Annotated in this window: 228 protein-coding genes, 2 tRNA genes and 2 pseudogenes (2 of these 232 only partly in view); 105 read left to right on the top strand and 127 right to left on the bottom strand. The window is 63.3% G+C overall.

All coding sequences use genetic code 11. The annotated features are described in order from the left end of the window. Positions 1–265: the start of an alkaline phosphatase family protein gene (locus E2L06_RS09875; RefSeq protein ID WP_138780988.1), read on the bottom strand. 1,328 nt of this gene lie to the left of the window's left edge; only the first 265 of its 1,593 coding nucleotides appear in the window; its start codon is at positions 263–265; its stop codon lies beyond the left edge, outside the window. 268 nt (positions 266–533) lie between these two features. On the opposite strand from E2L06_RS09875, the gene E2L06_RS09870 reads away from it, so the two are divergent. The 4 genes from E2L06_RS09870 (at position 534) to E2L06_RS09855 (ending at position 4,714) form a co-directional block, all read left to right on the top strand. Next, positions 534–1,469: a polysaccharide deacetylase family protein gene (locus E2L06_RS09870; RefSeq protein ID WP_138780986.1), complete on the top strand. Its 936-nt coding sequence runs from the start codon at positions 534–536 to the stop codon at positions 1,467–1,469. 202 nt (positions 1,470–1,671) lie between these two features. Further along, positions 1,672–2,787 carry a Gfo/Idh/MocA family protein gene (locus E2L06_RS09865; protein ID WP_138780983.1) on the top strand — a complete coding sequence of 372 codons (1,116 nt, stop codon included), beginning with the start codon at positions 1,672–1,674 and terminating at the stop codon, positions 2,785–2,787. Continuing rightward, complete coding sequence (locus E2L06_RS09860; protein ID WP_138780981.1) at positions 2,784–3,722, top strand: DUF362 domain-containing protein; 939 nt, start codon at positions 2,784–2,786, stop codon at positions 3,720–3,722. The genes E2L06_RS09865 and E2L06_RS09860 overlap by 4 nt, the downstream gene beginning before the upstream one ends. Continuing rightward, positions 3,719–4,714 (top strand): NAD-dependent epimerase/dehydratase family protein, encoded by a 996-nt coding sequence (locus E2L06_RS09855; RefSeq protein WP_138780979.1) that lies wholly within the window; start codon positions 3,719–3,721, stop codon positions 4,712–4,714. Before E2L06_RS09860 ends, E2L06_RS09855 begins: the two co-directional genes overlap by 4 nt. A gap of 33 nt (positions 4,715–4,747) precedes the next feature. On the opposite strand, the gene E2L06_RS09850 is transcribed toward E2L06_RS09855, so the two are convergent. After that, a complete protein-coding gene (locus E2L06_RS09850) occupies positions 4,748–5,746 on the bottom strand; it encodes a glycosyltransferase (protein WP_138780977.1) in 999 nt (332 codons plus the stop codon). A gap of 227 nt (positions 5,747–5,973) precedes the next feature. On the opposite strand from E2L06_RS09850, the gene E2L06_RS09845 reads away from it, so the two are divergent. Continuing rightward, positions 5,974–7,074 carry a DUF354 domain-containing protein gene (locus E2L06_RS09845; RefSeq protein WP_138780975.1) on the top strand — a complete coding sequence of 367 codons (1,101 nt, stop codon included), beginning with the start codon at positions 5,974–5,976 and terminating at the stop codon, positions 7,072–7,074. A 119-nt stretch (positions 7,075–7,193) separates the two neighbouring features. Beyond that, complete coding sequence (locus E2L06_RS09840; RefSeq protein WP_138780973.1) at positions 7,194–7,418, top strand: hypothetical protein; 225 nt, start codon at positions 7,194–7,196, stop codon at positions 7,416–7,418. On the opposite strand, the gene E2L06_RS09835 is transcribed toward E2L06_RS09840, so the two are convergent. Genes E2L06_RS09835 through E2L06_RS09815 form a run of 5 tightly spaced genes read right to left on the bottom strand, consistent with a single transcriptional unit; the run spans position 7,403 to position 12,770 of the window. Further along, entirely contained in the window at positions 7,403–8,482 is a 1,080-nt protein-coding gene (locus E2L06_RS09835; protein ID WP_138780971.1) for a glycosyltransferase family 2 protein, read from the bottom strand. The genes E2L06_RS09840 and E2L06_RS09835 overlap by 16 nt on opposite strands. Then, a complete protein-coding gene (locus E2L06_RS09830) occupies positions 8,475–9,959 on the bottom strand; it encodes a nucleotide sugar dehydrogenase (protein ID WP_138780969.1) in 1,485 nt (494 codons plus the stop codon). Before E2L06_RS09830 ends, E2L06_RS09835 begins: the two co-directional genes overlap by 8 nt. Further along, positions 9,959–10,984, bottom strand: a complete 1,026-nt coding sequence (locus E2L06_RS09825) for a Gfo/Idh/MocA family protein (RefSeq protein WP_138780967.1) — start codon at positions 10,982–10,984, stop codon at positions 9,959–9,961. The genes E2L06_RS09830 and E2L06_RS09825 overlap by 1 nt, the downstream gene beginning before the upstream one ends. Continuing rightward, the gene (locus E2L06_RS09820) at positions 10,981–12,183 is read right to left on the bottom strand and encodes a DegT/DnrJ/EryC1/StrS aminotransferase family protein (RefSeq protein WP_138780965.1); all 1,203 of its coding nucleotides are present in this window, start codon (positions 12,181–12,183) and stop codon (positions 10,981–10,983) included. The genes E2L06_RS09825 and E2L06_RS09820 overlap by 4 nt, the downstream gene beginning before the upstream one ends. Continuing rightward, positions 12,180–12,770 (bottom strand): acyltransferase, encoded by a 591-nt coding sequence (locus E2L06_RS09815; protein ID WP_138780963.1) that lies wholly within the window; start codon positions 12,768–12,770, stop codon positions 12,180–12,182. The genes E2L06_RS09820 and E2L06_RS09815 overlap by 4 nt, the downstream gene beginning before the upstream one ends. Before the next feature lie 468 nt (positions 12,771–13,238). Here E2L06_RS09815 and E2L06_RS09810 point away from each other — a divergent pair, with 468 nt between their 5' ends. Next, the gene (locus E2L06_RS09810) at positions 13,239–13,775 is read left to right on the top strand and encodes a hypothetical protein (protein WP_138780961.1); all 537 of its coding nucleotides are present in this window, start codon (positions 13,239–13,241) and stop codon (positions 13,773–13,775) included. A 301-nt stretch (positions 13,776–14,076) separates the two neighbouring features. On the opposite strand, the gene E2L06_RS09805 is transcribed toward E2L06_RS09810, so the two are convergent. The 3 genes from E2L06_RS09805 to E2L06_RS09795 all read right to left on the bottom strand — a co-directional run bounded on the left by E2L06_RS09805 (position 14,077) and on the right by E2L06_RS09795 (position 16,129). Further along, entirely contained in the window at positions 14,077–15,057 is a 981-nt protein-coding gene (locus E2L06_RS09805; RefSeq protein WP_138780959.1) for a DUF1616 domain-containing protein, read from the bottom strand. Between the two features lie 230 nt (positions 15,058–15,287). Then, on the bottom strand, positions 15,288–15,563 hold the full coding sequence (locus tag E2L06_RS09800; RefSeq protein ID WP_138780957.1) for a PadR family transcriptional regulator: 276 nt from the start codon (positions 15,561–15,563) through the stop codon (positions 15,288–15,290). Positions 15,564–15,796: 233 nt separating this feature from the next. Further along, positions 15,797–16,129 carry a helix-turn-helix domain-containing protein gene (locus tag E2L06_RS09795; RefSeq protein WP_138780955.1) on the bottom strand — a complete coding sequence of 111 codons (333 nt, stop codon included), beginning with the start codon at positions 16,127–16,129 and terminating at the stop codon, positions 15,797–15,799. A 1,117-nt stretch (positions 16,130–17,246) separates the two neighbouring features. On the opposite strand from E2L06_RS09795, the gene E2L06_RS09790 reads away from it, so the two are divergent. After that, the gene (locus tag E2L06_RS09790; RefSeq protein ID WP_138780953.1) at positions 17,247–17,750 is read left to right on the top strand and encodes an ArsR family transcriptional regulator; all 504 of its coding nucleotides are present in this window, start codon (positions 17,247–17,249) and stop codon (positions 17,748–17,750) included. A 162-nt stretch (positions 17,751–17,912) separates the two neighbouring features. Here E2L06_RS09790 and E2L06_RS09785 read toward each other — a convergent pair whose 3' ends face one another. The 3 genes from E2L06_RS09785 to E2L06_RS09775 form a co-directional block, all read right to left on the bottom strand. Further along, a complete protein-coding gene (locus E2L06_RS09785; RefSeq protein WP_138780951.1) occupies positions 17,913–19,622 on the bottom strand; it encodes a hypothetical protein in 1,710 nt (569 codons plus the stop codon). A gap of 153 nt (positions 19,623–19,775) precedes the next feature. Further along, the gene (locus tag E2L06_RS09780; RefSeq protein ID WP_138780949.1) at positions 19,776–20,276 is read right to left on the bottom strand and encodes a hypothetical protein; all 501 of its coding nucleotides are present in this window, start codon (positions 20,274–20,276) and stop codon (positions 19,776–19,778) included. 733 nt (positions 20,277–21,009) lie between these two features. Further along, complete coding sequence (locus tag E2L06_RS09775; protein WP_138780947.1) at positions 21,010–21,999, bottom strand: NAD-dependent epimerase/dehydratase family protein; 990 nt, start codon at positions 21,997–21,999, stop codon at positions 21,010–21,012. A gap of 271 nt (positions 22,000–22,270) precedes the next feature. Here E2L06_RS09775 and allB point away from each other — a divergent pair, with 271 nt between their 5' ends. Together allB and E2L06_RS22200 are read left to right on the top strand one after the other, a co-directional pair. After that, entirely contained in the window at positions 22,271–23,641 is a 1,371-nt protein-coding gene (gene allB / locus E2L06_RS09770) for an allantoinase AllB (RefSeq protein ID WP_138780945.1), read from the top strand. Positions 23,642–24,123: 482 nt separating this feature from the next. After that, positions 24,124–25,485 (top strand): hypothetical protein, encoded by a 1,362-nt coding sequence (locus tag E2L06_RS22200; RefSeq protein ID WP_212750768.1) that lies wholly within the window; start codon positions 24,124–24,126, stop codon positions 25,483–25,485. 66 nt (positions 25,486–25,551) lie between these two features. Here the strand turns inward: E2L06_RS22200 and E2L06_RS09755 are convergent, their stop codons facing one another. Beyond that, the gene (locus tag E2L06_RS09755) at positions 25,552–26,622 is read right to left on the bottom strand and encodes a quinone-dependent dihydroorotate dehydrogenase (RefSeq protein ID WP_138780939.1); all 1,071 of its coding nucleotides are present in this window, start codon (positions 26,620–26,622) and stop codon (positions 25,552–25,554) included. Between the two features lie 213 nt (positions 26,623–26,835). Between E2L06_RS09755 and E2L06_RS21845 the strand changes: the two genes are divergently transcribed. Further along, complete coding sequence (locus E2L06_RS21845; protein ID WP_171052337.1) at positions 26,836–27,000, top strand: hypothetical protein; 165 nt, start codon at positions 26,836–26,838, stop codon at positions 26,998–27,000. Between the two features lie 89 nt (positions 27,001–27,089). On the opposite strand, the gene E2L06_RS09750 is transcribed toward E2L06_RS21845, so the two are convergent. The 3 genes from E2L06_RS09750 to E2L06_RS09740 are packed head-to-tail and all read right to left on the bottom strand — an operon-like array spanning position 27,090 to position 28,389. Continuing rightward, positions 27,090–27,446 carry a ferredoxin gene (locus tag E2L06_RS09750; protein WP_138780937.1) on the bottom strand — a complete coding sequence of 119 codons (357 nt, stop codon included), beginning with the start codon at positions 27,444–27,446 and terminating at the stop codon, positions 27,090–27,092. Beyond that, positions 27,443–28,207 (bottom strand): CbtA family protein, encoded by a 765-nt coding sequence (locus tag E2L06_RS09745; protein WP_138780935.1) that lies wholly within the window; start codon positions 28,205–28,207, stop codon positions 27,443–27,445. The genes E2L06_RS09750 and E2L06_RS09745 overlap by 4 nt, the downstream gene beginning before the upstream one ends. Beyond that, positions 28,207–28,389, bottom strand: coding sequence for a CbtB domain-containing protein (locus E2L06_RS09740; protein WP_138780933.1), 183 nt, complete (start codon positions 28,387–28,389; stop codon positions 28,207–28,209). Before E2L06_RS09740 ends, E2L06_RS09745 begins: the two co-directional genes overlap by 1 nt. Before the next feature lie 212 nt (positions 28,390–28,601). Here E2L06_RS09740 and E2L06_RS09735 point away from each other — a divergent pair, with 212 nt between their 5' ends. The 9 genes from E2L06_RS09735 to E2L06_RS09695 are packed head-to-tail and all read left to right on the top strand — an operon-like array spanning position 28,602 to position 37,044. Then, positions 28,602–29,669, top strand: coding sequence for a monovalent cation/H+ antiporter subunit E (locus E2L06_RS09735; RefSeq protein ID WP_138780931.1), 1,068 nt, complete (start codon positions 28,602–28,604; stop codon positions 29,667–29,669). Continuing rightward, entirely contained in the window at positions 29,666–29,947 is a 282-nt protein-coding gene (locus E2L06_RS09730; RefSeq protein WP_092935230.1) for a cation:proton antiporter, read from the top strand. The genes E2L06_RS09735 and E2L06_RS09730 overlap by 4 nt, the downstream gene beginning before the upstream one ends. After that, the gene (gene mnhG, locus E2L06_RS09725; protein WP_138780929.1) at positions 29,944–30,300 is read left to right on the top strand and encodes a monovalent cation/H(+) antiporter subunit G; all 357 of its coding nucleotides are present in this window, start codon (positions 29,944–29,946) and stop codon (positions 30,298–30,300) included. Before E2L06_RS09730 ends, mnhG (E2L06_RS09725) begins: the two co-directional genes overlap by 4 nt. Beyond that, entirely contained in the window at positions 30,297–30,836 is a 540-nt protein-coding gene (locus tag E2L06_RS09720) for a DUF4040 domain-containing protein (RefSeq protein ID WP_138780927.1), read from the top strand. The genes mnhG (E2L06_RS09725) and E2L06_RS09720 overlap by 4 nt, the downstream gene beginning before the upstream one ends. After that, the gene (locus tag E2L06_RS09715; protein ID WP_138780925.1) at positions 30,837–31,346 is read left to right on the top strand and encodes an MnhB domain-containing protein; all 510 of its coding nucleotides are present in this window, start codon (positions 30,837–30,839) and stop codon (positions 31,344–31,346) included. Continuing rightward, a complete protein-coding gene (locus E2L06_RS09710) occupies positions 31,339–31,710 on the top strand; it encodes a cation:proton antiporter subunit C (protein WP_138780923.1) in 372 nt (123 codons plus the stop codon). Before E2L06_RS09715 ends, E2L06_RS09710 begins: the two co-directional genes overlap by 8 nt. After that, positions 31,703–33,217: a proton-conducting transporter membrane subunit gene (locus E2L06_RS09705; RefSeq protein ID WP_138780921.1), complete on the top strand. Its 1,515-nt coding sequence runs from the start codon at positions 31,703–31,705 to the stop codon at positions 33,215–33,217. The genes E2L06_RS09710 and E2L06_RS09705 overlap by 8 nt, the downstream gene beginning before the upstream one ends. After that, the gene (locus E2L06_RS09700; RefSeq protein WP_138780919.1) at positions 33,218–35,191 is read left to right on the top strand and encodes a proton-conducting transporter membrane subunit; all 1,974 of its coding nucleotides are present in this window, start codon (positions 33,218–33,220) and stop codon (positions 35,189–35,191) included. Continuing rightward, positions 35,191–37,044 (top strand): Na(+)/H(+) antiporter subunit D, encoded by a 1,854-nt coding sequence (locus E2L06_RS09695; RefSeq protein ID WP_138780917.1) that lies wholly within the window; start codon positions 35,191–35,193, stop codon positions 37,042–37,044. The genes E2L06_RS09700 and E2L06_RS09695 overlap by 1 nt, the downstream gene beginning before the upstream one ends. Positions 37,045–37,064: 20 nt before the next feature. On the opposite strand, the gene E2L06_RS09690 is transcribed toward E2L06_RS09695, so the two are convergent. Both E2L06_RS09690 and E2L06_RS21840 read right to left on the bottom strand, forming a co-directional pair. Next, positions 37,065–38,177, bottom strand: a complete 1,113-nt coding sequence (locus tag E2L06_RS09690) for a site-specific integrase (RefSeq protein ID WP_138780915.1) — start codon at positions 38,175–38,177, stop codon at positions 37,065–37,067. Positions 38,178–38,477: 300 nt separating this feature from the next. Further along, positions 38,478–38,642 (bottom strand): hypothetical protein, encoded by a 165-nt coding sequence (locus tag E2L06_RS21840; protein WP_171052336.1) that lies wholly within the window; start codon positions 38,640–38,642, stop codon positions 38,478–38,480. Between the two features lie 114 nt (positions 38,643–38,756). Here E2L06_RS21840 and E2L06_RS09685 point away from each other — a divergent pair, with 114 nt between their 5' ends. Then, positions 38,757–39,494, top strand: coding sequence for a S9 family peptidase (locus E2L06_RS09685; protein WP_138780913.1), 738 nt, complete (start codon positions 38,757–38,759; stop codon positions 39,492–39,494). 50 nt (positions 39,495–39,544) lie between these two features. Here the strand turns inward: E2L06_RS09685 and E2L06_RS09680 are convergent, their stop codons facing one another. The 5 genes from E2L06_RS09680 to E2L06_RS09660 all read right to left on the bottom strand — a co-directional run bounded on the left by E2L06_RS09680 (position 39,545) and on the right by E2L06_RS09660 (position 42,777). Beyond that, complete coding sequence (locus E2L06_RS09680) at positions 39,545–39,748, bottom strand: cytochrome-ba3 oxidase subunit (protein WP_138780911.1); 204 nt, start codon at positions 39,746–39,748, stop codon at positions 39,545–39,547. Positions 39,749–39,849: 101 nt separating this feature from the next. After that, positions 39,850–40,047 (bottom strand): CbaC protein, encoded by a 198-nt coding sequence (locus tag E2L06_RS09675; RefSeq protein ID WP_138780909.1) that lies wholly within the window; start codon positions 40,045–40,047, stop codon positions 39,850–39,852. After that, positions 40,047–41,804: a b(o/a)3-type cytochrome-c oxidase subunit 1 gene (locus E2L06_RS09670; protein ID WP_138780907.1), complete on the bottom strand. Its 1,758-nt coding sequence runs from the start codon at positions 41,802–41,804 to the stop codon at positions 40,047–40,049. Before E2L06_RS09670 ends, E2L06_RS09675 begins: the two co-directional genes overlap by 1 nt. After that, positions 41,801–42,601, bottom strand: coding sequence for a cytochrome c oxidase subunit II (locus tag E2L06_RS09665; protein WP_138780905.1), 801 nt, complete (start codon positions 42,599–42,601; stop codon positions 41,801–41,803). The genes E2L06_RS09670 and E2L06_RS09665 overlap by 4 nt, the downstream gene beginning before the upstream one ends. Next, entirely contained in the window at positions 42,598–42,777 is a 180-nt protein-coding gene (locus E2L06_RS09660) for a cytochrome oxidase (protein ID WP_138780903.1), read from the bottom strand. The genes E2L06_RS09665 and E2L06_RS09660 overlap by 4 nt, the downstream gene beginning before the upstream one ends. Before the next feature lie 231 nt (positions 42,778–43,008). On the opposite strand from E2L06_RS09660, the gene E2L06_RS09655 reads away from it, so the two are divergent. From E2L06_RS09655 to E2L06_RS09645, 3 genes are all read left to right on the top strand, one after another. Next, positions 43,009–43,356 (top strand): winged helix-turn-helix domain-containing protein, encoded by a 348-nt coding sequence (locus tag E2L06_RS09655; protein ID WP_138780901.1) that lies wholly within the window; start codon positions 43,009–43,011, stop codon positions 43,354–43,356. Then, positions 43,353–43,664, top strand: coding sequence for a hypothetical protein (locus tag E2L06_RS09650; protein ID WP_138780899.1), 312 nt, complete (start codon positions 43,353–43,355; stop codon positions 43,662–43,664). Before E2L06_RS09655 ends, E2L06_RS09650 begins: the two co-directional genes overlap by 4 nt. Positions 43,665–44,101: 437 nt before the next feature. Further along, positions 44,102–44,482 (top strand): universal stress protein, encoded by a 381-nt coding sequence (locus E2L06_RS09645; RefSeq protein ID WP_138780897.1) that lies wholly within the window; start codon positions 44,102–44,104, stop codon positions 44,480–44,482. A gap of 104 nt (positions 44,483–44,586) precedes the next feature. Here E2L06_RS09645 and E2L06_RS09640 read toward each other — a convergent pair whose 3' ends face one another. From E2L06_RS09640 to E2L06_RS09630, 3 genes are all read right to left on the bottom strand, one after another. Next, positions 44,587–45,381: a VOC family protein gene (locus tag E2L06_RS09640; protein ID WP_138780895.1), complete on the bottom strand. Its 795-nt coding sequence runs from the start codon at positions 45,379–45,381 to the stop codon at positions 44,587–44,589. A gap of 47 nt (positions 45,382–45,428) precedes the next feature. After that, complete coding sequence (locus E2L06_RS09635; protein ID WP_138780893.1) at positions 45,429–47,147, bottom strand: Na+/H+ antiporter NhaC family protein; 1,719 nt, start codon at positions 47,145–47,147, stop codon at positions 45,429–45,431. A gap of 224 nt (positions 47,148–47,371) precedes the next feature. Further along, positions 47,372–48,484, bottom strand: coding sequence for a GTP-binding protein (locus E2L06_RS09630; RefSeq protein WP_138780892.1), 1,113 nt, complete (start codon positions 48,482–48,484; stop codon positions 47,372–47,374). Positions 48,485–48,668: 184 nt separating this feature from the next. Here E2L06_RS09630 and E2L06_RS09625 point away from each other — a divergent pair, with 184 nt between their 5' ends. The 4 genes from E2L06_RS09625 to E2L06_RS09610 all read left to right on the top strand — a co-directional run bounded on the left by E2L06_RS09625 (position 48,669) and on the right by E2L06_RS09610 (position 52,057). Continuing rightward, positions 48,669–50,303: a hypothetical protein gene (locus E2L06_RS09625; protein ID WP_138780890.1), complete on the top strand. Its 1,635-nt coding sequence runs from the start codon at positions 48,669–48,671 to the stop codon at positions 50,301–50,303. 84 nt (positions 50,304–50,387) lie between these two features. Continuing rightward, a complete protein-coding gene (locus E2L06_RS09620; protein WP_138780888.1) occupies positions 50,388–50,591 on the top strand; it encodes a hypothetical protein in 204 nt (67 codons plus the stop codon). A gap of 285 nt (positions 50,592–50,876) precedes the next feature. Beyond that, on the top strand, positions 50,877–51,380 hold the full coding sequence (locus E2L06_RS09615) for a hypothetical protein (protein ID WP_138780886.1): 504 nt from the start codon (positions 50,877–50,879) through the stop codon (positions 51,378–51,380). Positions 51,381–51,652: 272 nt separating this feature from the next. Then, positions 51,653–52,057, top strand: a complete 405-nt coding sequence (locus tag E2L06_RS09610; RefSeq protein ID WP_138780884.1) for a universal stress protein — start codon at positions 51,653–51,655, stop codon at positions 52,055–52,057. Between the two features lie 158 nt (positions 52,058–52,215). Here E2L06_RS09610 and E2L06_RS09605 read toward each other — a convergent pair whose 3' ends face one another. Continuing rightward, a complete protein-coding gene (locus E2L06_RS09605) occupies positions 52,216–53,523 on the bottom strand; it encodes a tRNA(Ile)(2)-agmatinylcytidine synthase (RefSeq protein WP_138780882.1) in 1,308 nt (435 codons plus the stop codon). Positions 53,524–53,691: 168 nt separating this feature from the next. On the opposite strand from E2L06_RS09605, the gene E2L06_RS09600 reads away from it, so the two are divergent. Then, complete coding sequence (locus E2L06_RS09600; RefSeq protein ID WP_138780880.1) at positions 53,692–54,657, top strand: transcriptional regulator; 966 nt, start codon at positions 53,692–53,694, stop codon at positions 54,655–54,657. A 119-nt stretch (positions 54,658–54,776) separates the two neighbouring features. Here E2L06_RS09600 and E2L06_RS09595 read toward each other — a convergent pair whose 3' ends face one another. Further along, positions 54,777–55,034, bottom strand: a complete 258-nt coding sequence (locus E2L06_RS09595) for a glutathione S-transferase N-terminal domain-containing protein (RefSeq protein WP_138780878.1) — start codon at positions 55,032–55,034, stop codon at positions 54,777–54,779. 218 nt (positions 55,035–55,252) lie between these two features. Beyond that, on the bottom strand, positions 55,253–56,716 hold the full coding sequence (locus E2L06_RS09590; protein WP_138780876.1) for an NCS2 family permease: 1,464 nt from the start codon (positions 56,714–56,716) through the stop codon (positions 55,253–55,255). A gap of 187 nt (positions 56,717–56,903) precedes the next feature. Between E2L06_RS09590 and E2L06_RS09585 the strand changes: the two genes are divergently transcribed. Further along, positions 56,904–57,566 (top strand): TrkA family potassium uptake protein, encoded by a 663-nt coding sequence (locus E2L06_RS09585; protein WP_138780874.1) that lies wholly within the window; start codon positions 56,904–56,906, stop codon positions 57,564–57,566. Positions 57,567–57,840: 274 nt separating this feature from the next. Here the strand turns inward: E2L06_RS09585 and E2L06_RS09580 are convergent, their stop codons facing one another. Next, positions 57,841–58,902, bottom strand: coding sequence for a DNA methyltransferase (locus E2L06_RS09580; protein ID WP_138780872.1), 1,062 nt, complete (start codon positions 58,900–58,902; stop codon positions 57,841–57,843). Between the two features lie 103 nt (positions 58,903–59,005). On the opposite strand from E2L06_RS09580, the gene E2L06_RS09575 reads away from it, so the two are divergent. Both E2L06_RS09575 and E2L06_RS09570 read left to right on the top strand, forming a co-directional pair. Continuing rightward, a complete protein-coding gene (locus E2L06_RS09575; RefSeq protein WP_138780870.1) occupies positions 59,006–59,995 on the top strand; it encodes a sodium:calcium antiporter in 990 nt (329 codons plus the stop codon). A 91-nt stretch (positions 59,996–60,086) separates the two neighbouring features. Next, positions 60,087–61,097, top strand: a complete 1,011-nt coding sequence (locus E2L06_RS09570; RefSeq protein WP_138780868.1) for a glutathione S-transferase family protein — start codon at positions 60,087–60,089, stop codon at positions 61,095–61,097. A gap of 63 nt (positions 61,098–61,160) precedes the next feature. Here E2L06_RS09570 and E2L06_RS09565 read toward each other — a convergent pair whose 3' ends face one another. Both E2L06_RS09565 and E2L06_RS09560 read right to left on the bottom strand, forming a co-directional pair. Next, complete coding sequence (locus E2L06_RS09565; RefSeq protein ID WP_138780866.1) at positions 61,161–61,436, bottom strand: hypothetical protein; 276 nt, start codon at positions 61,434–61,436, stop codon at positions 61,161–61,163. An 88-nt stretch (positions 61,437–61,524) separates the two neighbouring features. Beyond that, positions 61,525–62,331: an NAD(P)-dependent oxidoreductase gene (locus E2L06_RS09560; RefSeq protein WP_138780864.1), complete on the bottom strand. Its 807-nt coding sequence runs from the start codon at positions 62,329–62,331 to the stop codon at positions 61,525–61,527. A 169-nt stretch (positions 62,332–62,500) separates the two neighbouring features. Between E2L06_RS09560 and E2L06_RS09555 the strand changes: the two genes are divergently transcribed. Beyond that, positions 62,501–62,875: a 2Fe-2S iron-sulfur cluster-binding protein gene (locus tag E2L06_RS09555; protein ID WP_138780862.1), complete on the top strand. Its 375-nt coding sequence runs from the start codon at positions 62,501–62,503 to the stop codon at positions 62,873–62,875. A gap of 70 nt (positions 62,876–62,945) precedes the next feature. Further along, positions 62,946–63,383 carry a DCC1-like thiol-disulfide oxidoreductase family protein gene (locus E2L06_RS09550; protein WP_138780861.1) on the top strand — a complete coding sequence of 146 codons (438 nt, stop codon included), beginning with the start codon at positions 62,946–62,948 and terminating at the stop codon, positions 63,381–63,383. A gap of 96 nt (positions 63,384–63,479) precedes the next feature. Here the strand turns inward: E2L06_RS09550 and E2L06_RS09545 are convergent, their stop codons facing one another. Then, on the bottom strand, positions 63,480–63,701 hold the full coding sequence (locus E2L06_RS09545) for a hypothetical protein (RefSeq protein WP_138780859.1): 222 nt from the start codon (positions 63,699–63,701) through the stop codon (positions 63,480–63,482). Between the two features lie 82 nt (positions 63,702–63,783). Continuing rightward, positions 63,784–65,061: a Tat pathway signal protein gene (locus E2L06_RS09540; RefSeq protein WP_138780857.1), complete on the bottom strand. Its 1,278-nt coding sequence runs from the start codon at positions 65,059–65,061 to the stop codon at positions 63,784–63,786. Between the two features lie 274 nt (positions 65,062–65,335). On the opposite strand from E2L06_RS09540, the gene dps reads away from it, so the two are divergent. The 3 genes from dps to E2L06_RS09525 all read left to right on the top strand — a co-directional run bounded on the left by dps (position 65,336) and on the right by E2L06_RS09525 (position 67,308). After that, entirely contained in the window at positions 65,336–65,995 is a 660-nt protein-coding gene (gene dps, locus E2L06_RS09535; RefSeq protein ID WP_138780855.1) for a DNA protection during starvation protein, read from the top strand. Positions 65,996–66,106: 111 nt separating this feature from the next. Next, positions 66,107–66,553: an SRPBCC domain-containing protein gene (locus tag E2L06_RS09530; RefSeq protein ID WP_138780853.1), complete on the top strand. Its 447-nt coding sequence runs from the start codon at positions 66,107–66,109 to the stop codon at positions 66,551–66,553. A 131-nt stretch (positions 66,554–66,684) separates the two neighbouring features. Then, positions 66,685–67,308, top strand: a complete 624-nt coding sequence (locus tag E2L06_RS09525) for a DUF6735 family protein (RefSeq protein WP_138780851.1) — start codon at positions 66,685–66,687, stop codon at positions 67,306–67,308. Between the two features lie 42 nt (positions 67,309–67,350). Here E2L06_RS09525 and E2L06_RS09520 read toward each other — a convergent pair whose 3' ends face one another. Next, a complete protein-coding gene (locus tag E2L06_RS09520; RefSeq protein ID WP_138780849.1) occupies positions 67,351–69,126 on the bottom strand; it encodes a DNA mismatch repair protein in 1,776 nt (591 codons plus the stop codon). 268 nt (positions 69,127–69,394) lie between these two features. Here E2L06_RS09520 and purF point away from each other — a divergent pair, with 268 nt between their 5' ends. Then, the gene (purF, locus tag E2L06_RS09515; RefSeq protein ID WP_138782530.1) at positions 69,395–70,867 is read left to right on the top strand and encodes an amidophosphoribosyltransferase; all 1,473 of its coding nucleotides are present in this window, start codon (positions 69,395–69,397) and stop codon (positions 70,865–70,867) included. Between the two features lie 133 nt (positions 70,868–71,000). After that, complete coding sequence (locus E2L06_RS09510; protein WP_138780847.1) at positions 71,001–71,390, top strand: tautomerase; 390 nt, start codon at positions 71,001–71,003, stop codon at positions 71,388–71,390. 23 nt (positions 71,391–71,413) lie between these two features. On the opposite strand, the gene E2L06_RS09505 is transcribed toward E2L06_RS09510, so the two are convergent. Next, on the bottom strand, positions 71,414–72,649 hold the full coding sequence (locus E2L06_RS09505; protein ID WP_138780845.1) for an ArsA family ATPase: 1,236 nt from the start codon (positions 72,647–72,649) through the stop codon (positions 71,414–71,416). Positions 72,650–72,708: 59 nt separating this feature from the next. Further along, positions 72,709–73,809, bottom strand: coding sequence for a pyridoxal phosphate-dependent aminotransferase (locus E2L06_RS09500; RefSeq protein ID WP_138780843.1), 1,101 nt, complete (start codon positions 73,807–73,809; stop codon positions 72,709–72,711). Between the two features lie 131 nt (positions 73,810–73,940). Between E2L06_RS09500 and E2L06_RS09495 the strand changes: the two genes are divergently transcribed. Continuing rightward, positions 73,941–74,453: a CinA family protein gene (locus tag E2L06_RS09495; RefSeq protein ID WP_138780841.1), complete on the top strand. Its 513-nt coding sequence runs from the start codon at positions 73,941–73,943 to the stop codon at positions 74,451–74,453. A gap of 78 nt (positions 74,454–74,531) precedes the next feature. Further along, on the top strand, positions 74,532–75,017 hold the full coding sequence (locus E2L06_RS09490) for a metal-dependent hydrolase (RefSeq protein ID WP_138780839.1): 486 nt from the start codon (positions 74,532–74,534) through the stop codon (positions 75,015–75,017). A gap of 51 nt (positions 75,018–75,068) precedes the next feature. Here E2L06_RS09490 and E2L06_RS09485 read toward each other — a convergent pair whose 3' ends face one another. Further along, on the bottom strand, positions 75,069–76,037 hold the full coding sequence (locus E2L06_RS09485; RefSeq protein ID WP_138780837.1) for a hypothetical protein: 969 nt from the start codon (positions 76,035–76,037) through the stop codon (positions 75,069–75,071). A 138-nt stretch (positions 76,038–76,175) separates the two neighbouring features. Between E2L06_RS09485 and E2L06_RS09480 the strand changes: the two genes are divergently transcribed. The 3 genes from E2L06_RS09480 to E2L06_RS09470 all read left to right on the top strand — a co-directional run bounded on the left by E2L06_RS09480 (position 76,176) and on the right by E2L06_RS09470 (position 78,340). Continuing rightward, positions 76,176–76,463 (top strand): DUF5789 family protein, encoded by a 288-nt coding sequence (locus tag E2L06_RS09480; protein WP_138780835.1) that lies wholly within the window; start codon positions 76,176–76,178, stop codon positions 76,461–76,463. 3 nt (positions 76,464–76,466) lie between these two features. Continuing rightward, complete coding sequence (locus tag E2L06_RS09475) at positions 76,467–77,162, top strand: type II CAAX prenyl endopeptidase Rce1 family protein (RefSeq protein ID WP_138780833.1); 696 nt, start codon at positions 76,467–76,469, stop codon at positions 77,160–77,162. Between the two features lie 89 nt (positions 77,163–77,251). Then, positions 77,252–78,340, top strand: a complete 1,089-nt coding sequence (locus E2L06_RS09470; protein WP_138780831.1) for an AI-2E family transporter — start codon at positions 77,252–77,254, stop codon at positions 78,338–78,340. A gap of 31 nt (positions 78,341–78,371) precedes the next feature. Here E2L06_RS09470 and nreA read toward each other — a convergent pair whose 3' ends face one another. Next, positions 78,372–79,727: a DNA repair protein NreA gene (nreA, locus tag E2L06_RS09465; RefSeq protein WP_138780829.1), complete on the bottom strand. Its 1,356-nt coding sequence runs from the start codon at positions 79,725–79,727 to the stop codon at positions 78,372–78,374. 328 nt (positions 79,728–80,055) lie between these two features. Here nreA and E2L06_RS09460 point away from each other — a divergent pair, with 328 nt between their 5' ends. Next, positions 80,056–80,235, top strand: a complete 180-nt coding sequence (locus E2L06_RS09460) for an HVO_2753 family zinc finger protein (RefSeq protein WP_092931369.1) — start codon at positions 80,056–80,058, stop codon at positions 80,233–80,235. Positions 80,236–80,240: 5 nt separating this feature from the next. Continuing rightward, positions 80,241–80,507: an elongation factor 1-beta gene (locus E2L06_RS09455; protein ID WP_092931371.1), complete on the top strand. Its 267-nt coding sequence runs from the start codon at positions 80,241–80,243 to the stop codon at positions 80,505–80,507. A gap of 148 nt (positions 80,508–80,655) precedes the next feature. Here E2L06_RS09455 and E2L06_RS09450 read toward each other — a convergent pair whose 3' ends face one another. From E2L06_RS09450 to E2L06_RS22765, 6 genes are all read right to left on the bottom strand, one after another. Continuing rightward, on the bottom strand, positions 80,656–81,099 hold the full coding sequence (locus tag E2L06_RS09450) for a hypothetical protein (protein WP_138780827.1): 444 nt from the start codon (positions 81,097–81,099) through the stop codon (positions 80,656–80,658). 110 nt (positions 81,100–81,209) lie between these two features. Then, positions 81,210–81,893, bottom strand: coding sequence for an MBL fold metallo-hydrolase (locus E2L06_RS09445; protein WP_138780825.1), 684 nt, complete (start codon positions 81,891–81,893; stop codon positions 81,210–81,212). A gap of 261 nt (positions 81,894–82,154) precedes the next feature. Continuing rightward, a complete protein-coding gene (locus E2L06_RS09440) occupies positions 82,155–83,435 on the bottom strand; it encodes an RNA-guided endonuclease TnpB family protein (protein ID WP_138780823.1) in 1,281 nt (426 codons plus the stop codon). A 7-nt stretch (positions 83,436–83,442) separates the two neighbouring features. Further along, positions 83,443–83,742, bottom strand: coding sequence for a hypothetical protein (locus tag E2L06_RS21835; protein ID WP_171052335.1), 300 nt, complete (start codon positions 83,740–83,742; stop codon positions 83,443–83,445). Between the two features lie 10 nt (positions 83,743–83,752). Then, entirely contained in the window at positions 83,753–84,022 is a 270-nt protein-coding gene (locus E2L06_RS09430; RefSeq protein WP_138780821.1) for a bacteriophage holin, read from the bottom strand. A 25-nt stretch (positions 84,023–84,047) separates the two neighbouring features. Continuing rightward, complete coding sequence (locus tag E2L06_RS22765) at positions 84,048–84,176, bottom strand: hypothetical protein (protein WP_283241355.1); 129 nt, start codon at positions 84,174–84,176, stop codon at positions 84,048–84,050. 59 nt (positions 84,177–84,235) lie between these two features. Between E2L06_RS22765 and E2L06_RS09425 the strand changes: the two genes are divergently transcribed. From E2L06_RS09425 to E2L06_RS09375, 11 genes are all read left to right on the top strand, one after another. After that, a complete protein-coding gene (locus E2L06_RS09425) occupies positions 84,236–84,544 on the top strand; it encodes a 50S ribosomal protein L21e (protein ID WP_138780819.1) in 309 nt (102 codons plus the stop codon). A 6-nt stretch (positions 84,545–84,550) separates the two neighbouring features. Then, entirely contained in the window at positions 84,551–84,907 is a 357-nt protein-coding gene (locus E2L06_RS09420; protein ID WP_138780817.1) for an RNA polymerase Rpb4 family protein, read from the top strand. A 167-nt stretch (positions 84,908–85,074) separates the two neighbouring features. Further along, positions 85,075–85,671 carry a DUF655 domain-containing protein gene (locus E2L06_RS09415; protein WP_138780815.1) on the top strand — a complete coding sequence of 199 codons (597 nt, stop codon included), beginning with the start codon at positions 85,075–85,077 and terminating at the stop codon, positions 85,669–85,671. A gap of 329 nt (positions 85,672–86,000) precedes the next feature. After that, positions 86,001–86,840 (top strand): 16S ribosomal RNA methyltransferase A, encoded by an 840-nt coding sequence (locus E2L06_RS09410; protein ID WP_138780813.1) that lies wholly within the window; start codon positions 86,001–86,003, stop codon positions 86,838–86,840. Positions 86,841–87,064: 224 nt separating this feature from the next. Then, entirely contained in the window at positions 87,065–88,216 is a 1,152-nt protein-coding gene (locus tag E2L06_RS09405; RefSeq protein ID WP_138780811.1) for a mechanosensitive ion channel family protein, read from the top strand. Then, positions 88,217–88,789 (top strand): HemK2/MTQ2 family protein methyltransferase, encoded by a 573-nt coding sequence (locus tag E2L06_RS09400; RefSeq protein WP_138780808.1) that lies wholly within the window; start codon positions 88,217–88,219, stop codon positions 88,787–88,789. A 438-nt stretch (positions 88,790–89,227) separates the two neighbouring features. Next, positions 89,228–89,422, top strand: coding sequence for a cold-shock protein (locus E2L06_RS09395; RefSeq protein WP_008012129.1), 195 nt, complete (start codon positions 89,228–89,230; stop codon positions 89,420–89,422). A gap of 325 nt (positions 89,423–89,747) precedes the next feature. Next, positions 89,748–90,752: a 5-methyltetrahydropteroyltriglutamate--homocysteine methyltransferase gene (locus E2L06_RS09390; RefSeq protein WP_138780806.1), complete on the top strand. Its 1,005-nt coding sequence runs from the start codon at positions 89,748–89,750 to the stop codon at positions 90,750–90,752. Further along, the gene (locus E2L06_RS09385) at positions 90,749–91,819 is read left to right on the top strand and encodes a methionine synthase (RefSeq protein WP_138780804.1); all 1,071 of its coding nucleotides are present in this window, start codon (positions 90,749–90,751) and stop codon (positions 91,817–91,819) included. Before E2L06_RS09390 ends, E2L06_RS09385 begins: the two co-directional genes overlap by 4 nt. A gap of 227 nt (positions 91,820–92,046) precedes the next feature. After that, complete coding sequence (locus tag E2L06_RS09380; RefSeq protein ID WP_138780802.1) at positions 92,047–92,676, top strand: nitroreductase family protein; 630 nt, start codon at positions 92,047–92,049, stop codon at positions 92,674–92,676. 57 nt (positions 92,677–92,733) lie between these two features. Then, positions 92,734–93,876: a Gfo/Idh/MocA family protein gene (locus E2L06_RS09375; RefSeq protein ID WP_138780800.1), complete on the top strand. Its 1,143-nt coding sequence runs from the start codon at positions 92,734–92,736 to the stop codon at positions 93,874–93,876. A 13-nt stretch (positions 93,877–93,889) separates the two neighbouring features. On the opposite strand, the gene E2L06_RS09370 is transcribed toward E2L06_RS09375, so the two are convergent. Together E2L06_RS09370 and E2L06_RS09365 are read right to left on the bottom strand one after the other, a co-directional pair. Beyond that, a complete protein-coding gene (locus tag E2L06_RS09370; RefSeq protein ID WP_171052334.1) occupies positions 93,890–94,348 on the bottom strand; it encodes a DUF2202 domain-containing protein in 459 nt (152 codons plus the stop codon). 324 nt (positions 94,349–94,672) lie between these two features. Further along, on the bottom strand, positions 94,673–95,611 hold the full coding sequence (locus tag E2L06_RS09365; RefSeq protein ID WP_249361404.1) for a lysyl oxidase family protein: 939 nt from the start codon (positions 95,609–95,611) through the stop codon (positions 94,673–94,675). A gap of 409 nt (positions 95,612–96,020) precedes the next feature. On the opposite strand from E2L06_RS09365, the gene E2L06_RS09360 reads away from it, so the two are divergent. After that, positions 96,021–96,863, top strand: coding sequence for a COX15/CtaA family protein (locus E2L06_RS09360; protein WP_138780796.1), 843 nt, complete (start codon positions 96,021–96,023; stop codon positions 96,861–96,863). On the opposite strand, the gene E2L06_RS09355 is transcribed toward E2L06_RS09360, so the two are convergent. Beyond that, the gene (locus tag E2L06_RS09355) at positions 96,847–97,338 is read right to left on the bottom strand and encodes a metal-dependent hydrolase (RefSeq protein WP_138780794.1); all 492 of its coding nucleotides are present in this window, start codon (positions 97,336–97,338) and stop codon (positions 96,847–96,849) included. The genes E2L06_RS09360 and E2L06_RS09355 overlap by 17 nt on opposite strands. 102 nt (positions 97,339–97,440) lie before the next feature. Here E2L06_RS09355 and E2L06_RS09350 point away from each other — a divergent pair, with 102 nt between their 5' ends. Beyond that, positions 97,441–98,073, top strand: coding sequence for a uracil-DNA glycosylase family protein (locus tag E2L06_RS09350; protein ID WP_138780792.1), 633 nt, complete (start codon positions 97,441–97,443; stop codon positions 98,071–98,073). Here the strand turns inward: E2L06_RS09350 and E2L06_RS09345 are convergent. Beyond that, positions 98,070–98,375, bottom strand: a complete 306-nt coding sequence (locus E2L06_RS09345; protein WP_138780790.1) for a cupin domain-containing protein — start codon at positions 98,373–98,375, stop codon at positions 98,070–98,072. The genes E2L06_RS09350 and E2L06_RS09345 overlap by 4 nt on opposite strands. 138 nt (positions 98,376–98,513) lie before the next feature. Here E2L06_RS09345 and E2L06_RS09340 point away from each other — a divergent pair, with 138 nt between their 5' ends. Continuing rightward, entirely contained in the window at positions 98,514–99,875 is a 1,362-nt protein-coding gene (locus E2L06_RS09340; protein WP_138780788.1) for an NAD-dependent succinate-semialdehyde dehydrogenase, read from the top strand. Between the two features lie 43 nt (positions 99,876–99,918). On the opposite strand, the gene E2L06_RS09335 is transcribed toward E2L06_RS09340, so the two are convergent. After that, on the bottom strand, positions 99,919–100,182 hold the full coding sequence (locus E2L06_RS09335; RefSeq protein ID WP_138780786.1) for a MarR family transcriptional regulator: 264 nt from the start codon (positions 100,180–100,182) through the stop codon (positions 99,919–99,921). 343 nt (positions 100,183–100,525) lie between these two features. Here E2L06_RS09335 and E2L06_RS09330 point away from each other — a divergent pair, with 343 nt between their 5' ends. Next, positions 100,526–100,939 carry a DUF5830 family protein gene (locus tag E2L06_RS09330; RefSeq protein WP_138780784.1) on the top strand — a complete coding sequence of 138 codons (414 nt, stop codon included), beginning with the start codon at positions 100,526–100,528 and terminating at the stop codon, positions 100,937–100,939. Between the two features lie 33 nt (positions 100,940–100,972). On the opposite strand, the gene E2L06_RS09325 is transcribed toward E2L06_RS09330, so the two are convergent. Continuing rightward, positions 100,973–102,100 (bottom strand): hypothetical protein, encoded by a 1,128-nt coding sequence (locus E2L06_RS09325; protein ID WP_138780782.1) that lies wholly within the window; start codon positions 102,098–102,100, stop codon positions 100,973–100,975. Positions 102,101–102,202: 102 nt separating this feature from the next. Here E2L06_RS09325 and E2L06_RS21830 point away from each other — a divergent pair. After that, a tRNA-Met gene (locus E2L06_RS21830) sits at positions 102,203–102,353 on the top strand. 1,005 nt (positions 102,354–103,358) lie between these two features. Here the strand turns inward: E2L06_RS21830 and E2L06_RS09320 are convergent. Continuing rightward, a complete protein-coding gene (locus E2L06_RS09320; RefSeq protein ID WP_138780781.1) occupies positions 103,359–104,504 on the bottom strand; it encodes an ISH3 family transposase in 1,146 nt (381 codons plus the stop codon). A gap of 234 nt (positions 104,505–104,738) precedes the next feature. Here E2L06_RS09320 and E2L06_RS09315 point away from each other — a divergent pair, with 234 nt between their 5' ends. Next, positions 104,739–105,212 (top strand): hypothetical protein, encoded by a 474-nt coding sequence (locus E2L06_RS09315; protein ID WP_138780779.1) that lies wholly within the window; start codon positions 104,739–104,741, stop codon positions 105,210–105,212. Between the two features lie 248 nt (positions 105,213–105,460). On the opposite strand, the gene E2L06_RS09310 is transcribed toward E2L06_RS09315, so the two are convergent. From E2L06_RS09310 to E2L06_RS09290, 5 genes are all read right to left on the bottom strand, one after another. Continuing rightward, positions 105,461–105,994: a hypothetical protein gene (locus tag E2L06_RS09310; RefSeq protein WP_138780777.1), complete on the bottom strand. Its 534-nt coding sequence runs from the start codon at positions 105,992–105,994 to the stop codon at positions 105,461–105,463. 499 nt (positions 105,995–106,493) lie between these two features. Then, a complete protein-coding gene (locus tag E2L06_RS09305) occupies positions 106,494–107,591 on the bottom strand; it encodes a glycosyltransferase (protein WP_138780775.1) in 1,098 nt (365 codons plus the stop codon). Further along, positions 107,592–108,575: a glycosyltransferase family 4 protein gene (locus tag E2L06_RS09300; protein ID WP_138780773.1), complete on the bottom strand. Its 984-nt coding sequence runs from the start codon at positions 108,573–108,575 to the stop codon at positions 107,592–107,594. 102 nt (positions 108,576–108,677) lie between these two features. Beyond that, on the bottom strand, positions 108,678–109,538 hold the full coding sequence (locus tag E2L06_RS09295; protein WP_138780771.1) for a hypothetical protein: 861 nt from the start codon (positions 109,536–109,538) through the stop codon (positions 108,678–108,680). 142 nt (positions 109,539–109,680) lie between these two features. Next, a complete protein-coding gene (locus tag E2L06_RS09290) occupies positions 109,681–111,258 on the bottom strand; it encodes a sulfatase (RefSeq protein ID WP_138780769.1) in 1,578 nt (525 codons plus the stop codon). Between the two features lie 114 nt (positions 111,259–111,372). Between E2L06_RS09290 and E2L06_RS09285 the strand changes: the two genes are divergently transcribed. Together E2L06_RS09285 and E2L06_RS09280 are read left to right on the top strand one after the other, a co-directional pair. Next, a complete protein-coding gene (locus tag E2L06_RS09285) occupies positions 111,373–112,392 on the top strand; it encodes a lysylphosphatidylglycerol synthase transmembrane domain-containing protein (protein ID WP_138780767.1) in 1,020 nt (339 codons plus the stop codon). A gap of 57 nt (positions 112,393–112,449) precedes the next feature. Continuing rightward, positions 112,450–112,944, top strand: coding sequence for a metal-dependent hydrolase (locus tag E2L06_RS09280; RefSeq protein ID WP_138780765.1), 495 nt, complete (start codon positions 112,450–112,452; stop codon positions 112,942–112,944). A 47-nt stretch (positions 112,945–112,991) separates the two neighbouring features. Here E2L06_RS09280 and E2L06_RS09275 read toward each other — a convergent pair whose 3' ends face one another. Then, positions 112,992–113,459, bottom strand: a complete 468-nt coding sequence (locus tag E2L06_RS09275) for a metal-dependent hydrolase (protein ID WP_138780763.1) — start codon at positions 113,457–113,459, stop codon at positions 112,992–112,994. 151 nt (positions 113,460–113,610) lie between these two features. On the opposite strand from E2L06_RS09275, the gene E2L06_RS09270 reads away from it, so the two are divergent. Then, a complete protein-coding gene (locus tag E2L06_RS09270; RefSeq protein WP_138780761.1) occupies positions 113,611–114,132 on the top strand; it encodes a DedA family protein in 522 nt (173 codons plus the stop codon). Between the two features lie 36 nt (positions 114,133–114,168). Here E2L06_RS09270 and E2L06_RS09265 read toward each other — a convergent pair whose 3' ends face one another. From E2L06_RS09265 to E2L06_RS09255, 3 genes are all read right to left on the bottom strand, one after another. Further along, on the bottom strand, positions 114,169–115,584 hold the full coding sequence (locus E2L06_RS09265; RefSeq protein ID WP_171052333.1) for an aryl-sulfate sulfotransferase: 1,416 nt from the start codon (positions 115,582–115,584) through the stop codon (positions 114,169–114,171). Positions 115,585–115,772: 188 nt separating this feature from the next. After that, positions 115,773–116,648, bottom strand: coding sequence for a universal stress protein (locus E2L06_RS09260; RefSeq protein WP_138780757.1), 876 nt, complete (start codon positions 116,646–116,648; stop codon positions 115,773–115,775). A gap of 136 nt (positions 116,649–116,784) precedes the next feature. Then, the gene (locus E2L06_RS09255; RefSeq protein WP_138780755.1) at positions 116,785–117,075 is read right to left on the bottom strand and encodes a HalOD1 output domain-containing protein; all 291 of its coding nucleotides are present in this window, start codon (positions 117,073–117,075) and stop codon (positions 116,785–116,787) included. A 141-nt stretch (positions 117,076–117,216) separates the two neighbouring features. Here E2L06_RS09255 and E2L06_RS09250 point away from each other — a divergent pair, with 141 nt between their 5' ends. Continuing rightward, entirely contained in the window at positions 117,217–118,047 is an 831-nt protein-coding gene (locus tag E2L06_RS09250) for an IS5 family transposase (protein ID WP_138780753.1), read from the top strand. Positions 118,048–118,137: 90 nt separating this feature from the next. Here E2L06_RS09250 and E2L06_RS09245 read toward each other — a convergent pair. After that, positions 118,138–118,587: pseudogene (locus tag E2L06_RS09245) on the bottom strand (helix-turn-helix domain-containing protein); the annotation flags it as partial. Between the two features lie 120 nt (positions 118,588–118,707). Between E2L06_RS09245 and tnpA the strand changes: the two are divergent. Both tnpA and E2L06_RS09235 read left to right on the top strand, forming a co-directional pair. After that, entirely contained in the window at positions 118,708–119,139 is a 432-nt protein-coding gene (gene tnpA, locus E2L06_RS09240) for an IS200/IS605 family transposase (protein WP_138780749.1), read from the top strand. Then, complete coding sequence (locus E2L06_RS09235) at positions 119,136–120,410, top strand: RNA-guided endonuclease TnpB family protein (protein ID WP_138780747.1); 1,275 nt, start codon at positions 119,136–119,138, stop codon at positions 120,408–120,410. The genes tnpA and E2L06_RS09235 overlap by 4 nt, the downstream gene beginning before the upstream one ends. 47 nt (positions 120,411–120,457) lie before the next feature. Here the strand turns inward: E2L06_RS09235 and E2L06_RS09230 are convergent, their stop codons facing one another. Together E2L06_RS09230 and E2L06_RS09225 are read right to left on the bottom strand one after the other, a co-directional pair. After that, positions 120,458–121,510, bottom strand: coding sequence for a site-specific DNA-methyltransferase (locus tag E2L06_RS09230; protein WP_138780745.1), 1,053 nt, complete (start codon positions 121,508–121,510; stop codon positions 120,458–120,460). 100 nt (positions 121,511–121,610) lie between these two features. Continuing rightward, complete coding sequence (locus tag E2L06_RS09225) at positions 121,611–122,147, bottom strand: hypothetical protein (RefSeq protein ID WP_138780743.1); 537 nt, start codon at positions 122,145–122,147, stop codon at positions 121,611–121,613. Positions 122,148–122,600: 453 nt separating this feature from the next. Between E2L06_RS09225 and E2L06_RS09220 the strand changes: the two genes are divergently transcribed. Then, positions 122,601–123,245, top strand: coding sequence for a hypothetical protein (locus E2L06_RS09220; protein ID WP_138780741.1), 645 nt, complete (start codon positions 122,601–122,603; stop codon positions 123,243–123,245). Between the two features lie 30 nt (positions 123,246–123,275). Here E2L06_RS09220 and E2L06_RS09215 read toward each other — a convergent pair whose 3' ends face one another. Continuing rightward, entirely contained in the window at positions 123,276–123,869 is a 594-nt protein-coding gene (locus E2L06_RS09215) for an NADPH-dependent FMN reductase (protein ID WP_138780738.1), read from the bottom strand. A gap of 91 nt (positions 123,870–123,960) precedes the next feature. Between E2L06_RS09215 and E2L06_RS09210 the strand changes: the two genes are divergently transcribed. Further along, positions 123,961–124,977: a nucleoside recognition protein gene (locus E2L06_RS09210; RefSeq protein ID WP_138782528.1), complete on the top strand. Its 1,017-nt coding sequence runs from the start codon at positions 123,961–123,963 to the stop codon at positions 124,975–124,977. 146 nt (positions 124,978–125,123) lie between these two features. Here E2L06_RS09210 and E2L06_RS09205 read toward each other — a convergent pair whose 3' ends face one another. From E2L06_RS09205 to E2L06_RS09200, 3 genes are all read right to left on the bottom strand, one after another. Next, positions 125,124–125,519 (bottom strand): hypothetical protein, encoded by a 396-nt coding sequence (locus E2L06_RS09205; protein ID WP_138780736.1) that lies wholly within the window; start codon positions 125,517–125,519, stop codon positions 125,124–125,126. Between the two features lie 1,158 nt (positions 125,520–126,677). Beyond that, positions 126,678–126,852: transfer RNA gene (locus E2L06_RS21825), tRNA-Trp, on the bottom strand. 57 nt (positions 126,853–126,909) lie between these two features. After that, the gene (locus E2L06_RS09200) at positions 126,910–127,806 is read right to left on the bottom strand and encodes a DUF5794 domain-containing protein (RefSeq protein WP_138780734.1); all 897 of its coding nucleotides are present in this window, start codon (positions 127,804–127,806) and stop codon (positions 126,910–126,912) included. A gap of 515 nt (positions 127,807–128,321) precedes the next feature. Between E2L06_RS09200 and guaB the strand changes: the two genes are divergently transcribed. Beyond that, on the top strand, positions 128,322–129,824 hold the full coding sequence (guaB, locus tag E2L06_RS09195; RefSeq protein WP_138780732.1) for an IMP dehydrogenase: 1,503 nt from the start codon (positions 128,322–128,324) through the stop codon (positions 129,822–129,824). A gap of 26 nt (positions 129,825–129,850) precedes the next feature. Here guaB and E2L06_RS09190 read toward each other — a convergent pair whose 3' ends face one another. The 5 genes from E2L06_RS09190 to cmk form a co-directional block, all read right to left on the bottom strand. Beyond that, complete coding sequence (locus E2L06_RS09190) at positions 129,851–131,494, bottom strand: acyl-CoA synthetase (protein ID WP_138780730.1); 1,644 nt, start codon at positions 131,492–131,494, stop codon at positions 129,851–129,853. A gap of 66 nt (positions 131,495–131,560) precedes the next feature. Beyond that, on the bottom strand, positions 131,561–132,073 hold the full coding sequence (locus E2L06_RS09185) for a hypothetical protein (RefSeq protein WP_249361402.1): 513 nt from the start codon (positions 132,071–132,073) through the stop codon (positions 131,561–131,563). Between the two features lie 6 nt (positions 132,074–132,079). Next, positions 132,080–133,666 carry a sodium/proline symporter gene (locus E2L06_RS09180; protein ID WP_138780728.1) on the bottom strand — a complete coding sequence of 529 codons (1,587 nt, stop codon included), beginning with the start codon at positions 133,664–133,666 and terminating at the stop codon, positions 132,080–132,082. Beyond that, the gene (locus tag E2L06_RS09175) at positions 133,659–134,171 is read right to left on the bottom strand and encodes a hypothetical protein (protein WP_138780726.1); all 513 of its coding nucleotides are present in this window, start codon (positions 134,169–134,171) and stop codon (positions 133,659–133,661) included. Before E2L06_RS09175 ends, E2L06_RS09180 begins: the two co-directional genes overlap by 8 nt. 506 nt (positions 134,172–134,677) lie before the next feature. After that, complete coding sequence (cmk, locus tag E2L06_RS09170) at positions 134,678–135,289, bottom strand: (d)CMP kinase (protein WP_138780724.1); 612 nt, start codon at positions 135,287–135,289, stop codon at positions 134,678–134,680. A 116-nt stretch (positions 135,290–135,405) separates the two neighbouring features. Here cmk and E2L06_RS09165 point away from each other — a divergent pair, with 116 nt between their 5' ends. Next, a complete protein-coding gene (locus E2L06_RS09165; protein ID WP_249361399.1) occupies positions 135,406–135,897 on the top strand; it encodes a hypothetical protein in 492 nt (163 codons plus the stop codon). A 67-nt stretch (positions 135,898–135,964) separates the two neighbouring features. Here E2L06_RS09165 and E2L06_RS09160 read toward each other — a convergent pair whose 3' ends face one another. The 7 genes from E2L06_RS09160 to E2L06_RS09130 form a co-directional block, all read right to left on the bottom strand. Continuing rightward, a complete protein-coding gene (locus E2L06_RS09160) occupies positions 135,965–137,728 on the bottom strand; it encodes a YcaO-like family protein (protein ID WP_138780722.1) in 1,764 nt (587 codons plus the stop codon). A 66-nt stretch (positions 137,729–137,794) separates the two neighbouring features. Further along, the gene (locus E2L06_RS09155; protein ID WP_138780720.1) at positions 137,795–139,033 is read right to left on the bottom strand and encodes a cation:proton antiporter; all 1,239 of its coding nucleotides are present in this window, start codon (positions 139,031–139,033) and stop codon (positions 137,795–137,797) included. 213 nt (positions 139,034–139,246) lie between these two features. Continuing rightward, entirely contained in the window at positions 139,247–140,701 is a 1,455-nt protein-coding gene (locus tag E2L06_RS09150) for an MATE family efflux transporter (protein WP_138780718.1), read from the bottom strand. After that, positions 140,698–141,336, bottom strand: coding sequence for a TetR/AcrR family transcriptional regulator (locus E2L06_RS09145; RefSeq protein ID WP_138780716.1), 639 nt, complete (start codon positions 141,334–141,336; stop codon positions 140,698–140,700). Before E2L06_RS09145 ends, E2L06_RS09150 begins: the two co-directional genes overlap by 4 nt. A gap of 282 nt (positions 141,337–141,618) precedes the next feature. Next, positions 141,619–142,068, bottom strand: coding sequence for an RNA-binding protein (locus tag E2L06_RS09140; RefSeq protein WP_138780714.1), 450 nt, complete (start codon positions 142,066–142,068; stop codon positions 141,619–141,621). A gap of 67 nt (positions 142,069–142,135) precedes the next feature. Continuing rightward, the gene (locus E2L06_RS09135; protein WP_138780712.1) at positions 142,136–142,336 is read right to left on the bottom strand and encodes a DUF1918 domain-containing protein; all 201 of its coding nucleotides are present in this window, start codon (positions 142,334–142,336) and stop codon (positions 142,136–142,138) included. Between the two features lie 84 nt (positions 142,337–142,420). After that, positions 142,421–143,110, bottom strand: coding sequence for a type 1 glutamine amidotransferase domain-containing protein (locus E2L06_RS09130; RefSeq protein ID WP_138780710.1), 690 nt, complete (start codon positions 143,108–143,110; stop codon positions 142,421–142,423). Positions 143,111–143,261: 151 nt separating this feature from the next. Here E2L06_RS09130 and E2L06_RS09125 point away from each other — a divergent pair, with 151 nt between their 5' ends. Next, on the top strand, positions 143,262–143,726 hold the full coding sequence (locus tag E2L06_RS09125; protein ID WP_138780707.1) for an Hsp20/alpha crystallin family protein: 465 nt from the start codon (positions 143,262–143,264) through the stop codon (positions 143,724–143,726). A gap of 45 nt (positions 143,727–143,771) precedes the next feature. Here E2L06_RS09125 and E2L06_RS09120 read toward each other — a convergent pair whose 3' ends face one another. The 4 genes from E2L06_RS09120 to E2L06_RS09105 form a co-directional block, all read right to left on the bottom strand. Next, entirely contained in the window at positions 143,772–144,770 is a 999-nt protein-coding gene (locus tag E2L06_RS09120; protein WP_138780705.1) for a bifunctional oligoribonuclease/PAP phosphatase NrnA, read from the bottom strand. 65 nt (positions 144,771–144,835) lie between these two features. Next, positions 144,836–145,834: an ornithine cyclodeaminase family protein gene (locus E2L06_RS09115; protein WP_138780703.1), complete on the bottom strand. Its 999-nt coding sequence runs from the start codon at positions 145,832–145,834 to the stop codon at positions 144,836–144,838. A gap of 71 nt (positions 145,835–145,905) precedes the next feature. Then, positions 145,906–146,121, bottom strand: coding sequence for a hypothetical protein (locus E2L06_RS09110; protein ID WP_138780701.1), 216 nt, complete (start codon positions 146,119–146,121; stop codon positions 145,906–145,908). A gap of 297 nt (positions 146,122–146,418) precedes the next feature. Continuing rightward, entirely contained in the window at positions 146,419–146,838 is a 420-nt protein-coding gene (locus E2L06_RS09105; protein WP_138780699.1) for a DUF3054 domain-containing protein, read from the bottom strand. A gap of 337 nt (positions 146,839–147,175) precedes the next feature. Here E2L06_RS09105 and E2L06_RS09100 point away from each other — a divergent pair, with 337 nt between their 5' ends. Further along, positions 147,176–147,865: a J domain-containing protein gene (locus E2L06_RS09100; protein ID WP_138782525.1), complete on the top strand. Its 690-nt coding sequence runs from the start codon at positions 147,176–147,178 to the stop codon at positions 147,863–147,865. On the opposite strand, the pseudogene E2L06_RS09095 reads toward E2L06_RS09100, so the two are convergent. The 12 genes and pseudogenes from E2L06_RS09095 to E2L06_RS09040 all read right to left on the bottom strand — a co-directional run bounded on the left by E2L06_RS09095 (position 147,866) and on the right by E2L06_RS09040 (position 157,009). After that, a pseudogene (locus E2L06_RS09095) lies at positions 147,866–148,467 on the bottom strand (toll/interleukin-1 receptor domain-containing protein). A gap of 58 nt (positions 148,468–148,525) precedes the next feature. Next, complete coding sequence (locus E2L06_RS09090) at positions 148,526–148,960, bottom strand: hypothetical protein (RefSeq protein WP_138780697.1); 435 nt, start codon at positions 148,958–148,960, stop codon at positions 148,526–148,528. A gap of 73 nt (positions 148,961–149,033) precedes the next feature. Beyond that, positions 149,034–149,678 carry a triose-phosphate isomerase gene (tpiA, locus tag E2L06_RS09085; protein WP_138780695.1) on the bottom strand — a complete coding sequence of 215 codons (645 nt, stop codon included), beginning with the start codon at positions 149,676–149,678 and terminating at the stop codon, positions 149,034–149,036. A 79-nt stretch (positions 149,679–149,757) separates the two neighbouring features. After that, on the bottom strand, positions 149,758–150,300 hold the full coding sequence (locus E2L06_RS09080) for a multiprotein bridging factor aMBF1 (RefSeq protein ID WP_138780692.1): 543 nt from the start codon (positions 150,298–150,300) through the stop codon (positions 149,758–149,760). Positions 150,301–150,386: 86 nt separating this feature from the next. Then, positions 150,387–151,001 (bottom strand): CDP-alcohol phosphatidyltransferase family protein, encoded by a 615-nt coding sequence (locus tag E2L06_RS09075; protein ID WP_138780690.1) that lies wholly within the window; start codon positions 150,999–151,001, stop codon positions 150,387–150,389. Next, positions 150,998–151,552, bottom strand: a complete 555-nt coding sequence (locus tag E2L06_RS09070; RefSeq protein WP_138780688.1) for an adenylate kinase family protein — start codon at positions 151,550–151,552, stop codon at positions 150,998–151,000. The genes E2L06_RS09075 and E2L06_RS09070 overlap by 4 nt, the downstream gene beginning before the upstream one ends. Continuing rightward, a complete protein-coding gene (hisC, locus tag E2L06_RS09065) occupies positions 151,549–152,682 on the bottom strand; it encodes a histidinol-phosphate transaminase (RefSeq protein ID WP_138780686.1) in 1,134 nt (377 codons plus the stop codon). The genes E2L06_RS09070 and hisC overlap by 4 nt, the downstream gene beginning before the upstream one ends. 145 nt (positions 152,683–152,827) lie before the next feature. Then, complete coding sequence (locus E2L06_RS09060) at positions 152,828–153,196, bottom strand: rhodanese-like domain-containing protein (RefSeq protein ID WP_138780684.1); 369 nt, start codon at positions 153,194–153,196, stop codon at positions 152,828–152,830. Between the two features lie 47 nt (positions 153,197–153,243). After that, positions 153,244–155,004: an ATP-dependent DNA ligase LigA gene (ligA, locus tag E2L06_RS09055; protein WP_138780682.1), complete on the bottom strand. Its 1,761-nt coding sequence runs from the start codon at positions 155,002–155,004 to the stop codon at positions 153,244–153,246. 153 nt (positions 155,005–155,157) lie between these two features. After that, positions 155,158–155,469: a HalOD1 output domain-containing protein gene (locus tag E2L06_RS09050; RefSeq protein ID WP_249361397.1), complete on the bottom strand. Its 312-nt coding sequence runs from the start codon at positions 155,467–155,469 to the stop codon at positions 155,158–155,160. An 82-nt stretch (positions 155,470–155,551) separates the two neighbouring features. Beyond that, a complete protein-coding gene (locus E2L06_RS09045) occupies positions 155,552–156,211 on the bottom strand; it encodes a helix-turn-helix domain-containing protein (RefSeq protein WP_138780678.1) in 660 nt (219 codons plus the stop codon). A 168-nt stretch (positions 156,212–156,379) separates the two neighbouring features. Beyond that, positions 156,380–157,009 (bottom strand): class I SAM-dependent methyltransferase, encoded by a 630-nt coding sequence (locus E2L06_RS09040; protein ID WP_138780676.1) that lies wholly within the window; start codon positions 157,007–157,009, stop codon positions 156,380–156,382. A 270-nt stretch (positions 157,010–157,279) separates the two neighbouring features. Between E2L06_RS09040 and E2L06_RS09035 the strand changes: the two genes are divergently transcribed. Together E2L06_RS09035 and E2L06_RS09030 are read left to right on the top strand one after the other, a co-directional pair. Further along, the gene (locus tag E2L06_RS09035) at positions 157,280–158,440 is read left to right on the top strand and encodes a methionine adenosyltransferase (protein WP_138780674.1); all 1,161 of its coding nucleotides are present in this window, start codon (positions 157,280–157,282) and stop codon (positions 158,438–158,440) included. A 33-nt stretch (positions 158,441–158,473) separates the two neighbouring features. Then, positions 158,474–159,130 carry a proteasome subunit beta gene (locus E2L06_RS09030; RefSeq protein ID WP_138780673.1) on the top strand — a complete coding sequence of 219 codons (657 nt, stop codon included), beginning with the start codon at positions 158,474–158,476 and terminating at the stop codon, positions 159,128–159,130. A gap of 5 nt (positions 159,131–159,135) precedes the next feature. Here the strand turns inward: E2L06_RS09030 and E2L06_RS09025 are convergent, their stop codons facing one another. After that, a complete protein-coding gene (locus tag E2L06_RS09025) occupies positions 159,136–159,447 on the bottom strand; it encodes an MTH1187 family thiamine-binding protein (protein WP_138780671.1) in 312 nt (103 codons plus the stop codon). A gap of 153 nt (positions 159,448–159,600) precedes the next feature. Here E2L06_RS09025 and E2L06_RS09020 point away from each other — a divergent pair, with 153 nt between their 5' ends. Both E2L06_RS09020 and E2L06_RS09015 read left to right on the top strand, forming a co-directional pair. Then, positions 159,601–160,332 (top strand): ZIP family metal transporter, encoded by a 732-nt coding sequence (locus E2L06_RS09020; RefSeq protein ID WP_138780668.1) that lies wholly within the window; start codon positions 159,601–159,603, stop codon positions 160,330–160,332. Positions 160,333–160,416: 84 nt separating this feature from the next. Next, on the top strand, positions 160,417–161,970 hold the full coding sequence (locus E2L06_RS09015; protein ID WP_138780666.1) for a hypothetical protein: 1,554 nt from the start codon (positions 160,417–160,419) through the stop codon (positions 161,968–161,970). Between the two features lie 32 nt (positions 161,971–162,002). On the opposite strand, the gene E2L06_RS09010 is transcribed toward E2L06_RS09015, so the two are convergent. Then, entirely contained in the window at positions 162,003–163,400 is a 1,398-nt protein-coding gene (locus tag E2L06_RS09010) for an FAD-binding oxidoreductase (protein ID WP_138780665.1), read from the bottom strand. 262 nt (positions 163,401–163,662) lie between these two features. Between E2L06_RS09010 and E2L06_RS09005 the strand changes: the two genes are divergently transcribed. The 5 genes from E2L06_RS09005 to E2L06_RS08985 all read left to right on the top strand — a co-directional run bounded on the left by E2L06_RS09005 (position 163,663) and on the right by E2L06_RS08985 (position 168,995). Then, a complete protein-coding gene (locus tag E2L06_RS09005; protein ID WP_138780663.1) occupies positions 163,663–165,096 on the top strand; it encodes an FAD-binding oxidoreductase in 1,434 nt (477 codons plus the stop codon). Further along, positions 165,096–165,569 carry an ester cyclase gene (locus E2L06_RS09000; protein WP_138780661.1) on the top strand — a complete coding sequence of 158 codons (474 nt, stop codon included), beginning with the start codon at positions 165,096–165,098 and terminating at the stop codon, positions 165,567–165,569. Before E2L06_RS09005 ends, E2L06_RS09000 begins: the two co-directional genes overlap by 1 nt. A 68-nt stretch (positions 165,570–165,637) precedes the next feature. Further along, entirely contained in the window at positions 165,638–166,630 is a 993-nt protein-coding gene (gene cofD, locus E2L06_RS08995) for a 2-phospho-L-lactate transferase (RefSeq protein ID WP_138780658.1), read from the top strand. Then, a complete protein-coding gene (locus E2L06_RS08990) occupies positions 166,627–167,388 on the top strand; it encodes a dihydropyrimidine dehydrogenase (protein WP_138780656.1) in 762 nt (253 codons plus the stop codon). The genes cofD and E2L06_RS08990 overlap by 4 nt, the downstream gene beginning before the upstream one ends. Positions 167,389–167,822: 434 nt before the next feature. Next, a complete protein-coding gene (locus E2L06_RS08985; protein WP_138780654.1) occupies positions 167,823–168,995 on the top strand; it encodes an ISH3 family transposase in 1,173 nt (390 codons plus the stop codon). Positions 168,996–169,558: 563 nt separating this feature from the next. On the opposite strand, the gene E2L06_RS08980 is transcribed toward E2L06_RS08985, so the two are convergent. Beyond that, positions 169,559–169,819, bottom strand: coding sequence for a hypothetical protein (locus tag E2L06_RS08980; protein WP_138780652.1), 261 nt, complete (start codon positions 169,817–169,819; stop codon positions 169,559–169,561). A 108-nt stretch (positions 169,820–169,927) separates the two neighbouring features. Here E2L06_RS08980 and E2L06_RS08975 point away from each other — a divergent pair, with 108 nt between their 5' ends. Continuing rightward, the gene (locus E2L06_RS08975; protein ID WP_138780650.1) at positions 169,928–171,160 is read left to right on the top strand and encodes an HD domain-containing protein; all 1,233 of its coding nucleotides are present in this window, start codon (positions 169,928–169,930) and stop codon (positions 171,158–171,160) included. Between the two features lie 66 nt (positions 171,161–171,226). Then, on the top strand, positions 171,227–172,243 hold the full coding sequence (locus tag E2L06_RS08970) for an amidohydrolase family protein (protein WP_138780648.1): 1,017 nt from the start codon (positions 171,227–171,229) through the stop codon (positions 172,241–172,243). A gap of 5 nt (positions 172,244–172,248) precedes the next feature. Here E2L06_RS08970 and E2L06_RS08965 read toward each other — a convergent pair whose 3' ends face one another. Together E2L06_RS08965 and E2L06_RS08960 are read right to left on the bottom strand one after the other, a co-directional pair. Then, complete coding sequence (locus E2L06_RS08965; RefSeq protein ID WP_171052332.1) at positions 172,249–172,788, bottom strand: gamma carbonic anhydrase family protein; 540 nt, start codon at positions 172,786–172,788, stop codon at positions 172,249–172,251. 428 nt (positions 172,789–173,216) lie between these two features. After that, positions 173,217–174,497, bottom strand: coding sequence for an RNA-guided endonuclease TnpB family protein (locus E2L06_RS08960; protein ID WP_138780644.1), 1,281 nt, complete (start codon positions 174,495–174,497; stop codon positions 173,217–173,219). A 56-nt stretch (positions 174,498–174,553) separates the two neighbouring features. On the opposite strand from E2L06_RS08960, the gene E2L06_RS21820 reads away from it, so the two are divergent. Beyond that, positions 174,554–174,694: a hypothetical protein gene (locus tag E2L06_RS21820; protein ID WP_171052331.1), complete on the top strand. Its 141-nt coding sequence runs from the start codon at positions 174,554–174,556 to the stop codon at positions 174,692–174,694. On the opposite strand, the gene E2L06_RS08955 is transcribed toward E2L06_RS21820, so the two are convergent. The 3 genes from E2L06_RS08955 to E2L06_RS08945 form a co-directional block, all read right to left on the bottom strand. Further along, the gene (locus tag E2L06_RS08955) at positions 174,655–175,860 is read right to left on the bottom strand and encodes a ComEC/Rec2 family competence protein (protein WP_138780642.1); all 1,206 of its coding nucleotides are present in this window, start codon (positions 175,858–175,860) and stop codon (positions 174,655–174,657) included. The genes E2L06_RS21820 and E2L06_RS08955 overlap by 40 nt on opposite strands. A 218-nt stretch (positions 175,861–176,078) precedes the next feature. Further along, the gene (locus tag E2L06_RS08950) at positions 176,079–176,474 is read right to left on the bottom strand and encodes an OsmC family protein (protein WP_138780640.1); all 396 of its coding nucleotides are present in this window, start codon (positions 176,472–176,474) and stop codon (positions 176,079–176,081) included. A gap of 138 nt (positions 176,475–176,612) precedes the next feature. After that, a complete protein-coding gene (locus E2L06_RS08945) occupies positions 176,613–177,341 on the bottom strand; it encodes a metal-dependent hydrolase (protein WP_138780637.1) in 729 nt (242 codons plus the stop codon). 112 nt (positions 177,342–177,453) lie between these two features. On the opposite strand from E2L06_RS08945, the gene E2L06_RS08940 reads away from it, so the two are divergent. The 4 genes from E2L06_RS08940 (at position 177,454) to E2L06_RS08925 (ending at position 182,173) form a co-directional block, all read left to right on the top strand. Continuing rightward, positions 177,454–177,717 (top strand): hypothetical protein, encoded by a 264-nt coding sequence (locus E2L06_RS08940; RefSeq protein WP_138780636.1) that lies wholly within the window; start codon positions 177,454–177,456, stop codon positions 177,715–177,717. A gap of 91 nt (positions 177,718–177,808) precedes the next feature. Then, entirely contained in the window at positions 177,809–179,947 is a 2,139-nt protein-coding gene (locus E2L06_RS08935; RefSeq protein WP_138780634.1) for a DHH family phosphoesterase, read from the top strand. Positions 179,948–180,223: 276 nt separating this feature from the next. Continuing rightward, on the top strand, positions 180,224–181,426 hold the full coding sequence (locus E2L06_RS08930; protein ID WP_138780632.1) for a GAF domain-containing sensor histidine kinase: 1,203 nt from the start codon (positions 180,224–180,226) through the stop codon (positions 181,424–181,426). Between the two features lie 279 nt (positions 181,427–181,705). Beyond that, positions 181,706–182,173 (top strand): SHOCT domain-containing protein, encoded by a 468-nt coding sequence (locus E2L06_RS08925; protein ID WP_138780630.1) that lies wholly within the window; start codon positions 181,706–181,708, stop codon positions 182,171–182,173. 6 nt (positions 182,174–182,179) lie between these two features. On the opposite strand, the gene mnhG (E2L06_RS08920) is transcribed toward E2L06_RS08925, so the two are convergent. From mnhG (E2L06_RS08920) to mbhE, 7 genes are read right to left on the bottom strand one after another with little or no spacing between them, the layout of a single operon-like run. Then, positions 182,180–182,554, bottom strand: a complete 375-nt coding sequence (gene mnhG, locus E2L06_RS08920; RefSeq protein WP_138780627.1) for a monovalent cation/H(+) antiporter subunit G — start codon at positions 182,552–182,554, stop codon at positions 182,180–182,182. Continuing rightward, complete coding sequence (locus E2L06_RS08915; RefSeq protein ID WP_138780625.1) at positions 182,551–182,841, bottom strand: monovalent cation/H+ antiporter complex subunit F; 291 nt, start codon at positions 182,839–182,841, stop codon at positions 182,551–182,553. The genes mnhG (E2L06_RS08920) and E2L06_RS08915 overlap by 4 nt, the downstream gene beginning before the upstream one ends. Next, entirely contained in the window at positions 182,834–183,439 is a 606-nt protein-coding gene (locus E2L06_RS08910; protein ID WP_138780623.1) for a Na+/H+ antiporter subunit E, read from the bottom strand. Before E2L06_RS08910 ends, E2L06_RS08915 begins: the two co-directional genes overlap by 8 nt. Next, complete coding sequence (locus tag E2L06_RS08905; protein WP_138780621.1) at positions 183,439–185,088, bottom strand: complex I subunit 5 family protein; 1,650 nt, start codon at positions 185,086–185,088, stop codon at positions 183,439–183,441. The genes E2L06_RS08910 and E2L06_RS08905 overlap by 1 nt, the downstream gene beginning before the upstream one ends. Further along, the gene (locus E2L06_RS08900; protein ID WP_138780619.1) at positions 185,085–185,438 is read right to left on the bottom strand and encodes a sodium:proton antiporter; all 354 of its coding nucleotides are present in this window, start codon (positions 185,436–185,438) and stop codon (positions 185,085–185,087) included. Before E2L06_RS08900 ends, E2L06_RS08905 begins: the two co-directional genes overlap by 4 nt. After that, on the bottom strand, positions 185,435–185,899 hold the full coding sequence (locus E2L06_RS08895; protein WP_138780617.1) for an MnhB domain-containing protein: 465 nt from the start codon (positions 185,897–185,899) through the stop codon (positions 185,435–185,437). Before E2L06_RS08895 ends, E2L06_RS08900 begins: the two co-directional genes overlap by 4 nt. Then, positions 185,896–188,325 (bottom strand): hydrogen gas-evolving membrane-bound hydrogenase subunit E, encoded by a 2,430-nt coding sequence (gene mbhE / locus E2L06_RS08890; RefSeq protein WP_138780615.1) that lies wholly within the window; start codon positions 188,323–188,325, stop codon positions 185,896–185,898. Before mbhE ends, E2L06_RS08895 begins: the two co-directional genes overlap by 4 nt. Positions 188,326–188,494: 169 nt before the next feature. On the opposite strand from mbhE, the gene E2L06_RS08885 reads away from it, so the two are divergent. After that, on the top strand, positions 188,495–190,156 hold the full coding sequence (locus E2L06_RS08885) for a tRNA uridine(34) 5-carboxymethylaminomethyl modification radical SAM/GNAT enzyme Elp3 (protein WP_138780612.1): 1,662 nt from the start codon (positions 188,495–188,497) through the stop codon (positions 190,154–190,156). Between the two features lie 15 nt (positions 190,157–190,171). On the opposite strand, the gene E2L06_RS08880 is transcribed toward E2L06_RS08885, so the two are convergent. Then, positions 190,172–190,717: a hypothetical protein gene (locus E2L06_RS08880; RefSeq protein WP_138780610.1), complete on the bottom strand. Its 546-nt coding sequence runs from the start codon at positions 190,715–190,717 to the stop codon at positions 190,172–190,174. Positions 190,718–190,854: 137 nt separating this feature from the next. Between E2L06_RS08880 and E2L06_RS08875 the strand changes: the two genes are divergently transcribed. Then, positions 190,855–192,402, top strand: a complete 1,548-nt coding sequence (locus E2L06_RS08875; RefSeq protein ID WP_138780608.1) for a molybdopterin-dependent oxidoreductase — start codon at positions 190,855–190,857, stop codon at positions 192,400–192,402. A gap of 42 nt (positions 192,403–192,444) precedes the next feature. Here E2L06_RS08875 and E2L06_RS08870 read toward each other — a convergent pair whose 3' ends face one another. Next, positions 192,445–193,089, bottom strand: coding sequence for a hypothetical protein (locus E2L06_RS08870; RefSeq protein WP_138780606.1), 645 nt, complete (start codon positions 193,087–193,089; stop codon positions 192,445–192,447). 198 nt (positions 193,090–193,287) lie between these two features. On the opposite strand from E2L06_RS08870, the gene rqcH reads away from it, so the two are divergent. Beyond that, positions 193,288–195,438: a ribosome rescue protein RqcH gene (gene rqcH / locus E2L06_RS08865; RefSeq protein WP_138780604.1), complete on the top strand. Its 2,151-nt coding sequence runs from the start codon at positions 193,288–193,290 to the stop codon at positions 195,436–195,438. A 107-nt stretch (positions 195,439–195,545) separates the two neighbouring features. Then, complete coding sequence (locus E2L06_RS08860; RefSeq protein WP_138780602.1) at positions 195,546–195,788, top strand: hypothetical protein; 243 nt, start codon at positions 195,546–195,548, stop codon at positions 195,786–195,788. A gap of 29 nt (positions 195,789–195,817) precedes the next feature. Here E2L06_RS08860 and E2L06_RS08855 read toward each other — a convergent pair whose 3' ends face one another. The 3 genes from E2L06_RS08855 to E2L06_RS08845 form a co-directional block, all read right to left on the bottom strand. Beyond that, a complete protein-coding gene (locus E2L06_RS08855; RefSeq protein ID WP_138780600.1) occupies positions 195,818–196,390 on the bottom strand; it encodes an HTH domain-containing protein in 573 nt (190 codons plus the stop codon). A gap of 267 nt (positions 196,391–196,657) precedes the next feature. Next, complete coding sequence (locus tag E2L06_RS08850; RefSeq protein WP_138780598.1) at positions 196,658–197,284, bottom strand: hypothetical protein; 627 nt, start codon at positions 197,282–197,284, stop codon at positions 196,658–196,660. A 125-nt stretch (positions 197,285–197,409) separates the two neighbouring features. After that, positions 197,410–198,651, bottom strand: coding sequence for an MFS transporter (locus tag E2L06_RS08845; RefSeq protein WP_138780596.1), 1,242 nt, complete (start codon positions 198,649–198,651; stop codon positions 197,410–197,412). 203 nt (positions 198,652–198,854) lie between these two features. Between E2L06_RS08845 and E2L06_RS08840 the strand changes: the two genes are divergently transcribed. Then, positions 198,855–199,922 (top strand): mRNA surveillance protein pelota, encoded by a 1,068-nt coding sequence (locus E2L06_RS08840; RefSeq protein WP_138780594.1) that lies wholly within the window; start codon positions 198,855–198,857, stop codon positions 199,920–199,922. Positions 199,923–199,948: 26 nt separating this feature from the next. On the opposite strand, the gene E2L06_RS08835 is transcribed toward E2L06_RS08840, so the two are convergent. From E2L06_RS08835 to E2L06_RS08825, 3 genes are all read right to left on the bottom strand, one after another. Continuing rightward, entirely contained in the window at positions 199,949–200,722 is a 774-nt protein-coding gene (locus E2L06_RS08835) for a TrmB family transcriptional regulator (protein ID WP_138780592.1), read from the bottom strand. Continuing rightward, a complete protein-coding gene (locus E2L06_RS08830) occupies positions 200,719–203,982 on the bottom strand; it encodes an MMPL family transporter (protein ID WP_249361450.1) in 3,264 nt (1,087 codons plus the stop codon). The genes E2L06_RS08835 and E2L06_RS08830 overlap by 4 nt, the downstream gene beginning before the upstream one ends. Before the next feature lie 297 nt (positions 203,983–204,279). Next, the gene (locus E2L06_RS08825) at positions 204,280–205,014 is read right to left on the bottom strand and encodes an MBL fold metallo-hydrolase (RefSeq protein ID WP_138780588.1); all 735 of its coding nucleotides are present in this window, start codon (positions 205,012–205,014) and stop codon (positions 204,280–204,282) included. Positions 205,015–205,248: 234 nt separating this feature from the next. Here E2L06_RS08825 and E2L06_RS08820 point away from each other — a divergent pair, with 234 nt between their 5' ends. Further along, entirely contained in the window at positions 205,249–205,509 is a 261-nt protein-coding gene (locus E2L06_RS08820; protein WP_138780586.1) for a hypothetical protein, read from the top strand. Positions 205,510–205,592: 83 nt separating this feature from the next. After that, the gene (locus E2L06_RS08815; protein WP_138780584.1) at positions 205,593–206,387 is read left to right on the top strand and encodes a hypothetical protein; all 795 of its coding nucleotides are present in this window, start codon (positions 205,593–205,595) and stop codon (positions 206,385–206,387) included. A 7-nt stretch (positions 206,388–206,394) separates the two neighbouring features. On the opposite strand, the gene E2L06_RS08810 is transcribed toward E2L06_RS08815, so the two are convergent. Further along, positions 206,395–206,733: a hypothetical protein gene (locus E2L06_RS08810; protein WP_138780582.1), complete on the bottom strand. Its 339-nt coding sequence runs from the start codon at positions 206,731–206,733 to the stop codon at positions 206,395–206,397. A gap of 131 nt (positions 206,734–206,864) precedes the next feature. On the opposite strand from E2L06_RS08810, the gene E2L06_RS08805 reads away from it, so the two are divergent. Continuing rightward, positions 206,865–207,398 (top strand): DapH/DapD/GlmU-related protein, encoded by a 534-nt coding sequence (locus E2L06_RS08805; RefSeq protein WP_138780580.1) that lies wholly within the window; start codon positions 206,865–206,867, stop codon positions 207,396–207,398. Positions 207,399–207,421: 23 nt separating this feature from the next. Here the strand turns inward: E2L06_RS08805 and E2L06_RS08800 are convergent, their stop codons facing one another. Both E2L06_RS08800 and rocF read right to left on the bottom strand, forming a co-directional pair. Beyond that, positions 207,422–208,591, bottom strand: a complete 1,170-nt coding sequence (locus tag E2L06_RS08800; RefSeq protein WP_138780578.1) for an NAD(P)/FAD-dependent oxidoreductase — start codon at positions 208,589–208,591, stop codon at positions 207,422–207,424. A gap of 133 nt (positions 208,592–208,724) precedes the next feature. Then, positions 208,725–209,645, bottom strand: a complete 921-nt coding sequence (rocF, locus tag E2L06_RS08795; RefSeq protein WP_138780576.1) for an arginase — start codon at positions 209,643–209,645, stop codon at positions 208,725–208,727. Between the two features lie 141 nt (positions 209,646–209,786). Here rocF and E2L06_RS08790 point away from each other — a divergent pair, with 141 nt between their 5' ends. Both E2L06_RS08790 and E2L06_RS08785 read left to right on the top strand, forming a co-directional pair. Continuing rightward, positions 209,787–210,473, top strand: coding sequence for a metal-dependent transcriptional regulator (locus E2L06_RS08790; RefSeq protein WP_138780574.1), 687 nt, complete (start codon positions 209,787–209,789; stop codon positions 210,471–210,473). 169 nt (positions 210,474–210,642) lie between these two features. Further along, the gene (locus E2L06_RS08785; protein WP_138780573.1) at positions 210,643–211,176 is read left to right on the top strand and encodes an Rrf2 family transcriptional regulator; all 534 of its coding nucleotides are present in this window, start codon (positions 210,643–210,645) and stop codon (positions 211,174–211,176) included. Between the two features lie 113 nt (positions 211,177–211,289). Here E2L06_RS08785 and gyrA read toward each other — a convergent pair whose 3' ends face one another. From gyrA to psmA, 4 genes are all read right to left on the bottom strand, one after another. Further along, a complete protein-coding gene (gyrA, locus tag E2L06_RS08780) occupies positions 211,290–213,776 on the bottom strand; it encodes a DNA gyrase subunit A (RefSeq protein WP_138780572.1) in 2,487 nt (828 codons plus the stop codon). A gap of 7 nt (positions 213,777–213,783) precedes the next feature. Next, the gene (gyrB, locus tag E2L06_RS08775; protein ID WP_138780570.1) at positions 213,784–215,715 is read right to left on the bottom strand and encodes a DNA topoisomerase (ATP-hydrolyzing) subunit B; all 1,932 of its coding nucleotides are present in this window, start codon (positions 215,713–215,715) and stop codon (positions 213,784–213,786) included. 109 nt (positions 215,716–215,824) lie between these two features. Beyond that, positions 215,825–216,523: an archaeal proteasome endopeptidase complex subunit beta gene (gene psmB / locus E2L06_RS08770; protein WP_138780568.1), complete on the bottom strand. Its 699-nt coding sequence runs from the start codon at positions 216,521–216,523 to the stop codon at positions 215,825–215,827. Then, positions 216,516–217,256 carry an archaeal proteasome endopeptidase complex subunit alpha gene (gene psmA, locus E2L06_RS08765; RefSeq protein WP_138780566.1) on the bottom strand — a complete coding sequence of 247 codons (741 nt, stop codon included), beginning with the start codon at positions 217,254–217,256 and terminating at the stop codon, positions 216,516–216,518. The genes psmB and psmA overlap by 8 nt, the downstream gene beginning before the upstream one ends. A 626-nt stretch (positions 217,257–217,882) precedes the next feature. On the opposite strand from psmA, the gene E2L06_RS08760 reads away from it, so the two are divergent. The 4 genes from E2L06_RS08760 to E2L06_RS08745 form a co-directional block, all read left to right on the top strand. Beyond that, a complete protein-coding gene (locus tag E2L06_RS08760) occupies positions 217,883–219,151 on the top strand; it encodes an NRAMP family divalent metal transporter (protein WP_138780564.1) in 1,269 nt (422 codons plus the stop codon). 106 nt (positions 219,152–219,257) lie between these two features. Then, entirely contained in the window at positions 219,258–220,061 is an 804-nt protein-coding gene (locus E2L06_RS08755) for a sulfite exporter TauE/SafE family protein (RefSeq protein ID WP_394348737.1), read from the top strand. A gap of 64 nt (positions 220,062–220,125) precedes the next feature. Then, on the top strand, positions 220,126–220,554 hold the full coding sequence (locus E2L06_RS08750) for a universal stress protein (protein WP_138780562.1): 429 nt from the start codon (positions 220,126–220,128) through the stop codon (positions 220,552–220,554). Positions 220,555–220,691: 137 nt separating this feature from the next. After that, positions 220,692–221,188, top strand: partial view of a hypothetical protein gene (locus E2L06_RS08745; protein WP_138780560.1) — the 5' portion only. Its footprint extends 763 nt past the window's final position; only the first 497 of its 1,260 coding nucleotides appear in the window; the start codon lies at positions 220,692–220,694; its stop codon lies off the right edge, out of view.

Here is a 221,188-nt window from a genome sequence, read left to right as displayed (position 1 = left end):
ACATCTCGTGGCTGTATTCCGACGAGAGGTTTTGAAAGCCGTAGATCCCGTGTTTGTCCGGCCAGACCCCCGTTGCGATCGACGGCCACGCCAAGGGGGTTGTCGGCGGACGGGTGCTCTCGAGCGTGCCGGATGCGCCCTCCTCGCGCATCCGGGCGACGTTGGGGAGTTCGCCCTCGTCGCTCCATTGCTCGATGAGTCTCCACGGCACGCCGTCGAGTCCGAGCACGAACGCTCGCTCGGAGGGGGCTGTAGATCCGCTCATGATTGCATTATGAGACGTCGAAGACGCCTGCTGTCCCCCACGTTGACCGAGGTCCGCTTTGTTATAGAGATGATTCACCACCCAGGGCAACTGACGTGTCCCTGTTCGATGGAATTAATACACGTCTCAGGCGCTGTTCTGCCTCGTTCTACGTATGTTATCACCACACACATTGATGGGCGTCGCCGGCTGTGAAAAGACGGACATAACAAAGCCTCCTACTGGAGACGAACCCGGATATGGCACCGGTTCAAATCAGGTGGTTGCTGTGGGAAGCGTAGTACTCTCTCTCGATGCAGAACTCGGGTGGGGCTTTCACGATCTTCGGAACCCGCCAACGAGGCGGGTCGAGGCCGGTCGTCGTGGGTGGTCGACCATGCTCGAGTTGCTCGAGGAGTATCGAATTCCGGCGACCTGGGCGGTCGTCGGCCATCTCATGCTCGAGTCCTGTGATGGACGACACGCCGACCATCCAGCCCCGGACGGCTGGTTCGAGCGTGAACGAACCGACTGGCAGGACCGCGAAGACGTCCGCTTTGGCCCCGATCTCGTCAGGGATCTCCTCGGGTCGGACGTCGACCACGAGTTCGCCAGCCACTCCTTTTCGCACGTGCTGTTCGGCCGTCCCGAGACGGATCGCGAGCTCGCGGCGGCCGAACTCGAGCGCAGCCTCGAGATTGCCGCCGACTGGAACCAGTGTGTCGAATCGTTCATCTATCCCCGCAATTCGGTCGGCCACCGCGACGTGCTGGCCGAGCAGGGACTGCGCGCGTATCGAAGCAAGTCGCCGACCGGCCACGGTATCCGGTGTATCTTCGACCTGACGGTGCGTAACAAGTCGTTGCTCGTGACGCCGACGATCGACGAACACGGACTCGTTGACATTCCAGCCTCCCTGTTTCTCTTCGGCTTCGAGGGGTCTGCACGGACGGTCGCCGAGTCGGTCTGGGACGATCCGATGGTCGCGCTCGCCCGCCACGGCATCGACCAGGCCACCGAACGCGACGGGATCTTCCACATGTGGCTCCATCCGAACAACCTGACACACGAACGTGACGACCGGCGCATGCGCGCGATCCTGTCGTACCTCGCACAGCGTCGTGCCGAGACCGACCTCACCGTCGAGACGATGGCCGATGTCGTTCATCGAGTGACCGGGACCACAGCCGAGGCCGGCGTCAAACCGACAGTGAGCCGGCGCTGACGCGTTCCCGTCGAGGTCTGTCGCGTTTTCGTCTTTCTCATACGGACTCCTGTCAGTGGGTGCTGGCGCACCCGCGATTGTCCTGCGGGTACCCCGGTCACTCGTGACAGCAGACCGTATCAGTGAATGAACGATCTACACGAGTGCCTCGAATAGATACGACGACGATAACAAAGCCCGCAGCGACCCCGTTTGCGAGCAGATGGCACCAGCATTTCTGAATCGATTGACGGACTCGAGCGCACTGTCGCTCGGGGTACTCGGCGTCGGGAACATCGGTCTGGTACACCTGAAGTCAGCAGCCGCGATGCCCGATGTCGAGGTCGTCGCGGCCGCCGACGCCGTTCCCGAGAACCGTGATCGCGCCGAGCGCGCCGGCGCTTTGCGTACGTACGATGATTACACGACGCTGTTGGACGCCGAGGACATCGACGCGGCAGTCGTCGCGCTCCCGCCGTTTCTCCACGCCGACGCCGTCGAGCAGGCCGCAGCGGCCGGCGTCGACGTCTTCGTCGAGAAGCCGCTAGCGCGCTCGACCGAGGAGGCCGACGAGATGCTCGCGACCGCCCGCGAGGCTAACATCGCCGTCGGCGTCGACCACACGCTGCGCTACCAGCCGGATATGGCCGGTGTCAAAACCGCCTACGATGAGGGCCGCGTCGGCCACGTTCCCTACGCCTCGATCACCCGGCTCAACGACGGCCCGCTCGGTCGGCCCCCAGCCGAGGGCGCACCGCCGTCGTGGCCGCTCGACCGGGAGGCGGCCGGCGGCGGTTCCTTACTCGAGCTTGGCGTCCACTGTTTCGACGTCTTGGAGTGGCTGTTCGGCGACCTCGAAGTGCGTGATGCGTCAATGGGGCGGACGCTCGAGGTCGACGTTGAAGACGCAGCGACCGTGCTCATGGACGCGCCGGAGACGGGAACGACGGTCACGCTCCACTGTGGCTCCTACCAGTGGGAACAGCTGCCGGAGGTCAACACTCGGCTGCGTCTCGAGGGCGTGACTGGCACGATCAGCAACCGGGACCACCTCCCCGAGAACTTCTATGCCGGCGCGGCCAAATCCGCTCTCTCGAACGTCGCCAGCCGGTTCACCCGCGACGAGCCGGACGTCTTCGGGCCGACGTTCTATCTGCAGGCCCACTACGACGCGCTTGCGGACTTCTGTGATGCGATCCGCAATGACGAGGAGCCCCCCGTCGACGGGGCCGACGGCCGGCGGACACTCGCACTCGCCGAACAGGCCTACGAACTGGCCGCACGGAAGGCCGACGACACCGACGGAGACGGGCTCGAGACGCCGGAGGTGACCCTATGAGCCCGGCGTCGGTCCGCGCGGCCGCCGTCGAGGCCGCCGACCGCCGCGGCGGCTGGGTGCCCGACATCGACGCCCGCCTGGCCTCCCTCGAGTCGCCCGTGCGAGACGTCCTCGGCCCCTCGCTCGGGACGCTCGCCGACGCCGACCGGATCACGCTCGTCCCCGACGCCCACTACCCGTTTCATCCTTCCACGGGGATGGTCACCGATCCGGCCGTGATCGGCGCGATGGTCGGTCTCCTCGAAGCCGAGACGGACGCCGAGATCGCCGTCGCCGGCGCGAGCGACGACACGATTGCCTTCGACCGGACCGCCGAGTATCTCGGCTATACGAGTCTGCTCGAGCGATTCGACGCCACGCTCGTCGATCTAGCCGCCGAATCCCGGATCGACGAGGGCTATACGGTCGACGGAACGCCCGTCATGCTCTCGCTTCCCGAGCGGCTCGTCGAGAGCGCCGTCGTCGTCGTGCCATCGCTGCGCCCGACCGCGGATGGACCGGTTGCCGGGGCGATGCGAACGCTCGCCGCCCTCGTCGACTCGGGCGTGGCTCCTGATCACGACCAGATCCCCGTCGCGGCGACGCGCCTCCTCGAGCCTGCGGTCGCCGTCGTCGATGGGACGACCGCCTACGGCGGCGAGCCGGTGGCGGCAGACGTCCTGTTTTCGGGTGCGCCATCGGCTGTCGACGCCGTCGCGAGTTCCCTGCTCGGCCGTTCGCTCGAGACCGACGATGCGCTGAAGACGATCCGCGAGGACGAGGGGCCAGTGTCCGTCGACGGCGGTGACATCGACTTCGATCGGCTTCGGGCCCGGCTACCGGACGGCGAACTCCCGCCGCCGGACGATCCACATCCGGCCGTCTCGACTGCCTACCGCGTCTACGCGGCGGTCGCCGGCGACGCCGTCCCGCCACAGCTCGAGGGTGGTCGATGACCGCGATAACTGACTCCCGGACTACGGCCGACACCCGGACTGCAGCAGTTACCGGCGCGACCGGCTTTCTCGGCTCGCGGCTCTGTGAGCGCCTGCTCGCCGAGGGCTGGGCGGTCCACGGACTCAGCCGGCCGACCTCGGAACGGGGTGGGCTCGAGGGAGTCGAGTGGCACGTCGGCGATCTTGCCGACGAGGAGACGCTGCGCTCGCTCGTCGACGGCACCGATGTCGTCTTTCATCTCGCGGGGATCGGCCTCTGGAGTGCCGGCCCCGAGACCGTCTGGGAAGTCAACCGCGATGGCACTGAACGGGTGCTCGCGGCCTGTCGCGACGGCGACGTTGAGCGGGTCGTCTTTACTAGCACCGCGGGGACGCGCCGGCCACAGGGAGGTGACGACTTTGCCGACGAGACGGACGTTGCCGAGCCGATCGGAGCCTATCAGGCCTCGAAGGCTGCAGCCGAGGAACTGGTCGACCGCCACGCACAGGAAGACGGCGATGCAGTCACCGTCCATCCGACGTCGATTTTCGGCCCAGGTGACGAAGAGTTCACCGCGCAGCTACTCGCGATGGGCGTCGAACCGACGATGCCGGCCCACCTCCCCGGCGGCCTGAGCATCGTCGGCGTCGCGGACATCGTCGACGGACTCCTGGCGGCCGCCGAACACGGTACCAGCGGCGAACACTACATCCTCGGCGGCGAGAACCTCACGTTCGAGCAGGCGGTCTCCCGGATCGCCGACGCGGCCGATGGCTCACCGGCGCGGATTCGCGTGCCCGCGACGGCCATCCGCGCTGCCGGCCCCGTCGCCGAACTCGTCGACGTCGTCGCCGATCGGCGCGTGTTCCCCTTCGACCGACAGATGGCCGACCTCGCGACCCAGCGGTTGTTCTATACCTCGAGAAAAGCACATGACGAGTTAGGATACGAGTATCAGCCACTCGAGGCCCATGTGCCCGATGCGATGGAGTGGTATCGAGCCGAACAGTAGCTGCCCGACGGCAGCCACTGGCGCTCGAGTGGCTTACTCGAATCGGAGGGCACGCTGTGCGTGCTGTCGCTGGTTCGCATCTCTGACCTTGGAGTCACTCGTCTGGGCAGTTACTTGCTCGTAGACCGCGAGCATCCGATCTGCCGTCTGGTCGATGCTTACCTCGCGGGCAGCCTCACGACCGTTCGAGCGCTCGTCGCGCTCTATGACGTCGATGAGCCCCCGAACTAACTCCTCGTCGCTCGAGGCCACGTGGGAGGGTTCGACGCCAGCGAGTCGTTCCTGGACGTCGCCGACGTCCGTGGCGACGACGGGGCAGTTGCAGGCCAGCGCTTCTTTCACTGAGTTGGGCGACCCTTCGCTGTGGGAAGTCAACAACAGCGCGTCGGCAGCGTTCATGTAGTCCGCAACGGCGTCGTGGGCGACGCCGTGGACGGTTCGGAGTCGGACGGGGCGCTCGAGGAGGTTGTCGACGACTGTCACGATACGCTCGGCTCGCGGGTGGTTTTTCACCTCGCGTGCCGGTGGGTACGGAAAGAGAACGTTGGCAGCGTCGGTGTCGTCGTCCCAGCCGACCCGTCGTTTGGCCTGTGCCTGTGGCTCTGGCGTGAATCGCTCGAGGTTGACGCCGTCGGGGATCACCCGACAGTCGACGCCGAGTGCCCCAGCCATCTCCTCGGACATGACGACGACCGCGTCGCAAAACTGCGCAGACGCCCGACTGACAGGGGCGACAGGACCGTGGACGTCCGAGCCCCACAATGAAAGGACCACGGGGAGCCGTCGCTGTGCAAGTGCCATCGGCCCCGTCAGCCCGTAGTGGGCGTGAATCAGATCGTAGTTGCCGGTTCTCGCCTCTCGGACCACCCGCGGGACGGTCCGGAGGTAATCTGTCGGGTTGCGGTCGACGTCGGCAGCGACCTCGCCGGCCACTGGAAGCGTCGAAAACGAGACGCCTCGCTCCTCGAGTGCGGCCTGCTGCTGGGTCATAAACGGCGCGTCCGCGTACGTGGTGAGGGTGAGGACGTCCATATCGATTGTCGGGCGAAACGGCCCGACTGCGTTTTGTTATCTAGGGTACAGCGACTCTGACGCGCCGGTCAATCCGCGAATACGCGCGGGTTCCGATCGGCGGCACAATCGGCGTCGACGGTTTTTCTCACTTACACCGATCCGTTGGATTCGCGGACGAGCGCGCTCGACCGGCCTCGCCTGTAGCGATCCGATTACAAAGAGCCGAGAACGGGTACTCGAGCGCAATGCGGATCCTCGTCTTGGCGAATACGCCAGCACATGTCCATCTGTATCGACACGCCGTCGACCGCCTCGAGCAAGCGGGTCACGACGTGCTCGTGCTCACCAGGGAGTACGCCTGTACGACCGACCTACTCGACTACTTCGACCTGCCCTACCGGGTGTACGGCGACCACCGGACGGAGGGGTACTCGACGCTCGGATTCGCCAGCGAGGTGGGCGGGCAGTTCCTGACGATCGGAGTCGAAGCGCTCCGGTTCGATCCTGACGTCGTCTTCGGGCGGGGCCCCTACGCGGCCTACGCCGGGACGCTTTCGCGGACACCAGTCGTGCTCGTCCTCGACGACGAGCCCGGTGACTTCAACCACACCGTCTCGCGGCCGTTCGCCGACTGTATCCTCTCGCCGGCCGTGACACGTCGCGATCTCGGCGACGCCCACTACACCTTCGACGGCTTCAAGGAGTGTGCCTATCTCCACCCCGATGTCTTCGAGCCGACGGCCGACGTCCGAACCTACCTCGATGTCGATCCGGACGAGCCCTACGTGCTCGTCCGGTTCAACGCCCTCGATGCGTTACACGACGCCGATCTCGAGGGGTTCCGTCCCGACCAGCGACGCGACCTGATCGAGCGGTTGAGCGATGCCGCGACGGTGTTCGTCTCCGACGAGGGCGACGATCTCGATCTCCGGGACCTGCCGGCACGGCCCTACGACCTCCACCCGGCGCTGATCCACGATGCGATGGCCGAAGCCGAGTTGTTGGTTGCGGATACCGGCACGATGGCCACCGAGGCCGCACTGCTTGGCACTCCGGCGTTTCGCTATCGCGGCACCGACGACCACGAGTACGGCGAATTTCAGGAACTCGAGCGGGCCGGCCTCGCCGAGCAGTTCGACAGCTACGAGGCGATTCGAGACCGCTCGCTCGAGGTGCTCGCCGATGACGACGTCGCCATTCGATGGGAGCGCCGCCGACAGGAGTACGTCGGCGACCTCGTGAACCTAACCGGCCTGCTTGTCGACGTGGCGGAATCCCGCGGAGCCGTTACGCGCCTCGACCGGTCGACGAAGCAAGCGCTCCGGCCTCGATCGCGGACGACGTGATACCGTTTCCGGACAGCGCTGCTGTCTCTCAGCTGAATATGTACTCGAATGGGACAGTGACGGATCTGTCACGAAAAGCTTATACCTATCTCCCGAAAACGGCCGATTAGTTCCGTTTTATGAGTCTCTCTGCACTGCTCAGTGACCTGTTTTCCGGCGATGAGACCGGGGCCGAGATGCCGACGGCCAACGCACGTGATGGTAACAGCGATGGCGACGGCGACGGTATCAGTTCGGTCACGGTCATCCGCGAGTGTCGCCACTGTGGGACGAACGTCTCGGCCGGCACCGCCCAGTGTCCGACCTGCGAGGGCGACGAGATCGTCACTTACTCCATCGAGTAAGTCGGCGCTCGAGCATCGTCGTCGCTCGTCTCCGCTGGCTCGTCACGGTCGTCATACGGGACCTCGAGGTCCTCGTTTGCCTCTGCGTCGAGCCGGATGGCGCTGCCAAGCGAGATGAGCCCGAGCAGGGTCGCGACGAACGAGGAGAGGCCACCCGTGAAGGCGTCGTCGCCGCGTATCGCCCGGACGGCCGACCCGGCCAGGCCGGCCAGCCCGCCGGCCAGCCCCAGGGACCCGACGGCGTAGTAGACGACGGCCGGGTTGAACGAGCGGACCACGTACTGGGTTTTGAGCCGCCAGTAGAAGCTCCGCAGCAACAGCAGGGAGACGAACCGGATGAACGACCCGTACGTGATGCTGCTGTCCTCGTCGCCGTAGATCGCCGACATGGGGACGTCCGTAACCTGACACCCCGCGACGTTTAAATGTGTCAGCAGATGATTGAGGAAGCCATATCGGTCGGTGATCTCCTTGAGGTCAAGCCGTTCGATCGCTTCGCTCGAGATAGCGGTGTAGCCGTTCTGTGGGTCGCCAAGCGACCAGTAGCCCGTAGCGAACTTCGAGAGGCCGGTGAGCATGGCGTTCCCGACGAATCGGAACGTCGACATTCCGTCGCGGTCGTCGGCGTGCAGGAGCCGATTCCCCTTCGCGTAGTCGGCTTCGCCGGTGACGACCGGATCGATGATCCGGTCGAGGATGGCTGGGTCCATCTGTCCGTCGCCGTTCATGACTGCGACGACGTCGATGTCGTCCGCGACCGCACGGCGATAGCCGGTTTTGACTGCCCCGCCGTAGCCGCGGTTTTCCGCATGGCGGATCGGCACCACGCGCCGGTCGTCGCCGCCATCGGCTGCCGTGAGCGCGCGGTCGGTTGTCTCGCCATCCGCGTTTTCGTTGACCCGCGTTGCGACCCGTTGGATCACCCGCCAGCTATCGTCAGGGGATGCGTCGTCGACGGCGTAGATCCGATCGACGAAGTCGGGGATCGTCTCGATGACCCGGCCGACGAACGCCGCCTCGTCGTACGCTGTGACCACGACCGCGATCCGTTTTCCCTTATACATCGTTCCCTCCGTCAGTTGTCGCGCTCCTCGGCCCGGACCCGTCTCGGTTAGTGCTGTCGCGGTCACGCGAGCCACGCGGCGGCCGGCCGTCGCTCGAGCCGGCGAGGTCGTACTCTCGGTGTGGCGTCCCCGAGAGGTCGACCGCGTCCCGGCCGTCGACGACGACCATCGGCTCGAGGGCGGCCCAGTCGATCCGCTCGAACGCCGCGTGGGGTGTGACGAGGACGGCAGCGTCGAACGCCTCTTCGGGCAGCTCGTCGATCGCCACCGATCGCGCGCCGTAGTCGGCCGGATCGACGAGCGGGTCGACGCCGGCGACCTCGGCCCCGCGCTCGGACAGCGCGTTGATGACGCCAAGCGCCGGGGAAGCGCGCGTTTCCTCGACGCCCGGGCGGTACGTAACGCCGAGGACGACGACCGACGCGTCCGCCAGGTCGGTGCCGGTTTCTGCGAGCTCTCGCTCGAGCCGATCGACGACGACTGCGGGCATCTCGTCGTTGACCCGACGAGCCGTCTCGGTGACGGTCATCGGCTCGCCGGTCCGGCCGAGCAGGAAGTGTGGATAGTACGGAATGCAGTGGCCGCCGACGCCGGGGCCGGGATCGTGGAGCTGGCACATCGGCAGGTCGTTGGCCGTGTCGATCGCCTCGCGGACCGATATCTCGAGTTCGTCTGCGAGCCGACCCAGTTCGTTGGCCAGCCCGATATTCACGTCTCGATAGACTCCTTCGAACACCTTGACGGCCTCCGCTGTCGTCGCGTCCGAGACCGGATGCACCTCGTTGTCCGAGAGTTCGTCGTAGACGACCGTAGCCGCCCGCGTACTCTCCGGATCGATACCACCGACGACCTTGGGGTACTGGCCGCGGATGTCACGCAAGGCGGTGCCCGAGGACGTTCGCTCGGGGCAAAAGGCGAGCCCGAACTCATCGGGTGCAAGACCGCTCTCGCTTGCGAGATGGGGTTGTAGCACGTCACAGCAGGTTCCCGGCGGCAGGGTCGACTCGGCGATCACCAGATCACCGGGTGCGAGCCCGGCTGCGATGTCGTCGACGACCGACTCGACCGTCGTGAGATCTGGCTCGTTCTCCTCGTCCAACAGCGTCGGGACGATGATGACGTGAATCCGGGCCGCCGCGGCTGCCGCCGGTCCGTCGGTCGTGGCCGCGAGCCGCCCCGAACCGACCTGCTCGGCGACGAGTTCCGCGAGCCCGGGCTCGCCGACGACGTGACTCTCCCCGTCGGTGATCGTCTCGACGACGGCGGGGTCGACGTCGACGCCGGTCACGTTTCCCGTCGTCTCGGCGTAGACCGCCGCCAGCGGCAGCCCCATCTTGCCGAGTCCGTAGACGGCGACCGGAACCTCGCCACTGGTCAGGCGCTCGCGCTGTCGGTCGGTCGACAGCCTCGAGCCGTAGAGCCCGCCAGTCGTCTGGGAGCCAGCGCCAGCGCTCGTATCGGCTGAACGCTCTGCCATCAGATTTCCACCCCCTGTTCCCGTGCCTGCTCGCCGTCCGCACCGTCGCTCGGCCCCGTCGCGAGCCGATCGATCAGCTGGACGGTTTTGAGCGCCTCGATACCGTCCTCTGCCGTCACCTCGGGGTCGGAGCTGGTTCTGACGGCCTCGACGAACGACTCGAGTTCGTTTCGGAGCGGCTCACCGGTGTCGACGCGGGGTCGTTCGACGACGCTTTCGTGGCGGTATCGGGACTGGCCGTCGTCCGCGAGGTATTCGGGATAGGAATCCCGGTGGATCAACACCGACTGCTCGAGGTAGTCGACCTCGACGAGACACTCGCGGGCGGTCACGGTGAGCCGGCGCACTTTCTTCTGGGTGACGCGACTCGCCGTCACGGTCGCGACGACGTCGTCGTACTCGATCGTCGCGGTGGCGTACTGGCCGTCGTCGGTGCCCATCGCGGCGACTGAGTGAGGTCGCTCGTCGAGGATCGCGCCGACGACGTCGACGTCGTGGACCATCAGGTCGTAGATGACGTTGCCCGGTGCCACACGATCGATCGGTGGCCCGAGCCGCTCGGCCGCGACGCTGATCACGTCGAGGTCGTCGATCAACTCCGCGACCGTCTGTACGGCCGGGTTGAATCGCTCGATATGGCCGACCTGCAAGACGAGGCCGGCGTCGTGTGCCTGTTCGGCCAGCTTTCGACCCTGTTGGACGGTTTCGGCGATCGGTTTTTCCACGAGGACGTGGACGCCGGCCTCGAGACAGGTCGAGACCGTCTCGTAGTGGGCGTGGGTCGGGACGGCCACCGTCACGACGTCACAGCGTTCGCACAGCGTTTCGAGCGAGATCGCCTCGGTGTCGTACTCGGCGGCGACGCGGTCGGCGACCTCGTCGTCGTGGTCGGTGACGCCGGCGAGATCGACGCGGGGCAGTTCGCCGTAGACCCGCGCGTGGTTTTCGCCCATCGAGCCGACGCCGACGACGCCGGCTCGGAGCTGTTCGTCGGTCGTCGCGTCGGCTGCTCGCTCCGTGTTCATTGGGTAGTGAAGTGATCGCGCACTGCTTCGACGACGGTTCGTCTGTCAGCGGCCGAGAGCTCCTGGTGGACGGGCAGCGACAGTACCTCGTCAGCTGCCTGTTCCGCCGCCACGAGCCGTGCTGCAGCTGTGCTGACCGTCTCGTAGGCCGCCTGGCGGTGGATCGGCGTCTCGTAGTAGATTCCGGTGCCGACGTCTCGTTCCTCGAGCGTCGCCGCGAGCGCGTCCCGGTCGTCCGTCCGCACCGTATACTGGTGATAGACGTGTCGCCGATCGGTCGGCACCGTCGGCGTCTCCAGTGGCAGGTCGGCGAGTTGCTCGTCGTAGAACGCGGCGTTCTCGCGGCGTGCGCGGTTGAATCTGGGCAGTCGCTCGAGTTGGACGCGGCCGATCGCCGCAGCCATGCTGGTCATCCGGAAGTTGTGCCCGAGGGCAACGTGATCGTAGCTTCCGGTGCCGCTGACGTCCCGGCCGTGATTGACGAAACTCGCGGCGCGATCGGCGACATCGTCCCGGTCGGTGACGACCATCCCGCCCTCGCCGGTGGTCATGTTCTTGGTCGGGTAAAACGAGAAACAGGCCGCGTCGCCGCAGGTCCCGACGCGGTCGCCGTCGACTTTCGCCCCGTGGGCCTGACAGGCGTCCTCGACGACGAACAGGTCGTGCTCGTCGGCGATCGCACACAGGGCGGGCATGTCGGCGGGCAACCCGTAGAGATGGACAGGTAAGAGCCCGACGACGTCGTCTCGGTTCTCGAGTATCCGTCGGACGTCGGCTGGATCGAGCGTGTACGTCTCGGGATCGATGTCTGCGAAGACGGGCGTGCCGCCGGCCAGCCGAATCGCGTTCGCGCTCGCGACGAACGAAAACGGTGACGTGATCACTGCGTCGCCATCGTCGAGCCCGACCGCCTCGAGTGCGGCATGTAACGCGGTCGTTCCGTTTGACGTCGCGACACCCTCGTTGGCTCCGCAGTAGGCCGCGAATTCCTCCTCGAAGGCCCTGACTTCCGGCCCGTCGGCGAGTCGACCGTCTTCGAGGATGGCCGCGACGCGCTCGCGGGCGTCGGCGCTGAGTTCGGGGTCGGCGATCGGGACTGGCGTCGCGTTGCCGCCGGGATCGCCGTCGGAACCCGATTCAGCACTCGTGCCGGCGTCGATACCACCGTCGGTCTCGGGGGCCGTATCGGGGTCCGTCATGCGAGCTGGTTTGCCCCATCGAGGGGGTCTGGAAGTGGTTGAACCGTCGCCGGTGTGCCGACGGCTAACGTGTCAGGCGGGACATCGTCGGTGACGACTGCACCGGCCGCGATGAACGCGTTCTCGCCGATCGTCACGCCCGGGAGCAGCGTCGCGTTTGCGCCGATCGACGCGCCGTCCTCGATCGTCGGCCCCTCGAGGCCGTTATCGGTCCGGATGGGATACTCATCGTTCGTTAACACCGCCCCTGGGCCGACGAAGACGTTGTTTCCGATCGTCGTCTGGGTCGGGACGTAGACGTTCGTCTGGAGGCTGACGTGCGAGCCGATCTCGGTCTGGCCGTCGATGACCGTCTTGGTTCCGACGAGCACGTCGTCGCCGATCGTCGTCCCTTCACGAACCAGCACGTCGTGTCCGGTCGCGAAGCCGTCGCCAATCGTCACGTCGCCGTAGACGATCGAGCCGGCTCTGATCGTCGCACCGTCACCGATTCGAGCCGGCTCGTCGAACTCGCCGTAGCCGACCGTCGCATCGTCGTCGATCGTACAGCCGTCACCGTAGCTCGCCTCTCGTACCGTCTCGCTCATGGGTGGCCACCTCTATCGCCGTCGCGGCTCCCCCAGCGGTCGCCCGAGCGCCCGTGACGGATAGTCGAGGGGGGCGTTTGAGCCGCTCCGTGGCGTCGTGAGTGATCGTGTATTCGTTGCATAGTCAATCGACACCCGCGTGGGTGATCGTGCTGAAACAGCCGGTAACGAGGCTTTGTTATCCCCGGCTTGCAGGGCGTGTAGTCACGAACTACAGCGTCATCGAGTCGTATCCCCGTACAAACGGCGTGCACCGGCCGTTCGCGGCTCCGAACGAACAGATGGGATCAGTTCCCATCCAGAAACATCGGATTGAGCGTCTGTCACGGCCGCTAACTGGTATAAAACCCTTTCGCGCGGGTAGTCGAGTGATAGTAAAGTGTCACAGACTGGCACTCAGTGACGTGAGGTATCCGAGCACATCCGTCCACCGGAATCGCCACCGGAGACGACGTGACGAGGGAAGCTATGTCTGAAACCGAACTCACTCAGGCCAAGTTGTTCGACGTCTTTAGCAACGCGCGACGACGACGAACGGTCCAGTTCCTCAACCAACAGGGCGGGTCCTGCGATCTCGCGCCGCTCGTCGAGCACGTCGCCGCCTGGGAGAACGACACCGATCCAGACGACGTGACCCGAACCCAGCGTCGACGGGTCTACATCTCGCTGTACCAGACCCACCTGCCGATGCTCGAGGACCACGGCATCGTCGACTGGGACCCGGAGGGTCACGAGATCGAGTTGCTCCCGAACGCAGAACGGTTCGAACCCTACCTCGGCCGAGCCCTCGAGAGCCAGCACGCGTGGCACCGCTTCTACGCAACCGCCATCGCTCTCGGCGTCGTTGCGTTTGGCCTCTCGTGGCTTTCGGTCGGGCCGTTGACGAGTGGACTCGCACCCATCGTCGCGCTGGCACTCTGTGTCGTGGTCTTCAGCCTCTCGGTGGCACAGCACGTTTCACGTCGCCCCGACGTGGACCTTCTACGTGGCTTCGCGAGCCGGTAGCCCGTGGCCCGTGTTCGGGACAGTGCCGTCGGGTACCCTTAGATAACCACCCTCCTTCTCGTTACGTAGCACCTGCTCATACGGTCTGCTGTAAGCCATTTCCGGTGGGACCGCAGTGCGGGTCGCGGTTGCACCAGTACGTTGTTACAGCAGCCCCTCTCAGAGACTGCTAGTTGCCTCATCGTCAGCAGAAGCCACGGCTCGAGAAGACGCCATCCCGGTCACGGACCACTGCGGCGAGCCGACCACAGAACGCGGTCACTGCCGCGTTCCGCGCTCGTCTGCGAGCAGCGGACGGTCGTCACCCGTCAGTTACAGTCACCCAGAAGTGGGTTTCCGCTGCTGCGTTTTCGTTCGTCGGGGTGGCCGGCGGCTCGTCGTGATAGAGCAAGACGCTGATTCGCACCGTTTCGTCTGCTCCCGCCGTCGGTGTCACCGACCGCTCACCGCGTGCGGTCGCACCGTCCGCGACGGTCGTGTTGAACCGCTGTAGCTCGGTTCGCTCGACGACGTCGCCGTCCTCGAGGGTCTGTTGCTGAACGACGACCGTGTAGGCCTGCTCGTGTCGTTCGTGATTTTCGATCTCGATGGTCACGGGAATCGATGTCCCTGGAGAGACCTCGTTCGGGAGGTCGCCCGTGACCAGCTCGCCGTCTTCGTCTTCGCTGTACAGTGCGAGTTCCGAGTAGCCACCCGCCGCGACGGGGAACAACGCCCCGACGAGCAACGCGCCGACTGCCGCGCCGATCGCGAGCACGAGCACCACTGAGGATGTCGTGATACCCGTCCTGCGGAGCCGCCCGAGACGCGTGATCGGAGCGACGGTAAAGCGCTCTGCATCCGGAGTTCGAACGCGCCGGATAACTGCCAACTGTGCGAACACGACAGTCACGAGTGCAAGCGCTGCGGCGATCGGCTGTACGGCCAACCCCCAGTCGGTGACCGGCAACACGAGCACGATTACTGGGATGATCGCAAGCGACATGACGAACGCGAGCCCCATGCGTTCGATGGTGTCGATGCCGCGGGGACGGGCCTCCGCCGTCGTCGCTGCAGCGCTGTTCGCGCTCCGCTTGTCGGCCGGAAACAGGACCGACACGAGCGCATACCCCGGGAAAAATAGGACGAGCGGTACCGTCGCGAACAGGCGCAGCTCGTTTCCGGCACCCAATCGCGTCACCAGCAGATACCCCGCGGCAGCAGCGACTGAGGCGGCTGCGAGATCGAACGGGTAGCTGCGAACGAACCTGACCGGGAGCCAGGTACTCGCTCGGTGACTCATCGACGATCCACCGGCCGTCGTCGGTTGGCAGTCGAATGCGGTCTCTGCACGGAGAAGACGGGTGGCATGCTCGTTGGACGGTGCAGCCGTCCGTGCTTTGTTATGGCTGTGTTACTGATACGGACCGTGTGATCAGTGTCGCCAGCACCGTGCTGGTGTCCTGTCCGTTGCTGTTGCTGCGTTACTCACGCGCCCGTGGCCGTCACAACCCAACGAGCGTCGAGGACGGTCTAGAAGTCGACGTACTGTTTTTCCCACTCTCGACGGGCCTCGATCTGCTCTCGACCGGCATCGGTGATCGCGTAGTAGTTCGTTCGTCTGTCGAGCTGTCCTTTCTCGACCAGCTCTTTGTTGACGAGCGTGTCGAGATTGGGATACAACCGCCCGTGGTTGATCTCCGAGCTATAGTATTTCTCGACCTCGTCCTTGACGGTCTGCCCTGACGGACGGTCAGCACCTGCGATCACGTACAGCAGGTCGCGCTGGAAGCCGGTCAGATCGTGCATTGTTCAATCACACTGACCGTTCCACTAAGTGGATATTTGTTATCCGTATCATACAGTGACCCTTCCGTCCGTTTACACTGTGTTACTCGAGCGAAACTACAAGTTCTCGTGACAGTCACTCGATCGTCAGCGGGGCCGTTGTAACGGCGCTCGAAGGGGGCATCGTCCGGGCACCGCTGCTGGTGGAGGCAGCGAACGAATAGCCATCACGTCTCTGATACGCTCGTCGGCTGTCACCCCTCACTCTCTGCGACCGCGACGTTGATGCCGTCCGCGTCGATCCGGATGTGGAGAACGTCGACGGTCGACTCGTAGGCGGTCGTATGCGAGCCGTCGTCTTCGAATCGCACGCATTCTTCGATGAGATTACTCTCGAGGAGGTTGTTGATTCGTCGGTACACCGTTGCCGACGAGCTATCCGTTCGGTCGGTCAGTTCCTTTGCCGTCTTTGGCCCCTCGCTCGTCGCGATGAGGATCGTCCGGGCACAGTCGTCCCCGAGGACGTCGAGTTGGGCCGCTGGATCGGCGGTCGATTCCGATCGAGTGTTACTCGCTTGTGTTGACATAGTTGTGATCACCCGTCTACGACGGGGTGTGTCTGTTCGCTCTGTTCGCTCCGTGAGAGGTGTCGATTCGAGAGGGCCGAGATACTGCCGGCCGTCACCGGCCGTGAGCGCCGTCGAGACCATCTGGCGAACCCACCGTACGGACAGCCCACAGTATCACTGGACCACCACTGCCGGGGATACCACGATTACATTCCGACACGAGGATCGGTAAGCGATAGTGGTATTTTATAACGATGTACCTTACAAACTGCCGCCACGTCGTTACATGACGTAAGATCGTATTTCGATCCGGAAACATCATCTTTCGACACGGTTTCGGTGTCGTCAACGAGCGGTTTGATCGCCGAATGCACACCAACACGGCTGAATCCGGCTTGAGGTCGGACGATGTGGACACGCTGATGATCGGATTACAACGCTGCTTCGAGCCGATATCGGCCAGCAAGCGGTTGTTTCCCGGTTCTCACACCCACATCCGGAGTGAACAGTCAACGTCCTTTATTCGCATTTGCTCCTCTCGGTACGATGATGCCCGGACGGGTATCGCGCTGGTTCGGCGGTCTCGTCGCCGGATTGAAATCGAACACAACCGATTCCGCCGGCGGCGAGACCATCGATACGCGTCCGAGTACACCCCCAGACCCATGACCCCCAAACAACACGACTGGAAGCCCATGGAATCGTCGACAGCCGGCGCTCGATGCCGAAACTGTGGGACACATGTCACACAGCAGTTCGCTCGCGTCTTCGGTGATAACGGTGACATCGTCCATGGCTGCCCGTCATGTACGACGTATCGGGAGATGCAATCCGGCGGTCATCTGCCCGGCGAATAAGTGCGAGACCGTCCGCCTGTTTTCCAGCGGCTTCGCTCCCCAAGAGCACCACCGCTCCGTCTCTCGAGTCCGCATCCTCGATCAGTGGCGGGCGTGGCGGACTGACTGCCCGTCTGTACTGTTCTTCTACCACTGCTCCCGTGTGCCTTGGTCACGTGGGAACTGTCGGCACCCACCGTAACCTGCAAAAGTTAAAGTTAGTGGTCAGTGAAGTGGGGGATACATGGTCATTGGTGGTGGACGGCCCCTCGAGAACCCGCGCGTCTTCTCTCTCATCGATGTCAGTTCAAACGAACAGAACTGAGCCACTCGAGGAGAGTGAGGTCTTTCACATCCTCGGCAACGATAGACGGCGAGCTATCGTCCAGCTCCTCGCAGCGGCGGACGGGCAGATCGATGTCTCCGACGTCGCGACCGAGATCGCTGCGACCGAGTCGGATACGACGCCCGTTCCGAACAACCTCTACAAGAGCGTCTACGTCTCCCTCCAGCAGACACATCTCCCACAGCTCGAGGAAGACGCCGTGATCGAGTACGACTCCGACGCGAAGACGATCCGCCCCGGCAGCCACTTCGACGACGTCCTCCAGTACGTCGATGGACACGCGGACGACTACTCCCGCGTCTTGCAACTCCATCTCGGGCTCTGTACTCTCGGGCTCACGATCATCGCACTGGCTGGCCTCGAACTCCCGCTGTTCTCGAGCATCGATCCGGTGCTCTCGAGCGTCATGATGTTCCTCGCCGTCGCCGCGAGCAGCCTGTATCAGGTACTCGGCTGAGACGGCCACAGCAAGTCACTGGCGTCTCGTTTACGCGTCGATCGAATCAAACCGTCCAGTCAGCCGCTTACGTCGCCAAGAGAAAAGACGCGCGTCCGGTAGCGCGGCGGCAGTTACGTGACGAACCGGTCCAGGAACCTGGATCGGTCACACGTCACGTGGCTATTCATCGAAACCGTCGTCGGTTTCGTTGATGCCAGTGTCGGTCTCGTTGGTCTCGTCGATCTCGTCGTCGTCACCAACGTCTTCAGCTTCGGTCAGCTCGATCATCGCGACTTCGCCGGCTTCGTCACCCAGCACCATGTGGATGTACTCACCGGGTTCGAGATCAGTGGTGTCGACCTCGAACTCGACGGTTTCGCTTTCGTCACTCTCGAGAGTTACGTTCTGCTCGGCGACGAGGTCGCCCTCGAGACGGAACTGGATCGCCTCGGTCCGTTCCTCATCGGTGGGGTTCGAGACGTTCGCCGTCACGGTGATGTTCTCACCGATCGTGGCGCTGTCCGGTGCCTCGAGGTCGCTGATGTTGAACGCAGTCGCGCCGAGGTCTTCCTCTTCCTCGGAGACATTATCCTCTTCGTCATCGAGGACTGGTTCTTCGTCGGTGACGTTATCCTCTTCGTCATCGAGGACTGGCTCTTCGTCGGTGACGTTATCCTCTTCATCATCGAGGATCGGCTCTTCGTCGGTGACGTTATCCTCTTCATCATCGAGGACCGGCTCTTCGTCGGTGACGTTATCTTCTTCATCATCGAGGACTGGCTCTTCGTCAGTGACGTTATCCTCTTCATCATCGAGGATCGGCTCTTCGTCGGTGACGTTATCCTCTTCATCATCGAGGACCGGCTCTTCGTCGGTGACGTTATCTTCTTCATCATCGAGGACCGGCTCTTCGTCGGTGACGTTGTCGAGTTGGTCCGCGATCTGATCGGCGTCGACGTCCTCACCGACGACGAGGACGTACACCGTGACGTTCTCGACGTTCAGGTTCTCGATCGTCGGGTTTTCAACTGCGATGATGACCGGCTGTCCGTCACCAGCAGCCGGCAGTTCATCAATCGGCATCTCGTCAACGACCGGCTCTTCTTCGGTGACGTTGTCTTCTTCCTCGTCGTCAACGACCGGCTCTTCTTCGGTGACGTTGTCTTCTTCCTCGTCGTCAACGACCGGCTCTTCTTCGGTGACGTTGTCTTCTTCCTCGTCGTCAACGACCGGCTCTTCTTCGGTGACGTTGTCGTCAACCGGTTCCTCCTCGACGGATTGTTCCACATCGGCGGCCCCATCTTCCACGGTGACCACCGCATCGTCGGTCACCGGTTCGTCGGTAGCCGTAAGGAACGGTCCGTCTTCTTGACCGTCAGTCTCGACGAAGTCATACGTCTGGTTGTCGTTCGTGTCGCGATGTGGCATCGCGATCAGCGTCTCGTCTTCCTCGAGGGGCTCGTCGAGTGTCACCGTGACGTTCTCATGCGTGCCCGCCTCGAGGTACTCGGAGGTACCGATGACGCTGTCGACGACGTTGCCAACGAGGAGGCTACTGTCGTGGATCGTCACGAAGCCGGGACTCGCCAGCGAGACGTTCTCGACGACGACCGTTTCTCCGTCGGTCGTCTGATCGTTGAACGTCACGTACGCTGGCTGCTGGGCGGACTCGTTGTCCGCAGCATCGGTTTCGTTGTCGACCTGTTCAGTAGCGACTGTCTCGTTTGCTGTTTCGTTTGCCGTTTCGTTTGCCGAGTCGTACTCGTCGGCACTGACCTCGCTGCCCTGATCGATGGCGTCGCCGGATGTCGCGGCTGTGACCATCGCCCCGCTCGAGCAGACAAGCATCAGTGCCGTCAGTACGACGAGCAACTGATTGCGTGCGTTCATGGTTGCCGTAAAGGCGTCTTCCCCGTCGTTCGTACAGCGGATAAACCGGCAGAACCATTACGCTGAGAAATCGGATACTACGGCTCAGCGGGCGTGTCCGCAGTGGCAGCTTCGCCCACGGAAACCAACGATTGTTGATAGGAACGGTCGCTGCTAGTCTTTGTGGGTTTGTTCGGACGATTTCGACGCCGTCGGCTCGTGACCCGGCAGACAAACCAGATTTTCCCGTCCGAGTCGCAGTTTCGTGACCTGCTCATCCTCCTCGAGATCGGCGAGCAATCGGCTGACCTTCGCTTTCGACCAGTCGACGGAGTCGACGATGTTCGACTGTTTCATCCGGCCGCCGTTTTCCTCCAAGAGTCGACAAACGCGCTCTCGATCGGTCAGAAACTCCTCATGGTCTGTCTCAGAATCGGGTGTGAGCGCGGCTGCAGTCCCGTACCGGTTTCGAGCGACGAGTCCGCCTCCGAGAAGGGCAAGCGCAAATATGCCGATGAGCGCGGCGAGGTGGGCACCGCCATCCAACTGGAGCGGTCGGGCTGACCACGACGCGAACCCGACTCGAGAGCCGGTGCCTGCCACAGCAACGACCGCTCCGCTGGTCGATGGCACGAACACTGCGATGGACGTGGAAAGCCGTTGATAGATGCTCATGGCTGTGGCAAGTCCGTATTCACCTCGTTCATGCCCTGTATCGTTGTGACCACTCTACAAACGCTTTTTTATAGCACATATGCTGTTAGTATTCTAGCTGTATTTCTTCCCGAACGTGAATTCTGCTCGGCCAACTGATACCGAGGTGTCATTGCTGACCAGTCACTTCTATCGGGACGGGCATCGACTCGACCCACGATCGGCTTGGCGAGACAGTCACCAGTCATGGAGTGGACCGCCTTTGTTCAACGAACCGAATAAACTCGACTGGACGTTTGAGACGGTTAGCGCGGATTTGGTCCGGGTTGCCGGAGTAAAAAAAACGTTGGTGAGACTCTCTCTGAATCGAACACGACGTGACGACTCGCGTGGCTCGGCAACTACCGTGTCGAAAGCAGATCGGGTTGACACCGCATAGATGACTCGGCTGATTAGTCGGAGTGCTTATCATATCGGAGTTCTGTCATATTGATTCCCGTCAGTCAGTGCCGGCGCATCCACGACTCGCGATGTCGTTCACCGAGACTCGTCCTACTGAACAGCAGTCATACGGTCTGCTGTCACTGTGTACCGGCGCACCCGCATGACGGGTCGCGGGTGCGCCGGAACTGACTTGGAGGAGCCCGATCACGACTTCGCGGCCGTCTCCACAGGTGATACTCGGAGGTCGGCCGCACGTATGCGGCCGGCTTCGCGTCGTTCCGTCCGGCAGTATCAGTGACAGCAGACCGTCTCAACTATACGAACCGCTTTCCCAGTGGTGGTTCTGTGCGGGTCCGTCCTCCTCATCGGCCACTGCTGGCTGCCCCTCGCCAACTAGCGATCGAATCCCCGACTCGAGGCCGACTCGCGCCTCGAATCCGAGTTCGCGGGTCGCCTTGGACGTGTCCGCGCCGCTGTGTCTGATGTCGCCGGGTCGGGGCTCGCAGTGGACGATCGGTGATGACGAGCCGGTTGCGTCGCGGATCGTCTCGGCGAGTTCCTCGATCGTCGTTTGCTGCCCCGTTCCGATGTTGTACGCTTCGCCGACCGCGTCGGTCGTCGCCGCTCGCAGGTTCGCTCGGACGACATCACTGATGTGGACGAAATCCCGGCTCTGCTTTCCGTCTCCCTCGATCGTGATCGGCTCGTCCGCCCGCGCCTGCTCGAGGAACGTCGAGATGACGCCGCTGTAGGGCCCCTGCTGGCGTGGCCCGTAGACGTTGAAATAGCGCAGCGCGACGGTCTCGACGTCATACAGGTCCTCGTAGAGGCGAGTGTACTGATCGAGTGCGAGTTTCTGGACGCCGTACGGCGACGACGGCTTCGTCGGCGTCGTTTCGGACACCGGCAGGTCTTCGGGATGGCCGTAGACCGCCGCGCTCGAGGCGACGACGACCCGGGCGTCCTCCTGGCGGGCCTGCTCTAAAAGCAGCAGGCTCGCCTCGAGGTTGGTTTCGTTGCTCTGTCGGGGTGCCTCGACGCTTTGGGAAACGCTGACGAGCGCGGCGTGGTGGAAGATGATGTCGACGCCGCGGGCGGCCTTCTGCAGGGCGATCGGGTCGCGGATGTCTCCCTCGATCACCGTTACACCGTCGGGGAGGTAGGCTCGCGTGCCGGTCGTGAAGGTATCGAGGACCCTGACCTCGTTGTGTGGATGCAGGGCGTCGACGAGGTGGCTCCCGATAAAGCCCGCACCGCCGGTCACGAGTACTGTTCGGTCGCGAATCGCTGGCGAGTCCATCTCGCTTCGCTACCAGTCCCTCGCTGTTTAGTATCCGACTCGTACCCTCTGCGTCTGCTGTCAGTATCCTGCGGAAGGCACCTCCTACAGGCCCGCTCGTCGCCAACGTGCGGTGATACGGGAGCTGACTCGAGCGGGTACTATATGTTTGTGACGCGTGCGGACACGCACAAACCAAAATAAATATTTTGAATCGTGTCGGCATCCGCCCCAGTGGCGATGCGAGCCGTTTGGGGAAGCTATATGCGCGGCCCTCGGCAACTCCCGGGCAATGACTGTCGATCTCGTCGTACGCAACTGTACCGTCGTGACGCCCGCGGGGCGGACGCCCAACGCGGGCATCGCAGTCGAAGACGGCACGATCGTCGCCGTCGGCCGTAGCGATCGACTCCCCGACGCCGACCGCGTCGTCGACGCCGACGGGAACGTGCTGGTTCCCGGCATCGTCGATGGCCACATCCACAACCGCGAGCCCGGCCTCGAGTACAAAGAAGACTGGGAGTCCGCGACGCGAGCGGCTGCTGCCGGCGGCGTGACGACCGTCGTCGGGATGCCCAACACGGACCCCGTCATCGACCGGCCCGACCACCTCGAGCTCAAGTTCGAGCGCGGCGAGGCGTCGGCCCACGTCGACTTCCAGAGCTACGCCGTCGTCACCTCCGAGAACATCGATCAGATTCCGGCGATCGACGAGGCCGGTGCGCTCGGCTTCAAGATCTTCCTCGGTTCGACGGTCGGCGACGTGCCGCCGCCGAACGACGGCGAAATTCTCGAGGCGATGGAGCGGATCGGCGAGACGGGCAAGCGGCTGGGATTCCACGAGGAAAACGGCGAGATCATCGACCACTACACCGAGCAGTTCCAGGCCGAGGGGCGAAACGAGCCGATCGACCACTCTCACTCCCGGCCCGTGATCGCCGAACAGGAAGCCGTCGAGCGGATGCTCACCTTTGCCGAGGAAACGGACGCGAAGATTCACATGTTCCACGTCTCCTCGGGCTCGGCGGCCGAGGCCGTCGCCCGGGGGAAAGCCCGCGGTGTCGACGTGACCGCCGAGACGTGCCCCCACTACCTCTGGTTTACTGAGGAGGTCATGCGCGAGAAGGGCAACGTCGCCCGCGTCCAGCCGCCCATCCGGGACGCCGACGAGCAGGACCGACTCTGGAACGCCCTCGAGGAGGGCGCGATCGACTGCATCGCTACCGACCACGCGCCCCACACGCCCGACGAAAAGAAAGTCGACGATCCGTTCGGTAACACCTGGGACGCGATTTCGGGCTTCGTCGGCCTCGAGACCGAAGTTCCCGCCATGCTCACCTTCGTCGACGAGGGCCGGTTCACGCTCGAAGAGTGGGTCCACCACCACTCGACACGTCCGGCACAGGTCTGGGGTATGTACCCCCAGAAGGGCTCGCTGCAGGTCGGCACCGACGCCGACTTCACGATCGTCGATCCCGACGCCGAGTGGACGCTCGCGGATCGCGAACGCCTGCACTCGAAAAACTGCGTGACGCCGTTCGAGGGCGAGTCCTTCACCGGCAACGCGGTCGCGACGGTCGTCCGCGGGGAGGTCGTCTACGAGGACGGCGCTGTCGTCGGCGAGTCGGGCTATGGCACCCGCGTCGACGTCGATAACGAGTAGCGACCGCCTCAAGTCACCGTCTTCGGAGCGAGCTTCGATTTCCGCGTCGCGTGAACCCGATGGCTGTGTCCGATTGCGTGTTGTAATTACCGATGCGAGCGCTCTACTGGGCATCTAGCCGATTATTTGTTCCCCTGAACGTCACCGCAGAGTATCCGCTTACTTCCAGTGTTCAGGATTGATCTATACCAATAACTACAGTTATTGACATTTGGGTCGCGGGGTCGCCGGGACAGCCGGATTGAAGCGATGGTCAGTAGCTACTCCCGTGATTGAAAACATACGACTCGAGCAACCGCTCGAATTCGGTCGAGTTGATGCTTTTCTCCGTGATTGTATCCGTAGTACTGTAGCGCATACTAGAACCTGAGAGATTACTTTTAGGCGTAGATAACGTCGGATAGTAGTTACGTGCTACTCTACAAAACAGGATACAGGGCCTCTATAACAATAATATGTCAGGTTGCGACACTATCTGGACTATGAGAGAAGACAACCAGGAGTGTCGTAGTGTTAATCGCAGACGGTATTTAAAACGAATCACCGCAGGGAGCATAAGCCTCGCTGCACTCGGTGGCTTCCCGGCGACAACCACTGCACAGAGTGGAGACAGTATCGAAGCAGAGTTCTGTGGGGAAGCTAGCACACCACCGGAGGACCCACCCGGTGGGCAGGCAGGACAATGTATTAACTGCGTGCGTGCGGTGTGTGATACTGAACCAACTGCTGTTGCCTTGTACACCGGTCTCTCCGGGACCTGCTTTACGCTCCCGGCAGAAGCTATTCCGGAGAGCGCCGACTATCTGACGCTGAAAGCCGGACAGAACTGTTTTCGGGCGGAAGTGCCCCAAAATCCGGAAGACGATGTTACATGGTGCTTGCCGGAAGGATCACAGGACATCAGCAACGCAACGTTCTACTCGTGTGACGGCGAGGACGTTCCGACGGTTGACAACGTGATCGTCACTTGTAAAAAAATAGATATTACTACTTCGAATATTCCCAGTGGTGATACGCTCACTGTGTCGGTTACATTCGGGGACGGAGAGGAAACGTACGAACCCACTGTTGGGGCCGACGGCACCGCGCACGTTACGCTGCCTGGAGATCGAGATATCTCGGCTGTCGTTATTACGTATAACGACACGGTGTTATACGCCGAAATAGTCGATATTCAATGCCCGAAACCGATGCCGGAGTGTCCTGATGGACTCAACATCGCGTACAAGTACAAGTATGGCGAGTGGTGGCCAGATACCTATGATGATATTGGGGACGAAGTCGATCCGGACGTATTCACCATCGAGGGAGATCAAAAAGAAGTAACGATCTGTGCACCCTTCCCATTTGTTGTCAGCTATGCCACCCGCAAGAAAGGCGGGAAAGGCAAAGGTGGCTGGAAAGGCTGGAAGGGCTGGAAAGGCTGGAAAGGTTGGCACGACAAGAAAGGCCATATGAAGCACAAGAACATGTTCGATCAGTTCTTCGGGGGCCATGGCGAGCACGGTGGCAAACACGGCGAGCACGGTGGTAAGCACGGTGGCAAACACGGCGAGCACGGTGGTAAGCACGGTGGCAAACACGGCGAGCACGGTGGCAAACACGGTGGCAAACACGGCGAGCACGGTGGCAAACACGGTGGCAAACACGGCGGCAAGCACGGTGGTAAACACGGTGGCAAGCACGGTTCGTGTGGTTGCTTCGATGACTGTAAGGAACAAGAGCCGGTTTTCGCCGAGAAGGTTGACGGCCAATATTGTGCCACAATCACGAGTGCCATGGATGGCAAGCCAAAGGAGAAAGCAAAGATCTGCTGGTTCCGCGTGCACTGTCCAGAAGAATAACGACAGCGGTCGGAACCGATCGAGATCGCGGTCAAGACAGAGGCCGTGACGAACGCAGTGGGTGAGTCACTCGAGGCCTGCACCCACCGCGTCTTCGACCGACGAAAAGCCGTCGCGCTCGAGCAACTCGACGAGTCCCTGATTGATCTGTTTTGCTGTCGACGGCCCCTGATAGACGAATCCGGTATAGAGCTGGACGAGCGAGGCACCCGCACGGATCTTGGCGTATGCGCTGGCGGCCGAGTCGACGCCGCCGACGCCGATAATCGGCAACTCGCCGTCGGTATATTCCGCGATCGACCGGATCATGGCCGTCGAGCGACGTTCCAGCGGCTTCCCGCTGAGGCCGCCCCACTCCTGTTTGTTGGCCGAGACGAGTCCCTCGCGACTCGTCGTGGTGTTCGTCGCGACGATACCGTCGAGGCCGAACTCCTGGACGATGTCGACGAGATCGAAGACGGAGTCTGTGGGCGAGTCAGGCCCGATCTTCACCAGTAGCGGGACATCCGCGTCGTTTTCGGCCTCGAGCGTCTCGAAGATCGCCCGCAGGTGGTCCGGCGAGCCCTCGTCGAACTCCTCGGGCGTGTTCGGACAGGAGACGTTGACGACGACGTAGTCGGCAAACGGTGAGAGCCGGTCGAAGACGCGCCGATAGTCCTCGATCGCCTCGCGTTCGCTCGAGGAGTTCATTTTCCCGACGTTGACCCCAAGCGGAATATCGGGGGTGCCGTCGGCTTCGAGCCGGGATTTGACCGCTTCCATTCCCTGGCCGTTGAAGCCCATTCGGTTGACCATCGCCCCGTCTTCGCGCAGGCGGAAGAGCCGAGGTCGGTCGTTCCCGTCCTGTGCGTACGGCGTGACGGTGCCGATTTCGACGAAGCCAAAACCAAGCGCAGCGAGTGCGTGGGTCACTTCGGCGTTCTTGTCGAAGCCGGCGGCGATCCCAACCGGATTCGGAAACGTCGTATCGAACAGCTCGACCTCGAGCGCGGGATCCTCGTACTGGTAGGCAGACGAGAGTGCCCGCCGCGTCGGCCAGGTCGACTGGGCCGCCCGGAGCGTCCGCTTGCCGAGTTCATGGGCCGTCTCGGCCGGCAGCTTGAACGCCAGGGGGCGAAGACGGGAGTACAGCGTCATTGCCACCACGTGAGGACGGCCCACAGGTAAACGTCTCGAAGCGCTCGAGGTGACATCTCCACGACGACTGCCCGGTCTCACGGCCGCCGGAACACGACAAATGTCGATAATATATGGAACAAAGATGTAAATGTCTAGTTCTAGGATCGTAAAATGAAAAAATATCCACAAAGTATTTGCTGGACGGATCGCGAGATTCATTCGAAATCACGAATGTCTGCCTTTGATGAATTGGTTACAATTATCGGGATCGGTCGTGATCCGACCGAGCAACCGCCCATCCACTACGAGTGTCGCCGGTGTGGCAAGACGCTCTCGGAACGCGACACTGACTGCCCGGTGTGTGGATCGACGGACGTCGCCGAGATTCCGCTCTAACGGTCGCACGCCGTTCTGTGAGACCTGGCGATCGTCACAACAGATTCCCAGGCTCGGTACCCTCGGCAGTTCTCAGTGTGCCAGCCGATCTAATTGGGGTCGACTTCCGCTTCGCAGCGCTCGTCGCCGACCTGTTCTGCGTCCGGGCCGAACTCCGACTCGAGCAACGCTGGTACGTCCGCCGGCTGTACGTCCGAGTACCAGACGTTTCGCGGCTGGATCGAAATCGCCGTTCCTTCCTCGCTACACAGCCCGAGACACGAGGTCTCGGTGACCGAGACCGCAGTCCAGAATGCATCTCGTTCCCGTAGCCAGTCTTTGACCGCCTCGAGGGTTGCTTCAGCCCCGGCCGCGCCACAGCTCGCGTACTCGGAGTCGCGGTCGGTGGTACAGACGAATACGTGTGCGTCGAGGCGCTCGCGTTGGCGGTCGGTTTGATCTTTCATGGACTCGTCAGCAGGTCGTTGCGTCGCTCGGTTGCCGACCGGACGTTGGCTCGTGTCTGCAGCCAGCTGAAACAGCTAGCGACGATTGCCCAGAGTGCGGCCTGACTCAGGACAGTCAGTCCGCGGAACGCGGTCACGAGCGAAGCTGACATCGCGCCGGAGTCGACGACTGTCGGTGCCGCGAGTACGGCGGTCGCGACGAGCGCACCGATCGGGATTGTCGCTGCTACTATCCCGAGCGGACGGCTGCGGATCGACACTCGCTTGTAGCCCTCGATCGACGCTGCGGCGACAACTGCACCGACGGCCATGAGCCCAATGTAGAGTCCGATCCGGAGCGTCGGATCGAACGCCTTCTCGGCTGCCGGCGTCGCCGGCGGTAACACAAGCCACGGCGCGACGGAGATGGTCAAAAAGCTGGCGCCGGCGAGTACGTAGCTTTTGACATACTTGCGGCCGGGCAGCGCTGGCTCGAGGAAATAAAATGCGAGCGCGAAGATGCCGCCGAGTAAGATCCCCCAGAGGACGCCGCTGCCGATACTCACGGCGGCAGTCGTCGCCTCGCTGACGGCGTGAGCGTGTTCGCCAGCAGCGTGAGCGTGGTCACTGGCACTATGCGCATGAGCGCCGTGTGTGGCCTCCTCCGCGACCGTTTCCATGTAGCCGATCAATGGATTCGCGACGACCGTCATGTAGATCCCGTACACGATACCCGCGATCGACCCAGCGAGGACGCCCCGCTCGAGGTAGCCGATGAGCATCAGTGACAGACGACGCCGACAGCGTGTCGGAAGTTGTGCATTGAGTCGTGAACGAGCGGTTCCTGAACGAACAGCAGCGCGAACGTCGATGCTGCGACGAACGCGAAGACGGTCAGTAGCTGTGCAGTCGTGAGATCGTCACGTGCGGTTCCGAGTCGGTCGTGAATGGTTTCCGCTGTCATACAAGTCAGCTTGTTCTATTGAAACTCGTATTGTAAAGCTACCGATCTCTCACCACCAGCGGCTGATTTCACTCCCGTCAACCGTTCGACGAAGACGCGACCGGAATGTCACGAATGGCTTGCGGAATCCGTGGGAACACGCGACTGCTGGTTCATAACGAAATCGTTTTCCCACGGCTACCGTTTGAGTTGACTAACAACGACAGTCATGAATGTCCACCGACGGTCACCAGGAGGGAGCCACCGTGGCGGTTGAGCGCCTGCTCGTCCCGCTGTCGGACACGGTGACCGTCCGGCAGACGGTCGGTTACGCCGTCCAGTCCGGACTCGATGACGCCGATTCCCTCGAGTGTCACCTCGTCGTCGCGATGCCATATGACGCCGACGTACCCGAGAGCGACCGGTATCGCGACGATGCCGAGAACCTGCTCTCGCGGGCGCGAAGCTGGGTCGAGGAAGACGCCGGCAGCGCCGATGTGACGATCGAGACGGCAACGATCGGCGTCGACGAGTACCTTTTCGGACCCCGGGACTACGCCGAGATCTTCGACGCCTACGCCGCCGATCACGGGATCGACCGTCTCGTCATCGATCCGGAGTATCAGCCCGGCGTCACCGCACAGCTGCTCCAGCCCCTCGAGCGCGAACTCGAGCGGATCGGGCTGACCTACGACGAGGCACCGGTTGAACGACAGGCGCGTCGTGGTCGGCTCGTCGGCGGGACTGAAGACTTCGATCGGCTGTTTGCGATGTTCTGGATCTCCTATGGGTTCTATCTCGTCCTCGGCGATCCGACCTACTGGTTCGATCTGGTCACCGGCGCGGCGGTCGCTGGTATCGCTGCCGTTTCGCTCGCGCAGGTGACGTTTACCGTGCCGCTCGATCGGGTCCAGTCACCCATCCGGGTCGTCCGGTTCGCGCTGTACGTCCCGTATCTCCTCTGGGAGATTCTCAAAGCCAACATCGCCGTCTCGGCGGTGATCCTCCGGCCGTCGATGCCGATCGAGCCCTCGCTGAGCCGAGTCAATTCACGCGTCCGGGGTGGTCTGCCGCTGACCGCGCTGGCAAACAGCATTACGCTCACGCCGGGGACGCTCACGGTTCGGGCAACCAACCAGGAGCTCCTCGTCCATTCGCTGATCCCCGACGCTCGCGAAGACCTGTTCGACGGCGGCCTAGAGCGCGGGATCCGCTTTGTCTTCTATGGCCGCGACGCTGCGGCGATCCCTTCGCCGCGTGAACGCGACGACGCCGAGATCGTCGGAGGTGAAGAACTGTGACGCCGTGGTCGCTCGAGACGGTGTTCCTCGGCGGGGCCGCCGCCTTCGTCGTGCTCGCGATCGCGATGTTCTATCGTGCCGTCGTCGGCCCGACGACGCAGGATCGGCTGCTGGCGGTCAACGTCCTCGGGACGAACACGGTCGTCATCCTTGCCCTGCTAGCAGCGGGGCTCGATCAGGCGTGGTTTCTCGACGTGGCGCTGATCTACGCGCTGTTGAACTTCCTGATGTCGATCGCTATCTCGAAGTTCACCGTCGAGCGAGGTGGTGTGCTGTGATCGAGACGATCCGATTCTGGGTGATCGTCGTCCTCCTCGGACTCGGCGTGTTCTTTACACTCGTCTCGACGGTCGGCGTGCTCCGCCTGCCGGACATCTACGCGCGAGCCCACACTGCCTCCCAGACGGACACGCTCGGTGCCGGATTCGCACTGGCTGCCGTCGCTGTCGCCTTCGGCTGGCAGCACGCGACGGTCTATACCGTCTTACTGCTGTTTTTCGTGTTCATCACGAACCCGACGGCGGCTCACGCGATCGCACGCTCCGCGGCCGAGACGGGGGTCGCCCCCATCCTCACAGAGGAGCCCGACGACGCCGAGACCGCTGTCGAAAGCGAGGGTGAGACGCGATGAGTGTCCTCGCGTACACGCTCGCGGTGTTCATCCTTGCGACAGCGGTCGCGACGGCGCTGTTCCGGGACGTGCTCTCCGTGATCATCGTCTTCGGAGCCTACAGTCTCGGCATGGCGATCCTCTATACGTTCCTGCTGGCACCCGACGTGGCGATGACCGAGGCCGCGATCGGCGCCGGCGTGACGACGCTGCTGTTGTTACTGACGATCGCCCGGACGACACGACCCTCGACCGACCAGCTCCGCGAGCGGATTCACCTACCGGCGGTCGCCGTCGTCGGCGCGCTCGTCCTCTTACTCTGTGTCGCCGTCGTGCCCGAGATGTACCCCGTCGGAATCACGGAGACGCCAGTCTGGTCGAATCCCGACGTAACCCAACACTACATCCAGGAGACGTACGCCCAAACGGGCGTCGAGAACGCCGTCACCTCCGTGCTCGCCGCCTACCGTGGGTTCGACACCTTCGGCGAAGCGGTCGTCGTCTTCGCTGCTGGTGTCTCGACGCTGCTGGTCTTGAAACGCGAGGTGTTCGCCTGAATGTCTGATCCCTACGACGATACCTACACCGAGAGCCAGGTGATCATGACCGCCGTAAAGATCATCGCACCGTTTACGCTCACCTACGGGCTGTTCATGACCTTCCACGGGGGCGGTGCCCCCGGTGGCGGTTTCCAGGGTGGGACCATCGTCGGCGTCACGGTCCTCATGCTCGCTTTCGCTTTTGGCATCGAACCCACCCGTCAGTGGCTTCGCAACTCGTTTCTCGTCGGCCTCATCACCGGCGGCGTCGTCATCTTCGGCGCGATCGGTCTCGGGATGATCGCGCTTGGCGGGAACTTCCTCGAGTTCTACCAGCTCAAAGAAGTCTTCCACATCAAACCCAAGTGGGGGCTCGAGGCCATCGAGATCGCCGGCATCTCGCTGATCGTTTCGGGTGTGATGATCTCCCTGTTTTTCTCGATGGCGGCCGGGTTCACGCCCGAGCGCCCGAGTGGAACCGGTGGCCGCGAGGCGTCGACCGACCGGGAGGTGAGCGACGATGATTGAGTTCCTGACGAACTACTACACGTACGTCTTAGTGTTCGTATTGCTCGGGATCGGGATCTACATGACGATCGCCAGCGAAAACCTCGTGAAGAAACTGATCGGCGTGAGTCTCTTCCAGACGGCCATCTTCCTGTTTTTCATCTCGATGGCCTACATCGAGGGCGGCTCGGCGCCGATCGTCCCCCACGCGGAGAATCCCGGCGAACTCATGGTCGCGAGCCCGCTGCCCCAGGTCATCGTCCTGACCGCCATCGTCGTCGGTATCGCGCTAACGGCGGTCGGACTGGCGCTGGTCATCCGCATCTACGCGGAGTACGGGACGCTCCGCGAGGACACGCTTCGGGAGGTGCGTGCCGATGAGTAACGTCGACCTGCTCCTCCCGCTGTTGATCGCCGCGCCACTGCTGGCAGCAACGCTGCCGATCGTCCTCGGGCTCTGGACCGACCGGACTGGCTGGCCTATCGCCGCGGTCACGACCACTGCCCTCTTCGGCGCTGCCGTTGCCCTCGCGAGCGCCGTTTACACCGGCACCGACGCCCCGATCACCCACGAACTGGGCGGCTATCCGCAGACCTACGGGATCCAACTCGTCGCCGACCAGTTCTCGGTCCTGATCGCCCTGCTCGTGACGGCGGTTGCCACCGGCGTCCTCGTCTATACGCGCCAGGGCGGGCCGCGTGGAAACACGTTCTATACCGCCTACCTGCTGCTGACCGGTGGGCTGCTCGGGATCACCCTGACCGGCGACGTGTTCAACCTGTTCGTCTTCCTCGAGATCACGAGCATCGCGACCTACGCGCTGGTGGCAAGCGGCGACGGCCCCGAGTCGGCGGTCGCCGCGCTGAAGTACCTGATCCTGGGGACGATGGCTGCGTCGATGTATCTGATCGGTGTCGCCTTCGTGCTGATGGCGACGGGGACGCTCAACATGATCGAGCTCGCCACGGCGATCCCGGCGGCGGAACGACCCACGCTGATCCGGGCCGGCTTCGGATTCATCGTCGTCGGCTTCACCACCAAGGTCGCCCAGTGGCCGCTGCACACCTGGCAGCCAAGCGCCTATCAGCAGGCCCCCGACGGCGTGACGCCGCTGATCGCCGCGCTCGTCTCGACGGCGTCCGCCTACGCCTTCGGCCGGCTGATCGTGACCGTCTTCGGCGTCGACTATCTCACCACGATGCCAAACGCGGCCACGATCGTCCTCACGATCGGCTGCGTGAGCGTCCTTGCGGGAACGGTACTCGCCGTCATCCAGACCGAGGTCAAACGGATGCTCGCCTACTCGTCGGTCTCGCAGTTCGGCCTCGTCATGGCCGCCTATGGCGTCGTCATCGCCGGCAACTCCGAGACGGCCTTTATCGGTGCTGCGATCCACCTCATCGGCCACGGCCTGCTGAAAGCCGGGCTCTTCTTGGGGGTCGCACTCGTCGCGCGGAGTTACGGTGCTCGCACCGTCGACGAGTACGCTGGGCTCGCTAAACAGCGGCCGGTCGTCGCCGGCGCAATTTCCGTCCTCTTGCTCTCGCTCGTCGGCGTCCCGCCGGGCGTCGGATTCGTCGGCAAGTGGTACATCGCACTGGGTGCCGTCCAGTCGGAACTGTGGCCCGTCGCCGCCGTGATCTTCCTCAGTACCATGCTGACGCTGGCCTACGCCGCCCGCCTGCTCGAGAAGATGTACTTCACGCCACCAGCGGCGCTCGACTGGCCCCGCACGACGGAGCCGGTCGCGACCGACGGCGGTGACACGACTGTCTCGGTCGGCATGCTCGCGATCGTCGTCATCGCCGCCGTTGGTGCCGTCGCACTCGGCTTCGCCGGCGGAACGATCGCCGGGCTGCTCGAGCCGTTCCTTATGGAGGTGTTCAACTAAATGGTTGCAGATATCCGTCCGCTCGCTGCCGTGCTCGTCTCGGCCGTCGCGATCGTGCTGATCGTCGCGTCGCATCGTCGCCCGAACCTTCGCGAGGGGTGGTCCGTGCTGGCTGCCCTGACGAAGTTCGGGCTCGTCGTCAGCATGCTCCCCGCCGTCATGGACGGCACCGTCTTCCAGTGGAGTCTCAAAGAGTCGACGGGAATCCAGTTCCTCGAGGGCATCGACTTCGCCCTGCGTGCCGATCCACTGGGGATCTTCTTTGCCCTGCTGGCGAGTTTCCTCTGGATCTTCACGTCGTTCTATGCCGCGGGCTACATGCGCGGGCTGTCCGAACACAATCAGACCCGCTTTTTCGCCTCGTTCGCGGCCAGCCTCTCGGCTGCCGTCGGGATCGCCTTCGCGGCGAATCTGGTGACGATCTTCGTCTTCTACGAGTTGCTGTCGCTCGTCACCTATCCGTTAGTCGCCCACAACGAGGACGCCGAGGCCCGCATCGCCGGCCGGAAGTACCTCACCTACACGTTCTTCGGCGGTGGGGTCTTCCTGCTCGCGGGGACGGTCATGATCTACTGGCTGACGAGCCTGGTCGGCGGGGGTCCGACGCTCGCCTTCGAGGCAGGTGGCATAGACGCACTCGCAACAGCCGCGCAGGCCGAGCCGGTCTACGCACAGGCGGCCTTTTTCCTGCTGATCGCCGGCTTCGGCGTCAAGGCCGCGCTGATGCCGCTGCACTCCTGGCTCGCCGACGCGATGGTCGCGCCGACGCCTGTCTCCGGGCTGCTCCACGCGGTCGCGGTCGTCAAATCCGGCGCGTTCGGTGTCGCCCGTGTAATCCTCGAGGTCTACGGCCCTGGGCTGATCTACGACCTCCCACTTGACGTCCCGGGGATCGGCGAGGTCGGGCTGAACATCCCGGTAGCTATCGTTGCGGCGTTCACGCTGACCGCAGCGAGTATCATCGCGATGCGCAAAGACCACCTCAAGCGCCGGCTGGCCTACTCGACGACGGCACAGCTCTCCTACATCGTGCTCGGGCTCTCACTGCTGCATCCCTACGCGATCGTCGGGGCACTGTTCCACATCCCCGCACACGCGTTCGCAAAGCTCACGCTGTTCTTCTGTGCAGGTTCGATTCACGTCGAGACCCACACCGACTACATCAGTGAGATGGCCGGCATCGGTAAACGGATGCCGCTGACGATGAGCGCCTTTACCATCGGTGCCGCAGGGATGGCCGGGCTGCCACCGATCGCCGGCTTCGTCAGCAAGTTCTACATGCTGATCGGGGCCGGCGACGTCGGCGGCAGCTACTGGCTGTTTGCCGGTGCACTCCTGCTCTCGGCCGTGCTCAACATCGCGTACTTCTGGCCGGTCGTCTACACTGCCTTCTTCGAGAGCGAGGACCGCCACGACGCCAAACCCTTACTCGAGTTCCCGGAGGGGGGCCTCATCCAGTCGTACGTTACTACCTCGGATGACGAGAGCGTCGCCGCCGATGGCGGCGAGCCCGCTGACACGTCCGGTATCGAGAACGAGCCACACGCAGCCGACACGGATGACTACGAATACGCTGTCGACAAATATCCAAGCGATCATACGACCGCCGATGGCACGGACGCATCGAGCCAGTCCACCGATACGCAAGCGGCCGAGGCCAGCACCCGTGACGACCACGACGATCACGACGATGCCGTCGCCGCCGTCGATCACCACGGCGACCACGACGACCACCTCACCGGTGGCCCGCCGGCCGGTGGCTGGCCACGTCGCTCGCCGCGAACAGAGAGCACGTGGCTCATGCTCGCACCGATCGCCGTCATCGCCACCGGCGCAATCGTCCTCGGGATCGGTCCCGACTACGCGGTCTTCCTCGAGTTGGCGATGCAGATCGTCGAAGGCGTCTTCGGGATGCCCTTCGAGCAACTCGGCGACGTGCCGTTCGATGAGCTCATGACGGAGGTGACCAACTAATGGAACTCGAACTCCTCTCGCTGGCGTACCCGCCGCTTCTCGTCTTTGTGGCGGCACTGCTCGTCCTCGTCCTGCCCCGAATCGCCGGCTTCGCTGTCGGTGCGTTGAGTCTCGCGGCCGTGCTGGCGATTTCGCTGGTCGCACCCGGTGGGGAGCATCTGGGCGGGACGTTCCTCGGCTTCGAGGTCGTTCCCTACTACGTCGACGACTTCTCCAGGATGGTCGGGCTCGGACTCGGCTTTTTGGGGATCTGTAGCGTCATCTACGCGTACTCGAGCGAGGCCAGCAAGACGCTCGTCGCATTGGCGCTCGTCTACGTCTCTTCGTCGATCGGCGCGGCCTTCGCCGGCGACTGGCTCGTGCTCCTGTTCATGTGGGAGCTAATGGCCGTGACCAGCACGCTCGTCGTCTGGCAGTACGGTGGCGAGGCGGTCCGGGCCGGCTTCCGATACGCGCTCTTCCACGGCACCGGTGGCGTGCTCGTGATGCTGGCGATCGCCGCTCACTACGTCCAGACCGGGACGTTCATTTATACTGAAACCGGGATCGCCACCGGCATTCCAGCGTTGCTTGCAGTGCTCGGGATGGGCGTCAACGTCGCCTTCATCGGCGTCCACACCTGGCTGCCCGACACCTACCCGCGACCGCATATCGCGGCCTCGGTGTTCCTCTCGGTCTATACGACCAAGACGAGCGCGTTCATCCTCTACCGGGCGTTCCCGATCGGGAGCGAGAGCGACCTGGCGATCTACGTCGCGTACATGGGCGGGCTGATGGCCGTCTACGGCGCGACGTTCGCTCTGTTGCAACACGATATGCGGGCGCTGCTGTCCTACCACATTCAAGCCCAGCTCGGGTACATCGTGGCTGGGATCGGTATGGGCGCGGCGATGTCCTCCGAGATTGCCGTCGCCGGCGCGCTGTCGCACCTGTTCAACAACATCCTCTTCAAGAGCCTGCTGTTCATGGCCGTCGGCGTCGTCATCTACCGGACCGGCGAGGAGGACCTCTATAAGCTCGGCGGGCTCTGGCGCGAGATGCCGCTGACCACGATCGGGTACGGGCTCGGCGCGCTCTCGATCACTGCGATTCCGGGCTTCAACGGCTACGTGAGTAAGGGGATGCTCTTCGACGCGGCGAACCCCGATCCCCACTACTACGGCCAGCCCGAGTACCAGGCGCTGTACTGGCTGCTTTGGCTCGGCGCGATCGGCACGCTCCTCTCGTTCATCAAGCTCGGCTACTACGTCTTCTTCCACGGCGAGAGTGAGTTCGAGGTCGCCGACGCCAAGCCCGGCCAGACCGTCGCGATGCTCGGGCTGGGCGGTGCCTGTCTCCTCTTTGGCGTCTGGTGGGAGGGACTAGCCGATCTCGCACCGACGCTGCACGCCCACGGCGGCCACTTCACGTTCGCGTACCCCGGTGGCGAGGGCACGCTCCATCCCTACAGCCCGAGCCACCTCGAGACCGCCGGCATCCTGACCGGCGTTGCGGCCGTCACCTTCGCCGTCGTCCGGAAGCCGCTCTCGAAACTCGACCTGGGAGATCCGGCGATGGTCGTCTACCCCGTGACGTACTACGGTAGCCGCTGGACGATGCTCGCGGTGACGGAGACGTACGCCGCCGTCGACGCCGCCGTCGTCGGCGCGGTCAAACGCTGCTACTGGGTCGGGAACAACCCGGTCCTCGCTGTCGATGCGGCCGCACGCCGCCTCCCGCTGGTCGACGTCGACGAGCGCCAGCCGACCGACGGTGGCCGTCCCTCGACGATTCACCTCCGGGCGAGCATCGGGACCACCGTCCTTCTATTGACACTCGTCCTGACGGTGGTCCTGTGGCTGCTCGTGGTCTGAGCGCGTCGAACGGACGAGAATCAGTTGTTTTCTGTCGGCTCGTCACGCCCGCCAGCGGCGGGCGAGCCCTCGTCGGGCACGACGATCGATTGCTCGAGCACCGACGCCCGCAGCGTCGGCTTCGAGGTCGTCGCCTCTCGTCTGTACGACTCGGTCGATCGATCCCGGCGAACGCCACGCGGCGTCAGATAGTCGCCGTCGATGTTGATACCGGCTTCTTCACAGAGCCGTCGTAACACAGACCGTGCCCCCTCGGTGGTGATCGCCGGCGGTGCGATCGACCGCTCGCGGGCGAGTTCCGTCGCCGTGGCGTCCTCGAGTAAGGATTCGATCGTGTCCTCCTCGTAGCCCCGATCGCGCAGGACCGACCGTACCCGTCGGGCGATCGACGGTGCGTGAGCGGTCGGAAACAGCGGCCAGTCAGTCGACGGTGGATCGAGGACGACCCGGTAGCGCCGCAGCGGCGTTCGGGCGCGTGCAGGCAGGGGGACGTCCTCGAGGCGCTGGGACTTGCCGAGCACCCGGATCGTTCCGGTATAGAAGTCCACGTCGTCCCACGTCGCACCGGTTCGACGGTCGTCGTCGGGGACCCGGAACAGTTCGGAGCCACGAACCGTCGAGTGGGCGAGGACGGCGACCATCGCGTACTCGCGCAGCCGACTCCGGCGCTCACGGTCCGGGTGTGAGGCGCTGCTTATCGCTCGCTCGCGGACGTATCGCTCGAGTTCCCGTCGCTGGGTGGCCGTCCAGGTGTCGCTGTCCGGCCGCGGCTCGGCGCTTGGGAGCGCGTCTTCGGCGCGATCGGTCGCCGCGGGGTTCGTCTCGCGGATCCCACCGTGGACACACCACGAGAGGAACGCACGCACGACCGCGTAGTAGGTGCCCGCAGTCGAGGCGGTGTACTCGCCTCGCTCGGTGCGACGGCGGAGTTCGACGGCGTAGGCACGCATCGACTCGACGTCGAGTTCGGTGATCGACCTGACGCCGTGTTCACCCTCAAGCCACTCGGTCCAGCGCCGGAGGATCGACTCGGCGTTCGAGGCGTACGTCCCTGCACCCGGGCCGTCGGGGTCGCCGACGGCTTTTCGCTGCAGGTAGGTATCGACCGCGTCCCTGATCGCGACGTTGCTCATCGGCTGGTCACCTCCGTGGGGTCGTCCGGATCGTCGCCTGCTGTCGCCGCCGTCGCTGCGTGGGCTCGTGTCGGGACCCTGGACTCGGACGGGCCAATGACACGAACGCGGACAGCGGGATCGACACGACGGACCATTTGTGCGAACGATACTGGGCCGAGACCGTAAATCTGTGTTTCGATATCAACTACCTGTAATAAAAGCCGAGTAGCTCCCTCAACCGCGGGCTGAACGACACCGAGAGCCACCGAATACCCTGTCCGACTGCCCTGAACAGCTGTCGGTCTGCTGTCACAGCTGTCAGGACGGGTCCTGATGGCTGATCTTTTCAGCCGTGATCCCTGGGACCGGCGTCCCACAGTCCCTGCACTTCCAGTTCCGTGTCGTCGTTCCGGGCTCTTTCTCGAGGTCCTGTTTGAACTCGAGGAACGCGCCACACTGACACCGATAGGTCGTGCGGGTCATAGCCGTACCAACCTCGCGGGATGCGATAAACGGTTCGCCGACTCGAGTCCGAACGGAACTGCGATTACGGGAACGTCGATATCAAGGCCCCGGCCCCTGTTGGAACGGGACGAAATGTCCCAGACACATCGGGTTCCGATCACTGGCGCAGAGACGGGGACGGACACGGAGCCGCCGACCGTCGCTGCCGTCCATCACGAGGCCGAGTCCGACCACTGGCTCGTCTTCTGTCATGGCCTCCGAAGCGACAAATCGGGCAGCTACGAGCAGCGGTGTCGACGGGCCGTCGACGCGGGCTACAACGCGGTCCGCTTCGACTGTCGGGGCTGCGGTGAGTCCGACGGCACGTTCATCGAGTCGACACTCGAGGCACGGCTCACTGATCTCCGCCACGTCGTCGACTACTTCGATCCCGACTCGTACGTCCTGTTCGGCTCGAGTTTCGGCGGGAAAGTCGCCCTTCACACCGCTGCTGTCGACGACCGCGTCACGGCAGTCGCGACACGAGCGCCCGTGACGACCGCCGGGACGTTCGACGAGTATCGCGCGACCGTCGAGCGTGACGGGGAGTGGACGTTCGACACCGGCGAACGGCTCGACCACCGATTCTTCGACGCTCTCGATCGGCATCCGTTCGATGACGTCGTGGCGACCCTGTCGGTCCCAGTTGCGATCTTCCACGGCAGCGATGACGCGGTCGTCGATCCCGCGGACAGTTTCGATACGGCGAAGCGACTCGAGACTGATGTCTGTCTCGAGCGATTCGCAGGGGAGGGCCATCGGTTCTCACGAGCCGGCGAACGGCGGCTGCGCGACCGGCTGTTTGGCTGGCTCGAGTGGGCTGATCGCTAACGTGACTCACCGGTCGGTGTCTTGCGGGTCGCTATTCCACTGATGGGGAGTCACATGCTCGCGTCGTGGGCGGTAGTCCGGGCTGGTCCTTCGAGTGGCGACATCGCGATGTACAGCGCCGCAGAGATCAAGACGACGTTTACCGTCGCGATGAGGCCACCGAGCCCAGATCGAGTGAGCCCAAAGACGACCGCAGGGAGGATCGCGAGTAATCCTACTGTGATCGCGCCTCGTGGCGTAAGCGTCTCGAACATGGTGTGGACGCTCCATCCGGATGGTCTTTAATCTGCTACACTGTTCCAGCCGATACGCTCATGCTGGGGGCGTCGAAAGCGGCGTCGCGACCGGACCCTCGTCACTCCGACTCCGAGGGACTGCCACGGAGCGGCCGGACCGCCCAGATGACGAGAGTGGCGATGATGACGACCCCGATCAGTGCCGTCTCGAGCGGAGCGATCTCGATCCCGAAGAACGCGAGGACCGTCCGTCCCTCAACGAGGATCACGAGGCTCAGTGCGATGAGGATGAGTAATTTAGCGGGGGAAGTATGCATCAGGTGATTAACGCTCCAACATAGTCTAGTCCGAACTCGAGATACATGACGGCTTCGCTGGAGACGGGAAACGGCTGAATGTCCTGGCCGAAGAGTCCACTTTGAGCTGCGATCCCGGCCAGTGGAAGAGCGTAGGCCAGAACGACGAGTGCGAACGCGATCCCGAACCACAGCCGCAAGTTGTCGAGGACCGGCGGCGAGTCCTCCGGCCCGGACAGCGCCGGCGGGAGCGTCCCGTCGACGATCGGCTCACTGTCGTTGTTGAACACTGTTAGGAGCATCACCGTGAGAAAGAGCAGCGCGGAAATGAACAGCAACGTACCACCGAGCGCGAGCTGGGCGTTGAGCTCGCCCATCGAACCGACGGCAACGTCGTATTCGAAGCCCTGATACTGTGGTTCCGCCGTCCGCCGTGGGACGCCGACGAGCCCAGCCCGAAACATCGAGTTCGTCATGAACACGATCCCGACGAACCAGAGCACGACCTGGAAGAGGGCGACCTGCCGGCCGACGAGCCGGTTCCCGGTCAGCTGTGGCACGAGCCAGTACGACCCGGCCATCAGCGTCAATGCGGTCGCGGTGCCCACCTGTGCGTGGATGTGTCCGGGGATCCACAGCGCGTTGTGGACGAGATAGTTGATGTTCATCCCCGCGTTGACGATGCCCGTGAAGCCGCCGAACGCGAAGACCAGCCCGGCCAGCGCCATGCCAGTAAACGCCGGGTTCCGCCACGGAAGTGCTTGAAGCCAGTTAAACCGCCCTTCGCCGCCGCGCTGGCGGGCACCGTGTTCCATACTGGCGACGACGGTAAACGCCGTCAGGAAGCTTGGCAATAGCAGGAACATCGTGTTGGTCATCGCGATGAACTTGAACCCCTCCGCGATGCCGGGATCCATGTACTGATGATGGATTCCAACCGGCGTCGACAGCAGAACGAACAGGATGAACACGACTCTGGCGAGTGGATCGCTGAACAGTCGCCCACCCGAGAGCTTCGGCAACACGGTGTACCAGAGCAGGTACGCCGGCAGCAACCAGAAGTACACGATCATGTGGCCGAAGAACCAGAACAGCGTTCGGGTCAGCAAGGGGTTGAGACTCTCGGTTATCTCGAGCGACCACGGCAGAATAAACACGAGGACTGCAACGATGACGCCGACCGATCCGAGGAAGAACATGATCATCGTCGTCAACACCATAAACGTCCGGAGCGGAATCCGCTCTCCGGGGTTTTCGTCCCGCCAGGCCCACCACGTGCGGAACCAGTCGATCCCTGCGAGCCATGTCCCGACTAAGAAGAGAGCGAGCCCAATATAGTAGAGCGGATTGGCCTGCAGCGGCGCATAGAACGTAAAGAGTACGTTCGCACGTAACTCCGAGCCGAGCACCATTGGGGGCTGCTCGAGGAATCCGGCGAGGATCGAAATCCCCGCGAGGAATGATCCAATCGCCATCAGGCCGTACCAGAGCCAAGTGAACCGGATGTCGACGGGGCCCCGCTCGAGGCTATCCGTGACAGCCCATTGGTACAACCCGACGAGGAAAAAGATCGTGAACGCGATGACGAGGAAGACGCCGTGGCCCGTCAGGACGGTATAGTACTTCGCTGATTCGAGGAATCGGAAGATGTCCGTCCGGTGAAGCGCCTGAATGATCCCGAAGAGCGCGCCGATCCCGAACGCGATAAACGAGCTCAGAAAGGCAGCCTTAACGAGTCGTGCCTCTGCGGGATACTCGTCGACGAACAGGGCCGTCACGGCCCCTCACCCCCCTCGGTCTCAGCTGTTCCGTTTGGAACCACTTCTACCGACCCAGTTTCTTCGTAGTCGTCGACGGAGACGGACCAGTCGTACTCGCCCTCACCGAGTTGGTCGCTCTCGACGGTGAACGTCACGTTCTGGGAGCTATTGCCGTCGACGGTGACGTCCCGCTGGAACGTCTGTCCCCCGATTTCGGCGTTGACGGTAGTCTCGAGCGGCTCGAGTTGACCGTTTTCGACCGTTGCGTTTAGCTGGACCTCGTCGCCCGGCGCGACGGTGTCCGGTGTCTCGGCGGATAGTTCGGTCAGGTCGAACTCGTCCTCAGGTTGAACGACAATCAGCCCTTCCATGGTGTGATGGGCGGAGCCACAGTATTCGTGACAGATGAGGCCATACTCACCGGGTTCGTCGAATTCGACGGTTAGCTTCGCGACTTGGCCCGGAATGGCCATCGCGTTGATATTCGTTCCGGGGACGTAGAAGCCGTGGATGACGTCCCGGCTCGTCACGTGGAACGTAATCTCGTTGTTCGCCGGTATTTCGATCGGATCCGGCTGAAAGATGAACGTCTGAGCGACGACGTAGGCCGCGTACTCGTTTTCACCGACCTGTTCGACTCGCGGCTCGCCGAACTGTTCGTCATCGTTGAGTTCGTCCGGTGCGATCGTCTCCTCCTCGTCGCCGATCATCGTGATACCGAGCCCGACCGATCCGTACGTAATCGTCACGATGAAGCCGACGATCAGTATCATCGCACCCACGATCCAGATCTTCTCGTACTGATGGATCCTCATCCGACGATCACCCACACGCCTGTGCTAAACACCGTCGGCTCGTTGCCGACGAACTCGATGAAATACGTGAACAGCCACATGAGCGTGAGGGCCACGAAGTACAGCACGATGAGTGAGAGCGTCCCCCATGGATCGTACTCGTCGTGACCGATCTCTCGCGAGACACGAGAATCCATATCGAAGTTGCCCCACGGTCGCCAAAATAACCTCTGTGGAGCGTTCGCACGCGAAATTCCGCCTTGGACGGCGAAAGTATCGATTACTGGTACTGTCGTGGGCCGAGTCAGCCGCCGAAAGCAGCGCTGACGCTGTCGATGACGTACGCCGTGGCGGCCGACGACAGCGTTTTCTCGTTCAGAGAAATCGGACTGCTTTTCATAGGGATCCCGAAACGAACTGCTATACCAGTGAGTGAGGACACCGATCTGTCGACACTGCTCGCAGTCCTCGACGATGAGTACGCACGGGATATCCTCACCCACACGAGCGTCGAACCCATGTCTGCCAGTACCCTGAGCGAACGCTGTGACGCTTCTCTCCCGACGATCTATCGGCGACTCGACCGACTCGAAGAGTGTCACCTCGTCACCGAAGAGACGGAACTCGCCCAAGACGGCAACCACTACAGCGTCTACCGTGCGAACTTGGATCGACTGGAACTCTCGCTGGACGAGGGGGCGTTCTCGGTCGAGTTGACCTACCGTGACGAAGACGTCGCCGACAAGTTCACCCGTATGTGGGAGGGGATGCGATGACCCGGTCCGTCGTGCGCCTCGATGGAGCGACGCTGTTCGAGTTACTGACCGTCGCGAGTCTCTTTCTCGTCGCGCTCTTCGGGACGCTCATCGCCTATCAGGCCTACCGTGGCTACCGCCGGAACGATGCCCGATCGATGCTATATCTCGCCGTCGGGTTGCTGTTATTGACACTGTGTCCGTTCGTGGTCAACGTCGCGGTGACGACGCTGCTCAAGCCAGAACAGATCGTCATCGCGTTCCTCGAGAACCTGAGTCGGCTGTTCGGACTGGTTGCGATCACGTATTCGTTGTACGGCCAACACTGATACGAACTCCAGTCAGTGGGTGCCGGCGCGCCCACAGACGGGTCGTGGTTCGCCGGTACATCGTGACAACGGACCGTATGAGAGGCAGGCTGGCAGACTCGAAAACGAGCGTCCGACGTGGGTCCTATGGTGGGCCGAAGCGATTTTTTGACTCTTCGATTCCGAAGCATGGTGGGGTCGAGCGACGCGACACGGTCCGCGAGAGGGGGGACCACGGACCGTGGCCGTCGTCGCGACCCTGGGATGATCGGATGTGGGGAGGTCGGGGGACCATCACGGGGTTGGTGACTGGCTATCTCGTCCCCCGGTCGGTTCATCCGCTGCCATCGTATTAGTAATCCGAGTGCGTTTTCTGGGTCGGAAAAAGCGGTATCGCCAACGCGTGTCCTGCGATCACGCATCACAGGATTCTTCGCGAGTGCCGTTCGAAGACCGATATGCGCTATCTCGCGGGGACCGACTCCGTCCACACGACGGCGGCGATCTGTGACTATCTCGACGACCGCGCGACGGCCGACGACGCCGTAACCGTGATCGCGGTCGCGCCATCGGACGATCCGACGGCGCGTCGCGACGCCGGCGAGGCGCTGAACGTCGCCACCGTTCGGCTCGCGGCCGTCGGCGATGTCGAGACCGAGCGGCGATCGGGGACGCCCGCCGACGTGCTCTGTGAGGCCGCGGCGGACTATGACGCCGACGAACTCGTTATCGGGACACACGGTGGCGGTCCCGATGCGACGCGCGAGGTCGGCTCGAGCGCTCGACGGCTCCTCGCGGCCGCGGATCGGCCGGTCGTCGTCGTGCCGATCCCCGAATAACGCTCGAGCGAGTTATACTGCCGGACAAAACGGTTCAGACCTCGTTCGCACCCAAGACGCTGTCGAGACGCGATCGAGTATTCACTGACTGTTGTCCGGTAGTATTAGAAGGGGAACAGCGAGTCAGCCGCGAGGTCGCGTTCAATGAGTTCGATCTCGTGGCCGTCCGGGTCTTTCGTGAAGGCGTACATGTTGTCGTTGCTCTCTGGGTCGCGGTAGTCGTCGGCCTCGCGCGTCATGAGCTGGTCCCAGTCTTCCTCGAGGTCGTCGACGCGAACACAGAGGTGGCCCCAGGCGTCACCCTGCTCGTAGCTGCGACCGTCGTAGTTGTAGGTGAGTTCGACCGACATCGCCTCGGGGGCGGCGTCGGTGGGTTCGACGAAGTAGTTCGCGAAAGTGTCGGCTTCCCAGCGGCCGACCTCGTCGTAGCCGAACTTGCGGGTCCAGAAGCCGAGCGCCTCGTCGGCGTCCTCGACGCGGATCATCGTGTGGTCGAGCGACCAGAGCGCCCCTTCGTCGGGGTCGCGCTGGACGAGTTCGATCTCGTGGCCGTCGGGGTCCTTGACGAACGCGTAGCGGCCGCCACAGGATTCGGGGTCGCGGTAATCCTCGACGCCCTCGTCCATGAGCTGCTGGTAGTAGTCCTCGAGTTCGCCGTCGGGAACGCGGACCGCAACGTGCCCCCAGGCGTCGCCGACCTCGGGTTCGTCGCCTTCGTTGTGGGTCAGCTCGAGCATCGCACCGTCCTCGTGCATGTCTTCGGGCCCGAGATAGACGATAGTGAAGCCGTCGCCCTCGTAGCGGTCTTTCTCCTCGTACTCGAGGTGAGTCTGGTACCAGTCGAGCGATTCCTCGAGGTCCGCGACGCGGATCATCGTATGGTCGAGTGTTCCGTCCATACCCCAGTAGAAGCCTGCGCGCTCCAAAAAATTGGCGGGGCGGCCGTCTACTCGGCTCCCTCTGAGAGCTCTCCGTCCCCCTCACGACCACGGCGGTCGATGTCTGCCGCCCGCCGCGTGGCAACCGGCTCGAGGTCCTTTCGGTCGGCGTCGACTCTCGAGAGGCCGACGACGAGGCCGACGAGGGCGATGACGCCCAGCGGCAGGAAGATGATCGCGGGCACGCCAAGGTAGCCGTTGAGGAGGTAACAGCCCACGACAACGACGAAGACGGTCGCGGCGTAGGGCAGTTGCGTCCGCACGTGGTCGATCAGGTCGGCTCCGCTGAACGTCGCTGAGAGCACCGTCGTGTCGGAGATCGGTGAGGAGTGATCGCCGAAGATCGCACCGGAGAAGACGGCACCGACGGCGACCGGGACGAGTTCGAATCCAGTTCCGAACTCGTAGGCGACCTGCACGGCGATGGGCGTGACCAGCCCCATCGTCGCCCACGACGACCCCATCGTGAACGCGACGAAGGCGGCGACGAACAGGATGAGCACGGGGAGCAGTTCCGCCGACAGGTAGCCCTGCGCGAGCCCGGCGACGTAGTCTCCCGTGCCGAGCGTGTCCGCGACGCTGCTGATCGTCCAGGCGAGAACGAGGATCGTCACCGCCGTCAGCATGATCCCGAAGCCGTCGAGGACGGTGTCGACGGCCTCTCCGATATCGAACAGCCCGTAGGCGAGCCCGAGGAGGATCGCCGAGACGACCATGGCGAACGATCCCCAGGTCAGCGCCGTCGCGAAGTCACCCGCGCCGACGATGTCGACCAGTACCTGAACGGTCGCAGACACGAGCGCTTCGATCCCGTCGCCCTCAACTGCGGCTCCGATCGATGTCGGCTGTCCTGCCTCAGCCTGGACCGTGGCCCACGACTGGTAGCCCGTCCAGAACGCGCTCGCGAGTGTCACCGCGATCAGAACGACGACGGGCGCAAAGAAGATCCGGAGCATCGGCCGCTGATCGATCGGCGCGCCCAGTTCCTCCTCGACCTTCTGCAGGGGCTGTGCGTCCTCACGGTTGACATTGCCGGTCGTCCACGATCGGTGTTCGGCGTCGAGCATCTCGCCGTAGTCCCGACCGGTGTAGACGATGATGCCGACCATGACGATCGCCAGCAGCGCATAGGTGTTGTAGGGGATCGATCGGACGAACGTCGCGAACGCGGTCGGCGCTTCCTCCGCGACGCCCATGCTCTCGTAGGCGTCGCTGATCAGCGACAGCTGGAATGCGACCCAACTCGAGATACCGAGCGTCGCAACGGGGGCGGCCGTCGAGTCGACGATGTAGGCGAGTTTCTCGCGGGAGATCCGCAACTCGTCGGAGATCTCGCGCATCGTGCTCCCGACGATCGCCGTGTTGGCGTAGTCGTCGAAGAACATGGCGACCCCCAGAATCCACGTGGTCATCCCGACGGTCCGCTGGCTCTCTAAGTGATCCGTCGCCCACTCGCGGACGGCGAGCGCGCCGCCGAGTCGCCAAATAAGTGCAACGCCCGACCCCAACAGGAGCGTGAAGACGAGGATCTGGACGTGAAACCCATCATCGACGATGATCGCGGCGACGATCCAGTCGAAGGTCTGTCCGATGCCGAGGCTCTCGGTGTAAATGGCCGCCCCCGACCAGATGCCAAGAAACAGCGACAGCATCGGCCGCCGGGTCACGATCGCGAGACCGATCGCGAGCAACGGGGGAACGAGCGAGAGCGCGCCGAACTCTGCCATAACTACCTAGTCGTCGGGTCGCCGGACATGCTTCACCGTTCCGATCCAACTCCTGTCTAATCAATAATCACGCACGATAGAATCCGTGATGATCGTGCTGGTCTGCCCCGAGACAACCCGTCTCGAAAATGAATATTATACTATTGTCACAATGAACGTCTTAATTCGACTCGAGGCGTCGAACACGAACTAGTGCCGGCGCTCCGACGACGGGCCGACCGCGACTATCGGCGCAGAATCAGCTTCAGCACGTCTTCGTCCTCGAGGACGTGATCCATCCCAACCTGCTGTTCGTCGTGGGTCGCGCTGGGGCCGCTGACGCGGGCAAAGCGGAAGCGGTCTTCCATCTCGCCGCCGAGTTTCTCGATCGCTTCGCCGACGGTGGCTCCCTCCTCGATGACTAGCGGCTCCTCCCAGTCGACGCCGCGGCCGGGTTTATCCATGTAGACCCGGATGAGTCCGAGATTCTCCCAGATTCGGTCCTTGAGCGCGTCGAGCCCCTTCTCCTTCGCGGCGCTGATGAACGTGACCTCCTCGGGGTCGAGATCGCGGTCGCGCAACTGTTCGTCGACGGTCTCTTTGTAGTCCGGCTGGATCAGGTCGACCTTGTTGACGCAGGTGATCGAGGGGATGTACTCGCGGTTGTCCATCAGCCCGTCGACCAGCCGGTCGATGGTGACGTTTTCCTGCAGGTTGAGGTCGGCGTTGACGTAGCCCTGGTCACGGAGCACGTCCTGAATCGTTTTCTCGTCGAGGTCCTGATCGGTGCTCGAGGTGATCTTGATACCGTCTTTGATCTTCGGGCGGACGGTGACTCGCGGGGGGTCCTGGTCGACGCGGATGTTGATGTCGTAGAGTTCCTTCTGCAGGCGGTCGTACTGGTCGATCTCGAACACCGAGAGGACGTAGATGATCAGGTCGGCGTTGCGGACGACCGCCAGCACCTGCTGCCCGTCGCCTTTCCCTGTCGCCGCGCCCTCGATCAGCCCCGGCACGTCGAGCAGCTGGATGTTCGCGCCGCGGTGGTTGAGCATCCCCGGGTTGACGTCGAGCGTCGTGAACTCGTAGGAGCCGGTCTCGCTCTCGGCGTTGGTTAGCGAGTTCAACATCGACGACTTGCCGACGCTCGGGAACCCTACCAGTGCGACAGTCGCGTCGCCGTGTTTCTCGACGGAGTAGCCACCACCGCCGCCCGAGCCGGACTGCTGTTTCTCGAGTTTCTCCTTTTTTTCCGCGAGCTTGGACTTCAGCCGGCCGATGTGGGCCTCCGTCGACTTGTTGTAGGGCGTGTTGGCGATTTCTTCCTCGATTGCCTCGATTTCATCCTCGAGCCCCATTTGCCCGTACACAACCGGTCGTGCCGAAAAACCCTTTCGAGACCCGCGCCGACCGACGCGGCCACGGAGACGAACCTGCCCGTCGTCGCCGCCGTTCCAGTGTACTGAACATTCGCTTCCTCTGGTGTGTACGTCTCACCAACGTTGTGTTAGCTATACCCGTCTATCTTCCGCATTCTTCCGTATGCACAGGCGGGACTACGTCACAGCGGTGGGGAGTAGCGTGAGCGCCCTCACGGCGACGCGGATCGGGCGTGCCCAGCCGCGCCGCCTCGAGCGAGTCCTCCCGGCCGACGGCGACACTGCCGTCCAGCCCGGCGGTGAGGTGATGTTCGAGGCTGCGGCCGCACCCGGCATCGACCCGACGGCGGTCGAGTGGTGGGTCGACGGTCGCGGAGTAGCTGAGATAGCACCGGGCGCACCGTTCTGGAGTTACACGCACCGAACGGGGAATCCAGCCGCTCACGGTCAGTTCGACGAGGCCGGGACGTACGAGGTCGTTGTGGCCGCCGACGGGGCCACGGCCTCCTGGCGGGTGACGGTCACCGACGACGCGCCGACGGCTCCGAGCGTGACGGTCACGTGCGATCCCGGGCCGGATGCCACGATCACCACGCGCGACGAGCTCACAGTGACTGCGACGGCCACGGACGACAGTGGGATCCTCGAGCGCGTCCTCCGGCAAGAAGGGCGCAACGCCACGTACGTCGACAGCGCCGACGTCTCGGGGGCGGACGCGAGGGCCACGTACACGACGACGGCGGGCGACGCCATCTGGTTCATCGGTGGCTACCCGATGATGGCGTGGGTCGTCTGCCGCGACGGTCGCGTGTCCGCCGCCCGAACCGAGGGACCGTCGATCGAAGCGATGCGTGACGTGCGGATCACCGGGACGAACGCCCCGGTACAGGCGGGAGAGGATCTCGTCGTCGATGCCGAACTTGAGATCGACGGCGACAGCACCTATCACGGCCTCGTCGAGGCGACACTCGATCTGATCGTCGGCCACGATCCCACCCACGTCGACAGCACGACTGTCGAGGTGTTCGCCGGCCGGACGGAGACGGTCCAACTCGAGTTCACGACCGCGACCGTCCGTAACACGCAGACGTTTCCGGTCCGCGTCGAGACGCGCCACGCGGCCGCGGAGACGGACGTTACCGTCATCGGAACCGACGACAAGGGGGCCGGCCAACTAAACGTGTCGGACCTGTCGACGAACGCCCCCGTGACCGGCGGTGACTGGCTCGAGGTGACGGCGACGCTCGAGAACGGAGGTGAGGGGCCTGCTAGCCGCGAGGTCGAACTCGTGGTCGGGCACGATCCGACGACTGTCGACACGCAACGGGTGACCCTCGACGCGGGCGAGACGACGACCGTCTCACTGGGCTACGAGACATACCCCGTCGCGAACGACGACGAGTTTCCGGTTCGGGTGCGGACGGGCGACGATTCGGCCTCGCGGTCCGTCCTGGTTTACGGCCGCGATGGGGACGGGAACGGTGGGTCCGGCGAGGCGAGGTTCTCGGTGTCGATCACCGGGACGAATGCGCCGGTGGACGGCGGCGACTGGCTCGAGGTGACCGCGACCGTCGAAAACGGTGGCGAGACCGCAGCCTCGCACGACGTCGAGCTCGTGGTCGGTCGCTCGCCCGAGGTGGTCGATTCCCAGGCCGTTAGTCTTCAACCCGGCCAGACGGCGACGGTCTCGCTGGGGTACGAAACCTATCCGGTGGCCAACGACGACACGTTCCCGGTGACGGTCCGGTCGCCCCACTCGAGCGACACGCGGACGGTCACGGTCCGTGGAACGGGCTGATGCGCGGACACCACTACTAAACAACATCACCATTGGCAACGTAATTTCGACACACATAAACGACCGGCGACCGTCCAATCAAGTATGTCGAACGCATCGCAGCTGCGTGACAGCACCCAGATCGTCCTCCCCAGCGAGGCACTCGAGGGGCTCGAGGCGCAGCTCGATGACGTCTGTACGGTTTCGGTCTTCACCGAGGGCGACGACCAGTGCCGGATCGTCGGCAGCCCCGTCGAGATCAAACGAGCCAGCGAGTTCCTCGCCCGGCATGGCGTCAACGTGCGCTGACCGTCGGATTTTGCAATTTCTATCAATAGTCATACAGTGATCGGCTTCCGTCGACGGCACATTGACTGCCGAACTGACTGTGGTTTTTTCGTGGTGATGGCTGTTTGTGAGCGCTGTGGCTAGCCGAAACCAGAATGCCTATATTGATTTAGGCCTGCCTAAAAATATGGCGGGAACGCTGACAGGGAATACGGAACCGGCGTGTCTGAGACGATCCGGAGACAGCGGTCGTGTCGTCGCGAAAACGAGGCAAGCCGACGGTTCGAACCCGATGGTGCATTGCCCGTGACCCGCGAGACGACAGCCAAGAGCGAGGAGTACGCGACTCCAGTCGAGACGATCAGGGCGGCGCGAGACACCGTTGCTGCCCTTCGAAGCACCGACGGTGGCTTCGTCGTCTCCTGTCGCGAGTCGGGGATTCGACCCGCGCCGGTCACGGACGCACGATTCGACACCCACGCCGATGCCCAGCGAGCCTGTGACGCCGCTCACCGTTACCGTGATGCGATGCGAACGCTCGATCCGTCGCTGTCACGGTACGACCTCGTCGTCTCACCGATCGACGAGACCGCACTCGAGGTCGCGAGTGTTCGCGAACTGACCGACCGGCGACGTGCGAACGGACTCCCCGCGTCGCGACGGACCGTAACGCTCGCCGGCACCGGCAGCGACGAGTGGCTCCGCGTCGAGAACGGCCCGGTCGTTCACTTCACCGGCCCCGATTCGCTGCTCGACGACGAGGTCATCGCACGACAACTCCGATCGAAACTCGACGAGAAACGCGGTTGATCCTCGCCCGTCTCTCCATCGGCTGGACAGGTCAGCGCCGAGCCGACGACGCGCTCGCGGTGGCGCTCAGACATCCGTGCCGTGTTATCACTCCGGATGCACCGGCGCGTCGAACCTACCCCGGACGAGCGGCTTCGCGACGTGGCGACGGCGCACACATCGGTATGGGATAGAGTCGCTCGGCTACCACTACCCCGCTACGGTCGATACTGACCTATCACGTCTGCTTACAGTCACGGTAGCCCCTTGTCTGCCCGGCGTCTACGTGGACTATGACTCGCGTTCTGGTTCCGGTTGACGGCTCCTCGCGAGCGACCGACGCACTCGAGGAAGCGTTCGACCTGTTTCCCGACGCCGAGATCCACGTCTTGCACGTCATTCAGGTCACTCGGGTCCCGTCGGACCCGGGGACGACGCCCTACGAATACGCCAAAGAGCAGGGGCAAGCGTTTCTCGAGGACGCGGCGACGACCGCCGAGACACACGATCGGGAGATCAAAACGGCGCTCATCGAGGGCCATACCGCCCGCACGATCCGCCGGTATATCGACGAGCACGACATCGATCACGTCGTGATGGGCAGTACTGGTCGGTCCGGAATGTCGAGAGTCCTGTTGGGCAGCGTCGCGGAGGCGGTCACCCGTCGCTCTCCCGTTTCGGTCACGATCGTCCGGTGACGGCTCGTATTGCCGGTTGCAAGCCACGTCATACGAACCACTGTCATACGGCCGTCTGTCAGCTAGTGCCGGTGGGCCCGCGACCGCTCCTGCAAGTTGCCAGTCACTCGAGACAGCGGATCGTATCACCAGTTCTCCTTCGAACGACGACCCGCCGTCTACCGCTCCGGATGCGTCGGCGCGTCGAATCCACCCCGGACGAGCGGCTTCGCAATATGCCGACGTGCACACGGCGGCACCTCGTACCAACCGTCCTCGAGTTCGCGCTCGAGTTCCTGTGTCGGTTTCTCTGCCGCCGACGTGCCACACTCCCGACAGCGGTAGCCCTGGTTCCGCCCGGCACTCTTCATCGTCCGTCCACAATCTGGACAGATCGGGGTGACCCGTTCGGTTCGCACGAGCTCGTGGACGGCGAACTTCTCGAGTTTGAGCGTGCCGTCGGATACCTCGCCACAGGCGGTGAGTCGATCGCCGATACGAAGCGCTCGCACGCGATCCCGGAAGCGTTTCGTCGGCTCGAAGGCGGCACACATGAGTCGCTCGGACGCACCGTCGGCCGCGCTGTCGCCAGCGGCTGGCGGCTCGAGCTCGACGAAGACGTGGCCGCCGCGTCGTGTTTCGGGTTCGCTGGCGACCCGTCCCTCGAGGCGGTAGGCGTGGCCGTCGTCGACTGTCGACAGCGAGCCGTCCTGCAAGTGGACATCCGTCCCCTGATTCGTGACGAACAGTTGGGTCGCGGCGACGGGTTCGCTCTCGATCCGGTCGGCGACCGCGCGGACGGCGTCTGCATCGTCGCCGCGGATACCATGCAAGATTGGACCGGGCGTGTGGGGCACGCAAACGGTCTCGTTCTCGCCACGGTCGACCGTATCCCACACGTCGGGATAGCCCCAGTCGGCCGCGTCGACGACGCTCTCGTGGTCGACCTCGCGGGGCGTTCCCCACCGGTCGGGTTCGCGGTAGGAGATGTACTCGTAGGTCCACTCCGCGAGCGCGTCCCAGGCCCCGATCGCGGCCAGCGCACCGATCCGGCCGCGGCCGTCGCCGGTGTGCCACGATCGGTAGCCGTGGCGGTCGATCAGGCTCTCGGCATCGTCGATTGCGAGGTGATCGCGGATCGCCGCTCGAGCGAACGCAGTGACGTCGTCCGGCACTGGATCGTCGTCGGGGTCGTGGGCCGCCACGACGAGCCCGGGGTTCGTCCGCTCGTCCGTGGTCTCGGCCAGTGACTCGAGTCGCTCGCGCGCGAGTGCGAACGCGCGATCGGAATCACAGTCCGTGTGAATCGCCAGCGCGGCGTTGCCCCGGGTTTTGTACTCGACGGCGGGGTTGAGCCGGACGAGCAGGAGCCGCGGGATCGCGCTCGAGCCGTCCTGGCGCAGTCGCTCGGCGATCGCCGCGGCGACGTATGTCGTACACATTCCCAGCTCGCGCGAGTCCGTATCGTCGATCCCGACGACGGTCATCGGCGATGGTTGCACGCCCGCCGAGTAACCCCTTTCGGGATCCGTCCCATCACCGCCGGCGGTAGAAACCTCTATATAAGAATACTCCTGAGATTGGCTCGAATCGCGACACGGGACGCGGACATCACGGGGAAACTCTCTTATAGGAGGAATCGCTTACAACCCCGTATGTCCCGCTCCGCACTGGTCGGCAACGTGACCGCGATGTTAGAGGACGCGGGATTCGTGGTGAGCGATCGGTGTGCGATTCGGCCGAAGAGTTTCGATATTGCTGCGCGACGTGGCGACGATCTGATCCTCGTCAAGATCCTCGCGAATATCGACGCGTTCAACGAGGCGACCGGCCACGAGATGCGTCGGCTTGGAACCTACCTGGAAGCGACGCCGCTGGTCATCGGACTGCGCAGCCGTGACGAGGACCTGAAACCGGACGTCGTCTATTTCCGACACGGCGTCCCCGTCTTCAGTCCCGATACGGCGTACAATCTCTTTATCGAGAACGTCCCGCCGCTGATCTACGCTGCGCCGGGCGGCCTCTACGTCAACATCGACGGCGATCTGCTGGCCGACGAACGCCAGGACAAAGACTGGAGTCTCGGCCAACTGGCCAGCGAACTCGGCGTCTCGCGGCGCACCGTCTCGAAGTACGAAGACGGCATGAACGCCTCCGTCGAGGTCGCGATGGCGCTCGAGGAACTGTTCGAAGCACCCCTGACGAGCCCAGTCGACGTCCTCGAGGGGGCCGACGAGGTCCACGAGAGCGAGGCGACGCCGGACGACCCGGAGGCCGACCCCGACGACCAACAGGTAGTCGCCGTCTTCACGCGGGCCGGCTACAGCGTCCATCCGACGGTCCGCTCGCCGTTTACGGCCGTCAGTGAGGACGAAGACGACAGCGACATCGTCCTGACGGGTCACTCGAAGTTCACGAAGGCCGCGAAGAAACGCGCCCGGATCATGAGTTCGATCGGGGCAGTTACCCGCACGCGGTCGGTCTACGTCGTCGACCGGGCGAAACAGGAGTCCGTCGACGGCACGGCGCTGGTCGAACGCGACGAGCTCGCTGATCTTCGAAACGCCGACGAACTGCGAGACGTCATCCGGGAGCGGTCGGAGTACGAAGAAGCAGCTTGATCGGTCGCGTCTAGCCGTTTGATCGGCGTTCGATACAGCTCCCGCCCGTTGTCACTGTGTTTTGTTGTCGTAGTACGCCGATTCGTGGCTGTCCTGGAACCGGCTGATTGTCGCCGGTATCAGGCGGTCTCGTCGCCGTACGTTTCCTCGAGGTACTCGACGATGTCGCTGCTTTCAGGCATTCCTTCGACGCCGGTCGCCTCGTCGGTGATGACCGGCACGCCCGTCTGGCCGCTGACTTGCTTGACTTCAGTCCGGTCGCCGTGCAAGCGGGGCACCTCGATGGTGTCGTAGTCGAGGTCGAGGTCGTCGAGTTTCGTCCGGACCATCGCACAGAACGGACAGCCGGGGAGGTCGTACAGCGTGATGTCTGCCATCGTGACCGAAGGTAGGGGCCTCGAACCCCAAGAGCACAGTGATTGCGATGGTTTGGTATCGGCCAGCAACGACTGCACACGAGCGCGTTCTGATACGGTCTACTGTAAATCATTACCGGTGCAACCGCGACCGCCCTGCGGTTGCACTGGTACATCGTTACAGCAAACCGTATGAGTGGATCGGTTCAGTGGCCGCTCGAGCGGTGCTCGACGTGAGCTTAGCCGAGCATCCCGCTGGTGGAGACGTAGAAGTAGCCGATCAGCGCGACGGCGATCGCCCACTGCCCGAGACGAACGTCGGTACGCTCGCCCATCGCCGTTTTGATCAGCGGGTAGGCGATGATCCCGGCAGCCAGGCCGGTGGCGATCGAGTACGTCAGCGGCATGATGGTGATCGTTAGGCCGGCGGAAACCGACCACGCCGGGTCCTGCCAGTCGATATCGAGGACGCCCTGGAGCATGATGACCCCGACGGCGACGAGCGCGATAAACGAGGCGTAGGCAGGGATCGCGGCGATGACTGGTACTGCGACCAGCGACACTGCAAACAGGGCACCAACTACGAGGGCAGTGAACCCGGTGCGGCCGCCTTCCTCGACGCCAGTCGACGACTCGACGAAGGTCGTCACCGTCGAGGTGCCGACCATCGCCCCGACAGTCGTCCCGATAGCGTCGGCCATTAGTGGCTTCTCGATTTCGGGGAGTTCGCCGTCTTCGTCCAAGAACTCACCGAACTGGGCGACGCCGATGAGCGTCCCGGCGGTGTCGAAGAAGTCGACGAAGAAGAACGTGAACACGACGAGTACGAACGTCAGCGGGTCGACATCACGAAGTCCCTCGACGAACGCACCGGCAAGCGGCGTGATGTCGTAGTGTGGGGATGTCACTGCTTCGAAGGTGACCTCGCCGGTTCTCTCGTCGAACAACGTCTCGGGTGCGAGTGCTGACGCGCTTGCAACGCCAGTGAGCAACAGTCCCCAGCCGGCAACGGCTGTCGTGACGATGCCAGCGATGATCGCGCCCTTCATCCCGCGTGCCCACAGGATAAACGTCAAGAAGAGGCCGGCGAGCCCGAGGATCGCGGCTGGATTCTGTGCGATGTTACCGAGCGTGACCAGGGTCGCTGGATCGCCCGTAACGACCTGCATCTCTTGAAGCCCGATAAACAGCAGGAACACACCGATCCCCGCACCGACCGAGAATTTGACTGGTTCGGGGAAGAGGTTAATAACGTACTTCCGGGCACCGACCGCCGTGATCGCGATGAAGATGATTCCCTCGACGAAAACCGCGGCGAGGGCTGTTTGCCACGGAATCCCCATCCCGATGACGACGGTGAACGTAAAGAAGGCGTTGAGCCCCATGCCGGGAGCCAGTCCGAACGGTCGGTTGGCGTACAGCGCCATCACCAGCACCGCGACGACCGAGGCGATGATCGTCGCGATCGCCAGCATCTGGAACACTTCGTTTAAGCCGTAGACGGCCCCGTCGATGGTCGTCTGCTGGTTGATATCGCCCTGTTCGTTGAACCCCATAATCGCCGGCAGCAACACCGTCGGGTTCACCACGATGATATACGACATCGCCAGGAACGTCGTAATCCCCGCGACCAGTTCGGTCGTGAAATCGGTATCGTGTTCCTCGAACTCGAAATACGACGCCAGTAACTCGATAGCCCCCATTTTGGATGCTCGAGCGTAGCAACACTGGTTAGTTAAGCGTTTTTGTCCAGCACGGTATGTCACGAAAGAACATTCATGCGTCCTGATTGATAGGCTGACGAGCCGGCGATCGGATTGGGTGTGGGTGGGCGACTGCCCACGGTCGGCGGACGAACGTATTTGACCCAGGAGCGTGTACTGTGGTACCATGAGATTCGTCATCGTTGGATACGGCCGAGTTGGCTCGCGGACGGCAACGATCCTCGACGAAGAGGGCCACGATGTCGCCGTTGTCGACAACGACATCGACCGGCTCAAGCGTGTCTCCGACGGCGAGTTCGAGACAGTACACGGCGATGGATCCGACGAAGACGTCCTCGCTGATGCTGGAATCGAGACGGCCGACGCGATCGGGGCCTTTACGCCCGATCTCAACGTCAACTTCGCAGCCTGTATGGTCGGGACTCACCACGGCTGTCGGACCGTCCTGCGGATCGACGCGGACTACCGCGAGGACATCTACGAGAAGTACGCTGCGGAGGTCGACGAGATTATCTACCCTGAACGACTCGGCGCTGCGGGTGCGAAAACCGCCCTGCTGGGCGGCGACTTCAACGTCGTTGCCGACCTCGCGGCAAACCTCCAGTTGACCGTCCTCGAGATCACGGAGGGGTCGCCAGCGGTCGGAAAGCGAATGAGCGAACTCGAGTTGCCCGAATCCGCACGGATCTACGCCCACGGCCGCGCTCGCGAGCCGCTGACGATCCCGCTGCCGGGAACGGAACTCGCAGTCGGGGACGAGGTGGCGGTCATCACTGAAACAGACCGTGCGGATGCGGTTCGGTCCGCACTGTTACCTGCAAGCGCCTGAGGGCCGGCCGCGGGAGCTACCATCGCGATACCGGTCCGACTGTGGTACGTGTCCCGAAGGTTATGGGAAGAGAAACGGGAGCAGGCGCGCAGGCGAGTGGATGGGGGGAGTGTGGTGGGGAGGCCGCCAGCGCGCCTATTCGTTTCGTTACGGTGTGGGATAATAAAACCGCGTCAGACGATCGGCCGACAGCGGTCAGACGGGCAGCCGTCGTCCCGTTTCCTGATCCACCTCTCGGTCCACGAGAGCCGGGACATCGGTTTACCTGTTCGTCTCAGTCGGACGATGAAACGTCGTCCTCGAGACGGAAGACGAGGACGTTCTGATGGACCATCGAGGGAACGAAGGAGAACGGGTAGCCGTAGACGTGGAGGTCCTTGGTTGGATCGTACCAGATCAGGGTCGCCGCGAGCGACAGCGGTGCGGTCGACTCGATTGCCTGTGCCAGCTCCGCCGAGAGGAATTCGTAGGACTGCTCGCGGTACATATCCCCGATGAAGACGACGACGTGCCCGTCCGGGGCGACAGCGTCGGTAAAGCGGTCGAACTTCTCGGCCATGTCCGCGAGCCAGTCGGCTTTCGTCTCCCAGGTCGCGTCTGTTTCGGAGGGTATGTCGCCGTCCTCGCTGTCGTCCGGTCCGTCGAACGATCCCAGCTTACTCTCACGAGTTCGGCGCTCATTGCGCGTCTGCTCGAGTTCGTCCATGTGCCAGTAGGGGACGTCGGTAAGAAGGAGGTCGACCGAGTCGTCGTCAACGTCGTCGATCAGGTCGGCACAGTCGCCGTGGCGCATGTCCTGGGCAGCCAGCGGCGGCTCGCCGCGGGCGCGGCGCTCGTCGTTTTCGCGCTCGAGGACCTCGTGATAGATCTCGACCCACCGGTCGGTGCGCTCGAAGCCGATCGCCTCACGGCGACCGGTGCCCTCGTGTTCACAGAGGCTCGCGCCCAGCAAGGTGCCGCCGACGCCGGCGAAGGGGTCGAGGACGGTGTCGCCGGCCTTGCTGAACCGGCCGATCAACTCGGCACAGAGCCGCGGGGGTTTCTGCCCGCCGTGTTCGCTGCGCAGCTCGTGCTGGAGGTCGGGCGGGTAGCCCTCCGCGATGATGGATTTCGTGGCGTACTTCCACTCCTTGCCCGTGAGGTCGTTGACCCGATTGCGCTCGTCGTAGATCCCCCGCCCCTCGACGTAGCGCTGGTGGTCGGCTAACTCGTCGGTGTCGACCACCTTGCCGTCCTCAACCGGCAGGGATTCCTCGCGTGCGCGGTCGGCGTCGAACCCGCCGTCGTCGTCCGTGAACAGCCGACTCTGGCGGTGTCGCTCCCCGTCGTCTGCCATACCCTCGAGTGCTCACGGGGACCGCTTAAACGCTTGTGGCTCGCGTCGACCGGCCTGCGTGCCCGACGTTTTTCACTGTGTTCTCCGAAAAGCACCAGTACCGATGGTTCTCGTCGTCGACGCCGTCCTGCTCGCAGTGGGCGTCCTCGCTCTGTGGATCGGTGCACGCCTCCTCGTGACCGGGGCCTCGCGACTCGCCGGTGCGGCCGGCGTCTCCGCGCTCGTCGTCGGCCTCACGGTCGTCGCCTTCGGAACCTCCGCGCCGGAGATCGCCGTTTCGGTCGAGGCCGCGTTCGCGGGCCGGGGCGACGTCTCGGTCGGCAACGTCGTCGGCTCGAACCTGTTCAACCTCGGCGTGGTCCTCGGTCTCATTGGCGTCCTTTCGCCGTTTCGGGTCACCGAGACGCTGGTCCGTCGAGACGCACTCGCAATGGCTGCCGCGACGGCAGTCGCCACCGTCGTCCTCCTGAACGGGGCCGTCTCGCGACTCGAGGGAGCACTCCTCCTCGCGCTGCTGGGCGGCTACCTCGGCGCGCTCGGCGTCGCGATTCGGGCGGGAACCCGGGCCGGCGGTAGCCGACCCGAACCGACCGACGGGGGAGCGACGCCACCGCCGCTCGCTCCAGACGAGGGCGATCCGCGCGAGATTCGGCCGGCGCTCGAGGGCGGTCGCGCCCTCGCGGGCCTCCTCCTCGTGATCGGCGGCGGGCGCGTGTTGATCGATTCTGCGGTCGGACTGGCACTGGCCGTCGGCATCTCGGAGTGGACGGTCGGCGCGACGATCGTCGCGACCGGAACCTCGCTGCCGGAACTCGTCACCTCCGTCGTCGCCATCCGTCGGGGCGACGTGGGCATCGCGGCGGGCAACGTCGTCGGCTCGAACGTCTTTAACGCTCTCGGCGTTCTGGGGCTCGTCGCCGTCGTCCGGCCGACGACGGTCGACCCCGCCGTCTTCCTCGGCATCGGGTGGCTCTGCGTGCTGACCGCGTTCGCGACGGCCGTGCTTGCGACCGGCCGGCGGCTGACCCGGCTCGAGGGTATTGCCCTCGTCGCACTCGGGGTGAGCTACTGGGTCGTGAGCGTGGCACTCTGAGGTCTCGATCGACGGACGCAGTGACAAGCGGCGAACCCAGTGACATGGGTGTTAGCGAGGGTACTTGCTGCTCGCGACCCGAGACGGGTCTATGAACATGCTCGTCGACGGCGAGTGGCGCACCGACGCGTTCGACCTCACCACCAGCGATGGGTCGTTCGAGCGCCAGGAGACGCCGTTTCGAGACGAAATCCGGGACGATCCCGACGCCCGGTTTCAGCCCGAAGCGGGTCGGTACCACCTCTACGTCTCGTATGCCTGTCCGTGGGCTCATCGAACGCTTTTGCTGCGGTCGCTTCTGGGGCTCGAGGACGCGATTTCGGTCTCGGTCGTCGATCCGTATCGTGACGAAGACGGGTGGCAGTTCACGCCCGAGAAGGACGGCTGTACCCGCGATCACGTCCACGACGCGGACTTCCTCCGGGAACTCTACGTCCGTGCGGACCCGGACGCGACCTGTCGCGTGACAGTGCCGGTGCTGTGGGACACCGAGGAAGACACGATCGTCAACAACGAATCCGAAGAGATCATGCGAATGTTTGATACCGAGTTCGACGAGTATGCGCAACGAGACGTGGACCTGTATCCCGAGGGCTATCGGGACGAGGTCGATCGGATCATCGACGAAATCTACGAGCCGATCAACAACGGCGTCTATCGGGCCGGCTTCGCCACGAAACAGAAGCCCTACGACGAGGCAGTCGATGAGCTCTTCGCGGCGCTCGATCACTGGGACGAGGTGCTTGGAGACCAGCGCTATCTCGCGGGCGATCGGCTGACGGAGGCGGACATTGCGATGTTCACCACCCTCGTCCGCTTCGACAACGTCTATTACACGCACTTCATGTGTAACGTCCAGCCAATCCGAGAGTACGACAACCTCTGGCCATATCTGCGTGATCTGTACCAGACGCCCGGCGTCGCCGAGACGGTGAACATGGCCCACATCAAAGAACACTACTACACGACCCACCCCGACGTGAATCCCCACCGGATCGTCGCCCGCGGTCCCGACCTCGAGTTCGAGACCCCCCACGACCGCGACGCGCTGCCCGGCGAGGCGCCGTCGGACCTCCGTGCGGCGGTCAGTATAGACGACTAACAGCGGTAGAAGCGACAACGGCGCGATGACGGCGTTTCAAAACAGCGGGTTGGTCGATTCGGTTTAGGCGTCGTCGGCTGCGTCCTCGTCGGTTTCGGCATCGTCGTCGGCAGCCTCGAGTCGGTCGGTGCTGGAGCGGTCGGCTTCACGGCGCCACGTTTCGAAACTATGCTCGAGTTCCTCGTCCGAGACGAACACCTTCCAGAGAACCCACACGACAGCCAGCACGGGGAGAAGCGGAAGAAGGATGATAACGAGTACTGCGGCCATGATATAGCCGAACAGGGACATCTGTGTGTTCGGCCCATAGCCGGTCGACTCTGACACCTTGACTGACATGTGTGCGCCTACGAACGTGTCGGTATTCCATGTTACGGTTCGGCGAATCCACTCTGGAACGGAGATATGTCGCCGCGACTGCCGGGAATCAACTCGTCTCGAGCCCGGCTCGCCCGTCCGACGCGTCGCTGAGCACCGCTTCGGCGTCGTCTGTGGGACGGTATGCGAGGGCCTGCATGGTCTCGGACAGTGAGAGAAACCGCTCCGAGTTATCGGAGATGCCGTGTGCGACCAGCGGCGACGTCTCGAGCGTCGCCGTCGCGGCCGCGTTGAGCAACCGCCGGCAGTCGCCGGGGCTGAGCCACATCGCACGTGCGTAGCGTTCGCCGGCCCCGTCTCGCTCCCGACATTCCTGGCGGAGTTCGTCGCGGGTGAGTAGCCAGCCGATCCGGAGATTGACGACCTCGAGTCCGTGTCGGTTCGCATAGTACGAGCCCATCGCCTCGCCGAAGACCTTTGTAACGCCGTAGTAGGTGTCCGGATCGATCGCCCCGTCCGGGCGGACGACCTCGGGCATGCCGACCGTCGACTCCGGGCGGATCGGTGAGACGGTGTTTCGCATGTTGACTGCGTGGTTCGAACTCGCGAAGACTACCCGCTCGAGATCGTTCTCGAGGGCGGCCTCGAAGGCGTTGTAGAGCCCGTCGATATTCGGTCCGCGCAGCTCGTCCCACGCGGCCCGTGGCGAGGCGATGGCCGCGAGGTGGATCACCACGTCCTGACCCGCGAGCGCGTCGACGAACTCCTCCCGGTCGGTGATCTCGAGGAGTGTCGTCTCGAGGTCGTCGGTCTCGCTGTGGGAAAAGAGCGTCAGCTCGTGGTCGTCGGACGGGAACGCGTCGACGATCGCCCGCCCAACGTTCCCCGCCGCACCGGTGATGGCGATGTTCGTCATAGCGAACGGACACCGACGCGGCAGATATAGGCCGCCCCAGCGCGTTCCGGCCGATTCGTCTCCGATCGAGCGAGCGATCGACGCGGAACCGAGTCGATCGATTCCGGCGAGCCGGGGCTTGCAGGCTGCCGACCGCAGGCCTTTTTCGCGGGCGGCCGTACCCGTCTCCGTGACTGATCCCGCGACGTGGGACGTCGAACTTCGCGTGCCAGTCGACGCCGAGCTGGACGCCGCCGGCGACTCCCGAACGATCGAGGTCCGGGCGGACGAATCGATCCTCGCAGCGGCCCGGTCGGCTGGCATCTGGCTCTCCGCGGACTGCCAGCAGGGCTGGTGTATCACCTGCGGCGCGAAACTCATCTCCGGCGAGGTCGATCACAGCCAAGCCAAGCGGTACTACCCCGAAGACGAAGCGGCGGGATTCGTCCTCACCTGTGTCGCACGCCCCCGCTCCGATTGCGTCATCGAAGTCGAACAGTACGGCGAACTGCTCCAGCACCGCGCCGACCACGACAGGCCACCGGGTCGGTCGAAGCTCGGATAGCGCCCATCCCACGAGCATGCGCCCCTGTGCCGTCGCATACGTTTTCTCCCTGCAGGTGGTATGTACCGATATGACGTCACAGTTCACCGGCATCCTTCTCTACGACGGCGACTGCCCGTTCTGTTCGGCCGCCTCGACCGCGATGCGCCAGCTCGAGGGCGTCGGCGTCGTCCCCTGGGACGATCCGGCCGCACAGGACTTTCTCGAGGCGCAGTTCGGCGAGGACCCTTTTGCGCTGTTTTTCGTCGATATCGATGCCGAGACGGTCTGGGCGGGCCGGGCTGCCGCGAGTGAACTCTGTGAGCGTGCTGGCATGCCTGTGCTCGTTCAGGACATCGTGGGCGAGAACTACGAGCGAGTCGCCGACGCGATCCAGTCCGTCACGGGGACCGACCGCGAGATCGATCCCTATCATGACGCCTATCCCCTCGCCGACGATGCCGCGGCACTGTTCGACGAGCTGGCAGCAAACAGCAGTCGGACACACGTGCCGACCGACTCAGACTGAGTCGCTCGAGCAGTGACACTCGAGGACGGAATCGATATCCAGCGTGGGCGAGAGAGGAGTCGTTCGGTTCGTGACGAAAGAGACGGCAGCAAATGATTACTCGTAGAGCGTGCCGAGAAGGTATATCACGACGACCCCACCGACCTGGGCTAGCGCCACTTCAGGATAGAACCGGAGGTCGTCCGGGCGGAAGTAGCTGTCGAGAATCATGTCAACCCATCCGATCATCGCGATCGGGATCAGCACTCCCAGAAGCAGTTGAACGATTGTGATTAGATCGGCGACGCACTCCGGGATCTCTAGCCCCTCTGAGAACATATTAACGTAGATGTGTGTCTCTGTCTTAACTATTATCGGCGGCCACAGTTTGGATTCCGACCTTACACGGCAAGTTCACTCGTTACGTCGGATTCGGCACAGGCAGGGACCGCAGTCCCCGCGGCGGCACGAGGTAGTTTGCTCGGTTGTGGACACTGAGATACTGAAGAATGCCGTTGTTAGTTAGTGTGCCGACTGAGCCACTCTTGGCGAGGTCGGTCCCGGTCATCGCCTCACGAGTCTTGACGAAATCAGCGATCGATCGATGTAGTGAGAGGAAGTGGGTGGCCGCCTGATCGTCGTCGGTCGAGTCGAAGTCCCGACGCAGGATGATCGGCTCGCCGCCCTCGCGGGCGCGAGCGGCCTTTTGGGCGTGACCGACTGTGCCTTTCCGGGCAACCTCGGCTGCGTCCTCGCTGACTTCGGTCACGCGACTCGAGTCACCGAGGTTGTGCCCGGCCCCCTCGACGAGGTCGTCGTCGGCGTGGGTCGGCGAGAACATCTTGCTGACGCGCTGGTGGCGACTGTCCTGGTCATACCACTGATGGAGGTTCAACTGGAGCTTCGAGAGGTGAAGCGTCGTGCCGCCGGCGAACGGGCCGTCCTGAATCGTGACGCGGTCTTCGGTCGCTTGGTTCCCTTTGAAGCCCGATTTGAACCCCATGAACATCGGCGCGTCCTCCGGAACGGGATCGCCGTCGGGAACCCCGATGACGTCGGACTGGTTGTCCGCCGGGAGACCGCTCCCGATAAAGCCGGTTCGGCGCTCGGCAACCTCGAAGATGCCGTCGAAGGTTCCGTCGACGTCGATGCCGTTGAGTTGCTCGAGGTCGCCTTTCATGGCTTCCTCGACACTCAGCGTGACGTGGCCGTAGTCGCTGGCCAGGTGGAGCAACGCGTCGTACTCGTCGAGTTGCGGGGCCTCGAACGGTGTCAGCGCCGTCGGCTTGGGGAGGTCGACGCCCGCGAGGTCGGCCTCAAACCGGTCGAAATAGGCCGGCCCGTAGCCCATCGTAAACACCAGTCCCTCGTTGCCGCGTTTGTACGCCTTCTCGAGGGTTCGGAACGCGGCCTCGAGTTGCTCGCGTTCGTCGGTGGCGTCGGCGGGACCGTCGCCGACGTACTCGAGGCCGAGCAAGAGGTGATGTTCGGGGGGCAGGTCGTTGCCGTGGTCGTCGGGCTCGAGAAACTCGTTCCAGGCGTGCTGGCGATCGGGAAGCGCATCAGGTGCGTGGGTGGCCTGTGGCACGTCCTCGGTCGGTTCGCGCTGGAGGCAGGCGGAGAGTGCGCTCGCACCGCCGATGGCGACGGCGCTGCGGACGAACGCACGACGCGAGATCCCACGATCCGGTCGGTCCATAGACGACTCTGTGTGTCCGTCGGGCAAGGGAATTACGGTCCTGCTGACCCCGTGCGATACCGACTCGACGATCGGCCACGAACCCCTTCCCTTTCTGATACCGTCCCGTCATAACGCTTGACGCGACAGCCGTTTCGGACGGACTGTCGTCTAACCGTCTGGCCACACGAAGTTGATTTGCTGTCAGAAGTGGGTGATCGTAACGATAAAACGAATATTATCTCGAGACTGTACGCGAACCTCTAAGTGACGCGTTATGGTGCCAACGGATGCGATGTCTGATGACAAACCACACTCTGCAGGGAGCGTTAGTCACGGCGATACGAGTGAACGCGTCGGTATGGAAGTCATCCGCGAACGTGGACTCGAGCCGGAAGACCTCCGCGAGAAACTGATCGACGCGATCGGGGCCGAGTTCACCACCTACTACTACTATACGAACCTGCGGATGCATCTGGCGGGGCACGAAGACTACAAGGAGATCACCGAAGATGCCCGTCTTGAGGACCGGGCCCACTTCGAACTCGTCGCGCCGCGGGTGTACGAACTCGGCGGGGCGCTCCCCAACGACATCCGAGATTTCGCTGATCGGGCCTCCTGTCCGGACGCAGAGGTACCGACGCCGATGGACGACGAGGGCGGGTTCAACACCACCAGCCTCGATGCCGAAGGGGTTCTCGAGGTCCTGCTCGAGGCCGAACGCTGTGCGATCCGGACGTGGTCGGAGGTCTGCGATATGACTCGTGACGTCGACCCGCGGACCTACGACATGGCCTCGCGCATTCTCCAGGAGGAGATCGAACACGAGGCGTGGTTCGTCGAACTCCTCTCGATGGAACGCGATGGCGAGATCAACCCGGCCGGCCACTTCGTCCGGGGCGAACCCGGCGACGCACCGCTGTCGACGAACCGGCGATTCAACGACAGCGCATAAGCTGTCGGCCATCATTCGTCCACACTCGGGCGGTCGCGCCACCGCCGGAGCACCGCAACTGTCGACGGCGGCGACCGGTACAGCCTTTCCTGTGTATGTGCTACGGTCTCTATGAACGAGGTCGAGGTGTTCGTCGAGATCGACGCGCCGCCCGAGGTCGTCTGGGAAGCCCTGCTCGCGTTCGACACCTATCCCGAGTGGAACCCCCTCACTCGTCGGGTCGAGGGGATCGTGATCGACGGGACGGAGCGCCGAGGGCGGGATGAACCCGCTGACGCTCGTGGACTCCTCGACGGCCAAGTGCTCGTCACCGTCGAGCCGTACAGACGGCTCGCCTGGCTCGACCGATTCTGGCTCCCGTTCGCGCTCGATCGCTACCACGAGTTTCATCTCCAGCCGATCGACGATGGACGGCGGACGCGGTTGCTCCAGCGGGAGACGGTTCGTGGCGCTCTTACCTCGCTGGTGTTCGACGAGACCAAGGTCGAACGGGCGTTCGTCGCGATGAACAAGGCAGTCGCGGCCCGCGCCGAGCGACGGGCCAGCGCGACGACGTAACCGCCCGTCGGTCGCGGTCGTCGTCCGCAGATTCAAGTACGGACGGGCGGCCAAGCCCCCCGTGATCCATCAGACAGTACGCATACCGAGTCTCGAGGACCAGCCGCCGTCACTGCCAGCCCGGGTGAACGATGGGCCATAGGGCGTTGGTCGCCTATCGGCGGCCGGATCGGCTCTACGAGTTGCGATACAGTCACTGGGGCGGCGACGACCTGTCGCTGACCGACGAGATCAGCGCCGCCACACCCCTGGCAGCCGGTGCGATCGCCCCCTCACTCGTGACGGATTCGATCACCCGCGAACGAATCCTGACCGACCAGCTCGATCCCCGCGTCTACGAGGCGCTGTATCTCGTCGATCCGGCGGCCGACTACGCGGTCGACGCCTACCGGGTCTGCTGGCTCGAGTGGGGTGACGGCCGCGACGGCGGTGAGCGATCCGTGGGCTCGCGAGCGACGTCGGATCCGATCGCCGACGGGAGCCGCGGCGCGATCGTGGCGGTCGACCCCGCCGACGACCGCGCGCTCAGGATCTGGTTTCGCGCGATCAAAACCGCGCTGGCCGACGTCGTCGAACTGGGCGGCCTCTCCCGGCGGGCCGCACGGGCCTACCTCGAGGCACGCGTCTGCGAGGAGTACGACAGCACCGTCTACACGTACGGCGACTCGCTCGATGATGACCGTGGGGACAGAGACGAACCCGCGCCGGACTGCTGGCTCGAGGACGACGATCGACGCGGGGATCGACAGAACTAGCGCAGCGAAACGGACCGCGGAGGCTGGAGCGATCGTCCTGTGTTACTCGTCAGCGCTCCAGCGCGCATCCGCGAGCGTCCGCTGGACGACCTCGTCCCCGACGGCCGCCGCCAGCGTCTCGAAGCCGGCTCGCTCGCGCCGGTCGCCCGCGTTAGCGACCAGCCGCGAGACGATGAACTCCGGCGTCGACCGGCCCACCGTGTCGAACCGTGGCTGATAATCGACGCGCAACTCGAGGTCGGGGTTCAGCCCTTCCGCGAAAATGCCGTCGACCCGCGCCTCGGGCGGCAGCGGCTCCAGATCGTCCGCGAGGTGGGTGACGAACACACCGAGCGCCTCGCGGTCGACGGCGAGCGTGACCAGCCCGTGGAGCAGGTCGGCCGCGCTGCCCGGCTCTGTGATCGCCTCGAACTCGTCGACAAGCATCAGCGTCCGGCCGCCCGACGACAGCGGCGGAACGATCGAGCGCAACGTGGACTCGAGGACGCCAGCGTTGAAACTCGCGTGGCGGCGGTGAAAGACCAGCGAGTCCACGGGTGTCACTTCGGCTCGATCCGCGGGCACCGGCAGCCCCATCATCGCCAGCAGGACGACCTGGCACAGCGTCTCGAGCAGCGTCGTCTTCCCGCCGCTGTTAGCCCCCGTCAGGACGGCGACGCGCTCTTCGCTGGGAACCGCGTTCACGTCGTCGGGAACGCTCGCGACGCGGTGTTCACCCAGTCCGTAGGTGACCGGCTGCACCGATGTCTCATCGCGCGCGGCGAGCGTGAGATTGCGTGCGTTGACGACGGAGACGGCCGCCTGCTCACCTTCGACGAACGTCGGCCGAGTACAGTCGTACGCGAGCGCAAAGCGGGCCAGCGAGAGCTGCAACGCGATCTCGTCGACCGCTTCGACCGCCCGATCGACGGCCTCGCGGGCATCCGCGAGCGTTTCCTGAAGGTCGCTGGCGATGGTCTCCTCGCGTTCGTCGACCGCCGCGGTGAGCTCGCTCCGGAGGGTGCGCAACGTCCCGCCGACGAAGTCGGTCGCGTCCGTCGCGTCGGTGGGCATCGCATCCCGAACCCGATCGATCGTCACGTCCGTCTCGCTCAGGAGGTGATCCTCGAAGGACTGGCGAAAGCCTTCGACGTCGCGAACGCCCTCTGATCGCAGGTCTTCGATCAGGTCGACTGCGTTGGCGTCCATGTCCTCGACGGTACCCAGCACGCCCCGAAGCCGGTCGAGTTCCTCGTCGGCACCCGACCGGACTCGGCCGCCATCCAGCGCTGCCAGCGCCTCGGCGGCCTCCTCGAGCCGCGCGCGCTCGAGATCAGCGATCGCAGCGAACGGCCCGGAGTCGACGCCAGCCTCGTCCAGCGCGAGCGCGGCCTCGACGGCGGCGTGTTCGCTGCCCTCGCGTTCGTCGTAGCGCTCGTAGGCCGCGAGGACGGTCTCGCGGTCGGCGTCGTCGAGATCTGCCCAGGCGTCCCTGGCCGCGAGAACGGCGTCGAGTCGTTCCGCCATCGCTGTCCGACTCTCGAGTGGCGTGAGCACCCGAATGCGATCCGCCGCGCGCTGCGTGACGGCGTGGTCGACCGCCAGATCGAGCAGTTCCTTGTAGGCCGCTCGCGCGTCACTGGTCGCTAACACGTCCATGCCGGCGCTGTCGGTTGCCCGCCGGAGAATTCGTGTCGCCCGCCCGCGGGCTAACCCGGCGTCGGCAAGCGCCCGGACGTCCCCACTCTCGATCGCCTGGACCGCCCGCTCGCGACCCAGCGCCTCGACCAGCGTCTCCCGCGTCTTCGGACCGACTCCCCAGTACTCCTCGAGTCGCATACACGGTGGACTCGAGGGAACGCTCTTGATACTGCCGGACACGGGTTCATCCACACCATCGTTGGGCGACTCGTAATTGATCGTTGGAGCGGGTGCGAGCCGTAGCGAGGCCTCTTCATCGTGTGGTTCCCGAGAAATATCCACGTTCGTGGATATAATTCGATTGTAGGACCGTCTATAGAAGCACAAACACGGGGGTTTTTATCGGCTCGAGTCACTACTGACTCCCATGACTGATGGGCGGGGCGAAACTCCCCGGCGAACAGGAATGACCGAAAAGTGCGGCGTCGTCGGCGTCTCACTCGACGGTCGGGACGCGGCACGACCGTTGTACTATGCACTCTACGCGCTCCAGCATCGGGGCCAGGAGTCCGCGGGGATCGTCACACACGACGGCTTTCAGCAGCACAGCCACGTCGAAATGGGCCTCGTCGGCGACGCTTTCGGCGAGGACGATCTCGAGACGCTCAACGGGGCGGCCGGGATCGGCCACGTCCGGTATCCGACGGCCGGCTCGGTCGACTCTTCCTGTGCACAGCCCTTCTCCGTCTCGTTCAAGAGCGGGTCGCTTGGCCTCTCGCACAACGGCAACCTCGTCAACGCCGACGAGATCCGTGAGGAACTCGCAGCCGCGGGACATGCCTTTACGAGTGACGGCGACACCGAGGTTATCGCCCACGATCTCGCGCGCAACCTCTTGGAAGAGGATCTGGTCCGCGCCGTCAAGCGCACGATGGGACGTATCCACGGCTCGTACTCGCTGACGATCAGCCACGATGACACGGTACTGGGCGTGCGCGATCCGCAGGGGAACCGGCCGCTGTGTATCGGGGAACTCGAGGACGGCTACATCCTGGCCTCGGAATCGGCGGCGATCGACACGCTGGACGGTGAACTGATTCGCGACGTTCGGCCGGGCGAACTCGTCGTCCTCCAGGACGACGGCCAGGGCTTCGATACCTACCAGCTCGTCGAACAGGAACACACTGCCCACTGCTTTTTCGAACACGTCTACTTCGCGCGCCCGGACAGCGTCATCGACGACACCCTCGTCTACGAGGCCCGGCGCGAACTCGGGCGCAAGCTCTGGGAGGAAAGCGGCGTCGAGACCGACGTCGTGATGCCTGTCCCCGACTCCGGCCGCGCCTTCGCCTCGGGCTACGCCGACGCCGCAAGCGAGACGACCGCCGACGGCGAGCCGCGAGCCGAGAGCGACGACGGCGTCGAGTTCGCCGAAGGACTGATGAAAAACCGCTACGTCGGCCGGACGTTCATCATGCCGACCCAGGACGAACGCGAACGCGCGGTCCGGCTGAAGCTCAACCCGATCAAGTCCACGATCGAGGGCAAAACCGTCACCGTCATCGACGACTCGATCGTCCGCGGAACGACCTCGACCCAGCTCGTCCAGCTCCTGAAAGACTGCGGGGCCGAGGAAGTCCACGTCCGCATCGGCGCACCGGCGATCGTCGCCCCATGCTACATGGGTATCGACATGGCCACCCGGGATGAACTGATCGCCGCGGACAAATCCGTCGCCGAGATCCGTGACGAGATCAGTGCTGACAGCCTCGCGTACCTCTCGACCGACGCCGTCGCCGAGGTACTCGAGAAAGACCGTATCGACCTCTGTCTGGGCTGTGTCACCGGGGAGTACCCCTACGATATCGAAGGCGAGGAGACCGACCGCGACGTGAGCCGCCCCGATATCGGCGAACAGCAGCTGCCTGCGGACGACTAACAACCTTTTACTCTGCGGTTTGCCGCGCTGGTGGCGTCGCCACACAGCGAGGCGTCCCTCGGTAAACGGTCGGTCAAAAGCACCGGAAGACGAGCCGCGGAACGCACAAGAGACTGACCGGCTAACTCGAGGCATGCCACTCTTACAGTTCGAGACGACGCTGTCGCTATCCGACGCAGAGAAAACCGACTTCGCCGAGCGGGTGACAGACCTCTATACGACCGAGATGGCGACGACCGCGGGACACGTCGCCGTGACGATCCGCGAGCGCGACGGGGCCGACCTCCATCTCGGACGCGCCGTCGAAGGACCGTTGCTCTTTCTCGATGCGGAGATCCGACAGGGTCGCTCGTTCGATCGAAAGCGGTCGTTCGCTCTCGCAACGATGGCATACGTCAGCGAGACGTTCGACGTCCCCGACGAAAATCAGAAGGTCGTCTTCACCGAGCATCCCGGCGAGGCGATGATGGGCGTCGACCGGGTCGGCGGCGAGTGGTCCGGAGACAGCGCTGATTCCGACTAGGGCTCGAGCCCCAGTCGCGACGACTATCGAAGACAGGCAGCGACGACCGCAAGCATGTCTTCGCCGCGGACTTCGTCGGCGAACAGCGGCACGCGCCGGACGTCGGTCCCGCGGAAGAGGTCCTGTGCCTCGGCGAGTGCGGACTGTTGGACATCCCAGCGACGTTGACAGAACTCGCAGTCGTCGAGGTTCGGCTGGAGGAACTCACCTTCGACGTCGTCGGTGACGTTCGACAGCGGCTCCATCACCCGGTTGACGACGACGGTGCCGACAGGGATCTCGAACTCCTGAAGCTGCTGGCGGAGTCGTTTGGATTCGAAGACGCTCATCTCCTCGGGGATCATCACGATCCGGAAGTCGGTCCGCGCGGGATCTTGCAGCGCCGCCCGCAGCCGTTCGATGCGTTCGCGCAGCACTTCCAGATCCTCGAGCTCGTTTTCGTTTTCCGGCGTCTCCTGCCCGCCGAACATCCCCTTGACACCCTCGAGCATGCCGCCGATGCGCTGGCGGAACTTCATCAGCCGGCCCATCATCGTGTCCATGATCTCGGGCAACTGCAGCAGGCGGAGGGTGTGGCCGGTCGGGGCCGTGTCGACGACCACGCGCTCGAAGCGCTCGTCGTCCATGTACTCGAGCAGAAGTTGCATCGCGGCGGCCTCGTCGGCACCCGGCATTGCACCGCCGAAGAGGGCGTCCATCGGTGATTCGCCGCCGAGCATGTCGCCGAGACCCCCGAGTGGACCGCCCTCCGCTCCTTCACCACCGGGGAAGGGGGAGGCACCGCCCGCGCCCGCTCCGCCGGCGAAGGGATCGTCGTCCGCTTCCGTTCCGGCACTTCCACCCGCCCCGCCGAAGGGGGTCTCGCCGCGCTCCATCGCAGCCTCGGGATCGATTTCGGCCGCGTAGAGCGGAATGTCGTCGCGAATTCGGCCGGGCTCGGCCGGCACGTCGGTTTCGAAGGTATCCGAAAGCGAGTGTGCGGGATCGGTCGAAACGACCAGCGTCGGCGTCCCGCTGCGGGCGCTGTCGAGGGCGGTCGCAGCCGCCATCGTCGTCTTTCCGACGCCGCCTTTCCCACCGTAGAGGACGTAGTCGGGGCCGTCGATCGGCTCGTCGGACGGCTCGACGTCGATGGTGTCGCGCTCCTCGTCGGCGTCGACGGAGTCCGTCGGCGTGACCTCGATCGTGTTTTCGCCGTCGTCGCTATCCCTCGTCGTTTGCTCGTCTTCCTCGACCGGTTCGACGTCGATGCCGCTCATACTCCGGGGTTTCCCGTCCCGACACGAGTATTCGTCGGTCTCGAGCCCTCGAGTCGATCTCAGTCGAAATACGCCGCCAGCCGTTCGGCCGCCTCTTCGACGCGTGGCGTCACGAGCGCGAACCGCAGCCACTCGCTGCGCGCGTCGCCAAATGCCTCGCCGGGCATTCCGGCCACGCCGGCCTCGTCGATCAGCCGTTCGACGTTTTCGAGCGTGCCCGGATAGCCCTCGAAGCGTGCCATCACGTAGAACGACCCGCTCGGCGTGGTGTATTCTGCGCCGGCCGCCTCGAGCGCGTCGGTAAACGTTGCGACTCGCTCGCGGAGCCGCTCCCGGTTGCGCTCGTAGTAGTCGGGGCCGGTCTCGCGAAGTGCCTGCAACACGGCGTACTGGCCCGGTCGGGTGGTCGCGACGTTGACCAGCATGTGGCGACTCTTAGCGTCCGCGACGAGTTCCGGCGGGAAGATCGCGTAGCCGACCCGCACCCCGGTGATCGCCATCGACTTCGAGAACGCGTTGGTGACGATCCGGTGGGCCGAGTCGGTCTCGAGCGCGCTCGCGAACGCCCCCGAAAGGTCGTAGTGGTCGTACACCTCGTCGCTGATCAGGATCGCGTCGTACTCTTCGGCGATCGCGACGAGTTCGCGCATCGTTTCGGCGGGATAGACCGCACCCGTCGGGTTGTTCGGCGTGTTCACGACGATCGCGGCCGTCTCGTCGCTTGCGGCCGCACGGACATCGGCGGGGTCCAGGTATCCCTCGTTGTCGACCGAGACGAATCGCTGCCGCCCGCCGAGCATCGTCGTCTTCCCCGGATAGTACGGATAGACGGGATCGGTCAGCAGGATCTCGTTTCCACACTCGCGCTCGAGCGCTCGCGCCATCGCGAGGTAGTTCGCTTCGCCCGCGCCGTTCGTGACGACGACCTGCTCGGCGTCGACGCCGCGACGGGCGGCGATCTCCGCGCGCAACTCGCGCAGTCCCTCGCTTGGCGCGTACTGGAACCGGTCGGGCTCGAGGTCGGCGTACTCGCGCAGCCCCTCCCGGAGCGCTTCGGGGGGTTCCCAGTCGGGGTTTCCGCTGACCATATCGATGACGTCGCGGTCCGCCGCGTCCGCATACTTCATCACGTGGAAGAACAGCGGCGTCTCGTAGTTCATACCGGATACTCGGACGCCATGTCCCGTGTTCTTTCCGTTTCCGGCTCGAGCGGGACGGGTTCGGCGCGGCGATCGAAGCGACCGAGATCGCTACCCGCGCTTTCACAACGATCCCGCCCATCGACTCGAGTATGACCGACGACATCGACCGCGAGTTGCCGATGGCAGTCGGCGACGCGCTTCGCGACCGCGAGGAGACGCTAGCCGTCGCCGAGTCCTGTACCGGCGGGCTGATCGGTGCCGCGATCACCGCCGTCCCGGGTGCCAGCGACTACTTCGACGCCGGCCTGGCAACCTACGCCTACGACGCCAAGCGCCGCCACCTCGGCGTGAGCCGCGAGGCGCTGGACGAACACGGTGCCGTCTCCGAACCGGTCGCCCGCCAGATGGCACAGGGGGTCCGCGACGTCACGGACGTGACGTGGGGGGTCGCAACGACTGGGATCGCCGGTCCAACCGGCGGGACCGACGATGATCCGGTCGGCACCGTCTATATCGGCATCTCCTATGCGGGCCCGTGGGGCAGCGAGGAATCGTATGCGACCGTCACCCGGTATGTCTTCGACGGCGACCGGGCCGCCGTTCGCGCGAAGACCGTCGATCGGGCGCTCGAGGATCTGCTCGCCGAGATCGAGGCCCAGTGATCAGCTCGGAAACCCGTTCGCGTCGGCGACTCTCTCGAGAGAAAACTATTCCCCACGTGACTCCCCAGATAGTGGTAGATGAACAAGAAGGGACACGTGCTGAACGCCGTGTTGTTGAGCATCGGGCTGGGGTATCTGCTTGAGCCGGTGGGGGATCTGGAGACGTTCAAAACGATCGTGATGATCGGCGTGCCGATCACGCTGGGGGCGCTCTTCCCTGACGTCGACACCGAGTTCGGCAAACACCGGAAGACCCTGCACAACCTGCCGGTCTTACTCGGGTTCGTCGCGTTTCCCTACATCTTCGGTAACCTCGAGTACGTCTGGATCGGCGTATTGACTCACTACGTCCTCGACGTGGCGGGCAGCAAGCGCGGGATCGCGTTGTTCTATCCGGTCTGGAAGCAAGAGTTCGGGCTCCCAACCGGGGTCACGGTCAGTAGCAAGCGCGCCGACTTCGTGACCACGGTCGTCACCGTCGGCGAACTGGCACTGGCCGCAGTGGTCATCTTTGAGTTCCCCCGGCGGGGCTTCGAACTGGGTCGACAGCTGCTCGGGATTTGATACCTGCTGTCACTGCGAGACGAAACGCGTCCGAACCGCCCAGCACATTCGTTAGCGCCGATTCGCCGTCCATTCCTCACACGCGTCCATGTCGTCCATAGCCGTCTCGTGGCGCGCACAGTAGGGGACCATCCCTTCGGAGGACCGGACGTATTCGAAGTCCGCACAGTTCCCACAGTAGCGGTCCGTGGGTTCTGCCGGCTGGTCGGGCGTCGACTCGACGATCTCGGCGTCGCGGCCGTCGCCGCCCTCGAGCGGTGAGGAGATATCCGACGCCGCGGAGCCACCGTCGCTGGTAGCCGCGCCGACGTGTCGGTCGCGTTGACCGGTACCGCCGGCCGCCGATCCCGTTGTCGTGGTCGTACTCGAGCGCTCGTCGTACGAGAGCGCCGCTCCGGATGTATCGTCCGCGTTGGTCTGTGTCTCGACGTCTCCGTCGGGCGTCCCGCCGAGGAATCCGATCCCGCCAAGGCCCTCCGAGACCTCCTCGTCGTCGGCCTCGATGACTGTCTTGTTGTGTCGGGTGACGTTCATCTGGAGGGACCCGCCAGGGTCGTTGCGCCGCTTGAACGTCGCGATGGCGCTGAACAGACTCCACACGGACGTCAGAAGCCCGAGCAGGTAGACGACGGACACCTCGAGCGTGAGCTGTTGGCCGTAGCCACGCCAGTGGGTTGGGTAGGCGTGCCAGAAGAGTGCGACGCCGAGCAGACAGAGGCTGCCACTGATCACGGCGGCGGCCTGTACGCGACGGCTGGCCGGTAAGACGACGAAGACGCCGACGAGCGCGGTTGGGACACTCAATCCGGCGAGAGCGCCCCCGATACGGACGGTCGCGAACTGGGGGGCGATGTCTCCGGAAAGAGCGACCACGTACCCGCCGAAGAGGTCGGTCGTCGCCACGAGCACGGCTACGACGGCCAGGACCGCACCGAGGAGCACGAGCGCCGTGCCCGCGTACAGCCGGCGGCTCGTCACCCCCGGTGCAGTCCCGTCGTAGACCTCCGTCAGGCTTGTCATACGCGGCCGTTCGGTGCCCCACCACAAAACGATACGTCAGACACACCTCGGTTACCGGAGAGGTTCCGGCCGTTTCGGGCCCCTGGCCAGACCCATGGAAGCGAAAGTTTGAATCACCGCGCTCGCAAACCGACGCCCATGAGTGACGAGGACGAGGACGCGGAGCCGGCTGTCTCACTCGGGACCCACACGCCCGTCGAGGGTGCGCCGCTTGCTCGCGTGAGTTCGCGACTGACCTGGCCCAAGGAGAAAAGCGAAGTCGACCGCCTCGAGGGCGAGACCGTGATCCGGACCCCCGATGGACCCCGCGAACTGTCGGCCGTCCTCGCGGACGTCGACGAGACGTACTTCCAGCGCCATCAGGAGTTCGAGGCTCACGTCCGGGACGTGATCGGGACCGGCCCGATTCCAACTGCCGACGAGTAACCAGTGGCGTCCGAGCCGGATCGACACGCCGTCCGCTGGCTCCGGGATCGGCTCCGACTGTCCTGGGTCCAGAAGACGCTCGTCGTCGGTATCGTGCTCTCGCTGCTGTGGATGTACCTAGTCCCCGGCGAGTTGAACCGCCGGCTCGTCGTCGACGGCGTGCTCCTGATCGGCGGGCCGCTCGCGCTTGGCCTGTCACACGGAAACCGGATCGGGTGGCACGTCGATCGCGTCGCGGTGCGAAACACCGTCCTGCTCGCGCTGTTCGTCCTCCCCTTTTACCTCGTCGGCTCGACGTTGCCGACGATCCGTGCATACTATCCGATCTGGGAGACGGCTGCCACGCCCGCAGCGTTCGTCCCACACGCGATCAAGCTCCTCATACTCGCACTCGCCGCCGAAACCTACTATCGCGGATTACTCTGTGTCGGCGTCAAGGAGATCGGCATCGTCGCGGTGTTCATCAGCCCCCTCGTCTATATGCTCCACCATACGTCGAAGCCACCGATCGAGTTCGTGCTGTCGGGCCCGACGGACGTCCTGTTCGGGGCCGTCGATTACGCCTCCGACTCTATTCTCCCGTCAGTCGTCGCTCACGGCGGCGGGCTGATCTTGCTCGACTGGCTCGTCCTGCACGAGCCGGTGTTCGATCCGCTCTTCGTGATTCGGTTCCTCGAGTGGCTGCCGGTCCCGCTGTAGCCGTTCTGTGCTCGCGGTCGCCCGTATTGTCTATCGCAGAGAGAGTATAGATAGTCAACACTTATGGCACTCTCGAGAGAGACAGGCGTATGGACGCTCGGTCCGCGGTGGTCGCCCTCCCGATCTGTGTCCTCGGTGCGCTCGCTGCGCTGATCGTCCTCCCGCTCGTCGAGTACGTGCTGGCCGCCTGCGTGCTCGCGGTCGCCCTCCGGCCGGCGTACGAGCGACTGGTCCCACACGTCGGCACGCGACCTGCTGGTGTCGTGGTCACTGCCTTCGCCGTCGCCGGCGGTGTCGTCCCGCTGGTGGTCGTCTCCGTGCTCGTTCTCGAGGCCGCTACGTCGGTGCTCGAGACCGTGTCTGCCGACGCGATCGCTGCATCCGGACGAACGTTCGCACGGACGACGCTCGGACTGGACGCGCCGGCGGCCGCGACGCTCGAGGCGGCGCTCTGGAGCGAACTCGCGGACACGATCAGGACGGCGACCGATGTCACCGTCGCCCAGACCGTCGGCTTCGTGACCACCGTCGTCGACGTCGTCGCCGGAACGCTCGTGTTCGTCGTCGTTCTCTACTTCCTGCTCGTCGACGGTCCCGCGGCCCTCGATTGGCTCCGACGGATCGCCCCGCTCGAACGTCGACTCGTCGACGAGCTGGTCGCGGAGATTCACAGCGTCGTCTGGGCGGTGTTGCGCAGTCATTTGGTAGTCGCCGTGTTACAGGGACTCCTCGGCGGGCTGGGGCTGGTTCTGCTCGGCGTTCCGCACGCGACCGTGCTGACGATCGCACTGTCGGTCGTGGCGGTGGTGCCCACGGTCGGGATCTGGCTCGTCTGGGGGCCGGTGACCGTCGTCCACGCGATCTCGAGCGGTCCGCTCGGCGGCGTGGTCCTGCTGGGATACGGGCTCGCCGTGCTCGCCGTCGTCGACGCCTATCTCCGGGCACTCCTGGTCGATCGAGGCTCCGGGATCCATCCAGCACTCGCGCTGGTGGGTGTCGTCGGCGGCGGCGTCCTCTTCGGGCTCGTCGGCCTGTTCATCGGCCCTGTCGTGCTCGCGGTGTTCAAAGCCAGCGTAACGGTTTTCGATCGCCTCGAGCGCTCGTCGTCGGCGGACGTGGATGGCGGTTCTGACGTCGATCGCGAGCGAGAGACGTCGTTCACGGAGCTCGACCAGTAACTCAGCTGGCGTGTCGACTCGTTCGGCCGACTTACTCCAGGTTCGAGAAGGCGTTCAGGTTCGACTGTAATCCGGCTGCGAGTTCGGATTTGCGCTGCAGGCGCGCGTAGGAGACCGGGAGTTGTGTCGCGACCGCCGCGACGGCCTCGTGGAACGTCTCCGCTTCACCGTACTCACCGGCGAGCGATTCCCGCTCGCCGAGCCCCCGGTCGCTGGCGCTCCCGGGAACACCCTCGAAGGCGTTGCGAACGCTCTCGCGAACCTGCCAGACGCCGACGGGAGCCCAGTAGTCGTCCGACACTTCACGCAAGACGAGACACTTCGCCTGCCGGCCGATCGACTCGAGATACTCTAAGACCCCCAGCCGGGCGGCGTAGTAGGCACCGGCGGTCTCCTCGACGTAACTCGAGCGCCCCTCGTAGCCCTCGCTGGCGCTCTGGAGCCAGACGTCGTCGTTTGGGTTCGGATTCCAGATGCTGCCTGGCGCTTTCATCTCGACGAGTTCGAACTCCCAGGTGCCGGGTGCGAGCACGACCCAGTAGCGGTTGCCCATGTACTCGTTGGCCCAGACTTGCACCTCGTCGACGCTGGGTGCGTTCCGGATACGCCCACGCAGGTACTTCCCGACGGTGTCGTCGACGGCCGTGATCGACCACCGCGTCGGGACGAGCCGGCGCTGCTCGGTCTGCCCGAGTGCGCCCGCCGAGAGGATCGAGTTGATGTCGTAGACGTCGAAGCCGCGCCGATACAGGTAGGTCATCGCCCCTTCGGCCTGCCAGTCGTCGTCCTCGAGCGTCTTCTTGACCGGCCGAGGCACGTAGGGGTTCTCGCGCAGTTCGGCGTTGCGCGCGTTGGCACGCGGGCCTCGCGGCGTCGCGACGTCCGTTCCAGCATCGAGGCCGAGATCGGGGGTGTCGTCCAGGCCGATCTCGAGGTCGACCGGCCGGTCGGCGATGGCGACCTCGCGCTGGATGCCGACGAAGCCGTCCCACGTGTCATGAACCGAGGGCGTCAGCCGGCTCGCGATCGACGGCGAGTCGACGTTGGCGCGCTTGCTCGAGTTCAGCAGTCCAGTTCGTCGCTGGAGCACGTCGTCGATCGCATACCCCTGCTGGTACCAGTCGCCGTCGGTGACGTACTCCGCGGCGGCATCTTCGTCGCCGACCGGCGAGAGCACGCCGACGGGAATATCAGGGTAGTTCGATCGCCCAACGAAGATCGAGGGTGCGGTCGAGCCGACGAGGGTGTCGCCACTGACGGCGTCGTCGAACCGCCGCTCGAAGTCCGCTAAATGGTCCGTGATCGCGTAGGACTTCTCTTTGGCGAGGCGGCGACGCTCTGCCTCCTCGTCGGGCTCTAACTCCTCGATGTAGTCGTCGAGGCGCATTCACTCGCCGTAGGACGGGCACGACTTTGAATGTTGATACTGTCGAAAAACTTGGTGATCGAGTGATACTACTGGACAGCAGTCAAGACGACGCCGGTCTGTCCGGCAGTATGAAATGTCAGAGGCAGAGATCCGGTTGGGCGTCGAGCAACCGGATCTCACATCGATGTTTCAACTGGGGCATAAAGTATCCGCCACCGTCTTTTCTCCCTCTGAAAACGCGACCGGCACTCGCCGTTTCGGAAGCGTGATCATCGTCCCCGGCTCGGTTCGCTCGCGCAGCCGTCGAAAGACAACCGTTAAAAACGGCGGGCGGGAAGGGAGGTGTATGAGTACGACCGACGACCGAGAGGCACGTGCCTGTGTCTCTTGCGGGCTCAACATCGCGGGCACGAACGCAGCTGCGTTCAAATGTCCCGACTGCGGCCAGCAGATCTACCGCTGTGCCAAATGTCGCAAGCAGAGCAACCTCTATGAGTGTCCCGACTGCGGTTTCACCGGCCCGTAACTACCATGGGAAAAGTCGCTGCCAAAATCAAGGTCATGCCGGACAGCCCCGAAATCGACCTCGACGCGCTCCAGGAGCGCCTCGAGAGTACCCTCCCCGAGGGTGCAAAGATCAACGGCGTCGAACGTGAGGAAGTCGCGTTCGGTCTCGTTGCCCTGTACCCGACCGTGATCGTCCCCGACAGTGCGGGCGGCACGGAGACCGTCGAGGAGAACTTCACCGAGGTCGACGGCGTCGAAAGCGTCGGCGTCGAGAACGTCGGCCGTATCTAAACGGCGAGCGTCCGTTTTTCAGCCGTTTCGGCGCTGGGCCACTCGCGGCCAGCAGCCGACAGTAGTAGTCCGCCAGTAGCGTTCGCTGTCGCTACTGGACGGATCGTCACCAGAACGTGAGTTGGGACGACGAAGAAACGCCGAGCGCTTACTGGCTCTGTTCTTGATCGCCGCGGTTCGCACCCAAGTTGGCCTGCGAGACGATCTCTGCGCCGATCGACGAGAGGTCGACGGTTACGTCGTCGGTGACGGCCTTGCTGATTTCGTCTAGGTTCCCCGCGAGGACGGTCAGCACGTCGTCGGGGTTGGTGTAGACGAGCATGTTTCCGTCCTGGCCCTCCGCGACGAGTTGCGTGTCGTTGAGCACGATTTGATCGTTCTGAATCGTCGCCGAGACGACCGGCAGCGCCGCCGGTTTCCCCTGTTCGTCGTCTCTGACCTTGCGGATGTGGACCGCATCGAGGTCGAGGACGTCCTTGTGTTCCTTGATCTGTTCGGCGCAGTTGACCATGTCGTTGAGAAGCGCCGTGCGACGCTCGTTGCCGTGATCGCCATCGAGACAGTGCTGACAGACGCGGAGTTCGAGTCGCATTATCCCGTTTTCGTCGTCGACACCGATGAGAATTCCGCTTCAGTCCCGTCGTCGACCGCGGCTGTAGCCCTCCGTTGGGATCGATCGGCACCGCGGTTTCGTTCGTGCGCTTACTTGCGCAGCTGCTCGTGAATCTCGCGAATCCTGTCACTTCCCGCTTGGACGTAGCCGCCGTGATAGCACAGCGTGTGGTCGATTTCGAGGTCAGCCAGCTTCCCGACCGACTCGATCGCGCGGTCCATGTCGGGCGTAAACTGCGGTTTCGGGCCGGCAAGTGGTTCAGCTCCGTCCGCGACGAGTGTGTCCCCCGCGACGAGCAGGTTTCCGTCGGGGAGGTACAGCGAGAGATGCCCCGGCGCGTGGCCAGGTGTCGCGACGACTTCCATGGGGCCGGCGACCGTCGGAATCCGAACCCCGTCGACCAGTTCGATGTCGACGGCGACGGGCGGGTAGCGGTCGCCGTCGCCCTTGATCGGCTCGCGCTCGCCGGCGACGTACGGCGCTTCCGCGTGGTGGGTCGCGACGACTGTATCGACGCGTTCGTTCAGTTCTGACAGCCCACCGGCATGATCCCCGTCGTGGTGAGTGAGGACTACCAGCCAGATGTCCTCGAGGTCGTAGCCCAGGCTTCCCAGGTGGGTCTCGAGGCCGTCGACGGCTCCCTGTGGACCGACGTCACAGAGGACGAGCCCGCGGTCGGTCTCGACGATTGCAGGTGTGACGGTCAGTTCTCGCTCGCCGTACGCGACCGTGATCGGCAGTGCGTGCAGGCCAGCATCGTCTTCGGCGTGCATACGACGGGCATTCGCTGCCAGTATGATAGCTGTGGGTGTCCTGAGGGTGACTCCATGAGAATCCCGCTGAAATACCTGGAGCGTGAAGTATGCCATGGAGTCCCGAAGGTCGAGTATGGAAACAGTGTCTAAAACTGGTGGTACTCTTAATAGAGATCTCTATACGTCGGTCGTGTGAACTCTTCTATGACAGCCTGAGTTACCAGCTTGACATCCTCCCCGCCCTGAAGGGCGAGGATTCCCGCGTTGGGATATTGTGGTTTACGACGTGACCTGTTCTTGAGGTTCGAACGCACCAGCTTCCTTGTCAAACAGGTACGTCGATGGCTGTGCCAACCAGCCGTTACTCCTATCACCGCCATCCGTGGCGGGACTCGGAGATACTTTCTGTCGAATGTTCTCAGCACCGTTCACATCAGCGTTCGCCACCATACCGCATTCGTCGCATACGTACAACCCACGTTCAACACGGTTTGAGTCGCGTTTGCGTCCACAACACGAACACGACTTCGACGTATCCCGCTCGGATACCTCCTCAACCGAGATGCCTTCCATCTCGGCCTTGTATTCGAGTAGGTCAGTGAACCGGTCGAACGCCCACGAGTGCAAGTCGAGGTTGCCATGTTTCCCCCAGTTCTTCGACTCGCCGTTCTCCTCGTCCTCACGGATACCGGAAAGGTCGCCCACCACAATAGTTCCAACTTCTTCGTCCACACATCGTTGGACGATGTGTTTCGAGAGTGTGTGGAAGTAGTGGGTTCGGCGAGCCGATTTCTTCTGGTTCAACCGCGTGGCCTGCTCTGAGTCAGAATCGTCACAGCGAGCGAGACGCTTGCTGAAGTAGTAGTCGTCCTGTTTCAAGCAGTTCAGCGGGTACAGTTCGCTGTGACCATCCTCGTAGGCGAGTGCGGCGAAGTTGTTGATCCCGAGATCAACACCCACAGTCTTCTCTCCGGGCGCGGCAGCCACTTCGATTTCGACTTTGCACACGAAGTGTAGTTCCCACTCCTCACCAGTCCAGACCGCCCGAACTTGTTGGACGCTCTCGACGGTAGAGAGGTCAACGTCGGGCCGCGTCTGGTACTCGCAGAGAACGAAGTCCGACCAATACTCTTTGAGGTTCGAGCCTTTGGAGAGTCGGACGCGGTTGTACTGAGTATCGAGTTTGAAACCTTTCTGCTTGAACGTGACCGTGCTTCGTGGGTGGTCGTCGCCGTGTTTACGGTAGCCGGGCGGATTCGCCCGTTGGTCTTCGTTACGTCGTTTGCCGTACCAGCCGTTGAACGCTTCAGCGAGTTCTTGAAGGACTCGCTGACTTGACTGAGAATGCAGGTCATCATAGCGCTCGTGCGACTTGAGGTACGCGGTTAATTCATCATGTTCAGGGATGTAGTTGATTTCATCCCAGACACGACTGATTGTCCACCGTCCGACGTTCCAGAGTTTACTGGCGGCGAACCCGAGCGACTCAAGGCCGTCTTGCACCTGTGGCTGATTCCTGATGGAAGCAGTGTAGGTGCGGGTGACGACCTGTTCCGCCATACGTAACCTATGTAGAAAAACCTACTTGAAGGTATGGATTACGCAGCGTGGAATATCCTGCCGTGCCATCGAATGGTGGTTTGTGAAGGAAAGTGTCGGATTCATCCCCGCCCTGAAGGGTGGGGCTTTCTCCTTGATTCTCCGTAATCGCCCCCGCGATGAGATACGAGAGCGGGACCGCGTTCCCGGCTTGCCGCATCGCGACGCCAAGGACGGCGTAGATCCCGCCCGAGACCATCCCGCCGACTTCTGGGAGCCCGATTTTCCCCTCGCGACTGCGTGAGAGCAACGAGCGAACCCACGTCATCTTCTCTGTCTCACTTCCCCATCCGACGAAAGCGATTGTAGAGCCAGGCGAGGAGATACGCACCGACGAACCCATCGACGAACGCCCAGACAGCACCCATCGTGATCCCGCGGGGTGTCGAGTCGTACCCGATGTACACGTCAGACAGCATATCACGCCACTTGTCTCCCCATCCCAGCCGCGCCGCCAGCCCGAGGACAACGACACCACCGGCCCAGAGAACACCTACTGCACTTCCGAGCGCTGTTTCGTCGACTCGAATCTCACTGGACTCGTCCATATACGAGCCGTGGTCGTATCGCTACTTAATCGGTTATCCTCGTTCCCATCATCTCGAGTGATGCACCCGACGCAGCCGACCGCTCATCGACGTCGATGCGGTGATCGCGTCCGTCGCCGTGTGTTGGGGGCTCCGACAGGATCGCTGCCGCCACTCGAGCAACCCGAATACGTGTGTTTTATAACCATCACCGGACAAAGCGGTCGTACGACTATGCCGAAATCTAATGGCCCTCGTCAGGGAACCCGGAGAAAGCTCGCAAACGATCCTCGAGACCGCGGCACGTCGCCGCCACAGCGTGCGATTCAGGAGTACGAGGAGGGTGAGAAAGTCCACCTGAAGATCGACCCAAGCGTCGCAGACGGTCGCTTCCACCCGCGCTTCGACGGTCTCACCGGCGAAGTCGTCGGCAAACAGGGTAGCGTCTTCAAAGTCGAGATCAACGACGGCGGCAAGGAGAAGACCCTACTCGTCGCTGCGGCACACATGCGCGCACAGAACCAGGAAAAGAGCCGGATCTGAACAGGGATGACGATCTTCAAAGAGATCGTCGACGAGGAGTTCCTGACGGTCTCGGAGACGAAGGAGCTGCTCGCCGACATCGAAGCCGAACGCGCGCTGGACGAGGATCGCGAGCTGCGCTACGAACTCGCGCGAGCGATCGAACACGCCAACCGGTTCGCCGTCTTAGAGCCCGAGGAGGCCCAGACACTCGTCGAGGACCTCCAGGACCTCGAGAAGGTCGACGAACCGACGGCCTACAAGATCGCCAACCTCCTGCCACAGGACCGGGACGAACTCCGGTCGGTGTACGCACAGCAGCGCTACTCGCTGTCGGGGGACGAACTCGACGACATTCTCAACGTCGTCGCACAGTACGTCTGAGAGCGGCGTTCGGGTACTGATTCTCTCGAAAATCGGCTCGGCGATCCGGACTCCAGCCGTTGGCCGACAGTATGCGATGTAGTCGTATCGAAACCGCGGCAGTTCCGCGTGCCGCCTCTTGAAAGCGAGCCGACTATTTAAGTACGCCCTCGCCGTAACAAACAATAATGAGCGAAGCCGATGGCGACGAAACGGATGTTCGGCGCGCGGTCGTGTTGGATTACCTCGCACACGGGCTGTCTGACGACGGCCGACCGCAATACGCGAAGTCACCGGCAGGGTACGCTGTCGGCATTGATGACTTCCAGCTCTATCAGGTCGCGTTCGACGAGGACGAACGGCTCACGATCGGCAGCGAGGTCGTCGTCGAGCCGCCCGCCGAGCGGGAGGTCGTCACCGAAGCCCACCGCGTCGAATACGAAGCCCTCTCTTCGGGTGCGCAGTCGGAACTCGAGTACGTCGTCGCCGATCTCGTCACGGACAACGAGGAACGCTTCGTCGATTTCTACAACGATGCACAGCCGATCACGTTGCGACTCCACCAGCTGAACCTGCTGCCGGGAATCGGGAAGAAGCTCCGCAACAGCATCCTCGATGAGCGCAAGCGCAAGCCCTTCGAGAGCTTCGAGGAGCTGTCCGACCGGGTCTCCGGCCTGCACGATCCCGACGACATTCTCGTCGAGCGGATTCTCGAGGAACTGCGCGACGACGATCTGAAATATCAGACGTTCGTGGGCCGACGGGAACAAGAACAGAACCAGTAACGAGTCTGTTACCCGAGAGGGGAGTTATTTTCCACCGGCATAGGTAGCTCGAGAAGACTCGAGTGGACCGGCAAGGACGATTACTACCTGTTACTGGCTTTGTCGGCGGCGAATTCGTTGGCATCGCGGGCGTGTTCATCTAGATCGGAGCAATTCCCACTGCAGTCAGGCTGCAAGTGCAGCACCCGTGAGCGACCATCGGGAGCGAGCGGCCTTTTTAGCGTAGGTTTTTGCGGTGAGCAGTGAGCGAGCACCGCGAGCGAACCCGAGGCGCAAAAAGGCACGTGTAAGACAGTGCGTTTACACCGCTTCTCGTCATAGCGACGGCAATGAGAGATCCAGACGCACTGATCGCCCGGGCGGGTATCCGCGGCGATCCGGACCACGACCAGCACTTTCTCGTCGACGATCGCGTCCTCGACCGGCTACCGACGTATCTCGAGGAGATCGACGCCGACACGAGCCACGTACTCGAGATCGGCGGTGGAACGGGCGTACTGACCGATCGGTTGCTCGCGGTCGGCGACGAGGTAACTGTCGTCGAACGCGACCCCGACCTCGCTGCGTTCCTGCGTGAGGAGTTCGCCGACAAAATCGCGGCCGGCGAACTGACCGTGATCGAAGGCGACGCTCTCGCAGTCGACCTGCCCGACTTCTCGGCGTCGGTCTCAAATCTGCCCTACGGCGTCTCGAGCGAGATCGCCTTCCGGCTGTTTCCCGAGGGGAAGCCGCTCGTGTTGATGTTCCAGCAGGAGTTCGCCGAGCGGATGGTCGCCGAGTCCGGAACGAGCGAGTACGGCCGGCTCTCGGTCTCGAGCCAGCACTATGCGGACATCCAACTCGTCGAGTCGATCCCGAAGGAGGCGTTTTCGCCGCCGCCGGCGGTCCAGAGCGCAGTGATTCGCGCGGTCCCACGCGAGCCCGACTACGAGGTCGACGACGAGGAGTTTTTCCTGCGGTTCGTCAAGGCGCTGTTCACCCAGCGCCGGAAGACGATCCGGAACGCGATCCGGAACACGGCACACATCTCCGGGCTCGCAGAACCGAAAGCAGTCGTCGACGCGGCCGATGACGACGTCCTCCAGAAGCGAGCCGGTGCGATGGCACCTGCCGAGTTCGCTGCGCTGGCTCAGCTCGCGTGGGAGGTCGGCGAGCCTGACGCCGACTAATACTGCCGGACAGACCGACGTGACGCCGGTCGCATGTATGTGGCCGTCCCCGCAGGTGTCGGCCGCAAATTCGCGACCGGCGTCGTCTTGACTGCTGTCCAGTAGTATAAGCCCGAGTCGGCCGACGAGCCCGAATTGTTCGGATTTCCCCGACGATAGAGCCGATCGGGCCCAACCAACGGATACTCAAAGCTGCGCGGACGACAGGTCGGAGAGACGAACGTATGGCCGGACTACTGACGGGGCTCGATTGGCTGTCGGAGGCGGTGCCGACCACCGAGCTGAAACTCGTAGTGTCGCTTCTGGCGGCCGGACTCGTCCTTGCCGTCTTGCTCTCCTACCGACGGCTCCACGAGCGACTCGCCGAGCGGACGAAGCCGTTGTACGCCGACATCGTGTCGATGGCCTTGCTCGCCGGCACCTGTCTGGTGAGCCTCGCCGTCTTGGTCGGCGTCTGGGACCAGACCGCGACCGTCCAGCGGCAGTACGCGAACCTCGAACTCGGCGGGGACATCGTCGTAAAGGCGGTTTTCTCGTTTCTCCTGCTGATCGGCACGGTCATCCTCACGCGGTTCGTGCGTCGCGTGCTTCGGGAGGTCCTGGGATCGGCCGCGGCCGTGACCGACCACCAGCGCGAGATCACTCACCGCATCACGCAGGTCATCATCTGGTCGGTCTCGCTGGTCGTCGTTCTGGGGATCTGGATCGAGGACCTCGGAAGCCTCCTCGTCGGGGCCGGGTTTCTCGGTATCGTCATTGGTATGGCTGCCCGTCAGACCCTCGGAACCGTGCTTGCGGGCTTCGTCCTGATGTTCGCCCGGCCGTTCGAGATCGGCGACTGGATCGAAGTCGAAGACAACGAGGGAATCGTCACCGACATCTCGATCGTCAATACCCGCATCCGCTCGTTCGACGGCGAGTACATCATGATCCCCAACGACGTCATCTCGACGAGTATGGTGACCAACCGCTCGAGGCGGGGCCGACTCCGCATCGAGGTCGAGGTCGGCGTCGACTACGAGGCCGACGTCGAACGGGCTGCCGACCTCGCGGAAGCAGCGATCGGCGAGGTCGACGACGTGCTGGCGGCACCGTCTCCACAGGTCGTCGGCAAGTCCTTCGGCGACTCCGCAGTCGTGCTCGGGGTTCGGTTCTGGATCGACAAACCGAGTGCCAGACGCTACTGGAACGCCCGGACCGCCGCGATCAACGCGATCAAGGACGCGTTCGAAGCCGAAGGCATCAAGATCCCATACCCACAGCGTGAACTCACCGGCCGTGCCGAGACCGGCGGCTTTCGGGTCGCCGACGCCCCCGGGACCGAGCCAGCCGATAACCACACGGAACAGCGTATGACGACACCGGAGGAACGATAGATGGGACTCGAGGACCGACGTGATCAAGAACCGGACGTCTATCAGCCTGCAGAGGACTCGCAGCTGCTGGCCGAGACAGCCACAGCGCGCCTGACAGGGGACGAACTCGTGCTCGAGGTCGGCACCGGTTCGGGCTACGTCGCCGGCAGAATCGCCGACGAGACGGGGGCGCGCGTGATCGCCTCTGATTTGAACCCGCACGCAGTCCGCCAGGCACGGGCTGCGAACGTCGAAACGGTGCGGGCGGATCTCGTCACTCCGTTTCAGGATGGGATGTTCGATACGGTAGTGTTCAACCCGCCGTACCTGCCGACAGACCCCGAAAACGAGTGGGACGACTGGATGGAACACGCGCTCTCGGGCGGTGAAGACGGCCGGGCCGTCATCGATCCGTTCCTCGCCGCTGTCGGCCGCGTGCTCGCTCCCGACGGCGTCGTCTACCTGCTGGTTAGCAGTCTCACCGGCGTCGACGCGGTCGTCGAGCGTGCCGGCGAAGAAGGGTTTAGCGCTGTCGCCGTCGCTGACGAGTCGTTCCCCTTCGAGACGCTGACTGTGCTCGAGTTGCATCGCTGAGGAGCCGACATGACGAACGCGGGTTTGCCATACTGTGGGTGTCGGAGAAGTCTTCCTCTGGTGTTGACAACCCCAGATCTACGGTGAACCAGCTGGTGAGTATCGTAACAACTGAACCGAGTGACACACGACGCCGGGTCGTCGTGCGATCAGGTGTGTAGTAACGTTCAGTGGCTACTATCGGTCTGCGAACTGAACGCCAGACTGTCTACAAACCCACTCTGTGAGTGCGTGGACCACACCAACGTAGCAGAACTGTGGATATATCGGAAGTCTTCCTCCATTGTGACGCACCAGACACTATTGGTCTTATTCTTGCCGAATGGTGGTTAAATGCCTATTCAAACACTATATTACGAGATATTGTAACTGTTGTTACCGCCTTTCAAAAACAAATGCGGAATACTTAACCGTATGATTGCACTTTGAATTAGTGTAATGGCAAACGGTACGGTTGATTTCTTCAACGACACAGGCGGCTACGGTTTCATTTCGACGGACGACGCGGACGATGACGTGTTCTTCCACATGGAAGACGTTGGCGGTCCGGACCTCGAAGAAGGCACAGACATTGACTTCGATATCGAACAGGCCCCCAAGGGTCCCCGCGCGACGAACGTCGTCCGCAACTAATTCTGACTTCATTGTCGCCTCGGCGACCGTGAACGACGATTTCATTTTCAGACGTGTACGACTGAGTTAGTATCCTCTGAGACCTGTCCGTTACCTGTACTGATCGACTGAAGGCTCTCACGGGAAATGTGTGAACTGTTCATACGGCATCAGTTATCGCCAGTCTCGAGTGCAGATGGCAAAACCGATGTCTCTCTGCCTGTGACGTATGTTCACACCGTTCCCAACTCGAGCCGTCGATCACGTCGAAACCCGCAAGAATTACTGCAGTGTATTACAGTGGATGGAAAATATTAAGCGTCGGTATAGCCTAGCCAGGTGTACGATGACTGAGTACGTTTCGACCACGCCGGGGCTGTATCCGCTCCCGGACTGGGCGAAAGACGACCTCTCGCATCTCAAAGGCCACCAGAAACACGACCTCATCAGCGGCGACGAGGGTGAGGAGATCACCGCAGTCTACGAGGAGGCCCGCGACGAAGTGATCGGCGTCCAGGGAGACGCCGGCCTCGACCGCATCGTCGAAGGACAGCTGCGCTGGGACGACATGCTCGCTCACCCGCTCGCAGTCGCCGACGCCGTCGAAACGCGCGGGATCGTCCGCTACTACGACAACAACAACTTCTATCGAGAGCCGGTCGTCACCGACGACCTCGCAGCCACCGGTGACATCGCCTCGGAACTCGAGGCGGCGGCCGACCTGACCGACGGCGACGATCTGCAGGCCGTCCTCCCCGGCCCCTACTCGCTTGCCGACCTCGCGACCGACGAACACTACGGCGACGAGGCCGACTTCCTCGCCGCGATCGCCGACTTCCTCGCCGACGAGGCCGACGCCTTCCCCGATGTCGAGACGCTCTTCTTGCTCGAGCCCTCGCTGGTCGAGAACGCACCCGACGACGGCGAAGACGAACGCGCGAGCGAGGCGATCGACCAGGTCGCGAGTGCGATCGACGCCGACGTCGTCGTCCACCCCTACTGGGGCGCACTCGAGGAGAAGGTCTACGCCCACCTGCTCGACGCCGACATCGACGCCGTCGGCTTCGACTTCGTTTCGGATCAGGACGATAACCTCTACAACATTCAGGAGTACGGCGCGACCGACGACATCGCACTCGGCCTCGCTGACGGCCAGAACACCCTCGTCGAGGACGCCGAAGCGATCCGCGACCGCGTCGAATGGGTCGAGGGACAACTGCAGACGGCCGACTTCGAGACGGTCTACCTGACGACGAACACGGAGACGTTCTACCTGCCCTACGCGAAGTACGTCGAGAAACTCGAGGTCCTTGCGGAAGCTGCGGACCTCGCGGAGGTGACCCCAGCATGAGCGACAACAAAGACCAGTTCCGACCCGAGGATCACGAGAACGACCACTTCCTGCTGACGAGCGTCGTCGGCTCCTACCCCAAACCCAAGTGGCTCAACCGCGCGAAAGAGCTCTACGAGGACGACGAGGCCGACTTCGACGAGGACAACTGGCAGGAAGCGAAAGACGACGCCGCTCGCGTCATTACGAACGAACACGAGCGTGCCGGCCTCGACACCGTCGTCGACGGCGAGATGCGACGCAACGAGATGGTCGAGTTCTTCGCCCACCGCATCGACGGCTACGAGTTCAACGGCCCCGTCAAGGTGTGGGGACACAACTACTTCGACAAGCCCTCCGTCGTCAGCGAAGTCGAGTACGACGAAAGCTGGCTCGTCGACGAGTACAAGTTCACCGCCAGCGCCACATCCCGCCCCGTGAAGGTCCCGATCACCGGACCCTACACGCTCGCAAGCTGGGCGTTCAACGAGGCCTACGAGGACGACGCGGACCTCGCCTACGCCCTCGCTGACCTCGTCAACGAGGAGATCGAAAAGCTCGTCGACGCCGGCGCACGCTACATCCAGATCGACGAGCCCGCGCTCGCGACCACGCCCGACGACCACGCCATCGTCGGCGAAGCCCTAGAGCGCATCGTCGCAGACATCCCCGAAGACGTCCGCATCGGGCTGCACGTCTGTTACGGCGACTACTCTCGGATCTACCCCGAAATCCTCGAGTTCCCCGTCGACGAGTTCGACCTCGAACTCGCAAACGGCGACTACGAACAGCTCGACGTGTTCAAAGACCCCGAGTTCACTGCCGATCTCGCGCTTGGCGTCACTGACGTCCACGTCGCCGAGGTCGAGTCGGTCGAACAGATCGAGGAGAACATCAAGAAGGGTCTCGAGATCGTCCCGCCGGAACAGCTGGTCGTCTCGCCGGACTGTGGCCTGAAGCTGCTGCCCCGTGAGGTCGCCTACGGCAAGATGGAGAACATGGTGCAGGCAGCCCGGAACGTCGAGGCGGACCTCGACGCGGGCGACATCGATATCGAACGCGAGACACCGACGCCGGCCGACGACTGATCGCTCGATCGACGTACGATCTTCTCTCTCCACGTTTTTCGCGCCGGATTACGGCAGCGCAACCGGATTCACAGTACCCAGCGATCTCTGCTGTCACGAGTGTCTATCACACACGAATCATGACAGTTATCAGTGTATAATCAGCGGACATGACCACGACACGAGTGTTACCTGGTATCCCGTTTGTCCGATAACGTATACATATCGCAGGTCCCTACCAGCGATCGATGGCAGAATCCACTGCGACTCGCCACGACCTGCGCGACGACGTTGCCGACCACCGCGACCCCGACCACGAGATCGACCCGCTGTTCGTCAACCGGTGGTCGCCACGCGCGATGACTGGCGAACCGCTCGACGAAGCCGAGTATCTTCCACTGTTCGAGGCCGCCCGCTGGGCACCCTCCGCGTTCAACAACCAGCACTGGCGGTTCATTTATGCAAGTCGCGAGGACGACGAGTGGGACACCTTCGTCGACCTCCTCTCCGAAGGGAATCGGGCGTGGGCGACCGACGCTGCCGTACTCGCCGTGATCGTCTCGAAGACGACGTTCGACCACAACGGCGAACCGGCCCCGGTTCACTCCTTTGACACCGGTTCCGCTTGGCAGAACCTCGCGCTCGAGGGCGCACGCCGCGATCTGGCCATCCACGGGATGGCTGGCTTTGACTACGAGCGTGCGGCCGCCGAACTCGAGGTTCCCGAGGAGTTCGCCGTCGAAGCGATGGTCGCGATCGGCGAGCGCGCACCGCCCGAGACGCTCCCTGATGAGTTGCAAGCGCGCGAACAGCCCAGCGACCGCAAGCCGCTCGCAGAAATCGTCCACCGCGGCGGCTTCGAGACCGACGAGTCGTAACCACCCCCGGCTGTCGCACCACAAAGCGCTAACTACCGGGCCGGTGAACGCCTGTCCATGCCTCTCGAGGTCGGCGTGCTCGGCTACGGGTTCATGGGCAAAGCACACGCGAACGCGATGGCGCGGCTGCCGATGTTCTTCCCGGACGCGCCCGAAATCGAACGCAGCGTCCTGATCGGCCGAACCGAGTCGGCGCTGGCCGACGCCGCCGAGCGACTTGGCTTCGACTCGACCGCGACCGATTGGCGCGACGTCGTCGACGAGGTCGACGTCTTCTACAACCTCGGGCCGAACCACGTCCACCGCGAGCCGTCGGTCGCCGCCCTCGAAGCGGGAACCCCGGTTTTCTGTGAGAAGCCACTCGCGCCGACGCTCGACGAGGCCGAGGTGATGGCCGACGCAGCACGCGAGGCCGGCGGCGACGTTCCGGCGGGGTGTGCGTTCAATTACCGGTTCGTGCCGGCGATCCAGTATACCAAGGAACTGCTCGAAGCGGGCGAACTGGGTGAGATCCATCACATCCGCGGGCGCTATCTCCAAGACTGGCTAGTCGATCCCGAGGCCCCGTGGTCGTGGCGCAACGACGCGGAACTGGCCGGGTCGGGCGCACTGGGAGATCTCGGCGCGCACACGGTCGATCTCCTGCGGTTTCTCGTCGGCAGCGACGACCTCGCAGGCGACATCGAACGCGTCAGCGGCCACTTACGGACGTTCGTCGAGGAGCGCCCGACCGAAGACACGGTCGACAATGCCGACCCCGAAACTCGCCCCGTCACCGTCGACGACGCCTACTCGGCCCAACTCGCGTTCGAAAACGGCGCGATGGGTACGCTCGAGGGATCACGCTTCGCGACGGGTCACAAGAACGACCACACGATCGAGGTCCATGGCTCCGAGGGCAGTCTGCGATTTTCACTCGAGCGGCTGAACGAACTCGAGGTGCTCCGCGCCGGCGATCGCGGCTACGAGACGATTCTGGTCACCGACGAAGCCGACCCCTACATCGACCACTGGTGGCCGCCGGGCCACGTCATCGGCTGGGAGCATCTGTTCGTCCACGAGAACTACGAGTTCCTGTGTGCCGTCGCCGATGGCAAGGAGTACGAACCCAGCTTCGCGGACGGCCTCGGCGCTCAGCGGGTCCTCGACGCGATCGAGGAGAGCGACGACCGCGGCGAGTGGGTCACGCTCGAGTCGTAACGCTCGAACCCGCTTACGCGACAATTCGGTCGTAGGTCTCCTGAGAGAGAACCTGCGGTTCGTAGTCGATGTCGCGCTTTGCAAGCACGTCGACGAACGCGGACAGGTGGTTCTCCGAACTCTCTATCAGGTTGGAATAGACGGTGATGATGTCGTCGTTGTCGGTCTGGTCGATGAAGTCCTGAATATCGACGATGTCGGTCTCTTCGATGAGTCCGCCGACTATGAGTGCCTCCGTTGGCGATTCGCGACCGCGTGCCACCAGTGAATCGTAGAGCGACTGGAGTTCGTCGTTCGTGAACGACCCGATCGCATCGCGGTATGGGTCGTCGAGGCCATACTTATCGATCAGATTCTTGATCACGTCCGTGTGTCGCTGTTCCGAATTCGCGATCCGATCGAAGATCGTCAGCCCCCATTCCTCGTAGAATGTGAGATAGACGTCACGAGCGAGTTTTTCTTCCTCACGCATGTAGCGAATGCCTGCTCGTTCTGCATCCGATAACGACTCAAGAGAGCCCGATGAACCACCGCTTTGGCCCTTCCGCCGTCGTCGTGCGACAGCTGTCCCGGTTGCTGCGGTTCCGGCGAGTAGACCGATACCTCCGACGAACCCGCGCCGAGTGAGTTTGGTAGGTCGCATCTCGAGTTGAACTGTGGAGACATCATACATAGCAGTTATAGTTGAATACTCGAAAACGGGAATCGAAAATGACTGAACGATTGATTGATATTCTACATTTAAAAATACATGTTGAACTATATATGTTATAATCCTAAGAGAAGTCTAAATCTCTCAGCAAGCAGATGGTCTCACATAGTGGCTTTGTGAAGTATGGACCGTAACTATATCATTTTTTATACTAAGGTCAACCCGAACGGTGTTATCGCCGTCGCAAGTCTCGTCAATCGTGCCTGCTGCGTTCGTCGTGGCTTGCAGTGTGTACTCTCCATCAGGGAGATCGTCAATAACAATGTATTGACCGGGCAGAGACGCGTCATACTCGTCAGCCCACCCGGCACTAATCCCTTGATACTCACAATCGAACTGGGAACTACTCCTGGCGGTTGAACGGGTTTGGTACAGATCCCGAAGACAAAATGTCTGTTTTCTCACCGCACCCGTCCTCTGACCTGATTTGTCAAGCAGTATATATTTATTGAAACCTTTTAAGTGCGCGTGACCATGGGATTCCGAATATTCGAATAGATCCGGGCGGTTCTCAGGACGGCCTAATTCGGCATCCGTGTCTCCCATATTGTAGATGATCATATCAAACCGGAGTAGCCTATGTTCGCCTGGGGTTACAAAGCCGTCTTCGACGTCAGGGCTGGACTCATCAAACACTTCTGTTGAAACGTTGAAATCCCTGACACCTGGAACGAAGTTGACCCCTGACCTATCCTCAACTTGGTCGTCCGAGGGTTCAGGGTCGGACTCAGCTGTCGTGGGTGGCGGTGTCGTCGAGTTCTCTTCGCCCGCCGGGATGGCCTCCTCGTCCGCGGCACCTTCGCTTCCGGAGGTCGTGGGGGTGTCCGTGCTACTGTCGTCCACTGTGAACGGGTTGTCAACCGCAACGCCCCCGAGCGTGATTATGCCGACCCCCGCCACTACAATGAGGAGAACCCCCATCAGTGCCGCCGCACGCTTCCTACCTTTTACCCATCTTATTTTCATACTTCTCACCAGACTGTACTCGGATCTAAGCGAGAAGAAATATAGTAAGATTCCCATTAATTAGGCAGTGAAATAATAGTCTTGCCCTAAATCATCGTTAACTGGTGAACACCTCTCTCGCCCTAATTTATACCATATTATGTATTTTTAATAAAAATACTTATGGGGGAGAACAATGTTGTTGGTCGCACTAACTGGAGTTGCCGTGGTTGTTCTCGGAGCACCTCCGAACGAAGAGGTAGCCCTCGACTAATGGTGGCTGTGATGAATTCTAAGTGATATCTCGACAACCCTACACTGTACTGATCAGAAAGAGATTCCCGAGGGGCGTACAAGGCTACTTGACTTTGTCCGCCGGACGCCAGCCATCTGAGCGGCACAGACTGACGATCCGGACTGCTTCCCGCCGAACCGAACGACTCGGTCAACCTAAGTATGGTCCGTTCTAATCCCTCCGTGAACGCCCGTGTCGTACGACAATCACACGCCCGCCTCGAGAGTTCAGTCGCTGATCGATCGGTTCAGTTACCCGCACCTGTTGACTGCGACGCTCACGCTGGTTGCGGCGACGATCCTGCTGGGTGTTGCGGCGAAAGCAACGGGCTCCGGCCTGGCCTGTCAGGCGAACTGGCCCCAGTGTGATGCTGGCCCGTACAACCTGTTTCCGGCGAACCTGCCGAGTTTCTACGAGTGGTTCCACCGCTTCGTCGCCATGTTCGCCGGCTTCGCCATCATCGGCTCGGCGCTTGCAGCCTGGCGACTGCCCGACGTCGACCGGCGCGTCACCGGACTGGTCGTCCTCGGGATGGTGTTGACGCCGGTCCAGGTCGCACTCGGCCGCGAAACCGTCACGCAGTACACGATGGACATCCTGTCACTGCACTTCTGGACGGCTGTCACCATCTTCACGCTGTTCCTCGTCGCGACAGTCCTCGTGTGGGCATCGCGACTGACGACGACCCACGTCACCGGCGCACTCGCGCTCGGAATCGTCGCGTTGCCGGCCCACGTGGTCCTCAGCCCCGCCGTCGATGCCGGCATCGAGACGTACTCGCCGACGATGCAACTGATTCAGTACGCCGTGACGCTCACACTGCTCGGTGCAGCAATCGTCGCCGCGATGGTCGGTCGCCGTCGGCTCTCCGGCCAGTCCGTCGCGCCGCTGCTCGTCGCGCCGCCGCTCGTCGTTCTCGTCCTCTTTTTCGGCCGGCAGGCGGTCAACCCCGCACTCGAGCTACCTTACTTCGCCGCCACAGCCGCGCTCCTCGTGACGTTCGTCGGCAGCCTCGTCGTCACCCGAGGACGATAACAAGCGACAGCCCCACGAGGGCGGCTGTAATCCCCAGCCCGAACAGGCCATAGTTGGCGGCCGGGTTGGCGGCCGTCGTCACCGCAAGCGAGTACCGACGGCTCGAAACCGGCCAGAATGGCCGAATTCCCATCGGTGTCAGCGCGTCCGCGAGGAGATGGGAGCCGATCGACACTACGCCGACGAGAAACGCGAAGCTCCCGATGCCGGTCTCGACGAACGCGGAGGCCGTGCCGACGAGGACGGCAGCCAGTGTGGCGAGGCCGACGCCGACGGTCAGCGCAAACAGGATCGTGTGAGTCGCTCCGCGGTGGTCGATCAGCGGGAGTCGGTGATCGACGTCTGGCAGCGTCGACAGCGCCACACAGACGAGGCCGCCGACGATGGCGAGTTCGCCGTATCCCAGCAGGCCGACGACGGTCCCAAGTGGCGTGTACGCCACGAGCGCGCCACCGTAGTGACCCGTCTGATACATCTGCGACAGAACACGGACGAACGAACCATAAGTCCACCGCCGTTCGATCACCGATCCCGATCCGACCGCTGTCGTTTTGACTGCTCGCCGCTTTCTCCCAGTGTGCAAAACGTGACCGACAGGACGAGCAACCCGTTCGGACTCGAGCCACCCTTTGACCGCTCCGATCCCGACGATCGACCGGCGGTCTTCGGCTACGGTGACGCCAATGCCGATTTTCACGTGATCGGGGACTATCCCGGCGTCCACGGCGGCGAATCTACCGGCGTTCCGTTTACTGAAACCGAGAGCGGACGTGCGATTCAGGACGTCCTGCGGACAGTCGACTTCGCCAGCGGTCCGCGTGACGAACCTACCCTCGAGAACTGCTTTCTGAGCTACATCCACATGTGCAGCCTGCCGGACGGGGAGACGCCGACAGACGACGACTACGCGACGCTCGAGCGCTTTTTCGACGCCGAACTGCGCGCGATCAACGCACACATCTTGCTGCCGGTCGGCGCTCGCGCGACCGACCACGTCCTCCGAGAGTATACGACCCAGCGACATCGGCTCGACCTCGAGATGGACGACCTCCACGCCACCGACATCCGCGGCCGTGGCTTTCTGGTCGTCCCGGTCAAAGACCCAGTCGAGTGGTACGGCGACGACCGCGAGGCGATCGTGTCGCGACTCGAGGCGATCCTCGACAGCGATTACCGACAGACGAAAGGCGTCGCGACGACCGTCGGCTAAGAGTCCGTCTTCGGCGCGAAGACGAGCAACGACGCGCACTCAGTGCGCGCGTGCGGCGAGATATCCTGGTCCCCATCGAAGCGGACGACGTCACCCGCCTCGAGGTCGTAGCTGTCGTCCCCGAGCGTGAGCGCGAGTGTCCCCTCCAAGACGTACAATACGACGTTCGACTCCGGATGGCGGTGTTTCGGCATGCGTTCGTCCGCCTCGAGTTGAAGGCGAACCGTTCGTGGTGCGTCGGTGTCGAATACCTCGGCGTGTGGCGTCGACTCGAGCGAGTCGACCGATGTGATCTCTGGCATGAGTGAACTGTGCTGACTCGCGTACTTGTATCTCCGGGACCGGGTTCTGCAGTCGGACGAGTGTCGAGTCGACTACAGTTGCGGTCACCGCTCCGTTCGCGGAAACACTAATCGTGTTCGACATACACAGTCATGGGTATGGAGGTAATCAATCCGGCCACTGGCGAGCGAGAGGACACGATCGAAGCACAGACCGAATCCGACGTCGAGGATGCCCTCGAGCGAGCGACGACGGCCTTCGAGGAGTGGCGTGACCGACCGATCCGCGAGCGGGAGGAACTGCTCGCGGCAGCCGGCGACGTCCTCCGCGAGAACAAACGCGACTACGCAGAGACGATGACCCGCGAGATGGGAAAGCCGATCTCGCAGGCGATCGCCGAGGTCGAGAAGTGTGCGTGGGTCTGTGACCACTACGCGGAACACGGAAGCGCCTATCTCGAGGCCGATTCCCACGCGAGCTCGCCGGGGTCGGACGTCAAGACTGTCTACGATCCGCTCGGCCCGATTCTGGCGGTGATGCCGTGGAACTTCCCGTTCTGGCAGGTGTTTCGCTTCGCAGCCCCGCATCTCACGTCGGGTAACGTCGGACTGCTCAAGCACGCCTCGAACGTCCCCGGCTGTGCACAGGCCATCGAGGACGTGTTCCGACGGGCCGGCTATCCCGACGGCGTCTTCCAGTCGCTGTTGATCCCCTCGGATCTGGTCGACGATATCATCGAGGACGAGCGCGTCAAAGCCGCGACCGTCACCGGAAGCGGCCCCGCAGGCCGGGCAGTCGCCTCGACGGCTGGCGACCAGCTCAAGAAGTCGGTCCTCGAACTCGGAGGGAGCGACCCCTTCATCGTCCTCAACGACGCTGACATCGACGACGCGGCCGAAACCGGCGCGTGGGCGCGTAACCAGAACGGCGGCCAGTCCTGCATCGCCGGCAAGCGGTTTCTCGTCCACACCGACGTCTACAACGAATTCCTCGAGCGATTCGTCGACGAGATCGAGTCACTCACCGTCGGCGATCCGACCGATGAGGGGACCGACATCGGTCCTCAAGCCAGAGCGGATCTCATGGACGACCTCCACGAGCAGGTTGAGGCGAGCGTCGAGGCCGGTGCCGACGTGCTCACGGGCGGCGAGCCGATGGACCGCGAGGGCGCGTACTACCCGCCGACCGTGCTGACCGACATCCCGGAGGGCTGTCCGGCCGACAGCGAGGAGACATTCGGCCCCGTCGCCGCCGTCTACGAAATCAACGACGAGGTAGCGATCGTCGAGAAAGCCAACGACACGGAGTTCGGACTCGGCGCGAGCATCTGGACGACCGACCGCGAGCGTGGCCAACGGCTCGCACGCGAGATCGACGCCGGTTGTGTCTACGTCAATCAACTCGTCAAGTCCGATCCGCGAGTACCGTTCGGCGGCGTCAAGGAATCGGGCTACGGCCGCGAACTCGCGCGAGAAGGGATGCTCGAGTTCGTCAACCGAAAGACTGTCTGGGTCGAGTAAGCGAGGTGCCAATCAAGAAACCAACCGTCGGTCGAATCGGGTATCAGTCCGCCAGGCCGCTCAGATCGGAGCTACCCGAACCACTCCGTGTCGGTTCCGCGTCGGTGAGTTGGTGACGTCCTGACGCGACGAGTTCGTACCGGCGGCTGCCGACCGACCGGATGTCACCCTGTTCGCAGAGGCGATCGCACGCTTGCTCGACCGTCAGCGGATGCTCGTCGAGCATCGCAGCGAGATCGACGGCAGACAGCGGCCCCTCGTCGACGAGGGCCGCGAGGATCTCTTGCTCGAGCTGTCGTCCAAACATCTATCGATCACGGGGTGTCCCGTCGAGCTCCAGCTGCGTTCGGTAGTCGTTTCGAATCGTGACCGTGCAGCCATCGCCCTTCTCACGTAGACTCGCCAGCGTGAGTGGATCGGTCCTCGTTCGTGGTGTGCCGTCGGTCGTTATTCTGGTCATTGGGGTGCGGTCGCCGGAGTCTCGCTCCGGTCGGATCCTGCTCTCGCTCGAAAGAGAGGACAGCGACAGTATCAACAACTGGTGGATTCTCACGCCGTGGGAACCGGCAACAGCGTTCTTGCCTTGTGACTCTGTGGCTAGCTCTCCGAGGTAAACACGTTTATTCACGCCGAGATGAGACCACTGATAGATGGATCGCGACGAGGAGCACACCGCGGACGCGGAAGGACGGAACGGCGATGCTGCAATAACTGACGACCGCGTCGAACTCGGCCTGGCGTTGCTCGCGCGACTCGAGCACGAATCGCTCTCGCTGGCCGCGGTGATCGACCGGATCGAGACGGTCACGACCGATCCGACAGTGACGCGCACGATCCTCGATCAGGCCGAACTCCGCGGGCTGATCGAGCGCGATGACGGGATCGTCCGCCCGAAAAGCCGCCAGTACGTCAGCTTCGACCAAGACGTCATCACGAAAGAGGGCGACTTTACCTGCAAACGCTGTGGCTCCGGGCTGTCGACCGGCTACTTCATCGATCTCGAGGCCGGCGAACTCGGGCCCTTCGGCTCCTCGTGTATCCGAAAAGTGACTGGCCGAGAGTAAATCGAAGCCGTCGCCGGTCGCTGTCGCCGCGTGTTACCGGCCCTGCCGAAGCTCCGCGATCAACTGCTCGATCGTCTCCCCTTGCTTCTCGATGATCTCGTTTTGCCGCTCGACTGCCGCCTCGAGTGACTCGAGTCGCTCGATGAGGTCGGGATGGGGCTCGTCGGTGCGTCGCGCAGGATCATCAGTATCGGCGGCCGTGTCCGCTTCGCCGCTCTCCTCGAAGAACGAGTCGGAGTTCGTAGCGGTTGCCGCGCTGTCGCTGTCGTCGCGGGTTGCTGTCTCCGTCGCGTGTGCCCACTGGGCCTGCGACCCATCGGTTGTGTTCGACTGCCGTCCCGCGTCAGCGGCCGCGACACCGTCGGACCCACTGTCGGCGAGTGGATCAGCCGACTGGGCGTCGTCGCCGTTGCGTGCCGGCGTATCGCGGTCGCCGTCGTCCGGTTCCGGCGGATCGGCATCGAGCGGGTCGACACCGCCGCCGAAATCGACCGATGTCTCGCGGCTGTCGTCCTCGTCGTCTTCGCCAACCGTCTCGTTGAGTTCCTCGAGCGAACTGACGTCGTGATACTCGAAGAGTGCGCGTTTCAGCCGCTCCCGGAGATCGTTTGCCTCTTCGTTGGGGGCTTTGATCCGCTCAGGGCGGCCGTCGACGGTGAGGACGATCTGGGTCGCGACGCTGCCGTCCTCGAAGTCGAGGTTCGTCACGCCCTCGAAGCGGTACTCCTCGTAGTCTTCGTCCCAGACCGCGCCCCCGATGTGTTTCACCAGCCGTTCGCTCGTGATGATCAGGGTCAGCTCGCTAAAGCGGTAGGTCTTGACGACCGTCTCGCCGGGTTCTGTGATCCCGTTTCCGCTCAACACGCCGGCGAGCACGGGGTGGAGCACGTCGTCGGTCACGCTCGAGGGAACCGTAAACGCTTGTTCTCCCTCAAGGGCGTACTCGAAAACGAACTTCGTCTTGCGCCGGCCTTCCGAGAGGGTCAGCCGGTCGGCGTCGTGTGGGTAGTCGTCTGCCGATTCGTCGCTCAGGAGGCCGTCGGAACGATAGACGATAGTCCGCGTCGGCGTAATGAAAAGCTCGTCGTCGCCGCCGAGGGAGACGCGTGCTGCGATCTCCTCGCCGTCGAGAGTAGCGGTGACGATACCAGGAACGCTCATGCTCCGGAGTTAGTAACACCGTGTGATAAATCCGTGGGTCCGCGTTGCACGGCGGATTCGAATGAGAAGCTTAAAGAAATAGACGCCACTACTCCTACTCGAGCCCGGGTGGCTTAGCTGGACATAGCGCCGCACTCATAGGGTTCAGAGATTCGGTGCGGTTTCGCCTTGGAAGCCTCCGTGTCCCTCGAGGACTGCCGAGCCTCGAACCTGGGACATGCGGAGATCGAGGGTTCGGAGCCCTCCCCGGGCATGCTTCTCAAATCACACCTACGTCACCGTAAGAACATTCAGTTGTGGGAGGCTACTCCGCTGGAGTCACACGTTCTCCCGTCGTGAACTAACTCGACCGGTCAGCCAGATCATCTGACAGGGACGATCGAGCGTCACAATACGCTGATACAGCGTTCCTTCGACGACAGCCCAGACTAGCCAGCCGTGAGAGAGCAAGCTCGAGGGCATCCCGATCGGCCAAAACGAGACCGAGAGCAAGGAGGAGATCCTCCGATGATACGTTGCTTGAATATCTCGAATGTCATCTGTCCTATGTGGTGCGCCAATGAGAAACCGTTCTTGAAATTCCTATCACACGAAAGGTGCTTGATGCATGATATCATATATTATGCAACCAATCTATATTTGTTCACCAGTGAACTGGAATAGAACGAATAGTGAGTGCTTTACTCTCGAGGTAAAGGATATTGACGCCGGGATATCGGATGCGTCCGGGGACGAACTCCGGACTTAACGAGTTTGTATGGAAGTGGTGCTTGTAGCATGCCCATCGAACGGCAGACCGTTCCATTATTAGAATCACACTTATGCCGGTGACCGCTTTAAATAGAGCATATGTAGTTTAAGCGTTCTCCACTAATTACACTAACTAGTAGCAGTATCGAATAGTGTGTTTGAGAACGTTGTATACGCACTGTGATTTACTGTTTCTGTCTAAATTTTCCTTCCTCTAGATTCTTTACTATATTTTTACATTAGGGCCGATTCAGATGACGTCGATGCCCTAATACACTAATCATGCGATTCAGGGCATTTCACCCCGGTTTTACACCGGGATCAGTCGATCACATCGAGAGACTCACGATCTTCTCCAGTAGGCACTGAATCTACGTCTGTGATATCTGGATAGCCTTCGGAGCGATAGTGGTGGCGGGATCTGATATCAGTCAGTCGCTGTCGGCGGCGGATCGCCGCCGACGCGACAGTGTAGCCACTCACGAGCGCTGCCCCAATTCAGGGACAGCTACCGGAAGAACCGGTCGTCAGGTGGTTGATTCGCTGGGACAGCTCTGCGCACACCGAGAGCTGTCCAGGCAGCACGAACCACCATCTCACAGAACTCCGTGAACGACCACTCCCAGAGGCGGCGCCCCCCACGGCGGGGAGCCGCCACGTACATCCAGTGAAGATATCGCCAAACGTTCTGCAGCAACAGACTCACGACAAACAGCAATAACCGAAGCCCAGCGTCCCGAGAACTGGTGAGAGAAAGGCTCTGCTTGGCTAATCGGTAGCTTGATTCGATGCCGAAGCGCTTGCGATAGTGTTCTCGTGCATCCTGTGGCGTGTGGATGAACGGCGCGTCAGCGGCGTAGCCGTGACGCGCCACCCCATGTTCGCCGTATCGTCCTCGCTGGTAGACACAATCGATGAACACAGGGAATGTTACTCGCCCAGCGAGTTCGTGTTCGATCACGCGACTCCAGCCTTTGCTGAGTTCGTCTTGAATTGTTTCGCCCCACTTGACAATTGGCATGATGTAGGCGTAGTTGTGCGCGTACAGCAGTTTGAGACAGGTGCTGTTGTAGAATCCGCGGTCAAGGTAGACGGCCTTGACGCGCAGGTCAAGGCCGTCGAGGAGTTCGAGGAACTCATCAAGAGCATCGCTGGTGGCTTCGCCAGCGACCAGCTGGCGAACCGCCAGTGTGTATCGCTTGTTACGCACCCGTGCATAGAGCGTGACGTAGGTGTGAAAGGCAGTGGTTCCTCGTTTCGCCTGTGAGAAGTACAGTGACTCCGTCTCGTCCTCGTCACCGTAGTAGGAATCGAGGTGGAGGTCGGCGACGACCTCTACCGGTCGATCTGGAAGCGTCTCAAGGACATCTCGTTGAAGGAGCGTGTTCCCAACCGTTTCAACGGTATCAAGATCGAACTGATCGGTAAGATATCCACGGACGGTATTGGCGTGGGGCGAGTCGTTCGTTTTCTCGCAGACGTGATTGATCGAGGTCCCGCCGGCGCTGGCGCCGGCGAGGACCTCGTACAACTCCTCCGTCGTGACCGCTACACTCTCTCCGAGCTCCAGCGAAAGTTCCTCATCGAGACTGTTGACGACAAAATTAAGCAGGTGCTCTTCTTTTAGCTCGTTGTCTGCTTGGATTGATTGCACACCTTCGCCAAGCAGACACTCATCCTAATCCAATGTGATCGACTGGGGATTGATCCTATAAATATACTCCCGGCTTGCGAAACAATGGGTCCCGGTTAATATAGACCCTGTTGCGACACTCTCCCGGGTAACGGACGGAGGACGGCGAGACACGTCCCGAATAACCGGGGCGTCCCCACGGAGGTGCAATCAGTGGCGACGCCGTCTCCTCCTACGTGCCCGGAGAACAAAAACATGAAACGACCAATCACAGTCCTACTGGCGCTCGCGGTGATGGGTAGTATACTCATGATCGGCGGAGTTGGAGGAGTTGCTGCCTATAGTGAACAGGTGAACGTCAACGACGGCGGGGCCAATAATTACCAAGCAAATTCGAACGAACAAGTGGCGCCTTGGAGCTATAATTACCAAGAGAACCATAATACCGCTGGTGAGTATCAGAATACACAGATAAACGACAACAACCAGCGCGATACGACGCCGTCAACACTCGATTCGGAGGCCTACAACATGCAGATCAACCGTAATACCGCCGCTGCTGAAAACTACCAGGAGAACGACAACAGGCAGTTCTCAGGGTACGATGGCTCCAACGATAACACCCAAGTGAACGCCAATAGCGGGGAATCCGGCACCAACATAGATCTTAACGAGAACCTTCAGTCTGATAGATACAACGACAACGAGCAGATCAACGAAGACTACTAACGAAGAGCGCTGCAATTTTTTACACGAGCAATAATGTGTGGCCCTTCCCGGAATGAGCGCATGTGACTGAACCGAGTTGCATGTCCTCACGGGTCGGTGAGAAGCGTTGGCCGACGTTTCTCAGTTAGTCAATCACGTCACTTCTAGTCCAGACCAGTACGACGCCGTTTTGTATCTCTATATTTGCTCACTAATCACGAAAGAGAGAGCGGTTCAAGAGTTTCAGTACGAAAGCAAGGAAGATCTCATCAGCAGTGTTTTTCATTATGCATTGAACTCACACCGCTGTTATCAAAGGTGATGACTGATCGAGAGTTACAGTCGCTGTCCGATACTGTCGTCGTAGTACTGCTATAGGAGGAGTGGGATTCGATCGTCGTCGTGTAGGTCCCTCCTTTGTCCACAGTAAGTTCGAGGGCTGTACCGGCAGGCAACTCGTCGGTATCATCAAGCACGATGTCTCCGTCATGCGTGATTTGAAGTGTGAACTCCCGCGTCTCGTTCCCAGTATTCTCAATGATGATTCGGTGCATGGCAGTTGCTTCCGCTGAACCGATGTCGGTAGTATCGACGAGAGAGAACTGTTCGATAGGTCCAGGTTCCTCTGGTTCAAGAGCTATCTCACCAGCCTCGTTACTGTCCGAGATCGCATCCTCGGTATCAGTATTTGATCGATTGGTATTTGTGGTCACACTCTCATCAGCATCTTGACCGCCGAGGCAGCCCGTGGCCACAGTAATTCCGATACCTACACCAGCGTGAATGACATTCCGCCGGTTCATGCTAGGCGACAGAATAGCGTGCGCGAATCGTGTTTCAGTCTCTGGACATTCATAAGTCGAAGTCGATTGGGACGGCATTTTTCTCAGATCACATGGGGGTATGAAAATGTGGGGCGAGCAACAGCAAGGTACTGACATCAGGAGCAGTCACCGGTAAATCGCTATAACGATTTCAAGTAAAACATCCACAGCGATGATCAGACGTGTTGCCTGGGGTTTCTGTCATCCCTTCATTCTTATAGTCAAATTCGTGCATTTCGTCGTCTCATCATGCTCGTGCTCGAGCCGCTTTCCCTGCCCCGATATCCTGCCGTTTGAGTTGATACTGGTTTTGTCTGCCGTCATTCCGGTGCTTACAGACTGAAGGCGAGAATCTGAAAGAAGCTATAGTAACAACTGAAACTGTTTACACGCTGATCGCACAGCTGTCGTGCGATCAGGTATGCACTGACTTTCAGTGGCTACTATAGTGCGTAGTGGGTGCTCGAAGCAAGCCGTCTCAGCTTCGCTCTTCTTCGGAGAGACGCCACGGACTCTCGGCGTCGGTGGCGCTTTCGTCCGTCGCGAGCGGGACGGTCTCGTACAGTTGCTCGAGGTGGTCCATCGTGTAGTCGACCGCGTAGCGTTCGACGCCAGCCCTGGTGTCGCGGTCGGTTGCCAGACACGTCTCGATGGCGTCGATCATCGACTCGCGGTCGCCGTAGGTGAACCGTTCGCCGTTGTCGGCCCCGATCGTCCGATCGAACGGCGCGACGTCGGCGGCGGCGACGGGCGTCCCACAGGCGTTGGCCTCGAGCGTCGACAGACCGAGTGTGTCGGCAGTCGACGCGGTGACGAACGTATTGAGCGATGAATAGAAGACCGGCAGCTCCTCACGGGGGAGGAAGCCGCGAATGTCGACGTTGTCCGGGGCTGCACGCTCGAGGGAGTCGCGATACGGCCCGTCGCCAACGATGACGAAGTCGTACTCCGGGAGCGCTTCGGCGGCCCGGAGAATCTCGCTGACGTTTTTCTCCATGCTGAGTCGGCCGCTGTAGCCGATCACGGTCCGATCGGGATACCGGTCCTCGGCAGTCGGCTGGAAGAAATCCATGTCGATTCCGACCGGTAACTGGACGTGTTCGACGTCGCGGTCGATCCGTTCGGTCGATGCCGTCACGACGTCGAAACTTTGGAGGAAGCTGTTCTCGACGGGCACGTACAGGCCGGAAAGCAGGCCCGCGACCGACTCGAGTTTGATGCTCTGGTGAAAGTACTCTTCGAGTGGCGTGTGATGGGTGTAGATCGCCGGCAGGTCGTGTTTCCAGGCGTAGTACCGACCGAGGACGCCGATGGGGGCGGGGCCGTGACAGTGGACGACATCGAGGTCGGGCAGCGTCGACGGTCGTTTCGTCACCGGAATCCGATAGCCGGCATAGAAGGGGTTCGGCATCGAGGTCACTGGAATCTCGCGGTCGCCGGGCTCGTAGTCGCCATCCGGGTAGATGACGTACACCTCGTGTCCTTTCCGCTCCAGTTCCTCACGCCAGAGTTTGATCGTATACGTTACGCCATCGATCTCGGGAAAGTAGCTATCCGTAAAGAATCCAATCTTCATTCAGACCACCTCCTCGTATAACGACTGATACTGGTTCGCGACCGCCTCGAGCGAAAATTCCTCACTGCGGGCGGCCGCGTTCGATCCGAGTTGCTCTCGAAGCGCCGGGTCGCGGAGTCGCTCGAGGGCCGCCTCGAAGCCGTCGACACCGTCGTCCGCGACTTTCAGGCAGTCCTCGCCGTCCTCGAGCCACGAGAACGTCTCAATGTCGCGGACGAGAGGCGGTTTGCCGGCTGCCATCGCCTCGAGCAACGCGATTCCCTCGTTTTCCTCGTGCGTGGGGAAACAGAAGATGTCGCCCGCGGCGTACGCACCACGGATGTCGTCGACGTAGCCGGTGAACGTACAGTTGTCCGGGGCGTTCTCGATCAGCGCCGTCGTCTCACGGCCCTTCAAGGAGAGGTCCAGCGGCCCGAACCAGGCGAAATCCAGGTCCGGCAGCCGGCGGGCCAGTTCGACGAACGTTTTGAGGCCCTTGCGCTTGATGACGTGGCCGACGAGGAAGACGGTCGGTGACTCGAGGTCGTACCGGTCGCGGTACTCGTTCTCGAGCGATTCGAACCCCGCGAGCTTCGACCGGTCGACGCCGTTCGAGACGACCGTCGTCGGCGTGTCGGTGTACGTCTCGATCAGTTCCTGGTTGTATTCGGAGGGACAGACGAGCGCGTCGGCCAGCCCGTAGGCCCACTCGAGATACGGTTTGAGCGGCTTCGCGAGGGCGTTCGTGAACCGAAAGCTGTCGCCGAAGTCCTCGGCAGTTACGTGTGTGTTCGCGACGACGGGGACCCCCTTCGATTGCGCCTGCCGTGCGTACCAGACCGACCGTGGTCCCATAAGGTTACAGTGGAAAACGTCTGCCTCGAGCGTCGGCTCGGTCGTGTAGGTCAGGTCCAGCCGATCGAGCATCTTCCGCTGGTGGACGACCGACTCGTGGATACCGCCGGTGACGTGGGACTCGAGTTCGAAGTAGTGACTGATTTTCATACCGGATTCCCTTTGTGAGTCGGACGAGTTACTGCCGTAGCCGTGCGGTCGTCGCGAGACAGTGGTGATCGGTGCGGTCCCCGCTGGTCGAGTGCGACGGTCTCACTCGACTTCGAGCCACGGCACTTCCATGAGCGCCGGAATGTACGTCTCGATGTGGTGTTCCCAGACGCCCTCCTCGCCGAAGGCTTCGCCGTGGTCTGCGGTCACGATGACGGTGCCGTCGAGGTCGTCGACGAGATCGGCGACGGACTCGAGTGCGATCCGCAGGTTCTCCTCGTAGAGCGCCATCGCCGCCTCGCGAGTGCCGTTCGTGACGACTTCGGTGGGATCGAGCTCGAGCCACAGGCCCGCCTTCTGTGCGAGTTCGCTGCCCTCGAGTTTGTTCTCGACTTTCGGGCGGATCGTATCGCCAAGCGAGGCGAGCGCACCGCCGCTGCCGTCCTCACTTTCTTCGGCTTCCTCCTGTTTCCGAATCCCCTTCTGGATCTGTTTGAGTTTTTGGCCCTTGCCGCGAGCGAGGTAGGGCGCGTGGGGCTGCATGTAGTGGAGCACCGTCCGGTCGGCGTCCTCGACGGCGTCTTGGTTGTTATAGAACGCCTCCGCGATGCCGTCCGGCGGCACCGTGCCGAGATCGTCGTCCCAGCCCGATTTCCACACGTCGAAGACGTTGCTGATGTGATTCGAAGCCGACCACTCGTAGTCACAACTGGCCCCCCACTTGAGCTCGTTCAACGGAATGCCGAGGTCGTTGATAAATGGGTTCCCCGAGAAGTACGCGATGTCGTGTTCCTCGGTGAAGGTTCGATAGGCCCACTCCGGCGTTGACGAACCGACACTCCGGCGCTTTTCCAGCGTCCCGTCGAGATACTCGTCGTAGACCTCGCTGAATACGTCGTACCGACACGCATCCAGCACGAGACAGTAGTCCCACTCTGACTCGAGGAAGTGCTGGTCGTCCATTAGTTGCGACTATCTTGCGAACCGACCTATGTATTCTTATTGGTTCTCGGAAAGTCAGTCAAAACACTATTTTCGCGCCAGCCAGCCGCGATACCGCCGGTCTAGCTGTCAGGCAGTGCCAGCATACTGCCGGCTTGGCAGGTTACTCGAGATAGCCGAGCTCCCGGAGCCGGTCGCGGGTCTCCTCGTCGGCCTCCTCGAGGGCGTCGATATCGTCGGTATCGGTCTCGGACGGATCGTCCCACGCGCCGCCGACGTTTGCCTCGAAGCGGGCGAGTGCCTGCTCGGTCACAGCGACAACGTCGTCGTCAGCCGGGTCGACCGGCGACGTCTCGCCGGGATCCTTGTCGAGACGATACCCCTCGTCGGGGATGCGATCTGCGCGAACATACTTCGCGGCCGTGCTGCGGGCAGCCCGCAGCCGCGAGTACGCGCGGTGATCCTCGGGGAGGGTGATGCCGGCCTCGCTGGCTTTCTCCTCTAGGTGGTGCAGTTCGATGACCGGCTGGGCGTACTCGACGAACGCGTAGTCGTCCGCGTCGTCGCCCTCGAGGACCGCCCGTTGCCCGACGTCGGGGTCCGTCGCCCCGTCGAAGGCACGATACTCGTCGGCAAGCAGCGAGCGCGTCGGGTCGCGAGCGACGGCACCGGCAGCATCGCCAGCCAGACCGACCGCCTCGGGATCGACATCCAGCGAGTCCAACACGGTGTGATAGCAGTCGAGCAACTCGACGAGGTCGTCGCGACGGTCGCCCTCGAGGTCGGGATGCTTAACGAGCAGCGGGACGTTGATGAGCTGGTCGTAGAGGGCGAACTCGTGGCCGTAGAGGTCGTGTTCGCCGTGGAGTTCGCCGTGGTCGGCCGCAACGATGACGGTGGTGTCTTCCCACTGGCCGGTTTTGCGCAGCCAGTCGAACAACCGGCCGAGTTCGGCGTCCATGTGGGCGATTTCGGCGTCGTAGAGCCCGCGGATCGCCTCCCACTCCTCGTCGTCGATGTCTCGCGCACCGGAGTTGAACTCCTTGGAGTTCTGGCAGACATCGTCGGGGTCGACGCCGGGGGCGAACTCCTCGCGGTACTCTTCAGGCGGGTAGTACGGGAGGTGGGCGTCCATCAGATTGACGAACGCGAACCAGCCGTCGTCGCTATCGCTGTCGTCGATGAAGGACTTCGTGCGGTCGATGACCGACGGTGTCTTCGAGTCGGCACTCTCGCCGCTGGCGAGTTTCGAGTGAGCCATCGCGCCGAGGTGGACGAGCTTCGATGCCAGATCGCGGAGGTAGTCGTTGTCGTTGATCGCCTGCCACGCACTCGCCAGCGGCCCCGAGAGGACGTCGCCGGGCAGTACCTCGAAAAAGGAATCCTGCGCGTCGAACCCATCGGTGAGCCCGGTGTAGGGAGTGATCCAGGCGTTCGAGGAGTAACAGGCCGTGTCGTAGCCAGCCGCCGACAGGACCGACGCGAGGGTCGTATCGCCGTCGAGATACGGACTGCCCTGATCGGCTCCGTGCTGGCTCGGATACCGGCCGGTAAACAGCGAGGCGTGAACCGGCAGCGTCCACGGCGCGGGTGCGATCGCCGATTCGAAGACGGTCGCTTCCTCGGCAAACCGCGAGAGTTCCGGCGTCGTCGCCCGCTCGTATCCATATGGCTCGAGTCGATCCTTCCGGACCGTATCCAGAACGACGAAGAGGACGTTCGACTGGCGAGTCCTGTCCATTACTGGCCACACTTCGCTCCACGCAAATAAATCGATTGAAGGGTCCGACGCACTATGTTCGATCGAGTCGGTGCCGATCAGATGTTTCAAGTTTACTGACGATTCATACCCGCCATGGACGAGCGAAATCGGCGGGCATTTCTCATCGGAATCGCCGGCGCGATCGCGGCCTTCGCGATCCTGTTTTTCCTCGTCGGTGTCCGTGACGTTCTCGACTCGTTGCTCTCGGCGACGCCCTCCCTGGTCGTCGCGACGTTCGCGCTCGCGCTCGGCTGGCTGGCCGCCTGGAGCCTGATGCTGCGGACCGTGCTATCTTCGCTCGATATCGAACTCCCGATCGGCAAGTCGTTTCTCGTCTATGCGGGCGCCGTCTTCGCGAACAACGTCACCCCGTTCGGACAGGCCGGCGGCGAGCCGATCGCCGCCTTGCTCATCTCGAAGACCGCCGACGCACGCTACGAGACCAGCCTCGTCGGGATCGCCACCGTCGACGTCATCAACGTCGTCCCCTCGATCTCGCTGATCCTCGTGGGCGTCGGCTACTACGCGACCACCGCGGCGATCGGCCAGCGCCTCGAGACGGCCGTCGGCTCGGCGGTCGTGTTGATCGCGGGCATCGTCATCGTGATGGGACTCGTGTGGCGCTATCACCGAACACTCGTCGATCGGCTCCCTGCCATCGTCGCCCCCCGGATCGCGCGGCTTGGATTCGACCGGTTCGACTCCGAGACGCTCGAGGAAGACATCGCCGATCGCTTAGGGCGGTTCTTCGAGAACATCGAACGCGTGGCGACCGATCGATGGCGACTGGCCGCGATCATCGGCTTGTCGCTGTGTGGTTGGCTCTTTCAGACGGCCGCGCTTACGGTCGCGTTCGACGCGATCGGCTACGACGTCTCGGCGTACGTCCTGCTGTTCGTGATCCCGCTTGCGAACCTCGCGGGCGCTGCGCCGCTGCCGGGCGGGCTCGGCAGTATCGAAGCCGCGTTCGTCGCGCTGCTCGTGCCAACGACCGGCATCCCGGGGTCGGCTATCACCGCGGCCGTCCTCATCTTCCGGGGCGCGATCTACTGGATGCCGGTCCTGATCGGCGGACTGTCGGTGTCGGCGTTCGGCGTCCGGGCAGTGCGGTAAGCGGCTGCTGGCCGATAGGATCATTGCCGTCCGGCCCCGACGGTCGGCCGATCGACCATGTACCGGGAAGGCCACGCCGGTTTCAACGCCTTGCTCTATGCGCCGGTTCTCCCCGTCGTGAGCTACGTCTGGTCGCTCGAGCTGGCGCTGGTCGGTGCGCTCGTGGCCGTCGGGGTCGCCAACATCCCTGATCTCGATCAGCCGTTGCCGCGCATACGCCATCGCGGGCCGACCCATACCGTCTGGTTTGCGGTCCTCGTCGGGTTGGTGGCTGGTATCGGGACCGAACTGCTCGTCCCTGCGGCACCGGTCGCGTTCCGGTTCGGATTCGTCGTCGGCACCTGCGGCATCCTCGCCCACCTCGCCGGCGACATCGTGACGCCGATGGGGATCAGCCCGTTCGCACCCGTCTGGCGGTATCACGTCACGCTCGAGTGGTTCAAATCCAAGAACAGCCGGATCAACCGGGCGTTGTTGCTCGTCGGCTCGAGTGCGCTGTTCGCGTCGCTGCTCCTGACGATGGGGCTGTCGGCGGTCGTTCCGACGAGTTGACCCGTCCCGGCTGTTCGGTCTCGCTCGATTCCGGGTCGACTCAAGGCTTAGAGCGACTGCTGCTCGTTTGCATCCCAGACGAGGAGCGCGAGCGACGCAGTCCAGAGGAAGACTGTCGCGGTCGGACTGTGGACCGCCAGTCCGGGGCTCCAGCTCGTCCGAAGCGGGAACAGGAAGTCGATCCCCTTCGGCGACAGCGAATCGATCGCGAGATGTGAACCGAGTGCCAGTCCGACGGCGAGCGCGACGCGTCGCCCGATCGTGGACGGCTGCTGACGACCAACGGCGTACCCGCCAGCGACGACCGCCAGCGCGAACAGGGGCGTGTGGGTGATCCCGCGGTGGACGAACGGCCAGGCCCAGCCCGCTGGAAAGAGCAAGTCGATGTCCGGAAGCAGTCCGAAGAGGAGCCCGATCCGTGGATCGGCGTCGGTGAGTCCGGCAACCAGGGTGTAGCCGACGAACGCATGGGTCGCGAACGCACCCGTCAGAAACAATATCCGTCCGATCTCCATCGGCGATAGTTTCGGCCGGTGTCACCACATAGCTTATGCTCTTCGAAGGCGGGAGCGATGGATACCAACCGTTGGACGACAGCCACTGTCGCGACCGATCACCGGGCCTGAATCAACAATGCTTACATTCGGGGTGAACTACCCACGGGTTATGTATCCGTTGCAACTCGAGGAGATGCCGTCCTGGCTCGAGTCGATGCTGACGTCCGAGCTCGCACTTGCCGTGTTCTTCGGGATCTGTGTCCTCGAGGGAGCGATGCTGCTGCGATTTATGCCGAGCGAACTCGTCGTCCCGGCCGCACTGGCGCTGATCGGGTCATCGATGTCGAAAGTAGTGACGATCATCGCGATCGCGGTCGCGGGGACGACCATCGGTCAGTTCGGGCTCTTCTGTCTCGTCCGCCGGGCTGGCCGGGAGTACGTCCTCCGAAAGAGCTGGTTTCCGGTCACGGAGTCGCGACTCGAGCGGTTCGACGGCTGGTTCGATCGCTGGGGTGCGGTGGCCGTCGCGGTAAGTAATACGATGTTGTTCGTCCGCGGGCTGTTGACCGTCCCTGCGGGGCTCTCAGAGATGGACGGCCGCGCGTTCGTCGCGCTGTCGGCGATCGGCTCGCTGTCGTTTCAGTCGATTCTCGCGGCGCTGTATCTCCTCGGTGGTCGCCTGTTGGCGTGATCGAGCGGCCGAAAACGAAACGCGTCTCGCAGCGGGTTAGTTCTTCCCCTGTCGGTAGACCGGCAGCCGGAACCGGACGCCAGCGTCGCGGAGTTGCCACCTGAGCTCGAGGCCGGCCCACGAGAGGCCGGTCAGCAACGCAACGCCGATCGCGGCGAACTCAGAGGACCCCATCCAGACCGGACTCACGAACAGGAGGGCGTTGTAGATCCGGTGTGGGAGGATTGACTCAATGAGATCACCGAGGAACTCGAGGGGGCTGAAGTCGAGGCCGCTACCACCACCGCCACCGCCGCTGCTGCTGGTCTCGGCTGCGGTCCGGTTCTCGAGGCCGAGCGTCTGAGCGCTCTGGCCGCCCGCGCTTTCGTCGCCGGTCTCGAGGCGCTCGGCTTCGTAGGGGAGTGACGAGCCGACCTCCCAGACGATATCGCCGGATTCGTTGACCTCGATGACGCGGTTGCCGTGGGTGTCTGCGATCAGCGTGTTGCCGTTTGGAAGCCGATCGGCGTCCCGTGGCCACTGGATCCGATCGTCTTCCCACTGCCAGGTCTGGTTCCACTCGCCGTCTTCACGCTGGAACTCCTTGATCTGGGCGTTCTCGGAGTCGGCAACGATGATCGCCGGCCCGCCTTGGCTCTCGGGAATGAAATCGGGGTTGTGCTGTTCGTGGAGGATGTCGTACTCGTTTTCCGATCCGAGCGTCCAGTCCTCGAGCAGTCCTTCTTCCCGATCGAGGAAGACGACCTGGTCCTGGTTGCGCAGACTGGCCATGATTCGGCCTTCCATCTGCCCGCTTTCGATGTACTCGACGTCGTTGATGTGTGCCCAGTCACGGGGCCAGGAGTGACCACCCTCGAGCGGGAAATCGCTCTGGGCGTCCCAGAGCCACTCGACGACCTCCGTCTCGGTGTTGACGACGAAGACCTGATCGGCGACCATGTCGGCGACGACGAAGTGGGTCTCGTTGATGCGGTCGACGTCGTGCCACTCGCCGGCGTACTCCTTGTAGTCGTAGCGCTCGTAGAGCACCTCGACCTCACCGGTCTCGAGGTCGGCCCGCTCGATGACGTTGCGGGTACACGGCGGAGCGCCACAGTTCTCCCCTTCGGTGTGGATCGTATCCGTCGCGGCGTATTCGACGGTCAACGGGTCGCCCGCGACGGGATCGGCGTCGAAGTATTTCGTCCGCGAGTTGTTGTAGTAGAGGACCTCGCCACTTGGCTGATAGGCGGTGATTGTTCCAGCACGACCCGACTCGGTGACGACCGTGTGGTGCTCCGTCGGCGGCGCGTCCGGAACGTCTGCTCTCGAGGACGTCGAGACGCCCTCTCCTGCTGCGCCGGCGACGACGGCGGCGGACAGCAGGATTAGAACGGCGAGCGCAGCCCGGAGCCGGGTTCTCGTTATTTCCGACCGAACCCGCTCGAGCGACGGAAGCGATTGTTCGGTCACGGTATTCTCACCATCCCGTTTCGGCATGCCGTTTGGGGACGCATTGTCCTTTGTTTCCTGATCGAGATATTAGTACGTTGTTGAACGTTCTATTCTCCGCGGGACGGACAGCATATCGTGCCCGTCCCAACAGCGACTGGGCTAACGACTCGAGCGCTTCTTCCGACGAGGAACGTGGTTCGATAGTACTACTCCTGCTCGTCCGCCCGCGTCGTCAGGACGGGCACCGGCGACGTGCGGATCACCCGCTCGGTGAAGCTCCCGAGCAGGTGTCGATCGAGGCCGGTGCGGCCGTGTGTCCCCATCACGACGAGATCGATCTCCTTCTCGTCGGCATACCTCGTGACCTCTTGTGGCATCGAGCCGGTCACAATGGTCGTTGTGACGTCGTCGACGCCCGCCTGCGTGGCAGTCGCCTCTGCCTCGTCGAGAACCGACTGGACGTTCTCCTCGAGTTGCTCGGAGAGCTGTGCCGATTCCGCGTCGCCGACCTCCGGGAGTTCGTCGACGATAGACAGCAAGTGAAGCGTCGCACCGGTACGTTCGGCGGCCGTCGCTGCCAGTTTCAGCGCCGCCGTTGCATGGTTGCTCCCATCGGTTGGAACGAGCACGTCGGTGTAGGGGTACGTCGGCGTCACGCCGTCGGCTGCTCGAACCGTCATCACCGGCACGGGGCTTCGGTTTACGACGTGATCCGTGACGCTCCCGAGAACGTACTCTCCCAGTCCGCGCCGACCGTGGGCACCCATTGCGATGAACTCGAACTCGTCGGCGCTGACGTAGTCGACGATCGTCGGCCGGGGATCACCCTGTACGACGTCCGTGACCACGGACACGCCGCGTTCCTCGGCGAGCGCGACACCCTCCGAGACGAGCGATTCACCTTCTTCCTCGAGGACGTCGACGACGTCAGTGCCGAGTCGGGTGAGACTCGGTTGGTTCGTGTCCGCGATGTGAAGCAGGTGGACGGTCGCGTCCCGCTCACTGGCGATGTCGAGGGTGTGCTCGAACGCTGCGGTTGCGGGGTCACTCCCGTCGGTCGGGACGAGAAAGCGAGGTGACATACGTGAGTGTTCGAGACGGACTTGCTTATATACTGTTGACCAACGGTCCGTCAACACCTGGTCGCTCTCGTTTCTCCGTACGGAATTCGAGCGTAAAAAGGAGGATACCACTATGCCCGCAGACGGCGTCGAGTCGCTAAACGGTCTCGACGCGAACCTCGCCGTCTGCTGTGACAGTCACCAGACACTCGCTGTACTCGAAGGACACCGAGCCGTTGGGGCGGAGGCCGTTCACGCGTGGTTCGAACAGTCGCTCGAGCGCGTCGGCGTTGATCGAATAATGCAGTGGCTCGAGTTCAGTGACGTCTTCGTTCAGGAACGTTGCGACGGCGTCCGCGACGGCGACGCTGAGCGGTTCGTCGCCGAGTTGATCGTAGTGCACGGTGTAGTGATCCCCAATCTCGGTCGCCGGTGTTGGTGAACTCATCTTGCTCATAGCGTATACGTACCCCCAGTACGGTGGGAAGTCGTTTCGTGGTTCAAGAGTTGTTGGCTCCATTGAATCACTAGACGGCGTCGGGATGGGTCGGTAAATCAAAGGAGTTGAAGCGGGTAAGTGGCAGTTTGGATGAACCTCACTACCCGCTTCACTGAGGAGATGGTGTCGCTGGCCAAAAGTTATTGCGACGATTCCGACGAAGCTGCCGCCCCGGAAGGTGGCGGCAGCTTCGCAGAGTACGCGATGATTTCCCTCCACGGGCTGCGAATTTTCCTCGATGAGACCTACGAGATGATCATTGACCGGCTGGAGGTGATGCCGCCAATTCTGGAGATCATCGGCCTTGAGTCCGATGATCTCCCGCATCCATCGACGTTGAATAAGTGGCTTGACAAGATCGTGATGCAGGTCTGGCGCGTGCTGCTGCGCCACTCGGCGCAGCTGCACAACCCATCGCCACACGTCGCCGTTGACGCAACGTACTACGAGCGGTCACCGGCGAGCAAGCACTACTGCGACCGCACGAACTACCGCGTTCAGACGGTCGAAGCGACGAAACTCGTTGATACAGACACGCAAGCGATCTTAGACGTCCATTGCACGACCACACGAGAAGGAAGCGACGCAGACGTGTGTGCGCAACTCGCCCGCCGGTACGCGGGCGAGTTGCAGACCCTTGCAGCGGACAGAGGCTATGATAGCCAGCCATTGCGTGAGACCCTCCGAGACATGGGCATACGTCCCCTCATAAAACACCGCGTCTTCGCTCCGTACGACCACGCGCACAACGCACGAATCGAGGACGAACTCTACAACCAGCGCTCAATGACCGAGACAGTGAACTCCTCGGTCAAGCGCTCGTACGGCTCTGCCGTCCGAGCGCGTGAATGGTACCGTGAGTTCCGTGAGATCGTGCTGATGTGTCTCGTCTACAACATAAAACAGTACGTGACCCGCTGATTCCAACGCCCTCTTGCGATTCAATAGAGCCGAGTTGTTGTAAAGAACCTACTCGTTAACTGTGTAAGTGCCACCACAGCAGGTGGTTAATCAGTTAACCTCGGAAGCAGTCGCTCCCTCGAACAGGACGGCGAAGAGTTTCCGTTCGACGGCCCGAACGTGCTTGTGGAAGGCAGGCGAGGAGATGTTCAACGAGTCCGCGATCTCTTCGCCGTTCGCCCGACGAGGCCATTCGAAGAACCCCCCGTGGTATGCCGTCTGGACGACCTCTCGCTGGCGATCGGTGAAGGTCTCGAGCAAGGCACTACGCGCGTGGTTGGCGACTGTTGAGTCCCCATCTGTCGTCACAACACGGCGAGCGACCATCGACACGTCGGGGCCGCTCCGGCCGATCCCGGCGATGATGTCGCGGATTTCGACCGTGGCCGGGACGTCGATCCGTGCGCGTCCCCCCGAAGAATCGGCCACGAACTCGCGTAACTCTGCTCCGTGAGCGTCGGTAATCGATCCGAGGGAGGACTCGGTTACGGAAAATTCGAGGCAAAAGCCTCGCACTTCAGGGCGGGGATGAAGCCGAACAACAGTATTCAACTGCCGACGATGGCGTAGGCGGGGTTCCCACGCAATCTTTAACCCGTCCGGTCACAATAGTATGCATAGATGGTAAAGAGTACCCGTCACGCGAAATACGAACTCTATTACCACATAGTGTTCGTGCCCAAATCGGGCGGAATCGAAGATTCCGCTGACCTCGCGGAACAGGGTTCCGCTCAGTATCGGCGCTCGAACCTGACGGGGAAGACGAAGAAACGTCTCGAAGCCATCTTCACGGAAATCTGTGAGGACAAGGGCCTCGAACTGGCCGAGTGCGAGGTCATGCCCGACCACGTACACCTGTTTATCGGGAGTCCGCCGAAGAACGCCCCATCACTCATCGTCAACTGGGTGAAAGGCATCTCGGCGCGGAAGTATAACCAGCGGTACGACGACCGCGTGAAATGGACTCGTTCGTACTACGTCGGTACGGCGGGAAGCGCCACGAAGGGCGCTGTCGAACGCTACATCGCTGAACAGGAGAGCGACGACAAATGAAGCGCGTCAACACCTTCGAGGTGGTTCCACAGTCCGAGAACAGCAAAGAGTGCCTCCTACGGCTACTCGACGCCTCCGCCTCCCTGTGGAACGAACTGACCTACAAACGTCGTCAGAACTACTTCGGTGACGGCGACGTGTGGGACACTTCCGAATACCGTGGACAGTACAACGGTGTCGTCGGAAGCGCGACCGTCCAACAGGTCACGCGCAAGAACAGCGAAGCGTGGCGGTCGTTCTTCGCCCTCAAGGAGAAAGGCGAGTACGCCAACCCACCGTCGTACTGGGGCAACGAGGAAGATGGGCGCGAACTCTGCACCTACATTCGGTGCAACCAGTACACGATTCAGTGGGGAAAGCGGTCGCGTCTCGAAATTCCTGTCGGGCAAGAACTGAAAGACGAATACGGACTCGGCTACCACGAACGACTCTGCCTCGAAGTCCGAGGCAACCCGAAATGGGAGGGGAAACAGGGTCGTCTGGAACTTGAGTATGACGAGGTGAGCGACACGTTCAGGGCTTTTCAACCAGTCACCGTACCTGATTCTCGACTGGATTCACCACTGGCTTCTCACGAAGCCGCCCTCGACGTTGGCGCGAACAATCTCGTCGCGTGTTCCACGACCACTGGGAACCAGTACCTCTACGACGGTCGGGAGTTGTTCGGACGGTTCCGCGAGACGACCGACGAAATCGCCCGTCTACAGTCAAAACTCCGAGAGGGGCGCTACTCCTCGAATCGGATTCGACGGCTGTACCGACAGCGGACGAAACGCCGTGACCACGCACAGAACGCGCTGGTGCGCGAGCTCGTTGAACGGCTGTACGACGAGGGCGTGGCGACAGTGTACGTGGGCGACTTGACCGACGTGCTGGAAACGCACTGGTCGGTCAAGGTGAACGAGAAGACGCACAACTTCTGGGCGTTCAAGAATTTTATCCATCGTCTTGTGTGTGTCTGTGAGGAGTACGGCATCTCTCTGGAAGCCGAGTCGGAAGCGTGGACGAGTCAGACGTGTCCCGAGTGTGGCGACCATAAGGCGACGGTTCGCCACGAAGATACACTGACGTGTCCGTGCGGTTTCGAGGGGCACGCCGACCTCACGGCGTCAGAGACGTTCCTTCGAGAACACAGCGATTGCGAAATCAGGCCGATGGCACGGCCCGTGCGATTCGAGTGGGACGACCACGACTGGTCGGGGAAACCACACCCTCATGAAAGTCCCAAAGAAGTGCGCACAAACCCGCAAGTTGCCTCCGTGGGTCGGTAGCCGAACCCCCAACGGGGGAATCCTCGCGCTTTAGCGCGGGGAGGATGTCAATCGAGTGTGAGCGTGCCGTGCTCGGCCCGGTAGCCGTCGTCGTACGTCTCGACCGCACGCACGTCCCGGAGTCTGATCCCCTGTTCCATCTTGGTGACGACCGGCGTGTCGTAGTAGTCGGCTTCGTACTCGAACCCCTTCCCTTCCTGTCGGCGGCGTGTGACGAACTCCCGGTGGCGATCGAGGCGGGCACGACCGACCGACCGTGACAGCGCCGGCACCTCATCGACTCCCTCGTCGAACACCTCGAGAAACGCGTCCTCGAGTTCGATCCCGACCGAGTTTCGGCCGGCACACATCGCTGCGAGCGTGGTCGTCCCGGTCCCCCAGAAGGGATCGAGGACGGTATCCCCATAGGCCGAGTACATACAGATCAGCCGATAGGGGATCTCGAGTGGATAGGCCGCCGACCGCTCCCGAAGTTCGTCGTCGACCGCCTCGAGTGCTTGGAGCTCGCCGGTCACGTCGGTCCAGACGTCCGAGAACCAGCGGTTGCGTTCCTCCCAGAAGTAGGCGGCTTCGTACCGTCGGTCGGCACCGGGCTCGAACGCGCGACGCTGGCCCCCCTTCCGAAAGATCAGGACGTACTCGTGCTCGAGGGTGACGTAGGCGTTCGGCGGGATCATCCCGCTGCCCATGAACTTGGCCGCACTGTTTGCCGGCTTGCGCCAGAGCACGTCCGGCAGCGGGTCGAATCCCCGCTCTTCGAACGCCGCGAGGACGCGGGCGTGGTTGGGATAGACCCGAAAACTGCCGTCGACCGACCGGGTGGCGTCGCCGACGTTGATACAGGCGATCCCGCCGTCGACCAGCACCCGCTCGAGTTCGTCCCAGACGGCCTCGAGTTGTGCGTGCATCGCCTCGAAGGCGGCTTGACCGTCGCCGGCGTCCAGTGCGTCGCCGATCGCGGGATCGAGCTCCGTAAAGAGGTCGTCCCACATCTCGATCATCGGATACGGCGGCGACGTCACGACGAGTTCGACCGACTCGTCGGCCACGTCCGAGAGCGCGCGAGAGTCACCGACGACCACGCGGTGAGTGGTCTCCATTGGCTTGCACTGTCGGCGTCTCTCCCTTAGCTTCTTCGTCAGGCGACGCACAGCACAGAAAATACGACAGCCGATCGCCCCCGCTCGAGCGGGTCGCTCGTTACTCCTCGCTGCTCTCGTCGGTCTCCTCAGTCTCGAGCTCGGCGTCTTCGTCCGTCTCGGTTTCGTCCTCGATGTCGGTCGCCGGCTCGAACTCCTCGATCGGTTCCCACTCCTCTTCTTCGCCTGATTTGAGTCGCCGGCGAAGGAGTGCCGCTCCTGCGAGCACGCCCACTGCGAGCAGGAGTCGCGACAGCCGCGAGGGAGCATCGGGTTCGGTGTCGTCCGTCATCGGTTCCGCCGTCTCGCCGATTTCTTCGCTTGGCTCCCGGATGTCCTCAATGATCTCCGGCTGTTCGACGTCCTCGAGTGATGTCTCTTCGAGCGTCGGTGACTGCCGACCGAGGAGAAAGCCGATGGCCGTGCCGAGGCCAAACAACGCTCCTGCAAGCGGGAACCGCCCGCCTGAACGAGATCCTTCGGATTCCTCGACGGCCTCGAGAATCGTCTCGCGCATCGGAGAGTCCATCCCTCTGTTGACCGCTTCTCTGACGACGAGCTCGGATAGTGTCGCGTCCTGTTGTTCCGTCTCGGGCATAATCCGCTCCGACCACACCACTATACATAATTCTATCCCTCGTTTCCATCGATCGGCCGCGTCCGTTCTCTCGTATGCATGAACTACTCGGAAAAGCTGACGGTATAATTTCTTGTTAACTGCCGGCTGGAGCGCCCACGTCCGAGCGAGCCTCGTCGAACGACGACGCCAGCGGCCTGCGAGAACAGGCTCGAGATTGCCTCTCTCGGACGAATACGCGATCATACCCGAGAGCAGGCGGTATTCGTGCCGACGGCTCTCGTGCGCGGGCGATAACACAAATATACTCGCGAAAGTGAACGGGTCAGATATCCGTTACAGTCGCTCGACGAGTCGCATCGCCGTCTAAACCCCGTTCTTCTTGCCCTATAAGGTCACATCGGGACACCGAGGGCACGGTATCGGTGTGGAACGGCTTGCATAACGAAAGGTATCAATGAGAGGGATGCACGTATGAGCGTTCTCCGCCAGCCCGAGGTACTCGGCCGAACGGCCCGGCGGCGCGTCGTTGGCGTCACCGCTGCACTCTCTGCGGCGGCCGTCGAAACGGTCGCGGTCGGGTGCTGGTTCAGCCTCGTCGTCGGCTCGCGGACGACGTCAACCGCGCTCGCAGGGCTCGGTGTGCTCTTCTCTGGGTCACTGCTCAGAATGGGAATCTTCCGTGCGACGGTTAGCGACCTCGGTGAGCTCCTGCAGCCGAAAGAACTCGGCGTGACGGTCGCGCTGACGTCCACCTGGGTCGTCTGGCTGTTCCTGGCCGAACTGATCGGCGATCCTCTCGGTGTCGCCGTCGCAGCCGTCGTGTTTGCCGGCATGCTCACCGGCCAGTTCGTCCTTGAGCGACACAGCTTCAGCCAGTCCGCAGTCGATGGCCGACTGATCACACTGGCTGTTTCGGGGCTGTTACTGGCTGCTGGTGCGTCGACGCTGCTCGCGACTGTCTGGTTTACCGACTGGGCGATTTCTTCGTCACCGCTCGTACTCGGCTCGACGACTATCGTGTTTCGGATCGGGGCCGTCCACCTCGGCATGTTCGTCTTCGGCCTCTTCGCGTTCCTCGCTCATCAGCACCGCTTTCAGCGACTTCTCGAGCCCTAGGGGCCGCCGATTCGTTTTCCGTCGGCAGTATCACTTTCCCTGTGCACCCACGTTCTGGTCACTCTCGAAGGAGTCCGGGTCCGGTTCGATCGACGCGTACTGTACCGCTCGCCGGCCCAGCGTCGTCACCCGTTCCTCGAGTTTCGGATCGACGAACGCGCCGTCGTCGATGGCGGCGCTCGCGTTCGGGATCGCCGCCTCGTGGGGAATGACCCACGCGTTCAGCGCGCGACAGACCGACCGCATATGCTCTAAGGCCGTCACGGGGAAGGCCCCGCCGGAGACGGCAAGCAAGCCGACGGTCTTGTCCTCGAACTCGTCGAACCCACAGTAGTCGAGCGCGGTCTTCAGCGGTGAGGAAAACGACCCGTGATACATCGGCGACCCGAGCAGGATCGTATCGGCCGCGCGGACGCGAGCCGCCAGCTTGTCTGCATCGCCCGCATCCTCGCGGTCGCGATCCGCGTCGAAGACCGGCAACTCGTACTCGCGGAGATCGACAAGTTCGGTGGTGGCTCCGGTCCGTTCGGCGGCCGAAAGTGCCTGCTCGAGTGCGATTCGGGTGTAGCTTCCGTCGCGGAGACTACCACAGAGCGCGGCCACGTGGACGTCACTGTTGCTCATAGCTGTCCTGACGACTGGTTAGCAGGAAAAAGTACCTGCTACGTGCCCTCGATCCGATGGCCCTTTCCCCTCGAAATTCGAACCGATGATCGTGCAGTCGCTGCTCACCGTCTTGCTCGAGGAGGCACTGCCGCGTGTGGTGACGATCACGCTCCTGATCGGAGTGGGTGTCGGCCTGGCTAATCTCGCGGTGGAGTACGGCTTGGTCGAACTCGTCGCCCGTGTTGGCCGCTATCTCACGGAGCCGGCGAACCTGCCTCCGGAAGTCGGTACTGCCGTTCTCACGAACGCGGTCTCAGTGACCGCCGGCTACGGCATGCTCGCTGAGTTTCGCGAGGAAGGCCTGCTCGACGATCGGGCCACGCTGATCGCCGTCGTCATCAACACCTTCTTCGGCTTCATCCAGCACATCTTCACGTACTACGGCCCCGTTCTCGTCCCGATCCTCGGGTTACAGGTCGGACTGATGTACGTCGGTGCTCGAGCTGGCATCTCGCTTGCCATCACGCTCGTCGGCTTGCTCGCCGGGGCTGTCCTCCTGCGGGGCACCGACTACGACGGCAACGCCATCGAGCCCGACATTCCCGACGAGGACGATGGCTCGCAGACGACCCGCGAGAAACTCTCCGCTGCCGGGCAGAGTACCTACGAGCGCCTGCGCTCGATCGTTCCCCGACTCGCGATCGTCTACTCGCTGGTCTTCGTCGCGCTCGAGTACTCGGATCAGATTCTCGAGTCCGTGGACCCGGTCCTCGCCGTGTTCGCGTCCGTCGGCCTCGACGATCCGGGTGTGGTGCTCGAGTCGGTTGCCGGCCTGTTGGGACTGCCAGGAGCCGCGGTGCCGGTGATCCTCGTCTCGCTGGTCGATCCAACAACCGGCGCGATCACCGTCGCACCCATGATCGGCGACGTGTTGACGCCTCCGGAAGCGGTGATCACGCTGCTGGTCGGCAGCCTCGTCTCGCTGACGATCGGGACGGTCAAGCGCTCGATTCCGTTTCAGTTCGGCATCTGGGGGGCGTCGTTCGGCACGAAAGTGATCGTCGTCAACGTCTGTCTCAAGGCTGTGTTCATCCTCGTCGCGATCGGCGTGTTCTTCGTCGCCTGATACGGACTCCTGTCAGTCAGTTCCAGTGCAACCACGACCGGCACTGCGGTTGCACTGGTACATTGTTACAGCAGACCGTATGACTGGGGTGGCCGGGTGACGTGCTGTGCTGTCGTCCTGTGTCTCGAGGGGCCGAAAAATCGATCCTACGCGCTCGCCGATGCGGTGGTCGACAACTGGCGGCTGCCGTACGCTCCGGCGAGGGACAGAATGACGATGAGCACACCGGCGACACCGTTGACCCCGATCACCAGCGCGCGGTCAGCGTCTAGAACGAGTGGTGCTACCACGATCCAGATTCCCAACACGGCGAGGACCGCCGCGATGACGATACTTGGCGACCGGCGCTCGTTGGTCCGGTAGGCCTGAAACGCGGCGAGAAAGGCCACCGCTGCGCCGGCGAAGACGTTCTGGATTCCCATAAAGTCGGTGATCGTGAAGATCACTGTCGACACCATGACGAACGCGCCGAGCACCGCCGTCAGTCCGGCAGTTCGCTGGACTAACACTGATGAATCATCCGCGGATCGTGTTCGGCTCATACGTGGGTCTGCCACGCACGCCGTATTCAAGGTATATCTAGATCAGTATGTATTTATTGTGTAATTGTATCTTACTAACCAGGTGCACCCACAGTGAGCAGCCGTCACCGAGCGACCGGCGGGAGTGTCGCACGCGGACCCGGAAAAGGACGACAATCTTGCGCCCTCATTCAGTCGTGGGTCGCTGATGTGCACCATATTCTCGGGCAGGCAATAGTCTAATATAACGGCGCTCCAAGGAAGGGATGCGAGGGGCGGTCGATCTAACCAGATATCCTCGCTGTACCTGGGATCGTTCCACTGCCAACCATCCGGTGACGATCTCGGATCATATACAAGCAACCACCATTTGGGCAATGAGTGTGCTTGCGTCGGCCCTTAGCCGGCGTTTCTACAGTGACGTAAGACGCTTACTTGAACCTGCAGCTATCGTACCACTGCGGTGAGATCGTCGCGCTCGAGGACCTGACGACGGTCTAGACGACCGTCGGTCCAGCGTCGCAGGCACTCACGGCTGCGTACGTCGTGTTGCAGTCGGCGACGGCAGCTGCCCGTCGATCGCGTCCCATCGGCACACGTACTCGCCGGCGGTCCCCGACCTAATAGTTAGAAACCAGACAACACCCAACCGTAGTAGTCGGCAAAAATATCTATCGCCCCGTACGCTACCGCCAAGATCATAGCTGCACAAACCAAGAGGAATAGTAACACGATAGACACGATATACGTTAGCGTTTCAGAGTCCATACTACTCGATCAGCGGCTATTTGATAAAAAATGGTGGCAACCCATTTCTGGAATACCTCCCGTTTTATCTGGACCAACTGGAACTCAATGGAGGCGGGGATGGGGCGCTGTAATTTTTTGGTGCTGTCGCCTTGCCGACCACGTTCTCGAGCCACGGATTATGATCAAATCAGAACCGTTACCAATAGAATACAAAATGAGTTGTTGCGAAGTAGTGGTTACACTCCGTTTTAGTTCAACCCCCACTCGTCCAATACTCACGGCTCGCGAATGTGTTTGGCTCGAGAAGTTGGGTTGGAGGGATTTGAACAACGCCTGAGAACCTGCTCCCGTCGGTCGCAGAACCTCAGTCTCGTTTAAATCCTCCAAATTACATCCCTGCCGCTCGCGAATTTGCTCGCGGCAGAAGTATGGGGTCGGAGGGATTTGAACCCCCGATCTACTGATATCTCCGGTGCGCCTCGGAACTCCAGAGGGTCATCACACGGACACTGATCAGGTGTCCGATCAGTATATCAGTCTGGAGTTTCGTCCCGGGCGCGTTGCCTCTGGAGTCAGCCGCCATGCCTGGCTTGGCCACGACCCCTCGACTCTCAGTTTGGGGATCTTACCTAAAGTGGTTTCGATTCGGACCGAAACCGCACTACAGCCACGGGGCCCGACCCGCGGTGTCCGTCGTCTCGTCACCCGGATACGTGTCCGGCTCGTCTTCGCTGTCCGTCACCGGTGGCTCGCTCGAGCCCTCCCCGTCCCCACCGTCGGGCAATGCACTTAGCGTGGCAGCCGCGTCTGGCTCCGCCTTCGAGTCGCTCCCTCCCAGTGGCAGGTCGACGGCAAAGACGGCGGCGACGAGCAACGCGGCCAGTGGGGCCTGCCCGAAGGCCATCCCGAGCAGGGACAGCGGGAGCAGGCCCAGTGCGACGGCGCTGCCGAATCGGAATCGGTCGATGTCCATACACCGCCGGAGGTAGGGGCCGGTCAGTGCGATCGTCAGCGCGAAGGCGACGCCGATGGCCGCGGCCAGCGTCGCGTTGGCGACGAGGACGGGATCGGTCATCACCTGCACCGTCAGCCCGGACGGATCGACGCTGGCGACCAGCCCCAGCCCGATGACGACGACGGGGTTGGGGAGGTAGTCGCCGATGGTCGCGCTGGCGGTCTTGGCCGCGATGGCGGCGATCACCAGCGCCGCGAACCGTTCGAAGATCGCGATGTCGACGAGGCTCTCGAAGGTCGGCGCGAGCGCGGCCTGGACGGCTGCCAGCAGGATCAACGGAATGCCGACGAGCATGACGACCGTCGCCTGTTCGCGGGGAGAGCCGTCCATCTCTGCGAGGATGACGGCGACGGTCGCGCTTCCGCCGAAGATCAAGAGGCCGACCTGAATCGCGCCAAGCGGATCGTCGAGCGCACCGGCCAGGATCAACGCGGGGAAGACACCGTCGACTAACGGGAGCATCATCACCAGCGCGAGCAGTCTCGCGTCACCGCCGACGATGCGCTCCATGCGGAGCGCGACGGGGTGTTGTGACGTACTCATCGGTCAGGGCCGATGGCCGTGACCCGAGGCCAGTGGGCGATATGAATGCCGATCCCAGACCGATCGGTCCGCACACCGCTCGACCGATTTGGGTTTCTGGCCATTCGCTGTGAGTTTCGGTGTAAAATTCCCGAACGCAACGGTGGCGACGGAGTCGAAGCTCGTCCGGCCAGCAGTTCGGGCGTCGGATGCACTCACAGCGTACATACCCAAATCAACGACAGGATTGTCAATAAACGTTGCGTGAGAGAGGGTTTCACGACCAGGTAGTATTCGTATGGTATCTGCCGTATTCGTACGGAAATGGACAGACCTGCACTGGATGTGGGCAGACGTCGCGGCGATCGCCTTGAGTCCGATCGAGACGCGGGTCTGTATCCGACAGTATCGGTCGGGAGTTGAACCGAGATGATCATTCGCATGGCACAACGAATCGCCCACTGACGCCCTCGACAACCGTTCTCACCCGAGTTTCATCTCGCAACGCTTTTCCCCCGGGACACCGGACAGTTTACATGGCGAACGACGTTCCTGAGCACGAGCCCTATTCTTCGAAACTACAGGTACCGGAAGCGCTAACGTTCGACGATGTCCTTCTTCGGCCGAAGGAGAGCCGTGTCGAACCCGACGATGCCGATCTCACCTCGAACGTCTCGAAAAACGTCGAGGTCTCCGTCCCGATCCTTTCGGCGGCGATGGACACCGTCACCGAGAGCGGCATGGCGATCGCGATGGCCCGCCACGGCGGGCTTGGTGTCCTTCATCGCAACATGAACGTCGACGAGATGGTCGAGGAGATCGAGCGCGTCAAAAGCGCCGACGAACTCATCATCCCCCTCGAGGACGTCGTCACTGCCGACCCGGAAATGAGCGTCCGCGAGGTCGACAACCTGATGGCCCGGCAGGGCGTCGGCGGCGCGCCCGTCGTCAACACCAACGGCGAGGTCTTGGGGATCATCTCGAGTACGGACATCCGACCCCACCTCGAGGTCAACGAGGACGACCCGGTCACGGAAGCGATGACTGACGAAGTCATCACGGCCCACGAGGACATCGACGCCCGCGACGCCTTCGACCTGATGTACGAACACAAGATCGAGCGCGTGCCGGTCGTCGACGACGAGAACCTGTTGGTGGGCCTCGTGACGATGCAGGGCATCCTCCAGCGCCGCGAGTACCAGGAAGCAGTTCGCGACGAGGAGGGTCGGCTCCGGCTTGGCGTCGCGGTCAGTCCCTTCGAGCAAGACCGCGCGGAGGCCGCCGACGAGGCCGGCGCGGACATCCTCTTTATTGACACCGCACACGCGCACAACCTGAACGTTATCGACGGTGCGCGCGAGATCAAGGAATCCGTCGACGCGGACGTCGTCGTCGGCAACGTCGGCACCCGCGAAGCGGCCGCGGATCTCGTCGACTTCGCCGACGGGATCAAGGTCGGCATCGGACCGGGCTCGATCTGTACCACGCGCGTCGTCTCGGGAGCCGGCATGCCCCAGATCACGGCCGTTGCACAGGTCGCAGACGTGGCCGCCGAACACGACGTCCCTGTCATCGCCGACGGTGGCATTCGATACTCCGGCGACGCCATCAAGGCGATCGCCGCCGGTGCGGACGCAGTCATGCTCGGCTCGTATTTTGCCGGCACTGACGAGGCACCCGGCCGCGTCGTCACCATGAACGGCAAGAAGTACAAGCAGTACCGCGGCATGGGGTCGGTCGGCGCGATGAAATCCGGCGACAGCGACCGGTATCTCAAGGACGAGCCCGACGAGGACGACGAGTACGTCCCGGAGGGCGTCGAGGCGGCAACGCCGTACAAAGGCACCCTCAAGTCGGAACTCCACCAGCTCGCCGGTGGCATGCAGTCGGGGATGGGCTACGTCGGTGCCGAGACGGTCCCCGAATTCAAAGAGCGCAGCGAGTTCGTCCGCATCTCCTCGGCCGGCCAGGCCGAGAGCCACGCCCACGACGTCGTCATCACCGACGAAGCACCGAACTACTCGCCCGACAGCGAGTAACGGACGCCAGTCAGCACTGACGCGGCTTACACTAACTCCGTCCGGCGAATCTTCCCGGTCGTGGTCGTTGGCAACTCGTCGACGAACTCGATCTCGCGCGGATACTCGTATTCTGCTAGCCGCTCTCGAACGAGCGTCTGGATTTCCGTCCGTAACTCGTCCGAGCCCGTCTCTCCTGTGGCCGGCTGGACGACTGCCTTGATGATCTCGCCGCGGGTCTCGTCGGGGACACCGACGACGCCGACTTGCTCGACGGCGTCGTGCTCGAGGATCGCTTCCTCGACTTCGCGCGGAGCGACGCGATAGCCGCTCGTGATGATCAAGTCGTCGTCCCGCGAGACGAACCAGAGGGAGCCGTCCTCGTCGCGTTCTGCGAGGTCGCCCGTCCGATGCCACTCCTCGAGCGTCACCGCGGCCGTCTTCTCGGGGGCGTTCCAGTACTCCTCGAAGATCACGGGATCGTCGCCGCGCCGGACCGCGATCTCGCCGACCTCGCCGGGGTCGACGGGCTCGCCGCTGTCCGGATCGATAACCGCGACGTCGTGACCGGGAACCGGTTTCCCCATGCTCCCCGGCTTCGCGGGGAACCAGTCGCGACAGTTCGTGACCAGCAGGTTCGCCTCCGTCTGGCCGTACAGTTCGTTGATCACGGTCCCCGCGAGTTCCGCGTCCGCCCACTCGAGGATCTCGTTCGTCAGCGGTTCGCCGCCCGAACAGATCGCCTCGAGCGACAGGTCGTACCGTTCGGTGGGTTCGTCGACCTCCATGAGCATCCGGATTGCCGTCGGCGGAATGAAAGCGTTCGTCACGTCGAACTCCGCGGCGATCTCGAAGGCGGTTTCGGGGTCGAACGAGCCCATCGGGTAGCCGACGACCGGCCGGCCGTAGTGCCACGCGGGGAAGACGAGGTCGCCCAGCGCACCGATCCACGCCCAGTCGGCCGGCGTCCAGTAGACCGAGTCGCCGCGGACGTCCCGTTCGAAGTACATCGAAAACGCTGGACAGTGGCCGACCCAGAGGTCGTGAGTGTGGAGAACACCTTTCGGATCACCGGTGCTGCCGCTCGTATACATGACGATCGCCGGCGTTTCGGCGTCCGTCGCGACGACCTCGTACTCGCTCGAGCGCCCCTCGACCGCCGTCTCGAATGTCCGGACGGTCGTTTCACTGATCTGTGCTGTCTCCGGGTCACCGTCGACTACGAGGACGTGTTCTAAGGCAGGACAGTCGGGTGCGACGGCACGGATCGTCTCCCACTGAGCGGCGTCGACGACGGCGACCCGCGCCTCGCTGTCCTGCAGGCGGTAGCGAAGCGCGTCGTCACCGAACAGCACCGACAACGGGAGCGACACTGCCCCGCGCTTCCAGCACGCGAGGTGGGTGAGGACGTTCGCCGGTTTCTGTGGGACGGCGATCGCGACTCGATCTCCCTGATCGACACCCATCGACTCGAGAGTGTTGGCGACGGCGTTCGATCGCCGATCGAGGTCGTCGAACGTGTACGTCTCGCGGCGGCCGTCCGGGTATGCCTGGAAGAGCGCCGGTCGATCGCCGTCGGGGTGTTTCGCCACTAGATCGGTCGCCGCGTTGAACCCTGCTGGGACGTCCCACTCGAACGACTCGCGAGCCGCGTCGTACGAATCTTCATCGAAAGTGACATACCACGACATACCGCGCCATACCACGAAGCCTCAAATAAACGGTTGGGCCGGAGTCAGTGCCTGGGCTGGCCCGGACTACAGACGAGGGAATCGTGGCGTCTCGACGGCGATGTCCACGTCTTCGAGTCGCGGATCCGATTCTAACTCGGTCACGAGTTCGCGTTGCGGGTCCGCCGTTCGCGACTGATACAGCGTCCACTCGTCGGACTCGACGTCGTTTCCAACTTGCCAGCTGACGACGAGCCGTGCCCGGCGCAGTCGCGTCCCAGTGACGAGATGGAGTTTCTCTACGGCCTCGAGCGGGACGGTGACATTCCGTTCGTCGAACGTTTCGATGTCGTCGGGCGGGAGATCCGCGATCGTGGCCCGATCGCGTTCGCCCATATCGGCCCGCAAGAGCAGCGAGCGGTAGGATTCGCCGACGAAACAGAGGATCAGTCGCTCGTCGGTCAGGATCAGTTCCCAGAACTCGATCGAGTTCGGTCGCTGGCGAAACCAGTGGGTGAGCCGCGCGATGATGGTCTCGGTCGTCATTGGGTCATCACCGGCGTGTTCGACCGCCGGCTGGGGGACTGTGTGGTCGGGCATTTGTGGTCAGTGCTCGAGCAGCGGGTGGAGATCGGTCGGCAGTTCCTCCCACTCCTGGGTCGCAAGCGAGACACCGATAAATAACACGACGGCGACGAGGAGTGCGACGGTGCCAACCGGGAACGCGTCGGGGAACGGATAGAACGCCATGATGCCGCTTGCGAGCCCGCCGTAGCCCGCGACGTCTGCGGCCATCGGGATGGCGCTGTAGAGGATGTTGACGGTGAGGCCACCGACGATCGAAGCGATCGCACCCCACTTCGTCGCGCCCTTCCAGTTCATGCCGAAGACGGCGATCGGGACGAACGCCGCAGCGAAGAAGCCCCAGCCGATCGTCCCAAGGATGCCGACCAGCGTCTCGGAGTAGTAGACGACGCCGGTCGAGAGGATCGTCAGCCCGGCCAGCGCAGCCTGCGTGACCCGAAGCTCCGTCTTGTCGTCCTCGATCGGTTGGCCAAGCGCTCGTGGAATGTCCCTCGAGACGGCCGCCGCACCGATGTTGAGAAACGAGTCGCTCGTCGACATGATCGCCGCGAGCAGCGCTGCGAGGATGAGGCCAGCGACGATACTCGGCGTGTACTCGAGGACGAAGACGGGGCCGACCTCGCTCGCGCTGAATGTCTCCGCGATCTCGCCGGCTTCGACCATCGAGCGCATCGATAGCCCTGCCGAGAAGGCGATCAGGCTCGAGACGGCATACGAGAGGGCGGCGATCGGCGCGCCCCACTTCAGGATCTCGAGATTACGGCTCATGTAGAACTTCGTGATCAGGTGGGGCTGGCCGGCAGCACCGACCGAAAAGAGGATCCACCATGCGATGCCGACGAGGACGGCCGTCGTCGCCTCGCCCATCGCGCCAAACGGCGAGACGAGGGCCGGATCGGCGGTCGCGAGGTTTCTCGAGATCGTTCCCATGCCGCCGCCGACGGACATCGCGTACGCGAAGACGAATACTGCGCCGGTGATCATCGTCAGCGCCTGCAAGAAGTCGGTCCAGACGCCCGCAATCATGCCGCCGAGCATGCTGTAGAGCAGCAGGATGAGGGCACCGCCAAGCAGCCCCCAGATGACCGGGATGCCGAAGATCGCGCGCATGACGAACTGCAACGCCGCGAGGTTCGTCGCCAGATAGGCGATCACCCCGACGATGACGGCAAGTCCGGTGAGCCCGCGGACCCAGTCGCTTTCGTAGCGGACGTACATCCCATCGGCCAGCGTGAGGACGTTCCGGATGTCCGCGAGCAGGCGCAGCCGTTTGGCGAGGACGACCCAGGTCAGCAGGAATCCGAACGGTGCGGTAAAGAAGATCCAGAGCGACGTCGTCCCGAACGCGTAGACGAGTTCGGGGCCGCCGACGAAGCCGAACCCGGACTGGATGACCGAAAAGGCGGTCATCGCGAGGACCCACGTTCCGATGCTCTTGCCGGTGATGAGGAAGTCGCCGGTCGTCTGTGTTCGCATGTAGCCCCACGCCCCGATCAGGACGACGATCAGTAGGTACGCCGCCCCGAAGGCAAGGATGATCGGATCGTCGGCGACCGGAATGCCACCCGACTGCAGCGGGGTAGGCAGGAGCGACGTGCGTTCAATCATCGTTCCCCTCCACGTCGGGTGTCCGGTCGGGCCGGTCCGCGCTCGTTGCTCGCTCGATTCGCCGCGGTTCGAGCGGGAGGTCCGCTCGTTGCTGTCGATCCCGTGCCTCGCTGATGATCTCGTCGACGACCGCATCGCTGCCGATCCGGTCGAAAACCATCACCGAGTAGTAGATCGCCGCGAACGCAGGGGCGAGCCACAGGAACGCGAAGTAGACGAGCGTCGGCCTCGGTACACCGAGCACGTAGGTGTAGCTCGTCACGTCCGGGCTCCACAGCAGCCAGATCCCCGTCAATCCGCCGAGGAACAGCACGGTAAGCCCGGCGACGAGGCCGGTGTAGGGCTCGAGTGCCGAGCCGTCGTGTTCGATCGACGCGGAGGCGACGACGGCAAGGATGAGCACCCCCGCGACGTACGAGAACACGCGATAGGCTCCGAGACTCGCAGCGACGAGCGCTCCTACCGCGAGGAGGGCGATTCCAGACATCAACGCGTTTCGTGACATACAGACCTCCGTCCGTCGCGTTCCGAGGTGCTCGTGAGTCTCTGCCACGTGGGTCGCTGCCACCTCGATCGAAAGCGCCCGGAGGCGGGGACATCGTGATGGGCGGCTCGTCTAGTATTGGTGGTAATTGCCATGTTCCTACACCTCACAGCGGACCACAAACACATATTTTAATCATTCGGCGGTCAGTGAGAAGATGTCCGCCACGGATAGACGCTCGCTGCGTGTCCACCGTGCTGTGTTCCGGTGGAACCGTACGACGGTCGCAGATGCACAGACGGTAACTGATACTGTCATACGGTCTGCTGTACCGATGTCCCGGTGGGACCGCAGGACAGGTGGCGGCTGCGCTGGCACTGACTGGCAGTAGTCCGTACCAGCCAACACAGATCACACAGCGACCGCACTCGAGCCGCCGTCGTGGGCAGCGAATGCGTCGAGCGTGATCGGGTGCTCGTAAACTGTTGTCCGACAGTATGACACCCGACGAAACGAGTTGCGGTCAGCTAGATGTCTATCGATGGGGTTCGAAACGCCCCCTCGTCCAGTTCGGGGTCGTATTCTTCGATCGCGGCTCGGACGATCGAGAACACGCCCTGTTTGCTCCAGCGGGCAGTGTTGATCTCGAGGTCGTAGAACGACCGGTCATCGATGTCGATCTCGTAGTACGATTCGTAGCGTCCGGCTTCGCTGACCTCGCGGACACGCATTTCCGCTTCGGTTTCGATACGGTCGGCGATGCGCTCGAGTCGGACGTCTTCAGGCGCGTCCAACCAGATCCGAAGGTCAGCGCGATCACCGGCCAGCCAGCCCGCCAGCCGCGACTCGAGGATGAAGGGTTTGTTTGCCGTCCCCCATTTCTCGGCGATCTGCTGGAGGCGCTGGTCTAACGCGCGGTCGATCTCTTCGTCCTCGTCGGCTTTCGCGGTGAGCTGGTTCAAGCTCATGTCGCGATCTTCGGCGAGTTCGCGGAAGATGTCGCCACCGGAGACGTAGGGACAGCCCATCGCGTCGGCGAGGCGTTCACACAGCGTGGTCGCCCCACAGCCCGGTGGACCGGAGACTGTGAGAAAGAGTGTCGTGTCGATTCGGTCGGTCGAACTGTCTGCTGTAGCCATACGTTGAATCACTCGATCCCCCGTGAAAAGGGTCCGGCTCGAACAAGTTAACAAAGTGATGTATTTGGGCGGTCAGAAGAGTAACGCCTACAGTCGTCCACTCCTGAACGGTTGACGTGAACCGTCGGACGGTACTTCGAACCGCGGGCGTGACCGCCACTATCGGGCTCTCGGGCTGTGTCGAGGCGCTACAGGAACACTACACGGGCAGTTTCCAGGGGGTTGTCCCGGTCGAAATCTACAGCGAGGCCGAACGGCCCTACGACGTCACACTCGAGGCCTTCGAGCGCGAAACGGACCGTCAGACGTACGACGAGAGCTTCACGGTCACGGCCGGCCAGCGGGCGACGGCACCGCATCTCGAGGCGACCGAGCAACGCTTTCGTGTAACCAAGATCGACCGGGAGCAACGCGACCGACAGCTCACCAAACGGGCGACGATCACGCAGAACACGAGCACCGTGGTCATACGGATCACTGACGACGACCTCCTCCTCGAACTCGAGTCCAAAGACGAGGAGACCGAGCCCGGAACGAACGCGACCGAATCAGCCCCGGGCGACGCCGAAACGGGTCCCTCCGAGTCTACCGCCAACGCGTCCGACTGACGGGTGGGCTCGTCGGCGACTTCTTGTGCGCCCATGCAACTGTACCGCTCGTGTCTCGACGAGACGATCAGGGATACGGATGGAACGCCCGCTCGAGACGCGATTCGAAGCCCAGCTCCGCGGGCACCGTCCGCGCACGCTCCCCGAAGAACGGCCTGTCGGTAAACAGCGGCTGGGCACCGGGGACGACGACCCGGACGGCCTCGAAGCCGAGCGCCTCGACGTCTCGAGTCGTCAGCCGTGCGGCGGAGGGCGTCAGGTCGGCGTCGCGCACCCGCGAGCACAGCGCCTCGAGTCGATCTGCGCCGGTCGGGACCGGATCGGGCCCGACGCTCGCCGCGGGCACCGTCCGACCGACATCGACGAAGTCCCGTGCGCGCTCTGGGAACGCGGCGTATTCGCCGATCGCGCCACCGGCGTCGTCGACCTCGTCGGGGCCGAGACTGCGCAGCTCCATCCAGTTTTGGATGGCTTCCTCGAGCGCCGACGTCGCGGCTGCTTCGGCGTCGAGGCCGGCCGCCGAGCCGACAGCGAACGCCGGCCACGCGTCGTCGTTGGCCGAGATCGGCTCGTCACCGGCGATCGCGTCCGGCTCGCGGTGGACGGCCACGGCGACGACGGGCACGTCGATATCCTGTGTGACGAGCAGCGGCGTCACCGACAGTCCCTCGCTTCGGGCGCGGCGCTCGAGCGTGTGGAACGCGTCCGTGTCGACCGACAGGCCGAGCGGCTCGAACGTCGAGTACCACGCGAGCATGGTCGCATCGCGCTCGATCACTTCCGTCAGCCCGGAGACCAGCGCGTCGACCGTCGAGGAGCCAAGCCCCAGCCCGGTCGTGATCGCCGGGACCAGCGCCTCGCCGGGCTGGGGGAACTGGACTGCCGCGGCGGGTAGGTGGGTCTCCTCGCCCGTTGCGAGGTTCTCGCCGGGGACCCAGCAGTGTTCGTCGCTCGAGTCGTAGGCCGGCGCGTCCTCGGGTCGGACGAGTACCGTCGGCGCGACCGTGTTTTCGAGATCGTCTTCGCTTGCGTGGACGAAGTCCGCCTCGAGATAGACGCCGGCACAGTAGCGCTCGAGCCCTTCGCCGACGGCTTTCATCAGCGCCGCGTTCCAGTCGTCGGCGACGCCGGCGGCCTGCCGGGGCGCACTCGCGTCGCTGTAGGCGGTCGTGTCTGCGACCGTGGAGAGGTAGTAGGGCGCCGGGAAGGACTCGACTTCGGCGATGCTCGAGATCGGGCCAACGCGGTCGTCGATCGCTCCCTCGGCGTGTTCGACCGCAGTCTCGAGGGGGAGCGTCTCGGCGTCGCGCTCGAGCGTGCGCTCCCGCTCGCCTTCGGCACACGTACAGCCCGGGACGGGCAGTATCTGCCGGCGAGCGTGTGGGACTTCGCGTACCTGCCCGATGATCGACTCCTCGTCACCGGAGAGGACGCGCACGCACTCCCGGCCGGCAATCGCACCGGCGAGTCGTGCGGCGGCGCGGTCGGCCTGTGGCTTCGCGGCGCGATCCTCGACGTTCGACGCAACGCGTGCGCGCAGGCAGTCGAAACAGGCGGTGGCGGGCGCAAAGCCCGAGATAGCCGCGTCAACGTCTGGGAGCGGATGGTTGCCGACCCCGCCGATCTCGACGGCGATCCAGGGTGTGCCACCCTCGAGTGCGGCTTCGTTCGCCCGGTCGAACGTCGCCGAGCCGGCGACGTCGCTGACGACTGCAAAGCGAGCGTCGGCAACCTCGCTGGCATTGGCATCGCGGACGCCGACGTCGACATCATCAAGCGCGGTGACGACGGCTTCGCGGACCGGCTCGTCACCCACGACGGAGACTTGCATACCCCTATCTGCTGGGGCGGGCGGCAAAAACGCCCCGCTCGAGCGTCGTCGAGGTGGGTGCCCGGATCAATCTTCGGATGGTGCCATCGAATCGACGTAGACGAGTTCGTCGGCGTTCTCGAGCAGGCGCACCCCCCAGGTGACGGTGACGGGGACGAGCGCAGTCGTAAAGACGGCGATGAAGACGAGGATCGAGAACAGCGACTGGTCGATCACGCCGGCCTGATAGGCGACGCCCGCAATGATGATCTCGACGGTGCCGCGCCCGTTCATCCCGAAGCCGACGACCAGTCCCTCGCGGGATGTCAGCGACGTTGGGAGCGCAAACAGCCAGGAGCCGACGATTTTGCCGAGAAACGCGATGCCAACGAGCACGACGAGCACGCCAAAGCTGTCAGCGAACACGTCGAACGTGATCTGGAAGCCGATCGTGACGAAAAAGACCGGTGCGAACAGCCCCATCGCGAGATCGTAGATGACCACGTGGATGTGCTCGTAGAGGCTGGGCTCGACATCGGCCTGCCGGAGGAACATGCCCGCGATGAACCCGCCGATGATCATGTGCAGGTCCGCAAGCGTCGCGAGCTGGGCGAACAGCAGCGAAACCAGCAGGGCGAACGTGAACGCGGTCGTCCGATTGACGAAGCCGTATCGCTCGCGCTGAGTTTCGATATATCGCCACGCGAGTGGCAGGAAGCGATAGCCGATCACGAGCGTGACTACGAAGAAGCCAAGCGCTTTGAGGAGGATCACACCGATCTCAGTCGGGTCGAGCCCACCGGCGGTCACGTAGCTATCGACGCCCGCGTACACGATGAGGACGCCAACGTCGGAGGCGAGCGCCCCGCCGAGTAATACGTTCGCGATCCGCGTCTCGAGCAGGTCGAGATCCGCGAGAATGCGCGATTTCGTGGCCAGCGAGGTAGCGGCCATCGCGAGGCCGAGAAACAGCGCCGCGCCGACGGAGACCCCGAGCCAGACGCCGGCCGCATAGCCCATGCCGAACGGGATGACGAAGGCCCCGAAGGCGATCAACAGCGCCTGTGGCCCGAGTTCGAACAGTTCGCGGAGGTCGACCTCCATGCCGACGTAGATCATCAGGAGGAACACGCCGAGTTCGGACAGCACCGAGAGTAGCTCCGAGGGGTGTAATACGCCGAGCAACGCGGGGCCGAACGCGATGCCGGCGAATAGCTCGCCCATCATCGTCGGATAGCCGACGCGCTCGGCGAGTGCCCCGAACACCCACGCGACGGTGAGAACGAGCAGCAGGCTCAGTAGGTCGATGCTGACCGTCTCGACCATTCGCTACACCTCCGGGGTGGCTGTGGCTGGTGGATGTTCCATCGACGCTCGACTCGGTCGAGCCAAACGACACACAGGTACTTTACTGAACCGGGCAGAAACTGGACTCTCGAAACTCGAGACGACGGCCCGCTTCATACGGACTTCTGTCAGTCAGTGCCGGCGGGCCCGCGACCCGGCGGTCCGACCGGGACATTGGGACAGCAGCCCGTCTCAGTCGTTGGTACTGGTCTCGAGTTCGGTTCCGGTCTCGATTTCGTCGCCCAGCGTCGGCCCCGCAGGGCTCTCAGTTACGTCGACGTTACGCCAAGTTCCTCTGCGATACCAGCCGTAGGTGAGCGCGGCACCGACGACGTTCGAGATCGCAAAGGCGATCCAGATCCCGCGGTAGTCGATCACCTGTGAAAGGCCGTATGCGGTCGGCAGTCGGATCAGCGCGTACGTCACGAGGACGATCGCCGCCGCGGTCAGCGTCTTGCCGGTCCCACGGAAGCTGCCGTTGTACGCACGCATCACGCCGATGAACCCGAACGACGGCGCGACATACCGGAGGAACGTCACGCCGACCTCGATGACCTGCTGGTCGTCGGTAAAGGCGGCCGTGATCGGTTCCGCGGCGAGCCAGGCCACGACGCCGAGTACGCCGAGGATAACGAACATGGTGCGGGCGGCGAAGTTTGCGGCAGCCTCTGCGCGCTCCGGTTTGTCCGCCCCGACGTTCTGGCCGGTCATCGTCTCGACGCCACGAGCGACCGCGATCGCTGGGAGGAAGATGACCGAGAACACGCGCGTTCCGATCCCGTAGGCTGCGACGACGTAGGTGGGGAACAGCCCGACGATCACCAGCAGTAGGTTGATCGAGAGTGCACGGCCCATCCCCTCGATCGACGCCGGGAACCCGATGCTGACGAGTTTCTTCGTGAAGGAGAGATCCGGCCGCATCTGTCCGACCCGGATCCGAACACCTCTCGAACCCTGAAACATGATCGCGAGCCCGACGACGAGCGCGAGGGAACGGGAGAAGACCGTCGCGATCGCTGCCCCCTCGATTCCGAGTCTGGGGAACGGCCCCCAGCCGAAGATCAGGAAGGGGTCGAGGATGACGTTGAGCAGCACCGAGCCGAACATGACCAACATCGGTGTGATCGTGTCCCCGTAGCCCCGCATTAGTGCGATGAAGACGAAGAAACCGAACATAAACGGCAGCCCGAGCGAGATGACCTGCATGTAGTCGGTCGCAAGCCACAATACGTCGTCCGATGCGCCCAGCAGACCGAGCAGTTCACTGACGAAGCCGTAGCCGACGAGCCCGAGAATCATCGCACCGAGCAGTGACACCGCCACCGTCTGGGAGGCGGCGTACTCCGCTTTCGACTCCTCATCCGCACCGGTGTACTGTGCGACGAGGACGCTCCCGGCGACTGATAGTCCCATTCCAACCGAAATCAGCAGAAAGACCATCGGAAACGCGAAGCTAATCGCTGCGAGCGCCTCGGTGCTGTACTGGCCCAGCCAGAACGTGTCGATGAGGTTGTAGGCGGTCTGCAGCAGGTTCGTCACGATGATCGGCAGCGACAGGTAGAACAGCGGCCCCGCGATGTCGCCGGAAGTCAGATCGAACTCGTCGCGGCCCTTGAACAGCCCCGAGAGACGATCCAGGAGGCTCATCCGTTTGCCTCCCCGTCTCCGGTCCCGTCGGTCGGTGGTGAAGCGTCACCCCCACTCGCTGCCGCCGGCCGCAGGGTTTCGTCGATATACTCGTGGACGTACTGACGCGTTCGTTCGGGCGGCCGATCGACCGCAGTCGCGCGCGTCTGTGCGCCGTGAAACAGCGTGACGAGGAAGTCGGCCGTCGCCTCCGGCTCGACGTCGTCACGGAACTCACCCGCCTCGAGCCCGTCGGCGACGAGCGTCGCGATGCGCTCTCGGAGTGCGCGGTCGAACTCGCGCAATCGCTCCCGGTAGGCCTCGTTGTACGGCGACTGCGCTTTGATCTCGAGGATCGCCGTCCGGAACTCCTCGGCGGAGTCGTCCGACGGCGTCAGTAGTTCGTCGGTGAACTCGTGGAGCCGCTCGGCCGGCGTCTCGCCGGGCACGGTCTCGGTTCGCTCCTCGAACCGGTCCAGCAGAAACTCGAGAAATGACTCGAGGAGGTCCTGTTTGCTATCGAAGTGATAGTGGAGAGTGCCCTTGCTCTTGGCCGACTCCGCGGCGATGTCTTGCATCGTCAGCTCCGCGTACCCGTGTTTACAGAGGGCACAATATGTCGCCTCCATGAGGTCGTCGATGGTTTCGTCGGACATTCAGAACGGATCTATCCAAACTTACTGACTGGCCAGTCAAAAGCCCTTCGTCCATTGTCGGCGGTGGCTGAGAGGCACACGCAACCGGTCTGTGAGCCAGCGCCAGTACCGAACGGCAATCCGCACGAAGAACGAACACCGACCGCTATCGACGTAACTCGTCATACGGACTCCTGTCAGTGGGTGCCGGCGCACCCGCGACCTGTCCTGCGGGTGTGCCGGTCACTCGGGACAGCAGACCGTATCAGAAGGAGTTGATATCGGCAACCAGTAACGAACCGATCAGTGCTCGTCGCGCAGCCGCTCGAGGACTTCTTCGGCGTTTTCGACCGCCTTCTCTTTTTTCGCGGGGTAGGCCTCGACCTTGCCACGGAAGGTGATGCCGTCGCCCAGCCGAACGTCACCCTCGAAGGCGGCCTGTTTGTCGAGTCGAAGGAACAGCTCGGTGTTCTCGGTGACCCGCTCGTCGAGTTCGTCGATCAGGTCGTCGAACGACTCGAGGTCGGCCAACCGCGAGAGGACGTGCCGAACGTCGTCGGCGTTTTCGACGCGGGCCGAGAGCACGAGAATGCGGTCGCCGTAGTGGCCCTCACTTTCGACGCGCTCGATCTCGAACGGTTCGTCGTCGCGGTCGGGGAGGAAGGTGCGCAGGGCTTCCTCGACGCGTTTTTCGTCCTCGGTGGCGTAGCAGAACGTCCGTAAATCGACGTAGTGAAGCGGGATCTGTGGCATCTGCAGGTCGAATTCCGATGTGGTCAGGGAACGGGGCTCGAGCGAGCGCGGTCGTCCGCGATCGAGATTATTCGTCGTCTTCGTCGTCTTCGTCGGCTGCCTCGAGGTCGTCCTCGGGCACACCGGTTTCCTGCCCGTCCTCGAAGCTGACGGTATAGGTGACGTCGCCGAACATCGACTCCATCGTCTGGGTCACGGTACCGGTCTCGCCGTCGAACTCGCTGTGCTCGTCGTTGAGGACTACTTGATCGTCTTTCTCGAAGCTCATAGCCAGTGCTTCCCCGTCGGCGTGTAAAAAGGGACTGATTCGCGGTAAGACGCCGCCGACCGATCTGTCCGTCCTCGCTCGCCCTCAGGCCTCGAGTTCGACGTCCAGTTCCTCGAGCAAGGTTTTGGCGGCTGCGTGCGAGGAGCCGGGGCCGCGGCCGGTGATGAGATCGCCGTCGACGGTGACGCTGGTCTCTTGGTCGAGTTCGGCGTCCCAGTTGCCGCCGGCCGTTTTCACCTCGTCTTCGACCCAGTAGGGTAGTTTGCGGCCGTCGGGCATGCGGTCGGCTTCGTCGACGATGCCCTCCTCCCACTCGTTGGGGAAGCCGGTCACGTCACGGCCGTTGACGATGAATGCGCCGTGGCTGTCACGGGCGAACGCGAGCATGCCGACGGCGTGGCAGACGACCAGCGCCTTGCCGTCACCCTCGATGATGTCGCGGAGGAGTTCGCGGGCGTGTTTGTCCTGGTTGATATCCCACTCGGTGCCGTGGCCACCGGGGAAGAAAACGGCGTCGTATCCCTCGGCGTTGGCCTGCGTGACCGAAATCGGATCGTTCAGTCGCGCGTCGGTCTCGTGGACCTCTCGGACGTGTTCGGCAGTCTCCTCGCCGACCTGATCGGGGTCAGTCGAGCGCTCGTCGATCACCGGTGGACTGCCCGAGGGTGTCGCGACCGTAATCTCGACGCCCGCATCCGAGAGCGTCTCGAGGGGCTCGACGCATTCTTCGCCCCAGTAACCTTCCTCGCTGACGACAAACAGTGCATCCGTCATAGGCAGTGCTACGCCGGGCAGCCTGAAAACGACCAGCCCACCCGTCGGTTCTGCCGCAAGTCAGTGCGCTAATCTATCGGTACTGCCGACCGTCGTCACTGGAGAGGGTGGCCTTTTTCGCGCTCGGCCGCCTACATTGGCAGGTGAGACCATGGCAGATCGACCCCGCCCGTTCGACGGCATCGAGGAACTGCTCGACCGATTGAATCGCCAGATAGAGACGGCCACCAAGTCGTGGGAAAGCCAACTGGACACCCGGAGTCGACTCGACCTCTCGACGAGCGGCTCGGAGATGCAACTCGACCTCGCGGACGAGGACGACGAATTCGTCGTCACTGTCGACGTCCCCGGCTACGAAAGCGACGACATCGAGTTGCGACTCACCGGGGAGACGTTGGCGATCTCGGGTACACGAGAGCGAACCGAGGAGGTCGGTGGCGAGGACGAGACCTATCTCCGGCGTGAGCGGAAGGCACAGTCGTTCAGCCGGCAGATTCGGTTGCCGGAACCGGTCGACGAGGACGCGGTGCAGGCCAGCGTCAACAACGGCATCCTGACGGTCCGACTCCCAAAGCGCGAGCCCAGCGAGGAGGCACACTCGATCGACATCGAGTAGCAGTCCGCGTTCACACTGTCGGGCGTCCCTGTTTGGCCGCCCGTCTCATTCGTCGAGATGTAATGAATCGAAAAACCGTCGAGTGAGTCGCTCCCCGATGAACGCGAGGAGCTCGTCGGTGTCGTCGCCCTCGTCGGCGAACAGTCCGAGTTCGATCCGGCCGCCGGCCATGTCGTGATGGCCGCCGACCGATCCCAGTTCGTTGAAGCCGTCTTGGAGTGTCTTCCCCAAGTTGACCCGTGGATCGATCGAGCGGCCGCTCAGGCGGATCGCATCGTTGACGACGCCGTAGACGAGCACCGTGTCCACGCCCTCGAGGTTGAGCAGGTAGTCAGCTGCCTGCGGCAGCGCGTCGGTTTCGCCGGTCATACCCACGCTCGCGACGAGCGCCGAGCCGCGTCGTTCCCGGCTGGTGATCGCCTGTCCGATCGCATCGAGGGTCCCCGGCGAGAACGTGCTGCCGTACAGTTGTTCGAGGGTCTCGAGGTCCGCGTCGGAGTAGATCGCCAGTGCGGCCTCGTACTCGCGCCGCGTCGGCTCCCGGACGAAGTCGAGACGCTCGCGGTGGAGTGCAAAGAGCAGCGCCGACGCGAGACGCTCGGTGGGGTCGACCTCGAGCTCGCAGAGATACTCGACGAAGATCGTCGCCGTCGCGCCGTACTCGGTTCGCACGTCGACGAACGTTGCGCCAGCCGGCTCGCCGGGATGGTGATCGATGACGATGTCCGGGACGACACTCGTCGGGACTTCAGTGTTCGCACCCGGTGTGCTGTGATCGACGAAACTCAAACAGTCGTACTCCTCGAGGCAGGTCTTCGCGAGCGTCTGGAGGTTGATATCCAGCAGGTTGACGAACGCACGGTTTTGTTGGTGGGAAATCTCCCCGCCGTAGGCGATCGTCACGTCCGCGACGTCGTGATCGTAGGCAATCGTCTCGAGTGCGAGCGCACCGGCGAGACAGTCCGGATCCGGATTGTCGTGACAGACGATCGCCAGCGAGTCGGTCGCCTCGAGCACGGACACGAGTTCGGCCGCACGAGACATATCCACAGTACGCCGGCGAGACGCTTGAAACCCGCGTCGGGGACACGAACGTGGCCCTGGAGTCTCTACGCTCCAGTCAACGCCTCGCTCGCCGGCGCGAACTCGATTTTGGTACCGCGGCCGGCCTCGAGTGCGCGATCGTAGAGCAGCGACGCCGCAGCGACCGTTTCGATGCCGGTCCCGCCGCTGTCGAAGACCGTAATCTCGTCGTCGCTCATCCGTCCGGGTGCCTTCCCGGCGACGACCTCGCCCAGTTCCGCGTGGACATGGTCCTCCGTGATGGCTCCCTCCTCGAGCGCGTGGATGAACGACCCGGCATCGAGCGTCGTTCGCTCGCGGAGGTCGGGGACGTACGTCGCCCGCTCGATGGTCGTCGTATCTAGTTCGCGCTTGTCCGGCGAGTACTGGCCCATCGCGGTGACGTGCGTGCCGGGCTCGAGGTCGTCACCGTCGAAAACTGGTTCACTGGCGGTCGTTGCCGTGATCACGACGTCCGCCCCGGCGACGGCGGCTGCACTCGAGTCGACCGCGCGGATCGATGCCTCGAGGGACTCGTCGAATTCGGCGGCGAACGCCTCTCGGTTCTCGGGGGTCGGCGAGTAGACACGGATCTCGTCGAACGTCCGGACTGTCGTGGTCGCACGCAGTTGGCCCCGGGCTTGCGCGCCGGTGCCGATAACGGCGAGGGTTTTAGCGTCCGTGCGGGCGAGTTCGTCGACTGCGACGGCACCGGCCGCGCCGGTCTTGAACGGGTTCATGCTCGCACCGTCGAGCAAGGCAAGCGGCGCGCCGCTGTCGGCGTCGAACAGCGGCGTCATAAACCAGGCGTCGCCAGCACTGAAGCCGGCGCTGTACATGTAGCCCCCCATCACACCCATCTCGGGGAGAACAGCGGCATAGCTGGTGAACATACCCTCGGGATCGCTCCGGAGGAGTTTCGACCGCGGCTGTGCCGGTGCACCCGTACCACGCTGGCGATATCCCTCGCGGACGGCATCGACGTACTCGGCCGGCGTCGCAAGGTCGGTAACGTCGGCGCTGGTCAGAAACAGAGTGTCGGTCATACGCAATCAGAGGCGACGAATCGGGAAAAGCACCCGGCCGCAGATGACGGGAGAAGAAACCGTGACTGGAGTTAGTCCGCGTTGAGCGGCGGACGCGCAGAGTTGGCCTCGTCGGAAACGTCTGTCGGCGTGTTGATGAACATCGCGTGTCCGATGATCGACATCGAAACGAGCGCGCCGATCGGAACCGCCGCCGTCAGCGAGATGCCGACGACGGTCAGGGCTGCAGTAATTCCGAGCAGTGCGACTGGGATGAGGCCAAGAACAATGTCGTAGTATCCAGTCATAATCTAACGTATACTATGGGAAATAGCCATATAAGTGTTTCCCATAATCTGCCAATGGTGGATGTATCTATGATCTGTATCCACCAAGTTTTATCCCTATAACTTATGAAATGGTTTCGGATGGTTAGAAAACAGCCATGTTGGCGAGTGCCGATTTCGTATAAAATACTAAAGGAATCTCGATTGCCCGTACGTACCGTTCATACCCGAGAAAATACGAGATCTGCTGATCCACGTCGGATAGTGGAGAATTCGATGAGCGGCCGCGAACTCGAGATCGCTCAAGGCTCGTGAGACTTACCGGGTTCGTGATACGAACAGGGCGTAGCCCAGCCGCCAGCCGAGCAAGGCGACGAGGACGGTGCCCGTGATGACGATCGGGAACGGCCAGGTCGTCCCACCCTCGAACAGCGGTGAGCCACGGATCATGAGTCCGACGTTTGCTGCCGCGATCCACGAAACGGCCGTCAGTCGGATGTCGTCGATCCCGCCGGGGCGTGTGTAAACGCCCGCGAGGGCTGCAACAGCGAGCCACCCGATCACGAACGGGATGGCCGTCGTGAGCGATGCAAGCGGTTCGGCGATCGGGTTCCCACCGTGTTCGATATTTCCGAGGAGGACCAGCCCAACGATCACAACGAGGTCGACGACGCCGATGACGACCTGCTTCCGGTCGAGCGTGTTCTCTCGGGACCCGGTCTGAACTGCCGTATCCATACGAAAGCGTCCGCACCGCGGCCCTATTGGTCTCCCGGTTCGGAGTGGGGGAAAACGACCTGACAGGAGTGGTGGACCTCGGCGAGCATCGGTCGCCGAGTGCCGCCCACCGGACAGCGCGTCTTCGTGCGAGGTCACCCTCGCACGGATGGACAGTCGACGGGGAACTACTTTGTTAGCAGCGTCGTTCAGGCGTGGCTGTCGGACTGTCCAACGCGGCGACGCAGTAATATCGTATTACGACAGCCGAATCACGGCTGACTACCGTCACAACGTGATCGGGTTCGAGACTCTCTGCAGAAGAACTAATATTGGCCGCCACCGAATCGCCGTCGTGATAGCTGTGGTCGGCGATGACCGAGTCGGCTGCGATGGCTGTGGCCGAACAGTCACGCTCGAGAACCTGACGACAGTGACGATGCCGGACGGCCAGCGGGTCGCCTGCTGCCCTGACTGTGAGCCTCACGCCAGAGCAGCCGCACGGAAGGGCGGCTCGCTCGATCAGCGCCGGGATACCTGTGACGGCTGTACCGGCACGTTCCCCGTGGCCGATCTCGAGACCGTAGTCCTCGACGACGGCACCGTCTTGACCTGTTGTCCATCGTGTGCCACCGAGGCCCCGACGGCGACCTGTGACGATGCGTCGGCCCCCGATGCGGGCGGTGCCACCGATGCCGGTCCGGCGACCGATTCCGAGCCGGCTGACACGGATCGATACCGCTGTACGCAATGTCACGACCAGCTCGCCGAGGAACCGTTCCGCGTGACGACGGTCGACGAGCGCACCGAGCGGCTGTGTGTCGAGTGCAAGGCTACTGCCGAGGACCGCGGCATCGTTGCAGCTGTCGACATGCGAAAGACCAGAGCACGCGAGATCCTCGGGGTGGCGCCGGACGTGACCGACGACGAACTCCGAGCCGTCTATCACGACCAGATCAAACGCGCCCATCCCGATCGCAAAAGCGGCAGCAGAGCCGCGTTTCAGCTCGTCACGGAGGCCTACGAGCGGCTCCGCGACGACGAGTGATCACTCTTTACGACCCCTGAAACCGATCGTCGCCGGATTGAAACAGTACGTCGAGCCGCAACCGGAACACGACGCTGTCAGATGTTTGCCGTGCGTATAGAGTTTCCAGAGCTTGGTCTGTCCCTGTTCGAGCTCGAGCGTGACCGGATGGCCACAGTCCGGGACCGTACACGGGAACCGAATGTACCAGTTCGGAACCGACAGCGCCCCAAGCGGTGCAAGTTCGCTTCGCAGCCGGGAGAGCAGGTTGAAGATCTCACCGTGAGGTCCGACCGATCGATCGTCACGTCCTCGATGTCACCGACGTAGCCGCGACGGCTCACCCCCTCCTCACGCAGCGGTACCACGGGAATTCCCTTGGCGACCGCGTACCCGATCTCCTGATCGATCCACGTGGTCTCGGTCATGTCCTCGGTCAGCACTGCGACCACGATGTCGCTGTTGGCGACGCGGCCCTCGAGTCGCTTCCGATCGCCGACGGATTCGAGTTCCTCGAGCGCGATGTGGACGCCGAAGGGGAAGTTCTTGACCGTCGAAAACAGGTCCTGGACGAGCGAGAGATCACCTGGCGCGTGAGAGACGTACACCTGTTCGTCGGTCATGGAACTGTCTACGAGAAGCAGGTGTCCGAACCATTATTAACCTACGTCAGACTCGAATTTAACTACTGTCGTGTTTCGGTCGGTAATTTTTGATCGTCGAGAGAACGCGTTGGGAAAATTCGAGTTGGGAAAGCCCCGACTCGAGGTGCTCGAACCACTCGCGTTCGACGTACCACCAGCCGCGGACATCTCCGTCGGTCGTCAGCGACGTCACCTCCAGCCGGCCCGGCGTCCACGAGCGTTCGTCACCGATCGTCAGCAGCGTCCGCAGCACTGCGCCGACCTCGTTGCGTGTAATCCTGGGCGTCTCGGCGACGACTTCGTACTCGAGTTCGATCCCGGCTCCGTCCTCGGCGGGCGAGTCGCCCTCGTCTTTCCACGCGAACGAGGTCAGGTAGATGCCGTGGCTCATCAGGCGATTCTCGAGCGTCACGGCGACGGGACGCTCTCCGGTTACCGAATCGCGCTCGGCGGTGGCCCGGTCGTCGGTCATACGTGTCATTCGACGGGCAGAGAGAAAAGTCGGTCGGCGACGCTGTTTTATCGTCTCTCGCTCGCGACCCAATTCACAACGGCGCGACGAGATCCTCGAGCGCCGCTTTCGGGTCGTCGGCTTTCGCGACGCCGCTTGCGAGCAACACCCCTTCGGAACCGAGGTCCCCCGCGGCGACGACATCGTCGCCCGTACTGATGCCCGCTCCACAGAGAACCGAGACATCGGCGTCGACGCTCGCCGCGGCGTCGACGGCGTCCTCGACGACGTCGGGATCGGCCTGGCTGACCGGCGTTCCGGTCCCGATAAGTTCGGGGGGTTCGACGGCGACGGCGTCCGGGCCGAGCGCTGCAGCTGCGCCGATCTGGGCCGGGTTGTTCGCACAGACGACCGTCTCGAGGTCGGCTCGCTCGGCTGCCTGAACGGCACCGTCGATGTCGGCCAGTTTCAGTCGCCGCTCGGAGTGGTTAATCAGCGTGCCGACCGCTCCCGCGTCGGCGGCGTGCTCGGCGAGGGTGTGACCGGTGTTGCTGCCGTGCTCGATCGGATCGACGTGCTGGGCCCACGTCTCCGCGCCCGTCTCGGCGACGCGCTCGATGTGGGTCGCCGGTGGCGCGACGGCCAGCCGGGCGTCGGTGGTTTCATTGACGTCGCGGACGGCTTCCGCCACTGCTACCGGATCACACGGATAGGTCTTCAGGTTGACTAGGACGAACATATCGGCAACCGCACCCGCACGGAAGAAATAGCTTGCGAGTCGGCGACGCGGACCCTGCGGACACGCCCCGCGTCACACGTCAGTCTTTGCGCTTGACGACGTCGCCGAGGGTATAGCTGCCCGTCGAAGAGCCGCCGGACCACTCCGAATCCTCAGCGGAACTTCCCTGCGCGCTCAGGTTGATCTCGAGGAAGTTCTCGAGTTTGGACTGGACGCGGTCGCTCGGGAGGGTGTCACCGCGTTCGATCTTGCGGATGAGGCTTGCTTTCTCGTTGAGTTCGTTCGCCAGTTCGGACTGGCTCAGTCCCTTGCTCTCGCGGGCGTTGCGGACGCGATCGTCGTAATCGGTCGCGAGCTCGTCCATGTCGTCGAACATGTCCGAGCGACGCTGGCTCGAGCCGCCGGAATTCGACGTACTCGTACTCGTCGTCGACTGCCCACTCCCGCTCGATGCGGACGAACTCGAGTCGGTCGAGTACTTGGTCGACGTGCTCGAACTCGAGGTCTGTTTGACTTCAGTGCCGAAGTCCGTGCAGTTCGAACACACGTCTAGCTTCGCACCCTCGACTTTGATCGTCTTCGGGGACGACGTCTCGGCCCCACACATCTCGCACTGAACCATACCCAGTTCTATATCGCGCCGAGGGATAAAGGATACGGCGTCGTTTCAGACCGCCGGAAATCCAGGTAACGGCCGCAAACACCCGCTTACTCGAGGGCAACCCAGGCGTAGTAAAAGCGCTGGAGCGCGGTCAGGTGGCCGACCACCGCGAGGAAGACCAACAGCAGGCCGACGAGCGTCACGTCGCCGATGACCGGTCCCGAGAGCGGATAGGCCAGAAAGCCGACGAGCCCGATGATCGCCAGCCGATCCGCACGACCCACGAGGCCGCCATAGACCCGATCGAGCCCGACGGCCTGGGCCTGCGTGCCCAGATAGGAGGTCATCACGACGCCGGTCACGGCAGCGAAGCCGAGCAGGTAGTTCTCGAGGCCCGCGGCCAGCCCGGCGATGACGACGATGTCCGCATAGCGGTCGAGGACGTGATCTAACAGGTCGCCGCCGGCCGAGGCGACCTCTTGTTCGCGCGCGAGCGCGCCGTCGACGATGTCGAGCCACCCGTTGAGAAAGACGAGCACCGCCGCGACGGCGTACCAGATCGGATCCTCGAGGCCGCCGAGTGCGAACGCCCCAGCAGCGAGCATCGCCATCCCGAACGCGAGCACGCTCACGCCGTTGGGCGTCATTCCAACGCGGTCGAACCCCTTCACGAACGGGTCGAGGGCACCCGAGACGTACGGACGGAACTTGTCGAGCGTCATGTCAGATAGTCCATAAAGTCGACCTCGCCGGCGCTTGGCTCGCGCTCGCCCGCCGCGACCGCCACGAGTTCGTCCGCGACTGCGTCGGGGTCGCGATCCGTCGTGTCGATCTCGTAAACCGACTCGAGGCCGTGTTCCTCGACGGCCTCCGAGAGGATCACGTCAAGCGCCTCGCTTTCGGCGTTTTCCGCCGCCTTTGCATCGGTCTCGCCGCGTTCGCGCAGCCGCCTCTCGAGCGTTTCGGGGTGGCACCGGAGCACGACGACCCGGTCGGCGTCGAAGTGATGTGCGAGATGCGATTCGATCACGACGTCGTCGCGGCCGTCGAGCCACGCCGCGAGCGCCTCGAGGTCAGCGATCTTGCTCTCACGATCCGCGTCGACCTCGGTGTAGAGTGCTTCGTCCTCGAGCACCTGGTTGAGGTGGATTATCTCGAGGTCCGGCGTCGACTCGCCCTCGCCGTCGGTGGTCGAGTCGGCCAGCCGCGCCTCGAGCAGTTCCGTTGCGGTCGTCTTGCCGGTGCCGGGGGTGCCAGTGACAGCGACCCTCACGGATCGGCCACCTCCGCATCTGGGTCGTCGGCTACGTCGAGGTCTTCGAGCACGTCGTTGAGCGTCGCGACCGCGCGTTCGGTCTCGTCTTCGGTGCCACAGGTGATCCGGATACACGCCGGGAGGCCGAAACTCGAGCAGTCCCGAACGATGACGCCCCGCTCTTGCATCTCGGTGGCGACGGCCGAGGCGTCGCCGACATCGACGAGGACGAAGTTGCCCTCGCTTTCCCAGACGTGAGCATCGATGGTATCCTGCATGTATGCGCGAGACTCACGGGTCGTCTCGACGGTGCGGACGACGTGTTCCTCGTCCTCGATGGCGGCGAGACCGGCCCGACAGGCGAGTTCGCTCGCCGCGAAGGGAGTGTTCACCCGAGTATAGGCGTCGGCCCACTCGTCAGGCACGACGGCGTAGCCGAGTCGGACGCCAGCCAGCCCGTACGCTTTCGAGAACGTCCGCAGGACTGCCACGTCGTCGCGTGCGTCGAATTCATCCCAGCCTTCGATCAGCGCGGTCGCACTCTCCCGGTCGGCGAACTCGCCGTAGGCCTCGTCGACGACGATCAGCGTCTCCTCGTCGGTTTCGTCGGCGAGGCGTTCGATCTCTGCGAGTGGCATCGTCGAACCGGTCGGATTGTGCGGGCTCGTCAGCCAGATCACGCGCTCGCCGTCGTAGGCCTCGAGGACGACATCGGCGTCCTGTCTGAAGTCGTCGGCCCGCGAGAGTTCGTACTCGCGGACGTCGCCGTGGTGGAACCGGGAGCTCATCCCGTAGTAAGCGAAGCCGGGTCTGGGGACGAGGATATCGTCGCCAGGCTCGAGGGTCGCTCGGTGGAGATAATCGATCGCGCCGTCGCCGCCGTTTGCCAGCCAAACTTGTTCGTCGGCGACGTTCCAGCGGCCGGCGATGGCGGTCGTCAGATCGGCGTGGGCGGCTTTGGGGTAGGAACTCACGTTCGAGGCCGTCTCCCGGATGGCCACGGCAGCGGCCGGCGAGGGCCCGTGTGGGTTCTCGTTCGAGGCGAGTTTGATGAACTCCGAGGGGTCACGCCCGAGTTCGCGGGCGACCTCCTCGATGCCTCGACCCGCCTCGTATGCGACGTGATCGGACAGGTCGCGCGGTTGCATACGCGACTCCAGTTTCCCGTGGCTCTTAAGGATGCTCACATATGGTCAGTCATTCGAACGTGACTGTCCACGCTGACGTGGCATGCTGTGTTACAGCCAGTCAGTCGTAGGCACGGCAACCTGTGGTGTCACTGTAACGCAGTTCTCACGTGAGTTTCCACAGCAACGACCGGATCTTGTATCCCAGTGAGCCGTTCTGATACCCTGTCCACCCACTCATGCCTCCCAGAAGCGTCGCCGCGTCGTACCCTTCATCGGCGAGCAGGCTGGTCGCCCGTTTGGCGACCATGCCCTGCTTACACACCACGACCATGTCCTCGTCAGCGGGGAGTTCATCGAGTCGATCGTACAGTGCGGCGTCGTCGCCTTGCCGCAGCTCCTGATAGACCGGCACGTTGTGACTGCCTTCGATCGCGTTCGATTGATACGCCGATCGCGGGCGAATATCGACGATAAACGGCTCGTCTCCCGACTCGAGGCGTGCGTCGAGTTCGGCTGGGCGGATGCTGCTCATCACCCTAATATTGTGCCCAGGACACAAAACCGTGGTGCTTCAGACGCTTACTGGCCGTGGAGGCGCGCCAAGCGCTCGAGCGAGTCCGCATCGGCCGGGTCCTTGTCGGGTCGAACGCTCAGGAACCGCGGGAATCGTAGCGCATAGCCTGACGAGTACGTCGGCGAGGTCTGGATCTCCTCGTAGCCGACCTCGAAGACGATCGCGGGCTCGATATCGACGTCCTGGCCGTCTTCGGTGGCGATGTGGGGCTCGAGCAACTCCGTCAGCTCCGCGAGTTTTTCGTCGGTGATGCCGGTCGCGACCTTGCCGACCGTCTCCAAGTCGTCACCCGCACGAACAGCGAGTTCGAAGGTCCCGAGGAAGGTCGCACGCCGCCCCTCTCCCCACTCCGCACCAGTGACGACGCAATCGAGCGTCTCGACGTCCGGCTTGCGCTTGCGCCAGTGTTTGCCGCGGCGGCCCGGCGAGTACGTCGACGCCGGGTTCTTGAGCATGATGCCCTCGTGGCCCGCCTCGAGCGCGTCGGCGTCGATCGACTCGATCTCGTCCGGATCGTCGGTCAACCAAAGCAGAGAGAGCCCCTCGACGTCTGCGTCGGCGGTGGTGCCGTCGCCGTCAGTGTGGTCCGCAGCGTCGGCCCCACCCAACACCGATCGGAGTCGATCGTGTCGCGTCGTCAGGGGCTCCGCGAGCAAGTCCTCGCCGTCAGCGTGCAGGCAATCGAAGAAGACCGGCCGCACCGTGACGTCCTCGCGGGCCTTCGCGACGTCGTGTTTACGGCGGAACCGCTTGAGGACCTCCTGAAACGGCAGCGGTGCGCCGTCCTCGTCGATCGCGACGACCTCACCGTCGAGGATCACGGGTTCCTCGAGCGTGTCGTCGGCGAACTCGACGACTTCCGGTAAGGCGTCGGTGACCTCTTCCATGTTTCGCGAGAAGACGCGCGTCTCCGCGGTCGTCTCGGCGTCGCCAGGGACGTAGTGTAATTGAATCCGAGCCCCGTCGTACTTCCACTCGACGCCCGCCTCGTCCCACTCCTCGAGTGCGTCGGTGACCGTTCCCGCCTGTGCGAGCATCGCCTGCACGGGCCGGCCGATCTCGAGTTCCATCGCGTCCAGTCCCTCGAGCCCCTCGTCGCGGGCGATTCGAGCAACCCGTCCGTAGTCGTTCGACACTTGCAGCGCGCGTTCGACCCGATCCTCGGGCACGTCGAACGCCCCGGCGATGGCGTCGCGGACGGTCCCCTCGCCGACGCCGATGCGCATCTCCGAGAGGACGATGCGGGCGAGATAGCGCGCCTCCTCGCTCGAGCAGCGATTGAAGAGTCCAAAGAGCAGGTCAACCTTGCGGTCCTGACTCCCCGAGCCCTCAGCGTGGGCGAGGTCCACGAGCGTCTCGTAGACCTCGCGGACGGTGAGATCGTCACTGCTATCGTCAGTGCCGCCGCCGGTGAACGCACTCAGTCCCTGCTGGCCACCGAAGTCATAGCTTGCCGCGACGTCACCGATCTCACCGACGTCGGCGAGTCGGTCCTCGATGTCGTCAGCGCTGACGTTCGTCCCCGCGGCGCGGGCGATCGCCTCGTAACACGCACTCGGTCCGATATCCAGCGTCGTCGAGTCCCAGGCCGGAAACACCCGCCCCTGGGCGAAGCGGGCGACGAGCTCGAGGGTCTCCGGCTTGGCCCCCTCGCAAGCGTCGTCGCCGGCGGCGGCGAGCAGGTCCCGAACGCGGGCGACGATCTCGAGGTCGGCGGCTTCGGCGTCGATCGTCCCGGCGCGGTCGGCGAACGTGGCGAACTCCATCGGCGGTGTCTCTTTTCGGGAGGAGTAAAACGGTTCTGAGACGGGATCGTCTCGTGAACAGGCGCTCGAAACGGAGGCCAACGCGGAAGCGACCGAAGTCGCAGAGACACAAGCCGAAACGATCGGCTGGATACAGCCGCGTCCGAGAAAGGGCTACTGGCTCGAGACGGTGATCTCGCCGTCGGCGGTTACGGTCACGTCGTAGCCGTCGTGGGTGAACGTCACGGACCCGGTTCGTGTGTCACCGCTGTGGGTCGGACTGAACAGGGCATTGAGCGCATCGGGATCGATCGTCTCGAAAAGCGGTGTGAGGACGCCGACGGTCTCCATGGTAACACCTGCATCCGAATCGGTCGTCACCCCCGCAGCCTCCCGTAACGCCGCGATGACCGCGTCGCTCAGCGACTCGTCGTCAGCCGCGGTGTAGGTGAGAGAGTCCTGACAGACATCGGCATCTACGTGCATCGATCGGTTTTGTCTCGTCGCCATCGGTATCCAGTATGAATTGCTATTAATTGGTGACTTCCGGGGTTGAGTGACCAATGGTTTAAGTACTGATGTCGTTCGCGATCGTGCTCCGGACGAGCGCCTTCTGGCCGCGCCGAATGAGCGCCGAGAGCGCCTGGCTCGAGATTTCGAACTCCTCGGCCAACTCTTCTGCCGACGTCTCACGCGGCACCTCGAAGTAGCCACGTTCCAGCGCGCGATATAACACGTCACGCTGGCGAGCGGTGAGGCCGTATTTGGCCGACGCTTCCGCATCGGTTCGGTAGAGGCGATGCAGCGTAAACGAGAGGTCGGCCTCGTCACACTGCTCACGATAGCTCGAGAGCGCCTCACGGTTTGGGATCTGTGCGCGGTATTCCATCGTCGTCCCCGCCGCTTTGATCTCGAGAAACGTGATCCCGAGTTCGATCGCGTCGGTATACGTCAGGCCACGCTCGCCCGCCGACGAGAGCGAGATCCGAAAGAGCCGTCGGTCGGTCAGCGTCGCGAGCGTCTCGAAATCCGTAATGGTCGGGTCGTATGGAAGTGCTCGGAAGAATCGATCGAGTTCGCTCTCCTGGCCACGTGCCCAGAGAGTCAGCCGCGAGTCGTTTTGCAGCGCCGGCTGCTCGTCTTCGACTTCGACGGTGACCCCGGGTGCCGCTTGCCGGGTCTCCAGCAGGATCGGATTCGAGAGCGTATACTCCGCAATGAAGCTCATGCGGATCGCCCGTCGGGAGTTCTGGCAGTTCGTTCGGCGCCGCCAGATGACCCTGGGGGTGGATCATCGGCCACTGTCAGTCTCGACTCGCCGGTGTGAGTTCGAACTCGCATCCAGTTCGTATGGAGGATCGCAGAGAAAACATAATTTTTGTTACTGTGTCGACATCTATTGCGTCGCCTTGATCCCGACGAACGAGCCGTCGCCGTACCCGTCCTCGATCGGCTCGGGACCGTCGATCTCCTCGAGCCAGTGATAGATCGTCTGGACGAACTCGAAGTCGGTAAAGCCAGCCGCCTCAAGTGCGTCGACGAGTTCGTCTGTCGAGACGAACGTTGCATCACGATAGAACGGGTTCTGCGCTTTTTTCTCCTGATATTGCCGGCCGACGGGGCTGTCCTTGTCGATGTAGCCGATCACGAGACTGCCCGTCGGCGTGAGGATGCGGTCGGCTTCGGCGAGCGTTCGCGGGATGTCGTCGACGAAACAGATCGTCGTCACGATCAGTGCGGTATCGAAGCGCCCGTCTCGAACCGGCAGCGCTTCAGCGACGCCCCTGACCGCGTCGATGCCCCGTTCGCGAGCGCGCTCGAGCATCGCCCCGGCCGGATCGATGCCGACGTCTAACTCGAGAGGGGCGGCAAAGCGTCCGCTGCCGACGCCGATTTCGATCCCGCGTCCGGTCGTCGGCACGAGTCGTCGCAGCGCGTTCAGTTCGGACTGGTAAGCGTCGTCGTGGATCTCGAACCATTTTTCGTACCGATCCGTGTGTTCCTCGAACGGGGCCGTTTTCGGCATGCCTGTACGTAGGTACCGTGGCACTACCAACGTTCGGGACGGAACCGCTCGATCACGTTCGTTCGCATCGGCGATGCAGCCCTCGTCGCCGACACCCCGCTGTGACCGGCAAAGACGATCGACGCACCGAACCGCTCGCAGAGAGGCTGTTGTCGTGGTCGCCCCGGCGCTGGCGCACACTTCGGTCTCCGCCAGTGAGATGATATTGTACTCGACAGTCAGGGTCCCAAAAACAAACTATACGGTCCCACAGCGGGTGTCTATCCGTCTATGGACGATTCCTCGGTTACCGTCCAGCACCTCGATCGAAACCCCGTCTCGTCACAATCGCCGGAGTTCGTCGAACGGAAGGGACTGGGCCATCCGGATACGCTCTGTGACGGCATCGCCGAAGCGATCTCACGGCGTCTCTCACGGTACTATCTCGACGAGTTTGGCCGGATCCTCCATCACAACACCGACAGCGTGCAACTCGTCGCCGGGACGACCAAACCCGCCTTTGGCGGCGGCGAAATCGTCGAGCCGATCTCCGTCATCATCGGCGGACAGGCGACCAAAACTGTCGACAGACGACGCGTGCCGACCGACGAACTCGCGGTCGGCGCCGCACGGGACTACGTCGACACGACCATCGAGGAACTGCCTGCTGACGCGATCGAATTCGAGTCACGTCTCGGCGAGACGTCCGCCGATCTGAAGACGCTGTTCGGCGATGGAGATGTGCCTCGAGCGAACGACACCAGCATCGGTGTCGGCTACGCACCGCTCTCCAAAACGGACCATATCGTCCGTGGACTCGAGTCAGAGATCCGCAAGAAGATTCCGGCGGTCGGCGAGGATGTCAAGGTGCTGGGCTGGCGCACGGACGACCAACTCCGGCTGACCGTCGCTGCAGCCGTCATCTCCCGGTACGTCGCGACCGTCGAGGAGTACGTCGAGATAACGGATCACGTCGAAGCGCTGGCCAAGCGCTACGCGAGCGACCGAATGGATGGCGACGTGCAGGTCGATGTCAATGCCGCTGACGACATCGAGACGGAAACCGTCTATCTCACCGAAACCGGCCTCTCCGCGGAGATGGGTGACGATGGAAACGTCGGTCGCGGCAACCGCGGCAACGGGCTCATCACGCCCACTCGGCCGATGAGTCTCGAGGCAACGGCCGGCAAGAACCCGGTCAGTCACGTCGGTAAACTCTACAATCTCGTCGCGAGAAACGCCGCAGACCGGATCAACCGGGAACTCGGAGCTGAGTATACCGAGGTGAAACTGCTGTCACAGATCGGCGCGCCGATCACGGCCCCGCAGGCGATCGACGTCGAGACGACGGCATGCGACGACGAGGCGATCCGGCAGCTCGTGACCGCCGAACTCGAGGATCTCGATGAACTCACCCATGATATCGTCGCCGGCGACGTGCAACTGTTTTAGCGCTGGTCGACGTCGGGTCCGTGAGGTGTCACAGTGACGGTACGACGACTGCGAAGCAGTCGATCAGGGCGCGACGACCCCCTGACCGACGGCGGTTCTGAGACAGTCGGGACGCTCGTCGGACTCGTGACGCGAGACGGCGTTCTTCTCGCCGCCGACACACGCACGAGCCAGGGCACTGTCGTCCGCAGCGAGCGCGTTCAGAAGCTCACGCAGGTTCACCCGACCGCCGCGATGGGATCGCTCGACCACCTCGGCGCCGCACAGTCGTTCGTCCGAACGATCCAGCTCGAGGCCGAGCGCTACGAGACCGACCGTGGCGATCCGATGACGGTGCCGGAACTGAGTGCGGTTGCGGCCGAGACGCTCCGCTCGGAGTCCACAGCGGAGACGTTCGTCCTCGGCAGCGTCGACGCCGACGGGTCACACGTCTTCTGCCTGCGCCCGGACGGCGGCGTCCTCGAGGACGAGTTCGTCGCAGTCGGAAGCGGAGAGGCGGTCGCCACGGGGACCATCGAAGCCGACGTGACGGACTCGCTGACGATGGCCGAGGCGCGGCGGGTCGCCGGCCGCGCCCTCGCGAGCAGTGCCGAGCGCGACGCACTGACCGGTGTCGGCGTTCGCATCGCCGAGATCATGGCCGCTGGCGTCGAGACGGCCGACTACGAGTCGGTCGACGAGTTCCTGTAGGGCGATCAATCGCGTCGCCTGGCGTCCCGGTCGGGCTGTCGTTCGACGGCGTCGACCTTGTCGCTGGCGCGTTGCTCGACCGTTCGTTTGTCGTCGACTTTCAACGTCGTGATCACTCGCGCTTCGTCGACGGCCGCGTGTGCTGCTGCCGCGGCTTCGAACAGTTCGCTCGCATCGTCGGCTTCGATGATCGTCCCCATCGGATTGGTTTCATAGGCGACGTCGAACGCCTCAAGCGCGTCGATCGCCTTCGCGACCTCTTTGGAGAGACTGCCCTCCCGAACTGGTGTGACATTGAGTTCGCCGATCGCGGTCATGGCTGACGGTACGTTGTCAGAGGATATAATGGCGCAACCTGCTCGAACGAGGGTTCTTTGCCGGCCTGCCCGTGACACCCCAGTATCCCTATGTATCTGCTCAGTGTCGACCGTCCTACCCACGATGAACGATCAGGGCATGGGAGGTCGGCCATGGTAGCGGTCTCGGCGGAGTTCTACTGGATCGCGAGGTTCGCTATCGTCGCGGCGCTCGTCAACAGCGCGGGGATCGTCGCCATCTTCCGCTATCGAGAGTGGGCGGAACGATATCTCACCTATTTCATGTGTTTTGCCGCGGGGGTTCTCCTTTCGATGCCGCTGGTGCTCGCGCTGCCGAACGCGATCACGAACAACTCGAACGCGGGATTCAGTGCTCTCGGCGGGTTTCTGTTCATGTTTTTCTCCAACAAACTGATGACGTATCGCACTCAGCAGGAGAGTCTCGCGTTCGGGGTGACGGCGGCGGAGGGTATCGGGATCCACTCGCTGGTCGACGGCGTCGTGTACACCGTCACGTTCAGCGTGTCCCTCCTGACCGGGATCCTGGCAGGTACCGGGTTAGTCGTCCACGAGTTCGCCGAAGGAGTCATCACGTATCTCGTCTTGCTGAAGGGCAACGTGACGGAGCGAGCGGCGGCGGGCTATGCGTTCTTTATCGCCGCGCTGACGACGCCGATCGGCGCGTTCGTCGCGTATCCGCTGGTCACTAGACTGGGCCAGCGCCACTTGGGACTGCTGCTCGGTTTCGTCTCGGGCGTGTTGCTCTACGTCTCCGCATCTCACCTGCTCCCCGAAGCGAGCGCACACGAGCAGAAGCACTCGACCGTTACCCTCATGGCCGGCGTCGGGCTGGTACTGTTCATCGTGTTCTCCCGGACGGTGTAGGAAGGCTCGAGCCCTGTGTTAGCCCCTGCCGAGCGTCACCTCGAGAGACGTGCTTTCAAGTCAATCGCGCGCGCACTCGGAGCTATGCCAGAGGAGGAACTCGCCGCACGGGTCGCTGACGTGCTGGCGGTCGACGCTGCAGACTTCCGCCAGCGGGCCGAGGCGGACACCGAGGTGATCAAAGACGCCATCGAAGAGGGGGTCTTCGACAACCCGCAGGCGATCATCGGCCTCGAGTACGAATTCTACGCGATCAAGGCCGACGACTGCACGCTGCGGCGAGTTCCACGCCGGCTGCTCGAGCTGATCGGTTTCGAGAAGGAACTGGGCTTGCACAACGCGGAGATGACGACCAGCCCACAGCCGCTGAACGCGCCCGGGCTAGCGGCCCAGGAGTCAGAAGTCAAAGCACGCCTGCGGACGGCACTCGACGTGACCCAGTCCGAGCGGATGCGGCTGGTCAGCGACGGACTGTGGACGATCCCACCCGAGGGCGAGACGGCGGACACCTACCTCACCGACAGCGTCGAACGGACCGCGACGACGCCGGACGGCGACGATCGGACGATCCGCATCGCGACGAACATGAGCGACTCCGCCCGCTATCACGCGATGGCCAACACCGACCAGGCCGACTCCGCGGGGATGCGCATCGAGGCACCGCACGTCTCGTTGCAGGCTGAGACCGTCATGCCCGAGAGCCTCATCACGTCGATTCAGCCCCACTATCAGGTTCCACACGCGCCCGACCTCCCCGAGTACTTCAACTATGCACTGCGGGTGGCGGGCCCGCTGCTCGCACTCGGTGTCAACTCGCCGTTTTTCCCGGCCGATCTGTACGATGAGGACGCGACCGCCGACGAGATCCTCCAGGACGGCTGGATGGAACACCGCATCAGCGTCTTCGAGACCGTGCTCAACGATCCCACGACTGGCGAGGGGAAGGTCCGGTTCCCCCGCGATCTCGAGAGCGTCGACGAGGCCATCGATCGGATCGTCGCCGACGACACGATCGTCCCGATGCCGGTCGAACCCGGCGAGCGCTTCGACGACCAGTTCCCTCACTTCCGGCGCAAACACGGCACCTACTGGCGGTGGGTCCGCCCGGTCTTCGGCGGCCCGACGCGCTCGGCGGCCAACGCCCGCATCGAGTTCCGGCCGATCCCCGCCCAGCCGACGGTGCGCGATTCGGTGGCCTTCCTCGCCGCCTTCGCTGGCCTGATGGAGAGCCTCACCCGGCTCGAGCATCCCGTCCACGAACTCGACTGGCAACTGGCTCGCGAGAACTTCTATGGCGCGATGACCGACGGCCTCGAGGCCGAGCTGACGTGGATCACGAACGACGGCCGGGAGATCACTGATGGCCTCGAACTCTACGAGGACCTGCTGGCCCACGCCGAGGACGGGCTGGTCAACCGCGGGCTGAGCGAGGAAGACGCCGCCAAATACCTCTATCCCCTCCGGCGGCGGGTCCGTCAAAAGGTAACCCCTGCGAGCTGGAAGCGCGAGCAGGTGCGGGCAGCCCTCGAGGACGGTGCCGACCTCGCCGACGCGATCGAGCGAATGCAACAGCAGTACGTCAGCCGGCAGTCGGAGACGTTGCTCGAGGGGAGCTTCGCGGACTGGATCGGCGACTAGCGGTTCGTGAGCGGTGTGATCGGCAAAAAGCGTTATCGGGCCGGTTCGACGTTCTGGTTCATCCGGAACAGGTTCTCCGGATCGTACGCGGCCTTGACCTCGGCCAGCCGTTGCTGGTTCGTCCCGTAGGCGAGGTCTTCCTCACCCTCGTCCTCACTGATGAAGTTCATGTAGACGCCGCCGGTCGCGTACGGAGCCATCGCGTCGAAGAACTTCCGTGACCAGTCGATACACCGATCGTCGTCCGCCGGGTCCTCCCAGCGCGTGTGGACGTTCATCCCGTATTCCGCGTCGCGGTGGGGAAACGCCGTCGCGTCCGTCGGGACCCGCCCCATTGCGCCGCCGAGCTGTCCGAAGAAGATTTCGGACAGCGGGGAGGGGAGGTCTCGTGCGTATTCGACCACTGTATCGATGGCGTCGTCCGAGACCGTACTGAAGTTGTGTGACTTCCAGTAGTTCCGGGCACCCTCCTCGAGCAGTGGATCGAACGCTTGCTGGAACTCGGCGTACTGGTGTGGACCGACGACATCGGCGATCGGATCGCCATACTCACGAATCGGGGCAAGTACGTTCTCGCCTGCTTCCATGTCACCGGCGTAGAACGGAACCACGACGAGGACGTCCTCGCCGTGAACGTCCTCCGGGAGGAACGGAAGCGGTGGTGCCTTGCGCAGGACCATCCAGACGGTTGACTCGTCCGGTGCCGTTTCGTTGAAGTCCCGCACATGTCGGAGGACGTCCGGTGCGTCCGCACCGTGGTAGACGACCATCCCGGTGAGTACCTCCGGTCCGACCTCGTGGAGGTCGAACTCGAACGACGTGACGACGCCGAAGTTGCCACCGCCGCCGCGGACCCCCCAGAACAGGTCCTCGTTCTCGTCTTCGCTCGCGTGCCGCAGTTCGCCGTCTGCGGTGACGATATCGACCGACCGCAGGTTATCCACCGTCATTCCGTACCTGCGGGTCAGCCACCCGAACCCACCGCCGAGCGTCAGTCCCGCGACGCCGGTCGTCGAGTTGATTCCCAGCGGCGTCGCCAGCCCGAACGCCTGTGCCTCGTGGTCGAAGTCGGCGAGGGTCGCCCCCGGTTCGACTCGAGCCGTCTGCCCTTCCGGATCGACCTGCACTGACCGCATCGCCGAGAGGTCGAGCATCAGGCCGTCATCACAGACCGCGTTCCCCGCGATGTTGTGTCCGGCACCGCGGATCGCGAGTACCATGTCTTGCTCGCGGGCGAAGTTCACCGCTGCGATTACGTCTGAGACCCCCATCGCTCGAGCGATGAGTGCCGGCCGCCGGTCGATCATCCCGTTCCAGATTGCTCGCGTCTCGTCGTAGTTCGGATCCCCGGGGCGGAGCAACTCGCCGTGAAGCCCCTCGCCGAATCCGTCTATTGCACCGTCGTCTACGGGTGTGGTAGTAACTGCCATTATCACTCAGTATTCGTACGCTTCGCACGGGGATATAGTCACACATAATTAATAGTTAAGATAGGTCCTCCAACAGGAGAGACCCGGGGACTGGCGTTTCGGCGGGCGATCGAGGGTCGAGTGCCATCTCTCCGCACAGTTAGCCGGTCAGTTTGTATCCGCACGCAGGAATGCAATTCCAGCTGCTCTAACATATCTCTCCGATTGATGATCGTATTAGATATACTACTGTTTTATTCATGCTGAACGCATACCATGGTGTATGGGGACTGTTAACAAATCACCAGGTGACGAGGCGATCGCCGATCTCCCGGACGACGCCGTTCGGTCCTTCATCGACGGGTTCCACGGGGACCTCCTGCGTCCGTCCGACGACGAGTACGACGACGCTCGCGAGGTCTGGAACGGGATGATCGACAAGTATCCGGCACTCATCGCGCGCTGTGTGGACGTCGACGACGTTGCCGCAGCCGTCGATTTCGCCCGGGAACACGACCTCCCCCTCGCGGTCCGGGGCGGCGGGCACAACGCGGCCGGGACGGCCGTCTGCGATGGCGGGCTCGTGGTCGACCTGACGGAAATGAACGGCGTCCGGGTCGACCCCGAGGCGAAGACCGTCCGCGTCGACGGCGGGGCGACCCTGGGCGATGTCGACCTCGAGACGCAACGCTTCGGCCTCGCGACGGCACTCGGTGTGGTGTCAGAGACCGGTGTCGCCGGATTGACGCTCAACGGCGGTTACGGACACCTGAGCCGCAAGTACGGGCTGGCGCTTGACAACCTGCTCAGCGTCGACGTCGTGACGGCAGATGGCGAACTGCGTCGCGCGAGCGACGACGAGAACGAGGACCTGTTCTGGGCGATCCGCGGCGGCGGTGGTAACTTCGGCGTCGTCACCGCCCTCGAGTACGCGCTCCACGAAGTCGGCCCCGAAGTGTACGCGCTATTCGTCTGGTTCCACGGCAACGACGCCGACATCGCCATGGACGCCTTCCGCGAGTGGACCGAGACCGCACCGCGGGACGCAAGCGCCCTCGCGTTTACTGCCCACATCCCCGACATAGCGGAGTTCCCCGAGGAATCGTGGGGCGAGTCGGCGATCGCGTTCCTCGGCTCTGCCCGCGGCGATGCGGCTGGCGACGGCGAGGTCTTCGAGTCGCTCCGCGAAGTCGCGACGCCCATCGCCGACCTGAGCGGGCCGATGGCCTACGTCGACCTGCAATCGATGCTCGACGAGGACTACCCGGACGGGCTGCGCTACTACTGGAAGTCGGTTTTCCTCGACGATCTCACCGACGAGGTCTTCGAGCTCATGATCCGGCACAACGACTCGACCCCGTCGGCGCTTTCGACGATCGACATCTGGCACCTCGGCGATGCGGTCGCCGACGTTCCAAAGGACGCTACCGCGTTCTGGCACCGGGATAAGCCGTACATGCTCACCGTCGAGGCGAACTGGGAGGAGCCTGCCGACGACGACGCGAACGTGAACTGGGCCCGCGAGGTGTTCGCCGACGTTCAGGCGCTGTCGGTCGCTTCTGGCCGTTACGGAAACTTCCCAGGGATGAACGAAGACCCCGCGAAGCTGCTCTACGGCGGGAACTACGACCGGTTGGTCGATGTCAAGACGAAATACGATCCCGAAAACCTGTTCCAGTCGAACACGAACGTCGCGCCGCGAACCGGAGCAGAGTGATGGGACGGTTCTCGGCGGACGAGCCCGCCGAGACAGCCGACGAGCCGACGCTCGAGGCCCGGAACGCACGCCTCGTTCGGGACTATTTTTCTGCCATCTGGAACGACGGCGACCTCGAGACGTTCGACACCGACATGGTGAGCGACGAGTACGTGTTTCACCACCAGACGGACGGCACGTACACAGTCGACGAACTGCGAACGGCGTGGGCCGACTGGTACGAGGCGTTTCCGGACTTACGAAACGAGATCGAGGACGTGATCGCGACGGCCGACCGGGTCGTCGTCCGGTACCGCTTTTCCGGGACACACGAAGCGGCGGTCTTCGGCGTTCCGGCGACTGGAGCCGCAGTCGAAACCGCCGGTATCGTCGTGTTCCACGTCGACGACGGTCAGATCGTCGAAGCGTGGGCAGTCGACGATGTCCACGGGCTACTCCAGCAACTCGGCGGGCACGGAGCTGCGGCGGAGTGAGCGGCCCCGTAGCAGCTGGCCTCGAGCGGCCGGAAGCGATTAAGTAACTTCGCTCGAGAAGTGGGCGTATGGTAACTTTCCTCTCCGGGGGCACCGGAACGCCGAAGCTGTTAGACGGTGCCGCTGTCGCGTTCTCGCCGGCGGAGACGACGGTCGTCGCCAACACGGGCGACGACATCGAACTCGGTGGGCTGTTCGTCTCGCCGGACGTCGACACGCTACTGTTTCAGGGCGGTGGAATCCTCGACCGCGAGACGTGGTGGGGAATCGAGGGCGATACGCACCGGACCAACGCAGCGCTGTCTGAGATCGCGTCGGCCGCAGGACTTCCCGAGGGACCACAGTACCTCCCCGAAGAGAAACAAACCGACGGCCGACGACTCGCAAACTGGCGGCGCTTCTCCGGCATCGCGGAGTTCATGACGATCGGCGACCGCGACCGGGCCGTCCATATCACGCGCACGAGTCTGCTCGACGAGGGCAAGACGTTGATCGAGGCAACCCAGCGGTTGGCAGACGCGTTCGGCGTGACGATCGATCTGCTCCCGATGAGCGACGATCCCGTCGCCAGTCTCGTCCACACCGACGAGGGAATGATGCACTTCCAGGAGTACTGGGTTGCCCACCGCGGCGAGCCGACCGTCGAGACCGTCGAGTTTCGCGGCTCGTCGGACGCCGAACCCGCGCCGGGCGTCCTCGAGGCCCTCTCAGACACCGTCGTCATCGGCCCCTCGAACCCCGTCACCAGCATCGGTCCGATGCTCGCGCTGCCGGGCGTGGCCGACGCGCTCGCGGAGACGACAGTCGTCGCCGTCTCCCCGTTTCTTGGCGACGACGCCTTCTCCGGACCCGCGGGCAATCTCATGGCAGCCGTCGACGCGGAGCCGAGTACCGAGGGACTGGCCACCGTGTACCCGTTCGTCGACGCCTTCGTGATCGACGAGGACGACGACGCCGCGTTCGATCGGCCGACGGTCCGGACGGACATCCGGATCGACGACAGCGAGGACGCCGCGCGCGTCGCCCGGGCCGTAGAGGACGCGATCGAGCGCGTAACATGACTGGACGCGTTTCGTTTACGCCGCCGCTCGCGCTCGCGAGTCTCAGCGGCGAGGCCGACGCCGACTGGGCGCGGGCTGGCGCGGCCCACGCAGGAGCCGCGTTCCTCGGCGGCATCGCGCTAGATGAAGATTCGAGAGCTGCCGCGCGCGACCTCGTCGCTCGTGACCGCAGCGAGTTCTTGCCCGACGATCCGCTCGCCTTCATCGACCGGCAGCTCGAGTCCCTTTCGGACGTTCCGATTCAGCCAGCCTTCAACGTCCGAAGTGCGACCGTCGACCCGATCGCCGACGCAGCTCGCGTCTGTCGGGACCGAGACGCCTACCTCGAGCTCAACGCCCACTGTCGGCAGGACGAACTCTGTGCCGTCGGCTGTGGTGAGACGCTGCTGAAAGACGGCGGCCGGCTCACCGAGTACGTCAATCGGGCGGCCGAGACCGGCGCGACCGTCGGCGTGAAAGTCCGCGCCGAGGTCCCTGGGGTCGATCTGCCGGCGCTGGCTCGCGACCTCGAGCGCGCGGGCGCGTCCTTCGTCCATGTCGACGCGATGGACTCCGAGTCGATCATCGCGGACGTGGTCGACGCGACCGATCTGTTCGTGATCGCCAACAACGGCGTCCGCGACGACGCGACCGTCCGCGAGTACGCCGACTACGGTGCCGACGCGGTCAGCGTCGGTCGGCCCAGCGACAACCCCGCGGTGCTCGGACGCGTTCGGGGGGCCGTCGACCGCCACTTTGGCCTCGAGCAGGTTCGCTAGCAGTAGCTTATTACACGGCTTCTCCAGCAGTGAACGGGAACACTCGTGGCACAGGGAACGACGAGCGATGACAAGAGCAGTCATTTGCTATAGTAGCCACTGAGAGTCACTGCACACCCGATCGCACGACGGCTGTGCGATCTGTGTGTGAATCGTTCAGTCGTTACGATAGTGGTTAGCCGGCAGACACATATTGCGTGAGGGAACGCAGATCAATATCGAGAACTGCGAGGAGCAGTGCTCCGTATCCTCCGAGCAGGGGGAGCAGTGGAAGGTAGTAGTATGGGCACCCACAAATGCATCCGACGGGCTCAGCAGTCACGCCAACGACTGGTCCGATTGGCGATGAGAACGCAAACTCGGTACTTCCCAACTGGTGTGAGAGCTGAAGCTAAAGCGTTGGTCTCATGAGGAAGATGTCTGGCTGAGTGAATGTGTTCAGCGTCCCTCAACCAGACGGTGTTCTTTCAGACTCAGACGTGAAAGATCTAGCGGAAGACGTCATTTGCCAGCTCCCTTTGCCAGGGATCGAGGGCTCGCCCCTCGATCCCGGCGATATCTGGGCGGTCGTCATTCTTGCAGCAGTCAATCAGACTTCCATCTGGGAGACGTGCAAGGACAACGACAACGCTGTCTGTGACGATACTGTCATGGACTGGCTCCATACGCTCGACCGAGAGTGGCTTGAGCGGGTTGCTAACCGCCTTCTTAGGGAGGTAGCGATGACGATCCTCGACCCTAATCGGTCGAGGATCGTCTCCATTGACTTCGTCGATAACCCTTACCACGGAACGTACGCCGATGAAGAAGGTGAACTCTGCCGCATGCACGCGAAAGACGGAACAACGACATGCCACCGGTACTGCACGGCGTATCTCGTCTCAAACGGAAAGCCAGTGACGTTGGCGATGACGTACGTCCGTAGCGATGAGAAAGAGGCCGACGCGGTCGAGCGCGTCCTCGACCGCGTCGAAGCCTATCCTTTCGAGATAGAGCTTCTATTGGCTGATCGTGGTTTCTACAACGAACGGATTCTGCGCCGCTCACGGGAGATTGCTGCGACTGTCGTTCCCGTCCAAAAGAAGGGCAAGCGCATGAGGAAGAAGCTGGATACGCATTGCTCATACATGACAACCTATCGGATGTACAAAGGCCGCGAGCGGGAACTGGAATTCCCGCTCGCGGTCGCTGTGTCATATCACGCCGGAGATCGCGGGAAAAGCGGTGAGGTCGTTCGAGGCTATGTGGCGTGCGATCTGGCCGATCGCACGCCGAAACAAGTCGAACGACTCTATCGGAAACGATCAGCGATCGAAACGAGCTACCGTGTATTTCGCCAAGCACGAGTGGTAACGACGACACAAGACCCAATCATCCGCTTCGCGTTCGTCCTAGTTGGATTCCTGTTGGAGAACCTCTGGCTTGTGCTTCGCTGGGCGGTCGTCGCCCGCCCCCAGCGGGGCGGGCGCGACCTGCCCGAGGAATTCACGTTCAAGACCTTCTCTGACTGGATCAGACATGCATTAGAGGAAGAGCTAGAGCGGAGTTGGGAGATCGAGATGAACGGAACAGGTGTGCCAGAAGCATACGTGCCAGCCGCGGGCTGACGCCAGCCCGCGGCCTTGGGCAAGCTCCTGGTGAGCAACAGCATTCGCCTAGAACAGCGTATCTCAGCCTTCTTACTTCACTTCTCTTCATCCGTAGATTCTATTTCCTGTTCACTCAGTTACCACACCGGCATTCACTCCGTTCGTCCATGACTCAGCACAGTTCACGAAGCGACGTTCGGGAAGTACCGAAACTCTGCCCGAATATGCTGCCAGTAGACGTAATTCTCTGGGATGTGACAGGCACACCCCAAACAGCCGCCAACAAACTGAAGCGGGACGGTACTCAGAAACAGGAGGAGGAAGCCACTTACACTGAGTGCCCAGCGCTGTGTGACATAACCCACGAACCCTGCCGCCGTCAAAAGGATTCCAGCACCGAAAGCGAATCCGATGAGCGGAAATGGAACGGGAAGAACATCGGTGAGGATAATCAGACAGATTCCCAGCGCGAGAGTAGCGCTGACTTCCGCTGCTCGTCTTCGAACTACTGCGTCCATGATTCTTGCTATCACTCAGAAATATAATAAATTTCACCCATTTCGGGATGCGATATTCCGCCTTCAGGCTTCGTTCGCTTCATCCTCGATGGTCGAAACCGTATGGATTTCGTCGTACCGGACGCTCCCGTCGTCGAGTGGCTGGCCGTCGAGTTCGAGATAGCCGGGCTCGAAACCGGTCACGTCACCGGTGACGACCATTATCTGATCCATCGTCCGCTCCTGGCTGCGGACTTCGACGGTGTCGCCGATGTCGACGTGCTCCTGGACGAGCGTCTTGGCTCGTTTCGTGTCAACGTCGGGAGAGACAGTCAGATTGGGCATCGACTGCCGAGACGACGCGGCCACACCGGTAGTCATTGAGCCGGTATTCGCAACGCGACGGTGTCGCTCGGACGACCGTTTTTGTACGAACCGGCCGAAAGGCGACTGATGAAGGTCATCAAGGACAGCGTCCACGACCACATCCAGGTCGACGGCGTCGCCCGCGATCTGCTTGACACCCCCGAGGTACAGCGACTCCGGAATATCAGGCAGCTTGGGACCGTCTCGCTAGTTTATCCCTCGGCCAACCACAGTCGCTTCGAACACAGCCTCGGCGTCTATCATCTCGCCTGCGAGGCCCTCGAGCACTTGTCCGTCGAGGGGCGACAGGCAGAACGGGTCCACGCTGCGGCCCTGCTCCACGACGTTGGCCACGGGCCCTTTAGTCACAACCTCGAGTCGCTGACCCACCGCCGCACTGGCCGGTATCACGACGACGTCCACGCGTTGCTCGCGGACGGGGCGGTCGGCGAGGTCCTGTGTGAGCACGACCTCGAGCCCGATCGGGTCGCCGATCTGGTCGCCGGCGAGGGACGATTCGGGCAGGTCGTCTCGGGCGAACTCGACGTCGATCGGATGGACTACCTGGTGCGCGACGCCCACCACACCGGCGTTCCCTACGGGACGATCGACCACGGCCGGCTCGTTCGGGAACTGACCTTCGTCGACGGAGAACTCGTCCTCGACGAGGGGAACGTCCAGACGGCTGAGAGCCTACTGGTCGCTCGAGCGCTGATGAACCCAACGGTCTACAGCCACAGCGTCGCCCGAATCAGCAAGGCGATGCTCCGGCGGGCCGCCGAACGGCTGCTCGAGGCACCCGCGACCGATGTCGACGCCGCGACCCTCCAGCGGATGGACGACCACGACCTGATCGTGGCGCTGCGCTCGTGTGAGCGGACAGCGGTGCTCTCGAGGCGACTGGATCGACGCGACCTGTTCAAGCGGGCGGTCTGGGCCGAAATCGACGACGTTCCGGGCGGGATCATCGAGTCCGACCACGAGACGATCCGTGATCTCGAGCGCGAAATTGGCGATCGAGCAGAGGTCGACCCTGAAGACGTCATCCTCGACGTACCGAGTCGACCCTCGATGACGGAGTCGACGACGCGCGTGATGGTCAACGGCGAAATCCGCCGGCTGGGTCAGCAGTCGCCGCTGGTCGCAGCGCTGCGGGCGGCCCAGTACTCCCAGTGGCGGCTCGGCGTCTACTCGCCGCCCGAACTTCGGGAACGAGTCGGGCGGGCCGCCGTCGACGTACTTGGGCTGGACATCGACGGCGCGCTCGTCAGCGAGGTCCGAAACGGACTGGATGCGACGCTGGATCAGTTCATCGACTGATCCGGTCTGGCGGCACGCGTTCCTGACTGTCGAACCGTTGAAGGCGCTGACGGCGAACTGACCCGTATGGAACGAACGGGAACGATTCTCCGCGGCCGCGAGTTCGACCCTATCGAGGGGCGGATCGTCGTCGACGACGGCCGCATCGAGGCCATCGAGGAAACGTCGGTCGAGAGCGACGACATCATCCTCCCGGCCTTCGTCAACGCCCACACCCACATCGGCGATTCGATCGCCAAAGAGGCCGGCGGCGGCCTCTCGCTCAAGGAACTGGTCGCCCCGCCGGACGGGCTGAAACACCGGCTACTCGAGCAGGCCTCCCGCGACGAACTCGTGAGCGCGATGGAGCGCTCGCTATCGTTCATGCAGCAGGCTGGGACGGCGGCCTGCCTGGACTTTCGCGAGGGCGATGTCGCGGGCGTTCGGATGCTCGCAGACGCCGCCGAGGGGTACGAGCTTGACGCACTGTCCTTTGCCCGCGGCTCGATCGACGCGATGCACGCGGGCGACGGCTTCGGCGCGAGCGGGGCCAACGATGCGAGTTTCGATCGGGAGCGGACGGCGACCCGCGAGGCAGGCAAACCCTTCGGCATCCACGCCGGCGAGGTTGACGAAAGCGACATCAACCCGGCGCTGGACCTCGAGCCGGACTTTCTGGTCCATATGGTCCACCCCAAGCCGCTGCACCTCGATCGGCTCGCCGACAGCGAGATTCCGGTCGTCGTCTGCCCCCGCTCGAACCTCGTCACTGACGTCGGGCTGTCGCCCTACGACGAACTCAATGAGCGGACGACGCTCGCGCTCGGGACGGACAACGTGATGCTCAACTCGCCGTCGATGTTCCGCGAGATGGAGTTCCTCGCAAAGCTCTCGGAGCTGCCGGCCGACGAAATCCTCCGGATGGCGACGGTAAACGGGGCCGAGATTGCGGGCCTCGAGTACGGGCTGCTCGAGCCCGGCCGGGAGGCGCGACTGCTGGTGCTCGATGGTGACTCGGACAACCTCGCCGGCGCGCGCGACCCGGTGCGGGCCGTCGTCCGGCGCGCCGGCGTCGACGACGTTCGGGAGGGCGTCTTCGCGTAGCGCCGTCAGTCGAGCCGTTCGGACGTCTCTGCGTGTTCTCTCGCGAGTTCGACGTACCGGTCGGCCGTCGCCTCGAGATGTGGGTCGTCGATCTCGGTTTTTGGTTCAGCGGGTGATCCAGCGACGAGCGTCGACGGCGGAATCTCGGTGCCTTCGGTGACGACGCTGCCGGCGGCGACGACCGCGCCTTCGCCGACGTGGGTCCCGTCGAGAACGACGGCGTTCATTCCCACGAGCGCGCGCTCGGCGACGGTCGCGTCGTGGACGATGGCGCTATGGCCGACCGTCGAGTAGGGTTTCAATTCTGCCTCCTCGTGGAGGACAGCGTTGTCCTGGACGTTGGCCCCTTCACCGACGACGATCCGGCCGTGATCGCCGCGAAGCGTGGTGTTTGGCCAGACGCTCGCGTCAGCCTCGACGACGACATCGCCGATGACGACTGCGGCCTCGTCGACGTACGCGGAATCGGCGACCTGCGGTTCGGTCCCATTGAACGAACGGAGCATGTGAGATCCTGTCTCGAGAACCGTCTTGAACCTGCCCATCACGGACGGTCAGCGTGTCGGCGCCGTTGCCACGATAGTAGCCTCTGAAAGTTACTGCACACCCGATCGCACGACGGCTGTGCGGTCGGTGTGTCAATCGTTTCAGTTGTTACTATAGTAGCCGATTGATCCGCGTGTTGGAAATTTGTTATAAAGGCCGACATTATAAAACCAGCATATTTTGGTCCCACAGTTACGGTAGTCGTCGCAAAACTACTGGACGGCGGCACGCGATGGTCCAGACAACAGCACCTTGCCGCCACGCCAGCATCGCCGAACCAGCCGGTTCGGGTTTCACTCGTTCGTTCCTCTGGCGATAGTTCTCGGCCCGTTTTCGATCCGATAGCCGCTCGGAAAGGCGGTCGAACCGCTCCTATGACATCCTCCCCGGCGTTCACGCCGGGGTTTCCTCTCGCTGGGAGTCTCGGCTACGCCGAGTCCACGGAGGCAACTTGCGGGTTCGTGTGCTCCTCGTTGGGACGGAGAGAGCGTGGTGACTCCAGCCAGTCGTGGCTGTCCCACTTGAGGCACACGGGCCGTGCCATCGGCCGTGCTACGTCTTCGTGCCGTTTCAGGAACGTCTCGCTTGCGCCGAGGTCCGCGTGGCCTTCGAAGCCGCAACGACAGGTGAGCGTGTCTTGATGCCGCGTTGTGTCCGTGATTGAGCCGCAGTTCGGACACGTCTGCGAGCTCCACGCTTCCGTGCGGACTTCGACGGTTATGCCGAACTCCTCGGCGGTATCGGCGAGCCGTCCGACGAATCGCCGGAACGCCCAGAAGTTGTGCAACTTGGCGTTCGTCCGAACAGACCAGTACGTCTCGAGTACGTCGGTAAGATCGCCGATATACACCGTGGAGACGCCTTGGTCGTACAGACGTTCGATCAGATCCCGGCAGAGCGCGTCCTGTGCATGGTCGCGTCGTCGGGTCCGTCGCCGGTACAGCGAGTCGATTTGAGTCGACCGGTACCGCCCTTCGCGGAGTTTTGACTGGAGATCAGCAATTCGTTGCGTGGTGTCGCGGAACCGTTCGAACAGGCCGCGCCCTTCGTACAGGTACTGCTCGCCGGTTGAAACCGTACAGGCGACGATATTGTTCGCGCCGATGTCCAGAGCGGCGGTTTCGTCCGTCAGTGGTTGTGCCAGTCGAGAATTGTCGATTGTGACTGGCTGAAAGGCTCTGAACGTCTCGCTCACATCGTCGTAATACAGTTCCAATCGGCCCTGTTTGTCGTACTCTTTCCAGTTGGGTTTGCCCCGAACTTCGAGCCGGAGACGCTCGCCGTATCCAAGACCGTATTCCTCTTTCAGGTCTTGGCCGACAAGAATCTCGAGCCGAGAGTGTTGGCCCCATTCGACCGAGTACGACGTGTTTCGGATGTACGTCCGCAGTTCGCGACCCTTGTCTTGGTTGCCCCAGAAGCCGGGCTTGCCGTTGGCTTCTCCCTTCTCTTGGAGTGCGAAGAACGAGCGCCACGCTTCGCGGTTCTTGCGTTCGATCTGCTGAACGGTTGACGCGCCGAGCGTACCGCCGTACCGTCCGCGGTACTCGTCAATCTCCCAAACGTCGCCGTCCGGGTCTTCGAAGTTGGCTCGGCGCTGATAATTGATCTCGTTCCAGAGAGCGGCTGAAGCGTCCAAGTGCCGTCGGAGCAACTCCTCGTCCGCGTCGGACTGGGGAACTACTTCGAACTCGTTGGTGCGCTTCATCACTACTTCTGTGCACGAGCATAACTAACATAAATATACGGATTCTCGTAGATACTGTGTCGAACTACGTGAACATCGAAGTCCCCGACGACGAACAGTATGAGCGCATCAAACGCGTGAAAAACGAACACGGTCTGACGTGGCGCGGGATGTTGATTCACGCCGCCGACGACTTGGAGACTCCGGCCGGGGAGTAACCGGTGGTTCGCGTCGTCGAGTGACGCGATTCACGCCCGCCGTAAATGGCTGGACTCTCTCGCTGTTTTAGGTAGGACTCGCTCATCACGTCCCCCCCTGCAGTACGAGCGGCAGTGCCAGCAGCCGATGGCCGATCGCTGTCGGTTGTCGGCAACCCGACCTCGATCTCGGCGTAGGGCTCGTTCCGTGCCAGCGGAGCTACGAGTGCCGACTGGACCGCGTGTTTGCGCTCGAGCAGCGCCGCCGGATCGGTCGATGCGTTCTGTTCTGTAGCGACCGAGACGGCCGTCCCGTTGGTCGTCACGACGATATCGCCGTGGACGCCAGTCCAGTAGGTCTCGATCCCGCGGTCGGCGAAGGCCGCGAGCACCTCGTCGTGTGGATGGCCGTAGCGGGAGTCGACCGCGCTCGAGACGACCGCAATGTCGGGATCGACCCGGTCGAGAAACGGTGCGTTCGACGAGGTCGACGAGCCGTGATGGCCCGCCTGGTAGACATCGCTCGCGAGGTCGTCGCCGTCCCTCTCGGCCAGTCGTCGTTCACCACTGGCATCGAGATCGCCGGTCGTCAGATACGAGAAGTCGCCGAAGGTAACTGAGAGAACGATACCGTTGGTGTCGATGTCACCGCTCGCGTCGCCGTCGGGTGGGTTCAGGACGGTCGCCTCGAGACCGCCGTCGGCCAGCGGCAGTCGATCGCCCGCGACGACCTCGTAGAACGAGACGTTGTACGCTTCGACGGCATCGAGATAGTGCTCGTAGGTCGCGGTCGGATGGGGGATGCCAGAGTCGTAGGCCGCGCCAACCCCGTTTTTGTTTTCCTCGAAATACTCGATGATCACAGGGTGGCCGCCGATGTGGTCAGCATGGCCGTGGGTCGCGATGAGATGGTCGATGCGGTCGATGTCGTGGGCCGTGAGGTAGTCGATGACGGCTTTCCCATCGTCGCGGTAGTCGCCCGTATCGATCAGGATCGTCTCGTTCGATGGCGTCACGATGAGCGTCGAATCGGCCTGTTCGACGTCGATGTGGTGTATCTCGAGGGCGCCGCTTACGTCCACATCGCCTGTGGCACCATCGCCACCACCCATACCGTCGATGCCACTACTACAGCCTGCAAAGACGAGCAATCCCGCGACGGCAACGACCAGCAGCTCTCGTCGCATTGGTGTTCACCGCGATGCGCTCGGTGGGTATGTGCGTTCGGGGCTCAATACAAGCGACTGTCACGACCGCGACCGGGTCTGATACGGACACCTGTCAGTCAGTGCCGGTGCAACTGCAGGACGGTTGCGGTTGCACTGGGAACTCGGTACAGCAGACCGTATGAACCCGCGATTTCATCGAGAGTCGCTGACTGGGTTCGGTGCCGCTGTCGTCGCTCTCAGAACGCGTCGCCCTCGAAACTCGTCTCGGCGTGGAGACTCTCTTTCAGCGCGTCGTGAACCTTACAGAGTTCGAAGGCGCGCTCGATGACTTCCTCGCCGGTGTCGTCGTCGACGTCCCCCTCGACGCTGATATCGAAGTGAATCGACTCGAGTTTGTCGTCGTCGTTCAGTTCGCCGGTGATGTCGATCTCGATCTTGCCGAGGTCGTCGGCCCCGCGTTGCTGGCCGCCAACGCGCAGCGCCGGCACGTAACAGGAGCCATACGCCGCCAGCAGCGCCTCGAGCGTATCGGGGTCGTCCTCGCCGTTGGCGTCGATCGTGGTCTCGAACTCGCGGATCTCGTTGGTAGCAGTGTACCCCTCCTCGGAGACGGTGGTGACTGATTTCGCCATGGCACTCGAGACGTCCACAGCCGGTGCTGTAAACGTTGTTCTCGTGGGAACGACGATCCGATCGGTTGATGAAAACGGCGGACGGGTGACGCGATGGTGGGCCAGTCGTGACCCGTTGTCGGCTGGTCGTCGCGGCGATCAGGGCTCGAGTTCGAACGGCTCGTCGGCCTCGAGGATGGTGACGTCAGTGTCGCTACCGGTCGCGCGCACTTCCCTGGCGAAGTCCTCGGGGTCCTGTTCGATCGGCGGGAACGTATCGTAGTGCTGTGGGAAAGCGTGATCAACGTCGAGCCAGTCGACGGCGACGGCGGCCTGCCACGGTCCCATCGTAAAGTGGTCGCCGATCGGCACCGCGGCGGCGTCGGGCTCGAGATAGGGGCCGATAACCTCGCGCATCTCGGTCATGAGGCTGGTGTCGCCCGCGTGGTAGAACGTCGTCGCGTTTTCGTCTGCGACCTGCGTGGGTTTCGTATCGGAGACGACGAACCCGGCGGGCATCCCGCCGCTCGCGTCGTTTTCGGTCATGATCCCGTTGGTGTGGTCGGCCCGGACCATGGTGACGTAGGCGTCGCCACACTCGACGGTGCCGCCGAGGTTCATCCCCACCCCGCCGACGGCGTCCTCGAAGCCGAACTCTGCCTGACAGTAGCTGGTCAGTTCCGGCGTCGCGACCAGCGTCGCCTCCGAAAACGCCCCGGCGTCGGCGATGTGGTCGGCGTGACCGTGTGTCAACAGCACGTAGTCGGGCGTGTCGACGTCGGCCGGCTCGAGGTCGGTCTTCGGGTTGTCGAAGAACGGATCGATCAACAGGTCCGTCTCGCCAACGGTGACGTGCCACGTCGAGTGGCCATGCCAGGTAAGTTCCATAGCAGGTGACGTGTTCGTGCGAACCCATTATAAAAGTGGGCGGGGTCGACGCGGTTCGCGTCGCCCGCTGGCGATGCCGTGTGGTTTTGTATCCCCGGTTCGTACGGCGACTATGCTCGCACTCACGCTCGAGGAGTTCATGGTAGAGTTGAACGACGGCGCGATCAAGAACGTCGGCCCGAACAACAAGGCAGTGACGGCGAAGATGTTCGACGTCGAGTCCGCCGAAGCCAGGGAGTTCGGCGACAAGCGCGTCAAGTTCGTCTTCGAGGACGAGGACGACAACGAGATCCAGATTTCGTTGTTCCCAGAGGACGTTCAGAAAATCGTGGACGATATCGACGCGCTCGAGGACGAGTCGGCCGTTTTCGACTGACGGCGACGCTGTGTCCCCGCTGTGCCCGTGGCTCGTGGCACGAACGCATTTCGACAACCGTTTTAGGGCGAAACTGCTTTGGTCCGAGTAGATGGGTAACTGTATCATCTGCGGCACACCCGTTGACGGCGAGATCTGTGAGAGTCACGAGGAGGATGCCGTTTTCGAATTTCGCGGCACGTCCGCCTCGCAACTCACACCCGGTCGTTACTACCGGGGAACCGTCGACGGCTACGCTGACTTCGGTGTCTTCGTCGACATCGGAGATCACGTCACCGGCCTGTTGCACAGAAGCGAACTCGACCAGCGGCTCGAAAGTCTCGACTGGGAACCGGGCGACGAAGTGTTCGTCCAGGTACTCGACGTGCGGGACAACGGGAATGTCGACCTCGGCTGGTCGATCCGCCAGCGCGAACGCGAGTTCCGCGGCCACCTGATCGAGACCGCCGACGACGAGTACCGTCCCGAAGACCTCGAAGACGAGGGTGAAGACGACACCGCGGCGGAGACGGTCGACGAGAGCGACGACGAGTCGCCAGCAGCCGGCGAGTTGCAGGCTGCCGCCACTGAGGAAACAGAGCCTGCCGCTGCGGAACCGGCTGGGGCTGTCTCGAGTAGCGGGTCCGTCGCGACCGAGACCGCCGCCGCGTCGACGCCGACGACCGACGACGCCGAGACCGAGGCCGAGGAGGAGCCCGCGCTCAAGCGGACCACCGTCGACGCCATCGAGAATCAGGTCGGCAGCGTCGTCCGCCTCGAAGGCGAGATCACCGGGGTTCGCCAGACGAGCGGCCCGACTGTCTTCGAACTACGCGACGAAACCGCGACCGTCGAGTGTGCGGCCTTCAAGGAAGCCGGCGTTCGCGCCTACCCCGCCGTCGAACTCGAGGACATCGTCGCCCTCGAAGGCGAGGTCGAACGCCACAACGGCGACCTGCAGGTCGAAACCGAGTCACTCGATATCCTCGAGGGCGAGGCCCGCGAAACCGTCGTCGACCGTCTCGAAAGCGCACTCGAGCGCGAGGCACGACCCGACGATGTCGCGCCGCTGGCCGACCACGACGCCGTCGCAGCCGTCGAAGACGGCATCGCCGACGCGGCGACCGCGATCCGCCGCGCCGTCATGGAGGCCCGACCGGTCGTCGTCCGCCACGGTGCGACCGCCGACGGCTACGTCGCCGGGGCCGCTATCGAACGCGCCGTCCTCCCGCTGATCCGTGAGAAACACACCCGCGAGGACGCGGAGTACCACTACTTCGAGCGTCGCCCGCTCGACGGCCGCGTCTACGACATGGACGCCGCGACCAACGACGTTACCTCGATGCTCGAGGCCCGCGACCGCCACGGCGAACAGCTCCCGCTGGTCGTCCTGATCGACGCCGGCTCGACCGTCGAATCCGTCGACGGCTACGACCTGCTCTCGCTGTACGACGCCGAGGCGCTCGTGATCGACGACAGCCGTGCCGACGGCGAGATCACCGACGCCGTCTCCGTCGCCGTTGCCCCGTCGCTGGCCGGCGCTGACGTCTCTGACGTCACCTCGACCGCGCTCGCGACCAACGTCGCTGCCCACGTCAACGACGACGTCCGCGACGATCTCGAGCACCTTCCCGCAGTCAGCTACTGGGAGGAGACGCCCGAGGCATACCTCGAGCTCGCCCGCGAAGCCGGCTACGACGAGACCGGCGTCTCCGAACGCCGCGAAGCCGTCGCGCTCGAGGCCTACTATCAGTCCTACAAGGACAAGCGCGAACTCATCATCGACCTGCTGTTCGGCGATGGCGAGGACTCGGACCGACCCCGGAACGGCGACCTCGCTGCCCACGTCTCCGAGCAGTTCCGCGACAAGCTCGAGACCGAACTCGAGACGGCCCGCGAGAACCTGACCGTGGAAGGCGTCGACGGCGTCACCGTCTCCGTCCTCGACACGGACGCCTTCACCCACCGGTACAACTTCCCGACGACGATCCTGCTGCTGGACGCGCTCCACCGCAGCGAGCGCGACCGGGCTGACACCTACGTCACGCTCGGCGTCGGCGACGACGAACTTCACGTCCGCGCGACCGCGGACGTGAACGTCCGCGACCTCGGCGACGCGATCGCCGAAGCCGTGCCACACGGCGGCGTCAGCGTCGTCGGCGGTGTCGACGGCCACGTCGAGTTCCTGCCCGGCGAACGCGATGCGGTTCGCGAGGCCGCACTCGAGGCGCTCGGCGAGACGCTCGCGTAAGGCTCGTCTTCTCTATCGTCCGCTCGAGTGGCCAGCGGCAGCGCTCCGTTGAACGTCCGGTTTCTCCAGAGAGTCCCGGTAAGATACCGAGTAGCGGGAGCCATCGATACGCAGTCGGCATCGTTTTCGCTAATTAGATTTGGATGTTCGTGATGGCTAGGGTTATATATCATCTTCTCCCCATCACCGGATATAGATGGCACGATCCGTGTTCCCGTCGCCCCGTCCCGACAAGCGCGTCGTCCCGCTCTCTCGAGGGAGGACTGTCTCGGAGAGATGACCCAGTCACTTCTCGAATCTGACGAGCCCATCAGTAACCTGTGTGACCTGATGGACCGGGAGCTACCGGCCACAACGATCGCAGAGCAAGCGATGGAGATCGGTGCTTCCTATCTCGGCCTCGAAAACGGCCACCTCACCAACATCGCCACTGAGACCGACCACTGGGAAATCATCGCCAGCACGGATCCGTCCGACGGATCGTTTCCGGTCGGTCGTGTTGCCGACTTACAGACGACGTTCTGTCGACACACGTTCCAACGAGACGGCCCCCTCGAGTTACACGACATCCGGAGTCAAGGCTGGGAAGACGATATCGCGTTCGAAACTCACGAACTGGGGTGTTACCTGGGAGTACCGATTACCGTCGACGGTGACCAGTACGGAACACTCTGTTTCGTTTCCGAGAGCGCCCGTGCTGAGCCGTTCAGTGAGACGGAACGGCAGTTCGTCGAACTACTCGTGCGGATGGTAGAGTGTAAACTCGAGCGCCAACAATACGACTTCGCATACACCCGCGGAAACAAGCTCATCGATCTCTTCAGTCGGATTCTCCGCCACAACCTCCGGAACAACATGACCGTTGTCAGGGGACGAATCGAGATGCTCACCGATCAGCTGGAAGATCCCCGGTTTGATCAGGAGGACCTCACAGCACCGATCGACGAACTGCTCACACTGACCGAGAAAGCCCGCGAGGTAGATACGGTCGTCCGTACCGAATTCGGAATGGAGAACATCTCGATGGTGTCATTGCTCCGAAACGCCATCGCAGAGTTGGAGGACACGTATCCCGCTGCAACGTTTTCCCTGGACGCGCCGGCGGACGCGACCGTGTTTGCGCTGCCGACGATCGAAACGGCCCTGTACGAACTCCTCGAAAACGCCGCGAAACACGCGGGTGACGATCCGACATGTATCGCTTCCGTCAAGACCGAGACCGAGCGAATACTGATCACTATCAGCGACGATGGCCCGGGACTCTCGGATCAAGAACGACGTGTGTTCCAGAACGCCGAGGAAACCCCCCTCGTACACGGAAGCGGACTTGGACTCTGGATGGTCGACTGGATAATCAGGAGCCACAGCGGCACGGTCGAAGTGTCCGTCACGGAGCGTGGAACGAGCCTGACGGTCTCGATTCCGCGACCGTTGGCGGGCAAAGACCCACTCACGAAACCGCAATCCGGCTCGTACTGACCGCCTCCCCTTCTCATACTGCCGGACAGAACGACGTGACGATCGGTCGCGGATTCGCGGCCGTCTCCACCGGTGACGGCCGCAGCAGCGCGACCGACTTCGTATTGACTGCTGTCCGACAGTATCACTCGAGCCGATTGATACGAACCCCTGTGACCCTGCGACCGGGTGTGTAGTACCGGGCAGTGACTCCGAGAGCCGGCACGTCTCGAGCGAGCCCCGGATACCTCTAGCTTTTGAAGCGATAACGTATTTCCGACAGTAGTCTGAGGAGTACGCATGGACGTGACCGAGAGGCGTGACCGCGACGCGACTGATCCGTGGACGCGGCTGCGCGAGAACGCGACCAGGATCACGTCGCTGCTCGTGACCGCGGTTTGGTTCGGCGCGATGTTTACCGGCCAGGACTGGTGGCTCGCGGCGTTGCTCGTCGGCTACGTCGCTGTCGTCCCGCTGGTCGCGATCCTGTTCGGTGACGAGGACGATCGCCGCGAATGGGTCGACGACTACCTCGGGACGGACGCCGCCGAGACGGACGCAGCATCCGAGCCAGCGGACTCTACGGCCGACGCCCTCGAGACGCTTCGCGAACGGTACGCCGCCGGCGAGTTGACCGATGAGCAGTTCGAGCGGAAACTCGAGCGACTGCTGGGTACGGAGACGCTCGAGGAGGCACAGGAGTGGGCTCGAAAACGCGATCAAGAGCGAACAGACGAGCGAGAGGAGGACCTCGAGTACGACCGTTAAGAACCCTCAATCGTCGCTCGATTCGGTATCGTCAGTCCGCTCGGTACCGCCGGGTCGTTCGACCGCGTTCGGGTCGGGCCAGGTGACGCTCCCGAGGAAGGGGACTCCGATGCGCTCGGCGGCGCGGGCGATCATGTGCGAGCCGGTGGGAACGGTCAGGAAGAGGAAGGCGATCCCGATGAGCGCGGTCAACCCCTCGCTGCCGGGACCGAATTCGACGAAACCGGCGAGGAAAATCGCCGCGGTACCGAGCGTCGTCGGCTTACTGGTGGCGTGCATCCGGTTGTAGACGTTCGGCAGGCGTAGCAGGCCAATGGTGCCGACGGTCAGGAAGAAGGTCCCGACGACGACCAGTGCGATGACGATGGCGGTGTGAATCATTCGATCACCTCGCCGTCGGTGACGAACTTGGCGACGGCGACGGTCGCAATGAAGCCGATGATCGCGAGCACGAGACTCACCGTAATAAAGAGGCCCCGGCCGGTCAGCAGTGCGAACAGCACCGCAACCGCGACGACGTTCGTCCCAATGGCGTCCAGTGCGACCACCCGATCCGGGTTCGTCGGCCCCCGAATCACGCGGTAGCCACAGAGGACACAGAGACCGCTGACCAGGATCAACGCGCCGTGAATCGCCGTCTCGAGGACGGCCGGGTCGGCTTCAGTCATCGTCGTCACCTCCGTCTTGGCGATCTGTTGTACTGTCTCTTTCCCCACCGGAGACGACGATGTCCGGCGGCGGATCGGACGGTGATGCGGCTTCGTTGAACAGCTCGAGAGCGTAGTCTTCCCATGTCCGAATCGGTTCGGCGATCGCTTCTGGATCGCGGCCGTTGACGCCGTGGACGTACAACGCGTTGGTCTCGTCGTCGTAGTCCAGCGTCACTGTCCCGGGCGTGATCGTGATGCTGTTGGCGATGATGGTGATCGCGAGATCGGATTCGACCCGCAGCGGGACGAGGATCACTTCGGGCTCGATCGGCATTCCCGGCGAGAGCACCCGGTAGGCGACGTCGACGTTCGCCCGGAGGAGCTCCCACGTGAACGCACCCAGATAGAGCCCGGCGTAAGGCAGCGCTCCCATTACACGGCCGAGATCGAGGTCTTTGCCGTAGAGCCGCCGGAAGACGAACGCGACCGGCAGCCCGACGAGCAGGCCGGCGAGCAGGCCGCGGACGACCGAGACGGGCGTAAGCGGCAGCCCACGGACGAACACCCACAGGACGGCGAAGACGACGCCGACGACGGGCCAGGTTCGCACGCGCATTAGTGATCACCTCCGTTCGCGCTTGCGTCGATGACCTCGCTGACGTCCTGTGGATCAACGGCGTCCACGTAGCCGTCGGTGTCGACGGCTGCGTCGGCCGCGATCTCCGCGAACTCGTAGACGAACTCGAAGCCGACGCCGACTGCGACGATCGTCACCGCGAGGACCGCGAGGACGGCCACCTGCACCGAATCGATCGATGCTGTTTCCACGGCGTCGGTCTGTGCCCCCCAGAAGCTTCGATTCCACGCGCGGGTCGTGTAGGCGATCGTCAACAGCGAGCCGACGAGCAAGACGACGAGGACGGGGCCGGCGCGGGCTCGAGCCGCGGCGTCGAAGACGAGAAACTTGCCGAAAAAGCCCGACAGCGGCGGAATCCCGACCAGTGCGAGCGAGGCGACGAACACCGCGACCGCAAGCGGCGGCGATCGTTTCGCTAGCCCTCCGAGCTCGGCAAATTGGCTCGTCCCCGTCGCTGCCCTGACGGTGCCGACCGACAGGAAGAGCAGCCCCTTCGCCAGCGTGTGATTGAGGGCGTAGACTAACGCGGCGACGAGCGCCAGCTTGCGCAGACCCGGCGCCGTCGCCGTCGTCGCGATCGCGACCGGCATCGCGATGAAGCCGACCTGGCCGATGCTCGAGTAGGCGAAGACACCCTCGAGCGAGTCCCGCCCGACAGCACCGATCCCGCCGACGAGGATGCTGGCAGTGGCCATCACGAACAGCGCCGCGCCGATGAATGGCAGCGGCGAATCGCCAGCGATCGTCACCCCTGGAAGCGAGAGGTCGACGCCGACCTCTGCCCCGGCGAAGACGGTAAAGGAGAGCCGAATGATCGCGTAGATACCGACCTTCTTGGTCGCGCCGGCGAGCAAGGCGGTGACCTGTGGCGGTGCGGCCCGGTAGGCCGTCGGAATCCAGAACTGGAAGGGAACCAGCCCCGCCTTGAGCGCGAACACCGACAAGAGTAGGGCAAACAGCCCGACGACCGGAGCCGGCTCGAGGCCGTAGGCTGCCGGTTCGGCGAGCCGTTGGGCGAGGTCGGCCATGTTGAGCGTCCCCGTGGTCGCGTAGATCCCGCCGACACCCAGCAGGAAGACGGCGCTGCCGACGAGATTGAGTGTAACGTACCAGAACGCGGCGCGGGTGTGCTGGGGGCCGCCGCTGTAGGCGACGAAGACGTAACTGGCCATCAGCATCACCTCGAACCAGACGAAGAGATTGAACAGGTCGCCGGTGAGGAACGCGCCGGTCACGCCCAGCGCGAGGAAGTGAAACAGCGGGAAGTAGTAACTGCGTTCCTCGCCGCCGGGGAGGTGGCGGGTCGAGAAGACAAGCGACGCGACGCCGAGGATCGCGACCATCGTTAGCATGAACGCCGACAGGCCGTCAGCGACCAGCGTAATTCCGAAAGGGGCCGGCCAGCCGCCGACCTGGTAGGTCGCGATCCCCGGCGCGTCCGGCGCGAGGACGATGTACCAGTCGATCGCCGCCACTGCGGCCGCGTAGGCGATGCTGCTGGCCAGGCTCACCGCGGCTCGAGCCCGCGGATAGCGGCCGAGCAACAGCGTGGCTGTGGCCGCAGCGAGGACGATCAACATCGGCGCGATCACGAGCTGTGAGTCGGTTCCAATGGGCGTCGCAGTCATCGTCGATCACCGAGTTCCGTCACGTCTAACGTCCCATGTTCTTCGTAGACCCGATACGACAGCACGAGCGCGAACGCGGTCATGCCGAAGCCGATGACGATGGCGGTCAACACGAGTGCCTGCACCACCGGATCGGCCGTCTGCGGAGCGCCCCCGCCGTGGCCGGCGAGGATCGGCACCGAGTCGGCGACTGCCGGCGCGATCCCGCCCATCGCCAGCAGGTAGATGTTCGCAGCCTGGCTGATGATTGCCAGCCCCCAGACGACCCGGATCAGGTCCCGCTGCAAGAGCAGGAAGGTCCCGAGGGCGAACAGCGCACCGATCGCAGCCGCGAGGACGACTGCTGTCATTCGGCACCCACCACCGAGAGGATCGTGAGCAGGCCACCGACGACGACACAGTAGACGCCGAAGTCGAACGCGATCGCGCTCGCGACCTCGAGGTGGTCGTAGATCGGCACGCCCTCGAGCATGACGAACGTCTGCGTGAGAAACGGCTGCCCGAAGGCAAGCGGTGCGAGGCCACTGACGACGGCGATCGCAAAGCCGTAGGCAAACAGCCGGCGGTAGGCCACGACGACCCGATCCCGCGAGGGTTCCTTGCCGGGGTCGACGTCGCGGCCGAGGATCCCTCGCTCCAGAAAGTCGAGGCCAAAGCCCATGTAGATGATCGCGAACGCCGTCGTCGTCAGCACGCCGCCGATGAACCCACCACCCGGGAGGTTGTGACCCTCGATGAACAGCGAAATCGCGACGACCAGCACGATCGGGACGATCGCTCGCGCGGTCGTGCGCATGATGACCGTCGTCATTCGTCTGTCCCTCCTGTGGTGGTGTCGGTGTTTCGAGGCTCGGTCACGTCGCTGTCGTCTCGAGTGTCGGGTCTCTCGTCGCCCCTGCCGCGCATGACAATCAGCGTCAGGATCGAGATCGCGGCGAGTGCGATCACGGCGAGTTCGCCGAGCGTATCGAAGCCACGGAAGTCGACGAGCGTCACGTTGACGATGTTCGTCCCACCACCCTCAGGGACGGCCTGCTCGGCGAAATAACGGGCGATGTCGGTGCTTCCGGCGGGGCGGGCGCTACTTGAGACGAGCACCGTGACGAACGCGGTCACGCCGACGACGAGCGAGAGGGCAACGTCACGGACTGTCGTCCCGACCGCGAGCCGCTCGGTTGCTGGAATCTCCTCGATCACGAGCAAGAAGAGGACGAGCACCAGCGTCTCGACGACGAGCTGGGTCAGCGCGAGGTCGGGCGCGCTCCCGAGGATGTAGAAGATAGCGACCATGAAACCGAGAATCGAGAGCGTGAGCACGCCCGCGACGTGGGTATCCGAGAGCACGACGGCCAGCGCCCCGACGACCGCCACGAGCAAGACCAGTCCCATGGCCAGCGTGACCTCGAGACCGGCGGCGATCGGATCGATGGCACCCGCCGCGACGAAGCCGACGAGCGCGAGCGCGCAGATCCCGCTCAACACCCACGTCGCGTACGTCCGCAAAAGGCCGTTGTGAACCGTTTCCGCGAACCAGCGACCCTCGTCGGAGAGCCCCTCGATGATGACGTCGTACCACCAGTTCGGGCGGATCGGTGGCGTCGAACTCACGACCCCGCGAATACCGTCGTGGAGGCGATCGTAAAACGGGAACGTGGCGAGGCCGAGAGCGATCGTGACCGCACTCATCCCGACCGGCGTCGAATAGGCGGTCGGGAGGCCGACGTGCATCTCGTGGGGATCGACCGCCGTCGCCTCGAGGCCGGACTGGACGATGACGTCGACGGCGAGTTGCGGATCGACGCTGACGACCGCTGCGAGCAGTGCCAGCACGGCCGGTGAGACGAGCATCGTCGCGGGCGGGCTTTGAACGTAGTCGAGCCCCTCGGGGCGGTCGCCGAAGAACAGCGAGAGGAATCGCAGCGAGTAGAGGACGGTAAAGACACTCCCGAAGACGGCGACGGCAGGGTAGAGCCAGCCGAGTATTCCGATGTCGTGGTAGTGGCTGGCCTCGACGGCGGCCTCGAAGAGTAGTTCCTTTGAGTAGAAGCCGTTAAACGGCGGAATCCCAGCCATGCTAAGCGCGGCAACGACAGTGATCGCCGCCGTCACCGGGAGATCATGGCGGAGCCCGCCGAGTTTGTCGATCTCTCGGGTGCCTGCCTCGTGGGCGATAATCCCGGCGACCAGAAACAGCGCGGCCTTGAACAGGGCGTGATTGAGCAGGTGGAAGACGCCGGTCTCGGCACCGTAGACGGAGGTAAACCCGAACCCGGCGACCATCAAGCCGAGGTGGCTGGCCGTCGAGTAGGCAAGCAGTTCCTTGATGTCCGTCGCTGCGACGGCCATGATCGCACAGACGGTCATGGTCGTCAGGCCGAGCGTCGCAAAGAGGAACAGCCACTCCGGGCCGACGAGCATCGGACGGACGCGGCCGATGAAGTAGACACCGACCTTGACCATCGTCGCGGAGTGGAGAAACGCCGAGACCGGCGTGGGGGCGGCCATCGCGTTGGGAAGCCAGAAGTGCACCGGGACCTGTGCCGACTTGGTTCCTGCACCGATCGCGAGCAGCCCTAATACGGGAAGAAACAGCCCCCGATCTCGGAGGGCTGCGGCCATCGCGTCAGGTTCCTCGAGCATCGCGGCGAGATTGAACGCAGCGCCGGGACCGAGGATATCCGCGGCAACGATAGACAGCAACAGGAAGCCGACGAGCAAGAAGAGCCCGCCACCGACGGTGATGAACATGGCCATTCGGGCGGCATATTGCGAGGAGTCGTCGGCAGTGTAGAATCCGATCAGCACGAACGAGGCGAGACTGGTGAGTTCCCAGAACAGAAAGATCGCGATCAGATCGGCCGCGAGCGCGACGCCGATGATCGAGCCCATGAAGGCAAACAGGGCGGCGTAGTATCGCACGAGCCCCGACTGGCCGTGCATGTACGCCGGCGAGTACGTGAAGATGAGCGCGCCGATACCGCTCGCCAGCAGCGCAAACAACAGTGCCCAGCCGTCGACGTGGAATCGGAGTGCGACGTTGAGCGCGGGAATCCACTCGAGCGCAACAGTTCCTTCACTCCCGTATTGGGTAGCGAGCAGGCCGAACGAAAGCAGCGCGACGACGGTCCCCGCGAACCCGGCTTCCTCTCCGAGGAGGCGAAAGAACAGTGGTGTGAGTGCTGCGGCGACGAACGGCACGGCGACCGCGGCGACGACCACCGCAAGGTCGGGAGACATTCAGTTGTCGGGGATAGGGCGAGACCCTCCTTAAAGAATTACCTTTTGGACAATTGATCACGGACTGCGGACGATCGATACTGCTGGACAGCGAGGTGTCCAGCTGGCGTGACCGTGGCGATCGCAGAGTCCGACACGCTTATTCGCAAACGGCCACGAATCACGTGTAGTGAGTACCGAGACGCCCGAACCGACCGAAACCGAAGCGTTCGAGCGGGTCTGTGAGACACTCGTCGAGCGGATCTTAAACGGCGAGATCGAGCGCGACGAGGTCGAGAAAGCCAAACTCGAGGCCTGTTCGGAACACTCCGCGCCGAAAGTGCCGAAAAACTCCGAACTGCTCGACTACGCAGCCGAGGAGCACCGCGAGGATCTGGAAGTGGTGCTCCAGCGCAAACCGGTTCGCACGGCTTCCGGCGTCTCGCCGGTCGCGATCATGACCTCGCCCGAGCGGTGCCCTCACGGGAAGTGTCTCTACTGCCCCGGCGGCCCCGACTCCGAATTCTCGTCGTCACAGAGCTACACGGGCGAGGAACCCGCCGCCGCCCGCGGCGTCCAGAACGACTACGACCCCTACGGGCAGGTGACGCTCCGACTCGAGCAGCTACGCCAGATCGGCCACCCCGTCGACAAGGTCGAACTCATCCTGATGGGTGGGACGATGACCGCTCGCAGCCACGACTACCAGGAGTGGTTCGTCAAGCGCGCGCTCGAGGCGATGAACGACTACGACGTCGACAAGGAGCCCGAACCCGCCGAAGGCGTCAGCTTCGCACAGGACCCCGACGAGTACGAGTGGCAGTACGTCGAGGACGTCATCACCGAAAACGAGACCGCCGACATCCGCAACATCGGGACGACCTTCGAGACCAAACCCGACTGGTGTGACCCCGAGCAGATCGATCGGATGCTCGAACTCGGCGGAACGAAAGTCGAAGTCGGCGTTCAGACCACCTACGAGCGGATCAACCGGGAGATGCATCGGGGCCACGGCGTTCAGGAGTCTATCGACGCCAATCAGCGACTGCGGGACTCGGCGTTCAAGGTCGGCTTCCACATGATGCCGGGCCAGCCCGGGATGTCAAAGGAGATGTGTCTCGAGGACTTCCGGCGGCTCTTCGAACAGGAGCAGTGGAAGCCTGACTACCTGAAGATCTATCCGACGCTGATCGTCCGCGGGACCGCGACCTACGACTGGTGGCACAACGGCGAGTACGACCCGCTCGACAACGACGAGGCCGCCGATCTCGTCGCCGAGATCAAGGACATGATCCCCCGCTATACGCGCCTCCAGCGCGTCCAGCGCGACATTCCGGCGGACTTCATCGATGCCGGCGTCTGGAAATCGAACCTGCGGCAACTGGCCCGCCAGCGCATGGACGAGCACGACTGGACGTGTGAGTGTATCCGCTGTCGCGAGGCCGGGATGAACGATGAGGAACCGGACAACGTCGAACTCGACGTGATGACCTACGACGCCTGTGGCGGCGCCGAACACTTTATTTCGTTCGAGGACTTCGAGCAGGACCTGCTCGTCGGCTTCTGCCGGCTCCGGTTCCCGAACGATCCGGTTCGCCCGGAACTCGAGAACACGGCCTTGGTCCGAGAACTCCACGTCTACGGCTCGGAGGTCGCGGTCGGGAACGAAAGTGAGACCGACCAGCACCAGCATCAGGGCTATGGCCGCCGGCTGATGGAACGCGCCGAGGAACTCGCCGCCGATGCCGGCTACGACAAGGTCAGCGTGATTTCGGGCATCGGCGCTCGCGAGTACTACCGGAACAAACTCGGCTACCACCAGGACGGGCCGTACGTGAGCAAACGGCTCTGAGCCCGTCCTCTCGAGTTATTTTCCTGCCGTGTTCGACTCGACTGCGGAGAGATAGAGGAAGTACGCCAGCGCGGCGACAACCAGCGACACGGCCAGCACGGTAACGCCGACGTACCCGTTGAGTGCCACAGCGGGATTGCGCCAGAGATAGACACTTCCCTCGATGGCGAACGCAGTTAGCCCACCGTAGAACAGCGCCAGCACGGTCGCCCGAACCACTGCGATCGCGCCGCGCTCGCGGCTCTGAAACAGCTCGAGGACGAACAGCAGCGCGAACACGAGGAGGTAGAACGGACCAGGAATCGCCTGCCCGAGCGTCTGTGGGCCGGTCACGGCGATATATCCGTAATATGCCAGCGCGAGCAACACGCCGCCGACCAGCGTCAGCGAGAGCCCGTAGCCGCTAGCGTCCTCGACGGTCGCCGGGACGACGCCGTCGCTCGTGCCCGACCCGTCCGCGCGTGTGAGGTCGGTACCGCTGGGACTCGCTTGCTCATCCGACGGCTCGATTCCGGAATTCGAAGCCGTCGATGCGTCCTCGTCGTCACCGGTGCTAGCCATGGCGGCTGTTTTCCGTCTCGCATAAGAAAAGTTAGCACATGAATGACAACTAACCAGTGTGGACCGTCATGATCGGTACGAGGTGGCTCGAGTCCTAGGAGGGAGATACCTATTGCGTGTCAACCCGTAGCATTCACATGCCTTCGAAATCGCTGAGCACTGTGATTGCTCGCGTGCGATGGGCCGGCTCGAGAGCGATCGTTGCCCTGCTTGTGGGGGTCGTCGCGGTCACGGGGTCGTTTGCTGTCTCGGGGAGGACGCCGTCGTTCGTCGTCGCTCCGGTCGATGCGTTCGTCGTCACGACGACGCCGGCGATCGTGGTCACGTTTGCGATCGAACAACTGGGTCGGTTAGGTGAGACGCTTGCGTCGCTCGTCGCAGTCGCGCTGACGATCGGGCTTTTCGCTGTCGTCGCCCAGTTCGCGCTGGTCGGTGGCAATATGCTGTCGCCGCGCCTACCGGTCCCAGCGTGGGTGAGCCAGCCGACAGTCGTCGGAGCCGCGATGGCGCTTTTCGCGTGGCTACTCGTCAGCGACATCGCGTCTGCCGTCGGGACAGCGGTTCCCGCGGCGATGTTGGTCGCGCTCGCGAGTGGACGACCCGGTGGACCGGTTCCGGTGGCGGGCATTGACGCGAGCCGTCGGCAGCTGCTCGCCCTGACGGGCGGCGCGTTCGGATTCGGAATCGTCTCGTACGCGATCGGCTCGCGCCAGTCATCTGGTCTCGAGCGAGACCTCGAGGGGAATCTCGAAGCGGACGCGACGGCGCTCAGCCAACAGGCGGCCGACATGGAACTCGAGATTGACGGAATCCCCGGCCTCATCAGCGAGTCGTCGGCGTTTTTCACCGTCGATATCAACAACATCGATCCCGTCGTCAATGCCGACGACTGGACGCTCACGGTCACCGGTGAAGTCGACACCGACTACACGCTCACGTACGACGACCTCGTCGCCGGCGACGTGCGGACGGGCTACAACACGCTGCGCTGTGTCGGCGAACAACTGAACGCGGACCTGCTCGATAACGCGATCTGGACGGCCGTCCCCGTTGCACCGCTGCTCGAGCGCGCCGGCCCCAGCGGGGGCTGTGAGTGCGTGCGGGTCCAGGCGTCGGATGGCTACTATCAGCAGTTTCCCCTCGCCGCGATGGAACGCGGCTATCTCGCATTCGGGATGAACGGGAAGGCGCTGCCACGTGCCCACGGCCACCCCGTGCGGCTGCTGATCCCCGGCCACTGGGGCGAGATCAACGTCAAGTGGGTCACGGAATTCGAGGTCCTCGAGGAGGAAGTCGACGGCTACTGGGAGGAACGCGGCTGGCACGGCACCGGCCCGGTGAACACGATCGCAAAGCTCTGGACGACCAACGAACTCGACGACGGACGGATGCAGGTCGGCGGGCACGCCTACGCGGGTACCCGTGGGATCGAGACCGTCGAGGTGTCGACCGACGGTGGCGATAGCTGGACGACCACCGAACTGAGCGAGGCGTTCGATCCAGCGGACGTACTCGGCGACCGCGACGTCTGGCGGCAGTGGCAGTACACCTGGGAGCCACCGGCGGGCGACAGCGAGGTCGTCGTCCGCGCGATCGACGGCACCGGTGACGTCCAACCAGAAGAAAAATCGAGTCCGTTTCCCAGCGGCTCGAGCGGCTGGGTCCGCAAGACCGTGAGTGTCTAAGGCCGTGTCCGCTCGGACCCGCTAAACGGGGACGGGGCCGTCTCAGTCGATCGTGATCTCGAGCTCGAGCAGACCGAGATGCGAGGGTGCACCGCCGCCGTTTTGCCGGAATTCCTGCGGAGTAGAGTTGACGACGTTGTAGAAGTCGGCCTGATCGGTCGGCACCAGAACGCTGCCGTCGTCGCGCTGGAGGAACGCCGGTGTATCGGTGTCCTCGATCAGTTCGCGCTGTTCGTCCCACTCCTCGCCGCCGTAGATGAACGTGCCAAAGGAGAACCGGCCTGCGGCGAGTGCGTCGTGTTTCGACAGGAACATCCCGGCCTCTTCGGCGTTGAACTCCTCGTCGCTCACCCAGGCGATCGCCGCGATGTCGTCGGCCTGGAGGAGATAGAAGTCCCAGGAGAGCGTCGCGTCGAACACTGCCCAGACGCTGCGCGGCCCGATCGTCTGCACTTCGACGCTGAACGCGGGGACGACCTGTGACCCTTCTGGCTCCGGGATGAACGTCGCGTCGTAGCCCGGCACGCGGATGCCACGATCGTGGTACGCGATCCCGTCCATGTCGATGTCGGCCTCGATCCGGTCGACGATCCCGTGGACGGTCGCCCCGCCCTGGGATTGGAGATGGTCGAGGAAGTCAGGGAATCGCGAGACGTCCGTCCAGGGCTGTCCGTCTTCCCCGCTCATACGAGAGCACCTCCTCGAGCGGAGCGCGATCGGTCCCAGTCCCCGGCACGCGATACCGTAGCAGCGAGCTCGTGTGGCTGTCCACCGACGGCGTAGTTCATATCACGGAATGCGTGCCGGCGCGGATTAGGCGTTCCGACCTCCGACAGCGGGGGCCGGAGCGACACGTCTTTTTGACCGGGCCGGGCAGTGTGCAGTATGGATCCAAAGCGGGAACTCACCAGCGTCGACCTCGCCGCTCTCGTCGGGGAATTCGGTGCCTACGAGGGGGCGAAAGTCGACAAGGCCTATCTCTACGGCGACGATCTCGTCCGGCTCAAGATGCGCGATTTCGATCGAGGTCGCATCGAGCTCATCCTCGAGGTCGGCGAGATCAAACGCGCACACACAGTCGCCCCCGAACGGGTGCCCGACGCCCCCGGCAGACCGCCACAGTTCGCGATGATGTTGCGCAACCGCCTCTCGGGCGCGGACTTCGCCGGCGTCGAGCAGTACGAGTTCGACCGAATCCTCGAGTTTACCTTCGAGCGCGAGGACGGCACCACCCGGATCATCGTCGAACTGTTCGGGCAGGGCAACGTCGCGGTCACCGACGGCGAGTACGAGGTGATCGACTGTCTCGAGACCGTCCGGCTGAAATCCCGAACCGTCGTCCCGGGATCGCGGTATGAGTTCCCCGACTCCCGGACGAACCCGCTGACGGTCTCTCGCGAGGCGTTCGACCACGAGATGGACGACTCCGATACGGACGTCGTCCGGACGCTTGCGACACAGCTCAACTTCGGTGGCCTCTACGCCGAGGAGGTCTGTACCCGCGCTGGCGTCGAGAAGGGACTGGACATTGCCGACGCCGACGAGGCGGTGTACGACCGCGTCTACGAGGCCATCGAACGGTTAGCACTCGATATCCGGAACGGGAACTTCGAGCCGCGACTCTACCGCGAGCGCGACGACGCGGACGACGGAGACGGCGACGCAAGCGAGGGCCAGGTCGTCGACGTCACCCCGTTCCCGCTCGAGGAACACGACGACTTCGACGGCGAGCCCTACGACACGTTCCTCGAGGCGCTGGACGACTACTTCTTCCAGCTCGAACTCGGCGAGGACGAAGAGCCGGAACCGACCGAACAGCGGCCGGATTTCGACTCGGAGGTCGCCAAGTACGAGCGCATCATCGAGCAACAGCAGGGCGCGATCGAGGGGTTCGAGCAGGAAGCCGACGCGTTGCGCGAGCAGGCCGAACTGCTCTACGCCGAGTACGGACTGGTCGACGAGATCCTCTCGACGATACAAGATGCCCGCGCGCAGGACCGGCCATGGGACGAGATCCGCGAGCGATTCGAGGCCGGTGCCGAGCAGGGCATCGAAGCCGCCGAAGCGGTCGTCGACGTCGACGGCAGCGAGGGGACGGTGACGGTGGACCTCGACGGCGAGCGGATCGACCTCGTCGTCGGTCAGGGCGTCGAACAGAACGCGGACCGACTCTACACTGAGGCCAAGCGCGTCGAGGAGAAAAAGGAAGGCGCGCTCGCGGCCATCGAGGACACCCGCGAGGACTTAGAAGACGCCAAGCGCCGCCGCGACGAGTGGGAGGCGACCGAGCGCGAGGACACGAGCGAGGACGGCGAAGACGAAGAGGGCGAAACAGAACAGCGCGACTGGCTCGCCGAGCCCTCGATTCCGATCCGCGAGAACGAACCCTGGTTCGATCGCTTCCGCTGGTTCCACACCAGCGACGGTTACCTCGTGATCGGCGGGCGCAACGCCGACCAGAACGAGGAATTAGTCAAGAAGTATCTCGAGCCCGGCGACAAAGTCCTCCACACGCAGGCCCACGGCGGCCCCGTCACCGTCCTGAAGGCGACCGACCCGAGCGAGGCGTCCTCGAGCGATATCGAACTCCCGGACTCGAGCATCGAAGAAGCCGCCCAGTTCGCCGTCTCCTACTCGTCGGTCTGGAAGGACGGCCGCTATGCGGGCGACGTCTACGCCGTCGACGCCGACCAGGTCACGAAGACTCCCGAGAGCGGCGAGTATCTGGAGAAAGGCGGGTTCGCGATCCGCGGCGATCGGACCTACTATCGGGACACGCCGGTCGGCGCGGCCGTCGGCATCCAGTGTGAGCCGTACACACGCGTGATCGGTGGGCCACCGTCGGCTATCGAGGATCGGGTGGAGACGACGATCGAACTCGAGCCCGGCCGGTACGCACAGGCCGATACGGCGAAACGGCTCTATCGCCGCTTCCGCGAGCGTTTCGAAGACGAGTCGTTCGTCCGTAAGATCGCCAGCCCCGACCGGATTCAACACTTCATGCCGCCGGGCGGGAGCCGGATCAAGGGCGACTGAGCCGGGCTGCTACCCCGGGTCCGATTGCGGGCACGCAGGTGGGGATCGACATTGACCACGAAATAGACGGGTCAACACTGATCGGCAGTCAGCGAGAAAAGCAGTCGATGCCACTGCTCGAGGTGCTCGTTCCTGCCGTATTCGGCGGACCCGATGTCGTTACCATCGTCGGCTGGGTCGGCGTCGCCGCAATGGTGGTTATAATCGGCTTCGTCGTGTTTCTGGCACTCGGCCCCAGCACACAATCACAGCGGACGGAGCGCACTGAACCGACGCCGACCGATAGCGACGGTCGCGACGCCAGCACTGAGGAGCGCTCGGACGCGCCGACCGAGTCCGGTTCCCACTGACGGCTCGTGCAGGCGTTCGAACGCGGCCACTACTCGAGTTCCTCCGCTCGAGCGTATCGCTCGGCGTTCTCGGCGGGCTCGTCGGGCTCGTCGCTGTCGGATGGACGACGCGAGCCGTCGTCCTGCTTTCGTGTGTCGAACGGCTCGGGTTCGATGACGCCCTCCTCGAGTTTGGCGAGGCAGTCCATGACGGTGTAGCTACAGTCGCCGTCGCTACAGGGGGCGACACACTGGAGGTCACCGTCCGTGTAGACGGCGACGCACGCAGTCGGGACACGAACTTCGGCAGCCCGATTCCCGATCACCGAGGACGTTTCGCGCCAGTCGAACGCCGGCTCGAGATCGTAGCCTTCCCGGTCGGCCCACGATTGGAACGCCTCGACGGTCCCCGTTATCGACGACCCGGAATCGCTGAGCTCTTCGAGTGCGGGTCGTACCGCTGTCCACGTCTCGACGTGGACGGCGGCGTCGAGCGCATCCTCGAGACGGCGTGCGCGCGCGACGAGGTCGCTGAGCGACTCCACGACAGCTGGGGACGTGTGTGCCCGAAGGAACACCTCGATCCGGACTGACGCCGTGAACTCCGTGCTCGAGTCTGTCATTGTGTATCTGCCTCGGTTCGACCCTCACGTATCCGAGCCACCGGTCACCATCATAAAGCTAGCAACCTCCGAGCGGGATCGACTCTCAGGCTCCGCGCCACATCGATACTCTCACGCCGCGTCTCGGCGATCGAACCTCACAACGGGGCCGCGATATCGACCGGGTTCACCAGCACACTCGAGTGTCGCTCGAACGGACACCTCGGTTTGGAGCGAGTTCCGAGTCGCCTCGCTCGAGCGACGGCAGGAGGTATTCCAACTGGACGGCTATCGGGACTCGGTCGCCGGTTCATCGACGTGTGACTCGCGAACCGAGATCTCGATGTCAGTTCCGTCCTCGAGTTCGATAGTCGGCTGGCTGGGGTCCCCCGCTTCGGTGCGGTCACGGCCGCGGTCGATCCCTTGGGTCCGCTTGCGCTCGGACTCATCGTACGCCGAGCTCATGGCGATCAGGAACCCGACCATCGCAGTCACGAGGGCGACGGCAGCGATCGCGACGGTCCCGACTGGAGCCAGGACGCCGGAGAGGACCTCCCCGGCGACGAACAGCGAAACGGACGTCACGAGCGCGATCAACGTGAGCAAGCGGGCGAGCCGACCGGTATCGAGCCCGTGGTAGCGCTTCTCGCCGCTCTTATCGATCAGCACTGTCAGAACGCCCAGGATGCCGGTGTACGAATCGTCGGTCTGTGCGTTTCCGAGGGAGTGAATCGACTGTGCGATCCACACACCGGCGGTGAAGTTGAGAAATGCGACGAACGAGACGAGTCCGATCTGTCCGTCGACGAACAGCCCTGCGACCATGGCCCCGAGAAATGCCAGTGCCATGATGGCGTGTGTCATGAGCGAGCGCGTACCGAAGTCTTCGAGCCGCGCTGTGTATCCAGCGTTCATACTCTGACGAACGCGTGCGACGTCAATAGTGTCATGCCCTACCTATGTCAATAGTTTGCAAATATCGTGACTATCGTGGATCGCTGATCGAACGCCAGCGGACAGGGCGCAGCACCGAAATGCGATCAGTCAAACTGCTCCTCGGCCGTCGTTACTGGAATCTCCCAGACGAGGATCGCGGCTGAGCCACCGATGAGCGCGATTCCTGCGACAGCCAACGCAAAGAGCGGCGAGACGGAATCGGAGACGACGCCACTGCCGAGCTGGAACGGAACGACAGCCAGCCCGCTGACCATCGCCATCGCGCTCAGGACGGTGGCCCGACCGAGTGAGCCGATTCGGTCGTTGACGTACTGTCCGGCGAACGAACGCGTCACATCAGAGAGCCCTCGAGCGACCAGGAACGTCGGGAGTGCGAGGATGGGGACGAAGTACATCCCTACCAGTGCCGTCCCGACGAGAAACGGCAGGACGAGGAACCACGTTCGGACGCCCAGGTGGTCCTTGATTGCGCCGGTGAAATAGCTGAGCACTGCCCCAACGAGGCTGTACGCGGCATAGAACCAGCCGAGTAGGGATTCGACTCGCGACGGGGAGACACCGAGATCAACGACGACGGTCTCGAATATCGGCTGAAGAAAGACGAACACGAGATACGTGACAGCGGCGTAGAGAACGTAATAGTAGAGGATGAACGCCCTGAGATTCCGTTGGGAGAGGGCATCCGTGACGATTCCGACGGTCCGACGGAAGCTCAACTCGTCGGTGTCCGTCTGCTTGTACGTTGCTGGTTCCTCGAGGGTCAGCAAAACGACCGCGCCGAGTCCGGTCACGGCGGCCGCGACGAACCACGGGTACGAGAGATCGATACTGCCGAGATACCCACCAACGATGGCTGCACCAGCGCCGACCGCCAGCGCGGCGGATTCACCCCGCCCGCTGACGGTGGCGAACTCGCTTTCGGAGAGGTCGTCGGTGAGCGTATCGTAGAGCCACGCGTCCTCGCTCCCCGATCGGAAATTGTACCCTAGCGACCAGCAGACGTAGAGGACGGCCAACGTGAGAAACGACTCAGCGAGGCCGATTCCGAGCAGCGTTCCGGCGATCAGTGTGGTCCCGATGAGGAGGCTGTTTCGGCGACCAACGCGGTCGCCGATGTACCCAGTCGGAATCTCGCCGACCAGTGTTGTCAGGTTGTAGATCGCCTCGAGGACGGCAATCTGGGTGAAGGAGAGTCCCTGTGCAAGAAAGAAGAGGTACATGATCGGCCGATAGAACTCGACCGCTTTGGTCGATTTGTAGAGATAGTATTTCAGGACGCTTCGACGGGCAAAGTCGCGCCAGCGGGCCGAAGCGAGCCGAGCCATTACATCGGGATTGGCGAGCGCGTTAAATTACGTTTCGTTAGTTCGATACGTCGAGATCGTAATACGCTGCTGGCACGGGGATCGAACGAGTCCAGCAGTCCTCCATGACCGGCTAACGGGCACGATCACTGAGCAGCCCGCCGAACCCACGGAGAGGACCACCGATCGCAGTCCACTTACCGCGGCCGCGCAAACCCACGGCCATGCAGATCAAAGACCGGGAGCAGGTCGAGGGCGGCCGCGAACGGGTCACCGTCGTCCCCGAGAGCGTCGACGATCTCTGGCACCTGCAGTACGTCTTAGAGCCCGGCGACCGCGTCGCAGGCGATACGACTCGGCGGATCCAGCGCAACGACGACCAGATGCGCGATACCGGTGGCGAGCGCGAACACATGTGGGTCGCGATCGCCGTCGAGGACATCGAGTTCCACAAGTTCGCCAACCGCCTGCGGGTCGGCGGCGAGATCGTCGCCTGCTCGCGCGAGGACCAACTCGGCTTTCACCACACCCTGAACGTCGAGACGCGCGAAGAACTCTCCATCGAGAAGCGGTTCAAACCGGATCAGAAGGCCCGTCTCGAGGAGGCCGAGGAAGCCACCGAAAATCCCGATGTCGCGATCGCGACCGTCGAAGAAGGGCAGGCCCACGTCCACACCGTCGCCCAGTACGGCACCGAAGAGCGGGCGACGCTTACCGGCCCGACCGGCAAGGGAGAATACGCCCGCGAGCGCTCGGAGCTGTTTGCGGAACTCGGGAACGTGCTCAAGCGACTCGAGGTCGACGCGATCATCCTCGCCGGTCCCGGCTTTACGAAACAGGACGCCTACAAGTACTTGGAGGACAACGAGCCCGAAGTCGCGGATCTGATCACGATGGTCGATACGGCGGCGGTCGGCGACCGCGGCGTCCACGAGGTCCTGAAACGCGGGGCCGTCGCCGACGTCCAGGAGGAAACTCGCATCGAAAGCGAGGCCGAGTACATCGACGAACTCACTCGACGCATGGCAGAGGGCGCGAAGGCGGCCTACGGTCCGGAACAGGTCGAAAAAGCCGCCGAGTTCGGCGCGATCGATCGCCTGCTCGTCCTCGACGATCGACTCCGGAAGGAACGCGGGCCCGACGGCGAGTGGGCCATCGACATCGACGACATCGTCCGAACGACCGAACAGAAAGGCGGCGACGTGACGGTCTTCTCGAGCGAGTTCCCGCCCGGCCAGCAACTCGCCAATCTCGGCGGGATCGCGGCGCTGTTGCGCTATCGCCTCGAGTAGCCGGCTGCCGCCGGCGCGGTTTCGGGTTACTCGAGTTGCAGTTCGTCGCTGGCTTCGAGCAGCTGGATCAAGACGGACGCAAACAGCGAGCCCGAACTCCAGATTGCGGTCTCGCTGCCCTCGTCACCGACGACACTCAGGAGGATGCTATCGTCATCGGCGATGACGATCCGACCCGACCGTTGGTCGTCCGCCCGGTGGTCAGGGAGGTTCTCGACGGTCACGACATCGAGATCTGCAAACCGATTTCGGACTGCCGCCGTTCGGCTCACGACGACGACCGTGACGCCAGCTGCGGCGCGCTCCGTCAGGGTTCGTTCGATCGCGTCGGTGACGAGTTCCGGGAGCCGGGTTCCGAAGACGAGCCGCTCGTCCGCCTGCGAGAGGATATCGACGGTACGGTCGTCGACCCGGTCGCGGCCGCGAACCGTCCAGATGTCTTCTTGGGTCTCCTCGCCTGCAGACTCGCGTTTGACGGTTTCGACGTACTCGAAGGCCTGGTCTTGTTCGTGTTCGAACCGGTCACGAAGCAGCTCGCGCGCCTCGTCGGTGCTGACCGGCCGGTACCGGATCGGATTCGACTGTTGGACCTCGAGTAAGCCCCGCTCCTCAAGGCGCTCGGCGACGCCGTACACCTGTGATCGTGGGACGTCGACGACCTGGGAGACGTCCCGGGCAGTGCCCGAGCCGATACGGTGGAGTCCGATGAATACCTTTGCCTCGTAAGTCGTGAGCCCGAGCCGTTCGAAGGCTGCGAGGGCCCCGCTCTCGCTCTCGCCCTCGCGCTCGTCGTCGGTCATCGGTCGTCACCAGTATCGTCGTCGGGGCGGCCGCCGTCGCTAGCGGGGGACGCACCCGTGGCCGCGGGCGACTCGAAGGGGACGTCGGGGCCGAAGTACCGCGTCCAGAGGACGAGCAGGGTCGGCAGGACGAGCACGCTCGCGACGAACGCGTAGATGATCGTCAGCGCGGTGATGATCCCGAACTGCTCGAGGACGGGCAAGATGGCAAAGGCGAGGACGCCGAACCCGCCGACGGTGGTCGCCGCGCTGCCGAGCAGGGCACCGCCGGTGCCCGTTACCGTGGTGTGCATGGCGTCCCAGACCGAGCCCTGGCGCTCGAGCTCGAGCGTGTATCGGGCGCTGATGTGGATACTGTAGGCGACGCCGAGCCCGATCGTCAGACTGGTGATCATCCCCGTCAGGACGTTAAAGGGCATCCCGATCAGGTACATCGTCCCGAGGATCCAGCTGACTGCGAGCGCAACTGGGAGCAGAGTTACCGCACCCAGGGTCGCGCTGTTGCCGGTCAGCCAGTAGGCCAGCGTCAGGAAGACGAAGACGGCCACGAGCGTGATCAACAGGCTCTCGAGGACGGTATCGAGCAGGTCCTGCTCGACGACGTGGTTGACGATCGGATCGCCGGTCGCCACCACAGACCAGCGATCACCGTCGTCGTCGAAGTCCGCCGCGATCGCGCGCATTTCCTCGGTCGTCTCGCCAGTCGAGGCGTCGCCCTCGATCGAGACGACCAGCCGGAGGGCCTCGTACTCACCGTCGGAACGGTAGAGTACGTTGCTCGCGGCTTCGGAATCGGCCTCGTAGAGGTCGTCGTACAGCGCCTCGAGGTTCTCGTCGGGAACACCGTCATCGTCGGTGTCCGACTCAGTGAACGACTCGTCGAACGATTCGTTCTCGGCTGCGACCTGCTCCATGGTCGACAGCGGGCTGCGAACGTCGGCCTCGCCGCTTGCCAGCTCGTATGCCACGTCGCTGTCGGTCGCGTCGTCCTGGGCGCTTTCTACCCGTTCGAGCGTCTCGTCGTGGGTTATATCACCCCTGACGAGTAGTTGCGCCTGAGAGTCCTGGCGCTGGAAGTGTTCGTTAACGTACTCGAGGTCGGATTTCGCGCTGTACTCGCCGGGCTGGAACGGTTCCGGCAGGTCCTGCGTCCAGGCGGGCGGGCTATCCGCAAGGAAGTCCTCTTGATCGAAGCTGGTATCGACCTGGGTCGCACCGTAGACGCCGCCTGCGGTCACCACCAGCGTCACGAGGAGCACCACCAGCGGGGCTTTCCGGGCAATGGTCGCCCCCACGGAAAGTACGTCTGCGAGTCGACCGCCGCCGGTGCCGAACGCCTGCTTGCGCCGCTCGATCCCGTAAGCCTCGAGTCGAGAATCGATCTCGACTTTCGCCGCGGGGATCAACGCGCCGAAGACGACCATCGCGGCGAGGATACCGAACGCGCTCACGATGCCGAACTCGCGGATCGGGCCGATCGGACTGACGAGGTTCGAGAGGAAGCCGATGACGGTCGTCGCCGTCACCCAGACGAGCGCGACGCCGACGCCGGCGAGGGCGACGGACATCGAGCCGCGCACGTCAGTCGGTTCGTCGCCTGCGTGCTCGTCGGCGTCGCGTTGCTCCCGATGACGCATAAAGACGTGAAGCGCGTAGTCGATCGAGAGCCCGATCAGGAGCACGGGAATGGCGACGAACATCTGGTTGAACGCGATGTCTGCCCAGCCCATGAAGCCGAACGTCCAGAGCAGCACTGCCACGATGCCCGCAATCCCGAGGACGATGTCGAGCGGATCGCGGTAGGCGATCACCAGCGCGACGACGACGAACAGCAGGGCAAGCGGCGAGACGATCGCCAAGCTGTCGCCCATCGATCGGTCGATCTCGTCGGTGATAACCCCCGACCCGAAGACGAGCATCTCCTGGTCGCGGTCGTCGGCGAGGTCGCGAAGCTCGAGTTGGCTGTTGGAGATTTCTTCGTCGACCGATCCAGGGCCCTGGAAGTCCCCGCTTGCGGTCGACTGCGTCACGACCAGCATTCGTGCATCGGCCTCGGTCGACTCCGGCTCGTAGGATGTCGGCATCAGACGCAGGGCAAAGCCACCGCCCCGGTCGCTATCTTCCGAGAGGACGTCGGTAAGCGTCTCCTCGTACTCGGATTCGCTCATCGAGTCGAGTTGCTCGATCTGTTCGTCCAGTGGCGGCTGGTCGGCTGCTTCGAGGTCTTCGCGATCGTCTTCGAGGTCCTCGAAGTCCTCCTCGAGTTCTTCGAAGTCGTCCTGGAGCTGTTCGCTGTCATCTTCGAGCTCCTCGAAGTCGTCTTGGAGCTGTTCGCGATCTTCCGCCAGCTGCGCGAAGTCTTCCTCGAGGACACCGCGCGTGCCCTGGGCGTAGACGTCCTCGAGCTGGCCTTCGAGTTCACTCGACTGCCGCTCGTATTCTGCGTCGGAGAGATTGCCGGCCTCGTTGGCCCGTTCGAGGTCGACGAGAGACGATTGAATCTCCCGCGCGTTCGTCATGGCTGCGGCGAAGCGTGCCGACTGCTCGTCGTCGAGGTCGGCCGTTGCCTCCGCGGACACCGCATCGAGTTGGCCCTCGAGCGCGGCCGATTGCTGCTCGTATTCCGTCTCCGAGAGGTCGCCGGCCTGGTAGGAGGCGTTCAGCTCAGCGTACTCCGTCTCGAGTGCGACGGTCTCGTTCAGCGCCGCCTCGAGGTCGTCGGCGGTCTCGTTGAGTTCTCCACTCCGGGTTTCGAGTTCGGCTGCGGTCTGGTTGAGGTCGGCCCTGCGCTGTTCGAGTTCGGCTGCGGTCTCGTTGAGTTCCTCACTTCGGTCTTCCAGTTCGGACGCGCGTTCGGAGAGGTCGTCAGCCTGCTCCTCGCGGATCGCGGTCGTCGCCACGACGTTCTCGACGCCGACGATCGCTTCCTCTTCGACCAGCGTCGAGTTTATCGACTCGTTGTTCCGGAGTTCTTGCTGGAACTCGAGCGAGGAGCGCAACGACTCCTTCGAGAGGACGTCGTCACCCCTGACGATCACCTGAACCGCTGTCGTGTTCTCCTGGTCCTCGCTCGCGAAGTTTTCCGTCGCGAACTCGAGGGCGTTCCCTTCCGGAGAATCGGTCTCGTACTGCTCGAGCGATGACTCGTCGTCGACCATCGTCGCGCCCGCACCGACCATGGCGGTCACGAGCAAGAGCACGACCAGGACGATCATCGAGTGTGTCGTAATTACGTCGGCGATCCGGTCGGCACGACTCACGGCCACACACCCCACGTGTCACTCGGCTCGGCGCTCGCTCTCATCTGTTGTGAGTATCCTACTAACGGAGTCGCTATACAGGTGTTGTTATTTTTACACTAACAGTCACGACTTGGAACACGACGGTCGCGAGCGCTGGTCCCAAAACAACGGCGATCGTCCCGCTTCTGGCCGAACGTTCAGCAGAACAGTGTTATTCACGTACTACCCGTCGTTTTCAACCGACAAAACAGGTCGCTTCGTCACATTCTTGTGACAATCCGCAATCCTGATCAGTCGTGTTGGACGGCTGCTCGATCACTCGACCGAGACCGTCTGGAGGTCCTCGGCGAACCGGACGTCGCCGTCGTAATGGGCGGCGATCGACTCGAGCATTTCGTCGTGGTTGCCGTCGGTGTGGGGATAGAGGTGGGTGAGATAGACCCGGCCGAGCTCCCGGCCGGCGAGTTCCCGGCCGAGCGCGTCGGGCGTCGGGTGGTTCGAGACATCGACATCGTCGGGGAACGAACAGTCGTGGGCGAAAATCGCCGATCCCTCCGCGAAGTTCGCCAGTCCGGCGAAGGCCTCGCTGTCGCCGCTGAAGGTGAAGAGATCGCCGAAGCGGTAGGCCAGACACGGCACCGAGTGACGCGTCTCGTAGGCTGAGACATCGAAGCCAGCGACGGTGAACTCGCCGGGCACGACCTCCCGAACCTGTACCTCGAGTTTGTCCTGCATGTACTCGTAGACAGAGAGGAGGTCGTCGACCAGCGCCTTGGTGCCCTGTGGGCCGACGACCTCGAGGTGGTCCTCGCCGGCGAGCCAGCGGGCTTTCATCAGCGGCAGCAGGTCGGCCACGTGATCTAAGTGGTGGTGGGTCAGGAGAACCGTCGAGACGTTCTCGTAGCCGACGCCGGACTGCTGGAGCCGCTGGAGGATCCCGGAACCGCAGTCGATCAGCAGCGTGCGACCGTCCTCCTGAACGAGGATTCCCGTCTGAAAGCGTTCGCCCGTGGGCATGGCACTGCCCGTTCCGAGAAAGGTGATACGCATAGGCGAGTGTGGAACCCCCGGCCCGATAAGGGTACCTCTCGAGAACGTCTCCGGCCGTGCCGGGGCCACATGATTCCGACGATCGGTACAAAGATTCAAGCGGGTCGGCAGTCCACCGTGGGGTATCGGTTCGATGGTTACGTATTCGACAGGTACCCGCGGCCAGCACTCACACAGCGAGCGGCCGATCGACGCACGCGGCGGACCGCGCCACGCCAGCCGGGTGATGCGGTGATGATCAGCCGACTCGAGACGGCGCTGCCGTCGCGGGTCACGAAGACGACGCTGTATCGGATTGTCGGCTGGCTCCTGCGGGTGTACGTCGTCAGTCTGGCGCTCGTCGGCGTCTACAGTTTCCTGTGGGTTCTCGAGGTCGCCGGCATGCTTCCCGGTCACGTGCTGTCGACGGCTTGGTTTGGCGTCGCCGCGATTGGACTGCTCTTTCTCGTGTTGTCGATCCCGCTTTACTACCGGGCTCGGACGACCGAGTGCTAACCGACCGGCCGCGACTCCGAGACCGGCCCGCGCTTTCGGCGGATTTATCGCCACGTCACGCCGAACGACGTGTGTATCCGCATATGACAGTCGTTCTCGCCGGCGTCGGTGCCGACAGCACGAACGTCGGCGCGCTGGCACCGCTGTACGACGACGGCCGGTTCGAGTATGTCCCGATTCCGGAGAAAACCCGCGAGACGACTGAATCGGAGACGCTTGGATCGTGGGAGCTGCGAGCCGACGACGGCGTTGCCGCCGATCTCACGACCCGGATCACGCCCCAGCCGGTCGGAGATGGGACCGAGACAGTCGCTGACGACGCCCTCACATCGTGGCCGCTCCACCACGATCCTAACTTCGAGGCGCTGACCTACGGTGAACACCGGACCAGCGGCTACGTTTCACGACTGCGCGCGCTCGAGCCCGGCGACGTCGTCGGGTTCTACGCTGGCCTGCGCCGACCGGACGGGGACCGCGCCCACCGCTACCTGATCGGCTACTTTACCGTCGCGGACGTGGCCGTTGTGACGCCGGATATGCCCCGGGCTGAGCGCGAAGTGATCCTTGACGCCCATCCGGACAACGCTCACGCCAAGCGCGCACAGGACGGCGACCTCTACCTCGAGAAACCGGTCGTCATCGTTGACGGGCGCGAACCCGGCGGGCTCTTCGAGCGCGATCCGATCCGCATCAGCGACTACTACGTCGCCGAGGGCAACGAGCGGCCACAGTACTACCTGCGCGAGGAAATCGAATCGGCGTGGAACGTCCAGGCCGGCGGATCGAACATGATGTTCAAGCCGGCTTACCGCTGTGACCTTTCGGGTGCCGCGTTCCGGGAGCGGGTCGGGATGCCGGGCGACCGGGAAATCGCGTAGGTGGTCGTCATTCGCAGTGCTCCAGTCGCTCGAGAAACGGCTCGAGGTCGCCGAAGTGCTCGCCACGCGTGACCTCACCGTCCTGGTGCCGATAGTCGACGACGTCGTGTGTATCGAGTCGCGGGAGATGGTTGTGAACTAACGCGATAGTGATCGCTCGACGAGTGGTGGGGCCCTTGTCGGCCGTCTCGTGGTCGTGGTCCGACGAGGCGAGGCGACGGCCCAGTTCTTCGGGCGTCGTCCGGTCGACTGTGCGAAGGATCTCCAGAACGGCTCTGGCCGTCCCGTTCGAGAGGAGCGTATAGATCGTCTCGATGTCGAGAGTGTTCGACTGGGATCGGGGCACAAGTGGCCTGCCGGTAGGAAGGGATACAGTAGTACTCCCATACTAGTTGGGTATTTGTCGTCGACACGCTCCGTCGCCGCTCGCTCGCCGATCGATCGGTTTCATGTAGCGATCCATCAAAGCATGTGGCAGTGACGGCTTCCGACGATACGACGCCACGACACGAGCGCGTCACACACCACACGACGCCCGGGCCACGCAACTCGCTGGCCCACTGGACCACCGCCCGCTCTCCACTTCGGGTCGCGATCAACTACATCGTCGTCTGGCTCGTGCGGATCTCGCCGAGCCTGCGGCTCAAACGCTGGCTGTTGCGCCGCATCGGCGTCACGGTCGGATCTGGCGTCTCGTGGGGCCTCGAGGCCACGCCCGACGTCTTCTGGCCGGACCTGATCACGCTCGAGGCGGACGCGATCGTCGGCTACGACGCGACGATCCTCTGTCACGAGTTCCTCCAGGACGAGTATCGAACCGGCGAGGTCGTCGTCGGCGAACGGGCGATGATCGGCGCGGGTGCGATCGTCCTGCCCGGCGTCGAAATCGGGCCCGATGCTCGCATCGCGGCGAACTCGCTGGTGACTCGAGACGTCCCCCCCGAAACGACCGTCGCGGGCGTGCCGGCGGAGCCGATGGGCGGTGCGTCCGGCGACGAGACGGCCGAATGAGAGCGGCGGCGAAAACAGAACGATTAGAGCGACGACCAGGACTTGCGGGCTTCGTTCCAGGACGTGATGTCGGCGATCCAGCGGGCGGCGATCAGTTTCTTCAGGTTCTCTGCTGGGAGGCCGCCGAAGGTATCGACGGGCAGAGAGATACCTTTCGCCGGCTTGACGTCGTGGGCGATCGCCTTGTCGCCGACCGAGATGACGGTCCCCTTGTCCTCGTGTTCCCAGGTTCGCAGCGGACGGTTCGCGATCGCGCGAGCGATGTTCTCACCGGCGACCTCGGCGGCCTGCCAGGCGGCCTGTGCCGTCGGCGGTGCGGGCTGGTCGCCCTGGTCGATGATCGCCGAGTCGCCAACCGCGAACACGCGCTCGTTGGAGGTCTGGAAGTTCGCTCGGGTGGTCACGCGGTTGTGCTCGTTCTCGAGATCGACGCCGTCCATCGCGTCGCGACCCGTGATGCCGCCGGTCCAGACGAGGACATCGTGCTCGAGCGGTTCGCCCTCGTCGAATTCGATGTGATCCGCGGTGGCCTCGGTGATCGGATCGTCCGTATGAATGCGGACGCCGGCTTCCTCAAGCAGGTCGCGCAGGGCCTGCTGGCACTCCGGATCGTTGCCCGGGAAGATCTCCTCGAGCGCCTCGACGAGGTGGATCTCGATGGGGGCGCGGTGCTGGTCGCGGAACTCGGCGATCTCGCCGGCGGTCTGGATGCCCGAGAGACCGGCACCGCCGATGACGATCTGTGCGGGCTCGCTGCGGGTCGCGTCCTGACTTGCTTCGTTGACGGCCTCGTGGATCTCGAGGGCGTCATCTAAGCTCTTGAGCGTCAGGGAGTGGTCCTCGAGACCGGGGATGCCGTAGTAGGCGGTCTGGCTGCCGAGTGCAACGAGGACGTAGTCGAACTCGACGTCCTCGCTGTCCGCGAGTTCGACGACCTGTTCGTCGACGTCCAGGCCCGTCACTTCGTCCTGGATGAATCGGGTCGCCGGGGATGCGATCTGCTCGACCGGGAAGGTAATATCCGAGCGGACGCTGGGATCGCGGATCACGCGGTGGGATTCGTGCAGTACGAGGTGATAATCGACGTCGGCGATCCAGGTCAGCCGTACGTTGCCGCCAAGCTCCGACTGGAGCTTTTTGATCGCGCCGGTGCCAGCGTAGCCAGCCCCGAGCACGACAACGTTCTCAGTCATACAGCATAATGGGAAGCACTATGATACAAAGCTGTTGAAAGAGGAGTCGGTATGCTCACGCTTCGCACGACGCCATACTGACGGTCGGGAGACAGTGCTCGAGTCGAGCCGGACCCCGCCGAACGTGACTAACTCAGAGGATCCGTTTCCCGAACGTGCTCGCGGTCAGTTCGGCTGCCAGCGTCGCCGTCTCGTTTGCCTCGTCCAAGATCGGATTCACTTCGACGACGTCCATCGATCGCAGGATGCCCGCGGCCTCGTCGCGTCGCGAGAGCGTCTCGAGTGCGGCGTGGGCTTCCCGGTAGGTGACGCCGCCACGAACGGGCGTGCCGACGCCGGGGGCCGTCTTCGGGTCGAGCCAGTCCAGATCGAGGCTGACGTGGACGCCGTCGGTGCCATCGGTCGCGACCGCGAGGGCGTCTTCGACGACCGCCGAAACGCCACGCTGGTCGATGTCGGACATCGTGTAGGCCGTCAGGTCGCTTTCCTCGAGCAAGTCGCGTTCGCGCTCGTCGATACTTCGGAGGCCGACGTAGACGACCGACGACTCACGGAGTCCCGGGGCGGGTGCCCATTCCATCTCGCCGAACGCACCGTACCCGAGGACGGCGGCCAGTGGCATCCCGTGGACGTTACCGCTCGGCGAGGTCCCGGGCGTGTTCAGGTCGGCGTGGGCATCGAACCAGATCGCACCGAGGTCAACGTCCCGAGCCGCGCCGGTCAGCGAGCCGATCGCAACCGCGTGGTCCCCGCCCAGCACGAGGGGAAACTCGCCGTCGGAAACCGTCGCCGCGACGCGATCGCGCAGCCGCCGACAGACGTCCGCGATTTCCCGGAGGAACTTCGCGTTCCCGCCGTGGGGCTGGTCGGCATCCGGATCGCGCTCTTCAGCCCGGGGCATCGACAGGTCGCCGTCGTCGATCGGGCCGACACCTGCCCGCTCGAGGCCGTCTGCCAGCCCCGCATAGCGGATCGCCGACGGTCCCATGTCGACGCCACGACGATTCGCCCCGTAGTCCATCGGCGCGCCGATGATCCTGACGGTCCGGTCCATAGACTCGCTACACCGCCGACCGGTTTGACCATGGTGGTCAGTCACAGTCGCTGTGCGGACACGCGACAGCCTCGTCGATCACACACGGACGGCTTCAGTGGCGACAGCTTTAGGGTTAGACCTGTCTAAATTCGGGACAGCATGATGCTGAGCGACGTGATGGAGGACTACCTCAAAGCGATCTACCACCTCCAGCGCGAGACCGACGAGCGGATCAAGACCTCCGAGATCGCGGCGGAGCTGGACGTCACGTCGCCGACCGTTACTAGCATGCTCGACAAACTCGAGGAGCGAGACCTCGTCGACCGCGAGAAGTATCGCGGCGTGACCTTAACCGACGAAGGCGAGACCGTCGCCCTCGAAATCGTCCGCCACCATCGGCTGCTCGAGGCCTACCTCACTGAACACTTAGATTACGACTGGTCGGAAGTCCACGCGGAAGCCGACCGCCTCGAACACCACATCAGCGAGAACTTCGAGGCCCGCGTCGCCGACGCGCTCGGCGAGCCGACGGTCGACCCACACGGCTCGCCGATCCCGAGTGCCGACCTCGAGCCGCCGGAGCGTCCCGACGGTGAGGCCATCACCGAATTCGAGGAAGGGGCCGTCGTGACCGTCGCCGAGGTCGCCGACCACGACCCCGAGGTGCTCTCGTATCTCGCCGACCACGGCGTCGAACCCGGTGTCGACCTCGAAATCGTCGAGATCGCCCCGTTCGGAATGGTGACGGCGTGCTCGAGCGAGGCCGACGAGCCGGTCTCACTGCCCGAGTCAGTCGCCAGACACGTCCGCGTTGCACCACCCGCCGAACCTCAGCCGTCGTCGTAGCTGCCGGGGATACCGTTGCGATCGCGATGATACTGTGACCCACGGATGCCCGCCTCACCGTCGGCGGACGAGACGAAAGTGCGTACATTCCCGGTGCAACCGTCACAACGTTGGCAAAATAACCGGCCCACCCGCCGGGTTTAAGGAAACCAAATACGAATAAAACACTATGTCATCCATCGAACTCACCCCTAGCCAGAAGAAAATACTCCGCGCCCTGACGAACCTCCACAAGGAGTCCGAAGATGCGATCAAAGGCGAAGATATCGCCGAACAGGTCGACCGCAATCCCGGCACGATCCGCAACCAGATGCAGAGTCTCAAAGCCCTCCAACTAGTAGAGGGTGTACCCGGACCGAAAGGCGGCTACAAACCCACTGCCGCCGCCTACGAAGCACTCGAGATCCAGCAGATGGACGAGCCCGCATCGGTTCCGCTGCAACACGAAGGCGAACCCGTCAGCGACACCATCATCGAAGAGATCGACCTCTCGAGTGTCCACCACCCTGAACTCTGTCGCGCAGAGATTCACGTGCAGGGACGAGTCAGCGACATTCACGAGGGTGATTCCGTCACCGTCGGCCCGACACCGCTCTCGAAACTCGTCATCGATGGCACCGTCGACGGCAAAGACGACACGAACAACATCCTCATTCTCCGGATCGACGACATGGTCGCACCCGCCGAAGAGCCGGCCCACTGAGCGGCGATCGGCGGCTCTCATCTCGCTTCTCCTGCTAGCGTCTGCGCTCTCGGTCGGTGACCGATCGGCGAAAACTGGTTTCGTGTCGAGACGATGGGCGAACTGCGGCGTGATTACTCGAGCGCGTCGGTGTCTGCGTCCCCATCGGCGGTCGCAGCCGGAATCACGTCGACGCTCGCGACCGCGTCGCCGTCTTCGACGTCCATGACGATCACGCCCATCGTGTTTCGCCCGACCGTCGAGACTTCGTCGACCCGCGTGCGGACGATCTGACCGCGCTCGCTCATCAGCACGAGCCCGTCGTCCGGGTCGACCGCTTTGACGGCCGTCACGGGACCGTTTCGGTCGCCGGTCTTGATGTCGATCAGCCCCTTGCCGTACCGTGACTGGGTGCTATACTCGGCGAGTGGCGTCCGCTTGCCGTAGCCGTTCTCGGTCACGGTCAACAGCGCCTGTCCGTCGTCCTCGTCGGTCGCGACCAGCCCCGCCACGGCGTCGTCGGCTTGCAGTTTGATGCCGTTGACACCGCGGGCGTTGCGCCCCATCGCACGGACCTCGTCCTCGTCGAAGCGGATCGTCATGCCGCCTTCGGTCGCGATGACGAGATCCTGTGTGCCGTCGGTGACTTCGACGTCGACCAGTTCGTCGCCTTCCTCGAGATCGGCCGCGATGATCCCCGTCGAGAGGATGTTGTCGAACTCCGCACCGGCGGTGCGTTTGACGTAGCCGTTGCGGGTTGCCATCGTCACGAACTCGTCGTCGCTGAAGGCGTCGGTGTCGACGATGGCCGTGATGTCCTCGCCGGGGTCGAGATCGAGGATGTTGACCGCGGATTTGCCGCGGGCCGTCCGGCCCATCTCGGGGATTTCGTAGGTCTTGAGCCGGTAGACTTCGCCCTGATTCGTAAAGCACAGCAGATAGTCGTGGGTGTTAGCCCGGAAGACCGTCGCGACGCGGTCGTCTTCCTTGACGTCTGCGCCGATGATGCCTTTCCCGCCGCGACCCTGGGGGTCAAACTGGTCGATCGGCATCCGCTTGACGTAGTCGTCCTCGGTCATGACCACGAACACCTCCTCCTCGGGGATGAGATCCTCGTGGGTGACTGTGCCCTGGTCCTCGATAATCGAGGTCCGACGCTCGTCGCCGTACTCGGCTTTGATCTCGCGGAGTTCGTCCTTGATGACGCCGAGTAACTCCGACTCGCTTTCCAGGATCTCCGTCAGGCGCTCGATCTCGGCCTGGACCTCTTCGTACTCGGCTTCGATCTCGGCGGCCTCCATCGAGGTGAGACTGCCGAGTTGCATCCGGACGATGTGCTCGGCCTGGTCCATCGAGAAGTCGTAGGCGTCTTGCAGCGCCGCTTTCGCGGCCGAGCGGTCCTCGCTGTCACGGATCAACTCGACGACGTTTTCGGCGTTCTCGACGGCCGTCAGCCGACCTTCGAGGATGTGCGCGCGATCCTCGGCCTCCGCGAGATCGTACTCGCTGCGCCGGCGAACGACCTCGCGGCGGTGGGCGACGTACTCCTCGAGCGTTTCCTTGAGCGAGAGCACTCGGGGCTGGCCGTCGACCAGCGCGAGGTTGATGACGCCGAAGGTTCGCTCTAAGTGATTCTCGAGTAGTTTGTTCTCGACGACATCCGCGTTCGCGCCGCGGTTGAGTTCGATGACGATCCGGACGCCGTCGCGGTCGGACTCGTCGCGCAGGTCCGTGATGCCCTCGATCTCGCCCTCGTTGACGTCCTCGGCGATGCGCTCGACGAGGCGGGCCTTGTTGGCTTGGAAGGGGAGTTCGGTGACGACGATGCGCTCGCGGCCGTTTTTCCATTCTTCGACCTCGAACTCGGCACGAACCCGAATGCGGCCGCGGCCGGTCTTGTACGCCGAGTAGATGGCGTCTCGGCCGACGATGTTCGCACCCGTCGGGAAGTCCGGGCCCTTAACGTGATCCATCAGGTCCTCGACGGTCGCCTCGGGATCGTCGATCAGTTCGATGGTCGCGTCGATGACTTCGCCCAGGTTGTGCGGCGGGATGTTCGTCGACATCCCGACCGCGATCCCCGAGGAGCCGTTGACCAGCAGATTGGGAAACGCCGCCGGGAGCACGTCGGGTTCCTGCAGGCGGTCGTCGTAGTTCGAGGAGAAGTCGACCGTGTCCTTCTCGATGTCCTCGAGCAACTCCTCGGAAATGGGCGACATCCGGGCCTCCGTGTATCGCTGTGCGGCGGCCGGATCGCCGTCCATCGAGCCGAAGTTCCCCTGGCCGTCGACCAGCGGATACCGCATCGAGAAGTCCTGGGCCATCCGGACCAGGGTGTCGTAGATCGCGCTGTCGCCGTGAGGGTGGTAATCCCCCATCGTCTCCCCGACGATCGAGGACGACTTTCGGTGGCTCGAGCCACTCGAGACCCCCATCTCGTGCATCGCATAGAGGATGCGCCGGTGGACGGGTTTGAGGCCGTCCTCGACGCGCGGGAGCGCACGACCCGCGATGACGGACATCGCGTAGTCGATGTAGCTTTGCTCCATCTCGTCCTCAATGCGGACGTTCTCTACCGCTCGTGCCTCTACGTCTGTCGGATCGGGTACGTCTGAACTCATGTATAAATTATATGTCGATCCACTCGGCTTCCGGCGCGTTTTCCTTGATGAACTGCTTGCGGGGTTCGACGGCGTCGCCCATCAGGACGGAGAACATCTTGTCCGCCGCTGCCGCGTCCTCGATCGTGATCTGCTTGAGGATACGGTTGTCGGGGTTCATCGTCGTCTCCCAGAGCTGTTCGGGGTTCATCTCGCCCAGTCCCTTGAACCGCTGGACTTGCGAGGGGTTGCCGTCGCATTTCTCTTCGACGATCTCGTCGCGTTCGGCGTCGGTCATCGCATCGTAGGTCTCGCCGCGATACCGGATGCGATAGAGTGGTGGCTGGGTCGCGTAGACGTAGCCCCCCTCGAGCAGCGGGCGCATATGCCGGTAGAAGAACGTCAACAGGAGCGTCCGGATGTGGGCGCCGTCGACGTCGGCGTCGGTCGCCATGATGATCTTCTTGTAGCGGACGTCCTCGACGTCGAACTCGTCGCCGATCCCCGCGCCGATCGCGGTGATCATGTTCCGGATCTCGTCGTTCTCCAAGATGCGGTCTAAGCGATGTTTCTCGACGTTCAGAATCTTCCCCTTTATCGGGAGGACGGCCTGGAACTCGGGGTTGCGGGCCTGTTTTGCGCTGCCGCCTGCGGAGTCACCCTCCGCAATGAACAGTTCGGCTTTCTCGGGGTCTTTGGTCTGACAGTCAGCGAGTTTCCCCGGGAGGGAGGTGGACTCGAGGGCGGACTTCCGCCGCGTCAGTTCCTCGGCCTTCTGGGCGGCCATGCGGGCTTTCGCAGCCTCGACGGCCTTGGTGACGATGGCCTCGGCGGTGTCGGGGTGTTCCTCGAAGTAGGTGCCAAGGCCCTCGTGCATGGCGCTTTCGACGATCCCGCGGACTTCGGAGTTGCCGAGTTTCGTCTTCGTCTGGCCCTCGAACTGCGGATCGGGGTGTTTGATCGAGATGACTGCCGTGAGCCCCTCGCGGATGTCCTCGCCTTTGAGGTTGTTCTCGAGATCGGAGAGGAGATCGTTTTCGTTGGCGTAGTCGTTGACCGTCCGCGTGAGGGCGGTCTTGAACCCGGTGAGGTGGGTCCCGCCCTCGCGCGTGTTGATGTTGTTCGCGAAGGCGTGGATCGAGCCCTGCAGTTCCTCGGTAGCCTGCATCGCGACTTCGACCTGGATATTCTGGTCTTCGTCCTCGAAGTAAATGACGTCGTCGTGCATCGCCGAGCGCGTCTCGTTTAAATACTCGACGAACTCGCGGATGCCGCCGTCGTACTCGTAGGTCTCGGCGACGGGACCGTCGTCGCTTTTCTCCTCGCGCTCGTCGCGGAGTGTGATGCGGACGCCCGAGTTGAGAAACGCCAGTTCCCGCAGGCGGTTCGACAGCGTCGAGAACGCGAACTCGCCCGTCTCGAAGATATCCGCGTCGGGCCAGAAGCGGATCTCGGTGCCGGTCTCCTCGTCGGGTTCCATATCGCGGACCCGCTCCATGTCGCCGACGGGTTCGCCGGCCTCGAACGCGTGCCGGAAGACGCCGCCGTCGCGTCTGACCTCGGCCTCGAGCCGTTCGGAGAGGGCGTTGACGACCGAGACGCCGACGCCGTGGAGGCCGCCGGAGACCTGGTAGGACTTGTTGTCGAACTTGCCGCCAGCGTGGAGGACAGTCAGAATGACCTCGAGTGCAGGGCGGTCGTACTCCTCGTGTGTGTCGACGGGGATGCCGCGGCCGTCGTCTGCGACGCTCACCGACCCATCCTCGTTGATGGAGACGGTGATGTCGTCGCAGTAGCCGGCCAGCGCCTCGTCGATCGAGTTGTCGACCACTTCGTAGACGAGGTGGTGCAGTCCTCGAGAATCGGTAGAGCCGATGTACATTGCCGGTCGCTTTCGCACAGCCTCCAGACCCTCTAAGACCTGGATCTGCCCGGCTCCGTACTCGCTTTCCTGGGACATGTAAAACCTGCTTTCGGGTAGTGGACCGGCCCTAATAAAAGTCACGTGTACGCGCGCGAGCGCGAGCCGTCATACGACGGCCTCCCAAGGGCCGACGACGGCTGGCCCGTTACAGGAACGCGTCGAACGCCTCGTGACCCTCGATATCGACGCCCTCGTCGGTGATCTCCGCGAGGAAGACGCCGTTACCGGAGCCGGTGTCGCGCTCGACGGCCGATTTGATCGCGCGGGCCGCGATGGACTTGGCGTCCTCGAGCGACAGGTCGTCGTCGTACTCCTGCTCGAGCAGTCCGTAGGCCAGTTGCATCCCGGAGCCGGTGACGGTGTAGTCGTCTTCCATGACGCCGCCGGCGGGGTCGATGCTGTAGACGTGGCTGCCCTCGTCGTCGACGCCGCCGAGGATGGGGTTGATCGCCCGGAACGGGCCGCCGCGGGCGAAATTGCCCGCAAGCGTCGCCAGCGCCTCGATGTCCATCGGCTCGCCGCGACGGGCCTCGTAGAGGTCGACCTCCGAGCGTAGCGTCCGGATGAACGACTGTGCGCCGCCGACGCTGCCGACGAGCGTTAATGCGCCGGTCGGGTGGATCTGCTCGACCTTCTGGACGTTCTTGTTCGAGACGAACCGGCCGCCGAGGCTGGCGCGCATGTCCGTCGCGATGACGACGCCCTCGTCGGTCGCGATGCCGATGGTCGTCGTGCCGGTCTTGTTGACGGTGTCCCCGTCGTCGCCCGCCTGGCTGCCGTTCGGCAGCGACCCCAGTTCCGGCTCGTACGGCGACGGGTCGGCTCCGTGTGTCCGGTTATTCATCGCTTTCCTCCATGTCGATCTCCGAGACGATCGACTCGAGGCGGTCCTCCGCGACCGAACTGAACGATTCATCGTCAGTCGTGATCGTCGCAACGTCGACATCTTCGGCGGCGACGACTTCCTCTTCGGGTTCGCTGAGCGCGCTCACGGCGAGTTCGATGCCGCCATCCACGTCGAGATCGGACTGGTAGTTATCCTCGAGATAGCCCTGAATGACGTCACGGTCGCCGCCGATGGCGGCCGCCTTCCACTCGTAGTCCGTCCCCGAGGGGTCGGTCTCGAACAGTTTCGGCTCGCCGTCCTCGATCCCGCCGACGAGCAGTGCGACGCCGAACGGGCGCGCGCCGCCGGTCTGCGTATATTCCTGAATGTGGTCGGTGATCGACCGCGTCAGTGTCTCCACGCCGATCTGCTGGCCGTATCGCAGTTGTTCGCCCTGTGCGCGACGCCGCGCGAGGTCGACGAGCTGACGCGCGTCGGCGACGTGGCCCGCACTGGCGATACCGACGTGGTCGTCGGCCTTGTGGATCTTCTCGACGCTCGAGCGTTCCATGAGCGGTGAACTGACCCGTCGGTTGGCGGCGAGGACGACGCCATCGGGGGTGCAGAGCCCGACGCTTGCGGTGCCGCGTTTGACTGCCTCGCGTGCGTACTCGACCTGGTAGAGGCGTCCGTCGGGGGAGAAGATGGTGATTCCCCGATCGTAGGCCTGCTGTTGGGATTGTCCTTGCATAGGTTTTGGTCTTCACCTCGGGTAATGGATAGAAATGTATAGGCCTTCGTCTGAAGGCAACTTCGTCTGCCATGTGATATTCGACGACCTCGTGACACTCGGCAGCGCCGATGAGGTATCGGCGGTCGTAATCGGGTGTTCGAAGCTGGATTATCAGGCACTCGCATTCGGTAGTGCCGCCGGTACTGTGCTACTCGAGTCATCATCGCTATCACTTCGGGTGCGCGTCCGGGGTAATACGGTATTACGCGAACCAGCCATCTGACTGGTCGTCTGCTATCTCAAGCTTTTCACTCAACCGACTCCCGGCTGTTGCTTCCGGTATCGCGTTCCGGACTATAGCAAACAGATGCCAGCACGCTGTTCGGGTCTCCTCGACATCCAGCGTCCGCAGACTCGAGAAGGCGAGACACCAGCCGCTTTTCGAAGCTCCCAGAGATGAAACCCCATCCCCATAGTACCGCGGTGGCCGTTCCTGTCGAACCGGTAAACGAGAAAATCCATCGATGCGAACCCGGTGCCAGCCTCGCAGCGGCTGTTTCAGGGATCGGGTTCGCCTCGCGTCCGATCCGACAGCTACCCGCTGACGAAAACACCACTGGGATCGATGCAGGAGGTGGGCGCGTGTGAGCGAACAGTCCGCGTCGGCGTCTACGTCGACATCAGCAGTCGTCGACGCAGTCCCCGGCGGTGAAGTGATCCACGGAGCTCTCTACAGGTACGGACTGGGCGTGCTGTTCGCTGCGAACGTCTTCGGTGCAGGATCGGTCTACATTCTCGCCGACACGGGTGCGAACTTCGCGTACTCCTTGCTGTGGGTGTTACCACTTGCATTCCTCGTCGACATCGCGCTGCACGACATGAGCGCGCGACTCGCCGTGGCCGACGAACCGCTCGCCGACTACATCGCTGACGCGCTCCCGATCGGTGGCTCGACGCTACTGATCGGGATCTCACTGATGTCCGGACTGTGGGCCGTCTCGAACTACGCGGTCGCGGGTGCGGCTCTGGCCTGGCTGATCCCCGGTCTCGACAACGTCCTCGTCGGGATCGTCCTCGCGGCCGGAATCGGCATCGCCGTCGTCCAGATGAAGATCTACGACCGGATCGAAGCGGCGATCGCCGCGATGGTGTTCGCAGTGTTCAGCTCCTACGGCCTGTTGCTGCTCGGCCTCAATGTGCCGTGGCAATCGGTCGCGGCCGGTCTGCAGCCGATCCTGCAGACCGAGATCGGTTATCTCACCGCGGTCATCGCCCTGCTTGGAACGACGGTCTACTGGCCGAACTTTTTCATTCAATCGAGCATCCAGCCGACCAAGGAGTGGACCGACATCTGGGAGTACCGTCGGGACAACGCCGCCGGGATCGCGACGACACTCGTCATCGGTAGCTTCGTGATGATCGTCTCGGCAGTCACGCTCTCCGGCGGTGAAATGTCGTTAACGACCCCCGGAGAACCGCTCGCGTCGATCCTCGGCGAGTACGCGCTCGTGGTGTTCATCCTTGCAGCGTTTCTCGCCTCGATCTCCTCGGCTACCGGGACGCTGTTTGGAGCCGGCTTCATGGTGCCACAGGCGTTCGGGCGAGACACGGTCTTCGGTGATGCCGCGTTCCGACGAACGGTCATCGCGCTGATCGTCCTCTCGGCGATCACCGCGCTTCCGATGCTCATCTACACCGGTTTCGGACCGGTCGAAATGGCGATCATCATGCCGGCCGTCAACGGCGCGATTGGCCTTCCGGTCACCGTCTTCGCGCTCATCGGTGCCGTCAACCGGTTTCACAACATCGACTGGTACGAAAACGCCGCGTTCATCGCGGCGGGACTCGTCCTTCTCGTCGGGAGCCTCCTGACCGTCCAGTCGCTCTACGAAACGATTCTGTCTATCCTCTAGAGGCAGGCAACCCGTTTACTCGAGCGGCTGCGAGTGACGGACTCGTGTGCGATACCCGCGTCGTCCGATCGGAGCGATGCAGAACGGTGGAGTGAGACGGCCTGAAATGACAACACATGTCGTACAAGAGATGATCGCATTCGATTTCGGTCTCTCGCTGATCCTGTTGCTCGTCTCGATCGCGTTCTTTTCTGGGATCGGCATCACCACCATCGGTCCCGGCGGGATCTTCGTGACGATCGCACTCTACTCGCTGACGCCGCTTGCCTCGAGTCAGGTCGCCGGCACTGCCCACGCGACGTTCATCGTGACGGGACTCGTCGGCAGCGCCGCCTACCTCCACTCCGGGGAGATGAACACCGGCGAGAGCCGCGCGATCGCGGTCGTCCTCAGCGGCTCGAGCGTTCTCGGCGCACTCGTCGGCGCGTCGGTGAACCCGTTCGTGCCACGGTCGCTGTTCGGGCTCCTGCTCGGCGGCGTCGCGATAGCCGTCGGCGGGATCATCCTCTATCGCGAACGGCGGGGGTTTAGTCCGATCTACGACCTCGAGCCGCTGACCCGCCTCGGGCAAGCGGTACTCGCAGGGCTCGGATTCGTCCTCGGAGTCGCCAGCGGCCTGCTCGGTATCGGCGGCCCGGTGCTCGCCGTCCCCGCGCTGGTGCTCGTCGGTGTCCCGATGTTGCTCGCCGTCGCCGTCGCGCAGGTCCAGTCGATCTTCATCGCGACGTTTGCGGCCTCGGGCTATTTCCTGCAGGGAAACGTCCTCGTTCCGCTCGCGGTCGTCGTCGGCACACCGCTGTTGCTCGGCGTCGTCGTCGGCTGGCGCGTCGCCCACGTTGTCGACCCCGAGAAGCTGAAAGTCGCGCTGGGACTCGTCCTCCTGGCGGTCGGCCCCTATCTCGCGCTGTGACCAGCAACATGATGCAGTTGACGGGACCCAGACTGAAGACGACGCGCGTGGACGTCGAGATACCATGCCATCGCGGATCCTCGTCCCGTTTAACGACACCGAGCCCGCTCGCGACGCACTCGCACACGCGTTCGAGCTGTTTCCCGACGGCGAGTTCGTCGTGATGTCCGTCGCCGATACGACCTCGTTGCCGTACATCCCGAACACCGCGGACGACGCCGACCCAAGTGCCGAACGCCATGAGTTGCTGGACGACGCTGCCAATCAGTTGGCCGCAGCCGAAGCCATCGCCGACGAGCACGGTGTCGACATCGACACCCGAACACGAACAGGAACACCAGCCCAGGAGATCCTCTCAGTTGCCGAGCGCGACGCCGTCGATCACGTCGTCATCGGCAGCCACGGCCGATCCGGCGTCGCGCGGCTCCTGCTCGGCAGCGTCGACGAAGTCGTCGTTCGACACTCGCCGGTCCCGGTCACGACGGTCCGCTGACGGCCTCGAAGCGGCGTGTCGATCGCGATCCGGGACCTTGCGATGACGGGTAGCGGATGCGCCCAGTCGCGTCGATGATACGGAGATGGCACATTCCGGCATAATCCCCTTCCCCGCCGTTCCAGTACGATGAGCCGATGCTTCCGTTCGTCGCGATGGCGATCGCTCTCGTCGGTGGCGTCGTGATACTCGAGGTCACGTCGTATCGAGCGCTCGAGCGGCTCCCCTCGGTCGCCACCGAGGAATTCCCCGAGATCGACCGGGAGTTGCTTGGGAAGTTCAGCAGCTTCGACCCGGAACTCGGGTGGGTTCCCCAGCCGAACCGTGAGAAACAGAAAGACACGGGCGACCACCTCCCCGGCGAGGAGGTCCGCAGCGTGGTGACCTACTCGACCGACGAGTACGCCAGTCGGGTCTGTCCCGCCAGAGACCGCGACGAGAACGCCGATCTCACGGTCTCGACCTACGGTGATTCCTACTGTTTCTGCCGAGAGGTCGACAACGACGAAACGTTCCAGCACTACCTCGCGGCGGAACTCGATACCCACGTCGCCAACTACGGCGGTGGCAACTACGGGCTCGATCAGGCGCTCATGCGACTCAAACGAAAATACCCCGAGGACCCGACCGACTA

The sequence above is a fragment of the Haloterrigena sp. H1 genome (assembly GCF_005938085.1).
GTDB lineage: Archaea > Halobacteriota > Halobacteria > Halobacteriales > Natrialbaceae > Natrinema.
The sequence above is the reverse complement of the archived record's forward strand: the minus strand, read 5'-3'. Positions and strand labels throughout refer to the sequence as shown.

Excerpts from the sequence above, each read along its gene's own strand:
- E2L06_RS09865 (WP_138780983.1), top strand. The coding sequence starts at position 1,672 with ATGGCACCAGCATTTCTGAATCGATTGACGGACTCGAGCGCACTGTCG.
- E2L06_RS09860 (WP_138780981.1), top strand. The coding sequence starts at position 2,784 with ATGAGCCCGGCGTCGGTCCGCGCGGCCGCCGTCGAGGCCGCCGACCGC.
- E2L06_RS09855 (WP_138780979.1), top strand. The coding sequence starts at position 3,719 with ATGACCGCGATAACTGACTCCCGGACTACGGCCGACACCCGGACTGCA.
- E2L06_RS09850 (WP_138780977.1), bottom strand. The coding sequence starts at position 5,746 with ATGGACGTCCTCACCCTCACCACGTACGCGGACGCGCCGTTTATGACC.
- E2L06_RS09845 (WP_138780975.1), top strand. The coding sequence starts at position 5,974 with ATGCGGATCCTCGTCTTGGCGAATACGCCAGCACATGTCCATCTGTAT.
- E2L06_RS09840 (WP_138780973.1), top strand. The coding sequence starts at position 7,194 with ATGAGTCTCTCTGCACTGCTCAGTGACCTGTTTTCCGGCGATGAGACC.
- E2L06_RS09835 (WP_138780971.1), bottom strand. The coding sequence starts at position 8,482 with ATGTATAAGGGAAAACGGATCGCGGTCGTGGTCACAGCGTACGACGAG.
- E2L06_RS09830 (WP_138780969.1), bottom strand. The coding sequence starts at position 9,959 with ATGGCAGAGCGTTCAGCCGATACGAGCGCTGGCGCTGGCTCCCAGACG.
- E2L06_RS09825 (WP_138780967.1), bottom strand. The coding sequence starts at position 10,984 with ATGAACACGGAGCGAGCAGCCGACGCGACGACCGACGAACAGCTCCGA.
- E2L06_RS09820 (WP_138780965.1), bottom strand. The coding sequence starts at position 12,183 with ATGACGGACCCCGATACGGCCCCCGAGACCGACGGTGGTATCGACGCC.
- E2L06_RS09815 (WP_138780963.1), bottom strand. The coding sequence starts at position 12,770 with ATGAGCGAGACGGTACGAGAGGCGAGCTACGGTGACGGCTGTACGATC.
- E2L06_RS09810 (WP_138780961.1), top strand. The coding sequence starts at position 13,239 with ATGTCTGAAACCGAACTCACTCAGGCCAAGTTGTTCGACGTCTTTAGC.
- E2L06_RS09805 (WP_138780959.1), bottom strand. The coding sequence starts at position 15,057 with ATGAGTCACCGAGCGAGTACCTGGCTCCCGGTCAGGTTCGTTCGCAGC.
- E2L06_RS09800 (WP_138780957.1), bottom strand. The coding sequence starts at position 15,563 with ATGCACGATCTGACCGGCTTCCAGCGCGACCTGCTGTACGTGATCGCA.
- E2L06_RS09795 (WP_138780955.1), bottom strand. The coding sequence starts at position 16,129 with ATGTCAACACAAGCGAGTAACACTCGATCGGAATCGACCGCCGATCCA.
- E2L06_RS09790 (WP_138780953.1), top strand. The coding sequence starts at position 17,247 with ATGTCAGTTCAAACGAACAGAACTGAGCCACTCGAGGAGAGTGAGGTC.
- E2L06_RS09785 (WP_138780951.1), bottom strand. The coding sequence starts at position 19,622 with ATGAACGCACGCAATCAGTTGCTCGTCGTACTGACGGCACTGATGCTT.
- E2L06_RS09780 (WP_138780949.1), bottom strand. The coding sequence starts at position 20,276 with ATGAGCATCTATCAACGGCTTTCCACGTCCATCGCAGTGTTCGTGCCA.
- E2L06_RS09775 (WP_138780947.1), bottom strand. The coding sequence starts at position 21,999 with ATGGACTCGCCAGCGATTCGCGACCGAACAGTACTCGTGACCGGCGGT.
- allB (WP_138780945.1), top strand. The coding sequence starts at position 22,271 with ATGACTGTCGATCTCGTCGTACGCAACTGTACCGTCGTGACGCCCGCG.
- E2L06_RS22200 (WP_212750768.1), top strand. The coding sequence starts at position 24,124 with ATGAGAGAAGACAACCAGGAGTGTCGTAGTGTTAATCGCAGACGGTAT.
- E2L06_RS09755 (WP_138780939.1), bottom strand. The coding sequence starts at position 26,622 with ATGACGCTGTACTCCCGTCTTCGCCCCCTGGCGTTCAAGCTGCCGGCC.
- E2L06_RS21845 (WP_171052337.1), top strand. The coding sequence starts at position 26,836 with ATGTCTGCCTTTGATGAATTGGTTACAATTATCGGGATCGGTCGTGAT.
- E2L06_RS09750 (WP_138780937.1), bottom strand. The coding sequence starts at position 27,446 with ATGAAAGATCAAACCGACCGCCAACGCGAGCGCCTCGACGCACACGTA.
- E2L06_RS09745 (WP_138780935.1), bottom strand. The coding sequence starts at position 28,207 with ATGCTCATCGGCTACCTCGAGCGGGGCGTCCTCGCTGGGTCGATCGCG.
- E2L06_RS09740 (WP_138780933.1), bottom strand. The coding sequence starts at position 28,389 with ATGACAGCGGAAACCATTCACGACCGACTCGGAACCGCACGTGACGAT.
- E2L06_RS09735 (WP_138780931.1), top strand. The coding sequence starts at position 28,602 with ATGTCCACCGACGGTCACCAGGAGGGAGCCACCGTGGCGGTTGAGCGC.
- E2L06_RS09720 (WP_138780927.1), top strand. The coding sequence starts at position 30,297 with ATGAGTGTCCTCGCGTACACGCTCGCGGTGTTCATCCTTGCGACAGCG.
- E2L06_RS09715 (WP_138780925.1), top strand. The coding sequence starts at position 30,837 with ATGTCTGATCCCTACGACGATACCTACACCGAGAGCCAGGTGATCATG.
- E2L06_RS09710 (WP_138780923.1), top strand. The coding sequence starts at position 31,339 with ATGATTGAGTTCCTGACGAACTACTACACGTACGTCTTAGTGTTCGTA.
- E2L06_RS09705 (WP_138780921.1), top strand. The coding sequence starts at position 31,703 with ATGAGTAACGTCGACCTGCTCCTCCCGCTGTTGATCGCCGCGCCACTG.
- E2L06_RS09700 (WP_138780919.1), top strand. The coding sequence starts at position 33,218 with ATGGTTGCAGATATCCGTCCGCTCGCTGCCGTGCTCGTCTCGGCCGTC.
- E2L06_RS09695 (WP_138780917.1), top strand. The coding sequence starts at position 35,191 with ATGGAACTCGAACTCCTCTCGCTGGCGTACCCGCCGCTTCTCGTCTTT.
- E2L06_RS09690 (WP_138780915.1), bottom strand. The coding sequence starts at position 38,177 with ATGAGCAACGTCGCGATCAGGGACGCGGTCGATACCTACCTGCAGCGA.
- E2L06_RS21840 (WP_171052336.1), bottom strand. The coding sequence starts at position 38,642 with ATGACCCGCACGACCTATCGGTGTCAGTGTGGCGCGTTCCTCGAGTTC.
- E2L06_RS09685 (WP_138780913.1), top strand. The coding sequence starts at position 38,757 with ATGTCCCAGACACATCGGGTTCCGATCACTGGCGCAGAGACGGGGACG.
- E2L06_RS09680 (WP_138780911.1), bottom strand. The coding sequence starts at position 39,748 with ATGTTCGAGACGCTTACGCCACGAGGCGCGATCACAGTAGGATTACTC.
- E2L06_RS09675 (WP_138780909.1), bottom strand. The coding sequence starts at position 40,047 with ATGCATACTTCCCCCGCTAAATTACTCATCCTCATCGCACTGAGCCTC.
- E2L06_RS09665 (WP_138780905.1), bottom strand. The coding sequence starts at position 42,601 with ATGAGGATCCATCAGTACGAGAAGATCTGGATCGTGGGTGCGATGATA.
- E2L06_RS09660 (WP_138780903.1), bottom strand. The coding sequence starts at position 42,777 with ATGGATTCTCGTGTCTCGCGAGAGATCGGTCACGACGAGTACGATCCA.
- E2L06_RS09650 (WP_138780899.1), top strand. The coding sequence starts at position 43,353 with ATGACCCGGTCCGTCGTGCGCCTCGATGGAGCGACGCTGTTCGAGTTA.
- E2L06_RS09645 (WP_138780897.1), top strand. The coding sequence starts at position 44,102 with ATGCGCTATCTCGCGGGGACCGACTCCGTCCACACGACGGCGGCGATC.
- E2L06_RS09640 (WP_138780895.1), bottom strand. The coding sequence starts at position 45,381 with ATGGACGGAACACTCGACCATACGATGATCCGCGTCGCGGACCTCGAG.
- E2L06_RS09635 (WP_138780893.1), bottom strand. The coding sequence starts at position 47,147 with ATGGCAGAGTTCGGCGCGCTCTCGCTCGTTCCCCCGTTGCTCGCGATC.
- E2L06_RS09630 (WP_138780892.1), bottom strand. The coding sequence starts at position 48,484 with ATGGGGCTCGAGGATGAAATCGAGGCAATCGAGGAAGAAATCGCCAAC.
- E2L06_RS09625 (WP_138780890.1), top strand. The coding sequence starts at position 48,669 with ATGCACAGGCGGGACTACGTCACAGCGGTGGGGAGTAGCGTGAGCGCC.
- E2L06_RS09620 (WP_138780888.1), top strand. The coding sequence starts at position 50,388 with ATGTCGAACGCATCGCAGCTGCGTGACAGCACCCAGATCGTCCTCCCC.
- E2L06_RS09610 (WP_138780884.1), top strand. The coding sequence starts at position 51,653 with ATGACTCGCGTTCTGGTTCCGGTTGACGGCTCCTCGCGAGCGACCGAC.
- E2L06_RS09605 (WP_138780882.1), bottom strand. The coding sequence starts at position 53,523 with ATGACCGTCGTCGGGATCGACGATACGGACTCGCGCGAGCTGGGAATG.
- E2L06_RS09600 (WP_138780880.1), top strand. The coding sequence starts at position 53,692 with ATGTCCCGCTCCGCACTGGTCGGCAACGTGACCGCGATGTTAGAGGAC.
- E2L06_RS09595 (WP_138780878.1), bottom strand. The coding sequence starts at position 55,034 with ATGGCAGACATCACGCTGTACGACCTCCCCGGCTGTCCGTTCTGTGCG.
- E2L06_RS09590 (WP_138780876.1), bottom strand. The coding sequence starts at position 56,716 with ATGGGGGCTATCGAGTTACTGGCGTCGTATTTCGAGTTCGAGGAACAC.
- E2L06_RS09585 (WP_138780874.1), top strand. The coding sequence starts at position 56,904 with ATGAGATTCGTCATCGTTGGATACGGCCGAGTTGGCTCGCGGACGGCA.
- E2L06_RS09580 (WP_138780872.1), bottom strand. The coding sequence starts at position 58,902 with ATGGCAGACGACGGGGAGCGACACCGCCAGAGTCGGCTGTTCACGGAC.
- E2L06_RS09575 (WP_138780870.1), top strand. The coding sequence starts at position 59,006 with ATGGTTCTCGTCGTCGACGCCGTCCTGCTCGCAGTGGGCGTCCTCGCT.
- E2L06_RS09570 (WP_138780868.1), top strand. The coding sequence starts at position 60,087 with ATGAACATGCTCGTCGACGGCGAGTGGCGCACCGACGCGTTCGACCTC.
- E2L06_RS09565 (WP_138780866.1), bottom strand. The coding sequence starts at position 61,436 with ATGTCAGTCAAGGTGTCAGAGTCGACCGGCTATGGGCCGAACACACAG.
- E2L06_RS09560 (WP_138780864.1), bottom strand. The coding sequence starts at position 62,331 with ATGACGAACATCGCCATCACCGGTGCGGCGGGGAACGTTGGGCGGGCG.
- E2L06_RS09550 (WP_138780861.1), top strand. The coding sequence starts at position 62,946 with ATGACGTCACAGTTCACCGGCATCCTTCTCTACGACGGCGACTGCCCG.
- E2L06_RS09545 (WP_138780859.1), bottom strand. The coding sequence starts at position 63,701 with ATGTTCTCAGAGGGGCTAGAGATCCCGGAGTGCGTCGCCGATCTAATC.
- E2L06_RS09540 (WP_138780857.1), bottom strand. The coding sequence starts at position 65,061 with ATGGACCGACCGGATCGTGGGATCTCGCGTCGTGCGTTCGTCCGCAGC.
- dps (WP_138780855.1), top strand. The coding sequence starts at position 65,336 with ATGTCTGATGACAAACCACACTCTGCAGGGAGCGTTAGTCACGGCGAT.
- E2L06_RS09530 (WP_138780853.1), top strand. The coding sequence starts at position 66,107 with ATGAACGAGGTCGAGGTGTTCGTCGAGATCGACGCGCCGCCCGAGGTC.
- E2L06_RS09525 (WP_138780851.1), top strand. The coding sequence starts at position 66,685 with ATGGGCCATAGGGCGTTGGTCGCCTATCGGCGGCCGGATCGGCTCTAC.
- E2L06_RS09520 (WP_138780849.1), bottom strand. The coding sequence starts at position 69,126 with ATGCGACTCGAGGAGTACTGGGGAGTCGGTCCGAAGACGCGGGAGACG.
- purF (WP_138782530.1), top strand. The coding sequence starts at position 69,395 with ATGACCGAAAAGTGCGGCGTCGTCGGCGTCTCACTCGACGGTCGGGAC.
- E2L06_RS09510 (WP_138780847.1), top strand. The coding sequence starts at position 71,001 with ATGCCACTCTTACAGTTCGAGACGACGCTGTCGCTATCCGACGCAGAG.
- E2L06_RS09505 (WP_138780845.1), bottom strand. The coding sequence starts at position 72,649 with ATGAGCGGCATCGACGTCGAACCGGTCGAGGAAGACGAGCAAACGACG.
- E2L06_RS09500 (WP_138780843.1), bottom strand. The coding sequence starts at position 73,809 with ATGAACTACGAGACGCCGCTGTTCTTCCACGTGATGAAGTATGCGGAC.
- E2L06_RS09495 (WP_138780841.1), top strand. The coding sequence starts at position 73,941 with ATGACCGACGACATCGACCGCGAGTTGCCGATGGCAGTCGGCGACGCG.
- E2L06_RS09490 (WP_138780839.1), top strand. The coding sequence starts at position 74,532 with ATGAACAAGAAGGGACACGTGCTGAACGCCGTGTTGTTGAGCATCGGG.
- E2L06_RS09485 (WP_138780837.1), bottom strand. The coding sequence starts at position 76,037 with ATGACAAGCCTGACGGAGGTCTACGACGGGACTGCACCGGGGGTGACG.
- E2L06_RS09480 (WP_138780835.1), top strand. The coding sequence starts at position 76,176 with ATGAGTGACGAGGACGAGGACGCGGAGCCGGCTGTCTCACTCGGGACC.
- E2L06_RS09470 (WP_138780831.1), top strand. The coding sequence starts at position 77,252 with ATGGACGCTCGGTCCGCGGTGGTCGCCCTCCCGATCTGTGTCCTCGGT.
- nreA (WP_138780829.1), bottom strand. The coding sequence starts at position 79,727 with ATGCGCCTCGACGACTACATCGAGGAGTTAGAGCCCGACGAGGAGGCA.
- E2L06_RS09460 (WP_092931369.1), top strand. The coding sequence starts at position 80,056 with ATGAGTACGACCGACGACCGAGAGGCACGTGCCTGTGTCTCTTGCGGG.
- E2L06_RS09455 (WP_092931371.1), top strand. The coding sequence starts at position 80,241 with ATGGGAAAAGTCGCTGCCAAAATCAAGGTCATGCCGGACAGCCCCGAA.
- E2L06_RS09450 (WP_138780827.1), bottom strand. The coding sequence starts at position 81,099 with ATGCGACTCGAACTCCGCGTCTGTCAGCACTGTCTCGATGGCGATCAC.
- E2L06_RS09445 (WP_138780825.1), bottom strand. The coding sequence starts at position 81,893 with ATGCACGCCGAAGACGATGCTGGCCTGCACGCACTGCCGATCACGGTC.
- E2L06_RS09440 (WP_138780823.1), bottom strand. The coding sequence starts at position 83,435 with ATGGCGGAACAGGTCGTCACCCGCACCTACACTGCTTCCATCAGGAAT.
- E2L06_RS21835 (WP_171052335.1), bottom strand. The coding sequence starts at position 83,742 with ATGACGTGGGTTCGCTCGTTGCTCTCACGCAGTCGCGAGGGGAAAATC.
- E2L06_RS09430 (WP_138780821.1), bottom strand. The coding sequence starts at position 84,022 with ATGGACGAGTCCAGTGAGATTCGAGTCGACGAAACAGCGCTCGGAAGT.
- E2L06_RS09425 (WP_138780819.1), top strand. The coding sequence starts at position 84,236 with ATGCCGAAATCTAATGGCCCTCGTCAGGGAACCCGGAGAAAGCTCGCA.
- E2L06_RS09420 (WP_138780817.1), top strand. The coding sequence starts at position 84,551 with ATGACGATCTTCAAAGAGATCGTCGACGAGGAGTTCCTGACGGTCTCG.
- E2L06_RS09415 (WP_138780815.1), top strand. The coding sequence starts at position 85,075 with ATGAGCGAAGCCGATGGCGACGAAACGGATGTTCGGCGCGCGGTCGTG.
- E2L06_RS09410 (WP_138780813.1), top strand. The coding sequence starts at position 86,001 with ATGAGAGATCCAGACGCACTGATCGCCCGGGCGGGTATCCGCGGCGAT.
- E2L06_RS09405 (WP_138780811.1), top strand. The coding sequence starts at position 87,065 with ATGGCCGGACTACTGACGGGGCTCGATTGGCTGTCGGAGGCGGTGCCG.
- E2L06_RS09400 (WP_138780808.1), top strand. The coding sequence starts at position 88,217 with ATGGGACTCGAGGACCGACGTGATCAAGAACCGGACGTCTATCAGCCT.
- E2L06_RS09395 (WP_008012129.1), top strand. The coding sequence starts at position 89,228 with ATGGCAAACGGTACGGTTGATTTCTTCAACGACACAGGCGGCTACGGT.
- E2L06_RS09390 (WP_138780806.1), top strand. The coding sequence starts at position 89,748 with ATGACTGAGTACGTTTCGACCACGCCGGGGCTGTATCCGCTCCCGGAC.
- E2L06_RS09385 (WP_138780804.1), top strand. The coding sequence starts at position 90,749 with ATGAGCGACAACAAAGACCAGTTCCGACCCGAGGATCACGAGAACGAC.
- E2L06_RS09380 (WP_138780802.1), top strand. The coding sequence starts at position 92,047 with ATGGCAGAATCCACTGCGACTCGCCACGACCTGCGCGACGACGTTGCC.
- E2L06_RS09375 (WP_138780800.1), top strand. The coding sequence starts at position 92,734 with ATGCCTCTCGAGGTCGGCGTGCTCGGCTACGGGTTCATGGGCAAAGCA.
- E2L06_RS09370 (WP_171052334.1), bottom strand. The coding sequence starts at position 94,348 with ATGCGTGAGGAAGAAAAACTCGCTCGTGACGTCTATCTCACATTCTAC.
- E2L06_RS09365 (WP_249361404.1), bottom strand. The coding sequence starts at position 95,611 with ATGGGAATCTTACTATATTTCTTCTCGCTTAGATCCGAGTACAGTCTG.
- E2L06_RS09355 (WP_138780794.1), bottom strand. The coding sequence starts at position 97,338 with ATGTATCAGACGGGTCACTACGGTGGCGCGCTCGTGGCGTACACGCCA.
- E2L06_RS09345 (WP_138780790.1), bottom strand. The coding sequence starts at position 98,375 with ATGCCAGAGATCACATCGGTCGACTCGCTCGAGTCGACGCCACACGCC.
- E2L06_RS09340 (WP_138780788.1), top strand. The coding sequence starts at position 98,514 with ATGGAGGTAATCAATCCGGCCACTGGCGAGCGAGAGGACACGATCGAA.
- E2L06_RS09335 (WP_138780786.1), bottom strand. The coding sequence starts at position 100,182 with ATGTTTGGACGACAGCTCGAGCAAGAGATCCTCGCGGCCCTCGTCGAC.
- E2L06_RS09330 (WP_138780784.1), top strand. The coding sequence starts at position 100,526 with ATGGATCGCGACGAGGAGCACACCGCGGACGCGGAAGGACGGAACGGC.
- E2L06_RS09325 (WP_138780782.1), bottom strand. The coding sequence starts at position 102,100 with ATGAGCGTTCCTGGTATCGTCACCGCTACTCTCGACGGCGAGGAGATC.
- E2L06_RS09315 (WP_138780779.1), top strand. The coding sequence starts at position 104,739 with ATGAAACGACCAATCACAGTCCTACTGGCGCTCGCGGTGATGGGTAGT.
- E2L06_RS09310 (WP_138780777.1), bottom strand. The coding sequence starts at position 105,994 with ATGAACCGGCGGAATGTCATTCACGCTGGTGTAGGTATCGGAATTACT.
- E2L06_RS09305 (WP_138780775.1), bottom strand. The coding sequence starts at position 107,591 with ATGAAGATTGGATTCTTTACGGATAGCTACTTTCCCGAGATCGATGGC.
- E2L06_RS09300 (WP_138780773.1), bottom strand. The coding sequence starts at position 108,575 with ATGAAAATCAGTCACTACTTCGAACTCGAGTCCCACGTCACCGGCGGT.
- E2L06_RS09295 (WP_138780771.1), bottom strand. The coding sequence starts at position 109,538 with ATGGACGACCAGCACTTCCTCGAGTCAGAGTGGGACTACTGTCTCGTG.
- E2L06_RS09290 (WP_138780769.1), bottom strand. The coding sequence starts at position 111,258 with ATGGACAGGACTCGCCAGTCGAACGTCCTCTTCGTCGTTCTGGATACG.
- E2L06_RS09285 (WP_138780767.1), top strand. The coding sequence starts at position 111,373 with ATGGACGAGCGAAATCGGCGGGCATTTCTCATCGGAATCGCCGGCGCG.
- E2L06_RS09280 (WP_138780765.1), top strand. The coding sequence starts at position 112,450 with ATGTACCGGGAAGGCCACGCCGGTTTCAACGCCTTGCTCTATGCGCCG.
- E2L06_RS09275 (WP_138780763.1), bottom strand. The coding sequence starts at position 113,459 with ATGGAGATCGGACGGATATTGTTTCTGACGGGTGCGTTCGCGACCCAT.
- E2L06_RS09270 (WP_138780761.1), top strand. The coding sequence starts at position 113,611 with ATGTATCCGTTGCAACTCGAGGAGATGCCGTCCTGGCTCGAGTCGATG.
- E2L06_RS09260 (WP_138780757.1), bottom strand. The coding sequence starts at position 116,648 with ATGTCACCTCGCTTTCTCGTCCCGACCGACGGGAGTGACCCCGCAACC.
- E2L06_RS09255 (WP_138780755.1), bottom strand. The coding sequence starts at position 117,075 with ATGAGTTCACCAACACCGGCGACCGAGATTGGGGATCACTACACCGTG.
- E2L06_RS09250 (WP_138780753.1), top strand. The coding sequence starts at position 117,217 with ATGAACCTCACTACCCGCTTCACTGAGGAGATGGTGTCGCTGGCCAAA.
- tnpA (WP_138780749.1), top strand. The coding sequence starts at position 118,708 with ATGGTAAAGAGTACCCGTCACGCGAAATACGAACTCTATTACCACATA.
- E2L06_RS09235 (WP_138780747.1), top strand. The coding sequence starts at position 119,136 with ATGAAGCGCGTCAACACCTTCGAGGTGGTTCCACAGTCCGAGAACAGC.
- E2L06_RS09230 (WP_138780745.1), bottom strand. The coding sequence starts at position 121,510 with ATGGAGACCACTCACCGCGTGGTCGTCGGTGACTCTCGCGCGCTCTCG.
- E2L06_RS09225 (WP_138780743.1), bottom strand. The coding sequence starts at position 122,147 with ATGCCCGAGACGGAACAACAGGACGCGACACTATCCGAGCTCGTCGTC.
- E2L06_RS09220 (WP_138780741.1), top strand. The coding sequence starts at position 122,601 with ATGAGCGTTCTCCGCCAGCCCGAGGTACTCGGCCGAACGGCCCGGCGG.
- E2L06_RS09215 (WP_138780738.1), bottom strand. The coding sequence starts at position 123,869 with ATGAGCAACAGTGACGTCCACGTGGCCGCGCTCTGTGGTAGTCTCCGC.
- E2L06_RS09205 (WP_138780736.1), bottom strand. The coding sequence starts at position 125,519 with ATGAGCCGAACACGATCCGCGGATGATTCATCAGTGTTAGTCCAGCGA.
- E2L06_RS09200 (WP_138780734.1), bottom strand. The coding sequence starts at position 127,806 with ATGAGTACGTCACAACACCCCGTCGCGCTCCGCATGGAGCGCATCGTC.
- guaB (WP_138780732.1), top strand. The coding sequence starts at position 128,322 with ATGGCGAACGACGTTCCTGAGCACGAGCCCTATTCTTCGAAACTACAG.
- E2L06_RS09190 (WP_138780730.1), bottom strand. The coding sequence starts at position 131,494 with ATGTCGTGGTATGTCACTTTCGATGAAGATTCGTACGACGCGGCTCGC.
- E2L06_RS09185 (WP_249361402.1), bottom strand. The coding sequence starts at position 132,073 with ATGCCCGACCACACAGTCCCCCAGCCGGCGGTCGAACACGCCGGTGAT.
- E2L06_RS09180 (WP_138780728.1), bottom strand. The coding sequence starts at position 133,666 with ATGATTGAACGCACGTCGCTCCTGCCTACCCCGCTGCAGTCGGGTGGC.
- E2L06_RS09175 (WP_138780726.1), bottom strand. The coding sequence starts at position 134,171 with ATGTCACGAAACGCGTTGATGTCTGGAATCGCCCTCCTCGCGGTAGGA.
- cmk (WP_138780724.1), bottom strand. The coding sequence starts at position 135,289 with ATGGCTACAGCAGACAGTTCGACCGACCGAATCGACACGACACTCTTT.
- E2L06_RS09160 (WP_138780722.1), bottom strand. The coding sequence starts at position 137,728 with ATGCAAGTCTCCGTCGTGGGTGACGAGCCGGTCCGCGAAGCCGTCGTC.
- E2L06_RS09155 (WP_138780720.1), bottom strand. The coding sequence starts at position 139,033 with ATGGTCGAGACGGTCAGCATCGACCTACTGAGCCTGCTGCTCGTTCTC.
- E2L06_RS09150 (WP_138780718.1), bottom strand. The coding sequence starts at position 140,701 with ATGAGCCTCCTGGATCGTCTCTCGGGGCTGTTCAAGGGCCGCGACGAG.
- E2L06_RS09145 (WP_138780716.1), bottom strand. The coding sequence starts at position 141,336 with ATGTCCGACGAAACCATCGACGACCTCATGGAGGCGACATATTGTGCC.
- E2L06_RS09140 (WP_138780714.1), bottom strand. The coding sequence starts at position 142,068 with ATGCCACAGATCCCGCTTCACTACGTCGATTTACGGACGTTCTGCTAC.
- E2L06_RS09135 (WP_138780712.1), bottom strand. The coding sequence starts at position 142,336 with ATGAGCTTCGAGAAAGACGATCAAGTAGTCCTCAACGACGAGCACAGC.
- E2L06_RS09130 (WP_138780710.1), bottom strand. The coding sequence starts at position 143,110 with ATGACGGATGCACTGTTTGTCGTCAGCGAGGAAGGTTACTGGGGCGAA.
- E2L06_RS09125 (WP_138780707.1), top strand. The coding sequence starts at position 143,262 with ATGGCAGATCGACCCCGCCCGTTCGACGGCATCGAGGAACTGCTCGAC.
- E2L06_RS09120 (WP_138780705.1), bottom strand. The coding sequence starts at position 144,770 with ATGTCTCGTGCGGCCGAACTCGTGTCCGTGCTCGAGGCGACCGACTCG.
- E2L06_RS09115 (WP_138780703.1), bottom strand. The coding sequence starts at position 145,834 with ATGACCGACACTCTGTTTCTGACCAGCGCCGACGTTACCGACCTTGCG.
- E2L06_RS09110 (WP_138780701.1), bottom strand. The coding sequence starts at position 146,121 with ATGACTGGATACTACGACATTGTTCTTGGCCTCATCCCAGTCGCACTG.
- E2L06_RS09105 (WP_138780699.1), bottom strand. The coding sequence starts at position 146,838 with ATGGATACGGCAGTTCAGACCGGGTCCCGAGAGAACACGCTCGACCGG.
- E2L06_RS09090 (WP_138780697.1), bottom strand. The coding sequence starts at position 148,960 with ATGACCGACGACCGGGCCACCGCCGAGCGCGATTCGGTAACCGGAGAG.
- tpiA (WP_138780695.1), bottom strand. The coding sequence starts at position 149,678 with ATGTTCGTCCTAGTCAACCTGAAGACCTATCCGTGTGATCCGGTAGCA.
- E2L06_RS09080 (WP_138780692.1), bottom strand. The coding sequence starts at position 150,300 with ATGGTTCAGTGCGAGATGTGTGGGGCCGAGACGTCGTCCCCGAAGACG.
- E2L06_RS09075 (WP_138780690.1), bottom strand. The coding sequence starts at position 151,001 with ATGACGCTCGACAAGTTCCGTCCGTACGTCTCGGGTGCCCTCGACCCG.
- hisC (WP_138780686.1), bottom strand. The coding sequence starts at position 152,682 with ATGCAACCGCGCGACCTGTCCGATCACGTCGCATACGAGGCGGGTCGA.
- E2L06_RS09060 (WP_138780684.1), bottom strand. The coding sequence starts at position 153,196 with ATGAGCAGCATCCGCCCAGCCGAACTCGACGCACGCCTCGAGTCGGGA.
- ligA (WP_138780682.1), bottom strand. The coding sequence starts at position 155,004 with ATGGAGTTCGCCACGTTCGCCGACCGCGCCGGGACGATCGACGCCGAA.
- E2L06_RS09050 (WP_249361397.1), bottom strand. The coding sequence starts at position 155,469 with ATGCACGTAGATGCCGATGTCTGTCAGGACTCTCTCACCTACACCGCG.
- E2L06_RS09045 (WP_138780678.1), bottom strand. The coding sequence starts at position 156,211 with ATGAGCTTCATTGCGGAGTATACGCTCTCGAATCCGATCCTGCTGGAG.
- E2L06_RS09040 (WP_138780676.1), bottom strand. The coding sequence starts at position 157,009 with ATGCCGAAAACGGCCCCGTTCGAGGAACACACGGATCGGTACGAAAAA.
- E2L06_RS09035 (WP_138780674.1), top strand. The coding sequence starts at position 157,280 with ATGGACGATTCCTCGGTTACCGTCCAGCACCTCGATCGAAACCCCGTC.
- E2L06_RS09025 (WP_138780671.1), bottom strand. The coding sequence starts at position 159,447 with ATGACCGCGATCGGCGAACTCAATGTCACACCAGTTCGGGAGGGCAGT.
- E2L06_RS09020 (WP_138780668.1), top strand. The coding sequence starts at position 159,601 with ATGGTAGCGGTCTCGGCGGAGTTCTACTGGATCGCGAGGTTCGCTATC.
- E2L06_RS09015 (WP_138780666.1), top strand. The coding sequence starts at position 160,417 with ATGCCAGAGGAGGAACTCGCCGCACGGGTCGCTGACGTGCTGGCGGTC.
- E2L06_RS09010 (WP_138780665.1), bottom strand. The coding sequence starts at position 163,400 with ATGGCAGTTACTACCACACCCGTAGACGACGGTGCAATAGACGGATTC.
- E2L06_RS09005 (WP_138780663.1), top strand. The coding sequence starts at position 163,663 with ATGGGGACTGTTAACAAATCACCAGGTGACGAGGCGATCGCCGATCTC.
- E2L06_RS09000 (WP_138780661.1), top strand. The coding sequence starts at position 165,096 with ATGGGACGGTTCTCGGCGGACGAGCCCGCCGAGACAGCCGACGAGCCG.
- cofD (WP_138780658.1), top strand. The coding sequence starts at position 165,638 with ATGGTAACTTTCCTCTCCGGGGGCACCGGAACGCCGAAGCTGTTAGAC.
- E2L06_RS08990 (WP_138780656.1), top strand. The coding sequence starts at position 166,627 with ATGACTGGACGCGTTTCGTTTACGCCGCCGCTCGCGCTCGCGAGTCTC.
- E2L06_RS08980 (WP_138780652.1), bottom strand. The coding sequence starts at position 169,819 with ATGCCCAATCTGACTGTCTCTCCCGACGTTGACACGAAACGAGCCAAG.
- E2L06_RS08975 (WP_138780650.1), top strand. The coding sequence starts at position 169,928 with ATGAAGGTCATCAAGGACAGCGTCCACGACCACATCCAGGTCGACGGC.
- E2L06_RS08970 (WP_138780648.1), top strand. The coding sequence starts at position 171,227 with ATGGAACGAACGGGAACGATTCTCCGCGGCCGCGAGTTCGACCCTATC.
- E2L06_RS08965 (WP_171052332.1), bottom strand. The coding sequence starts at position 172,788 with ATGGGCAGGTTCAAGACGGTTCTCGAGACAGGATCTCACATGCTCCGT.
- E2L06_RS08960 (WP_138780644.1), bottom strand. The coding sequence starts at position 174,497 with ATGAAGCGCACCAACGAGTTCGAAGTAGTTCCCCAGTCCGACGCGGAC.
- E2L06_RS08955 (WP_138780642.1), bottom strand. The coding sequence starts at position 175,860 with ATGCGACGAGAGCTGCTGGTCGTTGCCGTCGCGGGATTGCTCGTCTTT.
- E2L06_RS08950 (WP_138780640.1), bottom strand. The coding sequence starts at position 176,474 with ATGGCGAAATCAGTCACCACCGTCTCCGAGGAGGGGTACACTGCTACC.
- E2L06_RS08945 (WP_138780637.1), bottom strand. The coding sequence starts at position 177,341 with ATGGAACTTACCTGGCATGGCCACTCGACGTGGCACGTCACCGTTGGC.
- E2L06_RS08940 (WP_138780636.1), top strand. The coding sequence starts at position 177,454 with ATGCTCGCACTCACGCTCGAGGAGTTCATGGTAGAGTTGAACGACGGC.
- E2L06_RS08935 (WP_138780634.1), top strand. The coding sequence starts at position 177,809 with ATGGGTAACTGTATCATCTGCGGCACACCCGTTGACGGCGAGATCTGT.
- E2L06_RS08930 (WP_138780632.1), top strand. The coding sequence starts at position 180,224 with ATGACCCAGTCACTTCTCGAATCTGACGAGCCCATCAGTAACCTGTGT.
- E2L06_RS08925 (WP_138780630.1), top strand. The coding sequence starts at position 181,706 with ATGGACGTGACCGAGAGGCGTGACCGCGACGCGACTGATCCGTGGACG.
- mnhG (WP_138780627.1), bottom strand. The coding sequence starts at position 182,554 with ATGATTCACACCGCCATCGTCATCGCACTGGTCGTCGTCGGGACCTTC.
- E2L06_RS08915 (WP_138780625.1), bottom strand. The coding sequence starts at position 182,841 with ATGACTGAAGCCGACCCGGCCGTCCTCGAGACGGCGATTCACGGCGCG.
- E2L06_RS08910 (WP_138780623.1), bottom strand. The coding sequence starts at position 183,439 with ATGCGCGTGCGAACCTGGCCCGTCGTCGGCGTCGTCTTCGCCGTCCTG.
- E2L06_RS08905 (WP_138780621.1), bottom strand. The coding sequence starts at position 185,088 with ATGACTGCGACGCCCATTGGAACCGACTCACAGCTCGTGATCGCGCCG.
- E2L06_RS08900 (WP_138780619.1), bottom strand. The coding sequence starts at position 185,438 with ATGACAGCAGTCGTCCTCGCGGCTGCGATCGGTGCGCTGTTCGCCCTC.
- E2L06_RS08895 (WP_138780617.1), bottom strand. The coding sequence starts at position 185,899 with ATGACGACGGTCATCATGCGCACGACCGCGCGAGCGATCGTCCCGATC.
- mbhE (WP_138780615.1), bottom strand. The coding sequence starts at position 188,325 with ATGTCTCCCGACCTTGCGGTGGTCGTCGCCGCGGTCGCCGTGCCGTTC.
- E2L06_RS08880 (WP_138780610.1), bottom strand. The coding sequence starts at position 190,717 with ATGGCTAGCACCGGTGACGACGAGGACGCATCGACGGCTTCGAATTCC.
- E2L06_RS08875 (WP_138780608.1), top strand. The coding sequence starts at position 190,855 with ATGCCTTCGAAATCGCTGAGCACTGTGATTGCTCGCGTGCGATGGGCC.
- E2L06_RS08870 (WP_138780606.1), bottom strand. The coding sequence starts at position 193,089 with ATGAGCGGGGAAGACGGACAGCCCTGGACGGACGTCTCGCGATTCCCT.
- rqcH (WP_138780604.1), top strand. The coding sequence starts at position 193,288 with ATGGATCCAAAGCGGGAACTCACCAGCGTCGACCTCGCCGCTCTCGTC.
- E2L06_RS08860 (WP_138780602.1), top strand. The coding sequence starts at position 195,546 with ATGCCACTGCTCGAGGTGCTCGTTCCTGCCGTATTCGGCGGACCCGAT.
- E2L06_RS08855 (WP_138780600.1), bottom strand. The coding sequence starts at position 196,390 with ATGACAGACTCGAGCACGGAGTTCACGGCGTCAGTCCGGATCGAGGTG.
- E2L06_RS08850 (WP_138780598.1), bottom strand. The coding sequence starts at position 197,284 with ATGAACGCTGGATACACAGCGCGGCTCGAAGACTTCGGTACGCGCTCG.
- E2L06_RS08845 (WP_138780596.1), bottom strand. The coding sequence starts at position 198,651 with ATGGCTCGGCTCGCTTCGGCCCGCTGGCGCGACTTTGCCCGTCGAAGC.
- E2L06_RS08840 (WP_138780594.1), top strand. The coding sequence starts at position 198,855 with ATGCAGATCAAAGACCGGGAGCAGGTCGAGGGCGGCCGCGAACGGGTC.
- E2L06_RS08835 (WP_138780592.1), bottom strand. The coding sequence starts at position 200,722 with ATGACCGACGACGAGCGCGAGGGCGAGAGCGAGAGCGGGGCCCTCGCA.
- E2L06_RS08825 (WP_138780588.1), bottom strand. The coding sequence starts at position 205,014 with ATGCGTATCACCTTTCTCGGAACGGGCAGTGCCATGCCCACGGGCGAA.
- E2L06_RS08820 (WP_138780586.1), top strand. The coding sequence starts at position 205,249 with ATGATCAGCCGACTCGAGACGGCGCTGCCGTCGCGGGTCACGAAGACG.
- E2L06_RS08815 (WP_138780584.1), top strand. The coding sequence starts at position 205,593 with ATGACAGTCGTTCTCGCCGGCGTCGGTGCCGACAGCACGAACGTCGGC.
- E2L06_RS08800 (WP_138780578.1), bottom strand. The coding sequence starts at position 208,591 with ATGACTGAGAACGTTGTCGTGCTCGGGGCTGGCTACGCTGGCACCGGC.
- rocF (WP_138780576.1), bottom strand. The coding sequence starts at position 209,645 with ATGGACCGGACCGTCAGGATCATCGGCGCGCCGATGGACTACGGGGCG.
- E2L06_RS08790 (WP_138780574.1), top strand. The coding sequence starts at position 209,787 with ATGATGCTGAGCGACGTGATGGAGGACTACCTCAAAGCGATCTACCAC.
- E2L06_RS08785 (WP_138780573.1), top strand. The coding sequence starts at position 210,643 with ATGTCATCCATCGAACTCACCCCTAGCCAGAAGAAAATACTCCGCGCC.
- gyrA (WP_138780572.1), bottom strand. The coding sequence starts at position 213,776 with ATGAGTTCAGACGTACCCGATCCGACAGACGTAGAGGCACGAGCGGTA.
- gyrB (WP_138780570.1), bottom strand. The coding sequence starts at position 215,715 with ATGTCCCAGGAAAGCGAGTACGGAGCCGGGCAGATCCAGGTCTTAGAG.
- psmB (WP_138780568.1), bottom strand. The coding sequence starts at position 216,523 with ATGAATAACCGGACACACGGAGCCGACCCGTCGCCGTACGAGCCGGAA.
- psmA (WP_138780566.1), bottom strand. The coding sequence starts at position 217,256 with ATGCAAGGACAATCCCAACAGCAGGCCTACGATCGGGGAATCACCATC.
- E2L06_RS08755 (WP_394348737.1), top strand. The coding sequence starts at position 219,258 with ATGACAACACATGTCGTACAAGAGATGATCGCATTCGATTTCGGTCTC.
- E2L06_RS08750 (WP_138780562.1), top strand. The coding sequence starts at position 220,126 with ATGCCATCGCGGATCCTCGTCCCGTTTAACGACACCGAGCCCGCTCGC.